Source organism: Pseudarthrobacter arbutini (genome assembly GCF_054510915.1).
On record NZ_JBTNDQ010000001.1, the window covers coordinates 227,695 to 449,714 of the forward strand.

189 protein-coding genes, 3 tRNA genes, 1 pseudogene and 1 riboswitch (1 of these 194 running past the window's edge) are annotated in these 222,020 nt (G+C 65.0%); of the genes and pseudogenes, 81 read left to right on the forward strand and 112 right to left on the reverse strand.

The window, feature by feature from the left end:
• Nucleotides 1-512: the 5' portion of a glucose-1-phosphate thymidylyltransferase RfbA gene (rfbA, locus tag ACX80V_RS01095; RefSeq protein WP_485841624.1), read on the reverse strand. The gene continues 358 nt to the left of window position 1, outside the view; only the first 512 of its 870 coding nucleotides appear in the window; the start codon lies at nt 510-512; its stop codon lies beyond the left edge, outside the window.
• Nucleotides 513-568: 56 nt separating this feature from the next.
• Between rfbA and rfbB the strand changes: the two genes are divergently transcribed.
• Genes rfbB through ACX80V_RS01115 form a run of 4 tightly spaced genes read left to right on the forward strand, consistent with a single transcriptional unit; the run spans nt 569 to nt 4,119 of the window.
• The gene (rfbB, locus tag ACX80V_RS01100) at nt 569-1,567 is read left to right on the forward strand and encodes a dTDP-glucose 4,6-dehydratase (protein WP_058931957.1); all 999 of its coding nucleotides are present in this window, start codon (nt 569-571) and stop codon (nt 1,565-1,567) included.
• Nucleotides 1,568-1,570: 3 nt separating this feature from the next.
• On the forward strand, nt 1,571-2,986 hold the full coding sequence (locus ACX80V_RS01105) for a sugar nucleotide-binding protein (RefSeq protein ID WP_485841625.1): 1,416 nt from the start codon (nt 1,571-1,573) through the stop codon (nt 2,984-2,986).
• A 2-nt stretch (nt 2,987-2,988) separates the two neighbouring features.
• Nucleotides 2,989-3,720 carry a glycosyltransferase family 2 protein gene (locus ACX80V_RS01110; RefSeq protein ID WP_256472947.1) on the forward strand — a complete coding sequence of 244 codons (732 nt, stop codon included), beginning with the start codon at nt 2,989-2,991 and terminating at the stop codon, nt 3,718-3,720.
• A gap of 9 nt (nt 3,721-3,729) precedes the next feature.
• Complete coding sequence (locus tag ACX80V_RS01115; protein ID WP_058931954.1) at nt 3,730-4,119, forward strand: DUF2304 domain-containing protein; 390 nt, start codon at nt 3,730-3,732, stop codon at nt 4,117-4,119.
• Between the two features lie 74 nt (nt 4,120-4,193).
• Here ACX80V_RS01115 and ACX80V_RS01120 read toward each other — a convergent pair whose 3' ends face one another.
• On the reverse strand, nt 4,194-5,075 hold the full coding sequence (locus tag ACX80V_RS01120; protein WP_252614415.1) for a glycosyltransferase: 882 nt from the start codon (nt 5,073-5,075) through the stop codon (nt 4,194-4,196).
• A gap of 170 nt (nt 5,076-5,245) precedes the next feature.
• Between ACX80V_RS01120 and ACX80V_RS01125 the strand changes: the two genes are divergently transcribed.
• From ACX80V_RS01125 to ACX80V_RS01155, 7 genes are all read left to right on the forward strand, one after another.
• Nucleotides 5,246-6,004, forward strand: coding sequence for a glycosyltransferase (locus ACX80V_RS01125; RefSeq protein WP_485841626.1), 759 nt, complete (start codon nt 5,246-5,248; stop codon nt 6,002-6,004).
• Nucleotides 6,001-6,939 (forward strand): glycosyltransferase, encoded by a 939-nt coding sequence (locus tag ACX80V_RS01130; RefSeq protein ID WP_058931951.1) that lies wholly within the window; start codon nt 6,001-6,003, stop codon nt 6,937-6,939. Before ACX80V_RS01125 ends, ACX80V_RS01130 begins: the two co-directional genes overlap by 4 nt.
• 39 nt (nt 6,940-6,978) lie before the next feature.
• Nucleotides 6,979-8,019 carry a hypothetical protein gene (locus ACX80V_RS01135; protein ID WP_485841627.1) on the forward strand — a complete coding sequence of 347 codons (1,041 nt, stop codon included), beginning with the start codon at nt 6,979-6,981 and terminating at the stop codon, nt 8,017-8,019.
• A gap of 33 nt (nt 8,020-8,052) precedes the next feature.
• Complete coding sequence (locus ACX80V_RS01140; protein WP_058931949.1) at nt 8,053-9,285, forward strand: lipopolysaccharide biosynthesis protein; 1,233 nt, start codon at nt 8,053-8,055, stop codon at nt 9,283-9,285.
• A 44-nt stretch (nt 9,286-9,329) separates the two neighbouring features.
• On the forward strand, nt 9,330-11,255 hold the full coding sequence (locus ACX80V_RS01145; RefSeq protein ID WP_485841760.1) for a DUF6541 family protein: 1,926 nt from the start codon (nt 9,330-9,332) through the stop codon (nt 11,253-11,255).
• A gap of 128 nt (nt 11,256-11,383) precedes the next feature.
• Nucleotides 11,384-12,394: a substrate-binding domain-containing protein gene (locus tag ACX80V_RS01150; RefSeq protein ID WP_485841628.1), complete on the forward strand. Its 1,011-nt coding sequence runs from the start codon at nt 11,384-11,386 to the stop codon at nt 12,392-12,394.
• Nucleotides 12,391-14,055 carry a DUF2142 domain-containing protein gene (locus ACX80V_RS01155; RefSeq protein ID WP_485841629.1) on the forward strand — a complete coding sequence of 555 codons (1,665 nt, stop codon included), beginning with the start codon at nt 12,391-12,393 and terminating at the stop codon, nt 14,053-14,055. Before ACX80V_RS01150 ends, ACX80V_RS01155 begins: the two co-directional genes overlap by 4 nt.
• A 465-nt stretch (nt 14,056-14,520) precedes the next feature.
• Here the strand turns inward: ACX80V_RS01155 and ACX80V_RS01160 are convergent, their stop codons facing one another.
• A complete protein-coding gene (locus tag ACX80V_RS01160; RefSeq protein WP_485841630.1) occupies nt 14,521-15,003 on the reverse strand; it encodes a GtrA family protein in 483 nt (160 codons plus the stop codon).
• Between the two features lie 78 nt (nt 15,004-15,081).
• On the opposite strand from ACX80V_RS01160, the gene ACX80V_RS01165 reads away from it, so the two are divergent.
• A complete protein-coding gene (locus ACX80V_RS01165) occupies nt 15,082-16,644 on the forward strand; it encodes a DUF2142 domain-containing protein (RefSeq protein ID WP_485841631.1) in 1,563 nt (520 codons plus the stop codon).
• A 56-nt stretch (nt 16,645-16,700) separates the two neighbouring features.
• Here ACX80V_RS01165 and ACX80V_RS01170 read toward each other — a convergent pair whose 3' ends face one another.
• Together ACX80V_RS01170 and glf are read right to left on the reverse strand one after the other, a co-directional pair.
• Nucleotides 16,701-18,602: a glycosyltransferase gene (locus ACX80V_RS01170; RefSeq protein WP_485841761.1), complete on the reverse strand. Its 1,902-nt coding sequence runs from the start codon at nt 18,600-18,602 to the stop codon at nt 16,701-16,703.
• A 65-nt stretch (nt 18,603-18,667) separates the two neighbouring features.
• Complete coding sequence (gene glf / locus ACX80V_RS01175; RefSeq protein ID WP_058931944.1) at nt 18,668-19,855, reverse strand: UDP-galactopyranose mutase; 1,188 nt, start codon at nt 19,853-19,855, stop codon at nt 18,668-18,670.
• Between the two features lie 245 nt (nt 19,856-20,100).
• Between glf and ACX80V_RS01180 the strand changes: the two genes are divergently transcribed.
• Nucleotides 20,101-24,114 carry an FtsK/SpoIIIE domain-containing protein gene (locus ACX80V_RS01180; RefSeq protein WP_485841632.1) on the forward strand — a complete coding sequence of 1,338 codons (4,014 nt, stop codon included), beginning with the start codon at nt 20,101-20,103 and terminating at the stop codon, nt 24,112-24,114.
• Nucleotides 24,115-24,128: 14 nt separating this feature from the next.
• Here the strand turns inward: ACX80V_RS01180 and ACX80V_RS01185 are convergent, their stop codons facing one another.
• Nucleotides 24,129-24,566: a hypothetical protein gene (locus ACX80V_RS01185; RefSeq protein WP_485841633.1), complete on the reverse strand. Its 438-nt coding sequence runs from the start codon at nt 24,564-24,566 to the stop codon at nt 24,129-24,131.
• A 231-nt stretch (nt 24,567-24,797) separates the two neighbouring features.
• Here ACX80V_RS01185 and ACX80V_RS01190 point away from each other — a divergent pair, with 231 nt between their 5' ends.
• The gene (locus ACX80V_RS01190; RefSeq protein WP_003804966.1) at nt 24,798-25,046 is read left to right on the forward strand and encodes a WhiB family transcriptional regulator; all 249 of its coding nucleotides are present in this window, start codon (nt 24,798-24,800) and stop codon (nt 25,044-25,046) included.
• A gap of 102 nt (nt 25,047-25,148) precedes the next feature.
• Here the strand turns inward: ACX80V_RS01190 and ACX80V_RS01195 are convergent, their stop codons facing one another.
• The 4 genes from ACX80V_RS01195 to ACX80V_RS01210 are packed head-to-tail and all read right to left on the reverse strand — an operon-like array spanning nt 25,149 to nt 33,503.
• Complete coding sequence (locus ACX80V_RS01195) at nt 25,149-26,618, reverse strand: sensor histidine kinase (protein WP_056343739.1); 1,470 nt, start codon at nt 26,616-26,618, stop codon at nt 25,149-25,151.
• A gap of 28 nt (nt 26,619-26,646) precedes the next feature.
• Nucleotides 26,647-31,500 (reverse strand): NAD-glutamate dehydrogenase, encoded by a 4,854-nt coding sequence (locus ACX80V_RS01200; protein ID WP_485841634.1) that lies wholly within the window; start codon nt 31,498-31,500, stop codon nt 26,647-26,649.
• Between the two features lie 57 nt (nt 31,501-31,557).
• Nucleotides 31,558-32,865 carry a CpaE/TadZ family protein gene (locus ACX80V_RS01205; RefSeq protein ID WP_485841635.1) on the reverse strand — a complete coding sequence of 436 codons (1,308 nt, stop codon included), beginning with the start codon at nt 32,863-32,865 and terminating at the stop codon, nt 31,558-31,560.
• Nucleotides 32,862-33,503, reverse strand: coding sequence for a hypothetical protein (locus tag ACX80V_RS01210; protein WP_485841636.1), 642 nt, complete (start codon nt 33,501-33,503; stop codon nt 32,862-32,864). Before ACX80V_RS01210 ends, ACX80V_RS01205 begins: the two co-directional genes overlap by 4 nt.
• A 152-nt stretch (nt 33,504-33,655) precedes the next feature.
• Between ACX80V_RS01210 and ACX80V_RS01215 the strand changes: the two genes are divergently transcribed.
• A complete protein-coding gene (locus ACX80V_RS01215) occupies nt 33,656-33,871 on the forward strand; it encodes a helix-turn-helix domain-containing protein (protein ID WP_104062208.1) in 216 nt (71 codons plus the stop codon).
• Nucleotides 33,872-33,883: 12 nt separating this feature from the next.
• Here the strand turns inward: ACX80V_RS01215 and ACX80V_RS01220 are convergent, their stop codons facing one another.
• Nucleotides 33,884-34,456 carry a hypothetical protein gene (locus ACX80V_RS01220; RefSeq protein ID WP_485841637.1) on the reverse strand — a complete coding sequence of 191 codons (573 nt, stop codon included), beginning with the start codon at nt 34,454-34,456 and terminating at the stop codon, nt 33,884-33,886.
• Nucleotides 34,457-34,604: 148 nt separating this feature from the next.
• On the opposite strand from ACX80V_RS01220, the gene ACX80V_RS01225 reads away from it, so the two are divergent.
• Both ACX80V_RS01225 and ACX80V_RS01230 read left to right on the forward strand, forming a co-directional pair.
• Nucleotides 34,605-35,438 carry a LysM peptidoglycan-binding domain-containing protein gene (locus ACX80V_RS01225; RefSeq protein ID WP_485841638.1) on the forward strand — a complete coding sequence of 278 codons (834 nt, stop codon included), beginning with the start codon at nt 34,605-34,607 and terminating at the stop codon, nt 35,436-35,438.
• A 43-nt stretch (nt 35,439-35,481) separates the two neighbouring features.
• Complete coding sequence (locus ACX80V_RS01230; RefSeq protein ID WP_056343758.1) at nt 35,482-35,949, forward strand: Rv3235 family protein; 468 nt, start codon at nt 35,482-35,484, stop codon at nt 35,947-35,949.
• Nucleotides 35,950-36,072: 123 nt separating this feature from the next.
• Here the strand turns inward: ACX80V_RS01230 and secA are convergent, their stop codons facing one another.
• From secA to mtrA, 7 genes are all read right to left on the reverse strand, one after another.
• Nucleotides 36,073-38,811 carry a preprotein translocase subunit SecA gene (gene secA / locus ACX80V_RS01235; RefSeq protein WP_485841639.1) on the reverse strand — a complete coding sequence of 913 codons (2,739 nt, stop codon included), beginning with the start codon at nt 38,809-38,811 and terminating at the stop codon, nt 36,073-36,075.
• Between the two features lie 47 nt (nt 38,812-38,858).
• On the reverse strand, nt 38,859-40,124 hold the full coding sequence (locus ACX80V_RS01240; protein ID WP_485841640.1) for a winged helix-turn-helix domain-containing protein: 1,266 nt from the start codon (nt 40,122-40,124) through the stop codon (nt 38,859-38,861).
• Between the two features lie 32 nt (nt 40,125-40,156).
• Entirely contained in the window at nt 40,157-40,882 is a 726-nt protein-coding gene (hpf, locus tag ACX80V_RS01245; protein ID WP_485841641.1) for a ribosome hibernation-promoting factor, HPF/YfiA family, read from the reverse strand.
• Between the two features lie 211 nt (nt 40,883-41,093).
• The gene (locus ACX80V_RS01250) at nt 41,094-42,056 is read right to left on the reverse strand and encodes a ComF family protein (protein ID WP_485841642.1); all 963 of its coding nucleotides are present in this window, start codon (nt 42,054-42,056) and stop codon (nt 41,094-41,096) included.
• A gap of 59 nt (nt 42,057-42,115) precedes the next feature.
• Nucleotides 42,116-43,834 (reverse strand): LpqB family beta-propeller domain-containing protein, encoded by a 1,719-nt coding sequence (locus ACX80V_RS01255; RefSeq protein WP_485841643.1) that lies wholly within the window; start codon nt 43,832-43,834, stop codon nt 42,116-42,118.
• Entirely contained in the window at nt 43,831-45,753 is a 1,923-nt protein-coding gene (mtrB, locus tag ACX80V_RS01260; RefSeq protein ID WP_485841762.1) for an MtrAB system histidine kinase MtrB, read from the reverse strand. Before mtrB ends, ACX80V_RS01255 begins: the two co-directional genes overlap by 4 nt.
• Nucleotides 45,728-46,402: an MtrAB system response regulator MtrA gene (gene mtrA, locus ACX80V_RS01265; protein ID WP_056343773.1), complete on the reverse strand. Its 675-nt coding sequence runs from the start codon at nt 46,400-46,402 to the stop codon at nt 45,728-45,730. Before mtrA ends, mtrB begins: the two co-directional genes overlap by 26 nt.
• A 154-nt stretch (nt 46,403-46,556) precedes the next feature.
• Here mtrA and ACX80V_RS01270 point away from each other — a divergent pair, with 154 nt between their 5' ends.
• The 6 genes from ACX80V_RS01270 to ACX80V_RS01295 are packed head-to-tail and all read left to right on the forward strand — an operon-like array spanning nt 46,557 to nt 52,793.
• Nucleotides 46,557-47,828, forward strand: coding sequence for a DUF7847 domain-containing protein (locus ACX80V_RS01270; protein ID WP_485841644.1), 1,272 nt, complete (start codon nt 46,557-46,559; stop codon nt 47,826-47,828).
• Nucleotides 47,818-48,474 (forward strand): DUF4129 domain-containing protein, encoded by a 657-nt coding sequence (locus ACX80V_RS01275; protein WP_485841645.1) that lies wholly within the window; start codon nt 47,818-47,820, stop codon nt 48,472-48,474. Before ACX80V_RS01270 ends, ACX80V_RS01275 begins: the two co-directional genes overlap by 11 nt.
• A gap of 14 nt (nt 48,475-48,488) precedes the next feature.
• Complete coding sequence (locus ACX80V_RS01280) at nt 48,489-49,736, forward strand: DUF4350 domain-containing protein (protein ID WP_485841646.1); 1,248 nt, start codon at nt 48,489-48,491, stop codon at nt 49,734-49,736.
• Nucleotides 49,733-50,734: an AAA family ATPase gene (locus tag ACX80V_RS01285; protein WP_485841647.1), complete on the forward strand. Its 1,002-nt coding sequence runs from the start codon at nt 49,733-49,735 to the stop codon at nt 50,732-50,734. The genes ACX80V_RS01280 and ACX80V_RS01285 overlap by 4 nt, the downstream gene beginning before the upstream one ends.
• 11 nt (nt 50,735-50,745) lie before the next feature.
• On the forward strand, nt 50,746-52,038 hold the full coding sequence (locus ACX80V_RS01290) for a DUF58 domain-containing protein (RefSeq protein ID WP_058931923.1): 1,293 nt from the start codon (nt 50,746-50,748) through the stop codon (nt 52,036-52,038).
• A 41-nt stretch (nt 52,039-52,079) separates the two neighbouring features.
• Nucleotides 52,080-52,793 carry a DUF4166 domain-containing protein gene (locus tag ACX80V_RS01295; RefSeq protein WP_485841648.1) on the forward strand — a complete coding sequence of 238 codons (714 nt, stop codon included), beginning with the start codon at nt 52,080-52,082 and terminating at the stop codon, nt 52,791-52,793.
• A gap of 36 nt (nt 52,794-52,829) precedes the next feature.
• Here ACX80V_RS01295 and ACX80V_RS01300 read toward each other — a convergent pair whose 3' ends face one another.
• The 7 genes from ACX80V_RS01300 to mnmA all read right to left on the reverse strand — a co-directional run bounded on the left by ACX80V_RS01300 (nt 52,830) and on the right by mnmA (nt 61,181).
• Nucleotides 52,830-53,840 (reverse strand): uroporphyrinogen decarboxylase/cobalamine-independent methonine synthase family protein, encoded by a 1,011-nt coding sequence (locus tag ACX80V_RS01300; RefSeq protein WP_485841649.1) that lies wholly within the window; start codon nt 53,838-53,840, stop codon nt 52,830-52,832.
• Nucleotides 53,831-54,217, reverse strand: a complete 387-nt coding sequence (locus tag ACX80V_RS01305; protein ID WP_058931921.1) for a chorismate mutase — start codon at nt 54,215-54,217, stop codon at nt 53,831-53,833. The genes ACX80V_RS01300 and ACX80V_RS01305 overlap by 10 nt, the downstream gene beginning before the upstream one ends.
• Nucleotides 54,218-54,338: 121 nt before the next feature.
• Nucleotides 54,339-56,054 carry an ABC transporter ATP-binding protein gene (locus tag ACX80V_RS01310; RefSeq protein ID WP_485841650.1) on the reverse strand — a complete coding sequence of 572 codons (1,716 nt, stop codon included), beginning with the start codon at nt 56,052-56,054 and terminating at the stop codon, nt 54,339-54,341.
• On the reverse strand, nt 56,051-57,064 hold the full coding sequence (locus ACX80V_RS01315; RefSeq protein WP_485841651.1) for an ABC transporter permease: 1,014 nt from the start codon (nt 57,062-57,064) through the stop codon (nt 56,051-56,053). The genes ACX80V_RS01310 and ACX80V_RS01315 overlap by 4 nt, the downstream gene beginning before the upstream one ends.
• The gene (locus tag ACX80V_RS01320) at nt 57,064-58,146 is read right to left on the reverse strand and encodes an ABC transporter permease (RefSeq protein WP_485841652.1); all 1,083 of its coding nucleotides are present in this window, start codon (nt 58,144-58,146) and stop codon (nt 57,064-57,066) included. The genes ACX80V_RS01315 and ACX80V_RS01320 overlap by 1 nt, the downstream gene beginning before the upstream one ends.
• A gap of 95 nt (nt 58,147-58,241) precedes the next feature.
• On the reverse strand, nt 58,242-59,882 hold the full coding sequence (locus ACX80V_RS01325) for an ABC transporter substrate-binding protein (protein ID WP_485841653.1): 1,641 nt from the start codon (nt 59,880-59,882) through the stop codon (nt 58,242-58,244).
• 174 nt (nt 59,883-60,056) lie between these two features.
• The gene (gene mnmA, locus ACX80V_RS01330; protein WP_485841654.1) at nt 60,057-61,181 is read right to left on the reverse strand and encodes a tRNA 2-thiouridine(34) synthase MnmA; all 1,125 of its coding nucleotides are present in this window, start codon (nt 61,179-61,181) and stop codon (nt 60,057-60,059) included.
• A 206-nt stretch (nt 61,182-61,387) separates the two neighbouring features.
• Between mnmA and ACX80V_RS01335 the strand changes: the two genes are divergently transcribed.
• Nucleotides 61,388-62,659 carry an NAD(P)/FAD-dependent oxidoreductase gene (locus ACX80V_RS01335; protein WP_485841655.1) on the forward strand — a complete coding sequence of 424 codons (1,272 nt, stop codon included), beginning with the start codon at nt 61,388-61,390 and terminating at the stop codon, nt 62,657-62,659.
• On the opposite strand, the gene ACX80V_RS01340 is transcribed toward ACX80V_RS01335, so the two are convergent.
• Together ACX80V_RS01340 and ACX80V_RS01345 are read right to left on the reverse strand one after the other, a co-directional pair.
• On the reverse strand, nt 62,635-63,867 hold the full coding sequence (locus ACX80V_RS01340; protein WP_485841656.1) for a cysteine desulfurase family protein: 1,233 nt from the start codon (nt 63,865-63,867) through the stop codon (nt 62,635-62,637). The genes ACX80V_RS01335 and ACX80V_RS01340 overlap by 25 nt on opposite strands.
• A 56-nt stretch (nt 63,868-63,923) precedes the next feature.
• Nucleotides 63,924-64,586 (reverse strand): helix-turn-helix transcriptional regulator, encoded by a 663-nt coding sequence (locus ACX80V_RS01345; protein WP_485841657.1) that lies wholly within the window; start codon nt 64,584-64,586, stop codon nt 63,924-63,926.
• Nucleotides 64,587-64,676: 90 nt separating this feature from the next.
• Here ACX80V_RS01345 and ACX80V_RS01350 point away from each other — a divergent pair, with 90 nt between their 5' ends.
• The gene (locus ACX80V_RS01350; RefSeq protein ID WP_485841658.1) at nt 64,677-65,105 is read left to right on the forward strand and encodes a hypothetical protein; all 429 of its coding nucleotides are present in this window, start codon (nt 64,677-64,679) and stop codon (nt 65,103-65,105) included.
• Nucleotides 65,106-65,114: 9 nt separating this feature from the next.
• Here the strand turns inward: ACX80V_RS01350 and ACX80V_RS01355 are convergent, their stop codons facing one another.
• Nucleotides 65,115-65,780 (reverse strand): hypothetical protein, encoded by a 666-nt coding sequence (locus ACX80V_RS01355; protein WP_485841659.1) that lies wholly within the window; start codon nt 65,778-65,780, stop codon nt 65,115-65,117.
• Between the two features lie 174 nt (nt 65,781-65,954).
• Between ACX80V_RS01355 and ACX80V_RS01360 the strand changes: the two genes are divergently transcribed.
• The 4 genes from ACX80V_RS01360 (at nt 65,955) to ACX80V_RS01375 (ending at nt 69,129) form a co-directional block, all read left to right on the forward strand.
• A complete protein-coding gene (locus ACX80V_RS01360; RefSeq protein ID WP_485841660.1) occupies nt 65,955-66,917 on the forward strand; it encodes a J domain-containing protein in 963 nt (320 codons plus the stop codon).
• A gap of 66 nt (nt 66,918-66,983) precedes the next feature.
• Complete coding sequence (locus ACX80V_RS01365) at nt 66,984-67,451, forward strand: tRNA (cytidine(34)-2'-O)-methyltransferase (RefSeq protein WP_058931909.1); 468 nt, start codon at nt 66,984-66,986, stop codon at nt 67,449-67,451.
• A gap of 189 nt (nt 67,452-67,640) precedes the next feature.
• The gene (gene sigK / locus ACX80V_RS01370) at nt 67,641-68,249 is read left to right on the forward strand and encodes an ECF RNA polymerase sigma factor SigK (protein WP_485841661.1); all 609 of its coding nucleotides are present in this window, start codon (nt 67,641-67,643) and stop codon (nt 68,247-68,249) included.
• Between the two features lies 1 nt (nt 68,250).
• Complete coding sequence (locus ACX80V_RS01375; protein ID WP_485841662.1) at nt 68,251-69,129, forward strand: anti-sigma factor; 879 nt, start codon at nt 68,251-68,253, stop codon at nt 69,127-69,129.
• A 48-nt stretch (nt 69,130-69,177) separates the two neighbouring features.
• Here the strand turns inward: ACX80V_RS01375 and ACX80V_RS01380 are convergent, their stop codons facing one another.
• From ACX80V_RS01380 to ACX80V_RS01395, 4 genes are all read right to left on the reverse strand, one after another.
• Complete coding sequence (locus tag ACX80V_RS01380; protein ID WP_485841663.1) at nt 69,178-69,957, reverse strand: PIG-L deacetylase family protein; 780 nt, start codon at nt 69,955-69,957, stop codon at nt 69,178-69,180.
• A gap of 2 nt (nt 69,958-69,959) precedes the next feature.
• A complete protein-coding gene (locus ACX80V_RS01385) occupies nt 69,960-70,913 on the reverse strand; it encodes an electron transfer flavoprotein subunit alpha/FixB family protein (protein WP_485841664.1) in 954 nt (317 codons plus the stop codon).
• Between the two features lie 14 nt (nt 70,914-70,927).
• The gene (locus ACX80V_RS01390; RefSeq protein WP_485841763.1) at nt 70,928-71,728 is read right to left on the reverse strand and encodes an electron transfer flavoprotein subunit beta/FixA family protein; all 801 of its coding nucleotides are present in this window, start codon (nt 71,726-71,728) and stop codon (nt 70,928-70,930) included.
• Between the two features lie 289 nt (nt 71,729-72,017).
• Complete coding sequence (locus ACX80V_RS01395; protein ID WP_485841665.1) at nt 72,018-73,616, reverse strand: S1C family serine protease; 1,599 nt, start codon at nt 73,614-73,616, stop codon at nt 72,018-72,020.
• Nucleotides 73,617-73,903: 287 nt separating this feature from the next.
• Between ACX80V_RS01395 and ACX80V_RS01400 the strand changes: the two genes are divergently transcribed.
• From ACX80V_RS01400 to ACX80V_RS01410, 3 genes are all read left to right on the forward strand, one after another.
• A complete protein-coding gene (locus ACX80V_RS01400; protein ID WP_485841666.1) occupies nt 73,904-75,949 on the forward strand; it encodes a TPM domain-containing protein in 2,046 nt (681 codons plus the stop codon).
• A gap of 112 nt (nt 75,950-76,061) precedes the next feature.
• Nucleotides 76,062-76,847 (forward strand): PspA/IM30 family protein, encoded by a 786-nt coding sequence (locus tag ACX80V_RS01405; RefSeq protein ID WP_056343844.1) that lies wholly within the window; start codon nt 76,062-76,064, stop codon nt 76,845-76,847.
• A 129-nt stretch (nt 76,848-76,976) separates the two neighbouring features.
• Nucleotides 76,977-78,452 (forward strand): cryptochrome/photolyase family protein, encoded by a 1,476-nt coding sequence (locus tag ACX80V_RS01410; protein WP_485841667.1) that lies wholly within the window; start codon nt 76,977-76,979, stop codon nt 78,450-78,452.
• Here ACX80V_RS01410 and ACX80V_RS01415 read toward each other — a convergent pair.
• The 5 genes from ACX80V_RS01415 to ACX80V_RS01435 all read right to left on the reverse strand — a co-directional run bounded on the left by ACX80V_RS01415 (nt 78,442) and on the right by ACX80V_RS01435 (nt 84,223).
• Nucleotides 78,442-79,374, reverse strand: coding sequence for a cytochrome b/b6 domain-containing protein (locus tag ACX80V_RS01415; protein ID WP_485841668.1), 933 nt, complete (start codon nt 79,372-79,374; stop codon nt 78,442-78,444). The two genes, ACX80V_RS01410 and ACX80V_RS01415, sit on opposite strands and share 11 nt — an antisense overlap.
• 130 nt (nt 79,375-79,504) lie before the next feature.
• Nucleotides 79,505-79,581 (reverse strand) — tRNA-Met (locus ACX80V_RS01420).
• 146 nt (nt 79,582-79,727) lie between these two features.
• Nucleotides 79,728-79,801 (reverse strand) — tRNA-Met (locus ACX80V_RS01425).
• Nucleotides 79,802-79,881: 80 nt separating this feature from the next.
• Nucleotides 79,882-82,893: a UPF0182 family membrane protein gene (locus tag ACX80V_RS01430; protein ID WP_485841669.1), complete on the reverse strand. Its 3,012-nt coding sequence runs from the start codon at nt 82,891-82,893 to the stop codon at nt 79,882-79,884.
• A 136-nt stretch (nt 82,894-83,029) separates the two neighbouring features.
• A complete protein-coding gene (locus ACX80V_RS01435; protein ID WP_485841670.1) occupies nt 83,030-84,223 on the reverse strand; it encodes a YlbL family protein in 1,194 nt (397 codons plus the stop codon).
• Between the two features lie 131 nt (nt 84,224-84,354).
• On the opposite strand from ACX80V_RS01435, the gene ACX80V_RS01440 reads away from it, so the two are divergent.
• Genes ACX80V_RS01440 through ACX80V_RS01450 form a run of 3 tightly spaced genes read left to right on the forward strand, consistent with a single transcriptional unit; the run spans nt 84,355 to nt 86,402 of the window.
• Complete coding sequence (locus ACX80V_RS01440; RefSeq protein WP_058931896.1) at nt 84,355-85,776, forward strand: zinc-dependent metalloprotease; 1,422 nt, start codon at nt 84,355-84,357, stop codon at nt 85,774-85,776.
• Nucleotides 85,777-85,836: 60 nt separating this feature from the next.
• Nucleotides 85,837-86,016 carry a dihydrofolate reductase family protein gene (locus ACX80V_RS01445; protein WP_485841671.1) on the forward strand — a complete coding sequence of 60 codons (180 nt, stop codon included), beginning with the start codon at nt 85,837-85,839 and terminating at the stop codon, nt 86,014-86,016.
• Between the two features lie 32 nt (nt 86,017-86,048).
• Nucleotides 86,049-86,402 (forward strand): dihydrofolate reductase family protein, encoded by a 354-nt coding sequence (locus ACX80V_RS01450; protein ID WP_485841672.1) that lies wholly within the window; start codon nt 86,049-86,051, stop codon nt 86,400-86,402.
• A 9-nt stretch (nt 86,403-86,411) separates the two neighbouring features.
• Here the strand turns inward: ACX80V_RS01450 and ACX80V_RS01455 are convergent, their stop codons facing one another.
• The 3 genes from ACX80V_RS01455 to nudC form a co-directional block, all read right to left on the reverse strand.
• Nucleotides 86,412-87,023 carry a M48 metallopeptidase family protein gene (locus tag ACX80V_RS01455; protein WP_485841673.1) on the reverse strand — a complete coding sequence of 204 codons (612 nt, stop codon included), beginning with the start codon at nt 87,021-87,023 and terminating at the stop codon, nt 86,412-86,414.
• Nucleotides 87,020-89,155, reverse strand: a complete 2,136-nt coding sequence (locus tag ACX80V_RS01460) for an ATP-dependent DNA helicase UvrD2 (RefSeq protein WP_485841674.1) — start codon at nt 89,153-89,155, stop codon at nt 87,020-87,022. Before ACX80V_RS01460 ends, ACX80V_RS01455 begins: the two co-directional genes overlap by 4 nt.
• Nucleotides 89,156-89,223: 68 nt before the next feature.
• The gene (gene nudC, locus ACX80V_RS01465) at nt 89,224-90,246 is read right to left on the reverse strand and encodes an NAD(+) diphosphatase (protein ID WP_485841675.1); all 1,023 of its coding nucleotides are present in this window, start codon (nt 90,244-90,246) and stop codon (nt 89,224-89,226) included.
• Between the two features lie 168 nt (nt 90,247-90,414).
• Here nudC and ACX80V_RS01470 point away from each other — a divergent pair, with 168 nt between their 5' ends.
• Nucleotides 90,415-91,674: a macrolide 2'-phosphotransferase gene (locus ACX80V_RS01470; RefSeq protein WP_485841676.1), complete on the forward strand. Its 1,260-nt coding sequence runs from the start codon at nt 90,415-90,417 to the stop codon at nt 91,672-91,674.
• A gap of 38 nt (nt 91,675-91,712) precedes the next feature.
• On the opposite strand, the gene ACX80V_RS01475 is transcribed toward ACX80V_RS01470, so the two are convergent.
• The 3 genes from ACX80V_RS01475 to ACX80V_RS01485 are packed head-to-tail and all read right to left on the reverse strand — an operon-like array spanning nt 91,713 to nt 99,045.
• Nucleotides 91,713-95,219, reverse strand: coding sequence for an ATP-dependent helicase (locus ACX80V_RS01475; RefSeq protein ID WP_485841677.1), 3,507 nt, complete (start codon nt 95,217-95,219; stop codon nt 91,713-91,715).
• A complete protein-coding gene (locus ACX80V_RS01480) occupies nt 95,216-98,632 on the reverse strand; it encodes an ATP-dependent helicase (RefSeq protein ID WP_485841678.1) in 3,417 nt (1,138 codons plus the stop codon). The genes ACX80V_RS01475 and ACX80V_RS01480 overlap by 4 nt, the downstream gene beginning before the upstream one ends.
• Nucleotides 98,629-99,045: an MGMT family protein gene (locus ACX80V_RS01485; RefSeq protein WP_058931890.1), complete on the reverse strand. Its 417-nt coding sequence runs from the start codon at nt 99,043-99,045 to the stop codon at nt 98,629-98,631. Before ACX80V_RS01485 ends, ACX80V_RS01480 begins: the two co-directional genes overlap by 4 nt.
• Nucleotides 99,046-99,108: 63 nt before the next feature.
• Here ACX80V_RS01485 and ACX80V_RS01490 point away from each other — a divergent pair, with 63 nt between their 5' ends.
• The 4 genes from ACX80V_RS01490 (at nt 99,109) to ACX80V_RS01505 (ending at nt 102,574) form a co-directional block, all read left to right on the forward strand.
• Nucleotides 99,109-99,816: a 3'-5' exonuclease gene (locus tag ACX80V_RS01490; protein WP_485841679.1), complete on the forward strand. Its 708-nt coding sequence runs from the start codon at nt 99,109-99,111 to the stop codon at nt 99,814-99,816.
• A gap of 306 nt (nt 99,817-100,122) precedes the next feature.
• Nucleotides 100,123-101,058 (forward strand): ABC transporter substrate-binding protein, encoded by a 936-nt coding sequence (locus ACX80V_RS01495; RefSeq protein WP_485841680.1) that lies wholly within the window; start codon nt 100,123-100,125, stop codon nt 101,056-101,058.
• A gap of 17 nt (nt 101,059-101,075) precedes the next feature.
• A complete protein-coding gene (locus ACX80V_RS01500; RefSeq protein WP_056343886.1) occupies nt 101,076-101,840 on the forward strand; it encodes an amino acid ABC transporter permease in 765 nt (254 codons plus the stop codon).
• Entirely contained in the window at nt 101,837-102,574 is a 738-nt protein-coding gene (locus ACX80V_RS01505; RefSeq protein ID WP_058931887.1) for an amino acid ABC transporter ATP-binding protein, read from the forward strand. The genes ACX80V_RS01500 and ACX80V_RS01505 overlap by 4 nt, the downstream gene beginning before the upstream one ends.
• Nucleotides 102,575-102,700: 126 nt before the next feature.
• Here ACX80V_RS01505 and hemL read toward each other — a convergent pair whose 3' ends face one another.
• The 10 genes from hemL to hemE form a co-directional block, all read right to left on the reverse strand.
• Complete coding sequence (gene hemL, locus ACX80V_RS01510) at nt 102,701-104,020, reverse strand: glutamate-1-semialdehyde 2,1-aminomutase (RefSeq protein WP_485841681.1); 1,320 nt, start codon at nt 104,018-104,020, stop codon at nt 102,701-102,703.
• Between the two features lie 94 nt (nt 104,021-104,114).
• Nucleotides 104,115-105,239 (reverse strand): LLM class flavin-dependent oxidoreductase, encoded by a 1,125-nt coding sequence (locus tag ACX80V_RS01515; protein WP_485834965.1) that lies wholly within the window; start codon nt 105,237-105,239, stop codon nt 104,115-104,117.
• Nucleotides 105,240-105,276: 37 nt separating this feature from the next.
• Nucleotides 105,277-106,257: a porphobilinogen synthase gene (gene hemB / locus ACX80V_RS01520; protein WP_058931884.1), complete on the reverse strand. Its 981-nt coding sequence runs from the start codon at nt 106,255-106,257 to the stop codon at nt 105,277-105,279.
• The gene (locus ACX80V_RS01525; RefSeq protein ID WP_485841682.1) at nt 106,254-107,129 is read right to left on the reverse strand and encodes a uroporphyrinogen-III synthase; all 876 of its coding nucleotides are present in this window, start codon (nt 107,127-107,129) and stop codon (nt 106,254-106,256) included. The genes hemB and ACX80V_RS01525 overlap by 4 nt, the downstream gene beginning before the upstream one ends.
• Nucleotides 107,113-108,099, reverse strand: coding sequence for a hydroxymethylbilane synthase (gene hemC / locus ACX80V_RS01530; protein WP_058931882.1), 987 nt, complete (start codon nt 108,097-108,099; stop codon nt 107,113-107,115). The genes ACX80V_RS01525 and hemC overlap by 17 nt, the downstream gene beginning before the upstream one ends.
• Nucleotides 108,096-109,361: a ferrochelatase gene (locus ACX80V_RS01535; RefSeq protein ID WP_485841683.1), complete on the reverse strand. Its 1,266-nt coding sequence runs from the start codon at nt 109,359-109,361 to the stop codon at nt 108,096-108,098. Before ACX80V_RS01535 ends, hemC begins: the two co-directional genes overlap by 4 nt.
• Nucleotides 109,358-110,059 carry a hydrogen peroxide-dependent heme synthase gene (hemQ, locus tag ACX80V_RS01540; protein ID WP_058931880.1) on the reverse strand — a complete coding sequence of 234 codons (702 nt, stop codon included), beginning with the start codon at nt 110,057-110,059 and terminating at the stop codon, nt 109,358-109,360. The genes ACX80V_RS01535 and hemQ overlap by 4 nt, the downstream gene beginning before the upstream one ends.
• A gap of 120 nt (nt 110,060-110,179) precedes the next feature.
• Entirely contained in the window at nt 110,180-110,935 is a 756-nt protein-coding gene (locus ACX80V_RS01545; RefSeq protein ID WP_485841684.1) for a hypothetical protein, read from the reverse strand.
• Nucleotides 110,936-111,036: 101 nt separating this feature from the next.
• Complete coding sequence (gene hemG / locus ACX80V_RS01550) at nt 111,037-112,479, reverse strand: protoporphyrinogen oxidase (RefSeq protein ID WP_485841685.1); 1,443 nt, start codon at nt 112,477-112,479, stop codon at nt 111,037-111,039.
• Nucleotides 112,480-112,483: 4 nt separating this feature from the next.
• Nucleotides 112,484-113,602, reverse strand: coding sequence for a uroporphyrinogen decarboxylase (gene hemE, locus ACX80V_RS01555; RefSeq protein WP_485841686.1), 1,119 nt, complete (start codon nt 113,600-113,602; stop codon nt 112,484-112,486).
• Between the two features lie 158 nt (nt 113,603-113,760).
• On the opposite strand from hemE, the gene ACX80V_RS01560 reads away from it, so the two are divergent.
• A complete protein-coding gene (locus ACX80V_RS01560; protein ID WP_485841687.1) occupies nt 113,761-115,074 on the forward strand; it encodes a glutamyl-tRNA reductase in 1,314 nt (437 codons plus the stop codon).
• A gap of 71 nt (nt 115,075-115,145) precedes the next feature.
• On the opposite strand, the gene moeB is transcribed toward ACX80V_RS01560, so the two are convergent.
• A complete protein-coding gene (gene moeB, locus ACX80V_RS01565) occupies nt 115,146-116,345 on the reverse strand; it encodes a molybdopterin-synthase adenylyltransferase MoeB (protein WP_485841688.1) in 1,200 nt (399 codons plus the stop codon).
• 84 nt (nt 116,346-116,429) lie between these two features.
• Here moeB and ACX80V_RS01570 point away from each other — a divergent pair, with 84 nt between their 5' ends.
• From ACX80V_RS01570 to ACX80V_RS01580, 3 genes are read left to right on the forward strand one after another with little or no spacing between them, the layout of a single operon-like run.
• Nucleotides 116,430-117,095 carry a TetR/AcrR family transcriptional regulator gene (locus ACX80V_RS01570; protein ID WP_056343929.1) on the forward strand — a complete coding sequence of 222 codons (666 nt, stop codon included), beginning with the start codon at nt 116,430-116,432 and terminating at the stop codon, nt 117,093-117,095.
• Nucleotides 117,096-117,146: 51 nt separating this feature from the next.
• Nucleotides 117,147-117,371, forward strand: coding sequence for a DUF3107 domain-containing protein (locus ACX80V_RS01575; protein ID WP_131131451.1), 225 nt, complete (start codon nt 117,147-117,149; stop codon nt 117,369-117,371).
• A gap of 54 nt (nt 117,372-117,425) precedes the next feature.
• Nucleotides 117,426-117,728, forward strand: a complete 303-nt coding sequence (locus ACX80V_RS01580; RefSeq protein WP_485841689.1) for a hypothetical protein — start codon at nt 117,426-117,428, stop codon at nt 117,726-117,728.
• A gap of 76 nt (nt 117,729-117,804) precedes the next feature.
• Here the strand turns inward: ACX80V_RS01580 and ACX80V_RS01585 are convergent, their stop codons facing one another.
• The 4 genes from ACX80V_RS01585 to thiO all read right to left on the reverse strand — a co-directional run bounded on the left by ACX80V_RS01585 (nt 117,805) and on the right by thiO (nt 120,601).
• Nucleotides 117,805-118,131: a 4a-hydroxytetrahydrobiopterin dehydratase gene (locus ACX80V_RS01585; RefSeq protein ID WP_058931872.1), complete on the reverse strand. Its 327-nt coding sequence runs from the start codon at nt 118,129-118,131 to the stop codon at nt 117,805-117,807.
• 73 nt (nt 118,132-118,204) lie between these two features.
• A complete protein-coding gene (locus tag ACX80V_RS01590) occupies nt 118,205-119,020 on the reverse strand; it encodes a thiazole synthase (RefSeq protein WP_485841690.1) in 816 nt (271 codons plus the stop codon).
• 4 nt (nt 119,021-119,024) lie between these two features.
• On the reverse strand, nt 119,025-119,261 hold the full coding sequence (gene thiS / locus ACX80V_RS01595) for a sulfur carrier protein ThiS (RefSeq protein WP_485841691.1): 237 nt from the start codon (nt 119,259-119,261) through the stop codon (nt 119,025-119,027).
• Nucleotides 119,258-120,601, reverse strand: a complete 1,344-nt coding sequence (gene thiO / locus ACX80V_RS01600; RefSeq protein WP_485841692.1) for a glycine oxidase ThiO — start codon at nt 120,599-120,601, stop codon at nt 119,258-119,260. Before thiO ends, thiS begins: the two co-directional genes overlap by 4 nt.
• A riboswitch (TPP riboswitch) is annotated at nt 120,592-120,712 on the reverse strand. Its footprint overlaps the gene before it by 10 nt.
• Before the next feature lie 27 nt (nt 120,713-120,739).
• On the opposite strand from thiO, the gene thiE reads away from it, so the two are divergent.
• The 4 genes from thiE to ACX80V_RS01620 all read left to right on the forward strand — a co-directional run bounded on the left by thiE (nt 120,740) and on the right by ACX80V_RS01620 (nt 125,964).
• Nucleotides 120,740-121,516 (forward strand): thiamine phosphate synthase, encoded by a 777-nt coding sequence (gene thiE, locus ACX80V_RS01605; protein ID WP_485841693.1) that lies wholly within the window; start codon nt 120,740-120,742, stop codon nt 121,514-121,516.
• A 64-nt stretch (nt 121,517-121,580) separates the two neighbouring features.
• Nucleotides 121,581-123,095 carry an RNB domain-containing ribonuclease gene (locus ACX80V_RS01610; protein ID WP_485841694.1) on the forward strand — a complete coding sequence of 505 codons (1,515 nt, stop codon included), beginning with the start codon at nt 121,581-121,583 and terminating at the stop codon, nt 123,093-123,095.
• A 293-nt stretch (nt 123,096-123,388) separates the two neighbouring features.
• Entirely contained in the window at nt 123,389-125,083 is a 1,695-nt protein-coding gene (locus ACX80V_RS01615) for a DEAD/DEAH box helicase (RefSeq protein ID WP_058931867.1), read from the forward strand.
• Between the two features lie 8 nt (nt 125,084-125,091).
• The gene (locus ACX80V_RS01620) at nt 125,092-125,964 is read left to right on the forward strand and encodes a DNA-methyltransferase (protein WP_485841695.1); all 873 of its coding nucleotides are present in this window, start codon (nt 125,092-125,094) and stop codon (nt 125,962-125,964) included.
• Nucleotides 125,965-126,031: 67 nt separating this feature from the next.
• Here the strand turns inward: ACX80V_RS01620 and ACX80V_RS01625 are convergent, their stop codons facing one another.
• Together ACX80V_RS01625 and ACX80V_RS01630 are read right to left on the reverse strand one after the other, a co-directional pair.
• Nucleotides 126,032-126,403, reverse strand: a complete 372-nt coding sequence (locus ACX80V_RS01625) for a hypothetical protein (protein WP_485841696.1) — start codon at nt 126,401-126,403, stop codon at nt 126,032-126,034.
• A gap of 129 nt (nt 126,404-126,532) precedes the next feature.
• Nucleotides 126,533-127,384, reverse strand: coding sequence for a PHP domain-containing protein (locus ACX80V_RS01630; RefSeq protein ID WP_485841697.1), 852 nt, complete (start codon nt 127,382-127,384; stop codon nt 126,533-126,535).
• A 71-nt stretch (nt 127,385-127,455) separates the two neighbouring features.
• Here ACX80V_RS01630 and ACX80V_RS01635 point away from each other — a divergent pair, with 71 nt between their 5' ends.
• The 4 genes from ACX80V_RS01635 to ACX80V_RS01650 all read left to right on the forward strand — a co-directional run bounded on the left by ACX80V_RS01635 (nt 127,456) and on the right by ACX80V_RS01650 (nt 132,558).
• The gene (locus ACX80V_RS01635; protein ID WP_485841698.1) at nt 127,456-129,054 is read left to right on the forward strand and encodes an aminopeptidase P family protein; all 1,599 of its coding nucleotides are present in this window, start codon (nt 127,456-127,458) and stop codon (nt 129,052-129,054) included.
• A gap of 205 nt (nt 129,055-129,259) precedes the next feature.
• Nucleotides 129,260-130,624 carry an ABC transporter substrate-binding protein gene (locus ACX80V_RS01640; RefSeq protein ID WP_485841764.1) on the forward strand — a complete coding sequence of 455 codons (1,365 nt, stop codon included), beginning with the start codon at nt 129,260-129,262 and terminating at the stop codon, nt 130,622-130,624.
• A gap of 33 nt (nt 130,625-130,657) precedes the next feature.
• Nucleotides 130,658-131,644, forward strand: coding sequence for a carbohydrate ABC transporter permease (locus ACX80V_RS01645; protein WP_485841699.1), 987 nt, complete (start codon nt 130,658-130,660; stop codon nt 131,642-131,644).
• Between the two features lie 80 nt (nt 131,645-131,724).
• Nucleotides 131,725-132,558: a carbohydrate ABC transporter permease gene (locus tag ACX80V_RS01650; protein ID WP_485841765.1), complete on the forward strand. Its 834-nt coding sequence runs from the start codon at nt 131,725-131,727 to the stop codon at nt 132,556-132,558.
• Between the two features lie 118 nt (nt 132,559-132,676).
• Here the strand turns inward: ACX80V_RS01650 and ACX80V_RS01655 are convergent, their stop codons facing one another.
• Entirely contained in the window at nt 132,677-133,654 is a 978-nt protein-coding gene (locus tag ACX80V_RS01655) for a YflT domain-containing protein (protein ID WP_485841700.1), read from the reverse strand.
• Nucleotides 133,655-133,731: 77 nt separating this feature from the next.
• Between ACX80V_RS01655 and ACX80V_RS01660 the strand changes: the two genes are divergently transcribed.
• Genes ACX80V_RS01660 through ACX80V_RS01670 form a run of 3 tightly spaced genes read left to right on the forward strand, consistent with a single transcriptional unit; the run spans nt 133,732 to nt 136,932 of the window.
• Entirely contained in the window at nt 133,732-135,015 is a 1,284-nt protein-coding gene (locus tag ACX80V_RS01660; protein WP_058931861.1) for a magnesium transporter MgtE N-terminal domain-containing protein, read from the forward strand.
• Nucleotides 135,008-135,793: a DUF1003 domain-containing protein gene (locus ACX80V_RS01665; RefSeq protein WP_485841701.1), complete on the forward strand. Its 786-nt coding sequence runs from the start codon at nt 135,008-135,010 to the stop codon at nt 135,791-135,793. The genes ACX80V_RS01660 and ACX80V_RS01665 overlap by 8 nt, the downstream gene beginning before the upstream one ends.
• An 11-nt stretch (nt 135,794-135,804) precedes the next feature.
• Nucleotides 135,805-136,932: an Mrp/NBP35 family ATP-binding protein gene (locus ACX80V_RS01670; RefSeq protein WP_485841702.1), complete on the forward strand. Its 1,128-nt coding sequence runs from the start codon at nt 135,805-135,807 to the stop codon at nt 136,930-136,932.
• A gap of 31 nt (nt 136,933-136,963) precedes the next feature.
• On the opposite strand, the gene ACX80V_RS01675 is transcribed toward ACX80V_RS01670, so the two are convergent.
• The 3 genes from ACX80V_RS01675 to sigE all read right to left on the reverse strand — a co-directional run bounded on the left by ACX80V_RS01675 (nt 136,964) and on the right by sigE (nt 138,951).
• Entirely contained in the window at nt 136,964-137,374 is a 411-nt protein-coding gene (locus ACX80V_RS01675) for a twin-arginine translocase TatA/TatE family subunit (RefSeq protein WP_485841703.1), read from the reverse strand.
• Nucleotides 137,375-137,443: 69 nt separating this feature from the next.
• Nucleotides 137,444-138,325 carry an anti-sigma factor gene (locus ACX80V_RS01680; RefSeq protein ID WP_485841704.1) on the reverse strand — a complete coding sequence of 294 codons (882 nt, stop codon included), beginning with the start codon at nt 138,323-138,325 and terminating at the stop codon, nt 137,444-137,446.
• Between the two features lie 8 nt (nt 138,326-138,333).
• Nucleotides 138,334-138,951, reverse strand: a complete 618-nt coding sequence (sigE, locus tag ACX80V_RS01685; RefSeq protein WP_485841705.1) for an RNA polymerase sigma factor SigE — start codon at nt 138,949-138,951, stop codon at nt 138,334-138,336.
• Between the two features lie 227 nt (nt 138,952-139,178).
• On the opposite strand from sigE, the gene ACX80V_RS01690 reads away from it, so the two are divergent.
• On the forward strand, nt 139,179-139,811 hold the full coding sequence (locus ACX80V_RS01690; RefSeq protein WP_056343985.1) for an O-methyltransferase: 633 nt from the start codon (nt 139,179-139,181) through the stop codon (nt 139,809-139,811).
• Nucleotides 139,812-139,894: 83 nt separating this feature from the next.
• Here ACX80V_RS01690 and ACX80V_RS01695 read toward each other — a convergent pair whose 3' ends face one another.
• From ACX80V_RS01695 to ACX80V_RS01710, 4 genes are all read right to left on the reverse strand, one after another.
• Complete coding sequence (locus ACX80V_RS01695; protein WP_009357720.1) at nt 139,895-140,062, reverse strand: DUF3117 domain-containing protein; 168 nt, start codon at nt 140,060-140,062, stop codon at nt 139,895-139,897.
• 235 nt (nt 140,063-140,297) lie between these two features.
• Complete coding sequence (locus tag ACX80V_RS01700) at nt 140,298-141,479, reverse strand: putative hexosyltransferase (RefSeq protein WP_485841766.1); 1,182 nt, start codon at nt 141,477-141,479, stop codon at nt 140,298-140,300.
• A 62-nt stretch (nt 141,480-141,541) separates the two neighbouring features.
• Nucleotides 141,542-141,940, reverse strand: a complete 399-nt coding sequence (locus ACX80V_RS01705; protein WP_058931856.1) for a DivIVA domain-containing protein — start codon at nt 141,938-141,940, stop codon at nt 141,542-141,544.
• 23 nt (nt 141,941-141,963) lie between these two features.
• Nucleotides 141,964-142,746, reverse strand: coding sequence for an LOG family protein (locus ACX80V_RS01710; protein ID WP_485841706.1), 783 nt, complete (start codon nt 142,744-142,746; stop codon nt 141,964-141,966).
• Between the two features lie 117 nt (nt 142,747-142,863).
• Between ACX80V_RS01710 and ACX80V_RS01715 the strand changes: the two genes are divergently transcribed.
• From ACX80V_RS01715 to ACX80V_RS01730, 4 genes are all read left to right on the forward strand, one after another.
• Nucleotides 142,864-143,619 (forward strand): amino acid ABC transporter ATP-binding protein, encoded by a 756-nt coding sequence (locus tag ACX80V_RS01715; RefSeq protein ID WP_485841707.1) that lies wholly within the window; start codon nt 142,864-142,866, stop codon nt 143,617-143,619.
• Between the two features lie 72 nt (nt 143,620-143,691).
• A complete protein-coding gene (locus tag ACX80V_RS01720) occupies nt 143,692-144,579 on the forward strand; it encodes a glutamate ABC transporter substrate-binding protein (RefSeq protein WP_058931853.1) in 888 nt (295 codons plus the stop codon).
• 93 nt (nt 144,580-144,672) lie between these two features.
• Nucleotides 144,673-145,323, forward strand: a complete 651-nt coding sequence (locus ACX80V_RS01725) for an amino acid ABC transporter permease (RefSeq protein WP_058931852.1) — start codon at nt 144,673-144,675, stop codon at nt 145,321-145,323.
• The gene (locus ACX80V_RS01730; protein ID WP_485841708.1) at nt 145,320-146,177 is read left to right on the forward strand and encodes an amino acid ABC transporter permease; all 858 of its coding nucleotides are present in this window, start codon (nt 145,320-145,322) and stop codon (nt 146,175-146,177) included. The genes ACX80V_RS01725 and ACX80V_RS01730 overlap by 4 nt, the downstream gene beginning before the upstream one ends.
• A gap of 65 nt (nt 146,178-146,242) precedes the next feature.
• On the opposite strand, the gene dapE is transcribed toward ACX80V_RS01730, so the two are convergent.
• Complete coding sequence (gene dapE / locus ACX80V_RS01735) at nt 146,243-147,379, reverse strand: succinyl-diaminopimelate desuccinylase (protein WP_485841709.1); 1,137 nt, start codon at nt 147,377-147,379, stop codon at nt 146,243-146,245.
• Nucleotides 147,380-147,429: 50 nt separating this feature from the next.
• Here dapE and dapD point away from each other — a divergent pair, with 50 nt between their 5' ends.
• Both dapD and ACX80V_RS01745 read left to right on the forward strand, forming a co-directional pair.
• Nucleotides 147,430-148,470: a 2,3,4,5-tetrahydropyridine-2,6-dicarboxylate N-succinyltransferase gene (gene dapD, locus ACX80V_RS01740; protein ID WP_485841710.1), complete on the forward strand. Its 1,041-nt coding sequence runs from the start codon at nt 147,430-147,432 to the stop codon at nt 148,468-148,470.
• Between the two features lie 7 nt (nt 148,471-148,477).
• A complete protein-coding gene (locus ACX80V_RS01745; protein WP_485841711.1) occupies nt 148,478-149,335 on the forward strand; it encodes a transglycosylase SLT domain-containing protein in 858 nt (285 codons plus the stop codon).
• 54 nt (nt 149,336-149,389) lie between these two features.
• On the opposite strand, the gene ACX80V_RS01750 is transcribed toward ACX80V_RS01745, so the two are convergent.
• Both ACX80V_RS01750 and ACX80V_RS01755 read right to left on the reverse strand, forming a co-directional pair.
• Nucleotides 149,390-150,001, reverse strand: a complete 612-nt coding sequence (locus tag ACX80V_RS01750; RefSeq protein WP_058931847.1) for a hypothetical protein — start codon at nt 149,999-150,001, stop codon at nt 149,390-149,392.
• Between the two features lie 94 nt (nt 150,002-150,095).
• The gene (locus ACX80V_RS01755) at nt 150,096-150,707 is read right to left on the reverse strand and encodes a TetR/AcrR family transcriptional regulator (RefSeq protein WP_485841712.1); all 612 of its coding nucleotides are present in this window, start codon (nt 150,705-150,707) and stop codon (nt 150,096-150,098) included.
• A 64-nt stretch (nt 150,708-150,771) separates the two neighbouring features.
• Here ACX80V_RS01755 and galE point away from each other — a divergent pair, with 64 nt between their 5' ends.
• Nucleotides 150,772-151,785, forward strand: coding sequence for a UDP-glucose 4-epimerase GalE (gene galE, locus ACX80V_RS01760; protein WP_485841713.1), 1,014 nt, complete (start codon nt 150,772-150,774; stop codon nt 151,783-151,785).
• 206 nt (nt 151,786-151,991) lie between these two features.
• On the opposite strand, the gene ACX80V_RS01765 is transcribed toward galE, so the two are convergent.
• The 3 genes from ACX80V_RS01765 to fdxA form a co-directional block, all read right to left on the reverse strand.
• On the reverse strand, nt 151,992-153,275 hold the full coding sequence (locus ACX80V_RS01765; protein ID WP_058931844.1) for a citrate synthase: 1,284 nt from the start codon (nt 153,273-153,275) through the stop codon (nt 151,992-151,994).
• A 229-nt stretch (nt 153,276-153,504) separates the two neighbouring features.
• Entirely contained in the window at nt 153,505-154,653 is a 1,149-nt protein-coding gene (dapC, locus tag ACX80V_RS01770; protein WP_485841714.1) for a succinyldiaminopimelate transaminase, read from the reverse strand.
• 13 nt (nt 154,654-154,666) lie between these two features.
• Nucleotides 154,667-154,993 (reverse strand): ferredoxin, encoded by a 327-nt coding sequence (gene fdxA / locus ACX80V_RS01775; RefSeq protein WP_056344030.1) that lies wholly within the window; start codon nt 154,991-154,993, stop codon nt 154,667-154,669.
• A gap of 134 nt (nt 154,994-155,127) precedes the next feature.
• On the opposite strand from fdxA, the gene ACX80V_RS01780 reads away from it, so the two are divergent.
• A complete protein-coding gene (locus tag ACX80V_RS01780; protein WP_485841715.1) occupies nt 155,128-155,373 on the forward strand; it encodes a putative acetyltransferase in 246 nt (81 codons plus the stop codon).
• Nucleotides 155,374-155,462: 89 nt separating this feature from the next.
• Here the strand turns inward: ACX80V_RS01780 and typA are convergent, their stop codons facing one another.
• Complete coding sequence (gene typA / locus ACX80V_RS01785) at nt 155,463-157,391, reverse strand: translational GTPase TypA (protein ID WP_058931842.1); 1,929 nt, start codon at nt 157,389-157,391, stop codon at nt 155,463-155,465.
• A gap of 270 nt (nt 157,392-157,661) precedes the next feature.
• Between typA and ACX80V_RS01790 the strand changes: the two genes are divergently transcribed.
• Entirely contained in the window at nt 157,662-158,513 is an 852-nt protein-coding gene (locus ACX80V_RS01790) for an SGNH/GDSL hydrolase family protein (RefSeq protein ID WP_485841716.1), read from the forward strand.
• Between the two features lie 117 nt (nt 158,514-158,630).
• On the opposite strand, the gene ACX80V_RS01795 is transcribed toward ACX80V_RS01790, so the two are convergent.
• The 5 genes from ACX80V_RS01795 to ACX80V_RS01815 all read right to left on the reverse strand — a co-directional run bounded on the left by ACX80V_RS01795 (nt 158,631) and on the right by ACX80V_RS01815 (nt 166,068).
• A complete protein-coding gene (locus ACX80V_RS01795; RefSeq protein ID WP_485841717.1) occupies nt 158,631-160,337 on the reverse strand; it encodes a dipeptide ABC transporter ATP-binding protein in 1,707 nt (568 codons plus the stop codon).
• A gap of 11 nt (nt 160,338-160,348) precedes the next feature.
• Nucleotides 160,349-161,293, reverse strand: a complete 945-nt coding sequence (locus ACX80V_RS01800; RefSeq protein ID WP_332761724.1) for an ABC transporter permease — start codon at nt 161,291-161,293, stop codon at nt 160,349-160,351.
• The gene (locus ACX80V_RS01805; RefSeq protein ID WP_332761722.1) at nt 161,283-162,212 is read right to left on the reverse strand and encodes an ABC transporter permease; all 930 of its coding nucleotides are present in this window, start codon (nt 162,210-162,212) and stop codon (nt 161,283-161,285) included. Before ACX80V_RS01805 ends, ACX80V_RS01800 begins: the two co-directional genes overlap by 11 nt.
• A gap of 125 nt (nt 162,213-162,337) precedes the next feature.
• Nucleotides 162,338-164,026 (reverse strand): peptide ABC transporter substrate-binding protein, encoded by a 1,689-nt coding sequence (locus ACX80V_RS01810; RefSeq protein ID WP_485841718.1) that lies wholly within the window; start codon nt 164,024-164,026, stop codon nt 162,338-162,340.
• A gap of 278 nt (nt 164,027-164,304) precedes the next feature.
• Complete coding sequence (locus ACX80V_RS01815) at nt 164,305-166,068, reverse strand: ABC transporter family substrate-binding protein (RefSeq protein WP_485841719.1); 1,764 nt, start codon at nt 166,066-166,068, stop codon at nt 164,305-164,307.
• Nucleotides 166,069-166,199: 131 nt separating this feature from the next.
• On the opposite strand from ACX80V_RS01815, the pseudogene ACX80V_RS01820 reads away from it, so the two are divergent.
• Nucleotides 166,200-167,256 (forward strand): annotated as a pseudogene (locus ACX80V_RS01820) (LLM class flavin-dependent oxidoreductase).
• Between the two features lie 95 nt (nt 167,257-167,351).
• Here ACX80V_RS01820 and ACX80V_RS01825 read toward each other — a convergent pair.
• On the reverse strand, nt 167,352-169,118 hold the full coding sequence (locus tag ACX80V_RS01825; protein WP_485841720.1) for a GNAT family N-acetyltransferase: 1,767 nt from the start codon (nt 169,116-169,118) through the stop codon (nt 167,352-167,354).
• Between the two features lie 84 nt (nt 169,119-169,202).
• On the opposite strand from ACX80V_RS01825, the gene ACX80V_RS01830 reads away from it, so the two are divergent.
• On the forward strand, nt 169,203-169,982 hold the full coding sequence (locus ACX80V_RS01830; RefSeq protein ID WP_485841721.1) for an alpha/beta fold hydrolase: 780 nt from the start codon (nt 169,203-169,205) through the stop codon (nt 169,980-169,982).
• Between the two features lie 46 nt (nt 169,983-170,028).
• On the opposite strand, the gene ychF is transcribed toward ACX80V_RS01830, so the two are convergent.
• Nucleotides 170,029-171,114 (reverse strand): redox-regulated ATPase YchF, encoded by a 1,086-nt coding sequence (ychF, locus tag ACX80V_RS01835; RefSeq protein WP_485841722.1) that lies wholly within the window; start codon nt 171,112-171,114, stop codon nt 170,029-170,031.
• 130 nt (nt 171,115-171,244) lie between these two features.
• Between ychF and ACX80V_RS01840 the strand changes: the two genes are divergently transcribed.
• Nucleotides 171,245-172,453 (forward strand): DNA recombination protein RmuC, encoded by a 1,209-nt coding sequence (locus ACX80V_RS01840; RefSeq protein ID WP_485841723.1) that lies wholly within the window; start codon nt 171,245-171,247, stop codon nt 172,451-172,453.
• A gap of 16 nt (nt 172,454-172,469) precedes the next feature.
• Here the strand turns inward: ACX80V_RS01840 and ACX80V_RS01845 are convergent, their stop codons facing one another.
• Together ACX80V_RS01845 and ACX80V_RS01850 are read right to left on the reverse strand one after the other, a co-directional pair.
• Entirely contained in the window at nt 172,470-173,549 is a 1,080-nt protein-coding gene (locus ACX80V_RS01845) for a 4-hydroxy-3-methylbut-2-enyl diphosphate reductase (RefSeq protein ID WP_058931828.1), read from the reverse strand.
• A 9-nt stretch (nt 173,550-173,558) separates the two neighbouring features.
• A complete protein-coding gene (locus ACX80V_RS01850; RefSeq protein WP_485841724.1) occupies nt 173,559-174,410 on the reverse strand; it encodes a hypothetical protein in 852 nt (283 codons plus the stop codon).
• Between the two features lie 203 nt (nt 174,411-174,613).
• Here ACX80V_RS01850 and xseA point away from each other — a divergent pair, with 203 nt between their 5' ends.
• Nucleotides 174,614-175,939 (forward strand): exodeoxyribonuclease VII large subunit, encoded by a 1,326-nt coding sequence (gene xseA / locus ACX80V_RS01855; RefSeq protein WP_485841725.1) that lies wholly within the window; start codon nt 174,614-174,616, stop codon nt 175,937-175,939.
• Nucleotides 175,920-176,138, forward strand: a complete 219-nt coding sequence (locus ACX80V_RS01860) for an exodeoxyribonuclease VII small subunit (protein ID WP_058931826.1) — start codon at nt 175,920-175,922, stop codon at nt 176,136-176,138. Before xseA ends, ACX80V_RS01860 begins: the two co-directional genes overlap by 20 nt.
• A 54-nt stretch (nt 176,139-176,192) precedes the next feature.
• Here ACX80V_RS01860 and ACX80V_RS01865 read toward each other — a convergent pair whose 3' ends face one another.
• From ACX80V_RS01865 to ACX80V_RS01890, 6 genes are all read right to left on the reverse strand, one after another.
• Nucleotides 176,193-177,047 (reverse strand): polyphosphate kinase 2 family protein, encoded by an 855-nt coding sequence (locus ACX80V_RS01865; RefSeq protein WP_485841726.1) that lies wholly within the window; start codon nt 177,045-177,047, stop codon nt 176,193-176,195.
• A 50-nt stretch (nt 177,048-177,097) separates the two neighbouring features.
• Nucleotides 177,098-178,318, reverse strand: a complete 1,221-nt coding sequence (locus ACX80V_RS01870; RefSeq protein WP_058931824.1) for a pyridoxal phosphate-dependent aminotransferase — start codon at nt 178,316-178,318, stop codon at nt 177,098-177,100.
• Between the two features lie 134 nt (nt 178,319-178,452).
• A complete protein-coding gene (locus tag ACX80V_RS01875; RefSeq protein ID WP_485841727.1) occupies nt 178,453-179,403 on the reverse strand; it encodes an ABC transporter substrate-binding protein in 951 nt (316 codons plus the stop codon).
• Nucleotides 179,400-180,146 (reverse strand): ABC transporter permease, encoded by a 747-nt coding sequence (locus ACX80V_RS01880; RefSeq protein WP_485841728.1) that lies wholly within the window; start codon nt 180,144-180,146, stop codon nt 179,400-179,402. The genes ACX80V_RS01875 and ACX80V_RS01880 overlap by 4 nt, the downstream gene beginning before the upstream one ends.
• A complete protein-coding gene (locus ACX80V_RS01885) occupies nt 180,143-180,853 on the reverse strand; it encodes an ABC transporter permease (protein WP_485841729.1) in 711 nt (236 codons plus the stop codon). The genes ACX80V_RS01880 and ACX80V_RS01885 overlap by 4 nt, the downstream gene beginning before the upstream one ends.
• Nucleotides 180,853-181,953 (reverse strand): ABC transporter ATP-binding protein, encoded by a 1,101-nt coding sequence (locus ACX80V_RS01890; protein ID WP_485841730.1) that lies wholly within the window; start codon nt 181,951-181,953, stop codon nt 180,853-180,855. The genes ACX80V_RS01885 and ACX80V_RS01890 overlap by 1 nt, the downstream gene beginning before the upstream one ends.
• Nucleotides 181,954-182,183: 230 nt before the next feature.
• Here ACX80V_RS01890 and ACX80V_RS01895 point away from each other — a divergent pair, with 230 nt between their 5' ends.
• The gene (locus ACX80V_RS01895; protein WP_485841731.1) at nt 182,184-183,212 is read left to right on the forward strand and encodes a pirin family protein; all 1,029 of its coding nucleotides are present in this window, start codon (nt 182,184-182,186) and stop codon (nt 183,210-183,212) included.
• Here ACX80V_RS01895 and ACX80V_RS01900 read toward each other — a convergent pair.
• Nucleotides 183,198-184,127, reverse strand: a complete 930-nt coding sequence (locus ACX80V_RS01900) for an N-acetylglucosamine kinase (protein ID WP_485841767.1) — start codon at nt 184,125-184,127, stop codon at nt 183,198-183,200. The two genes, ACX80V_RS01895 and ACX80V_RS01900, sit on opposite strands and share 15 nt — an antisense overlap.
• A 126-nt stretch (nt 184,128-184,253) precedes the next feature.
• Nucleotides 184,254-185,240, reverse strand: coding sequence for a LysR substrate-binding domain-containing protein (locus tag ACX80V_RS01905; protein WP_485841732.1), 987 nt, complete (start codon nt 185,238-185,240; stop codon nt 184,254-184,256).
• Between the two features lie 91 nt (nt 185,241-185,331).
• Between ACX80V_RS01905 and ACX80V_RS01910 the strand changes: the two genes are divergently transcribed.
• Together ACX80V_RS01910 and ACX80V_RS01915 are read left to right on the forward strand one after the other, a co-directional pair.
• Nucleotides 185,332-186,618 carry an MFS transporter gene (locus ACX80V_RS01910; RefSeq protein ID WP_485841733.1) on the forward strand — a complete coding sequence of 429 codons (1,287 nt, stop codon included), beginning with the start codon at nt 185,332-185,334 and terminating at the stop codon, nt 186,616-186,618.
• A 121-nt stretch (nt 186,619-186,739) separates the two neighbouring features.
• Nucleotides 186,740-187,243 carry an Lrp/AsnC family transcriptional regulator gene (locus ACX80V_RS01915; RefSeq protein ID WP_056344094.1) on the forward strand — a complete coding sequence of 168 codons (504 nt, stop codon included), beginning with the start codon at nt 186,740-186,742 and terminating at the stop codon, nt 187,241-187,243.
• On the opposite strand, the gene ACX80V_RS01920 is transcribed toward ACX80V_RS01915, so the two are convergent.
• A complete protein-coding gene (locus ACX80V_RS01920) occupies nt 187,240-188,481 on the reverse strand; it encodes an MFS transporter (RefSeq protein WP_485841734.1) in 1,242 nt (413 codons plus the stop codon). The genes ACX80V_RS01915 and ACX80V_RS01920 overlap by 4 nt on opposite strands.
• A gap of 167 nt (nt 188,482-188,648) precedes the next feature.
• Here ACX80V_RS01920 and ACX80V_RS01925 point away from each other — a divergent pair, with 167 nt between their 5' ends.
• The 3 genes from ACX80V_RS01925 to corA are packed head-to-tail and all read left to right on the forward strand — an operon-like array spanning nt 188,649 to nt 190,617.
• The gene (locus ACX80V_RS01925) at nt 188,649-189,185 is read left to right on the forward strand and encodes an Lrp/AsnC family transcriptional regulator (protein WP_248759697.1); all 537 of its coding nucleotides are present in this window, start codon (nt 188,649-188,651) and stop codon (nt 189,183-189,185) included.
• A gap of 9 nt (nt 189,186-189,194) precedes the next feature.
• Nucleotides 189,195-189,620, forward strand: coding sequence for a DUF1761 domain-containing protein (locus ACX80V_RS01930; RefSeq protein WP_485841735.1), 426 nt, complete (start codon nt 189,195-189,197; stop codon nt 189,618-189,620).
• A gap of 1 nt (nt 189,621) precedes the next feature.
• Nucleotides 189,622-190,617 carry a magnesium/cobalt transporter CorA gene (gene corA, locus ACX80V_RS01935; RefSeq protein WP_485841736.1) on the forward strand — a complete coding sequence of 332 codons (996 nt, stop codon included), beginning with the start codon at nt 189,622-189,624 and terminating at the stop codon, nt 190,615-190,617.
• A gap of 37 nt (nt 190,618-190,654) precedes the next feature.
• On the opposite strand, the gene ACX80V_RS01940 is transcribed toward corA, so the two are convergent.
• From ACX80V_RS01940 to galU, 5 genes are all read right to left on the reverse strand, one after another.
• A complete protein-coding gene (locus ACX80V_RS01940; protein ID WP_485841737.1) occupies nt 190,655-192,250 on the reverse strand; it encodes an ABC-F family ATP-binding cassette domain-containing protein in 1,596 nt (531 codons plus the stop codon).
• Nucleotides 192,251-192,321: 71 nt separating this feature from the next.
• Nucleotides 192,322-192,394, reverse strand: a tRNA-Ala gene (locus tag ACX80V_RS01945).
• 140 nt (nt 192,395-192,534) lie between these two features.
• Complete coding sequence (locus tag ACX80V_RS01950) at nt 192,535-193,440, reverse strand: hypothetical protein (RefSeq protein ID WP_485841768.1); 906 nt, start codon at nt 193,438-193,440, stop codon at nt 192,535-192,537.
• A gap of 148 nt (nt 193,441-193,588) precedes the next feature.
• Nucleotides 193,589-194,206, reverse strand: a complete 618-nt coding sequence (locus tag ACX80V_RS01955; protein WP_252567513.1) for a GNAT family N-acetyltransferase — start codon at nt 194,204-194,206, stop codon at nt 193,589-193,591.
• 5 nt (nt 194,207-194,211) lie between these two features.
• On the reverse strand, nt 194,212-195,117 hold the full coding sequence (gene galU / locus ACX80V_RS01960; protein WP_485841738.1) for a UTP--glucose-1-phosphate uridylyltransferase GalU: 906 nt from the start codon (nt 195,115-195,117) through the stop codon (nt 194,212-194,214).
• 107 nt (nt 195,118-195,224) lie between these two features.
• Here galU and ACX80V_RS01965 point away from each other — a divergent pair, with 107 nt between their 5' ends.
• From ACX80V_RS01965 to cpaB, 3 genes are all read left to right on the forward strand, one after another.
• Nucleotides 195,225-195,845, forward strand: a complete 621-nt coding sequence (locus ACX80V_RS01965; protein ID WP_485841739.1) for a 5-formyltetrahydrofolate cyclo-ligase — start codon at nt 195,225-195,227, stop codon at nt 195,843-195,845.
• A 115-nt stretch (nt 195,846-195,960) separates the two neighbouring features.
• Nucleotides 195,961-196,218, forward strand: coding sequence for an FmdB family zinc ribbon protein (locus ACX80V_RS01970; protein WP_485841740.1), 258 nt, complete (start codon nt 195,961-195,963; stop codon nt 196,216-196,218).
• A 99-nt stretch (nt 196,219-196,317) separates the two neighbouring features.
• Nucleotides 196,318-197,064, forward strand: coding sequence for a Flp pilus assembly protein CpaB (gene cpaB, locus ACX80V_RS01975; RefSeq protein ID WP_485841741.1), 747 nt, complete (start codon nt 196,318-196,320; stop codon nt 197,062-197,064).
• Nucleotides 197,065-197,083: 19 nt separating this feature from the next.
• Here cpaB and ACX80V_RS01980 read toward each other — a convergent pair whose 3' ends face one another.
• From ACX80V_RS01980 to ACX80V_RS02010, 7 genes are all read right to left on the reverse strand, one after another.
• Complete coding sequence (locus ACX80V_RS01980; RefSeq protein WP_485841742.1) at nt 197,084-201,190, reverse strand: AAA family ATPase; 4,107 nt, start codon at nt 201,188-201,190, stop codon at nt 197,084-197,086.
• 129 nt (nt 201,191-201,319) lie between these two features.
• On the reverse strand, nt 201,320-202,909 hold the full coding sequence (gene guaA, locus ACX80V_RS01985) for a glutamine-hydrolyzing GMP synthase (RefSeq protein WP_485841743.1): 1,590 nt from the start codon (nt 202,907-202,909) through the stop codon (nt 201,320-201,322).
• 102 nt (nt 202,910-203,011) lie between these two features.
• A complete protein-coding gene (locus ACX80V_RS01990) occupies nt 203,012-203,512 on the reverse strand; it encodes a DUF3817 domain-containing protein (protein WP_056344136.1) in 501 nt (166 codons plus the stop codon).
• Nucleotides 203,509-204,363, reverse strand: a complete 855-nt coding sequence (locus tag ACX80V_RS01995; RefSeq protein ID WP_485841744.1) for an SURF1 family protein — start codon at nt 204,361-204,363, stop codon at nt 203,509-203,511. Before ACX80V_RS01995 ends, ACX80V_RS01990 begins: the two co-directional genes overlap by 4 nt.
• A gap of 120 nt (nt 204,364-204,483) precedes the next feature.
• A complete protein-coding gene (locus ACX80V_RS02000; RefSeq protein WP_058931803.1) occupies nt 204,484-204,972 on the reverse strand; it encodes a PTS sugar transporter subunit IIA in 489 nt (162 codons plus the stop codon).
• Between the two features lie 45 nt (nt 204,973-205,017).
• Nucleotides 205,018-206,757: a glycerol-3-phosphate dehydrogenase/oxidase gene (locus ACX80V_RS02005; RefSeq protein ID WP_485841745.1), complete on the reverse strand. Its 1,740-nt coding sequence runs from the start codon at nt 206,755-206,757 to the stop codon at nt 205,018-205,020.
• 128 nt (nt 206,758-206,885) lie between these two features.
• Nucleotides 206,886-208,022, reverse strand: a complete 1,137-nt coding sequence (locus ACX80V_RS02010; protein WP_058931802.1) for a GuaB3 family IMP dehydrogenase-related protein — start codon at nt 208,020-208,022, stop codon at nt 206,886-206,888.
• Nucleotides 208,023-208,243: 221 nt separating this feature from the next.
• Between ACX80V_RS02010 and ACX80V_RS02015 the strand changes: the two genes are divergently transcribed.
• On the forward strand, nt 208,244-210,163 hold the full coding sequence (locus ACX80V_RS02015) for a S8 family peptidase (RefSeq protein WP_485841746.1): 1,920 nt from the start codon (nt 208,244-208,246) through the stop codon (nt 210,161-210,163).
• 94 nt (nt 210,164-210,257) lie between these two features.
• Here ACX80V_RS02015 and ACX80V_RS02020 read toward each other — a convergent pair whose 3' ends face one another.
• The 3 genes from ACX80V_RS02020 to ACX80V_RS02030 form a co-directional block, all read right to left on the reverse strand.
• Nucleotides 210,258-212,117, reverse strand: coding sequence for an ABC transporter ATP-binding protein (locus ACX80V_RS02020; RefSeq protein WP_485841747.1), 1,860 nt, complete (start codon nt 212,115-212,117; stop codon nt 210,258-210,260).
• An 18-nt stretch (nt 212,118-212,135) separates the two neighbouring features.
• Nucleotides 212,136-213,647 (reverse strand): IMP dehydrogenase, encoded by a 1,512-nt coding sequence (gene guaB, locus ACX80V_RS02025; protein ID WP_104062565.1) that lies wholly within the window; start codon nt 213,645-213,647, stop codon nt 212,136-212,138.
• Between the two features lie 222 nt (nt 213,648-213,869).
• The gene (locus tag ACX80V_RS02030; protein WP_485841748.1) at nt 213,870-215,951 is read right to left on the reverse strand and encodes an acyltransferase family protein; all 2,082 of its coding nucleotides are present in this window, start codon (nt 215,949-215,951) and stop codon (nt 213,870-213,872) included.
• A gap of 138 nt (nt 215,952-216,089) precedes the next feature.
• Here ACX80V_RS02030 and ACX80V_RS02035 point away from each other — a divergent pair, with 138 nt between their 5' ends.
• Nucleotides 216,090-217,058, forward strand: coding sequence for a DUF389 domain-containing protein (locus tag ACX80V_RS02035; RefSeq protein WP_485841749.1), 969 nt, complete (start codon nt 216,090-216,092; stop codon nt 217,056-217,058).
• Here ACX80V_RS02035 and ACX80V_RS02040 read toward each other — a convergent pair.
• From ACX80V_RS02040 to ACX80V_RS02055, 4 genes are all read right to left on the reverse strand, one after another.
• On the reverse strand, nt 217,027-218,133 hold the full coding sequence (locus ACX80V_RS02040; RefSeq protein ID WP_485841750.1) for a flavin-containing monooxygenase: 1,107 nt from the start codon (nt 218,131-218,133) through the stop codon (nt 217,027-217,029). The genes ACX80V_RS02035 and ACX80V_RS02040 overlap by 32 nt on opposite strands.
• A complete protein-coding gene (locus ACX80V_RS02045) occupies nt 218,133-218,477 on the reverse strand; it encodes a hypothetical protein (RefSeq protein WP_485841751.1) in 345 nt (114 codons plus the stop codon). The genes ACX80V_RS02040 and ACX80V_RS02045 overlap by 1 nt, the downstream gene beginning before the upstream one ends.
• Before the next feature lie 110 nt (nt 218,478-218,587).
• A complete protein-coding gene (locus ACX80V_RS02050) occupies nt 218,588-220,240 on the reverse strand; it encodes a response regulator transcription factor (RefSeq protein WP_485841752.1) in 1,653 nt (550 codons plus the stop codon).
• Between the two features lie 103 nt (nt 220,241-220,343).
• Nucleotides 220,344-221,867, reverse strand: a complete 1,524-nt coding sequence (locus tag ACX80V_RS02055) for an ATP-dependent DNA ligase (RefSeq protein WP_485841753.1) — start codon at nt 221,865-221,867, stop codon at nt 220,344-220,346.
• Nucleotides 221,868-222,020: the final 153 nt, after the last annotated feature.

The window sequence follows — 222,020 nt, forward strand, 5'->3', positions numbered from 1 at the left end:
CCCGGCACTGCGTAGTGGCTTTTGGGCACTTCCGGCTTTTCCTCGAGTGAAATTGCCTTACCGTTGCCGTCGAACTCGACCACACCGTAAGCCTTCGGGTCCGCGACCCAATATCCGAACACGGCCCCGCCGTCGATGTTCTCAAAGCGGCGCAGCTGCGTGCCCATGCCGTGCCCGTAGAAGATGTTGTCACCTAGCACCAGGGCCACGGTGTCATCGCCGATGTGCTCCTTGCCCAGCACGAAAGCCTGGGCAAGGCCATCCGGTGCAGGCTGCTGCTTGTAGCTGATGGAGACGCCAAAACGGGAGCCATCGCCCAGAAGACGCTCGAACTGCTCGGCGTCGTGAGGAGTGGTGATGATGAGGATGTCCCTAATGCCTGCAAGGATCAACGTCGAAAGCGGGTAGTAGATCATGGGCTTGTCGTAGACAGGAACGAGTTGCTTGCTGACGCCCAGGGTGATGGGGTGAAGCCGAGAGCCGGTACCGCCGGCAAGTATTATTCCGCGCATGCCCCCCATCTTTCCCTTCGCTAATGGCCGCGGCAAATCCGGTAGTCTTGGGAACTATGCAGCGACTTCTTGTTACCGGTGGTGCCGGGTTCATTGGTTCGAATTTTGTCCACTACGTTCTTGAAAACACTGACGATCACGTCACAGTGCTGGACAAACTGACGTATGCAGGGAACATCGAGTCTCTGAAGGGACTCCCGGAGGACCGCTTCACGTTCGTTGAGGGTGACATTGTTGACGCCGCCGTGGTGGACGGTCTCGTTGCGGCCTGCGATGTGGTGGTCCACTACGCTGCCGAGTCGCACAACGACAATTCGCTGCATGACCCGAGGCCGTTCCTGGACACCAACATCATTGGCACGTACACGCTGATCGAGGCGGCCCGGAAGCACAACAAGCGTTTCCACCACATCTCCACCGACGAGGTCTACGGCGACCTGGAGCTTGATGACCCGGAGCGCTTCACCGAACAGACCCCGTACAACCCGTCCAGCCCGTATTCCTCCACGAAGGCTGGTTCGGACATGCTGGTCCGGGCATGGGTGCGGTCCTTCGGGCTGCAGGCCACTATCAGTAACTGCTCGAACAACTACGGCCCGTACCAGCACGTGGAGAAATTCATCCCGCGCCAGATCACCAACGCGATAGACGGGATCCGCCCCAAGCTCTACGGCAAGGGCGAGAACGTCCGTGACTGGATCCACGCGAACGACCACTCCTCGGCCGTGCTGGCCATCATCGCCAAGGGCCGGATCGGCGAAACGTACCTGATCGGCGCCGATGGGGAAAAGAACAACAAAGATGTTGTGGAACTCATCCTCAAGCACATGGGCCAGGCCCCGGACGCCTACGACCACGTCGTGGACCGCGCGGGCCATGACTTGCGCTACGCCATCGATTCGAGCAAGCTCCGCGGCGAACTCGACTGGGAACCGCAGTTCTCCAACTTCGACGCCGGCATCGAGGACACCATCGCCTGGTACCGGGACAACGAGGACTGGTGGCGGCCGCAGAAGGCCCAGACCGAAGCCAAATACAAGGAACAGGGCCAGTAGTCGATGTCGATCGAGTTCGCCAAAAAACTAAACGCCTTCGAAACGCCGATTCCCGGCGTCGTCCTCTATGACCTTTCGGTCCACGGTGACAACCGGGGCTGGTTCAAGGAAAACTGGCAGCGCGAGAAAATGGTGGCCTTGGGGCTGCCGGACTTCCGCCCGGTGCAGAACAATGTCTCGTTCAATGAGAAGGCCGGCACCACCCGGGGAATCCACGCCGAGCCTTGGGACAAGTTCATCTCGGTCGCGACGGGCAGGATTTTCGGAGCCTGGGTGGACCTGCGCGAAGGCCCCTCGTTCGGTGCCATCTTCACCGCGGAGCTCGATCCGAGCCAGGCCATTTTCATTCCCCGCGGGGTCGGCAATGCCTTCCAGACGCTCGAGGACAACACCGCGTACACATACCTCGTCAACGACCACTGGTCCGCCGATGCGCAGGGCCAGTACACCTTCCTGAACCTTGCCGACGAAACGGCAGGCATCCAATGGCCCATCCCCCTGGGGCAGGCAGAACTTTCCGACAAGGACAAGGCCCACCCGCGCCTGCACGATGTCACGCCCATGCCGCCCAAGAAGATTCTTGTGTTGGGTGCTAACGGCCAGCTCGGCAAGGCCCTCCGGGACCTGTACGACGGCGATACATCAGTCGAGTTCGCCAGTCGCGCAGAAGTCGACCTGACGGCTGAAGACTCCTTCGCCACGGTCAACTGGAAGAACTATTCGACGGTCATCAACGCCGCCGCGTTCACTGCAGTCGACAACGCTGAGACCCCTGAGGGCCGTGCGGCCGCCTGGAGTGTCAACGTGACAGCAGTGACGCGACTGGCGCGAATTGCCGTCGACCACGACCTTACCCTCGTTCAGGTGTCGTCGGACTATGTCTTCGACGGAACGGAAAAGACCCACGGCGAGGACGAGCCACCCACACCGCTGGGCGTTTATGGCCAGACCAAGGCCGCAGGCGACGCTGTTGTCAGTGTTGTACCGAAGCACTACATTGTGCGGACGAGTTGGGTCATCGGGGATGGCAGCAACTTCGTCCGCACGATGTCTTCGTTGGCTGCCCGCGGGATCAACCCTTCCGTTGTCGACGATCAGTTCGGCCGGCTGAGCTTCACAACCGACATCGCCGCCGGCATCCGGCATCTGTTGGAATCCGGGGCGGCGTACGGCACCTATAACCTCACCAATGACGGTCCCGAGCAGTCTTGGGCTGACATTGCAGCAGATGTGTACGAACTCTCCGGAGCGTCGCGGGAATCAGTGACCGGGGTGTCCACTGACGTGTATTTTGAGGGCAAGTCGGCTTCGCCGCGTCCCCGTAACAGCAGTCTGGCACTGGACAAAATCAAAGCGAGCGGTTTCGCACCTGACATGTCCCGCGCGCGCTTGGCCGCGTATCTGAAGGGCGGGGTTTGAAAATGGTTGCGCAAATACGCAGACATGACACTCTGGTGATCATGCCCGCCTGGAACGAATCCGAAGCCATTGGTAACACCGTCCAGGAGGTTTTCACATTCGGGCCGCCCTGCGACATCCTCGTCGTTGATGATGGCTCCCGGGACAGCACGGCAATGGTGGCCCGCGAAGCCGGGGCCACCGTCATTCAACTTCCTTTCAACATGGGAGTGGGCGGCGCAATGCGGACAGGGTTCAAGTACGCCAAAAAGCATGGCTACGAGCGGGTTATCCAGGTTGATGCTGACGGTCAACACGATCCCCGAGACATACAAGCGGTCCTAGATGGTTTGGCCCACGCTGATATCGCAATCGGTGCCCGTTTCGCTGACAAAGGTGAGTACGTTGTCAAGGGTCCCCGAAAGTGGGCCATGAACGTGCTGGCATGGACTATTTCACGAATTGCCGGAACTCGTTTGACCGATGTCACGTCGGGATTTCGCGCCGGGAACACTAAGGCGATCCGTCAATACGTTGACCACTACCCGGCCGAATACCTCGGCGACACCATTGACTCCCTGGTCGTCGCGATCCGCTCGGGATGCACTGTCCATCAAGTTGGCGTTTCGATGCGTGAAAGGCAGGGGGGTGCCCCGAGCCACGATCCACTGAAGGCTGCGATCTACCTCGGTCGCTCCGGACTGGCGTTGATCTTCGCCTTGACACGCAAAAAATCCGAACCATCGTCCAACTAGGAACCTGATATGTCGCTACTCATGGGATCCATCGTCGTCGTGGCGATCCTCTTTTTCGTTTTTGAGATGCTTCGGCGGCAAAAGCTGCGTGAAAAATACGCAGTTCTGTGGATCATCATCGGACTCGGGACTCTTTTGCTGTCCGCCTTCCCAGGGCTGCTGGAGCTCGCAAGCAGGCTAGTGGGGATCCAGGTTCCCGCGAATCTTCTCTTTATCATGACGCTGGTTCTTTTGGTCGGCGTCTGTCTCCACCTCTCCCAGGAGCAGTCCCAGGCCGAGGACGAGGTCCGCATACTCGCCGAGGAGGTCGCAATCTTAAGACAGGACATGACAGAGCTCCGGCGGCAGCTTGATGCTTCAACTTCCTCCGAGGGCACCAACGGAGCGGCCACTAAGTGAAGTTCCAAAACGTGCACTAAAGAATGAGGCGGCCATACCCAATCGGGATGGCCGCCTCATTCATTATTCGATGGTCAGCTGACGATGTGCTTAGCGAGTCGCGGCAGGGAATCAAACCTTCCACGGGCAATCGCCTTCAGCACGAGAGAGCCAGCGTTCAGCCGTGACGTTGTGTGGAACGCGGCCGCCAGGGAGGCCTTGTTCCAGCCCAAGTCCTTGAAGCGCTTGGCTTGCAGTTCAAAGAAATTGCGCTCCTCGTCAAAACGTCGACCGTCCATCGCACGGACGGACGAATCTGAGGCCGAGTGGCGACGGTAAAGGAACGACAGGGTCGGATCAATGATCATTGAGCCGCCTTCTGCGGCGATGTCCAGCAGCAGAGCCAAATCCTGTACAACATCCAAGCCTTCAGTGAAACCAATGCGGGTCATTGTTTCCGAACGCCAAGCAAGCGACGGGAAGTATGCCCAGTCGGCACGGACAAGGCTCGTGGCCATGGCCTCCCCCTTGAGCTCCATACGTTCGCTTGTCTTCGGGGCGTACAGCTTCTTGACTGCGTCCACGAGAGGATTGCAGGCGATGCCCTTCTCGTCAATGACCTGGACCCCGGGCTGTACGACATCGGCGTTCGGATAAGCCGAGAATGCACCCACCACAATATCGAGATAGTTCGGCAGCATGATATCGTCGGCGCCCATGATCACGACATAATCGGCCTCGACCATGGTCAGCGCCTTGCGGTAGTTGCCATTTGCGCCAAGGTTCTGCTCATTCTTCAAGTACGTCACGCGCGAGTCAGTGATGGTCGAGAACCACCGCTCGGGTTCCGGATCCGGATACCCGTCATCAATGACGACGAGGCGCCAGTCCTGGTTCTCCTGGTTCATCACGCTGCGCGCGGCGAGTTTCATCTGATCGACATCGCCGTAGTATGGCAACATTACGTCAACGGTCATGGACCTGAGGTTCCTTCCGTAGTTTCCGCCCGAAGCACTCGGCGGCTGAGTCCCCTCGATTATAGTTGACCGCCCCGCGTCCAGTTCGATTCGTCTGCCTTGCTAGACTGCTGAAGGACCGGCCCCGCCCCGCCGGCGCATAACGGGGGCCTAAACAGAAAGCAATCCTGATGGACCCCACCCCCGGCGTGACTCCACGTGTGAGCGTATGCCTGGCCGCCTACAACGGCGCCACCCACATCGAAGAACAGATCAAGTCCATCATCTCGGAGTTGGATACCCACGACGAACTGATTGTGGTGGACGACAAATCGACCGACCACACCGCGGACATCGTGCGTGGCATCCAGGATGACCGCATCCGAATCATCCAGGCAGCCGTCAATGCGGGGTATGTCCGTACCTTCGAAAGGGCGCTAGGCGAAGCCCGCGGGGAGTTCGTGTTCCTCTCCGATCAGGACGACGTTTGGATCCCAGGCCGCGTTGAGGCCATGATCTCTGCCATGGATGGCAAAGACATGGTCGCGAGCAACTGCGAGCACTTCGACGGCCCACTGGGAACATTCCACGAAATCCGCCTCCGGGCTGAGCACTCCGAACATTCCGTGCGCAACCTCATCGGAATCGTCGTCGGATACCGCCTGCACTGGGGGTGCGCAATGGCTGTCCGCAACAAGATTCTCAGCCAGATCCTGCCTTTCCCGCAGCATATGGCGGAGTCACATGACCAATGGATCGCCATGGTCGGCAACGTTAACCGTTCCATCACCTACCTCGAAGCAGACACTATTCGTCACCGCCTGCACGGTGAGAATCTCACGCCGCGGGGAATCCGCTCGGCGTCGAAAATCGTCCGCGCGCGTGTGGCTTTTGTTCGAAATGTCCTCGAAGCGGTCCGGCGCGCACGCCTGGCAGCAAGGGCAGCATGACGGGCAGCGAATCGTCGGACAAGGTCCGGCAAAACTCGGAGGTCTGCGCTGTTGTCTCCGCGTTCAATCCCGGTCCGGAAAACGTCGAGAATATCAAGTGGCTATTCCGCTTTGTGAGCAGGGTTGTCATCGTCGACGACGGCTCCCCTCGTGACGTCACCGACACGATGTCCGCTTTCGAGCAACTGGGGGCAGTCGTCGTCCGCCTGAACACAAACTCGGGTATCGCGAAGGCCCTCAACACCGGGATCCAGGAAGCACGCAAACGCTGGAATCCCGAGTGGATCGTCACGATGGACCAGGATTCCCGCTTCTCCGGGGATTACATCACCGCCGCCTTGGCGACCGCCCATGCTTCTGATCACCCTGACACTCTGGGCATGGTCTGCGCCGAGTCCCACAATCACGCACCGCTTCCCACGCTGGGAGGCACGCGTGAGCCGGAAGTTTTCGACCCCATGACGAGCGGCAGCATGATCCGTTCTGAAGTCTTCGATGCCGTGGGCTACTTCGATGAAGACTTCTTTATCGATTGCGTAGACACTGAATTCAACGCCCGGCTTCGCGACCACGGCTTCCGTTCGCTCTCCGGTCGCGGCTGCGACCTCGAGCACAGCCTAGGTAATGCCAGGCCCATGAAAATCTTTGGCTGGCGGGTCCGCGTAGGGCAGAAGAAGCTGAACGTTTACTACCACCCTCCGTTCCGTGTTTACTACATCACCCGGAATTCCTTGGTCATGGCCCGCAGGTTCGCCGGAAAACAGCCGGCATGGGTGCTTCGTCGCTTGTACATGGAGGTCCAAAGCCATATCGTCCGCTTCGTATACGGTCCCAACAGGCGAAAGCACCTCATCGCGGCCATGGCGGGAGCCAAAGATGCCTGGACGGGCCGCATGGGTAAGATCGATGACGCCCTTGCCGCCCGTTTGCGCTAAAACCGCGCCAGATCAGCTATCGAAGATCGAGAGAATACCGTGAGCAACGCACGCAAGATATTTGTCCTCTACCACCGCGGTTTGTGCACCGGAGGCCCCGAAGCACTGCATCAGCTGGTGTCAACACTCCGGGAGTTGGGGCAGGACGCCTATCTCGTGCCCCACTACACCACCGCAGCTACACCCCGCGTCGCCCAGTACTCCATCTATGACGCGCCGGAAGCCGACACGATCGAAGACACTGCGGGCAACATCGTAGTGGTGCCCGAGACGTTCATCGAAGACGTGTTCGCGTACAAACACGCCACGAAAATGATTTGGTGGCTGAGCATAGACAATGCGCTGACTTTCATGGGCGAACGCCTCTGGCAGCGGACCACCGGCGGCCTGCCGACAAAGATCCGCGAAACATGGGTGCCGTTCCTGCGCATGCTGAAGCACGGGGACACCCCCTTTCAAATGCGGCAGCGGCGTGACATCGTGCATCTAGTGCAGTCCTCATATGCGTGGTCATTTATTGCCAGCCGGCTGAACACCGTCCCTTCACTGCTTTCTGATTTCACTCCCCAGGATGAATTCGGCCCAGCAAATGAAGCAAAACGCAACCCGCGGCTGGTGACCTATAACCCGGCTAAGGGCGCCCACATCATCGACGCCGTCAGGAAGGTTTGCGATCCTGGAATTGAATGGTTGCCGATTCAAGGCATGACGCGCTCAGAAGTCGTCAGCACCCTGCAAACATGCGGTGTCTATCTGGATCTCGGGCATCACCCCGGGAAAGACAGAATGCCCCGCGAAGCGGCACTGTCTGGAGCTTTAGCAGTTGTCGCGCGACGCGGCTCGGGAGCTTACTTCGCTGACGTCCCGATTCCGTGGGAGCACAAAATCATGCCGGACGACAACGAAGTTTCGGCTACTGCCGCCGCGCTTCCCCGGCTGATGGACAACCTCTCGGAGGAGATCCGCAAGCAGGATGCCTACCGTTCTGCGATAAAGGCCGAACGGGAGCGCTTCCGGAAGGAAGTGACCGACATTTTCATCGATAACCGACTCGGCAAGGACGCATATGACTACATGTAGTATGCAGCGCGCCCACCCCGGAGTTTTCCCAGCATGATCAAGAGGATTGCCGCGTTTGCGGGATTACCGCTCCTATCTTCGCTGGCATCCTTCATCCTGCTTCCGATAGTTGCAAGGGTCGGCGGGGCGCCGGTATGGACTTCACTTGCGCTCGGCCAAGCCATCGGGGCCATCGCCGCGATCGTCGTCGGTCTTGGATGGTCCCTCACCGGGCCAGCAGCCGTCGCATCCTCTGCGGATGAGACTGTCCGGCGCCGTCATTACGCCGTGAGTTTTGCAACACGTTCACTGATGTTCCTCGGTACTATCCCCCTCATGTTTGTTGCCTTGGGCCTCGCCGGGGATCCTGCAAACTTCTGGCTGGCCTTCCTCATGGCCTGCGCTCAGGCGGCTTCCGGCTTAACGCCCGCCTGGTACTGCATCGCGACCGGCCACCCCGGCAGGATCGCCAAGTACGACGTCGTACCCCGAATGGTCGCAACTTTGGGTGTAATCCCCATTCTCTTGACCACCGGACAGACAATCATCTACCCAGCAGCTTTGTTGGTGTTGGGTCTTGCCGGGACGTTGCTCTTCAATGCGCATCATGCACACAAAGGCGATTTCCAGGACCTTTCCTTCGGCCGGATTATCCGCGAGATTTGGGCTCTTCGTGCCGGCGCAGGCATCACTCTGGCGGCTGGATCCTATGCTTCAACGCCTATCATCATCGTCCAGTTCATGGCTGCATCCGGCGGGTTGGCAGCGTTTGTCTCGGCAGAAAAGCTATACCGAATTGGGCTGCTGGCCACGGCAGCGCTTGGAAACAGCCTGCAGGGCTGGGTCAGTGACTTTGCAGGCGACCATGCCCGCCGCCGGAAATACTCGCTGGTTGCCCTGTCCGGGCTTGGACTGGTGGGCTGGCTGTTGCTCGCTGTTGCCGGTCCTTGGGCAACGGCGCTGCTTTTTAGTGAGGCGCTGGCCGCAGATTTCTGGACCTGCTTCTGGTTCGGGCTGTCATTTCTCTTGGTCTGTGTAACCAGTTCGACTGGTGCGCACTGGCTGGTCCCTGCAAAACGCATGCGGACGGTACTGACCAGCACTATTGCCGGTGCCGTAGTGGGCGTCCCTGCCATGATCGTTCTGGCCGACTTGATGGGCGGCCCAGGCGGCGCCCTCGGACTCGCCCTTGGTGAAATCGTTGTCACCGCTATCCAGATGCTGGTCGTCCTGCGCCTACTCAAGGACCCCGACACAAACACCGCGTCGAAGCAGGCGGCTTCATGACGTGGCTCGGCTTCCTGCCGGTTGTCCTACTGGCTGTGCTGTTGATGTATGTGCCCGGTGCGGCCATAGCCGCGTGCCTGAAATTCAGGCTGGGTCCTGTGATTGGCATGGCGCCGCTGCACTCGACGGCAGCCGCCGGCCTCGCCGGAACGATTGCGCACGTCCTGGGCGTGCCTTGGAACATCTTTCCGTACCTCGCCATTTGCGCGGTGCTGGCCGGATTAGCCCTCCTCCTGACACGCGGAGTCGAGTGGCCGGTGGCAAAGGTTTCATGGCGGGGGTTGCTGCCGTACCTTGCCGTGATCATCGCAGTGGCCTGTGTTACGTGGCGGTTCACGCAGTTGGTTGGTTCCCCGGTCAACCCGGCCCAGGTATTCGACAACGTGTTCCACCTCAACGCGGTCCGTTTCATCCTTGATTCCGGGAACGCTTCGTCCTTGACGCTGGCGTCGCTCCAGGGAGTTTCTGGTCTGGATGCTGTATACCCCGCGGCCTGGCATTCCATCGCAGCCCTTCTTGTGCAGTTAACAGGCATTGACATCCCGACTGCACAGAATGCCCTGAATCTGGTTACCGCTGCAGTCATTTGGCCCGCGTCGTGCCTGTTTCTCGTCGGGTCTGTCATTTCCCGGCGCCCGGCAGCACTAATCCTGGCGTCAATCGTCGCCAGCGCCCAGGTGGCGTTCCCCTACCTGATGATTGTCTGGGGCCCTCTGTTTCCATACGCGTTGGCGGTCAGCATGTTGCCTGCCGCAATGACGGCAGTGTTCGCTCTATGCGGTGTGGGCCGGAGCCACGGTGGAAGCCGGGGCGCCGGAGCCGCCTCACTCGCCCTCGCGATAGGAGGACTTGCATTTGCCCACACGAGTTCCATCAATACCCTTCTTGCCATCTCCACCCCCGTCCTGCTCTTCCTGTGGTGGCAACGGGCACGGCGCCTGGCCCCTTGGCGGACGCCGAACCTCCGGCAGGGCCTGTTCGCGCTGACCACGGTCTTCGTGCTCGGCCTGGCAGCCGTTTCCTGGCTGAAACTTCGGCCGGCACCCTACGACAATTGGGGACCAACAGTGAAGCCCGGCGCGGCCATAGGGGAAATCCTGACCGTAAGCCCGATGCAGCTGGCGATTCCCGCCGTCGTCGTGTCTGTTCTATCCGTCAGCGGCCTATATGTTGTGGTCCGCTACCGCAAACACCTTTTGCTTGCCGCTTGCTATGGTGCCGTTGCTGCACTGTACATAGTCGCCGCAGCGGCCCCCACAGGCTTCATTCGGGACGCCATCGTCGGCACGTGGTACCAAGACACTTATCGGTTGGCGGCCCTGCTGCCCTTGTTCACCACCCCAATTGCGGTGGTGGGCGGGCTTCACCTTTGGGATCTATGGCGCAGGTCCCGGGCGGCCACCCGGACCACTTCCGCACTTGAACAACGCCTTGCCATCGTCCGTGGACGAGGTCAACTCGTGGCAGCGGCATCAGTCGTCCTGGTGGTGACGGTTCTCGCCACTTTCGTGGGCCCTACATCGCACTATGTTTCCGGGGCCTCGACGGTTTATCGGTTCGACGCGCAATCGGAAATGCTGACCCAGGACGAGCGCGCTCTGCTCGCGCGTGTTGCTGATCACGTTCCGCCTGACTCCGTCATTGCTGACAACCCGTGGAACGGGAGTTCGCTAGCTTACGCCTATGCCGGGCGTCGAGTGTTGACGCCACACCTTTTCGCCGGCATCGACCCAATTCGTGAGCTCATCGACGAACGGCTGAAGTTTGAGCCCGCTGATCCTGAAGTGTGCGATGCCCTCCGTCACACGAAGGTGGAGTTCGTTTTGGACTTCGGTAGCGCTTACATGCTTGATCTGGCCGGATCCAATGATTTCCCCGGTGTTACCGACATTGGCAATGCCGCCGGCTTCGAATTGTTGGATTCGGAAGGACCCGATGCCAAGCTTTACCGGATTACCTCGTGCGGATAACTGGAGTAGGACGCGCTACGGCTGCGTGCCACGTGTCAGCCGTTGCGGCACTGTGCCACTAGGCTGGAGTGGTGATTTCTGTTTCTAGGCGAAGTGTCAGGCTCTGCATTGCGGCCACCTTGACAGGGATGCTCTCCCTGTCAGCGTGCTCGCATTCTCCTGAAGGCATGGTTCAAGGCGCCCTCACCGGCATCGGTGGCCAATCTGCGCAAGGTGCCGTCAGCGCCTGGAGTGTCTCGTGGAGCAGCCAGGTCAAAGGCGCGTCTGTCAGCTACTCCCCCGATGGTGCCGGCGCTGGATTGAAGGCCTTCGGTGATGGCCAGGCCCATTTTACGGCGAGCGGAAGCTCTCTGTCCGACGCCGAAAAAGCGGCGATTTCCGGACTTTGCACTTCGGCGGGTGCACTTTCCATCGCAGCCGGTGTCCTGCCGGTCGGAGTCGCCATCAAAGTTGACGGAATCAACGACCTTGTGCTGGATGCCCCAACGCTGGCAGCGATTCTGCGGGGAGACGTAGAACGCTGGAACGATCCGAAGATCGCTGCATTGAACGCTGAACAGCCCCTGCCAGACGTCGAGATCAAAGTAATGGCCGAAGAGGGCCCCTCGGAAACAACTCGCGCTGTCAACACCTATCTGGCTAACTCACCCGGAGTGTCTTGGAATCCTCTCCAGCCGGACCGCTGGCCAAAGGATGTGAAGGGACTCACCGGTTCGCAGCCACGAGACCTCGCAAACAAGCTGGACGACACTGACGGCGGCCTGGCGGTACTTGATGGAGGCATCATCGGTAACCGCTTCGTCGCCACTCAACTGGTGTTTGACGGGCAGGCACGGAAGATGGACGCAGCGTCAGTGGTGAATGCAGTCGCCGCAGGCCAGGTAACGACGACGCCGCGCTCTGTTGTCCAAGCCCTGGACGACCGCGCAGGCTATGGATTGGCGACCGTGATCTACGTCAATGTCTGCCAGCAGTACGTCGAGGAACCCCTCAACCGCCTCACCCGGTCCTTTGGCGAGGCGCTTCTCGGCGAGAAGGCTCAAAAGGACGCCAATTCTTATTCCTTTGTTATGTCACCGAGCAAGAAGGCCATCAGTGAGGGCCTGGCGCTCGTACGCACAATCGGAGACGCGCGATGAGCATCAGCAGTCGGCCCACAAAGGGCCGATCAATTCCAAGACCACTGCGGACGTTCGCCGTTCTGACCGGATTGTTCGCCGTGCTCTTAGGCTTGTGGTCCGCTGCGACGCCTCTGATGGGCTTCCCTGATGAGCCGGCGCACACTATCAAGGCTGCCGCAGTTGTGCGTGGCCAGGTTCTGGTTGAGGAAGGAACTTCCTTCGGCCACGGTGTCCACGTCAAGGTTCCAGACTATATCGCCAACCTCCATGGTCAGGGGTGCTACAAATTCAATCGCGGGCAGGCGGCAGATTGCGCTCCGCTGGTCTACGCAGACGACACCTACACGAACATCGGCGTTACCTCGGCCGCGTCCTACAACCCCATGTACTACTGGCTGGTGGGGCTTCCCACCCTGATTATGTCCGGCGCGCCAGCAATCTACGCAATGAGGCTGATCAGCGCCCTGTTCTGCGCCGTTTTCTTTGCTGCGGGATTCACGGCCCTGACAGAGCTGCGACGGCCCCAGTTTGCCGTGCTGTTGGCTGCGATCGCCATGACGCCCATGGTCCTGTTCCTTGGTGGCGGCATCAACCCGAATTCAATGGAGATTGCCGCCACCATGGCTGCTTTCTCCGGGTTTGTAGTGGTGCTGGACAACTGGCGGAATACCAAGCTCGTTATTCCAGCTCTGGCGACAGTTGCCGCGTCCACTGTGGTTTTGGCCAATGCGCGCCAGATCTCCCTGGTGTGGCTCCTATGCGCACTCGTGGCTGGAGTCTGCTCGTTCAAACTCCGTCGCACCCTCCAGGTATTCGCAGACAAGCGTGTCCTCATTGCCGTCGGGCTTACCGTACCGGGAACGCTTTTGGGCCTCCTCTGGACCTGGATCGCCTCCAATGGCCCGGCAAATGTGGGCGTGGCTCCCGACGGCATCGCCAGTCCGCACCCTGATGCCCCGCTCTACCGGGGATTCTTGATCATGTTGGACCGGACGTACGACTTCTTCCCCCAGTACATCGGGGTCATGGGCTGGCTGGATACGCCCGTCCCGGAACTCGTGATGCTCGTGTGGAGCGCCCTGATGATAGCGGCGCTCGTTGCCCCTTTCTGCATCCGGCCGCTGCGGAGCTGGACGGGATACTGGGTGTCCCTGGCCATGCTGTATGTTGTGCCGGCGCTTCTTCAAACTGTCTTGTGGCGCTCCATGGGGTTCATCTGGCAGGGCCGATACACTCTCCCCTTGGTGGTCGTCCTGTTCATCACGGTCGGGCTTGGGCTAAGGCGGCTGCGTTTCGCAAACAAAGGCATGGCCGTCAAAGCAGCGAGGATCATTTTCTGGCTTGTAGGTGCATGCCACACGTTGGCATTCGTGTATGTCCTTCGGCGCTATGTTGTAGGAATCAGTGAGCTGGCAAACTGGCAGACCCTGTTCTCGTCCCCCGACTGGCAGCCGCCGTTCGGCTGGTTGTTGTTGACCGTGCTGTACCTAGGCGCGTCAGCCGCGGGCATGGAGATCCTCTTCCGGTACCTCTACCCCGGGCAGAGCCTCGTCAAACGGGTCAATTCAAAGGGTGCCCGGAAGGACACAAGAGGCGCCATTAGGGGCCGTCAGACAGATAGGCAGCCCTCCGTTTCGGAAGTAAGTGCAAAATTACCCAGCGGCCTGCCAAATAATTGAACCCGGACACTGACTAAGCAGCCTTCTTGAATTTTTGGGCTTATGGTGGTTGAGCACCTGACTTAAACACTTGTCCCCGGACTGCACCGCTCATAATGCACTCTTCAGGGCCCGCCAGGCCCACGCAATTGCAGATATCGGGGTCCGAGAGTTCGCAACGCGCCGCACGCCACAGGTGAAGCCGTATGAAAGTTCGCCGCAGCGGCGTGGCTCTGTCCGAGCAGACGTTTCAGCAGCTGCGGATCACACCGTCCGGATGACATCCGCGGGAGAGTCTGGACCTGGAAATCGTCAGAGCTAATCGAAAACCGAGCGTTTCGTGCTGCACGGAATTCAGCGGTCGTTTCATGGCCGAATCAGTTGCAACGAGCGATGGACGCCTGGCGCGCCGTCACAATGGCACTGTTCGACGCCTGCCGGGCGTCACCCCCTTTGGGGGACCGCGCGCTCGCCGTCGAGGAGAGGTTAGCTCCCGACCTTTTCCGCGCTTTCGGTGCTCTTGAAAATCCAGTGACGGTACAGAAAGTAATTCCAAACTGTTGTCAGAATGGTTGAAGTGGCCTTGCCGAACATGTACGACCAGCCCAGAGCGTCGAAGCCCGTCACGATGAGGTCGCTTACCAGGATGTTCACGACCACCAGGAGGATGTATTTCAGGGCACTTACGCCGCGATGGTTGGTCGCCTGAAAGGTAAATATTCGCTGAAGCAGGAAATTGAACACAAGGCTGACCAAGAAAGCGGCCGGCGTTGCAATCCAGAGCTCAACTCCAAGGACCTCATGGAGAAAGACCAGAAGGCCCAAATCAAGGGCAAACGAGAGGCCGCCGACGAAGAGGAATCTGACGAGCGAGGCGTTGGCGAGCCTGCGTAACATGCCCCGGGCTGAACGAGGATCTGGCGCCTCCTGCTCGCGCGGTTCCGACTCACGCAACGGTGAACTGGGCATTGTGTGGTGGTCCTCTCCCGGATGAAACGGAGAATCCCGACAATCAACAGCCGACCTCCAAGTATGGTTAAAAGTACCATGCGAACCTCTCTACTTCTTCGGCCAACGTCCAGCCTCCGGTCATTCGGTGGACGCCCCAGTCAGCTACGTGTCCTTCTCATTGCCTGGCTTCTGATTGGCGTAGCCGGGACCATCTGGAGTTTTGCATCGCCGCTCATGTCCATACCGGATGAGCCTGCCCATACCGTTAAGGCCGCCGCAGTGGCCAGAGGTCAACTCAGCGGAACCAACTCTGGCGTTCAAGGGGAACCTTTGACGGTCCAGGTCCCGGGATATATTGCACATCTGCACGAGTACAGTTGTTTCGCCCAACATTCGGATATCACTCCTGCCTGTTCCAAACCCATCAATGCGGCAGACCGCGGATGGACAACGGCGAAGACTTCTGCAGGCAACTACAACCCCGTTTACTACGGGATTGTAGGAATCGGCAGCCGCGGACTAAGCGGAGAGCCAGCACTGTACGCGATGCGACTTATCAGCACGTGGGTAACAGCTTTCTTTCTGGCATCCGTATTCAGTGCAGCTTCCTCGCTGCGCAGATTCCATATGCCAGTCGTGGCAGGAGCCATAGCACTGACCCCTGCAGTCTTATTCTTGGCGGGCTCAGTAAATCCGAACTCACTCGAAATAGCCGCCACGGCAGCGCTGTTCATGAACCTCTGCGCCGTATTCGAGCAGTCAGCCAGCAGGATGCGGATTCGCACGCTCAATGTAGTCACCGGGGCCGTGTCCGGAGTCCTGCTCGCCAATACGAGGCCCCTTGCCCTTCTATGGTTGGCGATAGCGGCCCTGGCTGCAGTTCTCTGCTACGGATTTCCTGCTCTTATCCGGGCCCTCAAGGAACGGCGGTTCTTAGCAGCCCTGAGTGCAGTCTTCCTTTCGTGTGTCTTCGCGTTATGGTGGGTCGTTTCGGCCAAGAGCTTCGACAGCCTGCTGGCCGGCCCGCCAATACCAGGGGACCAGGCAGCAGTGGCGATGCTCGACAAATCGATAATTTTTATGGTCGAGTATGTTGGAGTGCTCGGTTGGCTCGACACCATGCCGCCCCCGGGAGCACTTTACGCATGGGTGCTTGGGTTCGGCGTCATGCTCTTCCTGGCGTTTACGGCACGCCCTGTTCGAGGACGATGGGCAATGTTGCTGATGACACTCGCTGTCATAGCGGTCCCGACAGTGCTGCAAGCAAGTTCCAGTGACACTCTTGGATGGATCTGGCAGGGACGATACACATTGGCGATGGTCGTGACGATGCTTCTGGCCGCAGGTGTAACTATCAGATTCCGTCCTTTCAGGCTAACTCCTTGGCGGAAGTCAGCAATCCGGTGGGGCATCATCCTAGCGATACTTGCCCACGTCTACGTTTTCCTTGAAGGCCTCCGGCGCTACACGGTTGGCATTCGGGGCATCTACGTCAACTGGAGCGAAATGTTCGATCCAGAGTGGCAACCACCATTTTCCTGGCAAGGTCTAACGGTCGCTTACATTGTGGTCCTCTCCGTTGCTGGCGTTTGCCTCTACCGTCTGCTGACAACTCGCCTGACCCCTGCTCTCAGCGGCCGGACTACTTCCGAAAGTTAAGACGAGCGGCGCCCCCACAACAGTGGGGGCGCCGCATTCATGCAATCTGCCTGGGCTCAGCGGTCCAGGCCGAAGGTCTTCCGCCAGGCTTCCATGGAAACCAACTCCGGTAGTGCTGAGCGGTACGCCTCCGCCAATGACTCCCACGACTTATACAAGCGCGCGTGCTGGCTCCCGGCCCGCGCGAGCATGGCCCTCATCTTCCGCGGGTCCCGTTTGTACCATGAGGCCGCAGTCCCCTCCGCATTGGAGACCACAACGGAATCGTAGTGAGCCAGGCGGAACCAGCGATTGTCCACATGGGCTAGGTGGCTTTGCGGCCTTGCCAGGGCTTCTTCGGACGGCCGGCTAACCAGTTGGCGTGCCACCGTTGTCAGGCCCCACTTGACCATGTCCTTCTTGTGGGGCATCCCTATCCGGGACGCGGTGGACGGGCCGCCACCCAATGACGGCGCCGGGAAATCGTCAAGGTCCTCCCGCATCTGGGCGTCGGAGTATTCGGCCTGCATGCGAATGATCTCGGGCAGTTTGGTCGCCAGCGACGGGTGAAGATGCCCCGGCCCCTCGAACAAGTCCGCCATCGCCTTCAGGCGGCTTTCTTCGGTGAAGTACTGCATGGAGACAAGGTGCTTGATGTCGGATTGCAGGGACTCACGGATTACGCCGCCACCTTTGGCGTGCGGGCTGTGTAAGAGCGCCGTGATCAGCCTGTTGCGGCTATGGAAATACGCCTGCCACCCGACGAGGTCGTCCTTGTCAATCCACGAAATATGCCACAAAGCGGCCCCCGGGAGGGACACCGTGCGGATACCTGCCGCCCTGGCGCGAAGGCCATATTCCGAATCGTCCCACTTGAGGAACAGCGGAAGCGGCAGCCCGATTTCCCTGATGACTGACGTCGGGACCAGGCACATCCACCACCCGTTGTAATCAACATCAAAACGGCGATGCATCCACGGTGTCTGCCGAAGGTTCGACACGCTGAAATCGTGGCGCATCTGCATTTCCTGGTGGGGCTGATCAGGCGAAATGCGGTGGGCATCGATGATCTCACCCATCGAATACAAAGTGCTACGGCTGTAGAGGTCGAACATGTGCCCGCCAACAATCGTTGGCGTCTTGCAGTGGGCTGCAAATGACATCAGCCGTGCGATGCTCTCCGGCTCAAGGACGACATCATCGTCCAGCAACAGGACGTAGTCGCTGCCGTTCTCTACGGCCTCGTACATTCCGCGTGCGAATCCGCCGGAGCCGCCCAGGTTGGCCTGCTCAATGATGCGCAGCTTCTCGCCGAGCCGACTGGCCAATTCTTCGAATCCCGGTTGATCAGCGACCTTGTTCGTTCCCTGGTCGACGATCAGTACTTCATGCGCCAGGTCCAGAGCTTCAGGATGATCCGCGAGGATCCGGGCATTTGCAAGGCAAAAGTCCGGCTTGTTCATCGTCGTAACCTGAATTGTCACGCTTCGGGCCGGTCCCGCGGTTTGCGGGCCCTCCCAGCGCGCACGGTCCAGCACCAGATCCTCCTGGCTTGAGGCCAGGTCAAACCAATACCAGCCGCCATCCCCGAATGGCTTCAGCGACAGCAGGAACTCGGTAGAAGATTCCCCTTCGACCCTCGATCCGTCAACACGCTGAATGGTCCCCCGGGCATTGGACTTGTAGACGGAGATGGTCCCGTGGCCGCGGGTCTCTACGACGAGCCGCACCTCACGGACCTCGGTCCACCGCCGCCAATATCCTGCCGGGAAGGCGTTAAAGTACGTGCCCAACGAGAGCTGCTCCCCCGAACGCACCCTGATCGAGTGCCGGGACATAACGTCGTCAAAGTGCACCTCGCGTGGGCTTGAGCCAACGAGATGGAGTTTATCTTCCGTGCGCTTCGGGTTGCGGGCGAACTCATCGCTCTCATTAATGCGCACACCCGCTGCCGGGCCGGCGTCGGCGTAGAGCGACATCGTGTCCACGCCTGACTCCGGGGGGAATATCACCCTTTGGAGCGTCGCCCAGCCCGGCGCTTCACTCACGCGTCTACGCCTCCGCTTTCAAGCTTCGCTCCGCCTTCGAAATGAGGCCGAATCTGGTTGTCGAACATGGTCAAGGCTGAGCCTATGGCCATGTGCATATCGAGGTATTTGTACGTGCCAAGCCGTCCGCCAAAGAGAACATCCTTCTCCGCAGCAGCGAGGTCACGGTACTTCAGCAGGCGTTCCCGGTCTGTGGGCGTATTGATCGGGTAGTAGGGCTCGTCGCCCTTTTCTGCGGCACGCGAGAATTCGCGCATGACGACGGTCTTTTCCGTCTGGTAGTCGCGCTCGGGGTGGAAGTGACGGGGCTCAATGATCCGCGTGTAGGCCACCTCGGCGTCGTTGTAGTTGACCACCGACGTTCCCTGGAAATCGCCGACGTCGAGCACTTCCTTTTCGAAATCGATCGTGCGCCACGAGAGGTCGCCCTCTGCGAAGTCGAAGTATCGGTCCACCGGACCCGTGTAGATCACGGGGATGTTGCCGACGACCTTGTCCTTGCTGTATTCGTGCGACTCGTCGAAGAAGTCGGTGTTGAGCCGGACTTCGATGTTCGGGTGTTCCGCCATCTTTTCGATCCACGCCGTGTAACCGTTCGTGGGAAGGCCCTCGTACTTGTCGTTGAAGTACCGGTTGTCGTAGTTGTAGCGCACCGGGAGGCGGGAGATGATGCCCGCGGGCAGGTCCTTGGGATCGGTCTGCCACTGTTTGCCGGTGTAGTGCTTGATGAACGCCTCATAGAGCGGCCGTCCGATGAGCTGGATGCCCTTGTCGTTCAGGTTCTGCGGATCAGTTCCGGCGAGTTCGCCGGCCTGTTCCTGGATCAGGGCCTGCGCCTGGCCAGGTGTCAGGTTGGCGCGGAAGAACTGGTTGATAGTGGCCAGGTTGATGGGCAGGGAATAGACCTCGCCCTTGTGCACGCCGTAGACCTTGTGGACGTAGTTCGTGAAGGTGGTGAACCGGTTCACGTACTCCCATACACGCTCGTTGGAGGTGTGGAACAGGTGGGCGCCGTAGCGGTGCACCTCGATCCCGGTCTGTTCTTCCTTTTCGCTGTACGCGTTCCCACCGATGTGGTGGCGGCGGTCGAGGACGACCACCTTCAAGCCGAGCTCAGTGGCGGCCTGTTCTGCGATTGTCAGGCCGAAAAAGCCAGACCCTACGATGACGAGGTCAGCGGTCACAAAATCTCCTGGTTCGAATGCGGGCAGCGCAATGTTGCGCATTGTCTGCTGCACCAGCCTACCCGAGACCCCCTCGTGACCTACTAATCCGGCAGCTCAGTCCTTGTCCACATACGGCACCTCGCCCCACGACACCATCCCGCGTGATGGCTAGCTTGGAGACAAGCTGACCGTTAGGACTTCACATCATGCCGCTGCACTGCACGCTCGTTCGGAGCCCGGGCGCAGCTCTCCAGGAACCACCCGTGGAGCTGACCATCGAGGGTCCACACGGGGCTGCCGGTGCGGAACTGCAGGCCGCGCTGACGGCAAGCTTCGGGACCGGGATTGTGTCTGTCGCCGGCGAGCACGTCGCTGACCTCAGGCTCGGACAGCCTCCGCTTGTCAACGGAGCCACGCTCGTCGACGGGGCGGACCTGAAGGAGCGCAGGTCCCGGCAGCGCACCTCCGAGCCTCCGGCGTCACTGGCATTGGCCGTCCACAGCGGTGCCGGCGCGGGGACAATTGTGCCGCTGCGGCGCGGCACGTACACCATCGGCCGCAGCAATGCCGACATTCTCATCCCAGACGCCGACGTTTCGCGGGCCCACGCACACCTGGTGGTCACCGAGACAGCCATCACGATTGTTGATCTGGACAGCGCCAACGGCACCGATGTGGATGGCGAGCGCCTGCGGAATGCCGTGATTTCGACGGGCTCCACCATTCGTTGCGGCAACTCCACAATGTCGTTGATGTTCCTTGAGCGTTCGGGTGACGGCATGGCGGACGCGGGGATGGATGTCCACGAGCCGTTGGTTATCAGCCGGCGCGACGATCCCACGAACCGCGCGGCGCTGCTTCTGACGGCTGTGCTGCCGGTGGTCATTGGCGTGGGGCTTGCCGTCGTGACCGGAATGTGGATGTTCCTGGCTTTCACGGCCGTCTCGGCGATCTCCATCCTGGTGCCGGTGATCGGCGGGCGCCGGCAACGCTGCGAACTCGCTGCCGCGGTCAGGGCCGCGGTCACCCAGGACCAGGAACGACGACGGCGGGCCGCGCCGCCGCTCTCGGACCTGACCATCGGGGATACAACAGGTAGGGGCCGGGCCGGGCCGCGCACCAACGAGGGCATCTGGCTGCGGCTGGGCCAGGCAATCCAGCCGGCCAACCTCCGGTTCGAGCCCACGGATCCGGGCCGCGCTGTCCCTTCAGCCGGCATGCTGCCACTCACGTTGAGTCCGGCCAGACCCCTCACCAGCATCCGCGGGCCACGCGCCGCCGTCGACGGGCTGGTGCGCTCATTCCTGATGCAGATTGCCGGTTATCCGCTGGGCCGGAATACCCGGGTGGTCGTCCATGGCAAGGCGGAGCAGCTCCCCCTGGCCGCACGGTATCTGGACGGCGTCACCCTTTCCAGTAACTCAAGTACTCTCGGGACCCTGCTTAAGCGAGGCTTCGGACCTGCTCATGGACACGGCCTGCTCCTTCTTATGGACGGCACGGAGTCCTCGGCCAGGATCACAGCAACGGCCTTGGAACACGGGTGGCAGGTCATCCATGCCCCCGAAGGCGGGTCCGCGCCGACCAATGCTGACGTGGAACTCGGTGAACGCTCGTCTGTGTTCAATGACGGTGACGAAAGGATCCGATTCGCTCCTGATCTGGCGCCCGTTGACGTCTTCAACAGGTTTTGCCGTCGACTGGCGCGGGAGGCAAACCAGCCCGTCGGTGCGGGACGGTCCATCCCCACATCCTGCCGGCTCGCAGAGCTGCTCCCCCACTCCACGCCCGAAACATCCAGGCGATGGTCAGCAAACAACAGCTTGCCCGGGCTTGCCGTTCCCATCGGGCGCGGTCTTGAGGGTGTCCGGACACTCGATCTCCAAAACGACGGACCCCACCTGCTGGTCGCCGGGACCACTGGCTCAGGAAAATCCGAACTCCTGCGCAGCATCACGGTTGCTCTCGCCCTCAGCTACGCGCCGGACCGCATCAACTTCCTCTTTGTGGATTTCAAGGGCGGCTCCGGACTCGGACCCCTGACCGGGCTCCCGCACTGTGTGGGTATGCTCACCGACCTGAGCAGCCATGAGCTCGAACGCGCCCTGCAGTCCCTCCGCGCCGAGATCAAATTCCGGGAACAGAGCCTTGCGGCAGTTCAGGCACCGGACCTGACGTCATTCCGGGCAACGTCGGCGGGGCGCGCGTCGCCGCTCCCCCATCTTGTAATTGTCATAGATGAATTCCGGATGCTGGTGGAGGATGCTCCCGAATCGCTCCGGGAATTGATGAGGATCGCCGCCATCGGCCGTTCCCTGGGCATCCACCTGATCATGGCCACACAACGGCCCCAGGGCGCGCTGACGGCCGACATCCGCGCCAACGTCACCACTAGCATCGCGTTGCGCGTCCAGTCGGAGATGGAATCCGTGGACATCATCAATTCGAAAGCCGCGGCCGGGATCAGCGTCGATACTCCGGGCCGGGCTTACCTGGCCCGCGGAACGGAGGCTCCGCTGGAGTTTCAGGCCGGATCCCTGACAGCCGGAGCCATCCGATCCGAACCCGCCGGAATCTCGGTATGGTTGGCCTCCGAGTACATCGATGCCCCTGCAGTGCTGGGGGGTTCCGGATCCGCCAGGCACGAACCGACGCCTGCCGAGGCAACCGCCCCGTTGATAGCTTCCATGTCCGCGTTGTGGGAGACCATGAACCGTCCGGCCATCCGGAAGCCGATTGCTGCACCGCTCCCCTGTCTCCTCCCCGAACCTGCAGGCTCGTCTACCCCCGGGACCGCAGAAGGCGACGCTGACGACGACGATGGCGCCAGTGACAGGACCAAGGCCGACGCCGGTGCCACCAGCTGGTCCGTGACGCTCGGCCTGATGGACCTGCCCGCCGAACAGCGAACCGCACCCTTGATCTGGGAACCTGCCGGCCACGGACACCTGGCCCTTGTTGGCGGACCTGAATCCGGAGTGCCCGAGGCCATCCGGCTGGCAGTCCTCGGCTTGGCATCCCATGCCCGGGAATCCCACTTGTATGTGCTGGACCCGGACAGTTCGTTCGTGGGGTTGGTTTCCCACTGCCGGGTGGGCGCCACGGCAGGACTGCACGAGCTTCGCCGTGCCGTACGCATCCTGGAGCGTCTGGCACGGGAGCAGTCACTCCGGCTGGGACGTCCCGCCGCTGACGACGACATACCGCTCGTGCTCGTGATCGCTGGCTGGGGATCCTGGCTCTCGGCCTTACGTGCCGGGCCGTTGGCGTGGGCCGAAGACGTTCTCCATGACCTTGTCCGGGATGGAAACCGGGCCGGTATCACGGTGATCATCTCGGGACAGCGGGAACTGGTCACTTCCAGGTTCTTCGCAGCCATTCCCAACCGGGTGTACTTCCCGACCGGATCCAGCGACGACAGCCGGATTGCCTGGCCGAAACTGCCTCTGACAGCGCCCGCGGTGGGAAGGGCCGTCGCTGTGGGCGCGCTGTCGGGTGGAAGAACTACAGTCTGCCAGTTCTACACGGCTGCCGGCGCTGAGGCCGCAGATCCGGGGGTAGCCCAAGCGCCGGAGCCCTCCCTGCGGCGTCGACCATTCCGAGTGGAGCCCCTGCCGGCCGTGGTTCCGGCGGCCCAGATCCTGAACCGGGCGGCCCCTCAGATCCCGGCTGAACTGGAAGGCAGGATCCCGCCGGGGCAGCGCGTCCTCCGCATCGGCGTGGGCGGCGACGAACTTGACCTGATATCCGTCCGGGCGCCTGCGGGTGGAGTGCTGGCCGTGCTGGGCGGCACCTCGTCTGGCAAGTCGTCTTTTCTCCGGCTCCTGCCAAAGGTCAACCCTGAAGCAGGACCGTGGCTTATGCCGGAGCAGGACACCGACCCGGGTGCCTATTGGTCCGGGATCCTGCGCCAAGCCACCACGGGTGGTCTGGAACGGAACTCGGTGGCATTGGTTGACAATGCGGACCTGTTGCCGCAGGACGTCACCCGTGACCTTGCCGACCTCAACACGCTTGGAATCACGGTGCTTATGACCGTGGGATACAGTCCGATACTCGCCCAGCGGGTTCCACTGGCGCTCCAGGCACGCAACTTGGGCTGCGGCATCCTGATCGCGCCCCGGACCTTTATGGACGGCGACCTCTTAGGGGTCCGCTTCGAGACGGAACCCAACCCGCCACCGGGACGGAGCGTTCTCATCCAGAACGGCCGCGCCACCGCCGTCCAGCTAGGCTGGGTACCGCCGGATCAGTCGAAGGACGGATTGGCCGCCTAAAGTGCCGGTGGTGCCTAGAACGCCGGAGGCGAATCGGCTGTCCGGGATGCGTAGCTGATGACGCGTCTGTCGAACAGGAGCACTATGGCCGCAAGCGCCGGCACCACCATGGCGATCCCCGCCCAAATGACGCCGCCGGTAAGGGTCGGGACGCCGATAGTAAGGACAAACAGCTGGGCGACCACCGCCGCTGCCCTCGTCCACCGGCGGCCACGGAAGAGGAAGTGCCCCACCGAATAGAGCCAGGCCGAGAGAGCGAGCAAGAGGACCAATGTAAATACGGCTCCCCAAAAAGACAGGACCGGTGCACCGGTCAGGAGTTCGTAGCCGTACCAGGCGGCGGCAACCAATAGCGCGGTGGCCTCAGCGGCAACAACAAGAGCTATCGCCACAATGCCGCGCGGGCGCGTGGATGGCGACGGATCTGCAGGGTTCGTGGGGGGTCTTGACACACTGGCACCCTACCGGAGATAGTCGGACAGTGGCGGGGGTCGGCAATGCCCGTGTGATGTATCGCTCAGCTATCCGGGGATTTCAAGCTGTATTACCCCTTGTTTACACAGCGTTAACATGACAGGCTTGACTGAGATGACCAAGGGGGCCCCTCAGGGCCCTTTTCCTTTGTAGCTACTAGTGAATTATTTCACAAAGAGCTTTTCCCAGAATTGGAGCAACTGATCAGCATGGATTGGCGTAACCGCGCGGCGTGCCTCGACAAGGACCCGGAACTGTTTTTCCCCGTAGGAAACACAGGGCCTGCCCTCCTCCAGATTGAGGAAGCCAAAAGCGTTTGCCGCCGCTGCCCCGTCGTTGACACGTGCCTCCAGTGGGCTCTCGAGTCCGGCCAGGACGCCGGCGTCTGGGGCGGCATGAGCGAAGACGAACGCCGCGCCCTTAAGCGCCGCGCCGCACGCGCCCGCCGCGCCTCCTAGGCTCGGTCCTTAAGCCCTAGCACCAACAGCCTCACACAACGATGGCCGCAACCCTTCCGGGTTGCGGCCATCGGCTGTTAAGTCACGTGCAAGGTCCCCGGGCTACCTGGCCGCCAGGCTGAGGCGGATCTGGACAGCCGTTCCGCCGCCGTCGCGCGGGTGCCACGCGATGGTGCCGCCCAGCTCACTGGTGACCAGCGTGCGGACAATCTGCAGCCCCAGCCCCTCGACGTGCGGAGTGTCCGGCAGCCCCACACCGTCGTCGGCAATAGTGACGGTCAGCAGTTCCTCGCCGTCTTCCTCCTCGGAACGGTCCGCGATGAGCCACACGGTGCCCGTACGTCCTTCGAGCCCGTGCTCGACGGCGTTGGTCACCAGTTCATTAATGACCAGTGCCAGCGGGGTGGCGAAGTCGCTGGGCAGTTCCCCGAACAGTCCGGACCGCTCGGTCTTGACCTGCTGCGATGGCGAGGCGACCTCTGCGGAAAGCCTGAACTGGCGGCCGATCAGCTCGTCGAAGTCAACGCTCTGCGCCAATCCCTGTGAAAGAGTCTCGTGGACCAGCGCGATGGTGGCCACGCGCCGCATCGCCTGCTCCAGGCCCTGCTTGGCCTCGTCGCTGACCATCCGGCGGGACTGCATACGCAGCAGGGCTGCAACGGTCTGCAGGTTGTTTTTCACCCTGTGATGGATCTCGCGGATGGTCGCATCCTTGGTAACGAGTTCCATCTCCCGCCGCCGCAGTTCGGACACGTCCCGGCACAGCACCAGCGCACCAAAGCGCTGCTGCTCATCCCGCAGCGGGATGGCCCGCAGCGACAGGCTCACACCACGGGATTCAATCTCACTACGCCACGGCATCCGCCCCGTCACCACCAGCGGCAGCGTCTCGTCAACCAGCCGCCGGTCCTTCAGCAGGCCGGCGGTCACCTCGGCCAGGGAACGGCCTTCCAGCGACTCGCCGTCGCCCAGCCGCCGGAAAGCCGACACCCCGTTGGGGCTTGCGTACTGCACAATTCCTTCGGCATCGAGCCTGATCAGGCCGTCCCCCACACGAGGCGCGCCGCGGCGCGAACCGGTGGGCGAGGCAAAATCAGGCCACAGGCCAAGCGTTCCCATCCGGAGGAGATCGTAGGCGCACTGCCGGTACGTCAGCTCCAGGCGGGACGGCATCCGGGAACTGGACAGGTCCATGTGGGTGGTCACCACAGCCAGGGTGCGGCCGTTGCGGACCATCGGCACAGCCTCCACCCGCAACGCCATGTCAGTGCTCCAGTTGGTCTCGCTGGACCGCTCTATGGCACGGCTGCTCCAGGCCTTGTCCACGAGCGGCTGCAGGTCCTGCCGGATGGGCTCGCCCACAAAGTCGCCGTGGAACACGGTGTGCGTGGTGGACGGCCTGACGTGCGCCAGCGCCACATAGCCGTGATCCGGGTGCGGGAACCACAACGCCAGGTCGGCGAACGCCAGGTCAGCGACCATCTGCCAGTCGCCCACCAGGAGGTGCAGCCATTCGGCATCGCCCGGCCCGAAATCAGCGTGTTCCCTGATGGGGTCCGTAAAGATTGCCACTGCACCTCCAGTTACGACGCCGGGATTCCTAGCGTCGGACGATTGACCTCAAGAGCCTCAATGCTACCGACAGTGAGGCCATGTCGTCGGCCTCGAGCGAGTTGACCTCGTCAAACATGCTCTTTGCCCTGCCCAGCTGCTCGGCATTCTGGCGTTCCCAGTCCTTCAGCCTGTCCTCCGCGGAGTCCCCGGACGCCGTCGACTCGAGTACCGCCGTCGTCATGTCCGAGACGGTGGAATAGAGGTCATCCCGGAGTGCGGCCCTGGCCAGTGCCTGCCACCTGTCCTGGCGCGGCAGGCTGCTGATCCGTTCCAGCAGCGAGTCAGCGTGGAAGCGGTTGAACACTGTGTAGTAAACGGCAGCAATCTCCTCCACCGGCTCCTTACGGGCATGCACGATCGTGGCGATGTCCAGCAGGACAAAGCTCTCGAAGAGCTCCGCCCACCGGAAGGCAAGCCCATCCGGAAGTTCCCAGGCACGCGCGGTCTCCAGCCAGTCCGCAACGCGGTCACGGTCATCACCACGCAGGTAGTCCAGGAGCCGGGCCCGCATCGGGTCCAGGAGCGGCTTGAACTCGGCCACGGTGTCCGCGATGGGCCGGGACGTGCCGCCCTGCGCCAGCAGCCACCGGACAGCGCGGTCCAGCAGACGCCGGATGTCCAGGTGGACGGTGCTCCAGTGCTCTGTGGGGAACGACGCCGGCAGGCTGTTCAGCTCCCCCACCATGGTGTTGAGGTCGAAAATCTCGCGGAGCGCCACAAATGCCTTGGCCACAGCCACTTCCGTGGCCGAGGTTTCCTCCATGGTCCGGAAGGCGAACGTGATGCCGCCCAGGTTGATCATGTCGTTGGCCACCACCGTGGCAATGATCTCGCGCCGTAGCGGATGAGTGTCCAGCTCGGCGTCGAACCGTTCGCGCAGCTGCTGCGGGAAGTACGCCCGCAGCGTCCCGCGGAACCACGGATCGTCCGCAAGGTCGCTGTCACGCAGCGCCGAGGCCAGCTCGATCTTCGCGTAGGCCGCCAGCACCGAGAGCTCCGGTGACGTCAGCCCTTGGCCCTGGCCCAGCCGCTCCCGCAGGGTTTCGGTGCTGGGCAGGGCTTCAAGGTCACGCTTCAGGTCAGCCGACTTTTCCAGCCAGTCCATGAGTCGCTCATAGCTGGGACTCCACTCGGCCACCCGCATCCGGTCGTTCAGGAGCAGGATGTTCTGGTCCACGTTGTCCTCGAGGACCAGCCGCCCTACCTCGTCCGTCATGGAGGCGAGGAAGCCGGCCCGCTCCTGCGGGGTCAGCTTGTCCGCAGCCACCATCCGGTCTACAAAGATCTTGATGTTCACTTCATGGTCGGAGCAGTCGACGCCGGCCGAGTTGTCGATCGCGTCGGTGTTCAGGATGACCCCTTGCAGGGCAGCTTCGATGCGGCCGCGCTGCGTCATGCCCAGGTTTCCGCCTTCGCCAACCACCTTGACCCGCAGGTCCTTGCCGTCCACGCGAATGCTGTCGTTGGCCTTGTCACCCACGGAGGCGTTGGACTCGGTGCTGGCCTTGACGTACGTTCCGATCCCGCCGTTATAGAGCAGGTCTGCGGGGGCGAGCAGGATAGCGCGGAGAAGCTCCGGCGGGCTGAGTTCGGTGGTCGCCTCGGGCAGGCCCAGGGCCGCCCGGACCTGCCGCGAGACCGGAATGGACTTGGCCTGGCGGGCGTACACGCCGCCGCCTTCGCTGATGAGGGATTTGTCGTAGTCGTCCCACGAGGACCGCGGCAGTTCGAACAGCCTCCGGCGTTCCACGAACGACGATTCCGTTTCAGGTGCGGGGTCAAGGAAGATGTGCCGGTGGTCGAACGCTGCCAGCAGCCGGATATGCCGGGACAGGAGCATGCCGTTGCCAAACACATCGCCTGACATGTCGCCCACGCCCACCACGCTGAACGGCTGGGTCTGGGTATCGACGTCGAGCTCGCTGAAGTGACGTTTGACCGACTCCCAGGCGCCACGTGCCGTGATGCCCATGGCCTTGTGGTCGTAACCCACCGAACCTCCGGAGGCGAACGCGTCACCGAGCCAGAACCCGTATTCTGCGGCCAGCCCGTTGGCAATATCCGAGAACGTGGCCGTCCCCTTGTCCGCCGCCACCACAAGGTAGGAATCGTCGTCGTCGTGCCTGACAACGTCCGACGGCGGCACTACAGTTTCGCCCTCAGCTCCGGTGACGAGGTTGTCAGTGAGGTCCAGCAGGCCCCGGATGAACGTCTTGTAGCTTTCAACACCCTCCGCCATCCAGGCGGCACGGTCCGCGGCAGGATCAGGCAGCCGCTTGGCGAAGAAGCCGCCCTTGGCCCCGGTGGGAACGATGACCGCGTTCTTGACGGTCTGCGCCTTCACCAGGCCAAGGATCTCCGTCCGGAAATCCTCGCGCCGGTCAGACCAGCGCAGGCCGCCGCGGGCCACCTTGCCGAAGCGAAGGTGGACGCCCTCAACCCGCGGGGAGTAGACCCAGATTTCGAACATCGGCCGCGGGAAAGGCAGGCCCTCAATCCGGGCAGGATCGAGCTTGAAGCTCAGGTGCGTCTTGTACTGGAAGTAGTTGGTGCGGAGGGTCGCCTCGATCAGGTTCGCCAATGTCCGCAGCACACGGTCGGCGTCGAGCGTTGCCACCTCTTCAATGGCAGCTGACAGCTCGCCGCGGACTTTCTCCTGCGCCGCAAGGCGCTCAGTCCCGCTCAGGGCGGGATCGAACCGGGCCGCGAAAAGAGCCGTCAGGGCCTTGGTGACATCGGGATTGGCGAGCAGCGTGTCCGCCATGAAGCCCACCGAGTTGGTATTTCCCATCTGCCGCATGTACCGGGCATAGGCCCGCAGGACAGTGATCTGACGCCACTGCATGCCCTCACGCAGCACCAGCCGGTCAAAACTGTCCGACTCAACGGCGCCGGATACGGCGGCACCGAACGAGTCAGCCAGCAGCTGTCCCGTGGCCAGCGGATCAATGCCGGCAGGGTATTTCAGCCCGAGGTCATAGAGGAAGAAGTCCCGCTGGTCAGCCGTCTCGATCTCAAAGGGCCGCTCATCCAGCACCTCGAGTCCCAGATTGTGGAAGAACGGCAGGATCTGGCTCAGGCTCTTGGGCTCCAGCATGTACAGCTTGACGCGGGCATCCTCCTCCAGGACTTCACCGGCGCCCTTGGGCAAGTACACATGGACGCCCGGCCGTTCCTGCCTGGCACCGGCCGTGCGCTCGGCTTCAGCCCCGTATTTCTCGAACCGGGCGATGTCCTCCAGCGCGTCTTCGACCTCGTAATCCACCCGGTAGCCGGCCGGAAAAGCCTCCGACCAGATCGCGGCAAGCTCCTTCGCCTGCTCATCGGCGCCGCGTTCCCGCAGGACTTCAGCGATGCCCTCACTCCACGAACGGGCTGCCCGGACCAGCCGCGCTTCAAGCTCATCGGCGTTGAAGTGGCTGACCTCGCTGCCCTTGGGCAGGCGGATCCGGAAGAACAGCCGGGCGAGGGCCGATTCGGTCATCCGCGCTTCGTAGTCGATGGACTCAGCCTTGAACGTGGTCCGTAATTCTTCCTCGATGCGGAGCCGGACATTGGTGGTGTACCGGTCACGCGGAAGGTAGACCACCGCGGACATAAAACGGCCGTAAATGTCCGGCCGGAGGAACAGCCGGGTCCGCCGCCGCTCCTGCAATCTCTGGATGCCGGTGGCGGTGGCCGCCAGGTCCTCGGTCTCGATCTGGAACAGCTCGTCGCGGGGGTACGTCTCCAGTATCCCCAAAAGGTCCTTGCCGGAGTGTGAGTCCGGCGGGAAGCCGGCATTGCCCAGCACGGCGTCCACTTTTTCGCGCACAACGGGGATGTTCCGGACGGATCCGGCGTAGGCACTGGTTGCGAACAGGCCGATGAAGCGGCGCTCGCCGTTGACGTTGCCGGCCGCGTCAAAACTCTTTACGCCGATGTAGTCAAGGTATGCGGGGCGGTGGACGGTGGACCGTGAGTTTGCCTTGGTGATCACCAGCGCCCGCTTTTCGCGGGCCTTTTTTCGGCCGGCGTCGGTGAGGTGCTGCATATGCGGCGCGCCCGGCTTCGCCCGGAGCAGTCCGAGGCCGCTGTCCTCACGCAGTTCCAACACATCTTCACCGTCGACGGTAACGAGGTCGTACTCACGGTATCCAAGGAAAGTGAAGTTGCCGTCGTCGAGCCAGCGCAGAAGATCCTGCGCCTGCCGCAGTTCGGCAATCTGGGCCGGGTGGGACACCTGGTCCAGGCTCGCGGCAATTTGTTGGGCCTTGTTGCGCATCTTGGGCCAGTCTTCGACGGCGGCGCGCACGTCTCCCAGGATGCGGTCCAGCCCGTCCAGCAACGCCGCCTTGGCCTCGTCGGAGACGCGGTTGATTTCCACGGCGATCCATGACTCCATGTGGGAGGCGTTTTCGCCCTGCGCGATGAGGTGCGACAGCATGGGCATCGCTGCCGTATCACCGCTGGACAGACCGATGTGGGAGGGGACGCGGTCAACTTTAACCAGCTGCCCCGTTTCCCGGTTCCGGGTCACCACGAACAGCGGATGAAGCACAAGCCCGATGGCGGCGTTCTGACGCACAAGCTCGGCGTTGACCGAGTCGACAAGGAAAGGCATATCATCCGTGACGACATAGACGACGCTGCTGTCCGCCTCGTTAACGATGGAAACCTGCGCCTGGCCCGGCTGCCGGTTCGCGGCCACACCCCGGTGGGTTTCCGCTCGGCTGGCCAGCGCCTCCGGGGAATAGGTCCGGGCATCCTCTTCGGCCAGATGCTGGTAGTAGTCCGCGAGGAATCCCTCCCGGTCACCAATGGCCAAGGCTTGATCCTCCACGCTGGATCCAGACGACATCAACAAACGCCTCCATCACAAGTTTGATGCTGCACCGTCGCAGCTCCTACGGCGAGCCTAACCCTTTCGGCGACGCCTCGGTGTGGAAGAAAATACAGAGGATCGTGAAGATCGCTGGACAGGTGCACAAACCAATTCAGCGATCGCCTGCCTGAGCTTGGAATCCGGCGCCGTTTCGAGCAGCAGCGAGCCGCCGAGCAGCGCCGCATCAGCTGCGGGGCTGTCCGCCGGCAGGAAGACCGCGATCTGCGACGACGGCCCATACCGTTCCCACGCATCCTTCAGCTGGCGTTCCGGGGACCTCCCCACCGCCGCCGCCCGGACCTTGTTCATCACCACAACAGGCGACGCCTGCGGGACTGCCAACTCAAGCTCCGCGAGTCCGCGGACCAGCCGGGGAACCCCCACCGGATCGGCGGCCCCCACGGCATAGACGGTGTCCGCCAGTTCCAGGGTCCGCAAGGTCGCGGCATTCCGGCGCGGAGCCATCGTGTCGAAGCTGAGTTCCTCGTCCGCCTCCAGGCAGAAGCCGGTGTCCACAACCACGACGTCGGCAACCTCCTTCGCGCGCTCCAGCACCAGCGACAGGGCTGCTGCCCGTAGTTCGGTCCACCTGTCCGCCCGGGTGATCCCGGTCAGGACTCGGAAAGTTCCAAGCTTGGTGGTGACCGGTGTGGCCACCTTCAGCAGCGCATCGGCGTCGAGCAGTCCCTGGTCCGCAAGCCGGCAGGCCTGCGCGATCCCCGCAGATTCATCCAGCAGGCCAAGGACTGCGGCGATACTGGCCCCGTAACTGTCGGCGTCGACGAGGAGCACGGATTTCCCATCCGCAGCCAGTTCCCCTGCGATGTTGGCCGCGACGAAGGTCCGGCCGGGTGAACCGGCGGGACCCCACACGGCAATGATCTTGCCCTCCCCGGAGGCCGGCGGCACGTCCGCCTGGTCTGCGGGACGCTGACGCAACGCAGCGCTGGTGTCCCCCAGCCCGCTCCCGAACGTTGCATCCCTGGCGGTGCCTGTCAGCTGGGCAACGGCCTCGGCAATCCTGCCGGCCAGGGCGGCGGACTCTACGCCGGTCAGTGCGGAGGCCACACCGATCCCGCGCAGCCTGGCAGCCTCGTCGGCGTCATCCGTGAGGGCGATGATCGCCACGCCCACGGCACCGAGCCGATCAACGAGCGAAGCAGTCAGGCCCTCGCAGCCGTCGGCCACAACCGCGGCCCGTGCCAGGCCGCTCTGGCAGGCCGCCAGCAGTTCCGTCAGTTCGGTGCAGCGACGGACCACCGTGACCGGACCATGGAGCCGCTCCAACCCGCCCACCACGTCCTCGCGGGCCTGGCCCACGGTGACCACGGGGATGCTCATGAGGCCCCGCCCGGGTTCCACACCACTGAAATCTTGGCCTGGTTCGCCTGCGCGCCGAGGATGGCCGGCATCTGGCCGTCGGCAACCAGCACCATCAGCACCGTATTGCGGGAGGACCCCAAAGCCGTCGAGCCGGCGGTCACCTGTGCAATTTCCGCGCCGGGCAGCAGGAGCTTCGGCTCACTGAAGCCGTTGCGGGCATCCGGCAAGGCAACCCAGACGTCCACCCGGGTCCCGGCAACCGCCTGCGGCGGCAGTGCCTCCTCAATGGTCACGGCCACGGGCTTGCGGTCCAACGAATCCACAGTGGCCAGACTTTCCTTGGGCACCAATTGGTTCTTGCCGATTCTTTGGACTGCGACCAACCCGTCGGGGAGCCCTGCTTCAACGGTGACGTAATGCTGTTCGGTCTCACCCAGGCGGACCTTGGCCCGGACCACATTGTCCGTGGTCAGCTTCTCACCCACCGCAATGGAGTCCCGGGCGGCGTAAACCTCGGTGGTCTGATCAGCGCTGCCAACCAGCGAGATCACTCCCACCACCGATGCCAGGACCAGCAGCACGCCAACCAGCAGCCGGGGATCCTTCCACGACGGCGGTTTCAGCCTGGCACCTGTAGTAACAGCATCGTGGCTCATGCTCTTCTCCCCCTAGCTCCGGTCCAGGCGGCTGGCTGCGTCCGGACACCTCATTGTTACGGCATGGACCCCGGAACAAAAGTCAAAAGACCAAACAACATCAAACTGTGGATAACCGCACCAGATGACGCCTTCAATGGCAAAATGGAGCTATGCCCAGATTCCTGACTCTCGCCGATGTTGCTGAACAGCTGCAAATCAACTCGCCGGCGGCCTATGCCTTGGTCCGCAGCGGAGAACTGAAGGCCATCCAGGTGGGTGGGCGCGGGCAGTGGCGCGTCGAGGAAAAGATGCTGGAGCAATACATCGAAGAGCGCTACGCCGAGGCCAGCCGCATGATCCAGGAAGCCAAAGCCAAGCAAGGCTGATCCGGCCCGCGGCTACAGTTCCCCTGCACTCCGTGACCGCAGGGCACCCAGCGCCCCAAACGGAATCGTGGCTACCTGCCGGACCTGTGATGCCCGCCGGGACTCCCCGGGACTGACCAGCGCCAGGTCCAAAAAGTCACTGCCCACCCGGTCGATGACTCCGGCCAGCCCGATATCCCTTTCCGGCGCGTGGCGCAGAGTGACTGCAAGTTCGGCCCGGTCCCGCGCCAGGCCCCGCAGCGCATGCGCCAATCCGATCCGGCGCCGCACCTGCGAAGTCTCGGCCACGGAGCCGCGGCCAAGGCCCGCATAGCGTGCCACCGCACCGTACGGGACCAGGACCTGGTGACGCAACTCGTTCAGGACCAGCGCATCGGCGCCGGCATGGCTCAGGGTTCCTTCGAAGGCGCGCCCACACGCAAGGTACACGGCCACGTGGCTATTCAGGGAACCCCGCAAGCGGTCAGCCAGAGCGACGGAGGCTGTTTCCGCTCTTGCCCGCTCAGAGATCTCGGCATCGACGGCCAGCCGCTCGCCCTCGGCGAACTGTGCCTCCATATCACTGAACAGAGCATCCCAACGCATGGGGCCAAGCGTAGGGTGCGGGTTTGTTCGCGGTCAATTCACCAACGACTTCACTCCAGTCTCTGGACAAATCCAGCACAGCTGCGTCAAACTGAATCTAAGTTCATCAAACGGCATCAAACAGCATCAAACATGAGATAGGAACATCATGACGGCAGCTACAGCACGTGGGCTCCGGGCAGACGCCGTCATGGCGGCGTCCATCCTCCTGTTGGGATTCTTCCTCTGCGTTGCCGGCGGTGGCATGGTGGGTCGATGGCAACTGTCCACAGCACGCCGGCAAGGCCCGGACCTCGATGACCTACTTGGTGCCGTGGCTGTCGCCGCTGGGCTGGCCATCGTGGCGTGGTGGATCTTCTCGATGGTTTTGGCGTCAGCGGCTGCCGTCCTGGGCAGGTGCGGCAGGCGGCGGGCCGCCGACAGGGCCGGCAAGTGCAGCCCGGCATTTATGCGCCGGCTCGCTGTGGCCGCACTGTCGGTGCAACTGCTGTCGGCACCGCTGGCTCACGCAGCCGTCCCACCGGCCGGACCCGCCTGGGTACCCACGCAGGAAGTGGCGGTCCAGGACGTACCGGTCCACGGCGCAGCCATCCAGGCCCAGTGGTCTCCCACAAGCGGCCACCGGCAGCTCCCGGAACCGGAGGGCAAAAACCCCGCAGACACGGGAGGACAGACCACCGAAACTCCTGCGGCGGCGGTCCGGCCAGACTGGCGTCCCAGCAGGCCGGTCCCGGACCCCGGCCTGCTGGCGGCCCAGCCCGTCCGGGCGGAACAGGGCCCACCGGCGCCATTGAGTGAGGTCACGGTACTGGCGGGCGACACACTCTGGGACATCGCCTCCCGCCACTTGGGCCCGGCGGCTTCGGATGTGGATGTCGCCTTGCACTGGCCCCGCTGGTACGAGGTCAACAAATCCCGGATCGGCGAAAGCCCGCATGTCCTGCTGCCCGGGCAGATTTTGAAAGCACCTTCCACGGCCTAACCGACGTTCCGATATTCATCAGCTCACGATCAAGGGGAATCACATGTACGCAGTTACGCCAATCCGCTCCGCCACGGTCAACCCGGGCGGCGCGGCAGCAGTCCGTCAGGTTCCTCCGCGCACCACTACCGCGCCGGTCGTGCCGCTGCGTGCGGCAGACGAAGCCTCCGAAATCCTGGCGATCACACGCAGTACCGTGCAGGCGGCCATGGAAGTCCTCGCCGGCATCCGGCCGATCCACCAGCTCGCCCGCCGTCTGGATCCGCGCTGCCTCGCCGTGCTGCAGCACCGTGCGGCCTTGATCCGCCGCGAACAGTCGCGCTCTGCCTCGCCGTCCCTGGCCCGGCTGCACAAGAACTCCATCGTGCGTTCAGTCCGCGCCTGCGAGGTCGCCCCGGGCATCTATGAGGCAAGCGCCGTGGTGGTTGATGACATCCGGGCACGGGCTGTAGCGGTCCGGCTTGAGCGCAGCAAGCAGGTCTGGCGCGTGACCGAGTTTATGGTCGGCTGAGCCGCTTGCCCACGAATGCAGAAGTGCCCGGAGCTGAGGCTCCGGGCACTTCCAGTGTCGAACTATTTCAGTGACGATCTATTGCAGTGCCGACCTATGGCTGATCAGGCTCGATCCCTGCTGTCAGCGGCGCTTTTTCCTGGCCGGACGCTTGGTGGCGTCCTGCGCTGCAGCCTTTGCGGGATTTCCGGACCGTGAAGAGACACGACCCTCCACCCGGGTCTGGGATGCGCCGTCTTCGCCGGGAGCCGTGTACTGCAGCTGGGCCGGCTTCTCCGGCGCCTCCAGGCCGGCAGCGCGGATCTGCGGCTCAACGTGCTCGGTGTGGCCACCTGCTGCGTCGGGCACCACCACATCCTGGGCCGGAGTCACCTCAACTTCAAGGTTGAACAGGAAACCGACGCTTTCCTCGCGGATGGCCTCCATCATGCTCTGGAACATAACGAAGCCCTCGCGCTGGTATTCCACCAGCGGGTCACGCTGTGCCATGGCGCGCAGTCCGATGCCTTCCTTGAGGTAGTCCATCTCATAGAGGTGTTCCTGCCACTTGCGCCCGATGACCGAGAGCACCACGCGGCGTTCCAGCTCGCGCATGCTCTCGGCGCCGATGGTCTCTTCCCGTGTCTGGTAGACCACGCGGGCGTCGGAGAGCAGCTCCTCCTTGAGGAATTCAACAGTGAGCTTGGACTTGCCGCCGGCTTCCTCGATGATCTCCTCCGCTGTGACACTGACGGGGTAGAGCGTCTTGAGGTTGGTCCACAGCTGGGTGTAGTCCCAGTCATCGCCATTGCCTTCGGCCGTGGCGGAGTCGATCAGGGCGGTGATGGTGTCCTCCACGAAGAACTGGACCTTCTCGTGGAGGTCGTCACCTTCGAGGATCCGGCGGCGGTCACCGTAGATGGCTTCGCGCTGGCGGTTCAGGACATCGTCGTACTTGAGGACGTTCTTGCGCTGCTCGGCGTTGCGGCCTTCAACCTGGCCCTGGGCAGACGCGATGGCCCGGGAAACCAGTTTCGATTCCAACGCCACATCATCCGGGACGGAACTGTTCATCAGCCGTTCGGCCGCGCCGGAATTGAAGAGCCGCATCAGGTCATCGGTCAGGGAGAGGTAGAAGCGTGATTCGCCGGGGTCGCCCTGGCGGCCGGAGCGGCCACGGAGCTGGTTGTCGATGCGGCGGGACTCGTGCCGCTCAGTTCCCAGGACATACAGCCCGCCGAGGTTCAGTACTTCCTCGTGTTCGTCCTTTACGGACTGCTTGGCCGACTCCAGGCCAGCCGGCCAAGCGGCCTCGTACTCTTCGGAATTCTCTTCCGGGTCCAACCCGCGCTTGGCCAGATCGGCCACCGCAGTGAATTCGGCGTTGCCACCCAGCATGATGTCAGTGCCGCGGCCTGCCATGTTGGTGGCCACCGTAACAGCACCCTTTCGTCCGGCCTGCGCAACGATGGCCGCTTCACGGGCGTGGTTCTTGGCGTTCAGGACTTCGTGCCTGATGCCCTCCTTGGCGAGCAGCCCGGAAAGGTATTCGCTCTTTTCGACACTCGTTGTGCCCACAAGGATCGGCTGGCCCTGTTCGTGACGCTCGGCAATGTCCTTCACAACGGCGTCGAACTTCACCTTTTCATTCTTGAACACGAGGTCCGACTGGTCGATCCGCTGCATGTCCCGGTTGGTGGGGATGGCCACCACGCCGAGCTTGTACGTGCCCATGAACTCGGCGGCCTCAGTCTCGGCCGTGCCGGTCATGCCTGCCAGCTTGGAATACATCCGGAAGTAGTTCTGGAGCGTCACCGTGGCCAGGGTCTGGTTTTCGGCCTTGATCTCCACGGCCTCTTTGGCTTCGATGGCCTGGTGCATGCCCTCGTTGTAGCGGCGCCCGGCCAGGATGCGGCCGGTGTGTTCGTCAACGATCAGCACTTCGCCGTCGAGGATGACGTAATCCTTGTCCCGCTTGAACAGTTCCTTGGCCTTGATGGCGTTGTTCAGGAACCCAATGAGCGGAGTGTTCGCGGATTCGTAGAGGTTCTGGATGCCCAGGTAGTCCTCCACCTTTTCGATGCCGCTTTCGAGGACACCGACGGTGCGCTTCTTCTCGTCCGCCTCGTAGTCCTCGCCGGCCTTCAGGCGCTGCACCACCTTGGCAAATTCGCTGTACCACCGGTTGGTGTCGCCCTGGGCAGGGCCGGAAATGATGAGCGGCGTGCGGGCTTCGTCGATGAGGATGGAGTCGACCTCATCAACAATGGCGAAGTTGTGGCCACGCTGGACCAGTTCTGACTGGTCCCACGCCATGTTGTCGCGCAGGTAGTCAAAGCCGAATTCGTTGTTGGTGCCGTAGGTGATGTCCGCGGCGTACTGCTGCCGGCGCACCGCGGGATCCTGGTTGGACAGGATGCAACCGCTGGTCAGGCCGAGGAAACGGTAGACCCGGCCCATAAGGTCTGACTGGTATTCGGCAAGGTAGTCGTTCACCGTGATGACGTGGACGCCATTGCCGGTGAGGGCATTAAGGAAGGCGGGCGCGGTGGCCACGAGGGTCTTGCCTTCGCCAGTCTTCATTTCGGCGATATTGCCGAGGTGGAGCGCGGCGCCACCCATGAGCTGGACGTCAAAGTGACGCATGCCCAGGGTGCGGGATGAGGCCTCACGCACGGCGGCGAATGCCTCCGGGAGGAGATCGTCCAGGTGCTCGCCGTCCCGGTGGCGGGCGCGGAGGTGGTCAGTTTCCTCCCGGAGCTCAGCATCCGTGAAGGTTTTGAACGAGTCTTCGAGCGCATTGATGGAGTCGGCATAGTTCCGCAGTTGCCGCAGGGTTTTTTTGTCACCCGTGCGGAGAAGTTTTTCGATAAGTGATGCCACGTGAAGATACTCCCAGTCTTATGCTGCCGAATTCTGGCGTTTTTAGTCTACGGGAGAGACACAGGCCACGCGGCCGGTGTTCCCTGAGAGCGGAGCGGACCGGCGCGGTGACGCAGGGCGGTGCCGAGGGACTCCGCCAGGTCCCCGATCGGGCTGACCACAATGTTGTCCAGCTCCAGCCATTCGGCCAACAGTTCCAGCTCGGCGGCGAGCTCGACGGCGGTCCCTGGCGGTGCGTCCGGCTCACTGTAGGCGGACCTGACCAGCAGATTTCCTGCCGCACGGTCCGCTTTAAGGTCCACCCGCGCCACGATGGTGTCACCCAGGAGAAAGGGCAGGACGTAGTACCCGAAGCGTCGGAGGTGCGCGGGCGTGTAAATCTCGATCCGGAAATGGAACCCGAAGAGCTCCTCGAGCCGGCGCCGCTCGAAGACCAGGGAGTCAAAGGGACTGAGCAAGGCCCGCCCTGCCGCCCGCCGCGGCATTGTGGCGTCGGCATGGAGGAATACCTTCCGGTCCCAGCCGGCGACAGCCACCGGCTCCAGCCTCCCTATGCTGACCAGATGGTCCACCGAGGCGGCGGCCGCCTTGACCGGTGTACGGAAGTAGTCGGCGAAGCACTTCACGGTTCCGATGCCATGGGCTTGTGCGGCCGCGTCGATGAGACGATGCATGGCCTCAACAGGGTCCGGGGTGGGTTCGAGGGCCAGCCGGCGCGGCAGCACCCTTGCCGTCAGGGTGTACTTTCGCTCGAACTGTTCGGTTCTGGACGCCGCGGAAATGGTGCCCGCCTCGAACAGGTCTTCAAGCACGCGTTTGACGGCGTTCCAGTTCCATCCCCAGTTGTCGTCCCGACGGTCCTCCACGTGCCCGATGTTCACCGTCAGTTCCGCCGCCGTCATGGGCCGCCCGGCGGCGAGGGCGTCGAAGATCTTTCCGGCCACCGCGTCGCGCAGCTCCGGGTCGAGGGCGGATGCACCCACCCACGTGCGTTTCTGCCACAAGCGGAGGTCCTGGAAGTGCTCGGGCCGGATGAAGCTGGCCTCGTGGGCCCAGTACTCCATCATTCGCCTGGGAGGCAAGCTGGCCATCCGCTGAAGGATGGTGCGGTCGTAGTTGCCGAGCCTTGAAAAGAAGGGCAGAAAGTGACTGCGGGACAACACGTTGACGGAATCGATCTGGACAAGCTGGATCCGGGCAAAGGTCCGGCCCACCGTCCGTGAGGTCACGGGGCCGGCGGGCCGTCCTTTGTCGAGTCCCTGAGCTGCCAGGGCGATCCGCCGGGCCTGGTTAAGGCTCAGCGTCGCTGGCACATCAGTCCTTTCATTGAGGGGTGTAAACCACCCTAGACTTTTGCAGCCTCGTCATCGGAACGGTAGGCGAGGATTTTTTCTTCGACGGCGGTGTTCCCCGGTTCGCATTCGTGGTCCAGGGTGATCACCCCGTACGTCCAGCCACGGCGCCGGTAGACCACCGAGGGCGTGTTGGTGGCCTTGTCCACAAACAGGTAGAAATCGTGGCCCACGAGCTCCATGTTGTCCACAGCATCGTCAAGGGTGAGGGAGGCCGCAGGGAAAACTTTGCGCCGGATCAGCACCGGGGAGTCCCCAGCCGGAATGTCGTTATCGACCTCGTAGGGCGATCGTTCAACAGGTGCTGCCTGGGTTTCGCTGCGATGGCTCGCCTCGACATAAAGGGGCTCACTGGTACTCGCGGGTTCCAGTGATGCGGTGGCTTCACGTACTGCCTTGGGGGTGTGGCGCCCGTGGTGGACCTTCTTGCGGTCCTTGGCGCGGCGGAGACGTTCCAGCAGCTTGGTGTAGGCGAGATCGAACGCGGCGAATTTGTCTGCGGCGCTGGCTTCGGCACGGATTACGGGTCCCCGGCCCAGAACCGTCACTTCAACGGTGAGCTGGTCGCCGGTCTGGCGCGCATTCGTTTCCTTGGAAACCTTCGCGTCAACCCGCTGGACCTTGTCGCCAAGTGACTCGATCTTCGAGATCTTCTCACCGGCGTATTCGCGGAAGCGGTCTGAGACCGTCAGATTTCGTCCGCTGATCATAAACTCCATGGTGCCCTCCAAATGACTTCGGTGACACGACGGCGGCACATCCCACGGGCCGATCTGCTTGACAGTCGAGCCCCTTTCCGAGCCGCCATCGAAAGGTACAACTTGTTCTTGGTACCCACAACCGACGTTAGTTCATAGCCACCTGTTATTCATCCTTTCTTCGTTTATTTTTTTCTAAGACGGGCGGCGTTCCGCCAGCTCCCGGGGCGGGCTATTCGCCGCCAGCTGAATCCGGCGGGCGTGTCGCGGCAAGGACCACCGCCCCCACCACCACAGCACCGCTGACGTGCAGCGCGCGGGCTGCTTCCGCGAGTGTGGCCCCCGTGGTGAGGACGTCGTCGACAATGATGCAGCGGCGTCCGGCCACCCGCGCGCGCTGGCGTTTCGGGACCTTCATGGACCCCTTGACCCGGCTGGCCCTGGCCCCGCGGCCGAGTCCCTTTTGGCCTCCAGGCAGCCGCTCCAGTGCGGCGCGGCGCCGGGATTTCCGGATCACGTCCACCACCGGTGTACCGCGGATGGTGGTCCCCCTACGCAACTCTGCGAGCAGGAGGTGGACCGGGCTGAATCCCCTCTTGATGTAGCCGGCCGTACTGCTGGGCACCGGAACCAGGCAGACGCCGTCGACGCCGGCCACGGACGCGGCGATGCCCTGCCCCAGTCCGCGCGCCAGGACTGACGTGAGCTGGTGCTGGCCATGGCTCTTGAACGAAAGCACGGCCTGCGCCAGCTCCTCGCGGTACACCCCGACCGCCACCACGGGAAGGATCAGGCCGCCGTCAACGTTCATCAGGGCCGGCGCCTGCTCCTCTGCCCGGAACGGGTGCCTGGTCAACAGGCGGACGTGGCGTTCGCACATGACGCACAGGGCCAGGTCCTCCGCACCGCAGCAGACGCAGTCCACAGGGACGGCAAGGGCCAGCAACTCCGCCGCGGCCACGCCCATCTGGTCGGCGGCCCGCAGCCAACGGCGGCGGTGGCCGCCGCGATGCTTGGCGGACTGCAGCGGAGGCGGCAGGAGGTCCGGATCCAGGCTTGCCGCATTTCTGGCGGGACTTCCCCCGGAGCGGCCCTCAACGCCGCCCCCGGACCGGCGCGCACGCGCGTGGCGAGCCGGCGGGTGGCGGGCAGGAGCGTGGCGAGCAGGAGGACGTCCGGGCTGAACTTCGGTCACACCCCATGGTGGCGTACGTATCGCAGCCCCGGAACCGCTGGTCCGCGCTATGTGGAAAGCTACCCAGGGAATGAGGGGTCGATGGGGCCCTTCAGCTGGGGCGACCAGCCGTTGCCGAGCCGCTGGAAGATGCCCTCGGCCGACTGGCCGTAAATTTCCTCCAGCCCGTTGCCGGCGCTGAGCCACACAAGGCCGGGCCACGGCGCCAACTGCTGGGGTTGTCCGGTGGTGAGGGACAGCAGCTCCGGCGTGACGTTCGAGCCTGCCGAGGCTTTCATCACGGCGACCGTTGTGTCGTTCACCCAGACGCCCTGGTCCGGGTCACCGGAAGCCACCAGCGTGATCGGGGCAGTCAGTTCCCGGGGCGTCCCGTCGGCGTTCCGGATGATCCCGGCAATCTGCACCTTCGTCTTGCCGTTCTGTTCCGAAATGACCAGCGCCCGGACGCCCTCGCGGGAGATCCTCAGCTCCTTGACGGTTCTTCCGGCCAACCACGACGGCGTGAGCGTAACGGTGGGAACGGCGGCACCTTCGGCAACTCCGATGGGCCGGTAGGCCACCACCTCCGTGCCGCCGGTAGCTCCCGGCCCTGCGGCCCACACCCAGTCATGAATACTGAAGGACGGGTGCGTAATGGTGCTGCGCGTTGTCAGCGCACGGGCGGGCTGTCCCGGCACCATGCTGTAGAGCGTCGTCCGGCTTTCGTTGAGGAAGGCAACGGTCTGGGACACCGGGGATTCCGACGGGTAGCGGGGCCCGAGCGATGAAACTGGCTGCATATCCGGCAGCGGGGACACCCTGTTGTTTTCGTAGCGCACCAGCTCATTGCCGCTGACGGCGATCTCGCGGACCGGCACGTTTTTGTCCCGCACCGGGGGCAATACGGAACCGTTGTCTTCGACGCGGACCAGGTCCTGGTTGGCATGCAACTCCACATTAACGACGTCGGGCTGGCTGCGGAACGTGAGCGAAAGCTGCGTCTGCATCCGGAGCCTGTCCTCCGTGGACGCCTCCGTGAGTTCCTTGGCGGTGAGGTCCACCTGCGCGGCGCCGGACACCACCGGAACTGATTCGCGGGCGAGTTTGATGCCGGACGGGAAGGCGCTCACCACCGCGCCGCGAAGGTACGGCGCGGGGCCGGCCAGCAGGGCACTGGTCATGGCTTTGACGGTCTTGTTCTTGATGAACCAGCGGACGTCAGGCACGGCATAGGTGAAGCTGGGATCGTAGAAGTAGATAGGGTAGGCGCCGTAGATGACCTTGAAGGTTTCCTCCGGGATCGCTGTTCCGTCCGGGATGGCTGAGATCCGCCATTCGCCGTCCACCTGCGTGAGAGTGGCCGGAATGTTCTCGATGGTGCCTTCGGGCATCTGGGTGGCGATGCCGTCAACATCCACGCTGTACGCAACGTCCAGCTGGTAGTTGTAGACGTTGTCGACGCCGGTGCCCACCACTTTCGCCTCGCGGTACACCAGCGCGCGCTGGTCGGGTTTCCAGGATACTGACGCTGCCTGCGTCAGGTATTCGCGGGCCACCGCGTAGTCCCCCTCGTATCCGGTGCCGGCACGGTAGAAGTAATCAATGATGTTTTCTGGAGTAGCGCCGGGCTGGGGAGCGGCCGGGAGGAACACCGGTGCGTTGACGTTGCCGGCGCTGCCTTCCGCGCTCTTCCCCACCGGCCCGGCCGTGGGAATGCGCGCGCAGGACGCCAGCACCAGGGCAACGACGAACAGCACAACGCTCCTCTTCAGCATCGCCCGCACTTTTCGTCCCGTCATGAAGACTCCTTCGGTGTTGCGCCCGTCCCGGCAGGGGTGCGCCCGGCGCCCTGGCCACGTCCGCCGCCAGCGGGGACATCAGGCGCCCCAGTGGGGCCGGGCCCCAGGACCAGCACGTTTTTCGAATGTGGGACGTCGGGGAGGATGATGTCCTCAGGCTCAAGCTGCACAGGTGAGCGGTCGATCTCCTCGCCCTGGCGCAACGGAATGGTCAGTCGGAAGTTGGCCCCTCTACCCTTGGTTCCCCATGCCTGCAGCCAGCCGTTATGGAGTTTGGTGTCTTCCATTGCGATGGACAGGCCCAGTCCGCTGCCTCCGGTGGTGCGGGCCCGCGCCGGATCCGCACGCCAGAACCGGTCAAAGACCCGGGCGGCCTCGGCCGGGGTCATGCCGATCCCCTGATCCCGGACTGCAACTCCCACCGCTGACTGGTTGGCTGAGACAGTCACGGTGACCGGCCTGCCTTCGCCATGCTCCACTGCATTCAGGATGAGGTTCCGCAGGATCCTGTCGATCCTCCTGGCGTCCATCTCCGCGACAATTCCCACGGCGGGAGCCCGGAGGATGATCTCCGAGCCGTATTCGGCCGCGACGGGCGCTGCCCCGTCAATGACATGGGCGATCACCTGCAGGATGTCCTCGGGCTCGGCGTCGAGCATGGCCACGCCGGCGTCGAAGCGGGAGATCTCGAGCAGGTCGGCCAGCAGGGACTGGAACCGCTCCACCTGGTTATACAGGAGTTCCGCGGAGCGCTTGTTGATGGGGTCGAAGTCGTGGCGGGCGTCGTACAACACTTCCGCGGCCATCCGGACGGTGGTCAGGGGCGTGCGGAGCTCGTGGGAGACGTCGGAGACAAACCGCTGCTGCATCTGGGACAACATGGCCAGCTGGGTGATCTGCTCCTGGAGGCTGGCGGCCATGTGGTTGAACGATGCCCCGAGGCGGGCAACCTCGTCTTCGCCTTTGACCACCATCCGCTCCTGCAATTGGCCGGCAGCGAGCTTCTCCGACACCAGGGCAGCGTGGCTGACCGGGCTGACAACATTGCGGGTGACGTACCAGGCGATGGCCCCGATCATCAGCACCAGAACCGCGCCGCCGGCAAGGAGGACGCCCTGGATTTCGTCGAGCGTCTGCTGGGCGGTGTTGACGTCATAGATCAGGTAGAGCTCGTACACGGTCCCGTTGAAGGTCACCAGGTTGCCCACGGCGATGCCCGGCCTGTCCTCGGTACCTACCGGAATCACGGTGGAGGCCCAGTACTGGTCCTTGCCTGAACCCTGTACCGCCGTACGGAGTTCAGGCGGGATGACGCTGACGGTCAGCTGGTCCGAGGCCCGCGACTCCACCCAGCGGTTCCGGGGCTTGGTCTGTTCGGGCTTGGCTTCGAAAACGTAGCGGCGCTGGATGACGGAGCCGCGGCCCTCCACCGCGTTCAAAGTGTCGTAGACCAGGGTGATGACGCTGGACTGGTCGGTGACCTGGGCGCCGTCGAACGTCTCCTGGACCTGCTTGACGTAGTAACGGGTCTCGGATTCGGCCTGGGTGAGGCGCTCCTGGAACAGGTTGTTGGCGATCTGGTTGGACAGGTAGGCGCCCACGGCGCCAAAGGATGTCACGGCCAACAGCAGCGTGGTGAGGACTGTCCGGAACTGCAGGGACCGGCGCCAGCGTCGACGCATGGCCCGCCCGGCAAAACGGACCGCAGGGAAGAAACGGGTCACGCCGAGACGGACAAGGCGGCCCACCCGTAACCCCACGATTACTCCGCGGCGCCGCCAGATCCGTGCCCGGAATGGCAGCGTTGCCAGCTCCAACGGCAGCGCATCCGTGTGCTCCGGGCCCTTGGCTGCGGGAAGGTCCGGGGTGCGGTGCGCTTCTGGTCCTGAGGGCTCAGGAACCTGCTTTGTAGCCGACACCACGAACCGTCAATACAACTTCGGGAGCTTCCGGATCCCGTTCAATTTTTGACCGGAGGCGCTGGACGTGGACGTTGACCAGCCGGGTGTCCGCCGCGTGGCGGTAGCCCCAGACCTGCTCCAGCAGCAGCTCGCGGGTGAACACCTGCCAGGGCTTCCGCGCCAGGGCTACGAGGAGGTCAAACTCCAGGGGCGTGAGGGAAATCCGCTCATCGGCACGCTTCACGGTGTGGCCAGCCACGTCGATGGTGATGTCAGCGATCCGCAGCGTTTCAGGCGCCTTCTGGTCGCCGGGCCGCAGGCGGGCACGCACGCGTGCCACGAGTTCGGCGGGTTTGAACGGCTTGGGCACGTAGTCGTCTGCGCCGGACTCAAGGCCGCGGACGACGTCGGACGTATCCGACTTGGCCGTGAGCATGACGATGGGCACGTCCGATTCGGAGCGGATCTGCCGGCAGACCTCGATGCCGTCCACGCCGGGCAGCATCAGGTCAAGCAGCACGAGGTCAGGCTTCGATGAACGGAAAATGTCCAGCGCCTGGCTGCCATCGGCGCAAAAAACCGGCTCAAAGCCGTCATTGCGCAGAACAATCCCAATCATTTCGGCCAGCGCTTCGTCATCGTCAACTACCAGAATGCGTGCCTTCATAGTTATATATTCCCTTATTGAACAGGGTTTGTCCTGTTGAACGGCCTTACGGCATGGCGCCACCCTATGACGCCCGACGCCGGAACTATAGGCTGGCAACACGCGGACAGTCCCGCACGGGGGGAGGAACAGGGTGCCACACCAGGATCCGAACATGCAGCAGCCGCATCCTGCCGGCGAGGCTGGGAAGGGCCAGCCGCCAGGGAACCAGCCTCCATGGGGGCCGCAGCCCGGGCCGGCACAGCAGCCCTGGGGCGGCCAGCCGGTTTGGGGACCTCCCCCCGGTGGCCCGCCGGCTTGGGGCACTCCGCCGCACAATCCCTACGGCGGTCCGCCGCCCCACCAGCAGCCGCGTTATGTTGCCCCGCCCAAACCCGGCATAGTTCCCCTCCGGCCACTGATGTTCGGCGAGATCCTGGACGGCTCCTTCCAGGCGATCAGGCGCAACGCCAAAGCCATGCTGGGCGCCGCGCTGCTGGCGCAGACCCTCGCCGCAGTGCTCACGGCAGTTCTCAGTTCATTTTCCGCCACGTCCGCGGCGTCACTTGAAGCCTGGGCGGCGGGCCTGACGGAGCAGGACCTGGTCCCGCTGGTGGTGACCTTCGCGTCCGGGCTCCTGCTCGTCTCGGTGCTCACCGTTTTTCTGTCGGCGGTGCTTCAGGGCGCCATGGTGGTTCCGGTCGCCAGGTCCGTCCTCAACCGCCCCACCGGCTTCAGGCAGATGTGGTCCCTGGCGCGGTCCCGCGCTGGTGCCCTGATCCGCCTTGCGGCCCTGCTGGTGGGCTGCGGGCTCCTCGTTGCGCTGCTGTTTGTGGCGCTGGCAGTGCTGCTGGTCAGCACCGTGGGCGGACTTGGCGCCCTGATCCTCATCCCGCTGGGGCTGGTGTGCTTTGTGCTGTACGTATGGATCTACATCAAGCTCATGGTGGCGCCGGCCGCCGTTGTGGTGGAGGAACTCGGGGCGATGGCCGGCATCCGGCGCTCCTGGGAACTGACACGCAGCAATTGGTGGCGGCTGCTGGGCATCACGCTCGTGGTGGGCATCATGGTGGGAGTCATCGCCCAGGTCGTCATGATTCCCGTCACACTGCTCACCGGCTTTTACACCGGCGTGGTCTCACCCCACGGCGGTGCCGAACAGGCCATGACGGCGGCTTTGGTGGCGGGCGTTGCCACCGCGGTCGTTACCGCAGTGGTCGCCGCAGCGGGTTTTGCCTTCCAGACCTCCGTGATGGCACTGCTCTACCTCGACCTCAGGATGCGCCGGGACGGACTGGATATCGCCCTGCTCCGGCTGCTGGAATCCGGAGCAGATCCCGACGGCGTCCCGGGCCGAGGCGTCCCGGTCTACCGGGCGGGACCCGACCAATATCCGCGGCCGCCCTACGGGGCAGCGCCAGGCGGGGCATGGCCGGATGGCCGCTGAACCACCAGTCCTGCCTGGCCGCGACGAGGCCCGCCGCTGGGCCGAACAAGAACTTGCCAAGCCGGAATACCGTGACGCGGCCCCCGGCTGGCTGGACAGTGTGTGGGCGGACATCCTGGACTGGCTGCGGTCCCTGGACGGCGGCTCCGGCCCGGACACCACCTTGGCGGCGCCGTGGATCGGCGTGGCCATCGCCGTGCTGATCGGCGCCGCGGTCGTCCTGGCCCGCCCGCGCCTCAACGCGAAGGCCAAGCGTGCCGGAGACGTATTCGACGCCGGCACAACAGTCAGTGCCGAGGCCTACCGCGTGCGCGCGGCGGCCGCTGCCGCAGCAGGCAACTGGAGTGCCGCCGTCGTGGACTGTTTCCGTGCGCTGGTGCGCACGGCCGAGGACAGAACGCTTTTCGACGCGCGGCCGGGCCGGACCGCGGACGAGGTGGCGCACGAACTGGCCACACCGTTTCCGTCAGAGGCCGGCCGCCTGACGGAAGCTGCGCGGACTTTCGACGGGATCCGCTACGGAAATGAGTCCGCAGGCCAGGCTGACTTTGCCGCGGTGCGCGAACTGGACATTGCCCTGCGGTCCCTCACGCCGGCGAGCGCCGCCCTGCCCGCTGAACGTGACGAACCGGCGGTTCCGCGATGACGCAGGGTCCCACGATGCAGAAACCTTCGCCGGATCCTCTGACGCCCAAACTTCCGACGTCGGGTGCACCGGAGGCGCAGCCGGGTTCCGCCCCGGCGCTCCGATCCGGGTCCGGCGCCGGTGCCGTGTCCGGTGCCCGTGCCTGGCTCCGGCGGCACCGCGGCGGGGCAGCGATCGGCGCGGCGGCCGCCGTCGGACTGACGGTGGTTATTTCCACCCAGCTCGCGCCAAAGGGCGATTCCCTGCCCTTATCCGTGCATAACGCCGGGCCGGGCGGCGCCAGGGCGGTCAGCGAGATACTGGGCCGCCACGGTGTCGAGGTCCAGGATGTTGAATCCTTTGACTCCGCCACGGCAGCACTCGCGGACCGGCCGGGTGCCACCCTCCTCCTGTACGACCGGAGCGGATTCCTGGACCAATCCCGGCTGGACGAGCTGACCGCAAGTGCGGGACGCGTAGTGCTGGTGACGCCGCGGCTCGGCACGCTGAAGGCCCTCGATACCGTCATCAGCCAGGCCGGTGTGGTGCCTGAGTCAACGGCGCTCCTGGAACCGGGCTGCGATCTCACCGCTCCCGCGGCGGCAGGTGCTGTCTCCGGAACCGGCGGATTCCTGTACGACGGCGGCACGGTGTGCTTCAGCCCGCCGGGAAGCACCGCCGGGCTGCTTGCCCGCACGGATGACGGCGGCCTGACCGTCCTGGGCAGCACCGCCCTCCTCAACAACGGCGGGCTTGCCGGCCACGGCCATGCCGCACTGGCTCTGCGGACGCTGGGCGGCTCAGAGGTCGTTGTCTGGTACCTGCCCGGACTGGGCGACGCGGCCGCTGCGGAGTCAACGCAGACACTTGATGACCTAGCCCCTGACTGGGTGGCATTCCTGGGGCCCTGGCTGGTCTTTGTGGCCGTGCTGGCCATTGTGTGGCGCGGGCGCCGCCTCGGCCCGCTCGTGTTTGAACCACTCCCCGTGGTGGTCAAGGCCGTGGAGACCGCAGAAGGCCGCGCGCGCCTTTATCAGGATTCCCACGCACTGGACCGGGCACGGGACAACCTTCGGGCCGGCACCCTGGTTCGTCTGGCGCAAGCCCTTCGAGTCGGATCCCCGGCCACTGCCGACGACGTGGTGCAGGCAGTGGCCCGGCACCTGGGCCGGCCCGTCAGAGATATCAGCGGCCTGATCCAGGAACGCCCTGGTACCGCAACCAGGCTGGTGCAATGGTCACAGGAACTGGACAAACTAGAGAACGAGGTCAGGACCCGATGAACGAACCGTACGGCGCCCCGCAGATCATGGATTCCTCCCCGCCGACGCTGGATCCCGCCCGGCAGGCGCTCCTGGATGTCCGCCGCGAGGTTGCCAAAGCCGTGGTGGGCCAGGATGCCACCGTCACGGGACTCCTGATCGCGCTGCTTTCCCAGGGGCATGTTCTCCTCGAAGGCGTGCCCGGGGTGGCCAAGACACTCCTGGTCCGTGCCCTGTCCGCCGCGCTGAGCCTGGACACCAAACGCGTACAGTTCACCCCTGACCTGATGCCCGGCGACATCACCGGTTCCCTGGTCTATGACTCGCACACCTCGGAATTCAGTTTCCGCGAGGGGCCGGTCTTCACCAACATCCTGCTGGCCGACGAAATCAACCGGACGCCGCCGAAGACGCAGGCCTCCCTGTTGGAGGCCATGGAAGAGCGGCAGGTCTCGGTAGACGGGGTGTCCAGGCCGCTGCCGGCGAACTTCCTGGTGGCGGCAACCCAGAACCCTGTGGAATACGAGGGAACCTATCCCCTGCCCGAAGCCCAGCTTGACCGGTTCCTGCTCAAGCTCGCCATGCCGCTGCCCAGCCGGACTGACGAGGTGGAAGTGATCCGGCGGCACGCAGCCGGCTTCAATCCCCGGGACCTTGCTGCCGCCGGTGTCCGGGCAGTGGCCGGCGCCGAGGACCTCGAACGGGCGCGGCAGGCTGTGGCCACCGTTGCCGTCGAACCGGAAATCATCGGCTACATCGTGGACCTGGTGCGCGCCACCCGGCAGGCGCCGTCGTTCCAGCTGGGCGTCTCGCCCCGCGGCGCGACTGCACTGCTTAATACGGCCCGCGCCTGGGCCTGGCTGTCGGGCCGCAGCTTCGTCACCCCCGACGACGTCAAGGCACTGGCGCTGCCGTGCCTGCGCCACCGGGTGGCCCTGGAGCCTGATGCCCAGATGGACGGGGTCCGCGTGGACGATGTCCTGGGCAGCATCCTGGCGTCCGTCCCCGTCCCCCGCTGATTCGCTTGCACATGGCACTCTCCGGACGGTTCGTCGTGCTGGCACTGCTGGGCCTGGTGCCGGTGCTGCTGTTTCCTGGCGGGGGAACGGTCCTGGGCGTGGTCGTGGCACTCGCTGCCCTCCTGGGCCTGGACCTTGGCCTGGCCGCTTCCCCGCGGGCCATCATCGTCACGCGCGCCGAGCCCGGCAACGTGACGCTGCACGGCACGGCCGCTTCGGTCCTCACGCTGCGCAACAGTGGCCGGCGACGCTTGCGCGCCACAGTTCGAGACGCATGGCAGCCGTCTGCCGGGGCTGTGAATCCGGTCCAGGACCTGGACATCCCCGCCCTGGAAAGCCGCCGGATGACCGTCCGGTTACAGCCCGTCCGCCGTGGCGACGTGGGCGCCCGGCACGTCACTGTGCGCTCCCATGGACCCCTTCGGCTCGCGGCACGCCAGCGCACGTTTGACTGTGCCGGCCTCCTGCGGGTCCTGCCGCCGTTCCATTCCCGCAGGCACCTCCCCTCGAAGCTCAGGAAACTCCGCGAACTCGACGGCAAGGCCGCCGTGCAGATCCGGGGTGCCGGCACCGAATTCGACTCGCTGCGTGACTACGTCCGCGGGGACGACGTCCGGTCCATCGACTGGCGCGCAACCGCCCGCCGGTCCGCCGTCGTCGTCCGCACCTGGCGCCCGGAACGCGACCGGCGCGTGGTGATCATGCTGGATACCTCCCGCACGTCAGCGGCGAGGATCGAGGACGAACCAAGGCTGGATACCGGCATCGAAGCGGCGCTCCTGCTGGCGGTCCTGGCCGAGCGTGGCGGTGACCGGGTGGACTTCCTGGCCTACGACCGACGTCCGCGGGCAAGGGCCGGTTCCGCCACCACCGGCAACCTCCTGGGGCAGCTGGTACAAGCGATGGCGCCCCTCGAGGCGGAACTGATTGAGCTTGACTGGTCCAGCCTCCCCGGCCAGATCCGGGCGGTCTCCGCCCACCGGTCCCTGGTGGTGCTGCTGACCTCGTTGGACGGCGGGGCACCGGAGGAAGGTCTCATTCCCGTGGCCGCGCAGCTCGCGCAGCAGCACGTTGTGGTGGTGGCCGCCGTCCGTGATCCCATGCTGGGGCGGATGCTGCGCGAGCGTGAGAACGCCGCCGGCGTGTTCCGGGCGGCAGCGGCCGAACGCGTACTGCTGGAACGGGCGGCGGTCAGCGCCGAACTCCGGCACCATGGGGTGGAAGTGGTGGATGCGGAGCCACACCAGCTGCCGCCGCAGCTTGCCGACATGTACATCCGGCTCAAGGCGGCCGGTAGATTGTGAGTCGCCGCAGCGCCGCTGACGGCACCGTCCAGGAGGTCACCATGAACGTCCCTATTTACCGGCAGGCCCTGGGCGAGGACTTCCACCGGCTGCAGCCTGAGCTGCAGGAGTACTTTTCCCTGACGCCCGGCTCGGGGCACTACGGCGTCGGGGAGGGCGTGTTCGACGTTGTGGGCTGCCGGCAGGCGTGGCTGCGGCCGCTGCTCAAGCTGACCTCCGGGGAGGAGGCGTTCTTCCCCGATTACGGTGAAGGCATCCCCTTCCGGATTGAAAACCATGCCCACCAGGATCCGTTCGGCCGCTCCAGCCTGACTGCCCGGCGGGAAATCCGTTTCCCCGGGCACGTGCGGATATTCCAGGACACCACCAGCCTCGTGGATTCCGACGGCGGCCCGCGGTTGGTGGACTACCTGGGCCGATTCCGGCGCATGGTGACCGACCTCAAGCTCAGTGTGACGAACGAAGGTAGGCTGCGCGGCGTTTCCGAAGCGTCGCGGCTGTTCCTGGGCCCCCTCCGCCTGCCGCTGCCGGCCACCGTGGATGCCAGGGCTTACGCCGAGCAGTGGTGGGACGGCGCCGCAGGCGAGCACGGACAGCACCGGATCCAGGTCAAGGTCATCCAGCCGCAGATCGGGCTGGTCCTGGTCTATGCGGGCGGTTTTGACTACCGCCTGCGTCCCTACATCGGCGGCAGTTCGGCGCAGAGTTTCCTGCCCCGCTACGCCCAGCCGGACCGTTGGGAGAACCGGACGTAGAAGTCTTGCCCTTAGGTCCGCTCAGTGGTGGGCCGATCAGCCGTGTGCGCGCTGGTTCAGGCCGTCGGCCACCTGGGTGAGCCGGCCCAGCACCGCTGTGGCGGTGACCGGCGTGTGGCCGGCAAGTCCCGCCGAGGGGGTGACCCGGATACTGCCCAGGGACGACGCCGGCAGCCCCAGCTCATGCCATGGCCGCCAGACGGACTCCACGACGTCGGCCACCCTGGGCAGCGTGCCACGGCTAACGTCGAGGGCGCCGGCCCAGATCCGCTTGCCGGCCTCCACTGCCGTGGCCAGCTGCTCCCACTGCCGTGTGGTCAGGGCCCTCAGCGGTACGGCCACGCCGTCGGCGCCCGCGGCAATGATCCGGCCGATGGGGGCCTCAATTTCAGGCACGGAGACGACGATTTCGGCGGCACCCGCGTCACGGAGCGCCTCGATCACCACCTGCCAGGACTCGGTGACCTCCTGGCCACCCACCGCCCGCAGCGTGCGGTAACCGCTCGACGTCGGAATGGTGCCGGCCAGTACGGCGGCGATATCAGGCTCGTCGACCTGGACCACCAGCCGCGCGCCCGGAACCGCGCTGGAAATCCGGGAGAGGTAGCCGCCAACCCCTGCGGCCAGCGAGTCGGCAACGTCCCGGCGTGCGCCGTAATCGATCAGCGCGCGTTCGCCGTTGTGCAGGTGCAGCCCCGCGGCAAGACTCAGCGGTCCCAGCAGCTGGACCTTGAGTTCGGGGGCGCGGGTGTCCTCGTCGCCGGCAACGTCAGCCAGGACGTTGATGTCGGTGGACAGGGCCGACGCGGCCCGGCGGAAATCCTTGCCGGGACGGTCCACCAGCCGCCACCCATACGGCTGGACATCCACGGCCATTTCAACCAGGAGTGCAGCCGTCCGCCCCAGGGCGTCGGAACCGACTCCACGGTCCGGAAGCTCTGCCAGGAACGGCAGGTGCGGGCTTCCAAGCTCGCCGCGGATAATGCGGGCAGCCTCCGCGGGGTCCTCCCCCGGCCAGGACCCAAGCCCGGTGGCTGTTACTTCCACTCTGCAGCGGCCTGGTGGTCCTCGGCGATGGCTTCATGATGGCGGATGACCTCGCCGATGATGAAATTCAGGAACTTCTCCGCAAATGCGGGATCGAGGTGTGCATCCTCCGCCAGCCGCCGGAGACGGGCGATCTGGGCGGATTCCCGGCCTGGATCCCCCGCCGGGAGCCGGTGCGCGGCCTTGAGGAAGCCCACTTTCTGGGTGGCCTTGAACCGTTCGGCCAGGAGGTACACCAGGGTCGCATCGATGTTGTCGATGCTGGAGCGGATGGACAGCAGTTCCGCCATCACCGAGTTGTCCACGTGGCCTGCCAGCGAACTCGCGGCGGCATCGTAGGTGTCGGTGTCGGGAACATCGTGGTTTTGCTGCGTCATGGTCCAAGTCTATGGGGCGCCCGCGGAAATTCTTCCGGTGTTAAGCGGCGGACGGACACCCCGCCGAGTGGGGCGGGATGTCCGTCTGGTGGCGCCGCGACTGTGGGGTCGCCGGGGGTGCCTACTGGGCCAGCAGCGCCCGGTGCGCTTCCCGGCGTCGTGCCTGTTCGTCCGGATCAGGGACCGGCAGCGAGGCAATCAGCCGTTTGGTGTAGTCGTGCTGCGGCGCGCCCATCACCTGGCTGCCGATGCCCTGCTCCACCAGCTTGCCCTTGTACAGGACGCCCACCCACTGGGACAGGATGTCCACCACCGCGAGGTCGTGGCTGATGAACAGTGCCGCGAACCCGAACTCGGCCTGGATTTCCTTGAAGAGTTCCAGGACCTTCGCCTGCACCGAAACGTCCAGGGCCGACGTCGGCTCGTCAGCGATCAGCAACCGCGGGTTCAGGATCAGTGCCCGCGCCAGCGACGCCCGCTGGCGCTGCCCGCCGGACAGCTCGTGCGGGTACCGCTGGGCGTACGACGCCGGCAACTGCACTGATTCAAGCAGCTCAGCAACGCGTTTGCGCGCCTGCGCCGGGCTCGGGTTGGTGTGAATGATCATGGGCTCCGCTACGCAGTCGCCGATGGTCAACTGGGGGTTGAAGGACGCAGCCGGATCCTGGAACACAAAGCCAATATCCTTCCGGAGGGGCTTGAACGTCCGCTCCTTGAGGTTCAGCATCTCGTAGCCGAGTACCTTCAGGCTGCCGCCCGTGGTCCGGTTCAGGCCCGCGATGGCCCGGCCGATGGTGGTTTTCCCTGATCCGGATTCGCCTACCAGTCCAAAGACTTCGCCCTGGGACACGGTGAAGCTGACCCCGTCCACGGCCTTGAAGGCGGGAGTTCCCAGCCTGCCGGGGTACTCGATGGTCAGGTTGGTTGCCTCCACCAGCACCGGCGAACCCTGGTGGGCGCGTTCCCGCAGGCCCTCCGACGCCGAGTTCCGGCCCAGGTGGGGCACGGCGGCCAGCAGCTTCTTGGTATAATCCTGCTTGGGTTCAGCAAAAAGCACGCGCACCGGCGCCTCCTCCACCACATCACCCTGGTACATCACCACTACGCGGTCCGCGAGATCGGCCACCACGCCCATGTTGTGGGTGATCAGCACGATCGAGGTGCCGTACTTGTCCCGGAGGTCCCGGAGCAGCTCCAGGATTTCGGCCTGGACGGTGACATCCAGGGCTGTGGTGGGTTCATCGGCGACAATCAGTCCCGGGTTCAGGGCCAGCGCGGCGGCGATCACCACGCGCTGCTTCTGGCCGCCGGAGAACTGATGAGGGTAGTAGTTGACCCGATGCTCCGGATCGGGGATCCCCACTTTGCGCAGCGCCTCAATGGCGCGGGCCTTGGCGTCCTTGGCCGAGACCCGTTTCCCCCCGGCACCGCCGGCGTGGGCACGGATGCCCTCGGCGATCTGCCAGCCCACCGTGAACACCGGGTTCAGGGCCGTGGAGGGCTCCTGGAACACCATGGCCACGTCGCGGCCGCGGATCTGCCTCAGCTTCGCGGCGCTGACGCTGATCACGTTGTTCCCGTTGATCAGGACGGCGCCCCCGCTGGTGGCGGTCTCAGGCAACAGTCCGAGGATGGTTTTCGCGGTCACGGTCTTGCCGGAGCCGGATTCACCCACGATGGCCAGGACCTCGCCGGAGCGGACGTCCAGGCTCACATCCTTCACGGCGTAGACGTCTCCGCCGTCGGTGGCGAAAGTGACTTTGAGGTGGTCGATCTCCAGTACGGGCTGGTCTGCCGGCCTGGACTGGTCAGATGCCGAATCAATATTGATGGTCACAGTCCTCTCACATCCGCTGCGATGGCAGCCTGCGCGGCCGCGGTTGATGGTCCCGGGGCGCCCTTGGCGCCGGCAGCCTTGCGTCCGCGCAAGCGCGGATCGTTCAGGTCATTGATGCTTTCTCCTACGAGGGTGAGGCCAACCACTGTCAGGACGATGGCCAGGCCGGGAAACACTCCGGTCCACCAAATGCCTGAGGAGGCGTCGGACATCGCCTTGTTCAGGTCAAAGCCCCATTCAGCGGCGGAGCTTGGCTCGATACCGAAACCGAGGAAGCCCAGGCCTGCCAGGGTGAGGATGGCTTCGGAGGCGTTGAGCGTAAAGATCAGCGGCAGGGTCCGGGTCGCGTTGGAAAAGATGTGCCTGCTGATAATCCTGGCGCTTGAGGCGCCAACAACCTGGGCTGATTCCACAAACGGTTCAGCCTTGAGCCGGATGGTTTCAGCACGGATCACCCGGAAGTACTGCGGTACAAACACTGCCGTGATGGCAAACCCGCAGGCGAGGATTCCGCCCCAGAAGCCAGACTGTCCCTTATTGATGGCAATCGACATCACGATAGCCACCAGGAGTGTCGGGAAGGCGTAAATCGCGTCAGCAATCACCACCAGCACTCGGTCCAGCCAGCCGCCGAAGTAGCCGCTCACCAGGCCGAGGAACACTCCCAGGAAGATGGACATCAGCACGGCAGCAACAATCACCGCCATGGCTGTCTGCGATCCCCAGATCATCCGGGACAGCACATCGTAGCCGCCCACGGTTGTGCCCAACAGGTGTTTGCCGCCGGGTTCGGCCTGCGCGGGGAAGGAACCGGCGTCGTCGGAAATCTGGGAGTACCCGTAGGGCGCCAGGAACGGCGCAAATATTGCGGCCACCAGAAAAGCAGCACAAAGCACGACGCCGATGAGCAGCATGGTCCGCTGCAGGCCAACGCTTTGGCGGATGTGGGACGAGACCGGAAGCCGGTCCAGCAAGGATTTCTTTCTCGGTTCCAATGCCGTGGCGCCCATCAGTACCTCACTCGCGGATCAATCAGGGCAGCGGCGATATCCACTGCGAAGTTGGTGACCGCCACAATGACGGCCAGCAACATCACGATTCCCTGGACGGCTACAAAGTCACGTGCTGTCAGGTACTGCGCCAGCTGATAGCCGAGGCCCTTCCACTCGAAGGTGGTTTCGGTCAGCACCGCACCGCCGAGCAGCAGGGCAATCTGCAAACCCATCACCGTAATGATGGGGATCAGCGCAGGCTTGTAGGCATGCTTGGTCACGAGGCGGTATTCACTGACACCTCGTGAGCGGCCTGCCTCAACATAGTCCCTGCCCAGTGTGCCGATCACGTTGGTGCGGACCAGACGGAGGAAGACGCCCGCGGTCAATAGGCCCAGCGCGACGGCCGGCAGGACTGCGTGGTGGACGATGTCGCCAAAGGCTGCCAGATTACCGCTGCGAAGGGCGTCCAGCCAGTAGATGCCAGTCGGCGCTGCCAGCCTGCCCATCGCCAGTTCGGTTGTGGTGGACGCACGGCCGGCTACCGGGAACCAACCCAGGCCCACAGAAAACGTGAGCTTCAGCAGCAGGCCGGCAAAGAAGACGGGAGTGGCGTAGCAAAGGATGGCGAACATGCGCAGGAAGGCGTCCGGAAGCTTGTCGCGTTTGTGGGCTGCAAACATTCCCAGTGGAATGCCTACCAGCAGCGCCACCACGAGCGCGTTGATGCTCAGTTCCAGCGTGGCCGCACCAAACTTGACGAGCATCTCAACAACCGGCCGGCCATCTGAAATAGTCCGGCCGAAGTTTCCAGTGGCGATGTGGCCAAGGTACTCGATGTATTGGATGAACAGGTTCCGGTCATAGCCGGCCTGGTGCACCAGGGCGTCGATTTGTTCCTGCGGGAGGCGTCCGCCCTGGGCTGCGGTAATGGGATCGCCGGTGATCCGCATCAGAAAGAAAACGAGGGTGACGAGGATGAAGATCGTGGGGAAAATGAGCAGGAAGCGAATCAGGATATACCTCCCGAGGCCACCTCCCGCGGATTTGGATATGGGGGCCGCTACCGTTGGCGGCGGCGCATCTATCAATGTGGCCATACTGAACCTGCTTGGTCTGGAAAGCGAAAAGTGTGGAGCCAACACGTAGGAGGCAGGGCCGGCCGGCCCCACCTCCTACGCAGGTGTAACAGGTGTTACTTGGAAATGGTGCCGAGCCGGAACTTGAACGACGCATCCAGTGTCGAATCCACGCCCTTCACCTTGGTCCCCGAAACGGCAACCTGAGCGCCCTGCAGCAACGGCAGGGTGGAGATGTCCTTGGCCAGAAGATTCTGGACCTCCTGGATCGTCTTCTCGCGCTCTGCCTTGTCAGCCGTGACGAGCTGCTTGGCGATCAGAGATTCGACCTCAGGGTTGGAGTAGTGGTTGTTCATGAAGCCGCCGCCCACGAAGAAGGGTGTCAGGTAGTTGTCTGCGTCGCTGAAGTCCGGGAACCAGCCCAGCTGGAAGACGGGGTAGCTGTCTTTCTTCGACGCCGAGTTGTACGTGACCCACTCGGTGGACTGAAGGTCCACAGTGAACAGCCCGCTCTTCTCCAACTGGTCCTTGACCATGGCGTATTCGTCACCGGATGACTTGCCGTAGTGGTCCGGGTTGTACTGCAGTTTGATGGTCACTGGACCGGTGATGCCGGCGTCGGACATGACCTTCTTGGCCTTGTCCAGGCTGGGTTTGCCGGAGCCATCCCCATAGGCCTGCTTGAACGATTCGTTGGCGCCCACGAAACCGGACGGGACGTTGGACCACATGGGCAGGTACGTGCCCTTGTAGACCTGATCCGAGATGGCCTGGCGGTCAATGAGGTCAGCAACCGCCTGACGGACGGCAAGCGCCTTCTTCGGGTCCGCTTCGGGAGCCTTGGCACCATACGGCATGGTGTCGTAGTTGAAGACGATGTACCGCATCTCACCGCCGGGTCCGACATGGACCGTGACGTTGGAATCCTTCTTGAGGTCATCGATGTCCGTGGCGCTCAGGCTGCGGTTGGCAACGTCGATCTGCCCGCCCTTGACCTCCAACTTCATGTTGGTCTGGTCGGTGTAGTACTTGATGGTGGCCCCTGCGTTGGCGGGCTTGCCAAGCACTCCCTTGTAGTCCGGCCAGGCCTTGAGGCTGACCAGCGTGTTCTTGTTGTAGGAGTCGATGATGTACTGGCCGTGGAAGGCATTGGCCTTGACAATTTCCTCGTCGCTGAGGAGCTTGTCTGCCGGGAAGACTTCATCGTCTACGATCGGCGCGGCCGGGCTGGTCAGAATCTGCGGGAACGTCTGGTCGTTGGCATTCTTCAGCGTGAAAACAACGGTGCTGGCATCAGGCGTGGCAATGGAATCGATGTTGGACAACAATGATGCCGGTCCATTGGGATCGTTGATGGCCACCTGGCGATCAAAGGAGAACTTGACGTCTTTGGAATCCAAAACGTGCCCGTTGGCCCACTTGAGGTCGCTCTTCAGCTTGACGGTGAATTCCGTGGGCTTGGTGAAGGACGACGATTCGGCAAGGTCCGGCACGGGATCGGCGCCACCGGGCTTGGAGTTCAACAAATAGGAGTAAATCTGGTTCATCACCATAAACGAACCGTTGTCGTACGAGCCCGCCGGGTCAAGTGCGGTGACTTTGTCTGTGGTGCCGTACGCGATGACGCTGCTTGCATTCTCCGATGCTGTGCTGCCACCGCCGCCGCCACCCGAGGGGCCCGTGCAGGCCGTCAATGCGAAGGCGGAAACGCCTGCGAGCGCGAGTGCGCTGCGCAAGGCTTGAGTGCTCTTGGTCATCTGTGAACTTTCTGTTCGATGAGTACGCGCTCGCCGCCCGCAAATGGGTGTCTTGGCTTGAGCGGGCAGCGCGCTGTCCTGATGCCTAGATTCAACCAGACGCCGGACTCATCAACCGGCTTTTTTGTGAGTTGAGACACAAAATTTACCTGACCGGGGTAAATTTGCTCCGCCTCAGAGCTCCGCGCGCTGCAACGACCGAGCAGCGTCGATCGTGGCCTGTCCCAGAACGCGGCTGCCCTGGTAGAGGACCACTGTCTGGCCGGGTGCCACACCGCGCAGCGGATCGGTCAACGTGACCAGCAGCTGGGGTGCACCCTCGCCGGGCAGCATTCGCGCGGTTGCCGGCACGGGGTCACCGTGGGCGCGGACCTGGGCATAGCAGTCAAACTCGGCGCCCGTTTCGATTTCCGCGATGGGCAGGCCGGCCCACGAGACCTTGATGCCGCGGATCTCGTCAATGGCCAGCAGCGCCTGGGGCCCCACCACTACCTTGTTTTCCTTGGGCCGGATCTCCAGGACGAACCTGGGCTTGCCGTCCGCTGCGGGTGTGCCGAGCTTCAGGCCGCGGCGCTGTCCCACGGTGAACGCGTTGGCTCCCGGGTGCTCCCCCACCTTCGTGCCGGCCTCGTCCACAATGTCACCGGTGGTCATGTCGATCTTTTCGGCGAGCCAGCCCGCGGTGTCGCCGTCCGGAATGAAGCAGATGTCGTGGCTGTCGGGCTTGTTGGCCACTGACAGTCCACGCCGCTCGGCCTCGGCCCGCACCTCAGCCTTGGAGGGCGTGTCAGCCAGCGGGAACATGGAGTGCTTGAGCTGCTCGTGGGTCAGGACACCCAGGACGTAGCTCTGGTCCTTGGCCCAGTCCGCCGCTCGGTGAAGTTCGGGGTTGCCATCGGCGTCCTTGATGACCTTGGCGTAATGCCCGGTGCAGACGGCGTCAAAGCCCAGGGCGATGGCCTTCTCCAGCAGGGCGGCAAACTTAATCCGCTCGTTGCAGCGCATGCAGGGGTTGGGCGTCCGCCCGGCAGCATACTCATCGATGAAGTCCTGGACCACGTCTTCCTTGAAGCGCTCCGAGAAATCCCAGACGTAATACGGAATACCCAGCACATCGCAGGCCCGCCACGCATCGCGCGAGTCCTCGATGGTGCAGCAGCCGCGGCTGCCCGTCCGCAGGGTGCCGGGCATCCTGGACAGCGCAAGGTGAACGCCGACGACGTCGTGCCCGGCCTCAACGGCACGTGCTGCGGCAACGGCGGAGTCGACTCCACCGCTCATGGCTGCTAGAACTCGCATGCTGGCTTTCTTTAGGGTTCGGGGATGCCGGCAGAGGGCGGCTGCCGTTCAACCGGCGGCCGCAGGAATAGCACAATGCCTGCCGCACCAGTCTATCGCCACGCCGAATCCTCCCCAAAAGACCCTTGACCCAGCGGGCCTTCAATTCTAAAGTCAGACTTAACGGTTTTAGACTTCGAGCACGCACCAGCGGGAATCGGGCGGACATGGCTGAGGACATTGCTACTGCGGGGGACATTGTGATTGCCGGCGGCGGCCTGGCCGGTGCCACCGCGGCCAAGACCCTGCGGGCGGAAGGGTTCAAAGGCCGGGTGATCATCATCGGCGCCGAGCGCCATCACCCCTACCTGCGTCCGCCGCTGTCCAAGGAGTACCTGCTGGGCAAGGCCGCCGAGGACGCCGTTCCGGTCGTGCCGCCAGGCTGGTACGCGGAGAACGACGTCGGCCTCCGCCTGGGTGCCCGCGTCACGGGCATCCGGCCGGACGCCAGGACGGTGGAGATGGACGACGGCAGCACACTGTCATACGGCTCCCTGCTGCTCGCCACCGGCGCGGCGCCCCGCACCCTCCACCTGCCCGGAAGCGACATGGCGGGGGTATCCACCTTCCGCACCTTGGACGACAGCCGTCGGTTGCGCAGCAGTCTGGCGGCGGGCGGCAGGAACGTGGTGATGATCGGCTCCGGCTGGATCGGCATGGAACTGGCTGCGGCTGCCGCTACGTACGGCAACAACGTCACGCTCCTCGGACTGGAAGAAATCCCCCTGGCCGGGGCCATCGGCCCTGACCTGGGGCGGTTCTTCCGCAGACTCCACGAAGCCAACGGCGTGAGCTTCCGGCTTCCCGCCTCAGCACGGGAACTCACCGGCCACGGCGGTGCTGTCACCGGGGTGGTCACCGATTCCGGAGAGGCGCTCCCTGCGGACATCGTGGTCATCGCCGTCGGCGTGGTTCCCGAGACCGGACTCGCGCAGGCGGCCGGCCTTGCCCTGGACAACGGGATCCTCACGGACGCGTCCCTGCGGACCAGCGCGCCCGGCATTTTTGCCGCCGGCGACGTCGCCAACGCCTTGCACCCCTTCACCGGCCAGCACCACCGCAGCGAGCACTGGTCCAATGCCCTGAACGGCGGAAAAGTGGCGGCAAAGGCCATGCTCGGCCTGGACGCCGTCCTGAGCACCATCCCCTACTTCTACACCGATCAGTACGACGTCAGCATGGAGTACTCCGGCTTCCCGGCCCAGGCTGCGGGCGCTGAGCCGGTGATCCGGGGGTCGCTGGAGGACAATGAGTTCATAGCGTTCTGGCAGCGGGATTCCAGGGTGGTGGCCGGGATGAGCGTCAACTGGCCGCGGAAGCCACAGCCTGGCGCACAGAAAACCATCAAAGCCCTCATCTCGGCCAGGACGCCCGTCTCAGCGGAGCGCCTGGCCGACAACTCCGTTGGGCTCGATCAGCTCCTGCCGGAGGACGCCTGACGCGCTACCGTTCCCGCAGTCTGGATCGAGGATTCATGCCCGGCCATCCCTGCCTGGCGGGCGCGTTGGTATGCGCCGGGGAGGGCTGCCAGCAAGGCATCCACGTCCGCGTCGGTTGAGGCATGTCCCAGCGTGAAGCGCTGGGCGCCGCGGGCTGTCTCCTCGTCCAGCCCCATGGCCAGCAGCACGTGGGACGGGCGCGGGACACCGGCCGTACAGGCGGATCCCGTGGAGGATTCCACCCCCACCAGGTCCAGCAGGAACAGCAGCGAATCACCTTCGCAGCCAGGGAACGTGAAATGCGCGTTGCCGGGCAGCCGCCCCTCCCCCGGGGCTCCGCGGAGCACGGCTTCGGGCACCCGCTCAAGGACGCCGTCGATGAGCCTGTCCCGCAGGCCCGCGATCCTCGCGGACTCGGCGGCAAGCTGTGCGGTGGCGGCTTCCGCGGCCGCCGCGAACGCGGCGATGGACGCCGTGTCCAGCGTCCCGGAGCGCACGTCGCGTTCCTGGCCGCCACCGTGCTGCACCGGGGTCAGCTTGACCGCCCGTCCCAACAAGAGGGCACCGACTCCCACCGGTCCGCCGATCTTGTGCCCGGATACGGACATCGCGTCCAGCCCGGAGTCCTTGAAATTCACAGGCAGCGAGCCGAACGCCTGCACCGCATCCGAATGAACCGGAACCCCAACGGCGTGCGCCAGTTCCACAATCCTGTGCACCGGCTGGATGGTACCCACTTCGTTGTTGGCCCACATGACCGTCACGAGCGCTATGTCCTCGGGGTCCCGGGCCAGCTCGGCGGCGAGGACATCAAGGTCCACCACGCCCTCGCTGTCCACCGGAAGCCAGGTGGCAATGGCGCCCTCGTGCCGCTCCAGCCATTCCACAGTGTCCTGAACGGCATGATGCTCGACAGCGGAGCAGAGGATGCGCCGCCGTGCCGGGTCTTCGCCGGAACGGGCCCAGTACAGGCCCTTCACGGCAAGGTTGTCCGACTCAGTGCCCCCGGACGTAAAAATGACCTCGGAGGGATGGGCGCCGGCAGCCGCCGCGATGGCTTCCCTCGCGTCCTCCACGGAGCGGCGGGCACGCCGGCCCGAGCCGTGCAGGGACGAAGGATTGCCGGTGCGGGCAAGTTCCCGGGTCAGGGCTGCCAGCGCCTCGGCGGAAAGTGGCGTGGTGGCTGCATGATCGAGGTAGACGGGCACGCCTCAATTCTAGCGGCGCCCAGGGCGGCACAGCCGCGGCCCCGGCCCATCAGGTGTCAGGGCGGGGTGATCCTGGCGCAGCACTGGCCAGGCTCGCTGTTCGGCGCTATACGTTCCTCCGGCTCCCCGCACGCCGCAGCCGCGCCCTGCAGAAATGATCCGTTCATGGCGCAGACGACTTCCGGGTGCCCGTCCGAGAGCCGATGGAACGGGCAGTTCACCAGCACAAAGCCGCCGGCGCCGTCAGGCCTGGGCTCGTAGCCCTCCCCCGCCATGAAGTCCGCCAGGCTTGTGGCGCCGGCGGCCAGCGCCTGGCCCTTGCCGTACGACGCGGCCAGCAGGGAATTGCCCACGGCTCCGCCGGTCGCTGTGGAGTGCTCGATCGCTGCGACCAGCAGCTCAGCGGCGAGGTCATAGTTGCGGTCCGGCACGAAAGCGCCGACTTCACTCGTTGATTGCCGGTACATCTTCGCCGGCCGCCCGGAGCCAGGACCTGACTTCCCGGCGGCCTTGTGGAATTCCACCGCCAGGAGTCCGTCCTGGACCAGCCTGTCAAGGTGAAAGGACGCCGTGCTTCTTGGCAGGCCGAGGGCCAGCGCAGCCTCATCGCGCCCGACTGCGGCATCGGAAGCGGCAACCAGTTCAAAAAGCTGCCGGCGCTTGTCGTCGCCCAAGGAAGCCACGGCCGCCATGCGGCGGCCCCACGGAAGTCTGCGCACCCTGTAACCCTAACTCTAAAAACAACATCCATTGCTTAATGGTGCTAATCTTTCTAAAATAATCATACCTACTTTTAGAAGGAGTGCACCATGACAACCAACGCGAAAATCACCGCAGGCAGTCGGCTACAGGCTATGGCACCGGACAGGCAGGCCTTCTTCCTGCTGCGCACCGTGTTCACCGTCGCACCGATTCTCTTCGGGCTGGACAAGTTCACCAACATCCTGACCGACTGGACCATCTACCTCGCGCCGGTTGCCACCTCCGTGGTGCCAGTGTCGGCGCAGACCTTTATGTACGTCGTCGGCGTCGTGGAGATCGTCGCCGGCATTGCGGTGGCCGTCCGGCCTCGGTTCGGTTCCCTGCTGGTCGCCGTCTGGCTGCTGGGCATCATCGTCAACCTGCTGGTCCTGGGCAGCTTCTACGACGTTGCCTTACGGGACTTCGGCCTGCTCGTGGCCGCGCTGGCCCTGAACCGCCTTTCCCCCGCCGGGTCCTGGCGCAGGCATGGTAAGTAACCAACACCGCTAGTTCGACGGCGGAACCACACGGAGGCGTTCTGCAACGTCGGCCCGGGCGGCTGCCAGTGTGGCATCGTCCGGGCAGGCCACCGAAATGTAGACCGACGATGCCGCGGTGCCGAACACCCGGGCCATAACGGCCGTGGCCTGGACGCCAGCTTGGCCGGGTTTCTCCAGCACCATTACCTCGGCCGATGGCCCCGGCTTGCCAACCTCACCGCCCCAACGCAGCGTCGCGGTCTTCAGATAACCGGGCAGGATGGTCGGATCCAGGTACGTGAAGAGGCCAATGGTCGATTCCTTGTCGTCTTGGAGTGCCAGCGGGACCTGGTTGGTGCTGACCTTGGCCGCCACCAGGCAGCCATCGGCCTTCACGAATTGACTCTCGCCGGCCACGTTCTTCTTGACCTGCTGCCAGCCGGGTGTTTCCTTCAGTCCGTCCGATATCCCCACGGGGACTCCGGCGGCCAGGGAACCGCCCGCGGAGAACGGCATGTCCTTTTCTGCCACCGCTTCTGCGTCGTGGCCAGGGGTAATAGTGGGCGTGGCCAGGGCGGTGACGATTGGCTCCACTTTCGGGGCGGCCGGATCGGGCACATCAACAGTGCAGCCCCCCAGTGTGCTCACGCCAAGCAGCGCCCCCGCCACGAGTACAGCCGCCTGTGCCTTCACGCCCACCCCAATAAGTTCGCCCCGGACGGCCAGCCTGCCGTCCTCCTGAAAGAGTCTAGACGCCAGCCCCGGGAACCACTGGGGCGTGCGCAGACGTTGTGTGGGCAGGCCGTAAACTGGGGCCCACCGGGCTGCCTGCCGTGGACTGGCCAGACGAAGAAAAAGGATGAGTGCTTGACCGAGAGCAGCAGCTCCTACTACGAGGTGCTCCGTATCGCCGTGACGGCCACCGACAAGGAGATCAAGGTGGCCTACCGCCGGGCCGCGCGGAAGGCCCATCCTGACCATGGCGGGGACGCCGCTGCTTTCCGGCGAGTGACGGCAGCATACGAAACCCTCATAGACCCCACGCGCCGGAAGGCCTACGACCGCTCGTACGCCGCGGGAACCGCCCGCAACACCGACGATTCCGCCGCAGGGCCGCACTTTGATGCGCCGGCGGCGGGCAGCCATGCCTCGGCCACAGTGCACAGAACCACCACGCCGCGGAACACCGCAGGCGACCCGCCCCTTTATGTCCCGCCCTACGATGCCGCCGCTTTCGAGGCGTCCGGCACGGTGCCGCTTATCCCGTTCGCCCAGGCCAGCCAGCAGGTCCACGGGATGCCGCGCAAACGGGGTATTTTTGGCGCCGGGGCCCGAATCCAGCGCGAACTGCGCACGGTGCAGCTCATCACCCGCCAGGTTCTGCCTGCGATTCCTGCGGCCCGGCTGGTCAACGGCCTGCAGTCCCCGGCCGATAACAGCCACATCGACCACGCACTCCTGTCCGGCTACCGGCTGGCGCTGATCGGGTCCATGCTGCTGCCAAAGGGCGCCTACGCCTGGGACGGGCAAACCCTGAGGCACGGCGGACGTTCCATCGCGCCGCCGCAACTGGCCCACGTTGTCCGGGCCATGCAGGACATCTTCCCGGAACTGAACGTCACCGGCTGGACAGTCATCCACAGCGCCGACGGCAACCTCCACGAACCCGTCATCGACCGCCACCGGCGAACAGCCGGCACGTCCGAAACCATCCAGGTGGTGAACGCGGCAGGCCTGGTCCGCGGCCTCAAGCAATTCCTCTCCTCCGGCCCCACACCCAACGCCGTCAATGTGTCGGTGCTGGCCAGGCTGCTTCGCGGCATGCACTGAACCGTTGCATGCGCTGGGTAGCGGGCACTGAACCGTTGACCCGGATTGGTTGACTAGGATTGGACGGTGTTCCGAATCCTCTTCCATGCCCCCGAAATCCCCGGCAATACCGGCAATGCGATCAGGCTGGCAGCCATAACCGGCGCCCAACTGCACCTGGTGGAACCCCTCGGCTTTGATTTCTCCGATGCCAAGCTCCGGCGCGCCGGCCTGGACTACCACGACCTCGCCGTCGTCACCGTCCACAAAAGCATTGAGGACGCCTGGCGCGAACTGCAGCCGGAGCGTGTGTACGCCTTCACCTCGGACGGCACCGCCAGCTACGCGGACATCGCCTACCGCCCCGGGGACGTCCTGATGTTCGGCCAGGAATCAGTGGGCCTGCCGGAACACCTCAAAAGCGATCCGCATGTCACGGCCACCGTGCGGCTTCCCATGCTGCCGTCCCTCCGTTCGCTGAACCTGGCCAACGCGGCGTCCATTGCTGTCTACGAGGCCTGGCGCCAGCAGGGATTTTCCGGCGCCCAGATTTGAGCGCCCGCGGCCCATCCGGACGGCTGCCTGCACCGAATCACTCCTGACAGCAATTCCGGGGCGAGGAAGGAGCGGCAGGTGACACGGCTAGCGACGAGGCGGGCGGCGCCGTCGGCTCTCCCCTTTCCCCGGGGCAGCACTGGCCGCGATGCTCAGGTTTCACCGCCGGGCGACTTATGCTGGGTAGTGATGGAAACTCCCAACGCGCCAAACTCCGAGGCCCCGGCCGCAGTCACTGACTCACCGGCGGACCTCAGCAAGCGCTTGGCCGGGCTGCTCGCCCGCATAGCCGGCGGCGACCAGGCCGCGTTTGCCGAGTTCTACCAACTGACATCGCGCAGGGTGTTCGGCATGGCGCGGCGAGTGCTCATCGATCCCGAACTCAGCGAAGACGCCACGCAGGAGGTTTTCCTCCAGGTCTGGCAGAACGCCGCGAAGTTCAACCCGGAAGCAGGCAGTCCGCTGTCGTGGCTAATGACCATTTCACACCGCCGGGCCGTGGACAAGGTCCGTTCCTCGCAGTCGGCCACCGACCGAGAGGCCAAATACGGCGCCAGCAGCCAGGACGTGGACCACGACTCCGTCTCCGCCGAGGTGGACAGCAGGCTCGAGGCCGAGGCGGTGGTCCGGTGCCTGGAAACACTGACCGAAACACAACAGGAATCCGTGCGGCTGGCCTACTACGGCGGCCTTACTTACCGCGAAGTCGCGGAAAAGCTAAACGCAGCAGTACCCACCATCAAGTCCCGCATCCGCGACGGACTGATCCGCTTGAAGACCTGTCTGGGGGTGAGTTGAGATGACAGAAATGAATAGTCAGGGAGGCACCCGCCGTCCCGGCTCGTTCGGAACTGAGATCGCCGCCGACCTGGAATCCGGGCGGGCCGCGGATCTCGCCGAGCTCTATGCCCTGGACGCGATCAGCGATGCCGAACGCGCCGCCATTGACCGCTACATCTCCGCCGCGCCCGACGCCGAGCGCAGCGCCTTCTTTGAGCGTGTCCGCCAGGCAAGGGAGACCCTCGCGGCGTCCTTCACGGCTGAGGCCGAGCCTCCCGCGGATCTTTTCGCCCGTATCGTGTCGCAGTTGCCGTCGCTCGTGCAGCTGCCTGCCGATGGGCCCACCGAAGTCATTGCTGCGCCTGCCGCGGCAGCCACGCCGTCCGCGCAGGCGCCGGCAGAAGCCCCCGATGAGCTCGCCGCTGCCAGGGTCCGCCGGGAAGAACGACGCCGGCCTGCCGGCGCCCGCCGCTGGCTCACCGCAGTCGCCGCCGCCGCCGTAATCGCCCTCGGTGGCGTGGGCGTGGGTGCCTACATCACGGACCAGAACGACCCCCTGAACCAGGTCGTCCGGGCCGGCGACGTCCGCGAAGCCTCCGTACCCGTCTCCGCCGGCGGAACTGCCACCGTGCTGATTTCGTCGTCGCGGGATGCCGTGGTGGTCAAGATGAACGGTGTACCCGCACCGCCGGCCGGCAAGGTTTACCAGATGTGGCTGATCCCGAAAGACGGCTCGGCACCGGTTTCCCAGGGCCTGATGGACGAAGCAGCCCTGTCAAAGCCTGCCGTGGTGAAGGGCATTGCGTCCGCTGCAGCGCTCGGCATCACCGTGGAGCCCGTGGGCGGTTCGGCCACCCCAACGTTCCCCACCGTGGCTGCCGCACCTCTGGGCGCCTGAGCCCGGGGGCGGCTGCGCCAGAGGCCAGCCGCCCCACCACCGGAAGTTCTAGAAGCCGGCGATCGTCCCCGGGCCGTTGACGGCGACCACGTGGAAGGCTTCGGCGCTGCGGCCCTCAGCAAAGCCCGCACGCCGTGCGCTCATGTGCATGCCGTTCCGCACCGCCGCTTCCATGGCCGCGACATCGGGATGCTGGCTCACGTGCACGTGGATCGCGTCGAGCTTGGCGTCCACATGGTCGGTGACATCCTCAAAGTGGTTCTCCCGCTCTTCGGGCCCGGCATAGAGCCACAGCCACGGCAGTTTGTAGGCCGCGAGGCCTGCCTCGGCCAGCTCCGGATAGGCGAACGGGTTTTCGACCGCAGGGTATACAGCCCGGGTCACGGCCTCCCCCACGGCAAGGTGGTCCGGGTGGCTCTTCTGGAGGCGGTTCCAGTTCCGTTCCGGATGCATGGCGAGCACGACGTCGGGACGGACTTCCCGGATCAGCTTCACCACACCTTTCATCACCGCGTGCGTCGGTTCCAGGTAGCCGTCGCGCTCATGGAGGTAGTGGATGTCGGTCACGCCCACGAGTTCGGCTGCCCGGCGCTGCTCGGCCGCCCTGAGGGCGATGATCTCGGCCCGCTGCGCCGGGTCGAAGCCGCCCGCGTCGCCGTCCGTCATGATGCAGTAGCTGACGTGGATTCCCGCGGCCGTCCAGGCGGCGATGGTGCCGGCCGCACCGAAGTCGATGTCGTCCGGATGAGCGGCGAAACAGAGCACCCGCCCAATCCGGTGGATGTCCGGGTTGAACGGGCTCTGTGCTGAGGCAGCGGAGTGCGCCAAGGTCAGCCTTTTCGCTTCTTGATTTCTTCGGTGGCCTGCGGAAGGACGTCGAAGAGGTCCCCGATGATGCCAAAATCGGCGATTTCGAAGATCGGCGACTCGGCGTCTTTGTTCACGGCCACAATGACCTTCGCTGTCTGCATCCCGGCCTTCTGCTGGATGGCACCGGATATGCCGGCGGAGATGTAGAGCTGGGGCGACACGGTCTTGCCGGTCTGGCCCACCTGGGCGTCGTGGCTGATCCAGCCGGCGTCCGTAGCTGCACGGGAGGCTCCGACGGCAGCACCGAGGGCGTCCGCAAGCTGCTCCACGGGGCCGAAGTCGCCGTCCACTCCGCGTCCGCCGGCCACCACGATGCGGGCGTCCGACAGATCCGGGCGGCCGCTGGCCGCCTTCTGCTCGCGGGCGGTGACGCGGGCCGCCGTGGCCATACCGTCGGCCGGAACTTCTACGGTGGACGTCTCCGGGCCGGAAGCCACGGATGCCGGCTCCGGCGTGACGTTGTTGGCCTTCACCGTCAGCACGGAAACCGCCGTGGTGGCCCTGGCAGAGGTGGTGTAGGACCCCGCGAGGACCGACTTGTGCGCTGTACCGTCGGCGTCGACCGCCACAACATCGGTGATGACGCCGGCGTTCAGCCGGATGCCGAGCCGCGCCGCGATCTCTTTGCCTTCGGGCGAGTTGTCCAGGAGGACCGTGCCGGCACCGGCGGCACCCGCGGCGGCCGCGAGATAGGCTGCCTTCGCCGAGACAAGGTAGTCATCCAGGTCCTGGGCGGAGGGCCGGAAAACGGCGGTGACGCCGTACTCGGCGAGCGTGGCCGAAACACCCGATTGCAGATCGCCGTTCACGGCAACAGCGGTCTCTCCCAGGGAACGTCCCAGGGTGAGCAGTTCGAGGGTGCTCTTCTTCAGGGCATCGCCGGGGTTGTCAATGAATACGAGTACGTTTGCCATGTCTGTGATCCCTCTTAGAGCAGCTTCTGGGCGGCCAGGAAGTCGACGAGCTTGATGCCGGCGTCGCCTTCGTCGGTGATGATGGTTCCGGCGGTGCGCGGCGGGCGTTCCTCGGCAGCGGTCACTGTGGTCCACGATCCGGCGTGGCCCACGTGCGCGGGATCAACTCCGATGTCGTCCAGGGACAGGGTGGTGATGCTCTTGCGCTTGGCCGCGATGATGCCCTTGAAGTTGGGGTAGCGCGGCTCGTTGATCTGGTCCGTCACGGAGACCACCGCGGGAAGCGTTGCTTCGACGGTCTCCGAGTAGGTGTCGGCGTCGCGGCGCGCGGTGAGGCGGCCGCCGTCGACCGTCAGGGAGGACGCGAAGGTGACCTGCGGCAGACCCAGGCGCTCGGCGAGCTGGGCCGGGACCAGGGACGTTTCGCCGTCTGTGGACGCCATGCCCGTGAGGACAAGGTCCACCGGCGCGCCGGTGCCAATATGGCGGATGGCAGCCGCGAGCGCGAGCGAAGTGGCGGCGGCGTCTGAGCCGGCCAGTGCACTGTCCGTGAGGTGCACACCTTCGGTGGCGCCCATCTGGAGCGACTTCTTCACCGCGTTCACGGCACCGGACGCGCCCATGCTCAGCGCAATGACCTGGTTGCCGGCCTTGGCCCCACCGCGGGCCTCAGCCAGCTGCAAAGCCGCCTCCAGCGCGTATTCGTCCAGCTCGGAAAGGATGCTTTCGTCACGGTCCGTGGTGAAGCCCTCGCCAGTGAGGTGTCGGTCGAACTGTGCGTCCGGTACATGCTTGACCAGGACGATGATCTTCAATGTCTCTTCCACTGTTTTTACAGCAGCCTTCCATGCTTGTGGACAGCCAGCCGGATGGGGTCATGGCCTCGGAACGCCCGGGGTACGGGTAGATCCTAGCTAACCATATAGCCGTCCCCCGTGGCCGTCCCGTTAACGCCTGTGTCACGGCCCTGCCCGTGCGCGCCGGGGATCACCTTACGACGGCGGCGGCACAGGACGGTGACAACAGGGGGACGGCGGCGATCACCTTTGGTGACCTCCGCCGTCGTCCGCGTTTATGGTTTGCCGTGCGCTCTGCTGTTCAGGCCTACTGGTCCGCCGCGGTGCCGAGCGTGACGTCCAGCGTCTGCTCCTGGCCGTTGCGCAGGACGGTGAGCTTGACGGTGGAGCCGCCGGCCTGCTCACGGACGGCCGCTGTGAGCTGGTTGGGCTCGCTGATGACCAGGTCGTTGAACTTGATCACCACATCGCCCACCTTGATACCGGCCTTTGCGGCAGCTGAATTCGGCTCTACCGTTGCCACGTCGGCACCTACGGAGAAGCCCGAGGACGAGCTGCTGGACGACTTTTCCTTGACGCTGACACCCAACTGGCCGTGGGAGGCCTTGCCGGTATCAATGATCTCCTGTGCCACCCGTTTTGCGTGGTTGATGGGGATGCTGAAGCCCACTCCGATATTTCCGCCGGTGGTCGAAGAATCGGAGCCGGCGGACGCGATGGCGACGTTGACGCCGATGATCTCTCCCTTGCTGTTGACCAGCGCTCCGCCGGAGTTGCCGGGGTTGATGGCGGCATCAGTCTGGATCACGTTGATGGAGATGGAACCCTGGTTGGCAGTGCTTTGGCCTTGGCCACCGTTTGGCGGGGCGAACTGGAAGCCCTGATCGCCGCCCTGGGAAGTGTCGCCTTCCTTCGGTGCCGCCGAGGACGCAACACTGATGGTCCGGTTCAGGGTTGAGACGATGCCGTCAGTGACTGTTCCGGTCAGGCCAAGCGGGGAGCCGATGGCGATGGCCGTGTCGCCGACGTTGAGCTTGCCCGAGTCACCGAGCGTGGCTGCGGTCAGCCCGGACGCGTCGTCCACCTTGATGACGGCAAGGTCAGAAAGGGGGTCAGTGCCCACCAGTGTGGCCTTGAGGACCTTGCCCGCGCTGGTCCGGACCTCCAGGGCTGCGTTGGCGCTCTGGCCATCGAGCGTCACCACGTGGGTGTTGGTCAGGATGTGCCCTTCGTTGTCCATAACGATGCCGGAGCCCGTGCCGCCCGAACTGCCGCTCGTGGCACTGATGGTCACCACGCTGGGCGACGCCTTGAGCGCCGCGGCCGTGATGGCGTTGACGTCGTCCTTGTTGTTAACAATCACGGTCTCAGACTGGCTGCCGCTGCTCGCGGCCGACGGCGAGCCATTGTTGAATAGGTTGCCCGAACCGACCGTGGCCACGCCACCACCCACAAGGCCGGCGGCCAGGATGCTTGCCACCAGGGTCCCGACGCCGAAGGAGGCTTTCCTGCGGGGCGCGTCGGCCGGGTTCGGGGCAGCGTTGTACTGGCCCGTATAACCGCCCGGAACGGCGGAATGCGCTCCGTGGTGGCCATATTGCTGGCCGCTGGGCTGGACGGCGCCGTCCGGACCGGGAGTCTGCTGGCCCGGTGTCTGCTGTCCAGGCACCGGCTGGCTATGCGTTTGTTGGCCGTAGAAGGGCTCGCGGGGAGGAAAAACCGGACGGGGTGCATCCGGCAGCGGCTGCGTGGGGTTCCCGGGGGCCCCGGAGCGGTCCAGCTGCTCGGTCGGATTAGCCTGACCGACAGCGTCGCTGCGGACCTCCGCAGGCTTCTGGTCGGGATTCCGGTTCTCGTCCGGATCCCGGTTCTCAGGCGCTGCACCCTGGGTTGGGTTCTCAGTCATTGGACTTCCTTTCATCCTCGTCTGCATTAACTATGTACCGTCTGGCTGGAACTGGGGCGAACGTTCGCTGGGAGGTTCCTGAGAGACTGAAAATCCCTGCACACCAACGCTTTCGAGCGTTTCGCTGGTGGCATATTCGTCCGTGTGGACGCACCATAAGGTGCACCATAGAATCAAGAAGAATTGCCACAGCGACCTGCGGCTTTACATCACGCGTGGGGGCGCTGCTGCATTCTGAGACGTTGATTCGTCCCGAATCGGTGTCAGGCGTGCTGAAGGGTTGCACAATGCGGTCAAAGTTCAAACGTATTCTCGCCGTGATCGGCCTGACCGGGCTGCTCGCGGTTCCTGCCGGCGCGGCCTGGGCTGAACCGCCGGTCACTTTGGACCCGGTGACAAAAATTGTCGATCCCAATGGCGTCCTGGGCGGTGACAAAGCCGAGGTTGAGTCGGCCATCAAGAAGCTGGGCACGGACCACTCAACAGTGCTGCACGTAGTAATTGTGAAGAAATTCGAAAGCCCGACCGATCGGGAAGCGTGGAGCGATGAGGTTGCCCAAAAGGCCAGCCTGGGACAGAACGCTTTGATTTTCGCGGTCGCTACCGATACCAGGCAGTACGTCCTGAATAAGCCCGGCAACAACAAGATCACTACCGCCCAAATTGAAAACATCAAGAGCAAAGCCATTGGCCCGCAGCTGGCGAACGACAACTACTCCCAAGCCGCCATCAATGCCGCAGCAGCCATCGGCGATGCAGCAGGCGGTGGCAGCGGCAACGTCCCCGGTGACGGCGCCGGGGCTGCGGTCCTGGTAGGAACGGGTATTGCAGTTGCCGGTGGGGCCGGCGCGTACCTTTACTTCCGCAACAAGCGCAAAAAGGCAGCCTTGGCATCCAGCGCCAGCTACGGTCCCCAGGGCACCGAGCTCGATCCGCTGGCTTCGCTCAGCATCGAGGACCTCCGACGCAAGAGCGGTTCCCTCATCATCGAGGCCGACGACGCCATCAAGTCCAGCGAGCAGGAACTCGGCTTCGCGGAGGCCCAGTACGGCGACGCCGCGGTGGGAAACTTCACCAAGGCCCTGGCCGAAGCCAAAGCCCACATGTCCGAATCCTTCAAGCTCCAGCAGCAGCTTGACGACCACATCCCGGACACGGAAGAACAGCAGCGCAGCTGGCTCGGCGAAATCATCCGCCGTTCAGAGGCAGCACTCGGCTCGCTCCAGGAGCAGAAGGCCGACTTCGATTCGCTCCGGGAGCTCGAGAAGAACGCCCCGCAGGCACTGGCAGCCATCAGCGCCGGAGCCCACGAAGCCGACGCCAAGATCGCCAGCGCCGAACAGTCACTGACGGCCTTGCGCGCCAAGTACGCGGACAGCGCGCTAGTTCAGGTCGCTGACAACATCACCCAGGCCAAGGAACGGCTGGCCTTTGTGCAGAATGCCACGGCCACCGCACAGGAAAAGCTCACCGAAGGCGAGGGCAGCCTCGCCGCAGTCGCCGTGCGGGCGTCTGAAGAGAGCCTGCACCAGACCAACGTTCTGCTGGACGCCATCGCCAAGGTGTCAACCAGCCTGGACGAGGCCCGCAACGGCCTGGAGGCGGCTGTCGTCGAAACCTCCCAGGACCTCGCGCAGGCGAAGGCCATGATCCAGTCCGGCGAACACCCCGAACTCGCCGGCCCGGTCGCCGGCGTTGAAGCCGCTCTGGGCCAGGTCAAAGCCGAAATCCAGGGCGGGAAAATCGATCCCATCGCCACCCTGCAGCGCGTTGAAACAGCACACCAGGCACTGGACCAGTCCCTCACCGGCATCCGGAACCAGCAGGACCAGGCCCGCCGCGCCCAGGCATCGCTGCAGCAGACCATCATGTCGGCGCAGGCGCAGATCAGTGCCACGTCGGACTACATCACCGCCCGCCGCGGCGGCGTAGGCACCGAGGCCCGTACACGGCTCGCCGAGTCCCAGCGCAACCTCGACTACGCACTGTCCATCTCGCGCAACGATCCCGTCACCGCGCTGACTTACGCCCAGCAGGCCCACGCCCTCGCGGCCCAGGCAGCGCAACTCGCCCAGGCTGACGTCGACAACTTTGGTGGCTACGCCAACCAGGGCTTCGGCGGCGGGGGCATGTTCGGCGGGCGCGGCGGAGGCGGCGGCGGCCTTGGGGGCGCCATCCTTGGCGGTATCCTCATCAACTCCATCCTCAACGGCGGAAGCGGCGGAGGCTGGGGTGGAGGCCACAGTGACGGCGGCGGCTGGGGCGGTGACTCCGGCGGCGGCGATATGGGCGGCGGCTGGGGCGGCGATTCCGGCGGCGGCGGGGACTTCTGATCCGACAAAAGGCTAGGCGCCGACAGGAACCAACCTGCCGGCGAAAAGAAGCGGTACAACAACTGTTCACTGATCTCAGTGGCCACCATTGAGCAGGACGAAAGGTAACACCATGGTTAAGCAGTCCATTTTCGGCCGGATCGCACAGCTGGCAAAGGCAAACATCAACACTTTGCTGGACAACGCTGAGGATCCGCAGAAGATGCTGGACCAGATGGTCCGGGACTACACCAACAACATTGCGGAGGCTGAGTCCGCCGTAGCCCAGACCATCGGCAACCTGCGTATGCTCCAGGATGACTACCGCGAGGACATCAAGAATGCCCAGGACTGGGGCAACAAGGCCCTTGCCGCATCTCGCAAGGCTGACGAATACCGCAGCGCCGGCGACAGCGTAGACGCCGAGAAGTTCGACAACCTCGCGAAGGTAGCGCTGCAGCGCCAGATGTCCGCGGAAAGCGAAGCCAAGGGTGCTGAGCCGAGCATCGCCTCGCAGACCGAAGTAGTGGACAAGCTCAAGTCGGGCCTGGACCAGATGAAGGGCAAGCTCAACGAACTCACCAGCAAGCGCAACGAACTGGTTGCCCGCTCCAAGACGGCCGCGGCACAGTCCCAGGTGCATGATGCCATTAAGAGCATCGACTTCATGGATCCCACCAGCGAAGTTGGCCGCTTCGAAGAGAAAATCCGCCGCGAAGAGGCCAAGGTCCGCGGACAGCAGGAGCTTGCCGCGTCGAGCCTGGACGCCCAGTTCAACCAGCTGGAAGACCTCGGCGAGCAGGTGGAAATCGAAGCACGCCTGGCAGCCCTGAAGTCCGGCGGCGCCAAGCCGGCCATCGGCGCTTCCGGCACCCGGTCCGAGTCCACAGTCGACGAAGCCGACTTCGACAAGCTGTAGCCAGGCGAGTCCGCCGCTGAGCGGGCAGCAGGGGGCCGGGGTTCATCACGAACCCCGGCCCTTGCCATGTCCGGACAGGAGCCCCCACCGGCCGTGCGGCTCCTGACTCGGGTGTGTAGCGTGGAAGCCATGGTCCCCCCCGTCGCATCCTCCATCGTCTGGCTCCGTGATGACCTTCGACTGGACGATAACCCCGCCCTGTCCCGCGCCGTCGAACTCGGCTTACCGCTCACGGTGGTCTACATCCTCGACGAGGAATCCCCCGGAATCCGTCCCCTGGGAGGTGCGGCCCGCTGGTGGCTGCACCACTCGCTGACGTCCCTGGCTGGCGCGCTTACTGAGGTCGGTTCCACGCTCACCCTCCGGCGTGGGCCTGCCAGCCGCGTGATCCGGGACCTGGCCGCGGAAACAGGCGCGCGGCACGTGCTGTGGAACCGGCGCTACGGCGGTCCCGAACGGTCCCTGGACGCGGAGATCAAGGCCTTGGCGGCGGAGAACGGCCTCGAAGCGGCCAGTTTCCAGGCCAACCTGCTCTTCGAGCCGTGGACCATCACCACCGGCAGCGGCGGCCCCTACAAGGTGTTCACGCCCTACTGGCGGGCCTGCACGGCGTCCGGCGAGCCCCGTTCGCCGCTGGATGCGCCGGCCCGCCTGCCCTCCCCCGCCGTCGCCGGTTCTATGAAGCAGGCCGGCAGCGACGCGCTGGCAGAGTGGTCACTGCCGCCCGTGTCCCCGGACTGGAGCGGCGGACTGGCTGAGACCTGGCTGCCCGGTGAGGCCGGAGCACACAGCAGGCTTGAGGACTTCCTGGATGGGCCCGCACAGGACTACGGCACAGGGCGGGACCTTCCCGGGATGGAGGGCACGTCCAGGCTGTCCCCGCACCTCCGTTTTGGTGAAATCAGCCCGTTCCGGGTCTGGCACGAGCTCCGCCGCCACTTCCCCCGCGAGGCGACGCCCGACGTCGGGATCTTCCGGTCCGAGCTGGGCTGGCGGGAGTTCTGCTGGCAACTGCTTTATGCCAATCCCCAGCTGGGTACCCGAAACTATCGGCCGGACTTCGACCGCTTCGAATGGCAGCAACCCACGGCGGCGGAACTGGAAGCATGGCAGCAGGGCCGGACCGGCTATCCGCTGGTGGACGCGGGGATGCGGCAGCTGTGGCAGACAGGTTGGATGCATAACCGGGTCCGGATGGCCGCAGCTTCGTTCCTCGTCAAGAACCTCCTGGCCGACTGGCGCCTGGGCGAGGCGTGGTTCTGGGACACCCTGGTGGATGCCGATGCCGCCAGCAACCCCGCCAACTGGCAATGGGTTGCAGGCTCGGGCGCCGATGCGTCCCCGTACTTCCGGATCTTCAATCCCGTCACGCAGAGCAAGAAGTTCGACGCCGACGGCCGGTACCTTCGCGAGTTCATTCCGGAAATCGCCCACATGGACCGCAGGGCCATCCACGAACCGTGGAACCAGCCCGATGTCCAGGGCTACCCCGCGCCCGTGGTGGGACTGCCCGAGTCCAGGGAGCGTGCGCTGGCCACCTACCAGAAGCTTCGGAAGGACCAGCAAGGCCAGGACGACGTCACCGGCCCGGAAATCAGCGGCTGACTTTGCCCATCAGGGAGGCGATGGGGCGAAGGAAGAGGGGACGGGCCAGGAACCAGGCTGCCACCATGGCGGCAACCGAAGCGAGGAAGACCCAGAAGCCGAACCAGCCGGCGTCGTCGCTCCCGCCGTACATGTGGTTCAGGTTCCGCAGCGCACCGGTGGCGAGGACCAGGAAGACATGCACCACGATGAACGCCACGAAATAGATCATGACCGGGAAGTGGATGGCCCGCGCGAGCTCAATGGGGTAGGCCTTGTTCAGGGCCGTGGCCTTCTTGGGCCACGCGGAGGACGTCCGGATGCCGGAGATGAAGGCAAGTGGTGCGGCAATGAAGACGGTGGCGAAGTACGTCAGCAGCTGGAGCGCGTTGTAGTTGACCCAGCCGTTGTCGGTGGGCCAGTTCAACGAGGCGTACTGCAGCGCTGCGGAGAGGGCATTGGGGATGACGTCCCAACTGGTGGGCACGATCCGCATCCATTGGCCGCTGGCGAAGAGCAGGATGGCGAACACCAGGCCGTTGAGGACCCAGAGCGCGTCCAGCGTCAGGTGCAGCCAGAGCTCCAAGGTGATCTTGGTGGGCGCGTTCTTGGTCTTGATCAGCCCATTGTTGTTGCGGGTCCAGTGGCCGCTGGGCCGCGTGCTGGTCCGCACCTGCCAGCCGGTCCTGATGATGAGCAGCAGGAAGAAGCCGTTCAGGAAGTGCTGCCAGGCCAGCCAGGCCGGGAATCCCACGGGCGCGCCCTCAGGCAGTTCCGAATGGCCCGGATAGTCAGCCAGGAACGAGGCGACAGCTGGAAGGCCGGTCATCCACTTGGCCAGCAGCACCACGAGCACCAGCGCTACAAGAACGGCAGGAACACCCCAGTAGAGTCGGGACCGCTTGCCCGTCGCGGAGCCGGGCTTCTTCGTGGGTGTGGACATCGAACAACATTCCTCTCGAGAATGAATGACCAGGTGCTCAAATGGCTTTGCGAACGAGAATACTAGGAACCAGGAGTAATCGGGCAAAAGAAGACCCCGGCCGGCGTAATGCCGGTCGGGGTCTTCTACATGGTTGCGGGGACAGGATTTGAACCTGTGACCTCTGGGTTATGAGCCCAGCGAGCTACCGAACTGCTCCACCCCGCGTCGCAAGATCAACACTACCGTACTTTGGAGTAGGTAAAAACCAATCGTGATTGAGGGTCGCCACAACCCCGGGCTCCCGGCTTGGGGCGGGTCCGCTTAAACCAAAAAGTCCGGATTCTGTTTCCAGAATCCGGACTTTTCGCCAGTTGCGGGGACAGGATTTGAACCTGTGACCTCTGGGTTATGAGCCCAGCGAGCTACCGAACTGCTCCACCCCGCGTCGCAAGATCAACTCTACCGTTCGGTGAACGGGGGGCCAAATCCTGGTGGCGTGATGTGCGTCTCGCTGGGTCAAACACCTTAGTTGCTGGCCGCCGGCGAGGGCGTCGCCGTCGGTGTGGCTTCCGGCGACGGTGTCGCCTCGGGCGATGGCGTGGCTTCAGGGGCCGGCGCCGGGATCTTGCCCTCGGCGTCAATAGCCTTCTGCAGGGCCGCCGCGAGCTTCTTCTGCTCTTCCCCATAGGCGGCAAAGTCGCCAGCCGCCAGGGCTGCCTGGCCCGCCTTGATGGCGGCGTTGGCCTCATCCAGCGCGGCCTTCAGGTCTGCCTGGGCACCCGCACTCACCGGCGGTGTTGTGCCAGGAGCAGGCGGGGTCTGGCCGGTGTTGCCGGAGTCGCCCGCGGCAGCGCCGGAGTCGCCGCCGAAGAGTTGCTTCAGGGCTCCGTCGAGGGTCGGCGCAAAGCCGACCTTGTCGCCGAAGGCCACCAGCACACGCTGCAGCGTGGGGTAGGACGTCTCACCGGTCGACTTGAGGTAAACCGGCTGGACGTACAAGATGCCGCCGCCCACAGGCAGTGTCAGCAGGTTGCCGTTGAGCACTTCGGAGGCACCCTGCCGCAGAAGGTTCAAAGCCTGGGACACCGTGGGATCGGAGTTGAACTTGTTCTGGGCCTGGCCTGGCCCGGGAACCTGTGTTTCCGGCGGAATCTGCAGCAGCCTCAGCTTGCCGTAGCTTTCAGCTTTGACGCCCTTCTCGTTTCCGGCGTCAGAGTCGGCGGCCAGGAAGCCATAGAGGACGTTCCTGGCAGTGCCGTTGACGATCTGCGGGATGAAGGACGAGGTGAGCTGGAAGGCCGGCTTTTCCTGGTCAGGCATCTGCAGTGACATATAGAACGGCGGCTGCTTGATCCCTTCAGTGTCTACGGTGGGATCGTTCGGCACGCTCCAGACTTCGTCACTCTTGTAGAAGCTCACTGGTTCCGTGACGTGGTAGCGGCCCAGGAGCTCCCGCTGCACCTTGAACAGGTCTTCCGGGTAACGGACGTGGCTCATAACATCGCCGGACATCTCCGAGTACGGCTTCACTGACGCGGGGAAAACTTTCTGCCAGGCCTTCAGGACGGGATCCTGATCGTCCCATGCATAGAGGGTCACCGAGCCGTCATAGGCGTCGACCGTGGCCTTGACCGAGTTCCTGATGTAGTTCACCGAGCTGTTCGGCAGGGCAACCGTCCGGCCTGAAGTGGTCTGGGAGTCCGCGGTGGCAGCCGAGAGCTGCTCCTGCTGCGAGTACGGGTAGTACTGGCTAGTGGTGTACCCGTCCACGATCCACTTGACGCGGCCGTCAACAACGGCCGGATAGGAGTTGCCGTCAACGGTGAGGTACGGGGCAACCTTCTCCACGCGGTCACGCGGACTGCGGTCGTACAGGATCTGGGATTCTGCGTTAACTCCGTCGGAGAGGAGGAGGTCCGAGGACTGGAACTTGATGGAGTACAGGACCTTGTTGAAGAAGCTGCCCACGTTGGGCCCGCCGTTGCCGGTAAAGGTGTACTGGGTTTCCCCGTCCCCTTCCTTGCCGGAAGGCCTGTCCTGTTCGCGGTGCGGTGATCCCGAAGGCGCCCCGACAATGGAGTACTCCGGGGAGTCTTCGCCGAAGTAGATCCGCGGCTCGTAAGTGGAGTCATCGCCAAGTACACCGGTGGACGGGATACCCGACTGGAGGAACTCCGGCTTGCCGTCGACGGTGAACTTGTTTCCCTTGGCCGCCACCACGCCGTAGCCGTGGGTGTAGACGACGTGCTGGTTGAGCCAGCCCTGCTGGTTGGTGGCAACGTTCGCCGGGTTCAGCTCGCGCACGGCGATGACCGTGTCCTGGATCTTGCCGTCAACCTCGTAGCGGTCGACGTTCAGTGCCTCCGGGAACTGGTAGTACGGGCGGTACTGCTCCAGCTGGGAGAACGCATCGGAGATCAGGTTGGGGTCCAGGAGCCGGATGTTGGCCGTGGTCTGGGCGTCCGGGGCTAGCGCCCCGGTGCTGGCAGTGTTCGTCGCGTCATAGCGGTCCACCTGAATCTGGTCCAGGCCATATGCAGCCCGAGTCATCTCGATGTTGCGCTGGATGAAGTCCTTCTCCAACGTCTGCTCGGAAGGCCGCACCTGGAACTGCTGGATAACCCACGGGTACACGCCGCCGGCCAGGATCGAGGTGATGATCAGCATGGCCGTGCCGATGACCGGCAGGCGCCAGCGGCCGATGACCGCCGCAACGATGAAGAGGATGGCCACCAAGCCTGCCGCCACGGCGAGGATCGCCTTGGTGGGGATCACGGCATTCACGTCCGTATACAGCGCACCGGCCCAGCGCCCGCCGTTGCCCTGCAGGGCGGCGTAGCGGTCCAGCCAGAAGTTTGCGCCGAGCAGGATCAGGAAGGCTGCGCCGGTCACGGCGAGGTGGATCTGTGCCGCGCGGCTGGTGAACACGCCGCGTTCCATCAGCCGGATGCTGCCGTAGAGGTAGTGGGTGAGGATTCCGGCGATGCCGGCCACCACAACCACGCTGATCAGGAAGCCTGTGACGAATCCCAGGAACGGAAGAGTCATGAGGTAGAAGCTGATGTCCAGGCCGAACTCAGGGTCGCTCTGGCCGAACGGTTCCTGGTTGAAGAACAACAGCACTTTCTGCCATTGGCTGGCCGCGGCGCTGCCCGCGAACAGCCCGAACAGGATGGGCAGGCCCACCATAACGACGCGGCGGACCGGTTCAAGCTGGGCCTGGTAGCGGTTCAGGTTGTCGCGCATCTCGGAGTCCGGCGCGTACACGGGCCGTGCGTGGTAGGCAACCCGGATGGCAAAGAAGACGGCCAGGAACATCAGCGCGAAGCCGGCGAGGAAGATCCCGATCCGCGAGAGGTTTTCTGTCACAAAAACTTCGAAGTAGCCGAGCTGCCGGTACCAGAGGACGTCAGTCCACACATTGGCGAAGAAGATGAAGCCCACCACTGCGATGGCAACAACAATCAGCGTGGGCGTTAGGGCCCCGCGTCGCGAGGGGGGTCTTCCGGGCGGGATGGGGCTGGTAGGACGGGACAAACTCGGTACCTCATAGCTGGTCGTCAGGTTTACATGAGAAGCGTGCGTGCGGTTGACGTCCGGCACCGGTCAAGCGTGTGGCAACGTCCGTCATATCTGCCACGAGTGGCGGTAAAGCTTAGTTCCTGGCCTCAGTCTAGTTGCTGGCGCAGACCGGCAAAGCGCCCGTGTCCTGCCCGGATCCGGCGAGTTCGACGGCGTGACGCGCCTCTGCGATGTTCTCCACTTTGAGCACCTGCAGTCCCTCCGGCACATGGCCCACAACTTCGTCGCAGTTTTCGGCCGGGGCGAGGAATACGGTGGCTCCCCCGGCACGCGCGCCCAGCATCTTCTGCCGGATGCCGCCGATGGGACCTATGGTTCCGTCGGGGGTGATGGTCCCCGTTCCGGCGACATGTTTGCCGCCAGTCAGGTCCCCCGGCGTCACGGTGTCGATGATGCCCAGCGAAAACATCAGCCCGGCACTGGGTCCGCCAACCTTGTCCAGTGAAATCTTCACGTCGAACGGAAACGTGAACAGGTACTTGAGCATGACTCCGAGAATGTAGCGGCCTGCACCGTTGTTCATGGGGGTGATGGTCTGAGTGACGGATTCCCCTGCGCGCTGCACCACCAGGGTGGCCGGCGCTCCCTGGCCGGCGGCCAGTTCCTCCTGCACTACGGCGAGCGATGTGATGGGTTTGCCGTTGATCGATTCGAAGATGTCGCCGTTTTCAACCTTGCCCGCCGACGGCGAACCGTCCGGGAGCCCCGCGGCCTGGAGCTGCTGGCCGAAGGGAATGTCGAGCTCCTTAAGTGCTGATGCCACGGCGTTCTCCTGCGACGATGTCATGGCCACGGAGCTCTGCTCGTCAGCCTCCTCCTTTGTGGTGCCGCTGGGGTAAAGCATCTCCACCGGCTGAACGGACTTGGACCCGTCCAGCCAGGCGGTGAAGGCACCCAGGATGCTCACCGGGCCGTTGGGGCCGCCGTCGACATAAACGGTGGTCAGGTCCAGATTTCCCTTGGCGGGATAGGTTTCGTGGCCTGTCACGCTGATGACAGGGCTGCCCTGGCTCTGGCCGAGGGTGTTGAAGGTTGGTCCCGGCGATTCCACAACATAAGGCACCGGTACGGTGACGGCCGCGATCCCCAGTCCCAGCGCCAGGACGCCGGAAAGCATCATCACGGACACCCGCCGGTCCCCGGGCGGGGAGCTGCGGGGGGCATTCTGCCCTGTTGGCGGGGGGCCGGCTAAACCCTTTCCGGGCGCTGCGGCACTCGCTGTAGTGCCGGCGTCGAGCTCTGGAGCGTGGTCCTCATGCGGATGATCGCCGCGGGTTGTAGTCACTGAATCAACACTACGCGGTGCCGCCCCCGGCCAGCTCTTTGCCTACAGCGAACGTGACGCCTGTCCGGCAGACAGCCGCCCCTGCCCGGGGTACCGTGAAGTGAACAGTCACACCGACGATCGGCGGGATCATGACCTCCAACCCACTCAATCCATCCAACGGCGACGATACGCCAAAGGATCCGTTGACCGAGATGCTGCAGAACCTGATGGGCGGCAAGGGCATGGAAAACTTCGACCCCGCCGAACTCGCAAAGGCAGCCGGCCTGCCGAACGACCCCAATCTCCTGGCCCAGATGTTCTCCCAGGTCCAGGCCATGATGAGCGCCCCTTCCGAAGGGCCCGTCAACTGGCAGCTCGCGCACGAGAACGCCCGCCGGGTTGCCGCCAGCAGCGCCGACCCGTCCGTCACGTCCCTGCAGACCCGCGAAGTCGACGAGGCCCTGCGGCTGGCCGAACTGTGGCTTGATCCCGTGACCGACCTTCCTGCCACCGGCCTGATCGGCCGTGCGTGGTCGCGTGCCGAGTGGGTAGAAGCCACACTTGGAACATGGAAGCGGCTGACCGAGCCCGTAGCCAACAGCATCGCCAACGCGCTCTCCAGCGCCATGACCGAACAGATGCCCGAAGAGATGAAGTCCATGATGGGCGGTGCTTCGTCCATGCTGCAGAACATGGGCGGCGCGATCTTTGGGATGCAGCTGGGGCAGGCGATCGGTGCCCTGTCCGCGGAGGTTGTCAGCTCCACTGACATCGGTGTTCCCCTGGCCGACCTGGAAATGGCGCTCCTGCCGGCCAACGTGACCAAGTTCGGGGAAGGCCTGGGCCTGCCGGAGAACGACATCCGGCTGTTCCTGGCCGTCCGCGAGGCAGCCCATGCGCGGCTTTTTGTCCAGGTTCCCTGGCTGCGCGGCCACTTGCTCGGCGCCATCGAGGCCTACGCCCGCGGCATCCATATCGACACTTCCAGGATTGAAGAGCTGGCCCGCGACCTGGACCCCAGCAACCCTGAAGGCATCCAGGAAGCGCTGTCCCAGGGGGTCTTTATGCCGCAGCGGACCCCTGCTCAGGAGCAGGCGCTTGAAAAACTTGAGACGGCCCTGGCCCTCGTTGAAGGCTGGGTGGACGAGCTCACCGCTTCGGCCACAGAGAAACTGCTGCCCTCCGCCGGTGCGCTCCGGGAAACAGTCCGGCGACGCCGTGCCACCGGCGGTCCGGCGGAACACGCTTTCTCTTCCCTCGTGGGACTCGAACTGCGCCCCCGCCGCCTGCGCGAGGCTGCCACGCTGTGGGCCACGCTGAAGGACGAACGGGGCATTGCCGGACGCGATGCCATCTGGCAGCACCCGGACCTGCTCCCCACCGCCGAGGACCTCGATGACCCGCAGGGGTTCAGTGGCCGCCGCCAGCTGGCCGAGGCCAGCGACAGCGAAGTGGACGACGCCCTGCAGAAGCTGCTGAGCGGCGGCTTCGACGACGCGCCGCAGGATGATTCCGAAGGCGGTGACGACGGCGACCAGCCCGCCGGCGACGGTGAGCAGCCCAAGGGTTAACCGGACCACACAGTACGACGGTGGCCGCGCCACCTGTCGTCGCCACTGGAGGTGTTCGAAATGCGCAAGATCATCCTGATGATGTCGGTGTCTTTGGACGGATTCTTCGAGACGATCGACCGGGACATCAGCTGGCATCTGGTGGATGACGAACTCCTCCGCCACTTGAACGGGCAGTTCCGGACGACCGGGGCCTTCATGTTCGGGCGCGTCACCCATGAGCTGATGGCCGGTTACTGACTGCCGATCAGGATCCGGACCTCTCGGCGCCCATGGTCGAGTTCGCCGGGGTCTGGCGCGAGATGCCCAAGTTCGTCTTTTCACGGACCCTCACGCAGGCCGACTGGAATACCACGGTGATTCACGACGTCGTGCCTGAACAGATCGCGGAACTGAAGGCGCAGCCCGGCGGCGACATCGTCCTTAGTGGAGCCAACTTGGCCTCCACCTTCATGCGGCACGGCCTGATCGACGAATTCCGAATTCTCGTCCACCCCGTGGTTCTGGGGCAGGGCCGGCCGCTGTTCGAGGCTCCTGATGTCCGGATGGACCCCAGGCTCGAGGAGACGCGGACGTTCGGCAACGGCGTGGTTCTGCTCCACTACTCCCACGATGGCGAAGGTTAGAAGGCCCCGCTAGTCGGCGTCGGCTGGCTCTGAATCATTGCTGCCCGCGGTCAGGCCCCGGGAGGTCGCGAACGAGACGCCTTCCAGGAATGCCTTGGCCCGCATCGTGTCGGGGTAAGCATCCAACAGCTTCCAGAACGCGGCATTGTGCCCGGCCACCAGCAGGTGCGCGAGCTCATGCAGGAGGACATAGTCGATGACCCACTGCGGCATGGGCCGGAGCTTGTCGGAGAGCCGGATGGATCCTTCCGACGGCGTTGCGGAGCCCCAGCGCGAGTTCTGGTTGCTGACCCAACGGACCGACGTCGGGACTGCCCTGCCGCCGAAGTACCGGGCCGAAAGGGCTGCGGCGTGGGCGGCCAGGGCAGTATCAGTGGCCGGCTGTTTGCTTCCTTTGCGGGAGCGCCGCTCCCCCTGGCGGTGCAGCTTCTCCAGCATGCGGTGCACCCATTCAGACTCCTGCGCGGCGGTGAACCTGGCCGGAATGGCCACCACTGCCGTCCCGTTCTCCCAGAAGGCAGCCACGGTCCTGGTCCGGCGGGCCGACCGCCGCACCTCAACCGGTGATCCGTCCGCCGTGGTGACGGGGAGGGTGTCCTGTCCTGCCGGCCGGCGGGTCACAGGGTGGTGCTTTCGACGAGCACCCGCAGCACGTCTTCGCCGTAGCGTTCCAGTTTGGACGGACCCACGCCGGCCAGTGCCGCGAGATCCTCCAAGGTGGACGGTTTGGCCTCTGCGATGGCCGTCAGCGTGGCATCCGTGAAAACCACAAATGCCGGCACCTCGGCCGCCAGTGCTATGGCCTTCCGCCATTGCCGAAGGGCATCGAATGTCTGTTCTTCGTAGCTGGGCGGACAGTCGTTGCAGCGGCCCACCTTGCGTTCGGCGCCGCTGGCCAGCATGCTCCCGCAGACCCTGCAGGTGGCGGGGGCCGCCGATTTCCGGCGCGGCGCCGGCCCTTTTCCGCGTGCGCTGGAGCTGGCCACCGAGTTGGGCCGGAGCCCGTCGAGGAAGCGTGAGGGTTTCCGGTTGGCCCGGCCGCCCGGTGTCCGTGCCGTGGACCAGGACAGGGACAGGTGCTCGCGGGCGCGGGTGATGCCCACGTAAAGCAGGCGGCGCTCCTCATCCACGGATTCGGGTGTGTCCGCAAAGGAAATGGGCATCAGGCCTTCGCAGAGGCCCACTAGGAACACGGCGTCCCATTCGAGGCCCTTCGCGGCGTGCAGCGATGCAAGCGTCACGCCCTGGACAGTGGGAGCGTGCTGCGCCAGCGACCGTTCCTGGAGTTCATTTACAAAGTCACTGAGACTGAACTGCTCGCCGCGGACGTGGACCAGCTCGTCCGCGAGCGCCACCAGCGCTGCCAGGGACTCCCAGCGTTCGCGCAGCGCGCCACCGTTGTGGGGCGGGGCGTCCGTGTAGCCGAGCGAGGCCACGATATCGCGGACCAGCTGGCCGAGCGGTTCCGGCGTCGCGGTTTCTGCGACGGCCCTGGTTGCCGCGCGCAGCTGGAGGATGGCGTCGCGCACTTCCTTGCGGGCGAAGAAGCGCTCACCACCGCGCAGCTGGTAACTGATGCCGGCGGCCGCAAGCGCCTGTTCGTAGGCCTGGGACTGCCCGTTGGTGCGGAAAAGGACAGCCACCTGGCTGGCGGGAGTGCCGGCGTCGAGCAGTTCCTGGATCTTGATGGCGACCGTGGCAGCTTCGGCTTCATCGTCGGAGCACTCGGTGAACTGCGGGACAGGCCCCGCCGACCGCTGCGCCACCAGCTGCAGCGGAGCCGCCCAGGCAGCATCGGCCACCGGCCCGCCGCCACGCCGTGCGGCCAGCAGATCGTTGGCCAGCTTGACCACCTGCGGCGTGGAACGGTAATCCCGGATCAGTTTCACCACATTGGCCTCAGGGTACTGGGCCTTGAATCCCAGCAGGTGTTTGGGCGAAGCGCCGGTAAACGAGTAGATCGTCTGGCTCGCATCGCCCACAACGCACAGCTCGTCCCGCCCGCCCAGCCACAGCTCCAGGAGGCGCTGCTGCAGCGGCGAAACGTCCTGGTACTCATCCACCACAAAATGCCGGTACTGCTCACGAACGGTGGCCGCGACTTTCTGGTCCTCCTGCAGGATCCCCACCGTGATCAGGAGTACGTCCTCAAAATCAATGACGTTGCGGTCCGTCTTGACATCCTCATAGGACTGGAAGACCCGGGCGACGGCGGTGAGGTCGAACCCGCCGGGCGTTCCCCTGCCCTGCGCGTTCTCCAGGTAGTTGGCCGGGGTCAGCATGGAGACTTTGGCCCACTCAATTTCGGAGGCGAGGTCCCGGATGGACGCGCGGTCAGTGCTGAGCCGCAGGCGGCGGGAGGCTTCGGCGATCATCTGGGCCTTGTGGTCCAGCAGGTTGGGCAGCGTGCCGCCGACCGCTTGCGGCCAGAAAAACTGCAGCTGCCGCAAGGCGGCGGCGTGGAAGGTGCGCGCCTGGACATTGCCCACGCCGAGATCCCGCAGCCTGCTGCGCATTTCCGCGGCGGCCCGGGCCGTGAACGTCACAGCGAGGAGCCGCTGGGGACTGTACACCCCTGAGTGCACGCCATACGCAATGCGGTGCGTAATGGCCCTGGTCTTGCCGGTGCCGGCACCGGCAAGGACGCACAGCGGCCCGTTCAGCGTGCTGGCGACCTCGCGCTGTTCAGCGTCAAGTCCCCCAAGGATTCGTTCCTCAAGGGACTCTGCACTGTCAAAATTCTCTGTGGTCACTTCTGCTGCTCTGTTGTCGCGACTGCCACGTGCTGGCGTCTGGCCAATGGTGATGCCTGTTCCGGGTGTCAGGTGTCCGTGCGGTCCATGATCCGGCCGCCATACCAGTGCTCAATCAGCGAGCGTGCAATGGACAGCCGGCTGGAGATGGTGATTTCGCCGGTGAGCACGGCGTTCTGGAGTTCCTCCCGGCTGAACCAGCGCGCACGGGTTACCTCCACGCCGTCGGGCTTTGCCACGGCGTCTTCGGTGATGGCGGTAAATCCAAGCATAAGGGAGGCCGGGAACGGCCATGACTGCGAGCCCAAGTACTGGCAGCCCGTGACTCGGACGCCCACTTCCTCGTGGATTTCCCTGACGACGGCCTGTTCCAGGGATTCGCCTGGTTCAACGAATCCAGCCAGCGTGGAGTAATTCTTCGCGTCAAACGGCCCGCCGCCACCGAGCAGCAGCCGTCCGTCCGGCCCCACCACCGTGACGATAATGGCCGGATCCGTCCGGGGGTAGTGTTCCGAGCTGTCCTGGGGGCAGCGGCGGACCCAGCCGCCGGCCTCCACGGCAGTTCGGGCCCCGCAACGGGGACAATGCGTATGGCCGGCGTGCCAATTGGCGATGGCGCTGGCTTCAACGAACAACGCCGTATCTGTGGGGTTCAGGACGGCGGCGATGTCGCGGAAGCCAGCCCACTGCGCGTCGGCCGGGATTCCGGCGGTGCCGGGCTCGGCAGGTTCGGGAAGGACGACAAGAACCACTTCGGTGCCGGCGGCGAGGTCCGAGCCGTTCAGCGCGGCGCCAAGATAGATGACCTGTTCCGGGGCTGAGCCACGGTCCCGCAGGTCAACCAGCAACTGGGCGGCTGCGGGCAGTAGAAGCTCGCTACCCCGCACCAGGGCCTGCCGCCCGGCAAGGACCACCGCCCGGGTGTGTTCGCTGTCCAGCAATTCCTCAACCATGCCTGGCCGGACACGGTCTGCGGAGCCGCGGTCCACGGCGGCCGGGAGAACCGGCAGTACGGTATCGAACAGGTGGTTGGCCGGCAGCTGGGCTGCCTGCGGCTGGTAGGCCGGTATAGCGGACTCCGCATGACTCATGTGTCCACCGTACTGACTCGGACTGACAATTTACATTCGGCGGGGACATTCGTCGGGACAGGTGGCGTGGACGTCCGGACCGAGTGCGGAAGCCGACTTTTGCAGCATATCTGGAGACTCGCCGCCGCACATCGTTGTCTTGGACGCCACTCAATCTACCGTGGAACGGTGAGAAGAAAACCGATCGAACTGGCAGCCGTAGCAACCGCGGCAGTCCCCGGGTTGACCCCAACCGCCGTTAGCTCCGCTGCGGACGATCCCGCGGATTTTGACTCCGCGCTGCTGCTGGATTCCGAAGACAAACAGTGGCGGGTCAGGTCCCCGCGGCATGCGGAAGCAAGCGCCAGGCTCGAGACGGAGTTCCTCGTCCTCCGGGCATTCGTACCGGCCATCCGGGCCGAGCTGCCCTTCCTGATGCCCACGGTGGCCGGCAGCGTCCGGCTTGGCAATCTCAGCACCTTTGTGTACTCCCATCTGGCCGGGAGCACGCAAAGTGTGGAAGAACTCACCGCGGGTCCGGCCGCGCTCGCCCGGGAAATCGGGACAGCGCTGGCGGCCATCCATGATCTTCCGCACTCCCTGGTCAGCAATGCCGACCTGCCCAGCTACACCCCCAACGAATTCCGCCAGCGCCGGCTCAACGAGCTCGATCAGGCGGCCACAACCGGAAAAATCCCGGCGTCGCTGCTGCTCCGCTGGGAACATGCCCTTGAAGACGTCTCACTGTGGCGGTTCAACCCGTGCGTTGTCCACGGGGACCTCCATGAGGACAACCTGCTCGTGGAAAGCAGCCGCGTCACGGCCGTTACGGGCTGGACGGACCTGCGGATCGGGGATCCCGCCGACGACTTCGCCTGGCTGGTTGCCTCGAACGAACAGGATTTCGTGGACGCAGTTCTTGCCAGCTACACCGGGAGCCGCCGCGACTCCCCGGACCAGCACCTGCTCCGGCGAGCTGCCCTGTCTGCCGAGTTCGCGTTGGCGCAATACCTGGTCAAGGGCATCGCTGCCGGCGACGCGGGTATGGTTGCCGAAGCCGAAGGCATGCTGGAAACCCTCGCGGCCGACGTCGAAGAGCACGGCGGCCAGGCCATCAGTGTCGAGCCGCTGCCAGCCCCGGCTGCCCCGGCCGACGACGCCGCCCAGTCCCCGGCAGCCCAGTCCCACGCGGTGGGTGTGCCCGCTGGTCCGGCGGTGACCGTCGTCCCCTTGCCGGTCCCGTCGGTGGAGCCTGTTCCGGCGGTGCCCGCGGTGGAAGTCAGCCCTATCCCGGCTGAACCCCTTGCGGCCGACGAAGCACCGGCGGACGAAGCACCGTCGGACGAAGACTCCGCAGACGAGTCACCGGCGGACAAGCCGTCAGTACGCCCGTCCGCCGAGGACACGTCCACCGCGGCCATCAGCATCGTCGACGTCAGGAAGCACTGACACCCGGGAGCGCTTCCTGAGGTCAGCCTGCGCTGACCTCAGGGAGCACTGACGTCGAGGGCGGCGGCCACAATCTGTTCGAGCTCCTCAGCGGAGCCCAGATCGTGCGGCCGCACCACTTGGTTGTCCGCAACGTAGAAGAAGGCGGCCCTGACGTCTGCCACCGCCACGCCCTTGAGCCGGGCCCAAGCCAGCCGGTACGCGGCCAGCTGCACCGATTTGGCCCGCAGCTGCGCGGCAGACGGCCGACGGCCGGTTTTCCAGTCCACGAGGTCCCACCTCCCGTCCGCGTCCTGGAAGACGGCGTCGATGCGCCCGCGGACCACGACGTCTCCCACCCGCGTTTCCACCGGCACTTCGACAAATGCCGGTGACCTGTCGGCCCATTCCGAGGCTTTGAAGGTGGCCACCATGGTGTCGAGGTCATAGGCGGCATCAATGTGGTCGTCGGAGCCGGGGGCCTCGCCGAGATCCAGCATGCCGGCTGCGCCGAAGTACTCTTCAACCCAGGCGTGGAATGCCGTCCCCTTTCGCGCCGACATGCCGGGCTCACGCGGTACAGGCCTTCGCAGCCTGCCCACTACCCCCGCCGGGTCCTCGCCAAGATCCACCAGCGTGGACGCAGAGATGTGGCCGGGCAAATGAACGTCCTGCCCGGAGGCGCGCCTGGACCGCCGTTCCAGCAGCAAGGCAGCTTCCCTGGCCCAGCCCGCCGCAGTGCCCCGGAGCCTTGGCCCGGACTCATTGGCGGATACAGGCTCAAGGACCGGCACAAAGTCCTCGGGATCCAAGGGCTCCAACGCGGCCCGGACGCGTGCCGCGGCGCCCTCCATGGCCAGCCGCCTGCCGGGAACAACCCGCAGGCGCTCCCCGGTCCGCGCATCCACGGGACCTTCGAGGGGGTCATAGGGCCATCCGGCCACCTCCGTTTCCGTGGTCAACGGGCTCTTTTCCGGCAGGGATGATTCCTCCACTGACGCCGGATGGACCAGGGCGGGAGAGATTTCCGCGGCGTCCGCCGAGGGCGTGTTGGGGCCGGAGCCGACAAGCTGTTCCAGTTCAGCGAGGAACGGTGACATCTCGGCACGGCCTGCCCTGGAGCCCACCCATGCCGCGCTGGAGACCCAGAGGACGTGCTTTGCCCTGGTGTAGGCCACATATGCCAGGCGGCGCTCCTCGCCCTCACCATGGACCTGGACGGCTGATTTGAAGTCCTTCTCGGCGTCCAGCCAGCCCTTCCGGTCCGGCTGGTCGGTATCCCACTGGGGCAGGTCCGAACGGTCCCCCCGCAGCGGCCACGGCAGGGCCGCCGCGCCGCTGCTCCAGCGCGAGTCCTTGTTGCTGGGGAAGGCGCCGGCGTTGAGGCCCGGTACAAAGACGACGTCCCATTCCAGGCCCTTTGACGCATGGACGGTCAGCAGTTGCACAGCCTCGCGGTTGATATCCGACGGCGGAGCTTCGAGTCCGTTTTCCTCGGCCGCGGCCGCTTCCAGCCAGGCAAGGAAGGCGAGGATGTCCACCCGGTGCGAGGTCCGCAGGAAGCCGGCCGCCGCGTCCTGGAAGGCGTCCAGGTTTCGGCGGGCCTGGTGGATACTGGTCCCCGGGCGTGCTGCCACTTCGATGTCGAGCAACATGGCGCGTTCCACTTCGCCGAGCAGAGTGGTGAGGTCGTCCCCGAGGTAGCCGCGCAGCTGCCTGAGCTCCGTCGAAAGCCTGCCGAGGCGGTCGCGGGCCACTTCGGTCAGCGACCGACCGTTAGAAGAGGTCCAGTCTTCGCGTGGCAGCCAGTCCAGCGCCTCGACCAGGCTGGCGCCGTCAGTCAGGTCGCTTTCGATGACGGCCTCGTCGGACGCGTCTGCGGGCCCGTCCTCCGGCGTGGCAGCGCCGGCCGGGCGGCCGCGACGGCGTGCAAGGTGGCTGGACCAGTCGCGGAAGGCCATCAGGTCTGCCGGCCCGATCCGCCAGCGCGCGCCGGCCACGAGGCGCATCAGGGAGTCCGAGCGTCCGGGATCGGCAAGCACCCGGAGCGTGGCCACCAGATCAACGATTTCGGGAGTGTCGAGCAGTCCGCCAAGCCCCACGATTTCGTAGGCAATCCCCCGCGCCTCGAACTCCCGCCGGATGGTTTCCATCTGGGCCCGCCGCCGGCACAGGACAGCCAGTGCGGGCGGCACCGGTGTGCCGTCGGCCTCACGTTCAAAGTCAGTGACCCGGTACTTTATGACGTCCTCGGCAAGGGCGGCCGCTTCGTCGAGGTCTGTGCCGAAGCGGCCCAGTACCACCCGTCCCTCCACCGCGAAGGGACTGGGCTGCAGGGGCGGCACATTCGCCGCCGCGGTGCCAACAGGTTCGCTGCCGGCAGTGGCCTTCTGCGCCTCGGCGCGCCCTAAGGCCTCTGACATGATGTTGGCGGCGGACAGGATGGCCCGGCCGTTGCGCCACGCCGTCGTGAGGTACGACGTAGGGGCCAGCGTGAAGCGTCCTGGCCCGTCGCCCCCGTCCACGCGGACAGGGAATTCACGGACAAAGTGGAAGAGCTGGCCTGCCGAAGCACCCCGGAAGCCGTAAATCGACTGGTTGGGGTCCCCCACGGCGGTGACCGCGTGGCCGTCGCCGAAAAGCCGCGAAAACAGGACCAACTGGGCATACGACGTGTCCTGGAACTCGTCGAGGAGCACCACTTTGTAGCGCTGGCGTTCCATGTCCGCAGCAAGGGGGATCTCCCGGGCAACACGGGCCGCCAGTGCCACCAGGTCGCCGAAGTCCAATGCCCCCCGTGACTTCTTGGCGACGGCGTAGCGGCCCACCATGTCAGCCACGCTTGCCCTGGTGCGCAGCATCGCGGCCAGTTCACCGGCTGCCTGCGGGGCATTCTTCTGCGCCCCGGCCACGTAGGGACGTTCTTCAAACTCAGACAGCCGCGCCAGAAGCCAGGCCTCGACGTCGGCCGGTTCCTGCAGGTGCTCTGCGCACTCCCCCGCGAGCTGGATGACTGCCTTGACCAGTGTGGACTTGGCTGCCTTGAAGTGGCTGTACTCGCCGTCGAACGCTTCCACTACTTCGCTGGCGAGCTGCCAGGCCTGGGCTCCGCCGAGCAGCACAACGTCGCGTTCCACGCCCAGCCTCAGCCCGTAGTCAGAAACTATGCCGCTCGCAAATGAGTGGTAGGTGGACACTTTGGGTTCAAGGGCGTCGCTGCTGAGCAGCCCCTCGGCGAATACGTCATGCCGCGTGTCCTGGGCAGCGACCCGCTGCAATGCGGCCAGCTTAGCCCGGATCCGGGTGGCCAGCTCGCCGGCCGCCTTCCTGGTGAACGTAACGCCCAGGACTTCCTCTGGCCTGACCCAGCCGTTGGCAACGAGCCAGACGACGCGGTCGGCCATGGTGGCGGTCTTGCCGGAACCCGCCCCCGCGATCACCAGCCGGGGAGCCAGGGGTGAGGAAATGATGGCCGACTGTTCGGGGGTAGGCGTGTTCTTTTCACCCAGCAGCTCGGACAGCTGCTCGGGGCTAAACAGGGGCTCTGGAACCTGGGGCTGGCTCATTCGGTGACCTGCTTTCCGCGGACACAGAGTGGACAGACCTCAGGGAGCCTGCAGCCGTGCCCCCCGTGGCTGCTTTTTGCCGGGTCGTGCCGGGCTTCGAAGTTGCTGCCGGACATGACGGCGGCCGCATCGGTGACCATGTCCAGGGCCCAGTTATCCTGGGCCTCCAAGGGTTCCTGTTGCTGGACGCCGGGACTTTTGGTAGTTGTTCCGAGCTGCGCCAGTACTGCGCCGCCCGGCACGAGTGAGCCCGGCGCTGGTGAGTCCGGCACTGGTGCACCGGGTTCTGCTGCGCCGGGAAGTCCGTGTACCTCCGTGAAACCGCCAGCCAGGACCGCCGCTTGGTAGGCCCCCAGCTGGGGATGGCGGGACAGCTCGGACTTGCCAGGCTGCCTTTTGCCCGTCTTGAGGTCCACAATGACCAGCCTTCCTTCGGGGTCGATCTCCAGCCGGTCAACCTGGCCGCGGAGCACGGCGGCCCGCGCATCGCCGCGCTGGCCATCGCCCGAGTCCGTCGCTGCCGGCGGAACGTCGGGCAGCCGGACCTCAAAGTCCTGCTCGACGCCCAGCAGGCTCCGGCCCTCGCTCCGCATCACCAGGACGTACTGGGCGAGCTTGCGCACCATTGTTTCGGCACGCTGGAGGTCCAGTTTGCCTTCCCAGTTGTCCTTCATCCCCAGGGTTGGCCACCGGCGGATGAGTTCGGCGACGTACTCGCCCCCGGAGGCTTCCGGCAGGTCCTGCGCGATGGCGTGCACCAGGGTGCCCAGGCTCCGGGCGAAGTCGGTGGCGGCCTCTCCGCCGGCCGCCTGCACAAACCAGTCGAGCGGTGATTTCTGCACGGATTCCACCTTCGACGGCGAGACGTAAACCGTCCCTCCGGGCGGGACAACCGGCTCCGATGTCGTCAAAGGAGGCAGGCCCCACCAGCTGTCCGGATGCGCTCCCGGGACCGCCGGTTCCGCGGCGGCAAGTCCGGCCAGGACCCTGGCGGCCTCGGCGGCTTCGGGCTCATACTTTCCATTCAGCTGCGCGTATTGCCGCAGCTCGGCCACCAGGGCACGCAGCGTCATGGGCCGTTCCACCGGCGTGAACCCCCTGCCCTCGGCGCCCGGCTCAAGCGGCGCCACATAGTCGAGGAAGGACGAGGGCTGGTCGTCCTCGGACGAAACAGCGGTGCAGATCAGCATCTCGCAGGCCCTGGAAACGGCCGTGGAGAAGCTCCGGAGTTCGTCGTAGCGGATCTCCCGCAGCCGGCTCAGCGGGTCCAGCTGTAATGCATAGCTAACCCCATGCTCGACGGCGTCAGCGTACAGGCTGCTGCCCAGCAGCTCACCGCGGAGCCTGGTATTGGGCCAGACGCCTTCCTGCAGCCCCGCCACAATGACCACGGGCCACTGCCGCCCGGCAGCACTGGCCGGGGTCATCAGCTCGACGGCGTCGTCCACCTGGGCCCGCGCGGCCAGGGTATCCATCGGCAGCTCCTGGTTCAGGAGGTACTCAAGGAACTGCTCCGGCCCGGCGCCCGGCATCTGGTCCACGTAGCGCTCGGCTGTATGGAAGAGCGCCATCATGGCATCAAGATCCCGGTCGGCTCGGGCTCCGTGGGAGCCGCCGGTGAGGGCAGATTCGGTCCAGGCGTTGGCCAGTCCGGTGGAGTGCCACAGGGCCCAGAGCACGGTCTCGGCATTGGCCCCGGGCTCGGCGGCGGCGCTCCGCCCTGCCTGGATCATGCGGGCGGTCCGGCGCGCGGAACGGCCTTCCAGGCCCAGCGTCCCCAGGGCGCCGGGTTCCGATAATGCCTCAACCAGCAGGGCGTCGCTGGTCCGTCCGCCGCCGCCCAGCAGCTCCTCCCGCCTCAGCGACTGGCGGAGCCGGCGCAATTCAATGGACGTGGCACCCCCGATGCGCGACGTCAGCAGCGCAACGGCGGCTTCCGGAGTCAACAACTCGGGATCCAGGGCTATGGCGTAGGCGTCCAACAGCGGACGCACGGCCACCTCATCGCGGACCGCGGACTCGGCCACCGGAACACGGACCGGGATCCCCTGGCCCGTGAGGTACCGCTGCAGCTCACTGAGTTGGCCGCCGTTACGTACAATCACGGCGATCTCGGCCAGGTCGCGGCCATGGTTGACGTGCTGGTCCAGGATGCGCTGGGCAACGTACCGGAGTTCGTGGACCGGGGACGGTACCAGGTGTGCTTCCACCGTGCCGGCGGACTGCGGGTCGGGTTCGACGACGGCGATGGGCCCGTGCGCGGTTCCGGCCCGGGGTTCGGGCTGCTCAAGCCGCCTTGCCAGCTGGCCGCCCGCACGCTGCGAGATCCTGCCCGCGACGCCGAGCCAGGCCTCGGCAATGGCGGGGGCGTGCCGATGGGTGTGCCACAGCGGCCGCTCGATGACGCCGGCTTTCGCAGAAAGCAGGCGCGGCAGCTCCGCAACGAGGTCGGGTCTGGCCCCGCGGAAGCCCTGCACAACGGTGTCCGGGGAGTAGGCGACATAGCAGTCCTTGCCGGCGGCGATATCGGCGAGCAGTTCGAACACGGCAGGGTTCGCCTCCTGCACATCGTCCACCAATACGAGCTGGAGGCGATCCCGTTCCGCGGCCAGGAAGCCAGGCGCGTCCTGGAAGATCTGCCGGGCCGTGGTGATGATGCCGGCGGGGTCGAAGGCCTCCGGCATGCGCAGGTCCAGGACGTCCCGGTACTCGGCGTACAGCGCCGCGGCGGCGATCCAGTCGGGCCGGCCGCACTGGTGGCCCAGCTCCTCCAGGTCACCGGCGGTCCGGCCGGATTCGATGATCCGGTCGAAGAGTTGGCGTACTTCATGGCGGAAGCCCCGCGTCTCAAGTGCCGCTTCCAGATCCGCAGGCCATGGAAGTTCCAGGCCGGGCATCCGGTGGCCCTCCAGGAGTTCGCGGATGATGAGGTCCTGTTCCGGGCCTGACAGGAGCCGTGGCGCGCGCGGAAGCGTAAGGATTCCTTCCGCTTTCGCCCGCCGGATCAGGTCAAACGCATAGGCTGCCCAAGTCCGGGCCGGCGTGGTGCTCAGGCTCCTGTCCAGCCGGGCAGTGAAGCGGTCGCGGAGTGAGTCGGCGGCGAGGCGTCCGGGCGCCAGGATGAGGATCCGCTCCGGGTCCACGCCGTCCTGCAGGGCCCGACGGACGGCAGCTTCGATCAGGACCGTTGATTTTCCGGTTCCGGGTGCCCCGGGAACCAGGACGGGCCCGGAGCCGTGAGGCACGTCGACGGCACCGCGCTGGTCCGCAGACAACGCCGGCACGTCGGCGTGCAGCTGCCGCGGCGGGAGAAGCCGGAGGCCCGTTCCGCCGGATCGTCCGGCCGCGGACGCGGGCCTCGCTGACGTGCGTGCGGACTCGGCGGTATCAAGATCGGGGATTGTTACGGTCACACAGACATTTCATCATCAGCCACCGACAATCTATGCAGCCGCCGCTCCAGCTGCTCCGCAATAGCGTCAATCCGGTCGAAGTCATCCTCGCCCGGTGCCCAGCGTGCTGCCATCAGGTCCACCCGCCATTTGCCTTCGCCGGTGCGCAGGAAAGCATCGTGGTTGCCGAGCAGCGGCGTCCCCTCCTGCAGGTAGTGGCGGAGCGCTTCGGCCTCATGGCCTTCCGGACCCTGGCCGTTCGCCTTCAGGATGCGCCACCACGCGACCTGGCTGCCGTAGTGGCTCATGGCGTGGCCAACCTGCCGCGGACCGCCGGACCCCAGCAGCTCAGCCACATCACCGTAGGCCAGTGCGGTGCCGGGTGGAACCAGCTCGACCAGCGCGAGCACCGCCTCAATGTACTCAGTCCGCATACCTCAAGGTTACCGGCAGTGGCGCTGCCCGATCCTGTCGGTGCTGGCCGGTAGCGTTGAGGCATGACCACCTGGAACACCCTTCCCCGCGCAGCCTTCGATCTCGAAACCACCGGACGGAATTCGCGTGCCGCGCGCATCGTCACGGCGTCGGTCACCGTGGTGGACCAGCAGGGGGACGTGATCACCGAACACGAATGGCTGGCCGATCCCGGCGTCGAAATCCCTACCGAGGCCAGCGATATCCACGGCATCACCACGGAGCATGCCCGGCGTGAGGGACGGCCGGCCCATGAAGTCACCGGGGAGCTCGCAACTGTCCTGCAGGACCTGTTCGACGCCGGAATTCCGGTCATTGCCTTCAACGCCAGCTACGACTTCACCGTCCTGGCCGCTGAGTCCGCCCGCTACGGCGTCCGGCAGTTGAGCCGGTTCCCCGTCCTGGACCCGTTCATCATGAACAAACAGGTAGACCGCTACCGCAAGGGTAAGCGCACACTGACGGCCCTGTGTGAGGAATACGGCATCACGCTGGACAACGCCCATACGTCGGCCGCGGATGCTTTGGCCACGCTCCGGATGCTGGATGCCATGGCCATCAAGTTCCCCAAGCTCAAGATGCCGGCCAGCCAGCTTCACGATCTGCAAAAGGACTGGGCTGTCAGCCAAGCGGCGGACTTCCAGAACTACCTGCGCAAGACCAAGCCCGCCGCCGTAATCGAAGGCGAATGGCCCGTCCTACCTCCGGAAGACGCCAGTGGCGACTTCTAGTTGAGAGCTAACTCACATTTAGCCCGGAACCGCTGACCGCGGCTGCCGGAACCCGCAGATTCGGCCGCGCGGGCAGCATTCATTCATCAGCTGTTCAGGAAGAGTCAACTTCAGCCACTAATTCGGCATGGGGCGCACTGAAGCAAGGTCTTATTCGTCCGAAGGCGCTGAAAGCCGGAAATGAGATGATTAAGTTCAGCGGTAATCCCGCCCCGGCCGGCCGGCATTTGGGAGCAAGGCGCCAGGCGCCTGACGCGCAGCCTTCGGCCCGGTTGATCTTATGACTCTGATGAAAGTGACTTTCTCATGAAGACCAAAGCCATGAAGTGGCTGACCAGCGTTCCGGTCGCGGTTGCGCTGGCTGTCTCGCTGGCCGCCTGCGGTAGCGGGACCGCCCAGCCGAGCGGCACGCCCACCGATGCCCTCGCCGGCAGTGACCAGCAGACGCTGGACAAGTACACCACCGCCGACGTCACGCCGTTGGACCAGATCGACAAGACCAAGCTGGGCCTCAACACCGAAGGCAAGCTTGAAGTTGGCACGCTCTCCGACGCCCCGCCGAACATCTTCATCGACCCCGCCGGCAAGTTCACCGGCTACGACAACGAGCTGCTGCGCGCCGTAGCCGGCAAGCTTGGCCTCGAGGTCGAGTTCGTAGCCACCGACTTCTCGGCGCTGCTCTCCCAGGTACAGACCAAGCAGTTCGATGTGGGATCGTCCTCGATTTCGACCACAGACGCCCGCCGCGCCAATGTGGGCTTCACCAACGGCTACGACTTCGGCTTTATGGCTGTCGTTGCTAAGACCGACAGCGACGTCAAGGGCTTCGCAAACCTGGATGCCAATGTCCGCATCGGCGTCGTCCAGGGCACGGTCCAGGACGACTACGTCACCAACACCCTGAAGCTCGAGCCGGTCCGTTTCCCGGACTACGCCACCGTGTACGCCAATGTGCGCAACGGCCAGATCGATGCCTGGGTGGCACCCTCGCAGCAGGCCACCGGCCAGGTGAAGGAAGGCGACGGCACTGTCATCGCCGAGTCTGTTGTGAACACCCAGAACTTCACCGCTTACGCCGTGAACAAGGACAACAAAGCCCTGATCGACGCTTTGAACTCCGGCCTGGACGCCGTAATTGCTGACGGTACCTGGTCCAAGCTGACCAAGGAATGGTACCCGGACCGCGAGACCCCCGCCGACTGGAAGCCGGGAAGCAAAGCTGCTCCGGCTCCCCAGAGCTGATCTGGGCTTAACCGCTTATGGATCTCCTGGACCAGCTGGGTGAAACGTTCCTCAACTGGGAGGAAATGGCGAAAGTCGTTCCCTCCCTTCTCACGGTGGGCTTGCCCAACACCCTGATCCTGGCCTTGGCATCGGGCATCCTCGGCTCGTTGCTGGGGCTGCTGCTCGCACTCATGGGTATTTCCCGGAATCCGGTGGCCCGCTGGGCAGCCCGGATCTACACCGACCTGTTCCGCGGCCTGCCCGCCATTCTGGTCATCCTGGTGATCGGTATTGGGCTCAGCCCCATTGCCCGGGAACTCACCGGTAACCGGAACCCCTATCCGCTCGGGATCCTGGCGCTGACCCTGATCGCCGGCGCCTACATCGGTGAGATCTTCCGCTCCGGTATCCAGAGCGTGGAGAAAGGCCAGTTGGAGGCCTCGCGTGCCCTTGGCTTCAGCTACGGCAAGTCCATGCGGCTGGTGGTGGTGCCGCAGGGCATCCGCCGCGTGCTGCCTGCCTTGGTGAACCAGTTCATCTCGCTGCTGAAGGATTCCTCCCTGGTATTCGTGCTGGGCCTGGCTGCCTCCGACCGCGAGATTTTCCGGATCGGTAACGATGCGATGGCCAACACGGGGAACCTTTCGCCGCTCGTGGCCGCTGGCGTTCTGTATCTGATCCTGACTGTGCCGCTGACCCACTTCGTAAACTTCATCGACAACCGGCTCCGTACCGGCCGGCCGGAGAAGAAGGAACCGGACGAGCTGGCGGCACCTATCGGCAAGGGGGCACAGGCATGACGGAATTTACTTCCGGCACCCTGACCGGCAAGAACCTGCACCTTTCGTTCGGGCATAACCATGTGCTCCGCGGCATCGACCTCCACGTGGAGAAGGGCACCACGGCTTCGGTCATTGGTCCGTCCGGCTCCGGAAAGTCGACGCTCCTGCGGGTCATGAACAGGCTGATCGAACCGGACCAGGGCGACATCCTGCTGGATGGCCGGTCGGTCCTGAAGGACAACCCGGACGAGCTGCGCCAGCGGATCGGCATGGTCTTCCAGCAGTTCAACCTGTTCCCGCACAAAACCGTGCTGGACAACGTCTCGCTCGCGCTGCGCAAGCTCCGGAAGCTGTCCAAGGACCAGGCGCGTGACGAGGCCCTGGAGCAGCTGGATCTCGTGGGCCTCAAGCACAAAGCTGATGCCCGCCCGGCCAACCTCTCCGGCGGCCAGCAGCAGCGTGTCGCAATCGCCCGTGCGTTGGCCATGAAGCCTGAGGTGATGTTCTTTGACGAGGCCACCTCCGCCCTTGACCCGGAGCTCGTGAAGGGCGTCCTGGCGCTGATGACCGACCTCGCCAAGGGCGGCATGACCATGGTGGTGGTGACCCACGAAATGGGCTTCTCCCGCAACGTCTCAGACACCGTCACGTTTATGGACGCCGGCGTGGTGGTCGAATCGGGTCCGCCCGAGCAGATCTTCACGGCGCCCGCAACGGACCGCCTGAAAGGCTTCCTGTCGGACGTGCTGTAGTCACACCAACAGAAAATCCCCGTCTCCCGGACATTTTCCCCCACGCATGGTGCGGGGTTTTGTCCGGGAGGCGGGGATTTTCTTGCTTCAGCCGTTGCGGGCGCCCGTCAACGGCCGACGGCGGCGCTAGGCTTTCGCGGCAGCTGCAGCCTTCGCGGCGGCCGGGAGGGCGTCAAAGATCCGGTTCATCGCGGCGTCGTCGTGGGCGGCCGACAGGAACCAGGCCTCGAAGACCGACGGCGGCAGGTAAACGCCGGATTCCAGCATGGAGTGGAAGAACGGCGCGTACCGGAAGGTTTCCTGGGCCTGGGCGTCAGCATAGTTGTGGACGCCGTTGGCGGACGTGCCGAATGCCACGGAGAAGAGGTTTCCGGCGAACTGGACGGAGTGGTCCACGCCGGCACTGTCCAGGGCAGCGGACAGCGCCGAGGAGAGCTCCAGCGAGCGGGCGTCCACAAAGGAGTACACGTCGCGGGTGGCGTGCGTCAGCGTGGCTACGCCGGCTGCCATGGCCACGGGGTTCCCGGAGAGTGTCCCTGCCTGGTACACCGGGCCGAGGGGTGCAAGGTAGTCCATAACGTCCGCACGCCCGCCGAGAGCCGCCGTCGGCATTCCGCCGCCGATGACCTTGCCGAACGTGAGCAGGTCAGGGGTCCACGGCTCCGTGGCGTCAGCAGCGCCGCCGGTGAGGCCCCAGTAGCCGGAGTAGCCAGTGCGGAATCCGGTCAGCACCTCGTCGAGGATCAGCAGCGCGCCGTGTTCGCGGGTGATGCGGGACAGCCCCAGGTTGAAGCCCTCCCCCGGCGTTACCACGCCCATGTTGGCGGGGGCGGCTTCGGTGATGACGGCCGCAATGTTCGGCCCGTGGGCGGCAAAAGCGGCTTCGACGGCGGCGAGGTCGTTGTACGGCAGGACCAGCGTTTCGGCGGCAGTGGCTTCGGTGACACCAGCCGAGCCCGGCAGCGCCAGGGTGGCAACACCGGATCCTGCAGCGGCCAGCAGCCCGTCCAGGTGGCCGTGGTAGCAGCCGGCGAACTTGATGATGAGGTTCCGGCCGGTGAAGCCACGGGCCAGCCGGACTGCCGTCATGGTGGCCTCGGTGCCGGTGGAGACCATACGCACGCGTTCGGCGGCCGGCACGCGCTCCTGGACGATGGCGGCCAGGTTGGCCTCGTCCGGGGTGGACGCGCCGAAGGACAGGCCTCGGTCCACCGCCGCGTGAACGGCCTCCAGTACGGCCGGATGGGCGTGCCCCAGAAGGGCCGGGCCCCAGGAGCAGACCAGGTCGACGTACTCTTTGCCGTCGGCATCGGTCAGGTATGGGCCCTGGGCCGACACCATAAACCGCGGGGTTCCGCCCACCGAGCCGAAGGCACGGACGGGTGAGTTGACGCCACCGGGCATCAGGGTCTGGGCACGGGCGAAGAGGTCTTCGGAACGAGTCATGCCCCTATTCTTCCATCACGTGCGGTGGCATCCGGCGCCACGCCATGGCGCGGGCGCCGGATACAGTAGCTGCCGGATCAAGTGGCCGCCTGACTCAGCGGTCCGCGAGCATGTCCGCAAGCTTGTCTGCAACGAGGGGCGCCACCTTGGAACCGAACAGTTCGATGGAGCGCATCATCTGCTCGTGGGGCAGCGTGCCGCTGCTGTACTTCATCTCGAAGCGGTCCGCACCGAGGGTGCCCTTGAGCCGGGCGATCTTCTTCGCCACGGTCTCCGGGGAACCAACGAACAGGGCGCCGTCCTCGTCCGCCGCGGCTTCGAACTCGCCACGCCCGGCCGGTCCCCAGCCGCGTTCCGCGCCGATCTTGTTCCGCGTGGCGAGCCAGTGCGGGTAGTACTCCTCGAGGGCCTGCTCGTCAGTTTCGGCCACGTAGCCGGGCGAATGCACGGAGAGTGCCTGCGGTTCCTTACCGGCTTCGGCCAGCGTGCGCCGGTACAGATCGGCATACGGGCGGAAACGCTCGGGCTCGCCGCCGATGATCGCCAGGACCATGGGGTACCCGTAGGTGGCCGTGCGGACTACGGATTGGGGTGAGCCGCCCACTCCGATCCAGGTGGGAAGCAGGCGGCCTTCCACGTGCGGATAGACCATCTGGCCCCGAAGCGACGCCCGGGTGCGGCCGTCCCAGTTCACCGGGTTCTGGGACCGCACGCGGTCATAGATGTCCAGCTTCTCCTCGAACAGCGCGTCGTAGTCGCCCAGGTCGTAGCCAAAGAGCGGGAAGGACTCGGTGAACGAACCCCTGCCCAGGATAACTTCGGCGCGGCCGTTCGAGACGGCGTCGAGGGTGGCGAAGCGCTGGAAGACGCGGATGGGATCGTCCGAGCTCAGGACCGTGACAGCACTGCCGAGCCGGATGTTTTCCGTGGCCGTGGCGATGGCTGCGAGCACCACGTCCGGCGCACTGACGGCGAAGTCCCTGCGGTGGTGCTCCCCCACGCCGAAGGAGTGCAGTCCGACGGCGTCGGCCACCTTGGCCTGTTCCACCACCTGGCGCAGCACCTCCGCGTGGTGCTTGGGTGCGCCGTCGGCAGCCAGGTCGACGTCGCCGAAGGTACTGACGCCCAACAGGATGGTGTCCGCGGGGACGGGGGCAGTGGGGTTGCCCGGGGTGGACGGAGTGGTTACGGAAGGCTCGCTGTTTTCATGCATACGCATACAAACCACCAAGCATCCGGAAACATTCCCTGCCGCGTCAGGATTCCTTGAGCCAGCCTGCTACCTCGGAGGCCCAGTAGGTCAGCACGGTGTTGGCGCCGGCCCGCTTGATGCCGAGGATGGATTCCGTAATGGCACCCCGCCGGTCGATCCAGCCATTGGCGGCGGCGGCCTCGATCATCGCGTATTCACCCGAGATCTGGTAGGCCGAGACGGGCACGGGACTCATGGCGGCGACGTCGGCCAGGATATCCAGGTAGCTCATGGCCGGCTTCACCATCACCATGTCTGCGCCTTCCTCAAGATCCAGCTCCACCTCAAGGAGGGCTTCGCGGCGGTTGGCGGCGTCCATCTGGTAGGTGCGGCGGTCGCCCTTGAGCTGCGAATCCACGGCTTCCCGGAAGGGACCGTAGAAGGCGGAGGCGTACTTGGCAGCGTAGGCCAGGATGACGGTGTTTTTGTGGCCGGATTCCTCAAGGGCCTGGCGGATCACCGCGATCTGGCCGTCCATCATGCCGGAGGGCCCCAGCACATGGGCGCCGGCATCGGCCTGGGCCACGGCCATCTGGCCGTAGATCTCCAGCGTGGCGTCGTTGTCCACATAGCCATCGGCGTCCAGGACGCCGCAGTGGCCGTGGTCGGTGAATTCGTCCAGGCAGACGTCGCCCATGATGACCAGGTCGTCGCCCACCTCGGCGCGGACGTCGCGGATGGCTTTATTGAGCACACCGTCCGGGTCCAGGGAGGCGGTGCCGCGGGCATCGCGCACGGCGGGCACGCCGAACAGCATGATGCCGCCGACGCCCAGTTCCACGGCCTCCGCGGCGGCGCGCTTGAGCGAATCTGTGGTGTGCTGCACAACCCCGGGCATGGAGGTGATGGGCGACGGTTCGCTGAGGCCTTCGCGGATGAACGCGGGCAGGATCAGGTCGGCAGGCGCCAGGCGGTATTCGGCGGTGAGCCGGCGCATGGCGGGCGTGGTGCGGAGGCGGCGCGGGCGGTGGTTCGGAAAGCTCATCGGGTGTTCCCTTCGTTGGCAAATACGGCGCCCAGCGCGGCCACTATGCCGTCCGGGGTGGGGACTTGGGCGGTGGCGGCCACCGGGATGCCAAGGGCGGCAGCTTCTGCCGCCGTCGGGCGTCCGATGGCGATGAAACGGCAGCGGCCCAGCGGCAGGAGGGTCGCTGCAATGCGCCGCGCGGCGCTTGGCGAGGCGGCCACGACGGCGTCGAGCGTCCCGGCGTCGAGCTCCCCGCGGGTCTGCAGCGGAGTGAGCTCGCGCGGCGCGGTGTTATTGGAAAGTCCGACGGCGGACGGCAGTTCCGCCTCCAGGCGGAGTTCTTGCCGGGCCGGGTAGTCCACGGTGTGGTAGGCCACAACTGCGGTAACGTCGGCGCCCTTGGCTGCCAGGCCATCGCGCAGTGCAGGGGCCGCGATGTCGGCCTGTGGCAACAGCACGCGCGCCGGCGCGGCGGTCCACAGTTCCACGAGTCCTTCGGCGGATTGGATATCCACCGGGGCCAGCGCCACAGGAATGCCCACGGCTTCCAGGATCCGCCGCGAAGACGGCCCGATCGTGGCCACCCGCAATCCCGCCGGCAGCAGTGCCGCCGGCGTGGTGCCGCGCTCAACCGCTTTTTCCACGAGCACACGCACCGTGGTGATGCTGCTGACCACCAGCCAGTCGAAGCCCCCGGCCACCAGATCATCCAGCGCGGCATCGAGGACCGGCTGGTCCGCGGCCCGTTCAAAGTCGATGAGCGGCAGCAGCAGCGGTTCGGCCCCCAGGCTGCCGAGCAGCGCGGCCAGCGGCCCGGCACGGTCGGCGCTGCGGGTGATCAGGACGCGCCGGCCACCCAGAGCGCCCGCCAGGTCATCGGGATGCGGCAAGGTCCGCGATCTCCGCGGCGCCGGCGGCCAGCAGGAGCTCGGCCACCTCGATGCCGAGCAGCGTGGCACCAACCTCGGTGAGACCGTCGGTTGCCTTCTTTTCGCGCACAGTCTTGGTGCCGTCCACGGCGCACACCGCCGCCTCGAGATACAGCATGCTGCCTTTGCGGTACGCGAAGGCACCCACGGGGGCGGCGCAGCCGGCCTCGAGGCGGGCCAGCACGGCACGCTCGGCGGTCACGGCGAGGCGGGTGTCCTCATCGTTGAGCGCGGCCAGGGCCTGCGCCAAAACACCCTGCGAACCCTCGGTGGAACCTGCCTTGCGCGGGGCGTCAGCCGTCCGGCATTCGATGGCCAGCGAACCCTGTCCGGGCGCCGGCAGCATCACGTCCATCTCGAAAAATTCGCTGACGGCGTCCAGGCGGCCGATGCGTTCCAGTCCTGCGGCGGCCAGTACGACGGCGTCCAGGTCACCCGGTGCGCCGGCGGCGTTTCCGGGCAGGCCGGGCACGCGGCCCAGGCGGGTCTCCACATTGCCGCGGATGTCCCGCACTTCCAGGTCAGGGCGGGCGGCACGCAACTGGGCAGCTCGGCGCGGCGAGCCGGTGCCCACCCTGGCGCCCTGCGGCAGATCAGCCAGCTTAAGGCCGTCGCGGGCGCACAGGACGTCCCGCACGTCCGCACGCTTGGGCGTTGCGGCGATGGTGAGGCCCGGCGCGGCGCCCGTGGGAAGGTCCTTGAGCGAGTGCACAGCGACATCGCAGGTGTCCTGCAGCAGGGCATCGCGCAGGGCGGCGACAAACACCCCGGTGCCGCCCATCTGGGACAGGGACCCCGTCTTGACGTCGCCCTCGGTGGTGATGTGCACCAGCTCCACGGGGAAGCCTCCGACGGCGGCCAGCTGGTCCGCCGTCTGCTGGGTCTGGGTCAGGGCGAGCTTGCTGGCCCTGGTTCCGATCCGTACGGTCACGGGGTTCCTTCTCCCCCGGCAGCGCCCGCAGATGCGGCCGGGTATGCGTCGTGTCCGGTGCCGACGGTGGTGTCGGCTCCGGCGATGGTGGGCTTTTCGCCGCGGAAGTTCGCGCAGCATCCCGGCCGGCAGACGTCGTACCAGGGGCCTAGTCCGGTCACGGCGGGCCGGTCGCTGATGTTGTTGGCGAGCGTACGTTCGGAGATGAGGTCCACCAGGCCGTTCACAAACTTCCGGTGCGTGCCGGGGGTGGGTACCCGCGTGGCAGCCAGGCCGAGGTTGCGGCAGGTTTCCAGGGCTTCCGTATCCAGGTCCCAGACAACTTCCATGTGGTCGCTGACGAAGCCCAGCGGGACGATGACGATGCCTTTGCTGCCTTGGCCCGCCAGATCGGCGATGGCGTCGTTGATGTCCGGCTCCAGCCAGGGCACGTGCGGCGCGCCCGAGCGGGATTGGTAGACGAGGGACCAGGGTGCGGTCAGCCCTGACTCGGCCTTAACACGGCTGATAACTGCGGCGCCGGTGGCCAGGTGCTGGGCCACGTAGGCGGAACCTTCGTCGAACCCGCGCGGTTCGTCCGCGGACCTTCCGGCGGCCTCGGCATCCCGGGTGGGGATGGAGTGGGTGGCAAAAAGGATGTGCACGGGGGCGTCCGGCGTTCCGGCCGCAGTGAGCTGCGCCCGCACGTCCGCCAGCCCGGCAGCGGTGCCTTCAATGAAGGGCTCCACAAAGCCGGGGTGGTCGAAGTACTGGCGGACCTTGTCCACCTCAAGCCGGCCGTCCAGTCCTGTCTCCGTCAGGGCGATGCCGATGTCCTCGCGGTACTGGCGGCAGCTGGAGTAACAGGAGTAGGCACTCGTGGTGACCATCAGCAGTTTGCGGTGGCCGGCGTCGTACGCGTCCTGCAGCGCCTGCGGAATGTAGGGGTCCCAGTTGCGGTTGCCCCACAGCACGGGAAGCTCAATGCCGCGGGCGCTGAGCTCCGCTTCCAGGGCTGCCTTGAGCTCGCGGTTCTGTTGGTTGATGGGGCTGATGCCGCCGTTGGCCCGGTAGTGGTGGGAAACCTCTTCGAGCCGCTCGTCCGGGATGCCGCGGCCGCGGGTGACATTGCGCAGGAACGGGATGACGTCGTCCTGGCCCTCGGGCCCGCCAAAGGAGGCCAGCAGGACGCCGTCATAGTTTTTGGGCGCCATCCGGCCGGCTTCGGTGACCGGGTTGGTTCCGGTGAGCACGGCGCCCGCCGCGGGATCGGGCTGGGTCATGCGAGGACCTCAGCGACCTCGGCTGCGGTGATGCGGCGGCCGGTGTAGAACGGGATTTCCTCCCGTACGTGGTTGCGTGCTTCGGTGGCGCGGAGGTGGCGCATGAGGTCCACGAGGTCCACCAGTTCGGGGGCTTCCAGTCCCAGGATCCATTCCCAGTCGCCCAGGGCGAAGGAGGATACCGTGTTGGAGATGACCTGCGGGAACTCCCGGCCCAGCATGCCGTGGTCGCGGAGCATCTTGCCGCGTTCTTGCTCGGGCAGGATGTACCACTCATAGGAGCGCACGAACGGGTAGACGCAGAGCCATTCGGCCGGGGCCACACCGCGTGAGTAAGCGGGGGTGTGGTTCTTGGCGAACTCGGCTTCCCGGTGCACGCCCATGGCGGACCAGACAATCTCGGTTCCGGCGAAAAGCGTGCTGCGGCGGATGTCGCGGATGGCCTGCTGCAGCGCTTCGGGCTTCGGGCCGTGGAGCCACACCATGACGTCGGCGTCGGCGCGCATCGCGGAGACGTCGTAGCTGCCGCGGTGCGTCACGCCGGCCTCGGCCAGGCGGACCAGCAGGGCGTCGAAATCGGCGGCAGCGTCAGCGCTGCGCACCAGTTCCTCGGACCGCTTGAAAACAGTCCAGAGAGTGAAGAACTGCTCGGCTGATTCTTCGGTTTTAGTGACAGATTCGGCAGAAGTGTGGCTCATGGTTACCAGTTTGCCCCTTCCCTACCGCCAAGTCGAAACCAGCGACTTCTACAAGACGTAGAAGTGCTCAATGTCACACGTTCGGCGCAGCATGGGTTGTGAGCCGATCCGGCACCGAGGTCAGAACTGGCGGATCCGGGCAAAAAGGAGGCCAGCGGCTCCGGCGGACCCCACCAGTCCCACACCAAGCCAGACCTTCGCGGGTTCGGCCGCCGCGGCTGCTGCCGTGGCGGACGCCATGTTGTCCCGGCTGGCAGGCGCGTTTCCGTGGCGCCCCGGTCCCGAAACAGGCGTGGCGTTGGTGCTGTGGGTGTCCGTGGGCTGGTCCGCAGCAGGATCGGCTTCCTGCGTTGCGTCGGCGGGGGCACCGGGCTGGCCGTTCGGCTGCGTGCCTGCCGCTGAACCTGCGGCCTCCGGGGACGTGCTGACCGGCGCCGGAGCGCTCGACGGCGGGACGGTACCCTGGGGAGCCGTGCCCTGCGGAGTGGTGCCCTGCGGCGCTGGGCTGGCAGATGTCGACGGAGCGGACGACGTCGGCGCAGTTGACGTGGGGGCCGTGGACGTGGGGGCCGGAGACGGTGTGACCGTCGGAGTGGAAGATCCTGAGGGGGCGGGAGTCGGTTCGGGTGAGGCTTTGGTCTGTCCGCCGGAACCGCCCAGGAGGCCATTCAGAAGGCCGCTGACCCCGGCGAGGTCCCCGTCGGCCGCAACCGCGGCGGACTCCGTGGGTTCGGCGCTGCCGTCAGCCGCCTGGGATGCCGGAACGCCGGCGGACAGGACCAGTACCGCTCCGACGGCAGCCGCTGCAGCGCCACGCCGGAGTCCCCCATGGATACTGGTCCGGGAACGGGAAGATTCGGACCTGTAAATAACCATAGTTATCGACCCTAGCCACAGGAGGGGGTGGATTGAAAACCGGAAACTGCACCCCGGAGTGGTCCTTTCAAGGCCCATATTCCACTGAACAGGAGCGATGGTCAGCTGAGCAGGCTGCGAATTTCTTTTCGGGTATCGGCCACCACTGCGGCGAGTCCGTTGCCGGCCACCCATCCGCCCACAATGCCGAGGCCGGCCTCTGCCGCGCAGAGCTTCCTTACCTCGGCCACCCGGGCTTTGTGTCCTACGGCCGCGAACGGCAGGGCCCCTTGCCACCTGACAACATCCCAACCGACCACGTCCGTCCCGTGCACCGGGACGTCCAGCAGCGCCGAAGCATCATGCAAGGCAGCAGCCAGTAGTTCCGCGTCGAGGGCAGGCGCGGAGCCGCCGGTTTCTGGGGTCGCGGGTTCCGAGGCTTCCAGGCGGCCGTAGGAGAGCCGCAGCACGTGGGTCCCGGGACCTGCCGCAGCGGCCAGCCAATCCCACTTCGCGGTTGCGTGCGTGAGGGCTTTTGCCTGGACGCCCGGCGTCTGGGGGGCCACCAGGATCCCGGTGCCCCGCGGCCTGCGGTCCAGTTCGGGCAGGTCCACTACCACGGTGACGAGCCGGACATCCGGACCGCTTTCGGGGCTCCTGCCGGCCAGGGCGGGCACGGCCGCCTGAAGCAGCCCCACTGCGGCCGGGCCGGGCAGCGCCACCACCAACATGCCGCCGTCGTGCGTTGCGTCACCGGCGGTGACGCGCCACCCGTCCGGCGTCCGTTCGACGGCGTCCGCGGTTGTTCCACTCATCAGGGTGACACCGCGGCCGCCGAGATCGCTGAGCAGGGCCGAAACCAGGGTGTGGATCCCGCCTTTGAGGCCGGCGACGGCGGAACCCGCCTTCGCGACGGACGGCTGGGTGGAGCCGCGCCGCTGGGCGGCCACCGCGGCCGCGAGGGAACCGTGCTCACGGATGCCGGCCCGGAGGCCGGGGGCCACCATGTCCACGTCCAGGAGACCGGGGTCCGCGGAGTGCACGCCGCCCACCACAGGGGCCACGAGGCGGTCCAACACGCGGCGGCCCATCCGGGCCCGCACCAGCGCCGCGACGCTGGTGACATCCGCCGACGCGCCGATCGACGCCGGCAGGTACTTGTCCAGCGACGCCCGCAGCGAACCCGCAAATCCGAGGGACCGCCTGACCTCCGGGTCCCAGGGGTTGGCGGGAATGCCCAGGACTCCGGTCTTGGGCAGTTCGCGGGGGCCGTCCGGAAGCTGCACCCAGGCGCCGCCCGGGCGGGGCGCCACAACGTTGCCGCCGAGTCCCAGTTCAGCAGCAAGGTCCGCCACAGCGGTCGAGCGGGTGGCGAAGGACTCTGCTCCGCTGTCCAGGGTGAGGCCGGCCACCACGTGGCTGCCCACGCAGCCGCCCCAGGATGCTGTTGCTTCCAGGACGGTGACGGTGCGTCCGGCAGCTGCCAGCTCGCGGGCAGCCAGCAGGCCGGAGATGCCGCCGCCCAGGACGACGGCGGTCTGGGCCGGTGTCACGGAAGTGCTCACGGTCCTACTCCGGGGAAATGGAGTGGATGAGTTCTACAACGCGGGTCAGGACCGTGGGGTCGGTTTCCGGCGGCACCCCGTGTCCAAGGTTGAGCACGTGGCCGGGCGCAGAGGCGCCGGCCGCAATGACTGCACGCACATGGGCTTCCAGCACTTCCCAGGGCGCGGAGAGCAGCGCGGGGTCGATGTTGCCCTGCAGCGGCACTTTTCCGCCCAGGCGCCGGTTGGCCTCGTCCAGCGGAAGGCGGTAGTCCACGCCCACCACGTCCACGCCGACGTCGCGCATGGCAACAAGCAGTTCGGAGGTTCCGGTACCAAAGTGGATCAGCGGCGCGCCGAGGTGGCGGACATGGTCCAGCGCCCTGGCCGAGGCCGGTGCCACGAACTTGGTGTAGTCGGCCAGGCCCAGTGACCCTGCCCAGGAATCAAACAGCTGCCCGGCGGAGGCGCCGGCTTCCAGCTGGGCGCGGAGGAACATCCCCGAGGCGTCGGCGGCCCAGTTGGCCAGCGCCGTCCAGGTTTCCGGGTCCGCGTGCATCATGGTGCGCGGGCCCAGGTGGTCACGGGAGGGTTTGCCCTCCACCATGTAGGCGGCGAGGGTGAACGGGGCACCGGCAAAGCCGATCAGCGGGGTCTTGCCCAGCTCGGCGACGGTCAGCCGCACGGCTTCGCGGATCGGTTCCAGCGCTTCCCAGGTCAGCTGGGGCAGGGCAGCCACGTCTGCAGCCGTGCGCACCGGTTTGTCCAGCACGGGGCCCACGCCCGGCACAATGTCCACGCCGACGCCGGCGAGCTTGAGCGGAATGACGATGTCGGAGAAGAAAATGGCAGCGTCCACGTCATGGCGCCGGACGGGCTGCAGCGTGATTTCGGCCGCGAGCTCGGGCCGCAGGCAGGAATCCAGCATGGCCACGCCTTCGCGCACCTTCAGGTATTCCGGCAGGGAGCGCCCGGCCTGCCGCATGAACCACACGGGCCGCCGCGACGGCTTGCCGCCACGGTAAGCGGTGATGAGCGGCGAATCTGCGGTTCGGCCGTCCATCAGCGGATGGCCGGCAGCGAGGGCCCTGTCGTCAGACGGGACACTGGGCACGGCATTGGACACGGCGGAGCTGGAAGTCATGCCTTTGATTGTGCCCAAAATCGGCCCTAAAAGATAACGACAGCCTGTCACGGAAAGCCGCCCGGGACGCGCCGTGACAGGAATCATGGCCCTCCACCGCCCGTTGCCGTTTGGCCGGTTGTTCTACCGGGCTACGAAAAAGCTATGATTGATCTGCTGTGGTTCTTTTTTCATTGGTGGCTACACACGCCGACATCGACCTTGAGACCGTTGCTCAACTGAGCAACGGTGCTTCCGGGATCGCCACATCCGCACTCTCCGGATCGCCGGCAGTGACGGGTGCGGTGGTGCTTGCCACCTGCAACCGGTACGAAATCTACGGTGAAGCTCCCCACGCTGACGATGTTGAGGCTGCCAGGGCGGCCCTCGTCTCGGAGATCAGCGGCCTCAGCGGACTCAACGAACAGCTCGTGTCCCGCTCCTTCAGCACACGCACCGGCCCCGAAGTCAGCCAACACCTTTTCGCCGTCAGCGCCGGGCTGGACTCCGCCGTCGTGGGTGAACGTGAAATTGCCGGCCAGGTCCGCCGCGCACTCATCACTGCCCAGCACGAGGGAACGGCCAGTTCCGGCCTGGTCCGCCTCTTCCAGGCCGCCTCCAAGACGGCCAAGGACGTCGGGGCACAGACCGCCCTCGGTTCCCGCGGCCTGTCCATCGTTTCAGTGGCACTGGATCTGGCCACCGATCTTTCCGAGAGCCCCGACTGGTCAGCGAAGAAGGTGGTGGTGTTCGGCACCGGCGCCTACGCCGGCGCGACGATGGCGCTGCTCCGCGAAAGGGGCTGCACCGACATCTCCGTGTTCTCCTCGTCGGGACGCGCCGAAGCATTTGTCGCCACGCGCGGCGGAACATCGCTGGACAGCGATTCCCTGCCGCTGGCCGTGGCGGCGACCGACGTCATGATCGGCTGCAGCGGCTCCGACACCCGGGTCGAGGCCGGCGAACTTGCCGAGATCCGCGCGGACTCTCCCCAGCCGCTGATCGCGATCGACCTCGCCCTCACCCATGACTTTGACCCCGAAGTCGGCCAGCTCGACGGCGTTGAGCTGCTCACGCTGGAATCCGTGCGTTTGGCGGCACCCCAGGAACAGGCCGAGTCCCTCACCCAGGCCAGCGGCATTGTGTCCGGCGCGGCTCGGGCCTTCGAACAGGAACGGGAAGCCCGCTCGGTGGATTCCGCCATCGTGGCGCTGCGGCGGCACACCATGAATGTCCTGGATGCGGAAATGGAGCGCGTCCGTGCCCGCCACGGCTGCACCGCCGCCGCCGAGGAAGTGGAGTTCGCCCTCCGCCGGATGGTCAAGCAGCTGCTGCACGTGCCTACTGTCCGTGCCCGTGAGCTCGCCGCCAACGGCCAGCAGGACGACTACGTGTCGGCGCTCGAAACCCTCTACGGCATCACCGTGGAGCAGCCGGCCACCGCAACGCAGGCGGAGTGCCCCGTGGACCACCGGGGCCTCGAAACCGCCTGACGCCCCCGTTGCTCTATCAGTTTTGGCTCTCAACCGAACGTTTTGGCGACCAAAAGTGATAGGGCAACCGGTTAGTAGACCGGCTTCTGCGGCTCCACGTCGCGCACCCAGGCCAGGATTCCGCCGTCGAGATGGCTGACCCGCTGGTAGCCGGCCTTCCGCGCAGCCTCCAGCACGTTGGCTGACCGGGTGCCTGCTTTGCAGTGGAACACAATGTCCTTGTCCTGCGGGAGTTCCGCCCAGGCCTCCCCCGCGAGGATCCTGCCCTGCGGGATCAGCACCGAGCCGTCGATGCTGACGATGTCGTGTTCGCCGGTTTCCCTGACGTCCACCAGCTCGAAGTCCTTCAGGCCTGCCTTCCGGGACGCCAGCATGGTGGCCAGCTGGGTTGCCGTGACGGTGTGCTCCGTGTCTGCGGAGACGGCAGGAGTGATGCCGCAGAAGGCTTCGTAGTCCGTAAGTTCCGTAATGGGCTCGGCCGCAGGGTCCTTGGACACCCGGATCTCGCGCCAGCTGCCGCCCAGCGCATCAAACAGTGCCACCCTGCCCAGGAGTGAACGCCCGACGCCGGTGATCAGCTTGACTGCCTCGGTCACCATGAGTGAACCCACAGCAGCACAGAGCATGCCGAAGACGCCGCCCTCGCCGCAGGAGGGCACGGATCCGGCGGGCGGGGCCTCGGGATAGAGGTCCCGGTAGGTGGGTCCGTGCTTTTCCCAGAACACGCTGACCTGGCCGTCGAAGCGGAAGATCGATCCCCACACATAGGGCTTGCCGAGGATGGCGGCGGCATCGTTGACCAGGTAGCGGGTGGCGAAGTTGTCCGCCCCGTCCAGGATCAGATCGTAGTCCGCGAACAGCTCCAGTGCGTTGGAGGCATCCAGCCTGACGTTGTGCAGCCGGACCTCCACCAGCGGGTTCAGTGCGGCAATCGCGTCCCGCGCGGATTCGATCTTGGGCCGTCCTACGTCGGCGACGCCGTGGATCACCTGGCGTTGCAGGTTGCTGAGGTCAACGGCGTCGTCGTCGATGATTCCCAAGGTCCCCACACCCGCCGCCGCCAGGTAGAGCAGGGCGGGCGAGCCCAGGCCCCCGGCACCGATGACAAGTACCCTGGCATTCTTCAGCCGCCGCTGCCCCACCGCTCCGATTTCGGGAATGATGAGGTGCCGCGAGTAGCGTTCCACCTCGGCCGGCGTCAGTTCACCGGCGGGCTCCACGAGCGGGTTAAGCGAGACAGAGGAATCATTTGCGGTCAAAGTCGAAGCCATACTTCAATGTATGCCCCGAGATACCGCCCGGTCATATTACCGCGCAGTATTGTGTAGGTAACGGCAAGTGAAAGTAGGGCAACTGTGGTCCATGAAGCACGGGCTGACCGGGCGTCCGGCGGCGAACCGGCCGCACCTCAACGGACCGCGGGCCAGAGGTCCGCCCGGCTTCCCCGGGATGAGCGCCGGGCGCAGCTCCTCGCTGCGGCTCAGGAGGTTTTTGTCGCCAACGGCTACCATGGCGCCGCCATGGATGAAATCGCCGAAACGGCCCATGTCAGCAAACCGGTGCTGTACCAGCACTTCCCGTCCAAACGGGAGCTGTATCTTGCCCTGCTGGACAGCCATCTCGCGTCGCTGACGGACCTGATGCTTGGTGCACTGAGCTCCACCACCGACAATGACGAACGTGTCCAGGCGGTGATGCGCGCCTACTACCGCTTCATCGCCAGCGACGACCAAGCCCACCGCCTGGTCTTCGAATCGGACCTCATCAACGATCCCGATGTCAGCTCACGCCTGGAGACTTTCAACAAGACGTTCGCGGACGCCGTGGCCCGGGTGATTGCCGAGGACACCAAACTGCCTCACCTGGAAGCACAGCTGCTGGGACGCGGCCTGGCCGGCATGGCCCAGGTCAGCGCCCGGTATTGGCTGGAAACGGACGGGAACCTGGACCTCGATGTGGCCAGCGACCTCATTTACCGTTTAGCTTGGCGCGGAATCTCTCGCTTCCCCAAAGAGTCCTAGACTACAAATAAGAGAACCCAAGAAAACTTTGATTGGCTGGGAGGCCCCCTTTTGGAAATTAAGATCGGCATTCAGAACATTGGCCGCGAAATCGTATTGGAATCGGCTCAGGATGCTGACGCTGTAGCCACGGTCGTTGAAGAAGCCATCACCAAGGGCACAGACCTCCGCCTCAAGGACGACAAGGGACGCATCATCATCGTTCCCGGCAACGCCCTGGGTTACGTGGAAATCGGCGCCGAAGAGGCCCGCAAGGTCGGTTTCGGCCAGTTCTAGCACGTCCGCGGCCAGCCGCCTTGGCGGTTGGCCGCTGCTTTCCGAGGAGATTCCATGCTTTCGCTGACCATCGTTGTCCTGGTCACAGCAGCCGCAGGCTTTGTTGTCTGGGCGAATGACAAGCGCCATACCCGGTACGGCACAGGGTTGCCGGCAGGGGTTGCCGTCGTGGTGGGCGCGGTCAGCTGGATCATTTTCATCGCGGCAGGTTTTGGCTACCAGCCGGGCCTGACGTGGATTCCCTGGGTCCTGCCCATGGCGCTCGGCACCGTCGCTGCCATCGGGACGGTCATCTACCTGGGCCGGACGCGCGCAAGCCACGATACGCGGCGGCTGACGCAGGCGCTCAAGCTTTAGGCCGCGCCCTTTTTCCTTAAGAAACCGTGACCACCACCCAGCAGGGTGCGTGGTCACGGTCCTTTAACCCGGCGGCCTAAGCCACCGGCTGGGCTGTGGCGCCGAGCCGAACGGCAGCAGCACTCACCGCCGCGGCAGCAGCGGCATCCCGCTCAGTGACCTCGCCGCCGGCGTCGTGGGACGTGTAGCGGAGATGCACCCTGTTGTAGCGCCAGTCAAGGTCCGGGTGGTGGTTCTGTTCTTCCGCCACGCGTCCGACGGCGGCAATCAGCTCCAGTGCGGCGGCCGCCGTCGGCGTCTTATAGACAGCGACGAGACCGCCCAGCCGGTACTGCCAGTCGGGGAGCGCGGCGAGGACAGCCTCGATGCGCTCCCGCGTGAGTATGTCTTCCTTGCCGGCCACAGCGGCCTCCTCGGCTCGTCCGGTGAGCCCGCCCCGGCGTCTGGCCGAGGGCGCCGGGCCTGGAGAAAGCGGCCTAGAGAAACTCTGCCCGGCCTTCCATGGCCGATGACGCCAGGGCGTGCTCGCGGCGCGGAATCCTGCCGGCCGCTTTCGCCAGCCTACCGGCGATGACGGCGTGTTTGAAGGCCTCCCCCATGAGTGCAGGGTTCTGCGCCCGCGTGACTGCAGTGGCCAGCAGCACGGCATCACAGCCAAGCTCCATGGCCAGGGCGGCGTCGGATGCCGTGCCGATGCCGGCGTCCAGCACCACGGGCACCGAGGCGCGCGAGACGATCAGTTCGATGTTGTGTGGATTCAGGATCCCCAGGCCGGTGCCGATAGGTGCTCCGAGCGGCATGACCGCAGCGGCCCCCAGGTTTTCCAGCCGCAGGGCCAGGACCGGGTCATCGTTGGTGTAGGCGAACACTTTGAAGCCCCGGTTAACAAGCTGTTCCGTAGCATCCACCAATTCCACGGCGTCCGGCAGCAGGGTCTGTTCGTCGGCGATGACTTCCAGCTTGAGCCAGTCCGTTTCCAGCGCTTCGCGGGCCAGTTCCGCCGTCATGACCGCATCCCGGGCGGTGAAGCAGCCGGCGGTGTTGGGCAGTATCCGGATCCCGTGGTCCACCAGGAGCTGGAAAAGGGATCCCGATTCAGCCGGCGAATAGCGCCGCATGGCCACTGTGGTCAGCTCGGTTCCGGACGCCAGGAGGGCTGCCCCCAGCCCGTCGAGGCTGGGGGCGCCACCGGTGCCCATGATGAGGCGGGAGCCGAGCTCGACGCCGTCGATGACCAGCCTGTCTGCGGCCTCGGGACGGTTATGTGTGCTGATGTTGCTGGTTACTGTCATGGTGTCAGCCTCCCTGGACTGCTGTGACCAGTTCGACGTCGTCACCTTCGGCGAGCGCCGTGACGAACCACTGGCTGCGGGGTACTACCTCGGAGTTATGGGCGACGGCGACGCCGAGTTTCTGCCCGTCTGTCGCCTGGCCATTGGCCGAGAGGGGACGTCCAGTGATCTGGCTGATGAGGGTGGTGATGGAGGCGTCGTCCGCCACGGAATGGCGCGAGCCGTTGAGGGTGATGTTCATGCTGATTCCTTCTGTGGGTCGAGGTCCTTCGTGCGGATGTCATTGTCTGGGGACTGTATGCCGGCTACGTGGTGCTTTCCTGAAAAGCGGGCCGGGCTGAGGGCCCCCCATCGCGGGTCCGTCCGGCCATCCAGCAGGTCCCGGCAGATGGCCGCCGCCGCCGGAGCCAGGAGCACTCCGTGGCGGAAGAATCCGGTGGCAACCATCAGCCCGGCAATGTCCGCTGTGTTCCCCGTCCTTGGTGCGGAAGACGGTACGCGGCCGAGGAGAGGGGCGTTGTCCGGGGTCGCAGGCCTTGCCCGCGCTGTGCATTCCAGGAGTTCAAGCTCCGAGACGGCCGGCACCAGGACCTGGGCGTCCCGCAGCAACTGGTAGACGCCGCCCGCCGAGACAGCAGCGTCGCCCGTCCCGGCGAGCGCGTCTTCTCGCTGCGTAGCGCCGATCACCACCGTGCCGTCCTGCCGGGGAACGATGTAGACCGGCACACCATGGACCATTCCGCGGACAGTGGAGGTGAGGAGCGGGCGCAGGTGCTGCGGAACAGCCAGCCGCAGGATGTCACCGTAGACGGGCCGCAGGGGCAGGTGCAGTCCAACCGGCAGGCCATCCAGCGACGCCGCCTGCAATCCGTTGGCCACGACGGTCTCCCGGGCCTGGACAGTTCCGCCGTGGGCGAGCTTCACGCCGATGACGCGGCCGTCCTCCCAGAGCAGGGCAGCGGCACGTTGGTCAACGGCGAATCCCGCGCGGGCACCTGCCACGGCGGTTCCTGCGCCCGGTTCGTGGATGGCCAGGACTTCCTGGAGGCACGCCACGAGTTTCCGTGGATCCACCTGGTGGTCGGCGGAGATGTCCAGGGCGCAGGATATGGCCGGGCTGAGCAGGGATTCCCTGGTCCTGGCCTCACGGACAGTCAGGGGTTCCACCACCAGGCCGCTGGCCTGCTGCACGGCCCGGAGGTCCATCAGTGCCCGGCGGTCCGCAGCGTCCGCGCCGATCGCGAGGGTCGGCGTCGTCAGATATCCGGTATCGCCAGCCCCGGCCAGGGCGAGGTCGGCCGCAAAGGCAGGCCACAGGCCGGAGGATGCCAGCATCAGCTCAAGGAGGTCTTCCTCCTGGTAATGCAGTTCGCTCACAGGGGCCAGCATGCCGGCGGCTGCCCAGCTGGCGCCGTTGCCGGGCGCGTCATCGATCAGTACGACGGAACGGCCGGACCGCCGGACTTCCCAGGCTATGGCGTGGCCGATGACTCCGCCGCCGATGACGGCCACGTCGGCGTGCAGGGCGGTGGCCGGGCTGGCTGGTGCAGGCTCAGGTGGGCTGCTTATTGCGGGGGGCATATGTTCCTTCCCTACGCCGGTACTAGCCGGATCAGGTCAAGCGGTCGGCTCTGACGCCCTCTCAGCCCGGCCGCTTTGTGACGGCTGCAACGGGCTCCCGCAGTACCCGCCCAGTTTAGGGGACTTAGGCTGGTTTCCATGAACGCGCAATCCTTCGCCGCTGCAGGCACGCCCTCCGCCCCCTCCCCCGCTCCCGAATCCTTGGCCGGAACAGACCCCGCCGTCGGCATTAACACCGGCCTCCCGCACAGCGCCAGGCTGTACCTGTGCACTGACGCGCGACGGGACCGCGGGGACTTTGGCGAGTTTGTGGACGCGGCGTTTGCCGGCGGCGTGGACATCATCCAGCTCCGGGACAAGGCAATCGAGGCGGCGGAGGAGCTGGAGCTGCTGGCCGTGCTTCGGGCCGCGGCCGAACGCCACGGAAAGCTGTGGGCAGTCAATGACCGTGCCGATATCGCGCTGCTGTCCGGCGCCCCCGTTTTCCACATCGGGCAGAAAGATCTGCCTGTCGCTTCCGCCCGCACGCTGCTCGGGGCACCAGCCGCGATCGGCCTTTCCACGCACACCGCCGAGCAGATCGAAGGCGCCATCCGGCTGTCCGGTGGGCTGACTGACCAAGGCGGCCTGGACTACTTCTGCGTAGGACCGGTCTGGGCCACTCCGACGAAACCGGGCCGGGCCGCCGTCGGCCTTGACCTGGTGCGGTACGCGGCCGAAGCCGTCCGCGCTGCCGGTGGCACCCAGGCCACGCTGCCCTGGTTTGCCATCGGAGGCATCGATCTCGGCAACGTGGAGCAGGTGGTGGAGGCCGGCGCCGGCAGGATTGTTGTGGTGCGTGCCATCACCGAAGCCGCGGACCCCGCAGCGGCGGCCGCGGCACTCCTGGCGGCCCTGGACGCCGGCGCATCCTGACAATCCCCCGCGTGGCGGGCGGCGGGCGTGCACGATCCGTGGAAATCGAGCTAACCTGATTTTCGTGTCACATCATAGGTTGGCCCCCAATGTCCACGAGCAGACGAACGACCTCGCGGCGGCGCTGAGCGCCCTGCGGACCGAGCTGGAACTGCCGGGGCCCTACCCGGCGGAGGCGGTCCGGGACGCGGAAGCGGCGGTGGCCGCACACGAGTTGCCGGGTGCCGACCTGACGGAAGTGGCCTTCCTCACTATCGATCCGGCGTCGTCCACCGATCTGGACCAGGCGCTGTTCATCGAGCGTGCGGGCACTGGCTACAGGGTGCTTTACGCCATCGCTGACGTGCCGTCCTTTGTCCGCCCCGGCGGCGGACTCGACGCAGAGACCCGGCGCCGCGGCCAGACGTTCTACGCCCCTGACGGCCGTATCCCGCTGCACCCGGAAGTCATCAGCGAAGGGGCAGGCAGCCTTCTGGCCGGCCAGCTGTGTTCCGCCTACGTCTGGGAGTTCGGGCTGGACGACGCCGCGCAGGTCTCCACTGTGAGCGTCCAGAGGGCCACCATCCGCAGCCGGGCCAAGCTGAGCTACAAGGGAGCCCAGGCCGAACTCGACGCCGGGACGGCCGGCCCTGTCCTGCAGCTCCTGAAGGAAGTGGGCCTCAAGCGCGTTGAACTGGAGCGGCAGCGTGGCGGCGCCAGCCTGAACATGCCCGAGCAGGAAATCGTGCAGCTGCCCGACGGCGGCTACCGGATTGCCGCGGCGCCGCAGCTTCCGGTGGAGGACTGGAACGCCCAGATCTCCCTGATGACGGGGATGGCGGCGGCAAACCTGATGCTGGCGGGAGAAGTGGGCATCCTGCGAACCATGCCCGCCCCGGACGAGCGCTCCCTGCGTCACTTCCGCCTCCAGACTGAGGCATTGGGCAAGCCGTGGGACGGCAAGATCAGCTACGGCGAATACCTCCGCAGCCTTGACCCGACCGAACCCCGGCAACTGGCCATCCTGCACTCCGCCGGCATGCTGTTCCGCGGTGCCAGCTACACGGCGTTCGACGGCACAGTCCCGAAAGACGCCATCCAGTCCGCCATCGGCGCTGCCTATGCCCACACCACGGCACCGCTCCGGCGTCTGATCGACCGTTTTGTCCTGGTGATCTGCGAAGCCCTGAGCAACGGCAAGCCGGTACCGGACTGGGCGCGGGAAGCCCTGCCGTCCCTGCCGGAGATCATGGCCGGATCCGACCAGATGGCATCGCGGATGGAACGCATGGCGCTGGACACCGTGGAGGCCGCGCTTCTGGTCAACCATGTGGGCCAGGAATTCGATGCGATCGTGATTTCCGGCTCCAAGCCGCAGAAGGGCAACGGCAACGGGAAAAACGGCAACGGCACCAAGAACGGCGCTGCGAAAAACGGAGCCGCAAAAAACGGAAACGGCCCCTCGGGGATCATTCAGATCGCCGAGCCCGCCGTGACGGCCCGGTGCGGCGGCGACCTGGAATCCGGCACCAAGGTGCGGGTCCGCCTGATCTCTTCCGACATCGCTGCCCGCGAGGTCCACTTCGAGCTGCTGGCCTAAAGGTTTTGCGCGCCGCCTGATCGGCCCAAAGCCGGGATTCAGGGTCCGTGCGGCTAGACTGAAGAAGTAGATATGGATGCCCGGTCGTTGATTTCCTTGATTTTGAATTCAACAAGCCCGCCCCTACGCGATCTTGAGATGCACCCGTTGGTCACCAGTGCCAGCATTTTGATAGCCCGCGATCGGCTTCCACTGGAATTGCTTGCGCGCTTCGAGCGTGCTCCGGAACGGCCACGTTGGCCGGCCCGTTGAGCAGGCAGCGCCAATGCCCAAATGAATAAGGAAACTCCCCTGTGAGTGAATTGCATACCCACCAGATCCTGACTGACGACTCCGGCATCGAGACGATCGAACCCGAAGAAACCATCATCTCGGACGAGAAGCCGCACGAGATCGAGGAGAAATCCTTCGCTGACTACAACGTCCGCGCCGACATCGTGGAGTCCCTCGCCGACGCCGGGATCACCCACCCCTTCCCCATCCAGGCCATGACCCTGCCGGTGGCGCTTTCGGGCCACGACATCATCGGGCAGGCCAAGACCGGCACCGGCAAGACCCTCGGCTTCGGCATTCCCGCGCTGCAGCGCGTGGTGGGTCCGGACGACGCCGGCTACGACAAGCTCGCCGTTCCGGGTGCACCTCAGGCCCTGGTCATCGTGCCCACCCGCGAGCTGGCCGTCCAGGTGGCCAATGATCTCCAGAACGCTTCCCGCAAGCGGAACGCCCGCATCACCACCATCTACGGCGGCCGTGCCTACGAGCCCCAGGTGGAGGCCCTGCAGAACGGCGTCGAGGTAGTCGTCGGTACTCCCGGCCGCCTCATCGACCTCTACAAGCAGAAGCACCTGGTCCTGAAGAACGTCAAGATGGTCATCCTTGACGAGGCCGACGAAATGCTGGACCTCGGCTTCCTGCCGGACGTGGAAACCCTCATCGCCGGTACCCCTGCAGTCCGCCAGACCCTGCTGTTCTCTGCCACCATGCCCGGCCCGGTCATCGCCATGGCCCGCCGCTACATGACGCAGCCCACCCACATCCGGGCCGCTGATCCGGACGACGAGGGCCTCACCAAGCGCGACATCCGCCAGCTCATCTACCGTGCCCACAGCATGGACAAGATCGAGGTTGTTGCCCGCATCCTGCAGGCACGCGGCCGCGGCCGGACCATCATCTTCACCAAAACCAAGCGCACCGCCGCGAAGGTTGCCGAGGAGCTCGTGGACCGTGGCTTCGCCGCCGCCGCCATCCACGGTGACCTGGGCCAGGGCGCCCGCGAGCAGGCGCTCCGTGCCTTCCGCAACAACAAGGTGGACGTCCTGGTGGCCACCGACGTCGCCGCCCGCGGCATTGACGTCGACGACGTCACGCACGTCATCAACTACCAGTGCGTTGAGGACGAAAAGATCTACCTGCACCGGGTGGGCCGCACCGGCCGCGCGGGCAACAAGGGCACAGCAGTGACCTTCGTTGACTGGGACGATATGCCGCGCTGGGGCCTGATCAACAAGGCCTTGGGGCTCAGCGTCCCGGAGCCCGTGGAAACGTACTCCTCCTCCCCGCACCTGTACGAAGAGCTGGACATCCCGGAAGGCACCAAGGGTCGCCTGCCCCGCAACAAGCGCGTGCTGGCCGGCGTCGACGCCGAGCTCCTCGAGGACCTGGGCGAGACCGGCAAAAAGAACACCCGTCCCAGCGGTGGCCGTGACAGCGGGCGCGACAGCAACCGCGACGCCGGCCGCTCCGGTGCTCGCGACAGCAGCAGCCGCCGCACCAGCGAGCCCGGCGGACGCTCCGGTGACCGCCGTCGTCGTACCTCTGATGCGGCGACCGCCGGCACCAGCCCCGCCCCCGAACCGGCTGCTGCGGCTCCGGCCGAAGGCGAAGTGGACCCCCGTGCCCGCCGCAGCCGGACCCGCACCCGCCGCCGCAACGGCGAAGTGGTGGCCGGTGCCGACAACGGCCCGCAGCAGCGCAGCACCGAGGCATAACAGCCTCGATGACTGACACCGTCTGGGCGCCGGACGGCAGCAACCTGGTGGTTCACGCGGACAACGCGGAGTTCCTCCCCTCGCTGCCGGACGGCGCCTTCACCTTGATATATGTCGACCCGCCGTTCAACACCGGCAGGGTCCAGAAGCGCCAGGAAACGCGGATGGTGCTGACCACCGATGGTGACGGCGACCGCGTGGGCTTCAAGGGGCGTTCCTACGACACCATCAAGGGCGCCCTGCACCGGTACGATGACGCCTTCAGTGACTACTGGTCGTTCCTGGAACCCCGGCTCGTGGAGGCCTGGCGGCTGCTGGCTGACGACGGCACGCTGTACCTCCACCTGGATTACCGGGAGGTCCATTACGCCAAGGTGATGCTTGACGCGATCTTCGGCCGGGAATGCTTCCTCAACGAGATCATCTGGGCCTACGACTACGGTGCCCGCGCCAAGTACCGCTGGCCCACCAAGCACGACAATATCCTCGTGTACGTCAAGAACCCGGCGAAATACCACTTCGACAACGCCGAGGTGGACCGCGAGCCGTACATGGCACCGGGCCTGGTGACACCGGCGAAGCGTGAGCTCGGGAAGCTCCCCACCGACGTCTGGTGGCACACCATCGTCTCCCCCACAGGCAAGGAAAAGACCGGCTACCCCACGCAGAAGCCCGAGGGCCTCATCCGCCGTGTGGTGACGGCGTCAAGCCGGCCCGGTGACTGGTGCCTGGACTTCTTCGCCGGTTCCGGGACCCTGGGCGCCGTGGCGGCCAAACTGGACCGGAAGTTCGTGTGTGTGGACCAGAACCAGCCGGCCATCGACGTGATGGCCAAGCGGCTGGGCGCCAAGGCAACCTTTACGTCGTTCCCGCCCGTCTAAGTACCGGCACAGCGGAAAATCCCGGCACCATCAGGCGCCGGGACTTTCCTCATGACCGTCAACGGCACTAGCAACGGTGCATCAGCTGGATGCCGTGGTCACGCTGCCGGTTGTCAAGAACAACGCCGTTGGAGTCGCAGTGGGCGTTGACCAGCAGCGCGTGACCGCCGTTCTGGAAGTTCCCCTTCTGGCCGAGGGGCGCCGTTGGGTCAAGCTCTTTGAGCGATCCCGGCGGAACAAATATCCAGGCGTTGTCTGCCACGCTGAAGGCCCAATTGCCCTTGACATAGAGCTGGAACCCCGGGAACGGCTCGTAGAAGGTGGCGCCGGTGAGATTATCCGGGCGGCTGACGTTGGTACAGTCCAGCGCATTGGCGGCTGTGGGAACAAACATAAATGCGGCGGCAAGGCCGGCCGCGGCGAGTGACTTTCTAAACATGATTTCTCTCCGTCTACCGTGATGGATGGTGCATGACGACGAGACCTTCGATAGCGCGGCATGCGCTTCTCCCCAGTAAGCGCTAGGGTACTCAGCGTTGACGATTAGTCAATACATTGTAATTAACTACTACGCCGCACGCACCACAGCGGTTCCCGTGCCGAGTTCCTCAATCCGTGCCAGCACATCCGCGGTGGTCAGGTTTTCTCCCAGCAGGTTCGGTTTGCCCGCTCCGTGGTAATCCGAAGAGCCGGTGATCAGCAGCCCGTGCTTGGATGCCAGGCCCCTGAGGAATTCCCGCCCCTCCTCGGGGTTGTCGCGGTGGTCGATCTCCAGGCCGGCCAGGCCGGCGTCGATCATGTCGCGGTAGGTGCGCTCCCCCACGATCCGGCCCCGGCCGGACGCCACGGGATGCGCGAAAACGGGAACACCACCAGCGGCACGGACCAGTTCGACGGCGGTGGCGGGGTCGGGTGCGTAGTGCTGGACAAAGTAGCGCGAATGGGACGTCAGGATGGACGTGAACGCCTCCGAGCGGTCTGCCACCACACCGGCCGCCACCAAGGCATCAGCGATGTGCGGCCGGCCCAGGGTAGCCCCGGGAGCCACGTGGTGGATGACGTCGTCCCACGTCAGCGGGTAGTCTTCGGCGAGCAGGGTCACCATGCGTTCGGCCCGCGTGAGGCGCGCGTCCTTGGCCTTGGTGATCTCTTCAAGCAGCCCAGGGTGGGCAGGATCGTGCAGGTAACTCAGCAGATGCACACTGATGCCTTGCGCGGTCCGGCAGGAGACCTCCATGCCGGGGACCAGGGCCACCCCGTTTTCCAGCGCCGCGAGGGATGCTTCGGCCCAGCCGTCCGTGGAGTCGTGATCGGTTAGTGCCACCACGTCCAGGCCCGCCCGGGCAGCCGAAGCCATCACGTCGGCGGGGGTTTCGGTGCCGTCCGAAACGTTCGAGTGGGCATGCAGATCAATCCTCACTTGCCCAGCCTAGTTGACCGCGTCCGCGCCGGTATTGGCCCCCGGCTCGGTGCTGGTGAGACGATGGTGCCGTGAACGATGCCGAAAACACCCCGACCTCTGTCTCCCAGCCCCTCGACGAGCGCGTCAACAACCGCTCTCAGCGGCCCAGTTCCGCTGCTTTCAAGGCCTTTATGGCCAGTAACTGGGCGCCGTCCGGGCAGCACCTGCCGGCGCTCGACGCCGTGGCCAACTACGCCGCGGCCCGGCGCAAGGCCATCTCAGAGAAGTTCAAAGGCGAACGCCTGGTCATCCCCGCCGGTCCGCTGAAGGTCCGCTCCAACGACTGCGACTACCGGTTCCGTCCGCATTCCGGCTTCGCGCATCTCACCGGACTGGGCCTGGATCATGAGCCGGACGCCGTGCTCATTCTGGAACCGGCCGGTGAAGGAAAGGGCGACGGCGGCAGTCACCACCGTGCCACGCTGTACTTCCGTCCGCTGGCCGGCCGGGATACAGAACAGTTCTACGCTGACTCCCGTTCCGGCGAGTTCTGGATCGGTGCACGGCCCACCCTGGCCGAGTTCGAAGCGCGACTGGGCCTGGCCACCGCCCACATCGATGGACTTGAATCGGCGATCACCAAGAACGTGGGTGCCCCGGAGATCGGCGGCATCTCCATCCGACTGGTGCGCAAGGTGGACGAGAACATCGACGCCCTTGTGGATACTGCCCGTTACAACACTGCCAAGGACCCGGACAACCTGGACCTGGCTGTCCTGGATGCACTGGATGAAAAGCTTTCCGAAGCGCTGTCTGAACTCCGCCTCCTGAAGGATGAGTGGGAAATCGAACAGATGATGACTGCAGTAGCTGCGACTGTCGAGGGCTTCGTGGAGGTAGTCAAGGCCCTGCCCCGCGCCCTGACCCATACCCGCGGCGAGCGCGTGGTGGAAGGCGCGTTCTTTGCCCGTGCCCGCGAGGTAGGCAACGAACTGGGCTACGACACTATCGCCGCCGCCGGCAACAACGCCACAGTCCTGCACTGGACGCGGAACACCGGCAGGATCAACGCCGGCGAACTGCTGCTGCTGGACGCCGGCGTTGAAGCGGACTCGCTCTACACCGCCGACGTCACCCGGACCCTGCCAGTCAACGGCACGTTCACCGCAGTCCAGCGCAAGGTCTACGAGGCAGTCCTGGATGCTGCCGACGCCGGATTCGCCGCTGCCCAGCCAGGTGCCAAGTTCCGGGACATCCACACCGCGGCCACCAATGTGTTGGCGGAACGTCTAGCCGAGTGGGGGCTGCTCCCGGTGAGTGTCGAGGAAGCCGTCAGCACGGAAGGCCAGCAGCACCGCCGCTGGATGCCGCACGGCACCAGTCACCACCTTGGCCTGGATGTCCACGACTGCGCCCAGGCAAAGCGCGAACTGTACCTCGACGGCATCCTGACGGAGGGCATGGTCTTCACCATCGAACCCGGCCTGTACTTCAAGAACGAGGACCTGGCCATCCCGGCAGAGTACCGCGGCATTGGCGTGCGGATCGAGGACGACATCCTCATGACGGCCGATGGTCCGGTGAACCTCAGCGCTGCACTGCCCCGCAAGGCCGACGACGTCCAGTCCTGGATGGCAGGCATCTACCAGGAGCTGGACGGTGGTTTGGCAAGCGGAGACTTCCGCTAGAGGTCTTTGCGTCCAGCGCATCTCGGCAGCGATTCACTGGACGACCCTACCCCCTTGGTGAAACTCTCATAACAGTTTTTGGCAATCGCTTGCCAAAAGTTGGCATTGATGAATACGCTAGCCGCAGAGAAAGAAAATCGTAGACTGAGTTTTAGTCTCGGGTCTCTGCCGCAATGTATGTCTTCAAAGGAGAAGTCTCATGGGTATGTCCAAACCGCGTCGCATCGGCACCATCGCCGCAGCGGCCATTTCCGTCCTGATGCTTGCCGCCTGCGGCGGCTCGGGCGGCACAGGCGGTACCACCTCCGGCGCTTCTGGCGGCAAGGTGGACGGCACCGGAAAAACACTTAACGTCCTGATGAGCGTCACTGCGCAGTACCCGCAGGAACAACAGGCGTGGTTCAAGGAAATGAGCGCCAAGTTCAAGGCGGAAACCGGAGCCGACATCCAGTGGGAAACGTTCGCCAGCGCCAATGACGAGATGACCCGGATTCAGACGTCAGTCGTGTCGGGCCAGGGCCCGGACGTTTACGGACTCGGCACGACGTTCACGCCCACGGCCTACTCCACCGGGGCGTTCGTGAAACTGGGCGACAACGAATGGAACCAGCTCGGCGGCAAAGACAAGTTTGTTCCCGCAGCCCTGGGCATCTCCGGGCCGGATGAGGGCAACCAGATCGGTATCCCGTTCGTCAGCCGGCCGTTCGTGATGGCCTACAACACCGAGCTGCTGGCAGCTGCCGGCATCGAAAAGCCTGCCACCACCTGGGATGAATTCACCGAGCACGCCAAGAAGCTCACCACGGGCGACCAGTACGGTGTTGCCGTGGCCTATAAGGACAACTTCGACCCCTGGAAGTACATCTGGGGCATGTCCATCCAGGCCGGCAACCCCATCATTGACGGCAGCAAGGTCCGTCTCGATGACCCCATCACCAAGAAGGCCTACGAGACCTACTTCGGTTGGGTGACCAAGGACAAGGTGGTTGATCCCTCCTCCGTTGGTTGGGCCAACCCACAGGCCCTGGCAGCCTTCGCAGCCGGCAAGGCAGCGTACTTCCCCATGACCTCGCCGCTGTCCATCCCCGCCCTGGATGCCTCGGCCGTCAAGGGCAAGTACAAGTACGCCCTGATGCCCACTGTTCCCCCGGGCGAGACCTCCAACCCGTCGGGCGGTAAGCCTGCCACCAGCATCCTCTCCGGTGACAACCTCGTGGTGGCTGACTACTCAAAGCAGAAGGACCTCGCCTTCGCGTTCGTCAAGATGATCACCGAGAAGGACGTCCAGCTCAACTACTTCAAGGTCTTCGGCCAGCTTCCCGCGAACCAGGCAGCCGCCACGGAACTTGCAACCAACGAAGTGATTGCTCCGGCCCTTGAGTCGGGTGCCAAATCCGTTGCGACGCCGTTCAGCGGCGCCTGGGGCGATGTCCAGCTGTCACTGACCAACGTGGTTGTCCAGTCCATTCCGGATCTTTCCTCCGGTGCAGTCAGCGAATCCAACCTGTCCCAGCGGCTCAAGGACGAACAGACCAAATCGCAGACCGCACTGGACCGGGCCAAGAAGTAAGACCGAGCCACCAACTGCGGAAGGTTACGGAAAATGGCTAGCAGCGTTACCGAGCCCCGGCCATCGGACAGCAGTCCGATGGCCGGGGAGGCCGCCGGACCCGGCGAAACCACACCCCCTGGGAACCGACGAAAGGGGCTCAGCGAGAGGAACCGGCCTCTTTGGCTCCTGATTCCCGGCGGGCTGCTGATGACGATTGTCATCCTCGTCCCGTTGGCCATGGGCATCTGGATGTCCCTGATCGATCTGGATCAGTACACCCTTCGCCAGTGGGTCAGTGCCGAATTCATTGGCATCCAGAACTACATTGAAGCGGCACTCAGCAGCGAGTTGCTCCGCTCCATCTGGCTCTCTGTATCCTTCGCGGTGATTTCCACGGTGGTGACTGTCCCGCTGGGCGTGGCCGCCGCCGTCGTCACCCAGAACGCCTACCGCGGCCGTGCCGTGGTGCGCTCCATCTTCCTGATTCCCTACGTCCTGCCGTCGTTTGTGGTGGCCAGCGTGTGGCGGACCATGCTCCAGCCGGATGGCATCGTGAATGTGACGCTGACCAACATGGGAATGGACGGCGGATTGTGGCTTAACGGCCCGAACGCGTACTGGACATTGGTGTGGGTGGAAATCTGGGCGGCCTGGCCGTTCATCTACCTGTTGGCACTGTCCGGCCTGCAGGCGGTGGACCACGAGGTCCACGAGGCGTCGGCCCTGGATGGGGCACTGTGGTGGAACAAGCTGCGGTACGTGATTTTCCCTTACCTGAAGGGACCGGTTTCGCTCGCCTTCCTGCTTGCAACGTTGAACCACATCAACAACTTCACCCTCCCCTATGTCCTGTTTGGGGCGCCTGCACCGTCGGATGTGAACGTGCTGCCGATCCTGGTTTACGTCACCAGTTTCCAGAGCTTCCGGTTTGGCCTTAGCGCCGCCATGGCGGTCGTTTCGCTGATCCTGATCGCGATTCCGCTCTTCATCTACCTGCGCGCAGTCCGGCTTGATGTGCACGAAGGAGGAAAGAAATGACCATCGACGCGGCAAACCCGATCGAGCAGCAGAAGAAGCAGCCCATCCGGCGTGACGCAGCCCTGGAGGTTACACGCCTCATGCCGAGGCCGCTGCTGGCCATCCTCACGGTCCTGCTCTGCGCCCTGGTCCTCATCCCCATCGTGTATATCTTCCTGGCCTCGCTGAACACGGATGTGGGAGTCGCCAGCGGCGAGTTCTGGCCAAGCAGCTTCTCGTTGGACAGCTACACCAAGATCTGGGATTCCGTGGGGCTGGCGAAAGCCATCGGCAACAGCCTGATCGTTTCCGGGGCCACGGCAGTCGTCTCGGCCATCATGGCCATCGGCACGGCCTATGTACTGGTCCGGTTTGAGTTCCGCGGGCGTCTGACGGTACTGCGCGGGCTGCTGGGTCTCCAGTCCGTCCCGGGCACCCTGATGCTCCTGCCGGTCTTTGTGCTCTTCTCCTCCGCGGGCACCTATTTGGGTGTGACCGTCATCGGCACGCTCTGGGGCCTGTTTATCGCCTACCTGACGTTCGCCTTGCCGTTCTCAACCTGGGTGATGGTCACCTACCTCCGCGGTCTGCCGCGGGAATTGGAGGAAGCGGCGCGCATCGACGGTGCCTCAAACGTCGGGATCCTGTTCCGGATCATCATTCCGCTCAGTTGGCCCGGAATCATCGTTTCCGCGATTTTCGCCTTCCTGCTGGGCTGGAATGACGTGCTGTTCGCGTCGGTGTTCACCCGCCCGGACACGCACACTGCCGCGGTTGCACTGCAGGTCTTCGCGTCGGCCGTCGAGGGTGGAGCAATTCCGGTGTATTCGCAGCTGATGGCGGCCTCGCTGGTCTGTGCCGTCCCTGTGGTGGTGCTGTACTTCATGTTCCAGAAGTACCTCGTTGGCGGCCTGACAGCCGGCAGCGTCAAGTAAGACAGCTTCGAACCACAAACAACTCCGCCCGGTACAGCAGCTGCTGTATCGGGCGGAGTTGTTTGTTGCAGGCCGTGTTCCTCAGACCTTGCGTAAATCTGGCCTCCGGCACCGCCGCCTAAGGCGTAGATTCGCCGGAGTCCTTGGAGGTGTCTGGCTGGGAGTGCGCCCGGGACCGATCTGCCGCGGGCTGCTCCGAGCCGGTCTGTCCTGTCTCAGGCTGTTCCGTGCCACGCTCGCCTGCGGTGGCCTGGTCTGAGACGCGCACGCCGTACTGCGGCCGGCCGTCAGGGAGGTCCGGGTAGCGGACGGCGGCAGCGGGAGCCTTCGCCGGCTGGGCCGCTGCCTCCGGCTGCGTGCCCTGGTCCGGGCCGGTGGCCTGGCCCACGCCTTGGGCTGTCCCTTGGCCCGAAGTTCCGGCACCCTGCTGTCCGTAGGGGTCATTCCAACTGGCAGGGCGTGCGGGTGCCGGACCAGGCTGATTGCCCGGCTGGCCCGGCTCGCCGCGGTGCTGACCCTGGTGGCCCGTCTGGCCGTACTCCTGGTTCGGGTAGCCCTGAGGATTGTATGGGCCGGCTGCTGCGTCCGAGCGGGTCATGGGCAGTTGCTGGAGCAGCCGGCGCGCATCATGGGCAGCTTCCACCGACACCACAACGTCGTAGCTGGTGGCCACCACCTGGCTGGTGGAGGTGAAATCCCGCTTTCCGCGCTGCATGGCATACGTGACGATGCCGAACAGCATAAAGAAGGCAGCCCCCATCAGCACAGACGCCAGGATGGAGAAGTAACCGGGCGATGGTGCGAAGAAGGAAAGCATGACGCCAACGAAGAGGCCGAACCACATACCGCTGAGCGCCCCGGAGAGAGCCACCCGAGGGTAGCTGAGGCGGCCGGTCACCCGCTCAACCATCTTGAGTTCGTTGCCCACGATGGAAACCATCTGGACCGGGAACTGCTGGTCGGCGAGGTAGTCCACCGCCTTCTGGGCATCCAAGTAAGAGGTGTACGAGCCTACGGTGTCACCGGTGGGCACCGTGCGGGCGTCGTCGGGCCCACTGGGGCCACCGGCCTTGGGAGCACCAAAAATGTTTGACATACATCCATTCTTGCCCATCAGCATGTATGCCGCCTGTAAATTCAGCTAAAAGAGAGCAGACTCGGTAGCCTGTAGACGTGAGTACAAATCTTTCGCGCGTCTTCGTGGCCCGCCTGCTGGGTCTTGACGTCTTCGACCCCTTGGGCGACCGTCTGGGCAGGTTGCGCGATGTGGTCGTGCTCTCGCGTGGCAGCCGCGGCGCCCCGCACGTGGTGGGCATCGTCGTCGAAGTTCCCGGTAAAAAGCGCGTCTTTGTGCCGATGACACGCATTACCTCCATCGACCAGACACAGATCATCTGCACGGGTCTGGTCAACCTCCGGCGCTTTGAGCAGCGCGGCGCGGAGACGCTGGTGGTCGCGGAAATGTTCGACCGCCGCGTCACGCTCCGTGACGGCAGCGGCGACGCCACCATCGAGGACATCGCCATGGACCAGCACCGGTCCCGCGACTGGTTCGTGAGCAAGCTGTTCGTCCGCCGGGGCCACTCCCTGTCCCCGCTCAGCCGGCTGCGCCGGAACGAGACCATGATCATCGACTGGGCCGACGCCCTCCAAGGTGCCCGCACCGAACCCCAGGCAGCCACCCAGTTCGTGGCCAACCACGAGGACCTCAAACCCGCTGACTTCGCCGAGGCGCTGCAGGAAATGAGCGACAAACGCCGCTTCGAAGTGGCCAGCGAACTCCAGGATGAACGCCTGGCCGACGTGCTGCAGGAAATGCCCGAAGACGACCAGGTGGAGATCCTCTCCGCCCTCGACGTCGAACGCGCGGCGGACGTCCTGGAGGAAATGGACCCCGACGACGCCGCCGACCTCCTCGCCGAGCTCCCTTCTGCACAGGCGGAGGAGCTTCTCCGCCTCATGGAACCCGAAGGCGCCGAGGACGTCAGGCGGCTCCTCGAATACGACGAGGACACGGCCGGTGGCCTGATGACGCCTGTTCCGGTGATCCTCCCCCCGGAGGCAACTGTCGCCGAGGCACTGGCCCACGTCCGCCGCGAGGAACTCTCCCCCGCCCTCGCCTCGTCCATCTTCATCACCCGGCCCCCATTGGAAACCCCCACGGGACGGTTCCTGGGCGTTGTGCACATCCAGCAACTGCTCCGCTATCCGCCGCCGGAACCCCTGGGCAACCTCGTGGACAAGAACCTTGAGCCGGTCTCCGACCAGGCCCACATCAGCGAGGTGGCGCGCACGCTCGCCACCTACAACCTGAACTGTCTTCCCGTGGTCAATGACGCGGGCCGGCTCGTAGGGGCGGTGACTGTTGATGACGTTTTGGATCATCTGTTGCCGGATGACTGGCGCGCCTATGATGGCGAAGCCCCGGTAAGAAAACTGGGAGGCCGCATTGGCTGACACCGGCGCCCCCAAGAATCCCAACAAGAAGGCGGCAGCCAAGGGCGGACTCGACACACCCCTGAGTGGCCGCCAGCGCATCCTGCCGAAGTTCTCACCCGACCCGGATGCATTCGGCCATGCGACGGAAGGCTTCGCCCGGTTTATGGGCACGCCGCAGTTCCTGGTCTACATGACGGTCTTCGTCGTCATCTGGCTGGTCTGGAACACGTGGGCACCGGCGGAGTGGCAGTTCGATTCGCGCCTCCTGGGCTACACCCTCCTGACACTGATGCTTTCGCTGCAGGCCTCCTACGCGGCCCCGCTGCTGCTGCTGGCCCAGAACCGGCAGGACGACCGCGACAGGGTCTCCCTCCAGCAGGATCGCCAACAGGCGGCACGCAACCTGGCCGACACCGAGTACCTCACCCGGGAGCTTGCGTCGCTGAGGATCGCGCTGCGCGAGGTTGCCACCCGCGACTACGTCCGGGCCGAACTGCGGACACTCCTCGAGGACATGCTGGAAGCGCAGGAGGAGCTGCGGACCCACGATCCCGCCGGATCCGGCAGCCACGAGTCCCCGCGTGAGAAGGTCAAGGAAAAGCTGAAGGAAAAGCGCGACAAACAGCGGAACCCCCGCACGCAGCAGATTCCCAAGGTCAAACCCAGCCATGTCGCCAAAGACACCGTCGCCAACGACACCGTCGCCAAGGACGCCGCCACCAAGGACACGGCCGCTACCGACCCCGCAATCCAGGACCCGGCCGTCCCCAAGCACATCCCCACCACCGAAAGCTGAGCCCCGCCCGCATGAGCGCCTCCCTGGAGCAGGCAGTCCACGCTGCGCTGGCCACCGTGATTGATCCTGAGCTCCGCCGTCCCATCACGGAACTGGGCATGGTGGAGTCCGTGGATGTCGCTGCGGACGGCCGGGTCAGGCTGGCTGTCCTGCTGACCATCGCGGGCTGCCCCCTGCGCGGGACCATTACCGCAGACTCCGAGAAGGCGCTGTCCGCAGTTCCGGGCGTGACCGCCGTCGAGGTTGAACTGAAAGTGATGAACCAGGCCCAGCGGGACGCCCTGAAGGAACAGCTCCGCGGCGCCTCCGGGCAGCGCGGGATTCCGTTCAACGAGCCGGCGTCCCTGACCAAGGTGTTCGCGGTGGCAAGCGGCAAGGGCGGTGTGGGCAAGTCATCGCTGACCGTCAACCTTGCCTGCGCCCTGGCCGCCCAAGGCCTCCGTGTGGGCATTGTGGACGCCGACGTCCATGGCTTCTCGGTTCCGGCCCTGATGGGCATCACGCAGGCGCCCACCCGGGTGGACGACATGATCCTGCCGCCGGTGGCCTACGGCGTAAAAGTGATTTCCATCGGTATGTTCGTCGCCGGAAACCAGCCGGTTGCCTGGCGGGGGCCGATGCTCCACCGGGCCCTGGAACAGTTCCTGACGGACGTCTACTTCGGCGACCTCGACGCCCTGTTCCTCGACCTGCCGCCCGGCACCGGTGACATCGCGATTTCGGTGGCCCAGTTGCTGCCGAAGGCCGAGATCCTGGTGGTCACTACACCCCAGGCCGCAGCTGCCGACGTCGCCGAGCGCGCCGGTGCCATCGCCACCCAGACGGGTCAGACGGTGGCCGGCGTCATCGAGAACATGTCATACCTGGAAATGCCCGACGGCGGGAGGATGGAGCTGTTTGGAAGCGGCGGTGGGGCGGTCCTCGCCGAACGGCTCACAACGACGGTGGGCACCGATGTGCCGCTCCTGGGTAAGATTCCGCTGGACATCCTGCTGCGGGAAGGCGGCGACGCCGGCACGCCCATCGTGCTTGGCCGGCCAGACACTCCGGCGGCCATTGCTTTGACCGACATCGCCGGAAAACTTGCTGCCAGGCCCAGGGGCCTGACGGGGATGAAACTGGGCCTGCAGCCGCGTTAACGCAACGCTGCCCACCAGAGGCAACGGGGGCCTAGGTGGCTTCGGAATCGAACGGCGCGGGTTCGCCCGGCGGCAATGACTGGACCACGCGTTCCGGACGGGAAGCGGCCGTCCCGGTTGCGCCAAGCGCCCCTGCACCGGCAACAGCAGCCACCGCGGCCGGAGCTCCGGCACTGACGGACTTGGTGTCGTCGTCCAGGAGGGCTTCCTTGATGATGCGCCGCGGATCGTACTGGCGGGGATCGTATTTCTTCCAGTCGACATCGTCGATGTCGATGCCGACTTCTTCCTTGATCTGCTCCCGGGCACCGGAGGCCATCCGGCGGACTTCCTTCACGAGATTCGCAAGTTTCTGGGTGTATTCGGGCAGGCGCTGGGGACCGATCACCAGGATGCCGATGATCAGCAGGAGGAAGAACTCCGGGCCGTTGATTCCAAACACTTTAGGAAGATTACCCTCTCCGGAGCCCCGCTGACGATTCCTGCCCGCCAGCGTCGCAAAGTGCCTGCATCACGGAGCCAGCATCTCCCCGAGTTTGTGGATTCCCCGCTCCAACCGGGCGGCGGGAGAGTCGTCCGCTGCGGTCACCGGGGAGTCGGCAGGCGCGGTGCTGACACCCGCGTTAATTCCTTCTACGGCGAGGACGCCGAGCCGCTGCAGCACTGGAACGGCGTCATCGGCCTGCTCCGCCGGGAGGTCGGACTCAACAGTGAAAGTTCCTGCAGTGGTCTCCACGGTGGCCGTCCAGGGCGCCAAGCCGCTGACCAGCAGCTTTCCCTCGTTCTCACCGGAGTTCTGCTCGGCGTCCTGACCCGACTGCTGCTGGGCGTCCACGGGATGCTGTTCCACGATGGTGGCATAGTGTTGCCCATCAGTCAGGTGCATTTCCACCGCCGGCCGCCCATTCAGCGTTATGGCATTGGCGCTCCGGACGTGGAAGCCGAGTGATGCCAGGTCCGGACAGACCCAGCCTTCAGAGCGTAGGGCCAACAACTGCGGAGCACTGATCTCCCTGCCGTCGGCCGGTAGCTGGGCCGTATGCTGCACCAGGCTCCCGTTGATGGCAAATTGGGCGACGGGCAGGCTGTCCCCCGCCAGCGCAAACGCGCTGACGGCAAGAATTCCAGCGGCTGCTGCTGTCCCGCCGGCGGCAAGTGCCACGGCTCGCGCGGCCCGGTACGGGCTCGGGGCTGGCTCGGCCGCGGCCGCGAGCAGCTGCGTCCTGACCAGCAGCCGGGCCGTCAGGTCCTCGCTGGCAGGCGGCACGGCCGCGTCACGGAGCCGCTCGATGTACTGGCGTTCACGCTTTAGCGCCGCTGCACATTCTGCGCAGGTCTGCACGTGGTCGGCGCCGCGGTGATGCCGGCGGCCGAAGGGGTTCTGGGGCGTCATGGTGCCGATCAGAGGATGCTGGCGATGCGCGGCAGCGAAAGCTTCGGCGTGCGTCCTTGCTGTGGCCTGGGATCGCGGTGGGCCAGCTTTTCGCGCAGCATGGTCCGGCCCCGGTGGATACGGGAACGGACGGTACCCAGTTTGACGCCGAGTGCAGCGGCCACTTCGTCGTAGGACAGGCCTTCCAGGTCGCAAAGCACGACGGCGGCGCGGAAGTCCGGGGGCAGCTCCTCCAAGGCAGCCTGCACATCGAGGTCCAGGTTGTTGTGTTCGAAGCTCTGTTCCGGTCCGGGTTCACGCCCGGGGATCCGGGACTCGGCGTCTTCGGCCAGCGCGTCAAACCGGATGCGGGTTTTCCGGCGCGCCTGGTCCAGGAACAGGTTGGTGGTGATGCGGTGCAGCCAGCCATCCAGTGTCCCTGGCTTGAAATTCTCCAGTGACCGGAAGACGCGGACGAACACCTCCTGGGTGAGGTCCTCGGCGTCGAACTTGTTCCCCGTCAGGCGGTACGCCAGCCGGTAGACCTTGGCGGAGTGGTTGGCCACCACTTCCTCCCAAGTGGGCCTGACCCATACAGCGGCGGAATCTTGCGTCGCAGGGACAGGCGCCATACCTGATGCTGACATCGTCCACTCCCATCGTGGATTGCTATCGCCCGGATACTGTTGACATCTCTTGTTCGGCGCCGATCACCTCACGGATGACCGGATATCCATCATTTCAAAGTTGGCTGGGAATTTCCTGACCGGGGCGGTTCTTCAGCCAGAGGCACAACGATTCCCTTCCGCGGCTGGCACCCCCTCACACAGTAGGCTGTACTAAACACTCCCCTGCCGCCCAGAAAGCGAATCACATGAGCGCCGACAAATCCACGAGCTGGTCCTATGCAGAAGATCTGCCCGCAGAGGATGAGGTTATGCTTCGTGCCAGGGAGCGCTCTTTCGAACTGGGCGTGACGCCCATCGGCGCAGGTGTTGGTGCGGTCCTGACGGTGCTGGCTGCGGGCTCGAAGGCCCAGACCGCCGTCGAAATCGGCACAGGCGCGGGTGTCTCGGGGGTATGCATCCTGCGGGGGCTCGGACCGCAGGCAGTGCTGACCACCATCGACGTGGACGTCGAACATCTGAAGGCGGCACGTGAAGCTTTTTCGGAGGCCGGCAGCCCGGCCAACCGCACCCGTACCATTTCCGGCCGCGCCGGTGATGTCCTCCCGCGCCTGACCGACTCCGCTTATGACCTGGTGTTTGTTGATGCCGACAAGCCCGGCCTGCCCGGCTACGTGGAACAGGCCGTCCGGCTCCTGAAGGCCGGCGGGCTGCTCATCATTAATGACGCACTGGACAAGGACCGCGTGGCCAACCCGGCTGTCCGGGAGTCCAACACTGTGGTGCTCCGCCAGGTGGGCAAGGCAATCCGCGACGACGACCGCCTGGCGTCCGCGATGCTTCCCACTGGCGACGGCCTGCTGGTCGCGGTTAAGAAGTAGATCCACAGCAAATAAGCCAAGGTCCGCAGCCGGTTGGCTGCGGACCTTGGCCCTGCGGGATTATTCGGCAACGCCGAACAGGATTATTCAGTCACGCCGACGAGGCATTCCTTAAGGTTGGCCGCCTCCGCAGCGTTCAGTTCCACCACAAGCCGTCCGCCGCCTTCGAGCGGTACGCGCATGATCAGGCTACGGCCCTCTTTGGTGACTTCCATAGGGCCGTCGCCGGTGCGTGGTTTCATAGCCGCCATGAGGAATTTCCCCTCCATTTAGTCCCAGGACATATCAGCCCGGATGGGCTGTGTCCGCATGGTCAAATCAAGCCGCTATGGCGGCCCGTACTGATGCCGCCATGGCTGAACATTTCTGAATGCTTTTTGTCCCTGCTTACTTACTATTATCCCGTAATGACCCGCACGTAGCTAATCGATGGACATTTACGGCCGCGTCGGATTCCCCAATCCGCCGGCCAGGCGCCGCCCACGATCACGGCGGATAATCGCCGCCGCCCGGAAGCTGCGCCCATGCCCACAGCCAGACGATCCACACGATCTGGAGCAGGACAAACATTGTCAGGGCCGTGCCGCGGTATGCCTTCGACCGGGACAAGAGCGCGGCAGCCAGGGCCAACGGGAACAGCGGGAGCAGCATCCGGAAAGTACTGGTCTGGGGGTGGAGGAACACCAGGAGGTAACCCATGTAGCAGGCGCACCACAAGCGCAGTTCCACACCAAGCCGGACCACCGGCGGGGAGAACAGCAGGAGCGCAAAGAGGCCCGCAAAGACGAATGGCGCCACGATCCCCAGGACGGGGCCAAAGAGGTCGACGCCGGCGTCGAACCAGGGCTTGAAGGGCACCAGGTCATGGCCGCGCCACACTGTTTCGGTTTTGGTATACGCCTCAATATCTCCGGTGGCGGCCCAGGCCGCTGCCGGCCACAGCAGTGCCGAGGCACCGCACACCACGGTTAGGCCCGCCAGGGACGCCAGCTCCCCGAGGCTGTGGGTGCCCAGCCGCTCCTCGCGCCCCCGTTCGACCAGTCGCCAGAGGAAGAGAAGCCCCACCATGGCGGCAAAGGGAACGCCCACGGGTCGGGAGAGGCACAGCAGCAGGACCACCGGCATGGCAACGAAATAATGACGCCTGATGACGAGCAGCAGGGCGGTGGCCAGCAGGAAAACGGTAAGGGGCTCCGCGTACGGGACCTGGAGAATGGCGGACACCGGAAAGGTCGCGAAGAATGCCACGCCCCAAAGCGCCGCTGTGTGCGAAGCCTTGTGCCTGAACAGGCAGTACAAAACCAGCGCCGCACCCAACCCCGCCAGCATGGCGACGACCGTCAGCGCCACGGCAGGGCTGATTCCGGTCAGGCTTGCGAGCGCACGGCCCAGGGCCGGGAAGAGCGGATAGAAGGCCCACGCATTTTCCTGCACGTTGCCGGCGGCATCCGTTGGAAGCGGTGAGGGATAACCGTCGGTGATGATCCGGCCGTACCATCGCGCATCCCAGATATTGATGAAGTTCCAGTAGTCAGGGCCGGCCGGAAACCACGGGTTGGGTCCTTGGTGCAGCGCTGCTGCCATAAAGATGCAGGCGCTGACCAGCCGGGCAGTGGCGTAGAGGGCGGCAACCTGCAGCCACCAGGGCCAGCGTTGGACTGCCCACATGGCGCGGGCGCCGAATGCGGTGATCAACGCCGTCGGGCCCGTCCGGTCCCCCGTGTCAGTGCTCAAGCGCCGGCCTCCGGGTGCGCCGCCCGTTCCGATTCCAGCAGCCGTGCCCGGAGCCTGCCCATTTCTTCGTCTTTGGCCGCGATCTGGTCCCGCAGTTCGTCGAGGACCTGGTCCACCTGGTCCATCCGGTACCCACGCAGGCCGAGGGAGAAGCGGACCCGGTCGACGTCGGCAGGTGCAGCGTCCGCGGGCAGCAGCACCGGCGGAAGGTTGGCGGGCGGCTGCCCGAACCCCTGGTAGAGAATCGGATTCTCCGGGACCTCGGAGCCTGTGGCCGGTTCACTGCCCCGGCGGAGGCTGCGCAGAATGCCGCGGCGGCCACCGGCGCCTGCCCACAGGGTGGCGGCGATCAGCACGATGGCGAGGTAGACCAGGAAAAAACTCACAGCACCCATCGTGCCAGATATGGGCTGGCCGCCTATTCGGGCCGTTGCTCGCCGTTGGTGGAAACCGGGGGCGTCCAGTGCAGCACCAGTTGCACCGCTTCGGCGGGATCGTCCACCACCTGGATGAGGTCCAGGTCCTTTGCGGAGACCATTCCCTCGGCCACGAGGGTGCCCTTGATCCATTCGATCATCGGCCCCCAGAAGTCGACGCCGAGGAGCACGATCGGGAAGGAGGTCACTTTCTGGGTCTGGACCAGGACCATGGCTTCAAAGAGTTCATCCAGCGTTCCCAACCCGCCGGGAAGAACGATGAAGCCCTGGGCATACTTGACGAACATGGTCTTCCGGGCGAAGAAGTAGCGGAAGTTAATGCCGAGGTCCACCCACTGGTTCAGGCCCTGCTCGAAGGGCAATTCAATGCCCAGGCCGACGGAGACGCCGTTGCCTTCCACGGTGCCGCGGTTGGCGGCCTCCATGGAGCCCGGACCGCCGCCGGTAATGACGGCCACGCCCGCGGCTGCCAGCTTCCGGCCTACTTCCATGCCCATTTCGTAGTACGGGCTGCCGGGCTTGGTGCGCGCCGAGCCGAAGACACTGACGGCGGGCCCCAGATCGGCAAGCGCGCCGAACCCCTCGACGAACTCGCTCTGGATCCGGAGGACACGCCAGGGGTCTGAATGGACGAACTGTCCTGCGCCTTTGGTATCAAGCAAATGCTGGTCGGACATTTCCACAGCCGCCTGCTTGCGACGGAGTTCAAGGGGCCCCTTACGGCGCGGCTGGGAAGTTTTGGCCGGATCTGCGTTGATGCTCATCCCACAAGGCTAATGCCAAGGCCAGCCTGCCTGTGGCAGGTATCTCTTGAATCACGATCCGCGCGAACTTGGCGTGATTCACCTCATAACCAGCCAATGTTCGCTAGATTCTTCTTTATGACTACTCATGTGCCCGGCGATGCGCTCGTCTCCCTGAATGGTGTGAATAAGCATTACGGTCAGTTGCACGTTTTGAAGGACATCAATCTCCACGTCCGTAAGGGCGAAGTGGTGGTGGTCATTGGCCCGTCAGGCTCAGGAAAGTCCACGTTGTGCCGTGCCATCAACCGTCTGGAAACCATCGAAGGCGGCACCATCAGCATTGATGGAAAGGTGTTGCCGGAGGAGGGGAAGGAGCTGGCCCAGCTCCGCGCCGACGTCGGGATGGTTTTTCAGTCCTTCAACCTCTTCGCGCACAAGACCATCCTTGAGAACGTGACGCTTGGTCCCATCAAAGTCAAAGGCGTTGCCAAGGCCCAGGCCGACAAGGAAGCCATGGCATTGCTGGAGCGCGTGGGCGTGGGGCACCAGGCCCCCAAACTCCCGGCGCAGCTCTCCGGCGGCCAGCAGCAACGCGTGGCCATCGCCCGCGCCCTGGCGATGAAACCAAAGGTCATGCTCTTTGATGAGCCCACCTCTGCGCTGGACCCCGAGATGATCAACGAGGTCCTTGACGTCATGATCCAGCTGGCCAAGGAAGGCATGACCATGGTTGTGGTCACGCACGAAATGGGCTTCGCCCGGAAAGCCGCCGACCGTGTGGTTTTCATGGCGGATGGCCAGATCGTAGAGGATACCAAGCCGGAAGAATTCTTCACCAACCCGAAGAGTGAGCGCGCGAAGGACTTCCTGTCCAAGCTACTCACTCACTGAGTTTCCATCAACGAACACACCCTCCAGTTCGCACCAGGCCGTGACCCACGGCCGACCAATGAAAGGAATGTCATGAAGGCATTTATGACCCGCCGGAAGTCGTTCTTCGTGGCGGCTACTGCTGCCCTGGCGTTGTCCCTGAGCGCATGCGGCGGCACCACCCCCGGCACCACCAGCGATCCCACTGTTGCCGACAAGCCGACGTTTGCCGCCGGCACCACCATGGCCAAGCTGTCCGCCGCTGGCACCATCAAGATCGGCACAAAGTACGACCAGCCGCTCTTCGGACAGGTGGGTCTGGACGGCAAGCCGGTGGGCTTCGACGTCGAGATGGGCAAGCTGATCGCTGCCAAGCTGGGCATCGCTGCGGACAAGATCGAATGGTCAGAGACTGTCTCTGCCAACCGCGAACCGTTCATCGAACAGGGCAGGGTAGACCTGGTCATCGCCACGTACACCATCAACGACAAGCGCAAGCAGGTTGTGGACTTTGCCGGCCCGTACTACGAGGCAGGCCAGGCGCTGATGGTCCTCAAGGACAACGACACCATCAAGAAGCCCGAAGACGTCAAGGGCAAGAAGGTTTGCTCCGTGACCGGCTCCACCCCTGCTGCCACGATCGTTGAGAAGTACCAAGCCGAACTGTCGCCTGCCGGGACCTACTCGGCCTGCCTTGAGCCGCTGCGCAACAAGCAGGTTGAAGCCATCACCACGGACAACGTGATCCTGGCCGGCTTTGTGGACAAGGAGCCTGAGGTCTTCAAGCTGGCCTCGGATGAAACCTTCACCAAGGAGCCGTACGGCATTGGCCTGAAGAAGGGCGACACCGAGTTCCGCAACTGGATCAACGACCAGCTCGAGGCGTTTGGCAAGGACGGGTCCTACAAGAAGGCCTGGGAAGCAACTGCAGGTTCGGTCATCAAGACCGCCCCTGAGCTTCCTGCCATCGTCCGCTACTAGGTAGCAACGGCGGCTTCCGTGGAATTCGTTACACGCGTTCCCCGGAAGCCGCCACCCTGCTTTTGACCCCTATGCCTAGAGCCGAAGGATCCTATGGAAGTCATCATTGAAAACCTCCCTCTTTATTGGGAAGGCCTTCTCCGCACTCTTTTCCTGTCCGTCGTCTCCGGGATCATCGCCCTCATCCTCGGAACACTCCTGGCAGCCGCCCGCGTTTCCCCTGTTGCAGCCCTGCGGGGTTTCAGCACCGTCTACGTGGAAATCCTCCGGAACACACCCCTGACCATCGCCTTCTTTTTTGCTGTGGTTGTCCTGCCCCGCCTCGGCGTGACATTCCAGCAGTTCGAGGTCGCAGCGATCATCGCGCTTAGCGCCTACACAGCGGCCTTCATTGCTGAAGCAGTCCGTTCAGGCGTTAACAGCGTCCCGCTCGGCCAGGCTGAGGCTGCGCGCAGCATCGGCATGAATTTCGGCCAGGTCCTGAACCTCATTATCCTGCCGCAGGCGCTGCGGACTGTGATCCCGCCGCTGATCAACATCCTGATTGCCCTCGTCAAGAACTCCTCCGTCGCCGGCGCGTTCTTTGTCCTGGAACTGTTCGGCTACGGACGCCAAATGGCCAACGCCAACGGTGACCAGGTCATGGCAGTTCTGCTGGGCGTGGCGTTCTTCTATCTGCTCCTCACCATTCCGCTGGGCGTCCTTGCCAGCACGGTGGAACGAAAGGTGGCGATTGCCCGATGACTTCAGTCCTCTACGACGTTCCCGGCCCCAAAGCGCGCCGGGTCTCGCTGATCGGTTCCGTGGTTGGAACCGTGCTGATCCTGGGCCTCCTGGCATGGATCGTGATGACCCTCGCCCAGCAGGGCATTTTTGAAGGTCGCCGCTGGGCGATCTTCACCCGGGGCGACGTCTGGACGCTGCTAGCCAACGGCCTCGGCGCCACGCTCAGCGCCGCCGCCCTCGCCGCGGTCATCGCGTTCCCCCTCGGCCTGATGTTCTGCCTCCTGCGTATCTCGCTGGTGGCCTGGATCCGGATTCCGGCCCGCGTGGTCCTGGAATTCCTGCGCGGCATGCCGGTTGTCCTGATGATGCTCTTCGTTCTGCTGGTATTCGGGACGAGTTCCTTCGTCGCAGTGGTGGCCGGGCTCGTCCTCTACAACACCGCTATCTTCGCGGAGATCATCCGGGCCGGCATCCAATCACTGCCGAAGGGACAGCGGGAGGCGGGCCTGACCATCGGCCTGACCAGTTTCCAGTCCCGGATGCTCATCGAGCTGCCGCAGGCAGTTCGCCGCATGATGCCGTCGCTGGTTGCCCAACTCGTGGTGCTCCTGAAGGACACGTCCCTGGGCTACATCGTGGCGTACGGCGAACTTCTGCGCGCAGTACAGGTCATGGCGGACTTCCTGGGTAACGCGTTCCTGTTCCCCATTTTCTTTGTGGCTGCCGCCATCTACATTGTGATCAACATCTGCGTGTCCCGGCTCGCAATCTGGATCGAGCGCCGGGGTTCCAAGAAGACGGCAGGCGGTGTTGCGCCGGCGCCAACCGCCGTCGTCGCACCGGAGCTTCCGGACGTAACGGGACGCAAATAGCAACACCCAAAACACATGCAGAAGGGTCCGCAGCCTGCAGGCTGCGGACCCTTCTGCATTGCGGACTAGGCCGAAAGCCAACTTTGCAAAGCACGCAGGCATTCACGGATGGCGTCGGCGTCCACGTGCTCGTCGTCTTTGTGTGCCAGCAGCGGATCGCCGGGGCCGAAGTTCACTGCCGGGATCCCCAGTTCGCTGAAGCGGGCGACGTCGGTCCAGCCGTATTTCGGTTTCGGCTCGGCACCCACGGCGGCTACGAAGGACGCCGCGGCAGGGTGGTTCAGTCCCGGGCGCGCACCGGCGGCAGCGTCCGTGCGGACCACAGCGAAGCCCTCCAACAGTTCGCGCACATGCGCCTCCGCCTGGTCCGGAGTCTTGTCCGGGGCGAAGCGGTAGTTGATCTCCACCACGCACCGGTCCGGAATCACGTTGCCTGCCGTGCCGCCGTTGATCTTCACCGCGTTGAGGCTCTCGCGGTAGTCCAGGCCGTCCACGTTGATGGTCTGCGGTTCGTATGCCGCCAGCCGGGCAAGGATGGGCGCCGCCGCATGGATCGCGTTGCTGCCCATCCACGCACGCGCAGAGTGTGCTGCCTCACCCACCGTGGTGGCCTCAAAACGGCTGGTGCCGTTGCAGCCACCCTCGACGGTGCCGTGGGTCGGCTCCAGGAGGATGGCGAAATCGCCGCCCAGGAGGCTGCCGTGGTTGCGGACCAGGCGACCCAGACCACTCTTGACCGCTTCCACTTCCTCGTGGTCGTAGAACACGAAGGTGACGTCCCGCTGTGGCGCCGCGCCGCCGTCGAACATTGTGGCCGCCAGCGCGAGCTGCACGGCGACACCGCCTTTCATGTCCGTGGCCCCCCGTCCGTAGAGCACGCTCTCCCCCGGGATGCCTGAATCCCAGCTGGACGGGACGGTACCGCGCGCGCCTTCATTAGCCGGCAGCGGCACTGTGTCCAGGTGTCCGGCGAGGATGACGCGTTCCGCCCTGCCGAGTTCCGTGCGCGCGATGATGGCGTCACCGTCGCGGACCACGTGGAGTTCCGGGATGGCCCGCAGCGCCACTTCGACAGCGTCCGCCAGTTCCGTCTCATTCCCGGAGACACTGTTGATGTCCATCAGGGCGGCAGTCAGCACGGAGACGTCCTGGCGGAGGTCCAAAGGCACGGTGATCGATTCAGGGGCAGTTTCGGCAGTCACGTTGCCAGTCTAGTTCGAACCCGGTGCCCGCCTCTCGGTACACTGGGGCCATGACTGAGACCGCTACCTCCGCCGCGCCCAAAGACCAGAACGCAACTTCCGAAGCCCGCTCCGCCTACGGCTTCGGGTTGGCAACCATCGCCAGTGCCACGGGCGAGGAAAGTGCCGAAGCCACCGTCCTGGACGTCTGGTTCCCGGCGCCCGCCCTGGGCATCGCGGCCGATAACTTGCGTGCCGTGGAGAATGCGGACGAAACCCTGGTCCAGCTCGCCGAGAGCGGCACGGACGCTGACCGCGGGACCGAGCAGAAAGTCGTCTTCGTCCAGATCAACCTTGACGAAGCTCCGGCTGACACCGCAGACGCGTACCTCCGGCTGCACCTGCTCTCCCACCGGCTGGTCCGGCCCAACACGATCAACCTGGACGGCATCTTCGGCAAGCTGCCCAACGTGGTGTGGACCAACTTCGGCCCCGCCGCGGTGGAAGGCTTCGAACTGACCCGCGCCAAACTTCGCCGCCGTGGTGCCGTCACCGTCTACGGCGTGGACAAGTTCCCGCGCATGGTGGACTACGTGGTGCCCGCCGGCGTCCGGATCGCCGACGCCGACCGTGTCCGCCTCGGCGCCCACCTCGCCGAAGGCACCACCGTGATGCACGAAGGCTTTGTGAACTTCAACGCCGGCACCCTGGGCGCCTCCATGGTGGAAGGCCGCATCTCCGCCGGCGTCGTCGCCGGCGACGGCAGCGACGTGGGAGGCGGCGCGTCGATCATGGGCACCCTCTCCGGGGGCGGCAAAGAAAAGATCGTCATCGGTGAGCGCGTCCTGCTGGGCGCCAACTCCGGCGTCGGCATCAGCGTCGGCGATGACTCCGTGGTGGAGGCAGGCCTCTACGTCACCGCTGGAACCCGTGTGCTCGTTCCCGGGCCCAAGGACGAGAATGGCGAGGACACCGCCAAGATCGTGAAGGCAGCCGAGCTGTCCGGCGTCCCCAACCTCCTGTTCCGGCGCAACTCCACCACCGGCGCCGTCGAGGCGCTGCCGCGCAAGGGCCAGACAGTGGAACTCAACGACGCCCTCCACGCCAACTGACCCGTCGGTGGCACGTGGACGCAGTTTCGTTCGCCCCACCGTGCTGCTGCTTACCCTGGCGCTGGCGGGCGCCGGCATCTACACAGCGGTCTCCTTCCTGCAGCGCTCCGAAACCCTGGTCTCGGAGCGCTGCACGGCCGACGTCGGGACCCAGAGCGCAGAGCTTGCAACGGACCAGGCGGTTAATGCCTCACTGATTACAGCGGTGGCGGTGCAGCGCGGGCTGCCTCCCCGGGCAGCCAGCATCGCCCTTGCCACCGCCATGCAGGAATCCAAGCTGCGCAACATCGCCCATGGCGACCAGGCCGGCCCTGACTCCCGCGGACTCTTCCAGCAACGTCCCTCGCAGGGGTGGGGAACCGAGGCCCAGGTGATGGACCCGTACTACGCGGCCAATGCTTTCTACGATGCCCTGGTCAAGGTTCCCGGCTACGAGTCCCTGGAAATCACCGACGCCGCCCAGCGTGTCCAGCGCTCGGCATACCCCCTCGCGTACGCCCAACACGAAGATATGGGCCGGTCCTTTGCGTCCGGCCTGACCGGCCAAGCACCCGCCTCCGTGCTGTGCACTTTGCGCGCCCCGCAGGAACCGGGCATCCCCGCCGCCGTCGAGTCCGAGCTAGCCCTGGCGTACGGGCCGCTCGCCATCACCACGGAGAATGATTCGCTCGTGGTGGCAGCTGACGGCACCCAGGCCTGGTCCGTGGCGCAGTGGGCAGTTGCCAACGCCAAGGGCCTGGCGGTGACGCGCGTGGATGTTGCAGGCCGGAGCTGGGACCGTGAGGATCAGGGCGGCTGGCACGAATCCGACGCGCCCGCCGGACAGGTCCGCATTACAGTGGCACCGGCCGGCACCGGCAGCTGACTTCCTTAGTGCTGATGCGCGGATGCTGATGCCCCGGATGCTGACCGCGCCGCCTCAGACCAGGATGTCCACCACGGGCTGGACGTAGCTGCGGAAGAGCTCCGGCGCGGACATGAGGTTGTGGCTCATGATGATCTTGTCCGGCTCCAGGTACCACGCCCGCTGTTCGTTCAGCGGCAGTTCGATGATGGTCAGGGTGAAGTCCCGTGACCCCCGGCCCACCTCCAGCAGGCGGTCATCCACCATGTCTCCCAACAGCTGGTCCGAACCGCTGGCCACCCGTTCGGCTTCCAGCCGGACGTACTCACTGCGGCGCTCCCGTGCCCAGGTCAGGGCTGACCCGAAATGCGCCTGCAGGACACGCTGGAGGGCCGGGGAATTCCCGAATTCCCCAAAATCCGGCGGGGACAGCTCCGGTGACGTCTGGGGGTGCGCCTTCAGCAACTGCTCCCACCAGGCTTCCCATTCGGTCTTGAGTGCGCTCAGCCCGCCGACGTCGGAGGTGAGATGCGAGTGGTCGGCATGGTGGATCTTCGGCGCGGCATGGGACAACGCAGGGTGGCCGGCGCCGTCGAGTCCTGCCGCATCACGGACAAAGAGCGCGATCATCAGAGGCCCGGACGTATCCGTAGTGATCTGCCAGCCGGAACCACCTGTGTGATGCATCCCTACTCCTCCTGTGGCCTGCCTGTACCGGCCTGACCAGCCGGTTCCGCTCCCCCGGCTCCCAGTCTATTCCCGATGCCACCGGACGGTAATGTCAGGCGGCCAGGCTCTTCAGGTGCCGGTCCAGGACGTCATGGCACATCTGTGCCGTCATCCAGGCGGGCTGAAGGAGGGCGTGCATGCACAGCCCGTCCAGCGTAGCCAGCAGCCTCTCCGCCTCGACCGCCAGCGACTGCTGCCCGTCGCCGTCGTCCGGTACCAGGGCGGTGATGACCTGCCCGACGACGGCAGCCACCTCCCGGTGGCTCCGATCAGCCTCGGCCGCGAGGAAGGGACGGATCCTGGCTGCGTTCTTGAAGGCCATCCACACGCAGGCGTCCACGGCCCGTTCCTCGTCGAGCGGCAGAAATTCACCCAGCAGGGTTAAAACCGCCTCACGATGCGGGCCGGTCGCGGGTTCGCTGGCGGCCATCGCCGGCAATGCCGCGGTGAGCCGGCCCGTGATCCGGTCCACAACGGCGGCAAAGGAATGGCTGAGCAGTTCCTCACTGCCGGCGAAGTAGTGCCGGACGGAGCCAACGGCAAGGCCTGCTTCGTCCGCCACCTCCCGCAGTGACGCCCGCTCAAGACCGTCGACGGCGATGATCCTGAAGACCGCTTCAACGATTTCTGCGCGCCGGGCTTCGGCATCTACAATTTTGGGCACCCCTATTATTTAGCACACCTGTGCTTAAATCAACACATCCGCGGAATTGGGATAGCGTGGGGGCATGAAAATTCTGGTCACAGGCGGCACCGGGTACATCGGGTCGCACACAGTCTTGTCCCTGCAGGAAGCCGGCCATGATGTGGTGGTGATCGATAACCTGGTGAACTCCAGCGAGGAGTCACTGCGCCGGGTGGCCGAACTCAGCGGCAAGACCGCGGAATTCCACAACGTGGACCTGGTGGACGAAGCCGCAGTGGAAGGCGTCTTTGCCGCCCACACGATCGACGCCGTGATCCACTTTGCCGGGCTCAAGGCAGTGGGTGAGTCGGTCCGCGAACCGCTCAAGTACTACTACAACAACCTCGTTGGCACGCTGAACCTGATCCGGGTCATGGACCGCCACGATGTCCGCTCCATCGTCTTCAGCTCCTCCGCCACGGTGTACGGCGAGCACAATCCCATCCCCTATGTGGAAAAGATGGAGATCGGCGCCAACAACCCGTACGGCCGCACCAAGGAACAGATCGAGGACATCCTCGCCGACCTGGGCGCCGCTGACAGCCGCTGGCACATTGCCCTGCTGCGCTACTTCAACCCGGTGGGCGCACACCCGTCCGGCCGCATCGGCGAGGACCCGCAGGGGATCCCCAACAACCTGGTGCCCTTCATCGCCCAGGTGGCCGTGGGACGCCGCGACAAGCTGATGGTGTTCGGCGGGGACTACGACACCCCTGACGGCACCTGCCTGCGGGACTACATCCACGTCGTCGATCTCGCCGAAGGCCACGTGGCAGCCCTCAACCACGTCGCGGACCGCTCAGGCGTCTACCGCTGGAACCTTGGCTCCGGCAAGGGCTCCTCCGTGCTGGAGGTCCTGCGGTCCTTCGAGAAGGCCGTGGGCCAGCCCATCCCCTACGAGATCACCGGACGCCGCGCGGGCGACCTCCCGGCCTTCTGGGCCGACGCCACCTCCGCCCTGGCCGACCTGAGCTGGTCCACCACCAAGACCGTGGACCAGATGTGCGAGGACCACTGGCGCTGGCAGAAGAACAACCCCCTGGGTTACTCCGTCTAAACAGCAACGTGGGCCCACGCCCGCAGGGTTCCCTGGCCGAGCTTGCGAGGATAGGGTGCGGGCGGGGAGGGTCAATTAACGCCCCTTCGGGACCCCTTTTTGGGCGTTAAGTGACCCCGCGTTGCTTTGCTGGTGATGAACGACGGCGGCCGGCCACCTTCGTGGAGAAGGTGACCGGCCGCCGTCGTAATTCAGTTAAGTCCGGACTAGCGGACCGGGTAGTCGCGCTCGGGCTCGCCGATGTACAGCTGGCGCGGGCGGCCGATCTTGGTGTTCGGGTCGCTGATCATTTCACGCCACTGGGCGATCCAGCCCGGCAGGCGGCCGATCGCGAACAGCACGGTGAACATCTTCTCCGGAAAGCCCATTGCCTTGTAAATCAGGCCGGTGTAGAAGTCCACGTTCGGGTAGAGCTTGCGCTGGATGAAGTAGTCATCGTTCAGCGCCTTCTCTTCCAGGCGCATGGCGATCTCGAGCAGCTCGTCGTTGCCGCCGAGCTTGCTCAGGATCTCGTGGGCCGTGGCCTTGACGATCTTGGCGCGCGGATCGTAGTTCTTGTAGACGCGGTGTCCGAAGCCCATGAGGCGGACGCCGTCTTCCTTGTTCTTGACCTTCTCCATGTAGTCCTCGGGCTTGGTGCCGTCGGCCTGGATCTGGCGGAGCATCTTCAGCACTGCCTCGTTGGCGCCGCCGTGGGCGGGACCGAAGAGGGCGTTGATGCCGGCTGACACCGAGGCGAAGAGGTTGGCGTTGGAGGAGCCAACCAGGCGCACGGTGGACGTGGAGCAGTTCTGCTCGTGGTCCGCGTGCAGGATCAGGAGGAGATCCAGTGCCTTGGCGATGACCGGGTCAACCTCATACTGTTCGGCGGGGAGGCCGAAGCTCAGGCGCATGAAGTTCTCCACGAGGTTGTGGGAGTTGTCCGGGTACAGCATCGGCTGGCCAATGGACTTCTTGTGCGCGTAGGCGGCGATGACCGGCATCTTGGCCATCAGGCGGATGGTGGAGACCTCCACCTGCTCGGCGTTGAACGGGTCCAGGGAGTCCTGGTAGAAGGTGGACAGCGCCGAAACAGCCGAGGACAGCACGGGCATCGGGTGCGCGTCGCGCGGGAAGCCGCTGAAGAAGCCCTTGAGCTCTTCGTGCAGGAGGGTGTGGCGGCGGATCTTCTGGTCGAACTCTTCCAGTTCCGTGGGGGTCGGCAGGTTGCCGTAGATCAGCAGATAGGACACCTCAAGAAAGCTGGAGTGCTGTGCCAGCTGCTCGATGGGGTACCCGCGGTAACGCAGGATGCCCGCATCACCGTCGATGTACGTGATAGCGGACGTGGTTGCTGCGGTGTTCATGAAGCCGGGGTCAAAGGTGACTGCGCCCGTCTGCTTGAGCAGCTTGGAAACGTCGTAGCCTTCGTTTCCTTCAACAACCTGGATGCGCGGGAGCTTGAGCTCGCCTCCTGCATGGTGCAGGGTTGCGCTGTTGGTCTCAGTCATGGAGTCCCCTTCATGAGGCGCGTGGGCCTCTGTCGAAAGCTTGATCCAACATCCGGTGAGCCGTGGCAGTGACCCTGTTCATCCAGGAATCCAACACCCGGGCTGCCTTCTTGTAGAAAGCCACCATTGATAGTCACTTAAAAAGTACCGCCCGATTGCGGGTGTCACTAATCGGAGGCGTGCGAAACCCCCGTAAAATGCCGTCTTTGTGGTGCGAGTCACATGATTGTTACGGCGTCGTGGCCAGTCTGGCCACTGCGGCGTCAATGCGTTCATCAGTGCCCGTCAATGCGACACGCACAAACCCGTTGCCGGCTTCGCCGTAAAAGACGCCCGGCCCCACCACGATGCCCCGCTCAGCCAGCCGGGCCACGGTGGCCCAGGTGCTCTCTCCGGCGGTGGACCAAAGGTACAGTCCGGCGTCGGAATCCTTAATCTCCAGCCCGAAGCCCTGCAAAGCCGGCACCAGACGCTCCCGGCGTCCGCGGTAGAGGTCCTTCTGGGCCTGGACGTGGGTGTCCTCGCCCAACGCAACCCGCATGGCTTCCTGCACCGGGTAGGGGACGATCATGCCGGCATGCTTGCGGCTGTTGACGAGGTTGGCCATGATGGCCGGGTCACCGGCCACAAACGCCGCGCGGTAACCCGCCACGTTGGACTGCTTGCTCAGCGAGTACACGGCCAGAAGGCCCTCGTGGGACCCGCCGGAAACGCGCGGATCCAGGATGCTGGGCACGGGCTCGCCGCCGCGATGTGCGTCCCATGCGCCCCACCCGAGTTCGGCGTAGCACTCGTCCGAGGCCACTACGGCGCCCAGTTCGCGGGCCTGCGCCACAATCGCTTTGAGGGACTCAACATCCCTGACGCTTCCGGTGGGATTGCCCGGGGAGTTGACCCAGATCAGCCGCACGCGTGCGCGGGTGGCATTGTCCAACTCGTCGAGGTGGTCGGTAGCCACAGAGGTGACGCCGGCGAAAGTAGCCCCGATGTCATAGGTGGGGTAGGCAACCTTGGGGCGGACGACGACGTCGCCCGGCTTCAGCCCGAGCAGGAGCGGCAGCCACGCCACCAGCTCCTTGGAGCCGACGGTGGGCATAGTGTTCTTAGGGTCCAGGCCGGGGACGCCGCGGCGCCGCTCGAACCACGCCGCAATGGCTTCCCGCAACGGAACGGTGCCGTGGACCGTGGGGTATCCCGGGGCGTCCGCGGCGGCCCTGAGGGCGTCCTGGATCAAAGCGGGAGTGGGGTCGACAGGCGTGCCGATCGACAGGTTCACGGCCCCGCCAGGGTGCTCAGAGGCTTTGGCCAGGTACGGTGCCATGGCCTCCCACGGGTAGTCGGGCAGGCTCAGGCCAAAGCTGTTCACGGCAGCGGTCAACGCGATGCCCGGCTCAGTGGTCTTGGTTCTGCAGCGGCAGGGCGGCGATCATCGGGTGATCCTTGCCCGTGTTGCCCACCTTGGCGGCGCCGCCGGGCGAGCCCAGGTCATCGAAGAATTCGACGTTGGCCTTGTAGTAGTCGGCCCACTCTTCGGGGGTGTCATCCTCGTAGTAGATGGCTTCCACCGGGCACACCGGCTCGCAGGCACCACAGTCGACGCACTCATCGGGGTGGATGTACAAGGAACGCTCACCCTCATAGATGCAGTCAACGGGGCATTCCTCGATACATGCCTTGTCCTTGACATCCACACACGGCTGCGCGATTACGTACGTCACGTCCCTTGCCTCTCCACGATATTTCCCGGCAGTGGCCGGCACTTGAATCCGGCACCGGCCGGACTATTGACTTCTGAGCCTATTATCTCCCAGCCCGTCCACGCGAACCTAGCCGGCCGCCTTAGTATGAACTGGTGAGTCCCGCCCAGCCTACGCCCCGAGAATTTCTGGCCACCGCCGCGCCCGGAACACGGGTTGTAGTGCGTTACCGGATCGACGGCGGCCTGACGGACGCCCTGGGGCATCTGGTGGCCACTGACGACGGCGGCTGCACAGTCCGTACGCGGCAGGCCGACGTCGTGATCCCCTTGGACCTGGTGGTGGCCGCCAAAGAAGTGCCGCCGGCGCCGGAGCGCCGCCCGGCCCGCGTTCGCAACTGACGCTTTCCTGACACAAAAGAAACTGCCGGCACGACGGCGGGTTCCCGCCCGCCGTCGTGCCGGCAGCTTCAGTGACGTGCTATTTAGGACTAGGCCTTGGCGCGTGCCCGGGTGGACTTGGCGCGCTGGTTGACGTCCAGGATGAGCTTCCGGATGCGGATGGACTCCGGGGTAACCTCGACGCACTCGTCTTCACGGGCGAATTCGAGGGACTCTTCGAGGGTCAGGTCGCGCGGCGGCGTCAGGTTCTCGAAGGTGTCCGAGGAAGCGGCACGCATGTTGGTGAGCTTCTTTTCCTTGGTGATGTTGACGTCCATGTCGTCGGCGCGGGAGTTCTCGCCGACGATCTGGCCTTCGTAAACCTCGGAGGTGGGGCGAACGAAGAAGGAGCCACGTTCCTGCAGGTTGATCATGGCGAACGGCGTCACAACTCCGGCGCGGTCTGCCACCATCGAACCGTTGGTGCGGTACTCGATCGGGCCGGCCCAGGGCTCGTAGCCCTCGGAGATGGAGGCTGCGATGCCGGCGCCGCGGGTGTCCGTGAGGAACTTGGTGCGGAACCCGATCAGGCCACGGGCCGGAACGATGAACTCCATGCGGCACCAGCCGGTGCCGTGGTTGGCCATGTTGGTCATGCGTCCCTTGCGGGCGGCCATCAGCTGGGTGACGGCGCCGAGGTACTCTTCCGGCACGTCGATGGTCATGTGTTCCATCGGCTCGTGGATCTTGCCGTCGACGGTCCGGGTAACAACCTGCGGCTTGCCGACAGTCAGTTCGAAGCCTTCACGGCGCATCTGCTCGACCAGGATGGCCAGCGCGAGCTCGCCACGGCCCTGGACTTCCCAGGCGTCGGGACGCTCGGTGGGCAGAACCTTGATGGAGACGTTACCGATCAGTTCCTTGTCCAGGCGGTCCTTAACCTGGCGGGCCGTGACCTTGGCGCCCTTGACCCGGCCGGCCAGCGGCGAGGTGTTGATACCGATGGTCATGGAGATCGCGGGATCGTCCACGGTGATCAGCGGCAGCGGCTGCGGGTTGTCGACATCGGTCAGCGTTTCACCAATGGTGATTTCCTCGATGCCGGCGACGGCGACGATTTCGCCCGGGCCCGCAGACTCGGTGGGAACACGGTCCAGTGCCTTGGTGGCCAGCAGTTCGGTGATCTTGACGTTCTTGAGCTCGCCGTTGGCGCGGGCCCAGGCAACGGTCTGGCCCTTGCGCAAGGTGCCGTTGTAGATGCGGAGCAGGGCAAGACGGCCCAGGAACGGGGAGGCGTCCAGGTTGGTGACGTGTGCCTGGAGCACGCCGTTCGGGTTGTACGTCGGAGCGGGGATGTGCTCGATGATGGTCTTGAACAGCGGCTCAAGGTCCTCATTGTCCGGAGCGGAGCCGTCGGCGGGCTGGTCCAGGGACGCGCGGCCAACCTTCGCTGCTGCATAGACGACCGGTACTTCAAGGATCTTGTCCAGGTCCAGGTCCGGAACTTCGTCGGCGAGGTCCGAGGCGAGGCCCAGGAGGAGGTCCATCGACTCGTGGACAACTTCCTCGATGCGGGCGTCGGGGCGGTCCGTCTTGTTGACGAGGAGGATCACCGGCAGGTGCGCGGCCAGGGCCTTGCGCAGCACGAAGCGGGTCTGGGGCAGCGGGCCCTCGGAAGCGTCAACGAGGAGTACAACGCCGTCCACCATGGACAGGCCGCGCTCTACTTCGCCGCCGAAGTCGGCGTGGCCGGGGGTGTCGATGACGTTGATGGTGATGGTTTCACCGTTGGAGGACGGTCCGTTGTAGGCCACGGTGGTGTTCTTGGCCAGGATGGTGATGCCCTTTTCGCGCTCCAGGTCACCGGAGTCCATGACGCGGTCTTCGAGGTGGTTATGTTCGGCAAAGGAGTTGGTCTGCTTGAGCATGGCGTCGACCAGAGTGGTCTTGCCGTGGTCAACGTGGGCCACGATCGCGACGTTGCGGAGGTCACTGCGCGATGCAGTGGCTACCGCGGTGTTGGTGGTGGTTTCAGACATGCGTGATTGCTCGATTCAGTGGTGAAGTCAGCTGTTGTTTCGCGACATTTCCAACCGGAACGCACGACGGATTAGCCCAATAACACAGGGCTCCTTCCCTCATTCTAAACGCTGAGCCTATTGTTGGCCTAAAAATCTCGGATCGGCCCAGTCCGGCCGGTGGGTAATTCCGGCGCGCCGCGGTCCAAGGAGTGACCAAGCTCACTGGATTTTTGTGACTTGATGCACCATCATGGCTGTGATAACCACAGCAAGCCCGGAGAATCCCTGATGCGAAAAGCCTCGGCTCTGACCCGCTTTGTCGCCTCTGGAATCGTTGTAACCGCGCTCCTGGGCGGCTGCGGACAGCCCCCAGAAGCAACATCGCTTTCCGGCGCGCCCTCCCCGGGACAGGCGGCGGCCGGCGCATACCAGGCCCGCGGCGGGGATCCGCTCAGCCTGCCTGCCGGTTCCGTGTACCGCAACCCGGCCAGCGGGCGTGACGAGGTGGTGGTGCCGGACATGCGCCACACTGCCCTCCTGATCGGCGATTCCCAATCCGAGCCCACGGACGGCTGGCCGCGACTTGGACTTGCCGCCGTTGGCTACAAGGTCCACTTCTGCGGGCTCGGCGGAACGGGATTCGTGGCGTCCAACGGCACGACGGGCAACTACATCGACGCCTTGCAGCGCGGCGACTGGAAGCTGCCGTACGGGACGCCCGCGCTGATCGTCATCCAGGGCGGCGGCAACGACGCCGCGCGCGGGGCTACAGATGCCCAGATCGTGGCCAACGCCGACCGGCTGATCGGCGCTCTCCGGGACCGCTACCCAGGCGTCAGGATGGCCATGATCGGCACCCTGGCCCGCGGCGCCAACTACGGCGGCGGGCGTAGGACGCAGGTGGACGCGCTCCTCGGGACCGTGGCGGAAAGGCACGGCATACCGTTTGTGGGCGTGGGCGACTGGCTGACCAAATACAAGCTCACCAAGAACCTGGCAGATGCCGTCCATATGGATACCGCAGGCCACCGGTCACTGGGCGGGCTGCTTGGAGCCCGGCTTCGGCAGCTGGGGCTCGACGGCCCACGGCCGGACGGCACAGTTCCGGTGGCAGCCTCCACAGCCACCCCGGCGAACTGACACAGGCGCTTAGCCGACGAACAGACCCTTGGCGCGCTGTACACACCATTAAGAGGCGATGGAGCCGGCGCCCTGAAGGCACCGACTCCATCCTTAACCCGGGATACTGCGGCCGGATCAGGCCACTTCGGGCGGAAGCATCAGCTTCGCACCGGGAATGGCGTTGAGCAGTGCCTTGGTGTATTCCTGCTGGGGCGACTCGAAGACATCGTCCGTGGAACCAGTTTCCACCAGCTTCCCCTTTTCCATCACGCAGACGTGGTCGGCAATCTGCCGCACCACAGCCAGGTCATGGGTGATAAAGAGATAAGTCAGACCGAGATTTGCCTGCAGGTCCGCGAGCAGGTTAAGTACCTGTGCTTGGACCAGCACGTCCAGGGCGGACACTGCTTCGTCACAGATGATCACCTCGGGGTCCAGAGCCAGCGCACGCGCGATGGCAACGCGCTGGCGCTGGCCGCCGGAGAGCTCGTTCGGGAACCGCTGCATGCTTGATTGCGGCAGCGCCACATGGTCGAGCAGCTGGCGGACCTTCTTCTCCCGGCTCGCTTTGTCGCCGATCCTATGGACGCGCAACGGCTCCTCGATGGTACGGAAGATGTTGTACATCGGGTCCAATGAGCCGTATGGATCCTGGAAAATGGGCTGCACCCGCCGCCTGAACTTGAAAAGCTCAGGCGCCTTCAGCAACGACGTATCGACGCCGTCGAAAAGGATCTTCCCGTCCGTAGGCTTTTCGAGCTGCAGCACCATTTTTGCCACGGTGGACTTGCCGGAGCCGGACTCCCCCACAATCGCAGTGGTGGTTCCCCTCGCGACGTCGAAGCTGACCCCGTCCACGGCTGCGAAGTCCGTCGACTTCCCCAGCCCTTGCCGCAGCTTATAGACCTTGCGCAAGTCCCTGATCTCCAGGACATGGTCCGCGGCAGCCGCCTCCGCATCAGGGGCGAGAAGATCAGACGCTTCCACGCCCTGTTCCTTGGCGACCTGGATCCGACGGCTGGCCAGTGAAGGTGCAGACTCAACCAGCCGTTTGGTATACGGGTGCTGCGGATTCTGGAGCAACGCCAGCGAAGGTCCAGCCTCCACCACCTGCCCCCGGTACATCACCACAACCTTGTCCGCACGCTCGGCCGCCAGCCCCAAGTCATGGGTGATCAGCAGCACAGCCGTGCCCAGTTCCGTGGTCATGGTGTCCAGGTGATCCAGGATCTGCCGCTGGACCGTGACGTCTAGTGCCGACGTTGGCTCGTCCGCGATCAGGAGCCGCGGCTGACAGGACAGTCCGATGGCAATGAGGGCGCGCTGGCGCATACCGCCTGAAAACTCATGCGGATACTGTTTAGCCCGCCGATGAGCATCCGGCAGTCCAGCCTGAGCCAGGACCTTGGCGATGTCGTCCGGACCACTGGGCCGGCCGTTTGCGCGGAGGGTCTCCTTGACCTGGTAGCCGATCTTCCAGACCGGATTCAGGTTGGACATCGGATCCTGCGGAACCATGCCGATCGTGTTGCCGCGGAGCTCGATCATCCGCTTTTCGGAGGCATGGGCGATGTCCTCGCCGTCGAGCAGGATCTGCCCGCCGGACACCGCTCCGTTGGTCGGCAGGAGGCCGATCGCGGCCAAAGCCGTGGTGGATTTGCCCGAACCGGACTCCCCCACGATGGCCACGGTCTCCCCGGGCATGATGGTCAGGTGGGCGTTGCGGACTGCCTGAACCTCGCCAGTACTCGTCTTGAACGTGATGGCAAGGTCGCGGATTTCCAGAAGGGGTCTGGTTCCTGAATACCCTGCCTCGTCGACGCGAACGTCGGGAATCGTCATCTTTTCGCCTCTCATCGCTGCCGGCTCTTCGGGTCAAGGGCGTCACGCACGGCGTCGCCCAGCATGATGAAGCTGAGCACTGTAATGGACAGGGCAGCTGCCGGGTAAAGCATGATTTCCGGCTTCGTCCGAATGGACGACTGCGCACCCGCAATGTCATTGCCCCAGGACATGATGCTTTGCGGCAAGCCAATACCAAGGAAGGACAGCGTAGCCTCCAGCACAATGAAGATGCCCAGGTCCAAAGTTGCCAGAACAATGATCGGGGCCAGGGCGTTCGGCAGGACATGGCGCAAGAGTGCCCCAACCTTCGACACGCCCAAAGCGCGGGCGGCTGTGACAAAATCAGCATTTCGGACCTCGATGACCGCGCCGCGCGCCATGCGTGCCATTTGAGGCCACGCCAGCAAGGCAATAATCACCACCACAGTCCATACGCTTTTGTTCTCCCGGAAGGCGGGCAACTGGGTAATGACCAGAGCGCCAAGGACCAAAGGCAAGGCGAAGAAGATATCACCGAGCCGAGCCAGGACCGAATCTACCCAGCCGCCGTAGTATCCCGCGATCGCACCAATCGTCACGCCGATGATCACGACGCAGAGCACAGACAGGACGCCAACCGAGAGCGAAGCCTGCGTTCCGTGGACCACCCTCGAATAGATGTCGCACCCCTGGAACGTAAACCCGAATGGGTGCCCGGGCGCTGGACCGGCCTCGGAATTGCCTAGTTGGCAGTCATCGTTCGGCGGCACCGTCGACAGGAGGCTGGGGAACAAGGCGATGATGATCAAAGCCAGAATCAACAGCGACGAAATGATGAACAACGGACGACGGCGAAGCTTGCGCCAGGCGTCAGCCCAAAGGCTTAGTGGTGCCTGATCCGTCTTCAGGGCATCTGTTGCCTGCAGCGGCGTCTCATCTATGGGTGCAACAAAATGGGTATCTCTACTGGTCATAACGAATCCTCGGGTCCAGCCAGGCGTACAGGAGATCAACGAGCAGGTTGGCCACCACGAACACCAGCACCAGCACGCTGACTATGGAAACAATGGTGGGGCCCTCACTCCGCAAAGTGGCCTGGAAAAGCTTGTTGCCCACGCCCGGAACATTGAAGATGGCTTCCGTGACAATCGCGCCGCCCATCAGACCGCCAAGGTCTGCGCCTAGGAACGTTACGACGGGGATCAGGGAGTTGCGCAGGATGTGCGCCACCACAACGCGGGGCCGGGAAAGACCCTTCGCGGTAGCTGTCCGCACGTAGTCGGCATTCATGCTCTCGCTGACGGATGCCCGCGTCAGCCGGAGCACGTAGGCAAACGACACCAGGCCCAGAACCGTTGCCGGCAGCAGTAAATTGCCCCAATCGGCGTTGGCGCCGACGGTCGGCTTGGCCCAGCCCAATTGGACTCCGAAGACCAACTGGAAAGCAAAGCCGAGAACGAAGGTGGGAACCGCGATGACAACCAGCGAGGCCACCAGCACGGTGGAGTCAAACCAGCCACCACGACGCAGCCCGGCAAAGACGCCGAAACCCACGCCGAATACCGTTTGGATAGCCAGCGCCTCTATGGCCAACATGGCTGTCACTGGAAAGACCCTCGCTAACGAGGCCGCAATTGGCTGGCCCGTGAAGTCGTTGCCCAGGTTGAAGGTGAAAATATTCTGGAGGAAAAGTCCGTACTGGACCCAGAAGGGTTCATCCAGGTGGTACTGGCTGCGCAGTGTATCGATGACGGCCTGTGGTGGTTGGCGGTCGCCGAACAGTGCTGCAATAGGGTCACCCGGCAGGGCGAACACCATGTAGTAGACCAAAAGAGTGGTGCCAATGAAGACGGGAATTGCCTGAAGGAGCCGGCGAAGGATAAAGCGGACCACCGGATCACCAGCCTTCCGGATGCGAAGAGAGGTGTTTCATTTGTGCCTTCCTGCCGAGCAGGACAATGGGGGCCCGGCTTTTGACCGGACCCCCATACGCCTGGCGGCAAGTTAGATCCTGGAGACTACTTGGCCGTGATGTTGTAGTAGAGAATGCCGCCGTTCCAGCCGGTCTCGGCCTTCACAACGTTCTCGCTCCACACGATCGGCTTTGCCTGGTCCCAGAGCGGCAGTCCGGGTAGGTCCTCGAAGAGGATCTCCTGGGCCTGGTTGAACTTGGCGTTGGCCTCATCAGTGGTCTTGGCGGCAAGTCCTTCCTGGAGCAGCTTGTCGAACTCAGGGTTCGAGTACTTCTCGTAGTTGGAGGATGCGCCCGTTGCCCAGACCGGTCCGAGGAAGTTGTAGAGCGACGGGTAGTCACCCTGCCAGCCTGCACGGCTCAGGCCCGGGAGGGACTGGGACTTACGCAGGTTGAGTACTTCCGCGAACTTGGCGAAAGGCTGGATTTCAGCCTGGATGCCGAGGTTGTTCTTGAAGCCGTTGGCCACGGCGTCGATCCATTCCTTGTTGCCACCATCGGTGTTGGAGGCAATCTGCAGCGGCTTGGAGCCGTCGTACGGCTGGATCTTGTCAGCCTGGGCCCACAGGTCCTTGGCCTTTGCGGCATCAAACTTCAGGACTTCGCTGCCCTTGAGGTCTGCTTTGAAACCGTCGATCACCGGCGGCGCGAAGGCCTTGGCCGGGGTACGGGTTCCGTTGAAGACCACCTTGGCGATTTCCTCGCGGTTGATGGCGTGGGACAGAGCCTGGCGGCGCAGCTTTCCGGCTTCACCCTGGAAGTTCGGGTTGTAGCCCGGAATGTTCAGTGTGGAGTCAGTAGCAACCGGCTTGGTGGCGTTACGGTCCTGGAAATCCGTGACATAGGTCTTCAGTGCGTTGGAGGGCAGTACGTCGGTGACATCCAGGTTGTTGGCCTGAAGATCCGTGTATGCGGGGCCCGGATCCGTATAGAACTTGAAGGTCACGCCACCGTTCTTCGATTCGCGCGGACCGCTGTAGTCGGCGTTCTTCACGAGGGAGATCGACTGGTCGTGTACCCAGGCACCGGTCTTCTCGAACTTGTAAGGACCGTTGCCTACGGGGTTTTCGCCGAAGGTCTTTGGATCCGCGAGGGCAGCGGACGGCAGCGGGAAGAAGGCTGAGTAGCCAAGGCGGAGCGACCAGTCGGCTTCCGGCTGTGCCAGCTTCACCGTGAGCGTCGAATCGTCTGTCGCCGTCAGACCTGACATCGTTTCGGCGGTGGGCGCCGGCGTGGTGGTGGTCTTGCCATCAGCCGCTTTTTCGGTGGTCACGGCCGAGACATCTGCATAGCCCGCGATGGACTCGAAGAAGAATCCGTTGTTCTGCAGGTTCTTGGAGTTCGCGGCGAAGTTCCAGGAATCAACGAATGTCTTGGCGGTGATCGCTTCGCCATTGGTGAACTTCTGGCCCTGCTTGACCTTGATGGTCCAGTTCTGGGCGTCAGCGGACTCAATGGACTCGGCAAGGGCGTTGACCGGCTTACCATCGGCGTCGTAACTGCGAAGACCTTCGAAGAGCAACTCGACAACACGGCCGCCGTAAACTTCGTTAGTGTTGGCCGGCAGCAGGGGATTCTGGGGTTCGTTGCTGTAAGCGGTGATGACCTTGTTGGGATCACCGGCGGCCTGGGTGGTGGCACCGTCAGTGCTGCCGCCTCCAGCGCCGCAGCCGGTCAGGGCAAGAGCGGCGATGGCCACGATGCCGAGTGCTTTGGAAGTGCGCGTGAAACGCATTCCGCCTCCTATGAGTTGTGGGAGATGTTCAGGGGAAATCTTTTGCTCCCCGGCAGGCCAGTCACAGGTTCTCACTGTGACGTGGCCTACATATACGAGTAGCCTAACCGCACAAAGTCCGAATACTGATACTCCGTTGCCAAACCGTAACCAGTTAACCGCCAATAACTAGCCGGTACCTGGAAGTTGCGCAAGTCACATGCTACTCGCTGGTAGGGCATGCTGCGAATCGAGGACGGGGGCGGGCTCCCACAACGGCGACAAGCTCCCGGGATGGCCTATTTCAGGCGCCACTCCCACACATTCCACCAGACGCCCAAAGGGCCTGAGCTGGGCTTGATACCCGTCACGCGGCTGCTGAAAGCGACGGTTCCCGTGGTCTGGTAGAGCGGCAGGCCGTAGGCACTTTCCCACACGCGTTTGTCGATGTCGGCCAACAGTTCGTTCTGCTTTGCCAGGTCCGTAGTGCCGGCCAGTTGCTCCATGGCTTTGTCCGCGTCGACGTCGGAAAATCCGTTGAAGTTGCTGCCGCCACCGGTTTTGAAGATCTGCGGGACGCGGCTGACGCCGACCCCGGGTCCGATGAAGCCGAGGATGGCGGCGTCGTAGCTGCCGCCCCCGAGCGCTTTCGCCCAGTCCGAGCTGCCGAGGCCCGCGTCTTCAACGGTGAATCCGGCGAGGCGGGCGGAGTCGCGGATGAGGGAAAAGGCCCGCACGCGGTTGGGGTTGTCCTTGTTGTATAGGACGCGAACCCTAGGAGCAGCATCCCGCAACTGCGACTTCGCGCCTTGGATGTCCAGGTTGGCGTATCCGGCCGAACCGTTGTTCTTCACTGTGTCCGGATACTTCGGATGGGGTGGCAGGAAGACGTGTGAGTCCAGGGGTTTCGCATCGGCGACGAATCCGCCCACCACGTCATCCACGATCTCCTGCCGCGGAACGGACTTCAGGAACGCTTCCCGGACGTCCTTGTTGGCGAACGGTCCCGAAAAGTTGAGATCGAGGTGGTCGTAGCCGGACTGGCTGAAGCGCTGGACGGTATTGCCCTGCTCCACCAGTCCGTCGAAAAGGCTTTCGGTACCGGCAGAGGGCTGCGGGGCAATGATGTCCGCCTGGCCGTTCCTGAGGGCGGCGATGGCGGTAGAGGCGGCACCTGTGAACCGCACGGTGATGTCGTCCAGGTAGGGCTCCGGTCCCCAGACATAGTCCCTGTTCCGGACCAGCCGGATCGAGGCGTCCGGAACCATGTCCCTGACGATGTAGGGGCCGCTCGAAAGGTACATCGCAGGATCGTCAGGAAGCGTCTTGGTGTCGAAGCCTGAGTTCCAGAAGTCGCTGACCCGCTTCAGCGGGGCGTTGACCGAGGGCTGTTCGCTGTCGCCCCGGGGCGAGGCCCTGATCAGATCAACAAGATCGTCCTCGTCATTGAGGCCGCTTTTGGCGGCGACAACATGGGCGGGGAGCCCGACGTCGAAGGCTACTTCCCAATCAGCATACGGCGAGGCGTACTCCAGCGTGATGGAACGCCCGTCACTGCCGATCTCCGGGAGGGCGGTGACTGCCAGGCCGCTCTTGTCTGCTGCAGCCGAAAAGTACGTGGTGCCGGTCCCCGCCTGGGGTTCAGCGTCGTCGAAGTAGCCCGAGCCGGCGGCCCAGGACAGGAGGAGGTCGCCGGCGTCGATGGCTTCGCCGTCGGACCATTTCACACCCTCGTTGACGGTGTACTTCACCTTTAGCGGCCTGTCCGAGATCTTTTCGTACCGGCCGAATTTCTCGTTCCGGACCACCTTTTCGGTGTCATCCACGTAGTAGAACCCGGAATGGGTGATGTGGCCGATCTTGGTGTTGATGTCCGTGTTTCCGTCGGCACTGAGCGGGTTGAAGGATGTAAAGGCATTCACCTCGGCCACGGTGGCGCTGCCGCCGCGGCTCGTCTCACCCACCACCACCGGCGGCGCTCCCGCCGAAGGGGAGCACCCCGAGATAACCAGCGCCGCAGCGACGGCCCCGGTGATGACCTGAATCAGACGCCTCAGGGGCATGCCGTCTCCTTTGCCTGTCCGGAATCAGACGTTGAATGTCCTTGTTTTCCTTGAATTCTAGCGGTTCAGGGTGTGGGCCAATGTCGGCATATCATGAGGATCAGCCGTACACCGATCCTTGAAGCAAGCCCATACCCGACTCCTCACTGCCGTTACGCAACCTTGGATTCCTCACGATTGGCCTGTTCGATCCGGCGGATCCGGCCGCGGGGCACGAATCGACATTGCAGGTCATCGAGCTGGGCGAACGGCTTGGATTCGACAGCGCCTGGCTGCGCCACCGCCATCTGCAGTTCGGAATCTCCTCCCCCATTGCGGTCATGGCCGCGGCCAGCCAACGTGCGTCCCGGATCGAGCTTGGAACGGCCGTGACCCCGGTGGGCTGGGAAAACCCGTTGCGCTTGGCGGAGGACCTGGCCACCGTGGATCTGCTCGCCGGCGGACGAATCAATCCGGGCCTGAGCGTGGGTGAACCAATGCACTACGACACGGTGAAGCAGGATTTGTACCCGGACTCCGCCGAGCTGGAGGACTTCAGCTACGCACGCGTGGAGCGGCTTGCCCGGTTGATCGCAGGGGAACCGGTCCGGGAAATTTCCGGCAAGCAGGGTGTCGTCGAGGAATTTTCCAACCGTGTCGAACCGCACTCTTCCGGGCTGCGTGAACGACTTTGGTATGGGGCGGCAAGCAGGAAATCGGCCATCTGGGCCGGGGCCAACGGATTCAACCTGCTCTCGAGCAGCGTGATCTTCCCCGAAAAGGATCAGGAACCGGCGTTTGCCGAAATCCAGCAATCCCAGATCCGTGCCTACCGTGAAGCCGCCGCGACATCAGCCCATCCGCACGGACCAGCCCGCGTCTCGCAAGGCCTGGTGGTGATCCCGACCGATTCCGGCTACAGCCAAACAGCGGGAAAAGTACCAGCGATACGTCGATGAACGCACGCCGCGGACCCGGGCGCCGCAGGGGCCACGAGGGATGCTGTTCGCCCCCGATCTCATCGGCACCAGCGATCAGATTGCGGAACAGCTGTACGCACACGCGGGGTTCCAGGAGGTCGACGAAGTGGCATTCGCGCTGCCCTTCAGCTTCGACCATGAGGACTACATGCAGATCCTCACCGATATCGCCACCACATTGGGTCCCGCCCTGGGTTGGTCCCGGGCAGGGTTTGGGGCCCAACCCTGAGAACACAAGAATCACCCGGGGCCGGACGTCGGAGCGGAACTTACCTTATGTCCATGCGCTGTCTCCGGCCCACCAACGACGCGCGGAGAAGGTGTCTAAATGCTCCGTTTCAGCCCAACGTGGGAAGTTCGATATCCGAGTCGGGTGTAGAAGGCTCGAGCCCGTTCCCGTGCTTCGTCGGTGGTCACCTGTGCCAGTTGTGCCCCGCGCGCACGCCCAAAATTGTGTGCCCACTCAAGCATCGCGGTGCCCAGGCCACGTGAGCGTTCCGCGGCCGCAACTCGCAGTCCCTCGATCTGTAGCCGGGAAGAACCACCCCGGGAAAGACCTGGAATGACAGTCAATTGCATCGTGGCAACGATGCGATCGGCATCATTGCGGACAACCCCCAGATAGTTGGAACTGTCGCGCACAACCACGCTGTAGGCCGCCTCGTATCGTTCGAGCTCAACGCACTCCCGATCGGGACCGAACTGATCATCAGACAGCAGCGCGGCGATGGCCTCAACATCATCGCGCGTCGCCCGTTCCAGCCTGAAGGTCCGGCCTCCCACTCGCAGCTTTCCCCGAACCGAGGATCGCGCATCTGCCTGCAAACGAGCGACCAGCAGATCAAGCCATCCGCCGACGTTCGCCCGAGCCTCAACGGTGTCGGGGTAACGGCATCTCAAGTGCAGACCGGATTCGTCCAGGATGAACCAAAGCATGACGCTGTCGGTGTCGATTGCCGCGCTCACATAATGGGCGTCGAGTCCGACGGAGTCGATTCGCACCGGCAGCCTGCGCAGGTCCAGCCAGGAGATCGCGAACATACCAGGAGCTGCGGGCATGCCGCCCCAAGGAGCCAGCACGTCCGCGAGCGGCCACGAGCCAAGCTGTACAGCCTCTTTTACCGCGGCCGCCGCAGCGCGCGGCTCGGCGACCGCCGACTCAAGTACCGAATTTGTAATGAACCAGCCGACTGAGTCATGCCAGTTGTCGTCGAAGCGGCTGTGCACGGGAAAAACGGCTCGCAGCGGGGTTCCCGCCAACTCGCGGGTCACCGCAGTCATTGCAACAACAGCGAGGGCGAGCGTCGACACTCCGTCGTTGCGGGCCTGCGCAGCAAATGCGGCACCGTCGTCGACATCGAATACATCGCGCACTTCTACACGCTCGCACTGCGGATCGGGCGCACCCAGGGGCATTGGGAATTGGGGCATGACTCCGCCACTGTCCCCGATGATGTCTTCCCATCGGTGGCGCACGTGGTCCGGCGCCGCATCCCGATTCAGCAGTGCTTGCGTGTGTTCAACAAATGCCGGCGCTAGCCCGGGCAACGGTTTACGGCCCGCCCGCCCAGCATCGAGCGCCGACAGCAGGTCGCGCGCGATCACCAGCATCGACCACATGTCGACGTGGGCGTGGTCGGCCGCAATCACGACGGTGAGTCCGGCAGAAGTGTCCAGTACGCACAGCCGGTGTGAGGGCTGTTGGTATGGCGAACATGCGGCATCGAGAATGTCCCGCACCGCGTCATTGACGGCTTGACCAGGTAAGACCTGATGCTCGACCCAGGTTCCCGCACTAATGACGATTTCGTGAAGCTCCGGATCACCATCCGCACCGGGCACGAACGCCGTTCGCAGTGTGCCATGACGGGCGACGACAGCCAGCCAGGCATCGGCAATTGACTCACGATGGGCTGGTGCGGGCAGCCGAAAAGACAATGCCATCCAGGAGCCGGGGCGGTCGCCTGCCCCCACATGGAGCCGCTGGTCAAAGGACACCGGAAGACGCCGCTCGAGCGCAGACACACTGGCCTCGTAGCCCCAAAGTCGTCCGAACGGTAGGCGCAGGTGGGTGACGTTGGTCAGCCGCATGGCAGTATCCTATCGCCCCAGATAGCCTGAATACTCAACGCGCCCGCTCGACGTGACGCGGTCAGTCACGAAACGAGGAGCCTGATGCCCACTTTCGAGGTTCCCGGAGCCGAGCTTGCGGTTGCTTTGAGCGACGAAGGTGGACATCCAATTGTCCAACTGCATGGCCTTACCTCAAGCCGCGCGCACGATCGGGTGCTCAACCTCGACCTCGGTCGAGGGCTTAGCGGAACTCGACTGCTGCGGTACGACGCACGCGGCCATGGCCGGTCGACGGGGCGGAAGGTCCCCGAGGACTACCAATGGCGAAGCCTCGCCGACGACCTCCTGCGATTGCTCGATCACTGGTTCCCAGGCGAACGTGTCCACGGAGTCGGCCCCTCCATGGGTACCGGCACACTCTTGCACGCCGCTTCCCGCGAGCCAGACCGCTTTACCGGGCTCACGCTTATGGTGCCACCCACCGCGTGGGAAACACGACTTGCACAGGCTGCAAACTACCGAGTTGCCGCGGCGCTTATCGAATCTGGCGGTGTCGAGGCATTGCTCGCCACCACGCGCGGAGCAACACCGCCGCCAGCCACAATTGGTGCGCCGGAGACGGTGCCCGACGTCGCCGACACCCTGTTGCCGTCGTTGTTTCGAGGGGCGGCACTCAGCGATCTGCCTGCCCGTGAGGCCGTCGCCCGAATCGACGTACCGACGACAATCCTGGCGTGGCTCGATGATCCGGGCCACCCGCTGTCAACCGCGGAATCCCTTGCCGCCCTGCTCCCGCAAGCAACGCTGATGGTCGCCCGCACCCCGGAAGATGTCCAAACCTGGCCTAATATTCTGAGCCAGGATGTCGCCCGTCGGGGCTAACCGACAATCTGCTCGACGAGCTACTCACACTAAAGCGGAACTCGATTTAGACATTGAACCTGAACTCGACCACGTCGCCGTCAGCCATCACGTACTCTTTGCCTTCAATGCGTACCTTGCCACGGGACTTGGCTTCAGCCATGGAACCGGCATCGATGAGGTCATGGAAGGAAACCACTTCAGCCTTGATGAAGCCACGCTGGAAGTCGCTGTGGATGACTCCTGCTGCCTGCGGCGCGGTGTCGCCCTGGTGGATGGTCCAGGCGCGTGTTTCCTTCGGACCGGCCGTGAGGTAGGTCTGGAGGCCCAGGGTGTGGAAGCCGACGCGTGCCAGCTGGTCGAGGCCGGACTCGTCCTGTCCGTTCATTTCCAGCATTTCGCGCGCTTCCTCCTCGTCCAGCTCCACGAGGTCGGATTCGAGCTTCGCATCCAGGAAGATGGCGTCCGCCGGGGCCACCATGGCCCGCAGCTCATCCTGCTTCTCCGGACTGCCCAGGATGCCTTCGTCGGAGTTGAAGACGTAGATGAACGGCTTGGCGGTCAGGAGGCTGAGCTCCTTGAGGTGCTCCATCTCCAGCTTGTCCCTCTTGATCGAGGAGAAGACTGTGTCGCCGCGCTCCAGGACCGCCTGCGCAGCCTTGATGGCGGCCAGCTCTGCGGCATCCCGCTTCTTGATCTTGACTTCTTTTTCGATCCGGGGAATCGCGTTTTCGATGGTCTGAAGGTCGGCCAGGATCAGCTCGGTGTTGATGGTTTCCATATCCGAGCGGGGATCCACTTTGCCGTCGACGTGGATGACGTCGGGATCGTCAAACACCCGGACCACCTGGGCGATGGCCTCGGCCTCACGGATATTGGCAAGGAACTTGTTGCCCAGGCCTTCGCCCTCCGATGCGCCCTTCACGATGCCGGCGATGTCCACGAAGGACACCGGGGCGGGCAGGAGCCGCTGCGAGCCAAAGATGTCCGCCAGCTGCTGGAGCCGGGGATCCGGCAGGTTCACGACGCCGACATTGGGTTCGATGGTAGCGAACGGATAGTTCGCAGCCAGCACCTGGTTCCGGGTCAGTGCGTTGAAAAGAGTTGATTTGCCGACGTTGGGCAGTCCGACGATGCCAATAGTAAGAGCCACGAGCATTGATTCTACCGGTTGCCGGACACATGGGCCCCAGCCGGTCCCGCGCAGTGCCGCACCTTGGTGGAACGGGTGGTCGGATATGTCGCTTCCGTAAATTGTCACAGGGTCATGCCACAGTGAGGATATGGATGCTTTAGCCCTGATTCTTGCCCTGTTGATGCTGCTGGTGGGTGCCGTCGCCGGCGCCGCCGCAGCCTATTTTTCCTTGCGCCGCCACAGCCGCGCCCTGGAGGATGACTTCGATGCCGTCTCGTCCCGGCTTTCCGAGGTCAGCGCCCAGTTCGCCGCCGCGGACGCGGAGCGCCGTCTCCTTTCCCTGCAGAACCGGGAGCTCGGCGAGTCCCGCAACCAGGACGGGAGTGTGCTCCGCGCACTGGCCCCGGTGGCGGAAAAGCTGACCGCCGTGCAGCAGCAGGTGGCACTGCTGGAACGCGACCGCCTGGAACAGTACGGCCAGCTGGCGCAACAGCTGCAGGAGGCCAGGCTGTCTGATGCCCAGCTGATCCGGTCCACGCACGCCCTCGAGTCAGCCCTGCGCTCCAACAGTGCGCGTGGACAGTGGGGCGAGGTTCAATTGCGCCGCGTGGTTGAAGCATCGGGCATGCTCAAGCACGTCGATTTCCTGGAACAGGTCCACAGCGCCGGGACCGATTCAGCGGTCCGTCCCGACCTCGTGGTCCAGCTGCCGGGCCAGAAGCAGCTGGTGGTGGACGCCAAGGTGCCGTTGTCCTCCTATCTGGAGGCCCAGGAGCTGGGTGCGCGTCAGGACTCGGGTACAACCGGGAATCCCGGCAGCCAGCAATCCCTGCTGACGGCCCACGCCAAGGCGCTGCGGGCCCACGTGGACTCGCTCAGCAACAAGAAGTACTGGGACATCCCCGGGAACTCCCCCGAGCTGGTGATCTGCTTCCTGCCGGCCGAATCCATCCTGGCCGCCGCCCTGACAGCTGATGCGACGCTGTTGGACCACGCGCTTTCCAGGAATGTGGTTCTTGCCTCGCCGAGTACGCTGCTCGCGGTGCTCAAATCGGTGGCTTTCACGTGGCGCCAGGACGTGCTGACGGACAGTGCGCGGGAACTGTTCGACCTCGCCCGCCAGCTGTACGAACGCATGGGAACGCTCGGCGACAACGTGGGCAAGCTGGGTTCGTCCCTGAAGTCCTCGGTGGACCGGTACAACGCCCTGATCGGCACCCTGGAAGCGCGGATCCTGCCCACCGCACGGAAGCTCAATGCCATGGATGAATCCGGGCTGCTCACCCCGCCGGCACTCGAGGTCACGCCGCGGACGCTGGCGGCCCCGGAGTTTCAACAGGACGAAGCCGCCGCCTGACGTTGCCGGAGACTGGTCAGTTGCGGGAGCGGCGGCCGCCGAGCGCCCGGCTGACGTCTCCGGCTTCCTTCAGGGTTGCGCGGAGTTCCTTAGGCAACGAGAAAAGGAGGTCTTCTTCGGCCGTGACAACTTCTTCCACGGAGCCATAGCCGTAGTCGGCCAGCAGTCGCAGGACGTCCGTGACGAGGATCTCCGGCACAGAAGCCCCTGATGTGACTCCGACTGTTGCCACGCCTTCAAACCACGCCTCGTCCACTTCGTTGGCGAAGTCCACACGGTAGGAGGCCTTGGCACCGTACTCCAGCGCGACTTCCACCAGGCGGACCGAGTTCGAGGAGTTGGCCGATCCCACCACAATGACTAGGTCAGCCTGGGGGGAGATCTTCTTGATGGCCACCTGACGGTTGGTGGTGGCGTAGCAGATGTCGTCGCTGGGCGGATCCTGCAGGGTGGGGAACCGATCCTTCAGCAGGCGGACCGTTTCCATGGTCTCGTCCACGCTGAGGGTGGTCTGGGACAGCCAGATGACCTTTTCCGGATCCCTGACGGTTACCTTGTCCACTTCATGGGGACCGTTAATGATCTGGATATGTTCCGGGGCTTCGCCGGCGGTGCCCTCAACTTCTTCGTGACCGTCGTGGCCGATCAGCAGAATGTCGAAGTCGTCTTTGGCGAACCTCACGGCTTCCTTATGAACCTTTGTCACCAACGGGCAGGTGGCGTCAATGGTGCGCAGCCCGCGGTCTTCGGCTGACTGGACGACGGCCGGGGATACCCCGTGGGCGGAAAAGATCACCAGGGCGCCCTCTGGGACCTCGTCCGTCTCGTCGACGAAGATGGCCCCCTGGGCCTCCAGCGAGCTCACCACGTGGACGTTGTGCACGATCTGCTTCCGGACGTAAACCGGCGGACCGTAGTGTTCCAAGGCCTTCTCGACGGCGATCACGGCTCGGTCCACACCGGCGCAATAGCCGCGGGGCGCAGCCAGGAGGACCTTTTTGGGACCGGTCACCGGAGCCGCGGCGGCTACCTCCTCAGGCGAGCGCCGCCTGCGCGGGACAGTTGGCATCGAGAGGGACACAGCTGAGGAAGTCATCCCTCCATGCTACCGGGTGGGGGCCCGCCGCCCCGGCGAAGCGATCCGGATCACAACGGCCGCAGCGACCAGCACAGCGCCGGTTATCGCGGCACCACCGATCCAGGATTGGAAGCTGTTGGAAGCGGCCGCCACAAACGCATCCTTGAACATGTCCGCAAGCCCGTTGCCGCTCGCCGTCCCCGCCACGGCATCCTCGGCGAGCTGTGAGCCGGCGGACCACAGGCCAGCCAGCGCCAGCGCCGCAAGTCCCACAGCGAACACGACCGACCAGCGGCGGCGGGCGGAAACCAGAGCCAGCGCAAAGGCGATTCCCGCTCCAATGGCAAGGGAGTAGCCGAGCGGCGCGTAGGCGGACACTCTCTCGACCATTTGGCGTTGCTCAGGCTCTCCAACGTTGACCAGCGTCTGCTCCGGCGCAGTCAGCGGGAGCCCGGTGGTACGCGCGAGCTCCTCCGTCGCCAGCGCCACCAGGGGTGCCACGTCCAACGTAAGCGACGACGGGGAGTCAGGTTCGGCGGGAACCGATGCGGGTGCGGCGAAGCTGAGCCTGTGGCTCTTCCGCAGTGTTTCCTCCCAGGCCGCCGGGTAGCCAGGCAAGGCTGTGAGGGAACCGGCAGCCGCCTCAAGCACTGGCGTGACCAGACCTGCCAGGGCGTCCGGGATGGCCCCTGTATCGATGGTGCCCACAGCGGCCGCGGCGAGCCGCTGCTGGAATTCTGCGTCCTGCCCCAGGGGAGCGGCCAGGGCCACAAAGCCATCCTCCTGAACCACGTTGCGGTCAAGCCAGATGGCGGGTACGGCCAGGGCGGACAGCAAAACGCCCACGACGACGGCGATGGCTGAAACGAAGGTGCGCAAAACGGGTCCTCACGGGTTGGCGGCAGCACAGCCATCATAGGGCTGGTGTCTGGACAAAGAATGTCAGTCCCGGGTGATACAGCTTATGGATAAGGTTGAATGGCAACCGCCAGCTCACTGACGTCCGCCTTTCAAGCACGAACCGCTACCTGCCGAACAAAGGACCACCATGCCGCCACCCACAGTTTCCCGGGGCAGCGGACATGTCTGAACAGGCTGCGCTGCCCGGAGCAGCTGCCACCACGTTGCCTGCCACGGCCGCTGAGACCAGCCCGGACAATCCATGGCCGCTGCAGTTGCTGTCCCAGAAACTCAAGGCCCATATCGATCGCACCCCGTCCGCATGGGTCGAAGGCCAGGTCATCGAAATGAACCGCCGCGGGGGTAACGCGTACCTCACCCTCCGGGACGTGGACGCGGAAGTTTCCCTGCCGGCGTCGGTCTGGACCAAGGTTCTGGACCGGCAGAACATGCCCCTGGAGCGTGGCTCCCGCGTGGTGGCCCTGCTCAAGCCGGAGTTCTGGCTGAAGACCGGGCGGCTCAACATGCAGGTTCGGGACATCAGGCCTGTAGGGCTTGGCGACCTGCTGGCGCGGATCGAACGGTTGCGCCAGGCCCTCTCCGCCGAGGGGCTGTTTGCCGATTCACGGAAGAAACCACTGCCGCTGCTCCCGCACCGTATCGGCCTGATTACCGGACGGGACTCCGACGCCAAAAAAGATGTCGTCCAAAACGCGGCACTGCGCTGGCCCGCAGTTGAATTCGAGATCCGGGAAGTGGCGGTCCAGGGCAACACCGCGGTCTCGCAAATTATCCGCGCCCTGCAGGAACTGGACAGCCGCCCCGACGTGGACGTCATTGTCATCGCCCGGGGCGGCGGAGCCTTGGAGGACCTGCTGCCTTTCAACAGCGAGGAACTGATCCGGGCTGTCGCGGCCACGACCACCCCGGTGGTCAGCGCCATCGGACATGAGGCGGACCGTCCCCTTCTCGACGACGTGGCGGACCTGCGCGCGTCGACGCCCACTGATGCGGCCAAGCGGATCGTGCCTGACGTTGCCGAGGAACTGGCGGGCGTGCGCCAGGCACGGGAGCACCTGCGCAGGAGCATCGGCAGGCTCGTGGACAGGGAGTCGGACCGGTTGTCCGCACTCCATTCCCGGCCTGTTCTGGCCACCCCGGAAGCAATGGTCACCGGACGCGCGGAGGAAATCGAACGCCTCCTGCGGAGATCATCGGCCGCTGTCAGTTCAACGGTGGTACGGGCGGCTGACCAGCTGGTTCACCTGCAGGCCCAGGTCAGTGCCCTGTCACCACAAAAGACGCTGGACCGCGGCTATGCCGTGGTCGAACTGGCCAACGGCCGGCCGGCCCGTGCCACTGAAGCTGCCGGCCACGCTGTGGTCCGAGACCCGTCCGAGGCACCGTCGGGAACTGCGTTGTCCGTACGCGTAGCCCATGGCCTGTTCGGCGCCACTTCCACTGGGGAACTTCAACAAGGAGAAGCACATGCCCGAAACAAAGCCTGACCCGGAAATCCAAGCATTGAGCTATGAGGAAGCCCGCGAACAGCTGGTGCAGGTGGTGGGGAAGCTTGAGGCGGGCGGCGCCAGCCTCGAGGAATCCCTGGCACTCTGGGAACGCGGCGAAGCCCTGGCAAAGCGCTGCGAGGAGTGGCTGGAGGGCGCCCGCAAGCGGCTCGCTGCCGCCCGCGACCAGCCACTCTGACCAAGACTCTGACCACCAAGTGCGGGCCTACCCCTCGGAACAACCCGCCCCAGGTCAGGACCGATCAACCAGTTCCCGTTCGATGGAGACATCGAACTCAGCTTTTGGCCATTCCAGATTCATGTCAGACAGCGCGCCCAGCACCAACTGCTGCACGGCGATCCTGGCGTACCATTTTTTGTTGGCCGGAACCACGTGCCAGGGTGCCGCTTCCGTGTTGGTCTCGTCGAAGGCAGCCTGGTAGGCGCCCATGTAGTCGCCCCAGAACGCCCGTTCCTTGAGGTCATTGCTGCTGTATTTCCAGTGCTTGGCGGGGTTGTCAAGCCTGGCAAGGAGCCTGGTCTTTTGTTCATCCTTGCTGATATTGAGCATCACCTTGATGATTTTGGTTCCGGCATCGGTCTGGCGCGCCTCGAACTCGTTGATAGCCCGGTAGCGGCGCTTAAGTTCGTCAGGCGAAGCCCAGTTATGGACCCGGTGGATCAGGACGTCCTCATAGTGGGAGCGGTCGAAGATGCCCACCATGCCCGCTCCGGGCACCTCCCTCTCGATCCGCCAGAGGAAGTCATAGGACTTCTCCTCCTCGGTGGGTGCCTTGAAAGCTTTGAACTGGACGCCCTGCGGATCCATGGTGGCCATGACATGGTTAACGATTCCGCCCTTGCCCGCAGTGTCCATGGCCTGCAGGATCAGCAGAAGCCGTTTTTTCCCGCCGAATCGCGACTCCGCGAACAGCTTTTCCTGAAGTTCGGCCAACGCGCCGTCCAGTTCAGCCAGAATTGTCTGGCCATCGGCTTTGTTGCCCTTGTAGCCGGGCGTCGCGTCAGGGTCGGCGTCGGCCAGCGAGAAGCCTTTCCCCACCCTCAGCGTATCGACGGGGTGCTTCTTGAACTCAACCAAACCGGCCATGGGGTTCCTTTGTCCGCAGGTGGCCGCGCCGGAAGGCGCGTCACCACAGGCTAGTTCCCTTGGTACCGGCTAAGGAAGTCCCCCATGCGTCCGATCGCTTCTTCAATGTCCTTGACGTTCGGCAGCGTGACCATGCGGAAGTGGTCGGGCCGGACCCAGTTGAACGCCCGGCCGTGTGACACCAGGATCTTCTGCTCCTTCAGCAGGTCCAGGACAAATTTCTCGTCATCACGGATGTGGAAGACTTCCGGATCCAGGCGCGGGAACAGGTACAGCGCGCCACGGGCCTGCTGCGTGCTCACACCCGGGATCGCGTTGAGCATGTCGTAGGCCTTGTTCCGCTGTTCCAGCAGCCTGCCGCCAGGGAGGATGAGGTCATTGATGCTCTGGTAGCCGCCGAGCGCGGTCTGGATGGCGTGCTGGGCGGGCACGTTGGCACAGAGGCGCATATTGGCCAGGAGGCTGATGCCCTCCAGATAATCGGAGGCATCCTTCTTGGGGCCCGAGATGGCCATCCAGCCGGCACGGTAGCCGCAGACGCGGTAGGCCTTGGACAGCCCACTGAAAGTGAGGCAAAGGACGTCGTCGCCCGTCAGCGCGGCCATGTTGATGTGCACGGCGTCCTCGTACAGGATCTTTTCGTAGATTTCATCGGCGAAAAGGATCAGGCCGTGCTTCTCGGCCAGCGCCACGATCTTCTTCAGCGTCTCTTCCGGATAGACCGCGCCCGTGGGGTTGTTGGGGTTGATCACCACGATGCCCTTGGTGCGCGGCGTGATCTTGGCTTCAAGATCCTCAAGGTCCGGCTGCCAGCCTGATTCCTCATCGCAGAGGTAGTGCACGGGCTTCCCGCTCGCAAGGGCAACGGAAGCGGTCCAGAGCGGATAGTCCGGTGTGGGGATCAGTACCTCGTCGCCGTCGTTGAGCAGCGCCATGAGGGACATGGTGATCAGTTCGCTGACGCCGTTGCCCAGATAGATGTCGTCCACATGGATGTTCTGGATTCCGCGGGTCTGGTAGTACTGGGAAACCGCGGTCCGGGCCGAGAAGATGCCCCGGGAGTCGCTGTAACCCTGGGCATGGGGCAGATGGCGGATCATGTCCACCAGGATCGCGTCCGGGGCTTCAAATCCAAACGGCGCAGGGTTTCCGATGTTCAGTTTGAGGATCCGGTGACCCTCCGCCTCCATCTGCTGGGCGGCCTGAAGAATCGGTCCACGGATGTCGTAAAGGACGTTGTGAAGCTTGGTGGACTGCTTGAATTCTGCCATCCATCAAATATGCCATATGACGGATGTACTTCCGTTGAGACCTCAGACACAGACGTGTAGAGAGCGGACGACGGCGGCTGCCGGCCCGTGTGGGTCCGGCAGCCGCCGTCGTGATTGCGTTGTGGAGTCAGGTGTTACTTGACGATGCCCTTGTCCTTGAGCCAGGTGGCGGCGGCGTCTTTGGCATTTTGCTTCTGGCTGCCGCTGACTGCGCGGTTGAGGTTGACCAGGTCATCAGTGGTCAGGATCTTCGATACGGCGTTGAGCGCGTCCTTGGCCTTGTCGGTCATTTTTGCCTTGTTGTACAGCGGCAGGACCTGCTGGGCCTTGAAGTTGTTCTTGGGATCCTCCAGCACCACGAGGTCGTTGTCCGCGATGGACGGTGTGGTGGTGTAGATGTCGGCCACCTGGACGTCGTCGGTCAGCAGTGCCTGCAGGGTCAGGTTGCCGCCGCCGTCGCTGAAGGGCTTCAGTGCCTTGAGTTCGCAGCCGTAGTTCTTTTTGAGTCCCGGGAAGCCATAGGCGCGGGTTTCGAACGTGGCCGGCGCCGCCATGGTCAGGTCCTTGCAGACCTTGGCGAGGTCCTCAATGGACTTCAGCTGGTACTTCTCCGCGGTGGCCTTGGTGACCACCATGGCGTCCTTGGACTCAGCTTTGGATGCCTCCAGGACTGCCAAACCCTCGGGGAGCTTCCCGGGCAGGGCCTTGTAGATGTCGTCGGCCGAGACCTCGGCAGCTTCAGGATCCACGTGCGAGAGCAGGTTGCCGGAGTAATCCGGGACAAGGTCAACCGAGCCGTCCTGGACCGCTTTGAAGTAGATTTCGCGGGCACCGATGTTGGGCTTGGTGGTTGCCGTGACCCCTGCAGCAGTCAGGGCGCCAGCATAGATCTCAGCGACGATCTGGCTCTCCGGGAAGTCAGCCGAACCGACCACCAACGACCCGCCGCCGGCACTTCCGGCGCTGGTGCTGGGGGTGGCCAACGGGCTCCCGCCGCAGGCCGCCAGCGCGACGGCCAGGCCGACGCCGGCAGCCATGCCAGCCAGTCCCCGGCGGGTAAGGATTGTCCTGGTGTTCTCTTTCATGGGGTACCTCCTTGAACGGCAGCTGGCGCAGGCGCGGCAGCTGGGAGATCAGCGGCGGCCTTCTGGCCACCGCGCAGATCGGTTTTGAGGCCAGGCGAAAGAAGGACTCTTTGCACCGCGGCCAGGATGAGGTCAACAGCGATGGCCAGCCCTGCAATCAGCAGCGACCCGGCAAGCATCCGCGGGAAGTCCTGCAGCGCCAGGCCGTCAAAAAGGTAGCGGCCCAGCCCGCCCAAGGGCAGGTAGGCAACCACCGACACCGTGGCGATGACCTGCAGCACGGCGGTTCGGACACCGCCGAACATAACCTGCAGCCCGTTGGGCAGCTCAACCCGGAACAGGATCTGCAGCTCGGTCATGCCCACGGCCCGGGCCGCATCCACCACGGTCCTGTCCACACTCGAAATACCCGCGTACGTTCCGGCAAGGAGCGGCGGCACGGTCAGGATGACCAGCGCCCACACCGGCGGCATCAGGCTGCTTCCCGCCACGAGGGCAAAGAGGACCAGCAGGCCCAGAGTCGGCAGAGCCCGCAGCGCCCCTGCCACCGCGACGGCCACCACGCGCCCGCGGCCCGTATGCCCGATGTAAAGCCCTGCCGGAACCGCGATGGCAGCGGCAATCACCAGGACCAGCCCGCTGTACTGGAGGTGCTCCAGCAGCCGGACGGGAATGCCGGAACTGCCGGTCCAGTGCAGGGGATCGGCAATCCAGGCGAGGGTGTCCCCAAAAATGTTGCTCATGGCGCGGCCCCTGTGTGGATGTTGGCGTCGGCCAGGTAGCTGGCGCCGGCGGGCGCCGCGGGGCCGGACGCTTTAGCGGCGCGGGTCCACGGCGTCAGCAGCCGTTCCAGGACGACCAGCACAGCATCCATCAGCAGAGCGAGCACCAGGATGGCGATGATTCCCACTACCACTTCCGTGACGAAGTTCCGTTGCAGTCCATCCGTAAACAGCATGCCCAGGTTCCCCACCCCCAGGAGTGCCGCGACGCTCACCAGGGAGATGTTGCTGACGGAGACCACCCGCAGCCCGGCGAACATCACCGGAAGGGACAGCGGCAGGTCGATCTGGACAAAGCGGAGCCACGGCTTGTACCCCATCGCGATCGCAGCCTGCCGGAGATCCTCCTCCACGGAGTCAAAGGCATCCAGGGCGGCCCGGACCAGCAGCGCCACCGCATAGATGGTCAGGGCCACAATGACGTTGAGCGGGTCCAGGATCCGGGTTCCGAGAATCGAGGGCAGGATGATGAACAGCGCCAGCGACGGGACGGTGTACAGCAAAGAACTGGCGGTCACCACCACCGACCGAAGCGCCGGGTGCGTCCGCGCCAACTGCGCCAGCGGAATGGAAATAACCAGCCCCAGGACCATCGGGATGAGGGCCAGGACCAGGTGCTGGCCTGCCAGTCCCATGACCATGCCGCTGTTTGCCAGGAACCACTCCATCAGAGCGCGGCCTGCCTGACCTGGCGGGCTTCCTCAATGACACCGAGGACTTCCTGTGCCCTGACGGTCCCCAGGACCTTGCCGTCGCCGTCCACCGCCACACCTTGGCCGGACGGGGACGAAAGGGCCGAATCCAGTGCGCGCCGCAGGGTCTCGCCGGGCCGGAAGAGTGACCCGCCGGGAATGAGCTCTGAGTCCGTCCCCGGCCTCGCCCAGCCCAAGGGGCGCAGGTCCGGATCCACCACCAGCTGCCAGTCGGTCACCGCAGCGGGATCGCCGGCCAACTGGCCGGCACTCATCACGAGCGTGGGCACCGGGTGGATGGTCACGGCGTCGGACGTGGTGAACCCCAGGTGGCGGAAGCCACGGTCCCGCCCCACGAAGGACGCCACAAAATCATTGGCCGGTGCCCGGAGGATTTCCTCAGGGGTGGCGTACTGGGCCAGCCGGCCGCCGACGGCGAAAACGGCCACCTTGTCGCCGAGAATGGTTGCCTCGTCGATATCGTGCGTGACGAAAACGATGGTTTTTGCGAGGTCCTTCTGCAGCCTCAGGAGTTCCTGCTGCAGTTCGTCACGCACCACAGGGTCAACGGCGCTGAACGGTTCGTCCATCAGCAGGACGGGCGGATCGGCGGCGAGCGCCCGGGCCACACCGACGCGCTGCTGCTGGCCGCCCGAGAGCTGGGAGGGGTACCGTTTCCCGAGCGCGGAAGCCAGCCCGACGACGTCGAGCAGTTCCGTGGCGCGCTTGCGGGCCTCAGCCTTGGAAACGCCGTTGAGCCGGGGCACGGTGGCGATGTTGTCCAGCACGGAACGGTGCGGCATCAGACCGGAGGACTGCATGACGTAGCCCATGGACCGTCTCAGCTCCGCGGCAGGAACCGAGGTCACGTCCCGCCCGTCCACGGTGATCACGCCGGACGTCGGTTCCACCATGCGGTTGATCATCCGCAGCGAGGTGGTCTTGCCGCAGCCGGACGGCCCTACAAAAACGGTGATGGAGCCCCTGTCGATGGACATGGTGAGCTGGTCCACAGCGGGCTGCCCGCCCTGATACTGCTTGGTGACGCTCTGGAACTCAATCATGGCTTGGTCCATTCCCGGACTTACCTGTTCTGTTGGACGGCATCGGACAGTGTTGGGTCATAAGCTCACTGATATTTACGGTAACGCAATCCGTTCACAGCGTAACCGGATCCGGAGGCAATCCGGGCAAGAGAATCCCTACTGTAACCATTCGTTGGACAGCCGCCCGCGGATGGGTCCTTCGATCACAAGGTGCCCGTGCTGCGCTTACGCCCGGCCCTGCCCGCGCCTAGAGTTGGACTGTGACCAACTTGGAAGTGGCTCCGCAACAGGAACTTTGTCCGCCCGCAGGCCCTGAGGGGACATCCGGCCCTTGCCTGCAGCTCTGGCCCGAACGGGAGGTGCCGCTGGGCGGCGTGCGGGCCATGAACGTCCGGCGCACGCTCCCGCAACGCGGCCTGCCCACCATCGGCGCCTGGTGCTTCCTGGACAGTTTCGGTCCGGACCGCATCGCCATGTCCGTACTCCCCCACCCGCACACGGGGCTGCAGACGGTCACCTGGCCGCTAGCGGGGAACATCCGGCACCGGGACAGCGTGGGCAGCGATGTTGTGGTCCGGCCAGGTGAGCTGAACATCATGACCGCCGGGCACGGGGTGTCCCACTCCGAGTTCGCCGTCCTGCCGGATCCCGACGCGGGCGCGCCGCTGCCCGTGCAGCGCGGTCTGCAGCTCTGGGTAGCATTGCCGGATACTGAACGCCATCGCGAACCTGCGTTCGAGCAGCACCGCGAACTGCCTTCCGTGACGGGGCCGGGTTTCACTGCGACGGTGATGGTGGGCGAATTCGCCGGGGCGGTGTCACCGGCCACGATGTACTCCCCCATCGTCGGAGCGGACATCTCCTGCGACGGCCTGGCCGTCCTGCCGCTGAACGCTCACTTTGAGCATGCCGTCCTGGTGCTCGACGGCGGGCTGACGCTGGACGGGCAGGAGGTCCCGCCCGGGCCGCTGGGCTACCTCGGCGCGGGACGCCCGTCTCTGGAGTTCGAAGCCCTGCCCGGCACACGGTTCCTCCTGATCGGCGGGGAGCCGTTCCAGGAGGAACTGCTGATGTGGTGGAACTTCGTCGGCCGCACGCACGACGAAGTGGAGCAGGCCCGTGCGGACTGGGAAGCCCAGGCCGCACTGCCTGACGCTGCTGCCCGCGGAGCCCGCTACGGACTGGTTGAAGGGCACGGCCCGGATGCGGGCGCCGAAGCCGGACGCATCCCCGCCCCCATCATGCCCGCCGTCAGGCTGACACCGCGGAAGCGGTCAGTCGGTCCCTGACGGTTCCGAGACCAGCTTCAGGACGCCAAACACGGGGTCCCGGTCCAGGACACGGACATCGGTGACGCCGGCAGCAGCCAGATGGCTCCGGAAAGAGTCCTGCAGCGGGACCACGTTCATGCCCAGTCCGCTGCCGAGAATTACCGGGCCGTCGATTCCAAGCTTCCGCAGGGCCTGCGCAGCCAGGCCGGCAAGATCCTTGCCGGCCTGGTCCAGCAGCTCCTGGCTGACCGTGTGGCCCGCCGCTGCCGCGTCCACCACCAGGCGTGCCTGCTGGGCCCAGTACCGGCGGCCGGTGTCCGGGGAATGGAAGAGCGCAATCAGCCTGTTGGGGTGGTCCACTCCGCACGCGGCCAGCAGCGCAGCAGTCAGCTCGTCCGCCGGGAGTCCCTGGTTCATCCTGCTCAGGCTGTGCCGGACCGCCTCACGGCCGAGCCAGTAGCCGCTGCCTTCATCCCCAAGCAGGTAGCCCCAGCCGCCGGCCCGGGCCTCGTCGCCGGCGGCATTCCTTCCCCAGGCTGCAGAGCCGGTTCCCGCGATCACGGCCACGCCGGTACTGGCGCCGCCCGCGGCCAGCAGCAGCCGTGAATCGTGGACCACCGTGACTTTGGCTCCCGGAACATGGGGTTCGATCAGCGCGGCCAGGGCTGCGGCGTCGTCGTTGGTGTCAATGCCACCGGCCCCGGCATACACCTGGGCCACCTGGCCGCCGCCGATCCGGGCGAAGAGATCCGCGAGGTTCATTGCCGCCTGTTCGCGGCTGACGTTCTGGACGTTGGAGCTGCCGGCGGACTCGTCGGCCACGGCAACCCCGTCCTCAAACCTGACGCCGCGGGTCTTCGTCCCGCCGATGTCCAGGCCGATGATGACCCCCGCGAGGGGACCCGGGGCGGCCGCGGACGCGGCGCCGCCCAGCGGGTGGTGTCCGGAAGTTGTGGTCTGGGGGTGTTCGCTGTCAGTCACGTCCCCCAGCCTACTGAAACGCTGGCGGCGAATCGCTGCCACGCCGCGGGACGCCGTCGTGTCCCAACACCGCGCCGCCTATCCCCTGCCTGAACGTGCGGCCACGAGGCCCGCCAGCAATTGCGGGCCCTCCTGCAGGACCATCTCCCGGAAGAAGCGCACAGGATCGGGCTCGGCGTCGGGGCCGGGTTTCCGCCTGCGCCAGCCCAGCCCGATTTCGCGGAACGCCAGGCCGGATTCCAAGGCAAGTTCAACCCAGCCCAGGTTGCCGGTTTCCGGGCTGATGTGGCGCCCCGGGGCATTGCCGCCGGGCGGCAGGATGCTGACTCCAAGTCCCGCGGCGACCAATCCACGGGCGGTGTGGGTGTCCTGGCTTTCGAAGGCGATCCGCGGCCGGAAGCCTGCCTCGCGGAACAAGGCATCCGTCAGTGACCGCATGCCGTACCCCGGCGCCAGCGCGACGAAGGGGTCCCGGCGGATGTCCTGCATCCTGACGCTGTCCCGTCCGGCCAGCGGGTGGCCGTGGTGAACCACCAGCCGGAGGGGCTCACGGTAGAGCGACGCCGAAGAGATGGTGCTGCTTGCCGCCGGAACAGGGGCGGTCAGGGCCAGGTCCGCCTGGCCCGAGGCGAGCTCTGAGAGGCAGGTGTCCCGCGCCCCCTGGCTGAGGATGAAGCCGGCCTCCGGGTGGCGGCTGCGGAAGGCACTGATGAGCAGGGGCAGGGTGGCCTCCCCGAACGTGTGCTGAAAGGACAGCGACACCTTCCCCCGCACCACGTCCGACTCGTGCCGGACCAGGTCCAGTCCGGCCTGGAACTCGGTCAGGGCCGACTCGATGTACGGCAGCAGCGTCCGGGCGGCCGCTGTGAGGCGGATGCCCCGTCCGTCCCGGATCAGCAGTTCTGTTCCGACGACGGCGCTGGCCCGGGACAGTGCCCGGCTCACCGTGGACTGGGGTACTCCCAGGAGCTCTGCCGTTGCCGTGACGTGCTGGGTCCGGCCCAGCTCAGCCAGGATGGGGAGCAGCGGCAGGAGCTTCACCAGCTGTTTGTGGTCCGCGTGCATGGGCTCCACCTATCAAACGTTCCACTCTGGACATGAATTGTGCCTAAAAGATGCATTGGAAGCATACATCGCCGAAGCCTACCCTTGAGCTATGCCACAGAATGCCGCAGCCCCAGGAACGTTCACTCCAGCGCAGGATCACTGGGCGGGACATCCCAAAGGCTCCGCTAGCTACAACAAGATTCTGGCCGGCCTGGCCTTCGCAGGCGTGGCAACGTTCGCCCAGCTCTACTCCACCCAGGCGGTCTTGCCGCTCCTGGCCGCAGACCTGAAGGTGACCGCGGCAGAGGCCGCGTTGACCATTTCGCTGGCCACCGTGGGCCTGGCCATCACCGTCATTCCCTGGTCCTTCCTCGCGGACAGGATCGGCCGGGTCAAGGCCATGGCATGGGGCATCTCCGCCGCCACCGTCCTGGGCCTGCTGGTACCGCTCGCCCCCAGCTTCGGCGCACTGCTTGCCTTGCGGCTGCTGGAAGGCATGGCGCTGGGCGGGATCCCGGCCATCGCCATCGCCTACCTGAACGAGGAAGTGAACAGGGCGCATGCGGCCATGGCCGCAGGCAGCTACGTTGCCGGAACAACGCTGGGCGGGCTGGCCGGCCGGCTCGTGGCAGGCCCGGCAGGTGAGCTGTGGGGCTGGCGCACAGCCGCACTGGCCGTTTCCCTCCTGGCAACAGTGGCCGCGGTACTCTTCCTGGTTCTGGTACCGCAGGCGAAGGGATTCACCGCCGCCAAAGCCGCCGGGCTGCGCGGTGCCATGGCGACGCTCGGCGGGCACGTGCGCAATCCCCGTCTACTGGCGCTCTACATCCAGGCCTTCCTGATGATGGGCGGGTTTGTGGCCGTCTACAACTACCTCGGCTTCCGGCTGTCCGCTGAGCCTTTCACGCTGCCTGCCACCCTGATCAGCCTGATCTTCCTGGCGTACCTTTCCGGAACGTTCTCTTCCCGCTGGGCCGGCGGGTTGACGGCCAGGTTTGGCCGCAGGAATGTGCTGCTAGCTGGCATCGTCCTGATGTTGGCCGGGCTGGCGCTGACGCTTACGCAGCTGCTCGCCCTGATCCTTGCCGGCCTGGTGATCTTCACCGGCGGCTTCTTCGCGGCCCACAGCATCGGCGCAGGCTGGACCGGAAGCATCGCCACCACCGGCCGCGCCCAGGCATCGTCGCTCTACAACCTGGCCTATTACCTGGGCTCGAGCGTCATCGGCTGGGCGGGCGGACTGGTGTTCCAGTCCCTGGGCTGGACGGCGCTTGCCGTGGCAATCATGGCCCTGGTGTGCATCACGGCGGCGACAGTCGCCGTCGTGCATCCCCGGGGGAACGACGAAACCGCACGGGCCGCCACACAAGGGCAGGCGGAAGCCGCGCGGCCGTAGAACTATCCGCCATTAAATGGCAAGTGTGTCTGGCGATTGTTCGGCAGGGAAGGTTGCGTTCCGGGGTGATCAACAGGAATCCGGCGTCTAGGATGAACTGACGGACATTCAAGGAGATTCCATGAGCAGCAACCCAAAAAGCATCCGGCCGGCCAGCCACTTTGAGCCGCTGGATGCCATCGATGAACGGCTTCTGGCCGCCTTGGTGGACGATGCACGGATCTCCAACAAGCAGTTGGCAGAACTGGTGGGCATTGCACCGTCCACCGCGCTCATGCGAACCCGCGCATTGTCCGAACGTGGCATTGTCCAGGGATTTGAGGCGAAGCTGAGCCTCTCGGCCATCGGCAGGTCCGTCCAGGCGCTTGTGGCCGTCCGGTTGCGGGCCCACGACAGGGACCAGATCGACCGCTTCACAGCCCGCGTTCCGCACCTGCCCGCGGTCCTCTCCACCTTCCACACGTCAGGCTCCGTGGATTACCTGCTGCACATCGCCGTTGCCAGCACCGAGGACCTGCGGGACTGGGTCCTGGACAATCTCGCCACCGACCCCGTGGTGGGCCACACCGAGACCACCCTCGTCTTTGAGCACATCCAGGGGAACCACGGCCCGCTGCCGGACTAGGCTGTCCGCTGCAGGGCCGTCCGGAGCGTGACGGCGGACAGCGCCAGTGCGGCGGCGCTGCACAGCACTACGAAGCCCGTGACCGCCGTCGGCAGCCCGAACACCGCTGTGGCCCAGCCCAGCCCGATGACGGGCACGGCGCTGCCCAGGTACGTGATGACATAAACGGTGCTGATGACCTGGGCGTGCTGTGACGATTCCACCTTGGCGGCCACATCATTGAAGACCGTCCGGAAGGCGACCCCCTGGCCCAGCCCCGCACCGACGCTGGCGGCGGCGAGCATCAGCGGACTGCTCCAGGCGGCCGCGGCAGCCAGGAGCAGCACCGAGGCGCCCAGGACCGCCAGCCCGGCTGGCACCACAAAGCGGCCCCGCACGGACAGCACCTGGCTCAGGGCGGAGGCGGCGAGCGTCATCCCGGCCAGGGCGCCGATCAACGGCCGTGAATCGGTCTGAATGATCGGGGCGAAATAGGCCGGGGCCAGCGACAGGCAGAACCCAAAGACCGAGAAGCTGAGGAATCCGACGGCGGCCGCGAGCCAGAAAGCGCCCCGCGCCTCGGTGGAAACCGAGGGCCGGCGCGGAGCCAGGACCATAACGGGGCGCCGGCCCGCCGGAGGCTTGATGGCCGGCCGGGCCCGAAGCAGGTAGAGCGGCACCAGCATTGCTGCCAGGACGAGCGAGTGAACGTAGTACGGGGCGGTGGTGGGCCCCGGCAGCAGCGACAGCAGGCCGCCGATGACCGGACCGGCAGCCACGCCTCCCGCCGTCGCCAGCAGGGTGAAACGGGTGGCCCACTCCGGCCGGGTCGGGAGCAGTTCCCGCAGTGCGGCTGCGCTGGCACCCGTGGCCAGGGCAACGGCCACACCCTGAAGGGCCCGTCCGGCAGAGAGCGCCACCAGGTTTTCGGCCTGCGAGAAGACCCAACTGCCCGCCAGTCCGGCGAGTACAGCCAGGATGAGCGCCGCCCGCCGGCCGATGTGGTCCGACCAGTGCCCGGCCAGCATCAACGTTGCCACCAGGGCCAGGACATAGCTGGCAAAAGCCGCCGTGACGCCGAGTGCCGAGAGGCCAAGGTTTGCCTGGAGCAGCGGATACAGGGGCGTGGCCAGGTTCGCACCGACCAGCAAGGTGAAGATGACGGCGCCGGCCATCACCAGCCGTGCGGTGGTGGATGCATCCCAGCCCTGGCGCCCGGCGGTGGCCGGACGCATGCGGAGTTCATTGAAGACTGTCATTGGCGCTGCCTTGGCGTCGACCGGGGAGGGAGGTCCTTGTGGGAGGCCGCCCCGGGTGGAAATTCATACCTAAAGAATGCTTGACTGTTGACTGATTGGATCGTTGCTAATGAAACAATTGAGCAAAATACGCAATTTTGGTGTCTCCAATAACTGAAAGTGACAGTTTGCCTACCCTTGATCCCACTGACCTGAAGATCCTCCTGGAACTCATCCACGATCCCCGCATCCAGATCGGCGAGTTAGCCGAGGCGCTGGGGATTGCACGCAACACAGCGCAGTCGCGGGTCCGGCGCCTGCTCCGGGCCGGAGTGCTGCACGACGGCGGCCGCGAGATCGACCTCGAGGCCGTGGGGTACGACGTCGTCGCCTTCGTCACGATCGAAGTGACGCACCGGGAACTGGACGGAGTCGTGGGCGCCCTCCGGCTGCTCCCCCAGGTCCTGGAGGTCCATGAGATCTCGGGGCGAGGTGACGTGTGGTGCCGTGTGGTGGCCACCGATACGCACAACCTGCAGTCCGCCCTCCGCCAGATCCTCCGCATCAAGGGCGTCATCCGGACCGAAACTGTCCTGGCTCTCCACACCCATATTCCTTACCGGACCGAACCCCTGATCAGGCGCCTCGCACAGGCCGTGCCCGGTACCCCAACACGGCCCAAGCAATTGACCGGGCGCGGCGGCGGGCCCGCCGAAGGCAGTTAGGATTCGAGCATGGATTGGCTTTCGCATATTTCACTGATCAACTGGCTCGCCGTGGCGCTGGCCTTCATCTCGAGCATGGCCATCGGCTTTGTCTGGTACATGCCGGCCGTGCTGGGCAAGCGGTGGATGGCCGCCATCGGAAAGACTGAAGAGGACCTCAAGAACATCAGCGGCGGCGCGGGAATCTGGGTTCCCATGATGGTTGCCGCTGCCCTGACCGCCGTCCTGCTGGCCGTCCTGATCAGCAAACTGGGCCTGGACAACGCCGCGGCGGGCGGCGGGTTCGCCCTGGTGCTCGCGCTGGTGTTCCGCTCCGGCGGGCACGTCATCCATAACGGCTTCGCCGGCCGCCCGACAACGGTCACCCTGATCGATTCCGGACACGATCTGCTCGCCATGACGGTGGCCGGTGCGATCATCGGGGCAATGTCCTGACGTGACCATCATCGACAATGCCGTCTACGTGGACGGCGTACGCAGCGCGGAACCCGAGAGCCTGGAACAGACTTTCGAAACCCTCGCCGAGCACGGGGGCATGGCCTGGATCGGGTTGTACCGGCCCACGGCGGCGGAAATGACGGCCGTGGCCACCGAATTCGGGCTGCATGCCCTCGCGGTGGAGGACGCCATCTCGGCGCACCAGCGGCCCAAGCTTGAACGCTACGAAGACAACCTCTTTACGGTGCTCCGCCCGGCGCGGTACCTGGATGCCACCGAGACCGTGGAGTTCGGCGAGCTGCATATCTTCACCGGCCGGAATTTCGTGGTCACCATCCGCCACGCCGAAATGGCCGGCGTTGCCCGGGTCAGGCGGCGCCTGGAAGGCCGACCCGACCTGCTCCGGCACGGCCCGGAAGCCGTTCTCTACGCCCTGCTGGACCTGGTGGTGGACGACTACGCACCCGTGGTGGCCGGGCTGGAAAACGACATTGACGAGATCGAGGACCAGCTCTTCAGCGGGGACACCACCGTCTCCCGCCGCATCTATGAACTGGCCCGCGAAGTCATCCAGTTCCAGCGCGCCATCCATCCCCTGCCGGACATGATGCAGCAGCTCAAAAGGGGCTTTGAAAAGTACGGCGTGGACACTGAACTGCAGCACAGCCTGCGGGACGTCGAGGACCATGTGGAGCGGGTCATCTCGCGCGCGGATTCATTCCGCGACCTGTTGCAGAACGCCCTCACGCTGGACGGAACGCTGACCGCCAACCGGCAGAACCAGGCCAGCGCCGAACAGAACGAACAGGTCAAGAAGATCTCCTCCTGGGCGGCGATCTTCTTTGCACCTTCCTTCGTGGCCGGCGTCTACGGAATGAACTTCGACCACATGCCCGAACTCCACTGGGCCATTGGCTACCCGATGGCCATCGCGCTGATGGCCGGCACCGCAGCCCTGATGTACGCCATTTTCAAGAGGAAAGGCTGGCTGTAGGGCTGGCGGCCGCGGGGCCCCCGGGCTCCGCCGAGCCTCAGGCGACGTGGAGTTCCACACTCCCGTGGCCTGAGTCTGCAGCGCTGAATATCAGCCGGTGGTTGGCAATCTTGTCGGTGAAGAAGCGGTCGTGGCTGACCACCACCACTGCTCCCGGGAAATGCAGCAGGGCGCGCTCCATGACCTGCGTGCTGGAGAGGTCCAGGTGGTTGGTGGGCTCATCCAACAGCAGCACGGAGGCGCCCGAGAGCAGGCATTGGGCCATGGCCACACGGGCGCGTTGGCCGCCTGAGAGGTTGCCGATCTTTTGCTTGAGATCAGCTTCGGAGAACTGGAACATCGCCAGGAATCTGTTCACCGACTTCTTCGTCGCCGTCAGGGCCAGGCTGTCAGGCATCGCGTTGACCGCATGGCTGACGGTGTCGTCGTCGTCCAGTTCTTCCAGTACCTGGTTGTAGGAGACCATTCCGGCGCCCTTGGCCCAGGCCACGCTGCCTGAATCGGCCGGCTCTTCGCCGGTGAGCGCCCGGAGCAGCGTGGTCTTCCCGCTGCCGTTGGATCCGATGACGGCGATGCGGTTGCCGCGCCCGATCTCGAAACTGAGGCCGCTGAACAGCGTCCTGCCGCCGTAGGCCTTGCTCAGGGATTCCACCCGGCACAGGACATCCTTGACGTACAGGCCGCCGTAAATCTCCGTGATGATCTGGTCCACGGGCCGGGGCGCCCGGGACTTCTTGATCCTGGCCAGCTGGTTTGCCAGTCCCTTGCCGGCCGCCTTGGCCGCTTCCCGCCGGTCAGAGATGCCTTCGGCCTCGAAGGCCAGCAGCTCGGACTCGTGGACGAACTGGCTCTCCAGGCTCTTGAGCTTGAACTGCTTCGCCACCACGTATTCGGCGAAGTTTCCCGGGTATTCGTGGAGGTGGAAGTTCTCCACTTCGATGATCCGGGTGACAACGGAGTCCAGGAACTTCCGGTCGTGCGAGACGATGATCGCGGCGCCTTTGAAGGTCCGAAACCAGCCTTCCAGCCATTCGACGCCGGCCACGTCAAGGTAGTTGGTGGGTTCATCAAGCATGAGGACGTCCGGTGCTTCCAGCAGGATCTTTGCCAGGGCGGCCCGGTTCCGCCAGCCGCCGGAGAGCTCGTCGATGGCGCACGTGCGGTGGTGGTCGCTGAAGCCGAGGGTGGTGAGCACTTTGTCGATGCTGCGCTGATAGTCCCAGCCATCCAGCCGGTCCATCGCCTCAAAGAGTTCGGACTGGCGGTGGATCAGTTCATCCAGCCGTGCTGCGTCCGAGGAGTCGGCGGCGATGGCCGCGTCGATGCCTGCGAGCTCGACTTCGATCTCTTTCACATGGGCGAACAGCCCGTCCAGGACCTCCGCGATGGTGGATTCGCCGTTCAGCTCCGAGAACTGCGAGAAATAGGCAGCCTTGGTTCCGAGCTCGACGGCGACGGTCCCGGAATCGGGAGCCACCTGGCCCTGGATCAGCTTCAGGATGGTGGACTTGCCCGAACCGTTCTTGCCGATCAGGCCGACCCTGTCCCCTGCTTCGAGCTTGAAAAAGGCTTCGCGGAGAACCTGGGTTTTGTCAAAGCTCACGTTGACGTCGTTCAGCCGGATCAAACTCATTGATGGTGTCCAATCCAGTGCTAGCTAGCTGCGGGCCTGGGAAACACGGTTCTGGCCAGACAGATGATGTGTGGAGCTAAGGAGATTCGAACTCCTGACCTCTTCGATGCGAACGAAGCGCTCTACCAACTGAGCTATAGCCCCGGAACAGTCCGCGTCCCCGGGAAGGAACGGCGGTACCGGTGACCTTAGGCTACAAATTTTCGTCCCGCATTGCGAATTGACACTCCGTGCCCGCACTGACGACCGGGGCGGGGTCTGCTTCGGGCGAACCCGGTGAGGTATCAGGCGCGGCGGCGCTGCAGGACGTCGTCGAGGTTGCTCAGGGCGCTCTGCGCCTTGGTGAGGGGCTTGGCGGCGGGCGCGCCGGGGGCGGCTGCGGGAACGCCCTGCTTCAGGGACGGCTTACCGACGGCTTTGGGCGCCTCGGGAAGGTCAAGCGGCTGGGGCGCCGGGCGCTCGGCCTTGGCGGCCTCAACGTACACCGGCTTTGGCACGTCCACCGGTTCCCAGGTTGTGACGGCCGGCTCCAGAGAAGCGGCGGCGGCGCTGGCATCTCCGGCGGCTACCGCAACAGCCAGTGCGGCTTCCCGGAGCTCCATCGCGGTAAGGGGCTTAGGCTTCGGCTTGGGCTGGTGGGCCTCTGCGTCAAAGAGACGGCTTTCCGGCCGGGCGGCGGGACGCGCCGCGGTGTCCGTGGCCGCAGATCCCTGACGCCCCACGGGAGCGCTCATCGCTGAGCGGAACGCGGCGTTCACCTTCGCTTTGCGGTCCCGCACAGCCAGGAAGCGGAGCAGGGCCACAGCTGCGACGGTGGCGGCAAGGCCGGTGACCGGCAGCAGGGCGCTTCCGATTCCGAACGGCAGAAGAACACCCGAAACAAACGCGGTCAGCAACGCCAGGACACCAGCGAGTGCGATCCCTGTCCTGCCATAGCGGATCCGGAACGCGCCGCGCGTCGTCGCGTTGCCGGACGTTTCCGTGGCGGTTTCGGGGCTCTTCCTGATCTCCATGGCTTTCTCCTGCTGGGCGGCGATGTTCAGTACCGTCCCGGCTCTCGGGTCCGATGATTCAATGGCTGGTACTTCCGTCAGGAAGTCGCCAGCGGCCTGGGCCTGGTGCCAGCGGTTCCGCAGAACGTAGGGCGCAACCCATACGATCCAGAGCACAACGGCAACCACAAGGATCACTGAGCTGCTTAGGGGGAAGTCCACAATCAAAACCGTATGAGCATTAGGGCAGCCGCCCCCGCATTAGCCACGGTGTGTCGCCGGCAACGTGGCAATTCATTGGATTTATGACCTTGGAAGTACCCATGCCGGGTTCAGGTCCGGCGGGTCAGGACCGGGACGCGAGCCACGGGGCGAGCAGCCCCTCCGGGACCTCGTCAGCGGTCAGCGCGAAGGACCGGTGGTCCGCCCACTCCCCGTTGATGTGAAGGAAGCGTGGACGGTATCCTTCGTCGCGGAAGCCCAGCTTCTCAACCACGCGCAGGCTGGGGCCATTCTCGGGCCGGATGTTGATCTCCATCCGGTGCAGGCCCATTGCTTGGAAACAATGGTCAGTGGCCATGGCCACCGCCGTGGGTGCGATGCCGTGACCGGCGCGCGCCTGGTCAACCCAGTACCCCAGAGTCGCCATCATGGCAGAACCCCACACAATCGAGGAAACAGTCAGCTGGCCAACGATGACCGGGGCGGCCAACCTGGGTGTGCGCTCAGTGATCAGGAACGGCAGGGCCGTCCCCTGGGCGGCCTGGATTTTCAAGGACCGCACCATCTGCCGGTAGTCAGGTAGCGCACCGCCAGGTGCCGGATTGGATGCTTCCCAGGGCGCCAGCCACTCGCTGTTGCGCCCCCGGACCTGGGTCCATTCCTTCTTGTCCCGGTACCGGATGGGGCGCAGGATCAGGTCGCCGCATTCGAGTGTTACGGGCCAGATGGGTCCGGGGCGCACGGCAGCTATTTAGCGAGGCCGGCCGTGAAGCCCGGCAGCCACTCCCGCAGGCCGGGGCCGAGGTCGTCGCTGTCAATGGCGAGCTGGACGCAGGCCTTGAGGTAGCTGAGCTTGTCACCGGTGTCGTAGCGGCGGCCGCGGAAGACCACGCCGTAAACTCCGTAGCCGTCACCTTCGCCGGCTGCCAGTTCCTGCAGGGCGTCGGTCAGCTGGATTTCCCCGCCCCGGCCGGGGCCAGTGTGCTCGAGTACGTCAAAAACTGCGGGGTGGAGGACGTAGCGGCCAATGACGGCCAGGTTTGAGGGCGCCTCGTCCACGCTGGGCTTTTCGACGAGCTTGTTGATCCTGACGTAGCCTTCACCCTCGATCTCCTGCACATCGGCACATCCGTAGGCACTGATCTGGGAGGGCTCCACCTCGATGAGGGCCACCACCGATCCGCCGGTCTTGGACTGGACTTCGATCATGGTGCTGAGGAGTTCGTCCCGCGCATCGATCAGGTCGTCGCCCAGGAGGACTGCAAACGGTTCGTTGCCGACGTGCTGCTTTGCACGCAGTACTGCGTGGCCCAGGCCGTTGGGGTCACCCTGGCGGACGTAGTGGATGTCACCGAGGTTGCTGGCTGCCTGGATGGACTCAAGCTTCGCCAGGTCGCCCTTGGCTTCCAGGGTGTCCTCCAACGAAGGAACCCTGTCGAAGTGGTCCTCCAGGGCACGCTTGTTGCGTCCCGTGATCATCAGGATGTCGTTAAGGCCAACATTGACAGCCTCTTCAACCACGTACTGGATGGCCGGCTTGTCCACCACTGGGAGCATTTCCTTGGGCATGGCTTTTGTGGCCGGCAGGAACCTGGTGCCGAGTCCGGCAGCGGGAATAACGGCCTTGCGTACTGTCTGCTGAGTGGTAGTCACTGGACTAATCTAACGGAGGGGCTGACCATTCAGTAATTATTGGTGGCTCCTGAGCCAATGCGGCGCAGACGCTGCAACGGCCACCCTAACGGCAGAGAAGGAGCGGCATGTCCCAAGGAAGTAGCGAAGCCAAGGCGGACATCCGCGCACGCCATCGTGCGCGCCGCGCCGCGACGGACGCCACCCAGCGCGACGCGGCCGGTGCCGCCCTGGCCGTCCACGGCGCCGCATGGGCCGAACAACTGACCGGTGGGACGCCGTCGACCTTTTGCGCCTACCTGGGCGTGGTCCCAGAGCCGCCCACGCTGCCCCTGATCAGCGAACTCCACCGGCATGGCCACACCATCCTGCTCCCTGTCTGCGAGCCCGGCCGCCGGCTGAGCTGGACGTACTGGACTCCGGGCGTCGAGTTTGTCCGCAGCCGCTATGCGCCGGTGCTGGAACCAGCCGGACCGCGCCTTGACCTCGGCATCATGGCGTCCGTTGCCGCCCTCTTCATCCCCGCCACGGCGGTGGACAAGGACGGCAACCGCATAGGCCAGGGCGGCGGCTACTACGACATCCTGCTGGGTTCCCTCGCCGGGGACGGCCTTGAGATCCCGCTTGCGGCCATCGTCTTCGATTCCGAACTGCTCCCGGCCGGAAGCATCCCCGCCGAAGACTTTGACCGGCGGGTTCCGGCTGCGCTCACGCCCTCAGGTTTGATCCGGCTGCCGGACCCGGCCTGAGGCAGGGCTACTTCCCGGGGTGATAGAATTGGCACTCAGGCCCTGCGACTGCTAATGGACGGTTTCCGCTCAACGCAGTACAGGACCTCTCGTTTGCCCCCGAGGAGGATCACCAGTGCCCACTTATGCCTACGCCTGCAAGGATTGCGGCCACGCCTTCGACGTTTTCCAGTCGTTTACGGACAGCACCCTGACTGCATGCCCGGAGTGCCAGGGCGCCTTGCGCAAGAAGTTCAACAGCGTGGGTGTGGTCTTCAAGGGCTCCGGTTTCTACCGGACCGACTCCCGGGACGCCAAGGGAAGCACTGTTTCGGCTGCCCCTGCCGCCCCCGCGGCCGCACCGGCACCTGCCACCGCCGCTGCCGCCAGCTGACCTCCGGTCCAAAAGGACGTACGACGCCGGCACGGCGGTTGTCCACATAGGCGCCACTGCTTCTGTCGGGTTTGGTTGCCACTACGTAGCGTGGTTCCCATGCCCGCTACCCTCTTTCGTTCCGGCCGCGGATCCGCCCCGCCGGGACGCCCGGCCCGCCGCCCGCTCCCGTCAGCACGCCCTCGGGGCGCGCGCGGCCACAGGCTGTTGTCCTGGCTCGGCCGGAACCGGCGCCTTGCAATAGCGCTCCTGCTTTGCCTTGCTGCCGGGATCACGGTCCATCAGCTCACTCCCCCGCCCGCCGACACCGTCTCGGTGTTGGCGGCGGCACGGGATCTCCCCGCGGGAGCGGCCTTGACAGCCACGGACCTGACGGCAACGAAGATCCCGCCGGGGATGCTGACCGCCGGATCCATGTCCCACACCAGTGAAGCCGCGGGCAAACAACTGGCCGCCCCTCTGCGGAAGGGCCAGCTGGTAACGGACTCCCTGCTGCTGGGTCCCGGCCTCCTGACCGGAACGCCGCCGGGCTCTGCAGCCGTGCCCTTGAGAATGGCCGACCCGTCCTCCATCCAGCTGGTATCGCCCGGGCAACTGGTCAACGTGGTGCTGACCGGGGCGAACGGCTACGACCAGCAATCGGCCTCAGAAGTGCTGGCTTCCTCCGTTCCCGTCCTGTGGACGTCGGGACAGGGCGGCAAGTCGGGTCAGTGGCTGGGCACCGGCGAAACCGACGGGCTGATCGTCGTGGCGGCAGCCCCGGAGCAGGCTGCCCGGCTGGCGGGGGCCTCCACGCAGGGCAAGCTGTTTTTCGTCCTGGTGGGACCCCAGGGCGGTGCCGGATGACGCTGTCAGAGCTTGGTGGTCAGCTCCAGTGCGGCGGCTTGTTTTCCTTCAGCCAAGCGTCGTGATCGTTGTCGGGGCCATCGCCCCAGCGCTTCGGATCATCCTCCGCGGCCTTGTTGGGCAGGACGCCCGCGGTCTCTGGCAGCTGGCGGTCCGGCGCAACGGCCTTCCCGTTTCCTGCGTCATCCGAGTGGTCGTTGCCGTGTGTATCTGCCTGATCGGCGTTCCGTGGGGTCACAACAACCGCCTCCTCACTGGCCAGGCGTCCGGCCTGGTCGTCGTTCCTGTCGTTTCCTTCGTTCCCCAGCGCGAGCGGGTCCACGTCCTCGTCAAAGAATCCACCCGAGGCCGTGCCCCGGCCGGGGGGCAGAATATTCTCAAGGCCCAGGTAACCCGCGATCCGGTCCGCACACGCGGACGGGTCGGTGAAGACTTCGATGGTCCACAGCGGCATGTACCGCCAGCCCATCCGTTCCAGCAGCTGCGGACGGAGCCGGCTCCGCTCACGGACACTCATGGTGCGGTACTGCTCCGTGCCATCCGATTCGATGGCCACCGGCCGCGGAATCTCGGCGTCGTCCTGACCCATGGTGCTAAGCGGGTCTGCTGCGGCCACCACGTCAATCACGCCGTCGTACTGGTGCCAGACGCGGGCGCCCCGGGCACGCAGCCGGTCACCAAGATCGGCGACGAGGGGATCGGCCCCAAGCGCCTGCTCACTGGCGGCGGCACGCGAGGCCGGAGTTCCGAGATCCGTCTTTCCCGCAATCTCACGGTTGAGGAGCTCGTAGAAGTCCACCGCGCCGTAGGACAGCCGCGTGTGATCGAGGTCTTCGGGCTGGAAACACGTCAGGACGTGGAGTGAACGCCGTGCACGCGTCATCGCCAAAGCGAATTTTTCCCGCCCGCCCTCAGCGGACAGGGGTCCGAAGTTGTGCAGTGCCCGGCCGTGCGGAGTACGGCCGAAACCGGGCGAAAAGATCACGTGGTCACGGACCAGGCCCTGCGCCCGCTCAAGGTCAACCACCCGGAACGACTCGGACCCGGCGCTGAAGAAGCTGGCCAGCCCTGGGTGGTTCGGCAGCTGAAGACGAATGGACTCACCGATCCGGGCAGCATGGCGCAGGCTGGCGGTGACCACTGCCAGCGACGTGCGCGGCCGTGTCCGGGCGTGCTCAAAGACCAGCTGCACCACCCGGTTAACCTCGGCCACCACGGATTCGACGCCTTCGTGGTCGGCACTGGGCAGTCCGGTGCCGTCGGGAAGGTACTCCACCAGAAGCGCCCTGTCCAAGCCCGTGGCGGACTGTCCCTCGGGGAGCCGGCGGAGGGCGCCGTCGTAAGAGTTCTTGCTCAGCTGCAGGACCAGGTCCTCGTCAACCGCGCGGTAGACAAAATTCATCCGCCAGACAGGCAGGATGGCAGACAGCGCCGAGAACGCGCTTTCGACGCGCTGGTGGGCCGCTTCACCGGCGGCCAGCCGCTCAACACCCACGGTGAACGTCCGGGGGCTGGCAATCTTGGCATCACCGAAAGCGATGACCTGCCTGGCGCGGGCGATGGCGGGCAGGACGGCCTGCAGCGACGTCGCTTCGGCGTCCAGGATGACCACGGCGTCGAAGCGCTGTTCGGCCGGCAGGAGCCCGGTCATGAGGTACGGGCTGACCGACCAGACCGGCACCAGCATGGGGACCAGCTCCGCGGCCTGGGCCGTCAGCGCGGCGAGGGTAACCCGGCCGTCCTTGAGCAGGCTCCTGAGCAGTTGGGCCTGGCGCGGGTGTTCCGCAAGCGCGGCCCGCCACCGTTCGGACAGGTCCCAGCGCAGGCGCGCCGCGCCGCTGGCAATATGGGCGTTGTCCGCGAGCCGGTATTCGGCCTCAAGCTGCCGGAGTGCGTCCCCGTCAGACATGGCCAGGTAATCGTCGCCGCTGATCATCGCTTCCAGCGCGGACTGCCACCAGGCCAGCTCAAGCTCGGCTGCGACGGACTCTGCGGGAACCTCCCGCTCCGCAAGATCTGCGAGGAGCTCCCCCAGGCCGTGCTCGCGCATGTTTTCCACAAGCAGCGTGCGCTCGGGCAGCGTTTTCAGCGTGTGGGTGTCGGCCACGAGCCGCTCCAGCCGCTCCATGAGTTCCTCATAGCGGGCCGTGGCCAGCGAACCGCCGGCCCGCGTGTGCCGGAGGGCTTCCCCCAACTGGGACAGCTCCCGGTCCAGGGACCGGTACATCACGTTCATTTCGGCAAGGCCCGAGGGAACGGCCGGATGGCGCTGCGAGGTGGCGTAGCCGGACCAGAGGGCACGCTGGTCCTGCACCAGCACCAGCGAGCTGTGGAGATCGGTGATGTGGACGCCCGGACGGACGTACTCCTTCGCGACGCGGCGCAGGCGGGAACGCTGCATGGAGGCCATGTCGACGTTCCGCTCCCGGCGCCAGGCGGAGGACGCCGTGGCGGAGATGAGATCGTTGACCGGCCTGTCGAAGATGTCCGGTGTGAACTTGTCGAGGCTTTCGCGGACAGCCATGAGCAGTTCGAGCTGCTCCCCCCACTCCGAGAAGGACGTGCCAAGCCGGATTTCGGCATGTTCGGCCACGCTGTTCATCCGGTCGCGCAGGACAGGCAGGTTCCTGGCCACTGACCGGGCCAGTTCCTGGGCCTCCTCGGTCTCCTTGCGGGTGAGCAGCCGGGCGCCGTGCCACGGGCTGGTCGTGGAGGCGCGGCTGAAGCTGCCAAGCTCCGCAGCCCGGCGAAGCCTGCCGGCGAGCTCGTTGCGGTCGCGGATGCTGTCCAGCACACTGCGCTTGAGCCGCACGGTGGTGGCGGGAGCGGGGTGGATGGAGGTCAGCTCGGCCAGTGACTGCATGGCCTGATACGGCGAGCAGCCCCAGCGCTGGCGCACGTTATGCAGGGACGCCACGTGGTCCATCAGGGCGTGCCGGTGCTCGGTGAGGGTCCGGTGGAGGTTGCCCAGCTGCGGTTCGAGTGACTTTTCGTTCCGTACGATGGCCCGCACCAGCTGGGCCTTGAGCTGCTGCGGTGTGGCTGTGCCGGAGAGCTGGAACAGGATGGATTCAAGTCCAAGCGATTCCAGTTGTGCCGATACTTCATTAAGGCTGGCCCGGCGGTCACCCACCACCAGGACTGACCGCCCAGCGTCCACCAGTGCACCGATGGTGTTGATGGCCGTCTGGGTCTGTCCCGTGCCCGGCGGGCTGCTGACCACCAGCGAGTCTCCTGCGCGGGCGGCATCAATGACGGACTGCTGGTCCGGATCGGCGTCGAGGAGGAGGAGTTCGTCGTCCGGGTGGCGCGCGTCCACGCTCGGGAAGCGGGAGGGGTCCGGCGCGGGTACATCAATGACTTCACCGCTGGCCGCCTTGGCCAGGGCGGCGACCAGCGGGTTGCCCTCATTGATCCAGGGGTCGTCCAGGTTGCCGGAGAGGTCCGCAAAAGTGGACACCAGCAAATTGTGCTGGGCTTCGGCGCCATGGATGGGCCGGATGAGGGTTGCGAGCTTATCCAGGACAGGCTGGGGATCGAAGCGTGCGGTGCTGTACGCGAGGCGCGTCACGGCGTTGACGTCAAAAACAATGCCATGGATGGTCTTCAGGTGCCGGACCAGGGCCGGGTTGATGTTGGCCTGCTCGGTGAGCTGCAGTTCGTAGTCGTCCTCACCCGGGCGGACCGTGAGCGAGATTGCGGTGAGCATCACCGGCGCGGAAACCCGCTGGGGTTTGCCGCCAACGGCGGAGGTCCACACAACGGTGCCTGCGGAAAGGTAACCGGCATCTATGCCACGGTCATTACCGAGTTCGAAGATTTTCGAGCGGATGTTCCGCGATGCCCGGGCCGCGACGACGTACTGCTGGTGGTCGCGGATGAGTGTGGACAACCGTGTGCGGCGGCCGGCCATGAGCTGGGCCAGACCTGACGGGTGCGCATGGGTCAGGTCAATGGACCCTTCGGGGGTCTTGGTGAAACGCAGCATGGTGTCTGCCCCGGTGACGGGTTTAAGCCCGGACAGCCATTTTCCGAGCTCCTCAGAACCCTCCGCGTGGCCTTGACCAACTGACACTACTGCCTTCTTTTCTGCGTTTGCACGTGACGCCCTGGACCATACCGGCATACTTTCGAGCGTAGCCGCAAAGGAGCCGGGATGAGAGACCGCAACACTGGATCAGGCCAAATTGCGGCGGATTTCAACGGATGACAGCAATGGCCGGCCTCCGCTGACGGAGACCGGCCACTCACACTGTTATTCCCACTCGATGGTTCCCGGTGGCTTGCTGGTCACGTCCAGCACCACCCGGTTGACGCCTTCCACCTCGTTGGTGATCCGAATCGAAATCCGGGCCAGGAGATCGTACGGCAGGCGGGACCAGTCCGCCGTCATGGCGTCCTCGGACGAAACGGGGCGGAGCACAATCGGGTGGCCGTAGGTGCGGCCGTCACCCATGACGCCCACACTGCGGACGTCGGCCAGCAGGACCACAGGCATCTGCCACACCTCGTTGTCCAGCCCGGCCGCGGTCAGCTCGGCACGCGCGATGGCGTCCGCCTTGCGGAGCAGGTCCAGGCGCTCCTGGGTGATGTCGCCGACGATGCGGATTCCCAGGCCGGGGCCGGGGAACGGCTGGCGGCCGACGATTTCCTGCGGCAGGCCCAGCTGGGCGCCCACGGCGCGGACTTCGTCCTTGAACAGTGCCCGGAGCGGTTCCACCAGTTCGAACTGCAGGTCCTCGGGAAGGCCACCGACATTGTGGTGGCTTTTGATGTTGGCAGCACCTTCGCCGCCGCCGGATTCGACGACGTCCGGGTACAGCGTGCCCTGGACCAGGAACTTGATCTTCTCGCCATGGGCCGCGGCCTCGGCGATGATGGCCAGCTCAGCCTCTTCGAACGCGCGGATGAACTCGCGGCCGATGATCTTGCGCTTGGTTTCCGGATCGCTGACGCCGGCCAGGGCGGACAGGAAGCGCTCCTGCTCGTTGGCTACATACAGCTTGACGCCGGTGGCGGCCACGAAATCGCGTTCCACCTGCTCGGCTTCGCCTTCGCGCAGCAGGCCGTGGTCCACGAACACACAGGTCAGCTGGTCGCCGACGGCCCGCTGGACGAGCGCCGCTGCAACGGCGGAGTCAACGCCGCCGGAGAGCCCGCAGATAACGCGGGCGTCGCCGATCTGCTTACGGATCCGGTCCACCTGCTCCTCGAGGATGTTCCCCGTGGTCCAGTTGGGCTCCAGCTTTGCGCCCTTGAACAGGAAGTTTTCCAGCACCTGCTGGCCATAGGCCGAGTGCTTGACCTCGGGGTGCCACTGCACGCCGTAGAGGGCCTTCTCTTCGTTTGCGAAGGCAGCCACTTCAGCGCCGGCCGTCGTCGCCAGCACTTCGAAGCCTTCGGGCGCCTCGTGCACGGAGTCGCCGTGGCTCATCCAGGTGTTCTGGTGCTGCGGCATCCCCTCGAGGACGGAGCGGCCCTCGCCGAGGATGGTGGTCTGGGTGGAGCCGTATTCGCGCAGGCCGGTCTTGTCGACCTTCCCGCCCAGGGCGTTGGCCATGGCCTGGAAGCCGTAGCAGATGCCGAAGACCGGGATTCCGGCCTCAAAGAGGTCGGCGCCGACGGCGGGCGCCCCGTCCGCGTAAACGCTGGAGGGGCCACCGGAAAGGATGATGGCGGCGGGGTCCTTGGCCAGGAGCTGCTCGGTGGTGAAGGTATGCGGAACCACTTCCGAATACACATTCGCTTCCCGGACGCGGCGGGCAATCAGCTGCGCGTACTGGGCACCGTAGTCAACAACCAGCACCGGCTTCTGGGAAGTCTGGGATGCAGTGGGAGTAGTCACCGCACTAGCCTACTTTGCGGCGTCGCCCTGCCGCACCTTCGCGTGCCCCGCTGTGACGGAGCAGACTCTCCCAGTCCCGTTGCCGCTCCCGCTTGCGCTTCCTCAGTACCGCTGTGCGGCCTGCGGGTTCGCGGCAAGTTCGGCTTCCACCTCGGCGTGCAACTTCTTCTCCACCACGAAGGACAGGAACGGCACCACGCCGCCGAGTGCCAGGAGGATGAGCTTCATGAACGGCCACCGCATCAGCGTCCAGAGACGGAAGTTGGAGATCAGGTACACCACGTACATCCAGCCGTGGACGATCAGCACGGCGACGGAGATGTTCGCGCCGCCCACCACGCCCTTGGGCTCGGCGTCGGCGAAACCCAAACCGAACGGTTGGCCCGTGACGGCGTTGGTGCCACCGGCAAACAGGTACTGGCCAAAGGCGTAACGTGCGATGAGTTCGGCGCAGAGCAGCAGCAGCATGGCGCCTGTGAGGTACGCCAGCACCTTATAGAACTTCAGGGCGGAACGGATCTGCCGCTCGGTACCGCCGAAGCGGCGCTTCTTGCCCTTGCCCTGCGCAGAATCCTGCTGGACGGCCGGTTTCGGTTCGATCATGGCTTTACCTTTTGTTGGAGCTGTTCAGAAGTTGCTGGGGTGGGCAGTGCGGGCGGAGCATCGTGGTCGTCGTCGTGTTCCTCTTCGAGGTCCCGCCGGTAGTCGTCCTTGACCAGGCGCCACCAGATAAACAGGGCGAAGCCGGCGAACACCACCCATTCGAGCGAGTAGAAGAGATTGAGCCAGTTGACCTGCTGCGCGGGCGGCTGGGGGCCGATTTCCAGGGGTTTCAGGGCACCATCAACCGCCGCGGCGGACAGGTCGGACCCGGCCGCCAGTTCGGAAGCTGCGGCCACGAATCCCGGGTACATGCTGACGTCCCAGTAGTTGATGAGTTCGGCAACAGACACGGCGGAGGCGCGTCCGGGTTCCGGTGCGGTGGACGGCAGCGGCGATTCTGACGGCAGCAGCCGTCCGGTCAGGTTCACCACGCCCGACGGCGGTGCGCCGGCGTCGTCGGGATCCGCCACCCAGCCGCGGGCTACTGGAATCCAGGTCTGGGGTGAAGCAGCAACGCCGGTGAGCGCGGGCGCTCCGGTCACGGCGAAGGCGGAAACCACCCAGTAGCCGTTCTCGCCATTCTTCAGGCGGCCTGGCACCAGGACCTGTTTTGCGGGGTCGTAGGTTCCCTCGGCGGAGACCATCTGGTCTGACACTGAACCGGGGAAGAAGACTCCGGGCTCGAGCGTCTCCGTCAGCATCCTGACGTCCTCGGTGGCGGGACTGACCACAACTTCGGGCTGCGTGGACCGACCGAACTGCCACTGGCTGAGCAGGACAAACACCCCGGAGACGACGATCGCGAAGACCAGGCCTGCGATCCATCGGGGCTTAAGGGCTGTTTTCCACACGTGTTAACCGTACTTCGTTCTTCTGTAGAACAACTAAACGACCAGGTGCGTCCCGGCCTTGGAGTGGGGCAGCAGGGTCCCTACGTGGCGACGGAGTCGACACGAAAGGGCCTGCCCCACTCAATGGTCGAAGAACACCAGGCTGGAGTTGATGAGCTCGGCGATGACTTCGGCATCGTAGGCCCGCCGCAGCGACTCCCTGAAGGACTCCTTGGACAAGGAGCGGGCCAGCGTGGCCAGCACTTCCAGATGATCGGAGAACGAGCTTGCAGGGGTGGCGATCAGCAGAATGACGGTGGCCGGACCATCCGCGGCACCGAAGTCCAGCGAGTGGCCGTACTTGGTGATTCCCACGGCGATGGAGGTCCGCGAGACGAATTCGCTGCGGGCGTGCGGGAGGCCGATCCCGCCCGGCAGGCCGGTGGCGAGCTGGTGTTCGCGGGCGTTGACGTGTTCCAGGAACCGCGGCAGGTCCGTGACCCGCCCGGAGGCGAAGAGGCGTTCGGCCAGTTGCGCCGCGGCGTCCGACTTGTCCGTTGCCTCCAACTCCAGAATCACCAATTCGGAGGTGGTGAGATCGGCATCGTACCGGTCAAGTGGTTCCGCCAAGGCGTGTCCCTTCAGTCAGGAGAATTGCTGGTGTGCGGTGCCGCCTCAGCGCAACGGGACGATGTCCTCCACACCCAGCCGTGCGGCGTCGGCGGATTCGTCATCCGGCTGCTGCTGGCTCAGCCGTTCAGCTTCAACGCGTGCTATGTAGTGCTTTATTTCGCTTTCGCGCTGAACATCGCTCCAGCCAAGGACTTCGCCCATCAGTTTAGCGACAACCGGCACCGCCGACACGCCACGGTCCCAGGCCTCGATGGAGATGCGGGTCCGCCGGGTCAGGACGTCATGGACATGCCGGGCACCCTCGTGGGTTGCGGCGTAGACGGCTTCGGCCTGCAGGTAGTCGTCAGCACCGGGCAACGGCTCCGCCAATTCAGGATTCCGGGCGATGATGTCCAGCACCTCCGGAGTCATGGACCCGTAACGGTTGAGCAGGTGCTCTACCCGGGCCACGTGCACGCCGGACTCTTCGGCGGTCCGGCTCCGGCGGTTCCAGGCCGCCTTGAAGCCACTGGCGCCCAGCAGCGGGATGGTTTCGGTGCAACTCGCCGGGACCCGCTCATCCATGGTGCGGGTGGCCTCGTCCACGGCGTCCTTGGCCATAACCCGGTAGGTGGTCCATTTGCCGCCTGCCACCACCACCAGGCCCGGTACGGGGTGGGCCACGATGTGTTCACGGGACAGTTTCGCCGTGGAATCGTTCTCCCCTGCCAGGAGCGGGCGCAGTCCGGCGTAGACGCCTTCAACGTCCTCCCTGGTCAGAGGGCGTTTCAGGACCCGGTTGACGTGCTCGAGGATGTAGTCGATGTCCTTACTGGAGGCCGCCGGGTGGGCCTTGTCGAGGTTCCAGTCGGTGTCCGTGGTGCCGATGATCCAGTGCCGGCCCCACGGAATAACGAACAGCACGGACTTTTCGGTGCGGAGGATCAGCCCCACCGTGGACTGGAACCGGTCGCGGGGCACTACGAGGTGGATGCCCTTGGACGCCCGGACCTTCAGCTGCCCGCGGTCGGTGACCATGGCCTGGGTTTCATCGGTCCACACCCCGGTGGCGTTGATGACCTGTTTGGCTTTGATGTTGAATTGCGAACCGTCTTCGTGGTTGACCACTTTGGCACCCACCACGCGTTCACCTTCCCGCAGGAAATCCACCACCGCCATCCGGTTCACCGCATGGGCGCCGTAGTGCGCTGCCGTCCGGACGAGGTTTGCCACATACTTGGCGTCGTCCACCTGGCCGTCGTAATAGCGGATGGAGCCCACAAAGGCGTCTTTTTTCAGGCTGGGAGCGGCCCTGAGGGTGCCCCGCCTGGAGAGGTGTTTGTGGAACGGCACGCCCCGGCCGTGCCCGCCGGTAATGGACATGGCGTCATAGAGGGCGATCCCGGCACCCACGTAAGGCCGCTCCAGGAACCGTTTGGTCAGCGGGTAAAGGAAGGGCACGGGCCGGGCCAGGTGCGGGGCCAGGACCGAAAGAATCAGGCCACGCTCGTGCAGCGCTTCCTTAACCAGCCCAAAATCCAGCATCTCCAGGTAGCGCAGGCCGCCGTGGATCAGCTTGGATGACCGTGACGACGTGCCGGCCGCCCAGTCGCTGGCCTCCACGATCCCCACACTGAGGCCGCGGGTCACGGCATCCAGCGCCGCGCCGGCGCCCACGATGCCGCCGCCGACTATCAGGATGTCCAGTTCGTTGCCGGGTTCCGAGGTGGCCCTGAGCCTGGCAATCGATGCTTCCCTGGCCGCGGGACCAAGGACCCCGCCTTCGTTTGGAACAGTGTTCACTGAACGCCTCCCTTGCCGCTGCTGCCGGTAGTAAAACCACACTACTTCCTTGCCGCACAGTTGGGCAGGGCGCGTTCATCGGGAGGCATCCCGTCAGGGGCCGTCGGCCGCCTGTCCGTAAGAGACTGTCAGTTGCCCGAGTACGGAGAAACTACGACGTCGACGCGCTGGAATTCCTTCAGGTCCGAATAGCCGGTGGTCGCCATCGAACGGCGGAGTGCGCCGATCAGGTTGGATGTACCGTTGGTGTGGTGGCCGGGCCCGAAGAGCACCTCTTCGAGCGGTCCGACCGTGCCGACGTTGGCGCGGTCTCCGCGGGGCAGTTCGAGGTGGTGGGCCTCCTGGCCCCAGTGCCAGCCCTTGCCGGGTGCCTCTTCGGCCCGGGCGAGGGCGCTGCCCAGCATCACGGCGTCGGCGCCCATGGCAATTGCCTTGACGATGTCACCCGAGGTGCCCATGCCGCCGTCGGCAATTACATGGACGTACCGTCCGCCGGATTCATCCATGTAGTCACGGCGGGCGGCCGCGACGTCGGAGATGGCGGAGGCCATGGGCGAGTGGATCCCCAGGGCGCGCCGCGTGGTGGCGGTGGCTCCGCCGCCGAAGCCGACCAGGACGCCAGCGGCTCCGGTACGCATCAGGTGCAGGGCGGGCGTGTAGCCGGCCGCGCCGCCCACAATCACGGGGACGTCCAGTTCGTAGATGAACTGCTTGAGGTTCAGGGGTTCGTGGTCTTTCGAGACGTGCTCGGCTGACACAGTGGTCCCGCGGATCACAAAGATGTCGACGCCGGCAGCCACCACGGTCTTGTAGTGTTCCTGGGTGCGCTGCGGGGTCAGCGAGCCGGCCACCGTCACGCCGGCGGCGCGGATCTCCGCCAGGCGGGACGTGATCAGTTCCGGCTGGATGGGAGCGCGGTACAGCTCCTGCATACGGCCGGTCACGGCGGGGCTGTTGACCTCATCCTGGAGGGCGCCGATCTCGTCAAGGATGGGCTGCGGGTCCTCGTAGCGGGTCCAGAGGCCCTCAAGGTCCAGCACGCCGAGCCCGCCCAGCCGGCCCAAGGCGATGGCCGTCTCCGGGGACATGGCCGAATCCATCGGGGCTGCAATCACGGGCATGTCGAACTTGTAGGCATCGATCTGCCAGGAGACCGACACGTCCTTGGGGTCGCGGGTACGACGGTTAGGGACAATCGCAATGTCATCCAGGGAGTAGGCACGACGCCCACGCTTGCCACGGCCAATCTCGATCTCGTAAGTCACGTGACCACTTTACTTGACCACGCGGGATGCGGTGGGGCGCCTCCTCTTGGGTTCATCCTGAAACTGATAGTCCACACTTTATTGACATGTTTTGTCAACCATTTACAAGTTTTGAAAATACCTTTATGTTTACTCTCGGTTACCACCTGATCCACCACGTGACCACCCTCACTCCCCTTCATACGGGCCACACCTGTGCCCGTTCCGAGAAAGAAGCCCCTATGGGACGTTCATCAATCAGGCGCCACCGCATCCTGGCCCTGTCGCTCGCCGCAGCAGTCGGCACCCTGGCCTTCGCCAGTTCGCCGGTTTTCGCCACCCCCGAAGACGGCGACGGCACGGCAGCCGGGCCGGCCGCTGTCCAAGGTACTGCGGTGCACGACGTGGCCGCCGGAGAGTCCTACACGAAGTTCATCGTCGAATTCAAGGAGACCACGGCGAACGCCACCCCGAACGGCCGCGCCAATGCCTGGGGCAAAGCAGCCAAGTCACAGGGCGTGAAGGTCCAGGAACTCCGCACCCTGGCCACCGGCGGAACGCTGATCGAGGCGGACAGGGCCCTGTCAGGGCAGGCTGCCGAAGACTTCATGGCCGAGATTGCGGCGTCCGGATCGGTCGACTACGTGGAACCTGACGCCCGCATGACGATGGCTCTCACGCCCAACGACCCACGCTATGGCGAGCAGTGGGATTTCACTGGCACCAACGGCATGCGGGTCCCCGGGGCTTGGGACGTTGCCGCCGGTACCGGCGTGACGGTGGCCGTGATCGACACCGGAATCACGGCCCATCCGGACCTCGACGCGAATGTGCTGCCGGGCTACGACTTCGTCTCCGACGCCACCGCAGCGCGTGACGGCAACGGACGCGACGCGAATGCGCAGGACCAGGGCGACTGGTACGCCGCCGGCGAGTGCGGCCAGTCGACAGCCGGCAACAGCTCTTGGCACGGCACGCACGTCGCCGGCACCGTTGCAGCCGTGACCGGCAATGCCACCGGCGTGGCGGGCGTCGCACCCAACGCCAAAGTGGTGCCGGTACGCGTCCTGGCCAAATGCGGCGGGTCACTGTCCGACATTTCCGATGCGATTATCTGGTCAGCCGGCGGCACCGTCCCGGGCATCCCGGCCAACGCCAATCCCGCCACGGTCATCAACATGAGCCTGGGCGGGTCCGGTGCCTGCGGCAGCACGTACCAGGCAGCCATCAACTCCGCCGTTTCGCGGGGAGCCACCGTGGTGGTGGCGGCCGGCAACAGCAACCAGAATGCTTCCGGATTCCGCCCGGCCAACTGCAACAGCGTTGTGAGCGTGGCCGCCAGCAACCCGAGCGGCAGCCTCTCCTACTACTCCAACTACGGCTCCATGGTTGACCTGACCGCACCCGGCGGCGACGTCCGCGTAGCAGGCGGCGGAATCCTCTCCACTATCAACACCGGAACCTCCACACCGGGCTCCGCCGGCTACGCCAGCTACCAGGGAACGTCCATGGCAGCTCCGCACGTGGCCGGGCTGGCCGCACTCATGAAGTCCAAATCGTCCACGCTTACCCCGGCCCAGGTGGAGTCCACGCTCAAGCAGGGAACCCGGGCAATGCCGGGCGGCTGCACCACGGGCTGCGGCACAGGGCTCTCGGACGCCACCAAGACCATGGGCCTGCTGGGCGGGGCCACTCCCCCGCCGTCCGGCAACCTGCTGCTGAACCCGGGCTTCGAATCGGGCGCAGCCACCTGGACCTCTGACCACGCCGACACGTTCGAGACCGGAACGAATGCCAGGACCGGTTCCGGCTTCGCCGGCCTCAACGGCTGGGGCCAGGCAACGTCCTACATGCTCGACCAAACGTTTGCAGTCCCGTTTACGGTGGCCACCGCGTCGCTGTCCTTCTACCTGAAAGTGCAGTCGGACGAGACCACATCCAGCGCGGCCTATGACACCCTGAGGGTTCAGGCGGTCAGCAATGGTGTGACCACCACGCTGGCCACTTACTCCAATCTCAACGAGTCCGCCGGCTATCTGCAGAAGCAGCTGGACCTCTCCGCCTACAAGGGCAAGAGCGTGACCCTGCGCTTCCTGGGTGTTGAGGACTCGTCGCTGGGGACGTACTTCTACCTCGACGACACAGCGGTGACCACCTCTTAGCCCCGGGGCCGCACGAATCCGGGACCGCCGGCCACGCCTTGCAGCGCGGCCGGCGGTTCCTGCGTGGAGTGGGTGACACTACGCCCTGCCGTCGTCAGACGCCCTCGGCCTCCTCCACCGTCAGCTGGGATTCGAACATCCTGAAGTAGCGGCCCCGCAGCGCCACCAGTTCCTTGTGGGTGCCCTGTTCCACAATCCGCCCGTCCTCGAGCATGTAGACAATGTCGGCCTTCTCAATGGTGGCAAGCCGGTGGCTGATGGCAATGATGGTGCTGCTGCGGTCCGCGAAAAGCCGGGTGAAGATCCGGTGTTCGGCCAGTGCGTCGATGGCGGACGTCGGCTCGTCCATGACCATGAAGGTGGCGTTGCGGTAGAAATTCCGGGCCATCGCGAGCCGCTGCCACTGGCCGCCGGAGAGCCCGCTCCCCTTCCGGCCGCGCGGATCCTCCATCCAGTTGCTGACGTAGTTGTCCAGGCCGTTGGGCAGCTTGTTGATGAACTCCAACGCTTCGGCGTCGCTGGCTGCCTGGCGGATCCGTTCGTCGTCACGGGGCGGGTCCACGTCGCCAAAGCGGATGTTGTCGGCAGCTGTGGCGAATTCGTACTTGAGGAATTCCTGGCTCAGGACGGCCAGGTGGCGGTGCCAGGACTTAACGTCGACGGCGGCGAGGTCGACGCCGTCGAGCATTACCTGCCCGGAATCCGGCCGGTAGAGTCCGGCGAGGATCCGGATCAGCGTGGACTTCCCCGCCCCGTTCTCACCTACGACGGCGATGTGCTGGCCTTCGCGGATGGTCATGCTGATGCCGCGGATCACCTCGGTGTCGCCGCCCGTGTAGGTGAAGCGGATGTCCCGCAGTTCCACGGTTTTGGGCGCCTGGAGCAGCGGCGGTGAATGGTCCGAATGCACCGGCATTGCCATGAACAGCTCGTAGTCCTTGAGGTTGGCGAGATCCTCGTCGATCGAGCTGAGGGAGGACACCAGGCTGTTGGCTGTGGACAGTGCGCGGCTGACGATCTGCTGGACGTAGAGGAACTGGCCCACCGGCTGGGCGCGGGCGATGATCTGGCCCACCACCCAGATCAGGGAGATCACCTCGGCGCCGTATTGCAGGGCGTCGGCGGCGAGCTGCTTGGGGATGTAGCGCTTCTGGAAGTCCAGGCGGCGCCGCTCATCAGCATCGCGCAGCCGGGAGCGGAGGTTCATCAGGTAGCCCACGATCCCGTAGAGCCGCATTTCGGCGATGTGCTGGGGGCGGAGCAGGTTGGTTTCGATCATCCGGCGTTGCCGGCGGGAGTCCACCTGGGTGTTCCAGTGGGCGATCTGTTCGCGCGAGAGCTTGAACTGCAGGTAGACGCTGGGCACGATCGCCACCAGGACAATCACGGCGATCCACCAGCTGACCAGCAGGAGGGCCCCCACGGCCAGGATCACGGAGACCAACTGGGTGAAGATGGCCGCGATCCGGTCCAGCACGCGGGCATAGGAATCGGAAAACCGTTTGGCCCGGTCGTAGAGGTCCACGGTTTGCTTATCGTCATAGCGCCAGAACTCCAGCGCCAGGAAGCGCTCGTACATCTGGTCGCCCACGATGGCGCCCACCTTGAAGCTCATAAGCTGCTGGATGTAGCGGTCCACGCTGCTGAAGCCGCCCCAGAATAGCCCCAGGGCAGCCGTGATGATGACGTACACAATGGCCTGTTGGCCTGCTGCGGAATCACCGGCGTAGGCGGCCGCCAGCGCCGTGGTGGTCAGCGCTGCGAAGTACGTGGTCACCAAAGGCAGCGTCGCCGAAATGAGCGAACCGACTACTTTCATTACGACGGCGGCTGGCGAAGCCCGGAAGCTGACCCGCAGCACCTGCGCCACGGCCCGGGCGTAGGGCCTCAGTGCCAACCGCCGCTGAGGGTCCTTTTTTGGGTTCAGTTCGGCGGGATGGCGTGGTTGGGACATGGCTCCAGCCGGCGGGGATTAGCGCGAACCGTAGTTCGGGGCCTCCACGGTCATCTGGATGTCGTGCGGGTGCGATTCCTTGAGGCCGGCCGGGGTGATGCGGACGAACTTGCCGCGGACCTTGAGCTCCGGGATGGTGGGGGCGCCGGTGTAGAACATGGTCTGGCGAAGGCCGCCGACCAGCTGGTACGCCACCGAGGCGAGCGGCCCGCGGTAGGCGACGCGGCCTTCGATGCCCTCCGGGATGAGCTTGTCATCACCGGAGACGTCTGCCTGGAAGTAACGGTCCTTTGAGTAGGAGGTGTTCTTGCCGCGGGACTGCATGGCGCCCAGCGAGCCCATGCCGCGGTAGCTCTTGAACTGCTTGCCGTTGACGAAGATCAGCTCGCCCGGGGACTCATCGCAACCGGCCAGGAGGGAACCCAGCATGACGGTGTCGGCGCCGGCAACCAGCGCCTTGCCGATGTCGCCCGAGTACTGCAGGCCGCCGTCGGCGATCAACGGAACGCCGGCCGGGATGGCTGCCTTGGCGGACTCGTAAATAGCGGTGATCTGCGGGACGCCCACGCCGGCCACCACGCGGGTGGTGCAGATGGAGCCGGGGCCCACGCCCACCTTGATGCCGTCGGCACCGGCGTCGATCAGCGCCTGGGCACCTTCGCGTGTGGCAGCCTGGCCGCCAATGATGTCCACGTGCGCTGCTACGGGATCGGACTTCAGGCGGCGGATCATGTCCAGCACACCCTGGGAGTGGCCGTTGGCCGTGTCAACGAACAGGGCGTCGACTCCGGCGTCCACCAGTGCCATGGCGCGTTCCCAGCCGTCACCGAAGAAGCCGATGGCGGCACCGACGCGGAGCCGGCCCTCATCGTCCTTGGTGGCCAGCGGGTACTGCTCGGCCTTGGTGAAGTCCTTGGTGGTGATGAGGCCCTTGAGCCGGCCCTGCTCGTCAACGAGCGGAAGCTTTTCGATCTTGTTCGTGGCCAGCTTGTGGGAGGCTTCCTCACGGCTGATGCCTACGTGCCCGGTGATCAGCGGCATCTTGGTCATCACGTCGCTGACCAGCCGCAGCGGGAAGTCGGCTTCGGGCACAAAGCGGGTGTCGCGGTTGGTGACAATACCGAGGAGCCGCATGCCCTCGTCCACCACGGGGAGGCCGGAGACCCGGTACTGCGAGCAGATCTCATCCAGTTCCGCGAGCGTTGCCTCAGGGCCGATGGTCAACGGGTTGGTGATCATCCCGGATTCGCTGCGCTTCACGCGGTCCACCTGGTCGGCCTGGTCCTGGATGGACAGGTTGCGGTGGATGACGCCCAGGCCGCCCTGGCGAGCCATGGCAATCGCCATCCGGGATTCGGTGACCGTGTCCATGGCGGCGGACAGCAGCGGTGTGTGAACGGTGATCCGCTTGGAAATCCGCGAAGACGTGTCCGCCTCAGACGGGATGACGTCCGTGTGGCCCGGAAGGAGCAGGACGTCGTCGTAGGTCAGGCCGATGAAGCCGAAAGGATTGTGCTCGGGCTGGGTCATGAGTGCGCCTCTTACCTTGGTTACGGGTTCACGGGTAGGGGTTGCAGCTAATGACCAGCCCGTCATTACGGGACTGGTCCGTGCAGGGCCTTAGTACATTCGGGTGCCTCATGCGCGGTCACCGCGCAGAAAGCTTTGAGTAAATATTAGAACCTCCACGCCGATCCCCCTATTCCGGGAGCACATTGTGAGCAACGGCACCCAATAACCGAAAGCCGCGTGTCAGTTCCAGCCCGTCGCCGCCAGCAGCCGCTCCTCAAACATGGGAATCATGCTTTCCACATACGTCCGGCTCAGGTGGTTGTCGTCCTTGTACACGTAGACGTTGCCTACCACGGCCGGGCAGATGCCGCCGGCGCAGATGAAATCGCTCAGGTCCATCAGGTGCAGCCCGTCCACCTTCCCGCGGTAACTCTCCAGCGGTGACGGCTCCACCAGGGATTCGTTCAGCGGCGGGTTGCACGCCGCGGCGTCCGCACTGTGGCGCTGGACGCACTCGGGCATGTTGATGGTGAAGCGCGGGTTGTCCCGGATGCCGACGATCTCGATGCCGGCATCCGCGATGGGCTGGATGCCTTCGAGGTAGGCCGGCACCTCGGTCTCGAACGGGGCTTCCTCATGGGTCAGGGTGGCCACGCTGAAGACGGCATCCGGCCGGTGCTCCAGCACGTACGCTGCGCTGGCCCGGTTGTAGGCGTTGCATTCGGCAGTCCGGGTCTCGGATTCGGCCCCGAAACGGCATGCCGGCATCAGCAGGGTGACCAGCTCCCAGCCGCGGGCTTCCGCGATGGGTGCCAAGGCGGCCAGATACTGCTGGGCATGGGAATCGCCCAGCACAACGATCCGTTTGGTGGGTTCGCCTTCGGGGAGCGCCTGCCGGCAGCCTTCAAGGACAGGGTCCCCGGTGGCATTCGCTCCCGTACAGGCCTGGTGGATTCCGGCCCAGTCGTTGTCCAGGGCGGTTGGACCAGGAATGATCCTGCCCTGCGGTGCCTGTGCTCCGGCGTTACCGGGGGTCAGCAGGGCCGCTCCCGGCGTCAGCTCCCGGGGCTGGGCGGCGGTGGCGGCTTCCTCCGCGGTGAGGCTCGTCTGCAAGACCGCCACGGGTCCGGCCAGGAGGGCGCAGCAGGCAACCACGACGACGGCGGTGCGCCAGGTGCGCACCTGCGGCCAGCGCCATTCCCGGAGGGGTTTTTCCACAAAGCGGGTGGTGAGGACGGCCAGGACCACCGATGCGGCGATGATCGCGGCGCCCTGGATGAGGGTGGGTGCCTCAACTCCGGTAGCGGCCAGCGCAAGCACCAGGACGGGCCAGTGCCACAAATAGAGGGCGTAGGAGTTGTCCCCCAGGGAAACCAGCGGCTTCCAGCTCAGGAGGCGGTCCACACCAAACCGGCTCCCGCTCTGCCCGGCCAGAATGATCGCCGCGGCAGCCAGCGTGGGCCACAGCGCCACGAATCCGGGGAACGCCCGGTCCACGGTCAGCAGCAGACCACAGGAGACCATGGCCGCCAGGCCGGCCCAGCCGAGCACCACACGCAGGAGTTTCCCGGGCTTCAGGTGCGGCAGGGCAAGGGCCAGCAGCGAGCCCAGCGCGAACTCCCAGAGCCGCGTCCGGGTGTCGAAGTAGGCGTAGGCCTGGTTTGTGGCCGTCTGGTCAATCGAGAACACGAGCGAGGCAACGAGGATGCCGGCGAACGCGGCTGCCACCACGGCCCGATAGCTGGCGTTGAACCGGTGCCGGAGGAGCCGCCATACAACAGCGGAAGCGGCGAAGACGAGAGGCCACAGGATAAAGACCTGTCCTTGGATGGACAGGGACCAGAAGTGCTGCAGGGGGCTCGCCGCGGCGTGGTCCTGGGCGTAGTAGTCCACGGCGGTGTCCGCAAGCAGCCAGTTCTGCCGGTACAGCAGCGCCGCCCAGGCCTGGTCCAGGATGACGGGCCAGCTGCCTTGCGGGAGGACCAGCCAGGTGCCTGCCAGGACCCCGAGGATCACCACGACGGCGGCCGGCAGCAGCCGCTTGAAGAGGTGCAGCCAGTGCCGGAGGAGATTGAGGGAGGTGCCGGCCTCCACCTTCCGGACGAAGGACAGCGTCAGCAGGAAGGCCGAGATCAGGAGGAAGATATCCACCCCGCCGGACACGCGGCCAAGCCACACATGGTAGGTCACCACCATCAGGACGGCGAGCGCGCGGAGGCCTTGGACTTCGGGACGGAAGGTCGGCTTCCGGGCAGGCTTCCGCTCGCCGGTCTTTGCGTCCAGCGCAGTGGGCGGGGCAGCCTCGGCTGGTGCACTGGACACAGAGGACCTCTCCAAGCGGGTAAGCAAAGCATCAAGCCTACGGAGCCGCACGGCCGATGGCCAATCAACGGCGGCCTTCGAGCCCCGTCGGAGCATGCCACAAACTATGCTGACCACAGGCCAGCGAAGGGAGACCACGTGATTGTGCAGCTGCGGATCTGTGTGCCCAGTGAACTGTCGGCAGTGACGCTGGACGCTTGCAAAGAGCAAACCGGAACCGCCGAGGTAGCGCTCTTTCCGGGAGCATCCGTGTCGCCGCGGGGCGATGTCATCGACGTCCAGGTTGCCCGGGAAGCGGTGGAGGAACTGCTTGAGAAACTCCACGTCCTGAAGGCGCAGGAGGTGGGATCCATTGCCATCTCCATGCCGGAACTCGTCCTGTCCCGGCGCGCGGACAAAGCGGAGGCGTCTGCCCCCGGAGACGGCGCAGACGCCTTGATCTGGGACGAGGTCACCCGCCAGACGGGCGAGGACTCCCGGCTCACGTGGAGCTACCTTGCCTTCCTGATACTGGCCACACAGCTCGCCGCCATCGGCATCGTGACGAATTCCACCATTGCCATCGTGGGGGCGATGGCCGTGGGGCCGGAATTCGGCCCCCTGGCGGCGCTGGCAGTTGCCTTGGCCCGGCGCCAGTGGGCACTCGGCCGGCGTGCTGCCCTGGCGCTTGGTGTGGGGTTCCCGCTGGCCATGCTGCTGGCGGCCTTGACCACGTGGGCCTCCGCGGCACTGGGCCTCTTCGCGGACAACACCCTGGACACAGGGTCTGCGGTGGAGTTCATTTACCATCCGGGACCGTATTCGCTGATCGTGGCCGTTCTGGCCGGCACTGCGGGCATGCTGTCCGTCATCAGCCGGCGGTCGGCGGCACTCATCGGTGTCTTCATCTCCGTGACCACAGTTCCTGCTGCCGGGTTTGTGGCCGTGGCACTCGTGCTGGGCGAGTTTGAGAAAGCAACGGGGTCGGCCCTTCAGCTGGCGCTCAACCTGATGGGCATCGTGGCGGCGGCAGTTCTCGTGCTGGTCTTCTACCGGCTGGTTTCCCGGCGCTTGCCCGAAGCCGCCGCCCGGCGCCTCAGATGGCAGCTGGCGCGGCCTCGCGGGTGACCGGAACCGGTATCCTGCCGGCCAGGTACCGGGCGTCACGGCTGGCACCCGGAATGGTTGCCGAAAAGGCCGCGTACATAAACTCCTGGCCCAGGAAGAACAGCCCGGGCGAGTCAAGCGCAACGCCATGCTCCTGCCGGGGCAAAGCGCCGTCGTCGAGCAGTGCCGGATCTATCCAGCCGAAATCATCTTTGAATCCCGTGCACCAGATGACGTTGGCGACCTCAATCCGGGTACCGTCCGCCAGGACGGGCAGCCCGTTCTCCACTCCGGCGACCCGCGGCACGCGCCTGACGCCCGCGGCCGCCAAATCCTTGGTCTTCGTCCGGACCAGGGGTTCTGCGTGTGCCTTGAATTTTGGTGCCGCTATGCGCCCGAGGGGATTGCCTAGAGTGAGGACGTTCAACTCAATGAACCGCACCAACGGCAGGAAATAGCGTGCCGCAGTCCGGCCATGCTTCACCGGGATTTCGCCACCGGGCTTGCCCGCCACGAACGTCGGATGCGTACGGCACACTTCGATGCCGATCTCCGCCCCGGAGTTCCCCAGCCCAACCACCAGGACCGGCCCTTCCTGCAGCTGCTGGGGGTTCCGGTAGTCGCTGGAATGCAGTTGGACGATGGACGGCGCCAATTCGGCCGCAAAGCCTGGCACCTTGGGCGCCTGGCTGCATCCTGTCGCCACGACGGCATTGTGCGCTTCCCAGCGGCGGCCGTTGGCGGCGGCAATATAGCGGTCGCCTTCCCGCCACAGGCGTTCGATGCGGACTCCGTTGATGACTGGCAGGTCAAACTGCGCGGCGTAGCCTTCAAGGTATCCGGCCACTTCATCCTTGGTAGGAAAAGTCAGCGGATCCGCCGGGAACGGCGCGCCCGGGAGTCCGTCGTACTTGGCCGGAGTAAAGACCCGGAGCGAATCCCACCGCTGGCGCCAGGCGTCTCCGGATCGCGGGTTGGCATCAAGGATCAGGATTTTCCGTTGTTGTTCTTTCAGGTAGTAGCCCATGGCAAGGCCTGCCTGGCCGCCGCCGATGATCATCGTGTCCAGCATGCCGGTCACGTCATTGTTGTTCATCACTGCGCTCCTTTTTCACTGAGGTGGATTCCCACGGCTGAACCTTCACGTCGGCCCGCAGCCGGGCCGCCTTCCACTTCGCGTCCTGTCTCCCTGTAGCGCAGCCACCACGCCAACATCAGCGCGGACGCGAGGACGTACGCAAGGTGGAGGACCCAGATGGGTCCGGCAGGGAGGTTGAAGACGTAGACGGAGTGAACGGCGTTGGCAACATTGGTCAGCAACAGGTTCCCGAGGCTGTACGAAGCCAGGTCCTTCGTCCGGGCCGCCTTGACCAGCATCGGCAGCATTCCGGCGGCGAACAGCACCGTCGAAAGTGTGCCGGCGAGGACTGGAAGGTTCATGCTTTGAGGCTATGGCCGCGCAGCTGGTGGCCGCGTCGGCCGAATCATGCAACTTCAGTCACGGCGCGGCTGGGTATTTCAATGTAGTCAGAGCGGTCCTATGTGGTCCGTCAGCCTGCGAGCCCGTGTTCATAGGCATAGCTGGTGGCGGCTGACCGTGACGACAGGCCCAGTTTCAGGAAGATGTTGCTGACGTGCCGGGCTACGGTCTTTTCGCTCAGGTAGAGCTCGCCGGCGATGGCCCGATTGCCCTTTCCGGTTGCCACCATCTGCAGGACTTCAAGCTCGCGGCGGGTGAGGAGACCCACCGTGCCAGGCGTCGCTCCGCTGTCCAACATGCCTTCGTGCAGGAGCGACGCCGCCCAGGTTGCCGCCGGCGCCGCGCCCAGGTCCAGGAGCGCAGCGTGGGCTGCCTCCAGGTACATCAGTGCGGAGGCCTCGTCGCCAAGTGCGCGGCAGGCACTGCCGGCCAGCGCCTGGCAGCGCGCCGCCTCGTACGGAACACCGAGTTCCTGCCACAGCCTCCACGCCTCCCGGAGCGGTTTCAGGGCAGCGGAGGGGTCGCCGTCGGCCAGCCGGACCGCGCCGTCCGCCTGGCCGGCAACGGCCCGGATCATGGGCATAGAGAATTCACTGGCCAGGGCTTCCAGCTCCTGAGAACCTTGCCGCGCGGCTTCCAGGTCGGAGGCAGCCAACTCGATCTCCACCAGTGCCGGCAGCATGTTCCGGCGGGTTGCGACGTCTGCCGCGGCAGCTGCCCTACGGATCATCGCTTGTGCCTGTTGCGCATTTCCACGGGCAAGCCAGAGCAGCGCGAGGCCAGGCTGTGGCTCATAGCCTGATCGGGCGGCCTGCCGGTAGGAAGCTTCGGCGTCGTCCAGTTTTCCACTCAGCCGTTCCACCTCTCCCTGCTGGTAGTAGCCTCCATAAAGCGCTTGGGGATCACCCTTTACGGAAAGTCCCTGGGCGGCCGCAGCGGCCATCAGTGCCTCGGCCCAGGCCCCGTGAAGCCTGAAGAGTTCGGCGCGGTGCGACTGGCACTGGCCGCTGAACGACACCATGTCAGGGCGTGCACTGCACCAGCGGTCCAGGGCAGCCGTCCATTCCAGGGCCCTCTCCAGGTCGAAGACCAGGTGGCAGTTGCCGATTACTGCGCAGTAGATAATCCCTGAGGGGATCGGGGAGAGTTCACCTGCCGTGACGGCTACCATGACCTCGTCGAACATCTTGAGTCCCTTGTCAGGGTGACCAAGCATCAGGGTGGCCTGGCCTGTGCCGAGGAGGCCCAGCGCGGACACGTCTTTGTCGTGGAACTGCTGGCCGAATTCGGCAACGCGGGAGAAAGCCTGCATGGCGCCCGCCGGATTACCGTCGTAAAGCTTGCCCAGGCCCTCCGGGAGAAGCAGGAGGCCCTGCACGGCGCTCGGCTCTGCCAGTTCATCCATGAGCCGCTGGCCGCGGGCAAACCACCCTCCGGCCCTAGCCTGCTCCCCCAGGAACATCAGTTGCATGCCCATCCAGCCCGCGCACCGTGCGGCACCCTCGACGTCGCCCATCACCAGGTACTCCTCGTGGGCACGGGTGAGGGACTCCAGCCCTGTGGCGCTTTCACCGGTCAGGATCTCGGCCGTAGCCAGCCGTTCGAGGTCGGCAGCCGGCAACCCGGCGCGCTTATCGGCTTCACGGAAGGTCCGGTAGGCCTCGGTCCAGCGATGTTCCTGGAAGGCTGACCTGCCCTGGTCAATGCCTGTTTCAGCTGACATCTGGTCCCTTCCGGATACCAACCGCCCAACCTGTTGGCCCGCCGCACGCTGGGCGCGGCGGCACTTAAGCGCCACGGTACGCCCGGTGGAGAAGCGGCACAAGCTAGAGACGCAGCAGCGCGCGCAGCGTCTGAATGGTGTCGGCCTCCGCGGCTGTCTTGTCGTCGCGGTAGCGCTTGACGCGTGCGAACCTCAGCGCGATTCCGCCCGGATAGCGCGGGGAACGCTGCACGCCGTCGATCGCGATCTCGACCACCGTGACGGGCTCGACCCACACGGTGCCCGCCGTGCGCCGTACCTCAAGCTCCTCGAACCTCTCGGTCTGCCAGCGCAGCAGGGCGTCGGTGAGGCCCTTGAATGTCTTGCCCACCATCACGTAGCCGCCGGGTTCGCTGAACTCGCCGGCCGGGTCGAGGGCTCCCAGGTGTAGGTTCGACAGGAGCCCGGTGCGCCGTCCTGACCCCCACTCGCAGGCAAGCACCACCAGGTCGTAAGTGAGCACCGGCTTCACCTTGATCCAGTTGGAGCCACGCCTGCCGGCCGCGTAGGCCGATCCCACCGCCTTCACAACCACGCCCTCATGGCCCGCGGCGAGCGCGTCGCGCGAAACCCTCTCAGCAACGGCCGCATCTGCCGTGATCTCCCCCGGGATCCGGTGTTCGGGGGCGATGCACTCGAGCACGCCGAGGCGCATCGACAGCGGCTCGTCGAGCAGGTCGCGCCCGTCGATGTGCAGCACGTCGAAGAACCACGGATGCAGCACCGTGGCACGCGCCGCATCCGCCCCGAACCGCGACATGGTCTCCTGGAACGGTCGCGGGCTGCCGTCCTCGTCGAGGGCGAGGGTCTCGCCGTCGAGAATCACGTCGCGCACCGGCAGTCCGCGCACCACCTCCACCACCTCCGGCAGCCGGTGGGTCACCTCGGCCAGGGTGCGCGTGTAGATGCGAATATCGTCGCCGACGCGATGCACCTGGATGCGCGCGCCGTCGAGCTTGTATTCCACGGACGCCTCCCCCGTGACCTCCAGCGCCGCGGTAGCGCTGGCCGCCGTTGCGGCGAGCATGGGCTGCACGGGGCGGCCGACGACCAGGCCGACGGCGTCAAGCTCGGCTGCGGTGCCCGTGATCGCCAGCAGTGCGGTTTCGCCGAGATCGCCGGAGAGCATCGCCGCGCGGCGTACGGCGTCGGCGGGCCGATCGGCGGCGCGGGCAACGGCATCCGTCAGCACCCCCTCGAGCGCGCCGGTACGCAGTTCACCGAGCAGCACGCCGGCGATGAAAGCTTGCTCGCGCTCGGTGGCTGCCGCCGTCAGCAGCCGGAGAGTCGCGGCGCGCTCCGCGCCTGATCCAGCGCCTGCGGTGACGAGCAGCCGGTCCAGCGCAGCGTCGAGGTCGGCGACAGTCAGACTCGGCTCGGCGGCCGGCTCCCCCATGGCCGCCGTCATGCCGCGCCAGCCGATCCCTACCCTGCCCTGGCGCGGCTTGGCGACGAGCAAGCCGACGGCCGCCGCGATATCCGCGGGCTCGAGCCGGCGCAGCAGATCGGCCAGTGCGTCGACCTTCGCGAGCCGTGAGCGGGTTGACGCGACGGTATCCGTGGTTTTCACGAGCTCGTCGAGCAGCATGGCATCAGTCTGCCACGCCCGCCGACCCTGGACAGTGAAGAAGGCCCCGGGGAATCATGTCAAGATGCGCGCGTAGCATTCTTCGTGGAATCATTCCGAAGTGCGCGCGTGGCGGGCTTGGGTTTGGCGGCTTGTTTGCTGGTCGTGAGCGTT

Coding starts and splice junctions, on each gene's coding strand:
- rfbB (WP_058931957.1), top strand. CDS start 569: ATGCAGCGACTTCTTGTTACCGGTGGTGCCGGGTTCATTGGTTCGAAT.
- ACX80V_RS01105 (WP_485841625.1), top strand. CDS start 1,571: ATGTCGATCGAGTTCGCCAAAAAACTAAACGCCTTCGAAACGCCGATT.
- ACX80V_RS01110 (WP_256472947.1), top strand. CDS start 2,989: ATGGTTGCGCAAATACGCAGACATGACACTCTGGTGATCATGCCCGCC.
- ACX80V_RS01115 (WP_058931954.1), top strand. CDS start 3,730: ATGTCGCTACTCATGGGATCCATCGTCGTCGTGGCGATCCTCTTTTTC.
- ACX80V_RS01120 (WP_252614415.1), bottom strand. CDS start 5,075: ATGACCGTTGACGTAATGTTGCCATACTACGGCGATGTCGATCAGATG.
- ACX80V_RS01125 (WP_485841626.1), top strand. CDS start 5,246: ATGGACCCCACCCCCGGCGTGACTCCACGTGTGAGCGTATGCCTGGCC.
- ACX80V_RS01130 (WP_058931951.1), top strand. CDS start 6,001: ATGACGGGCAGCGAATCGTCGGACAAGGTCCGGCAAAACTCGGAGGTC.
- ACX80V_RS01140 (WP_058931949.1), top strand. CDS start 8,053: ATGATCAAGAGGATTGCCGCGTTTGCGGGATTACCGCTCCTATCTTCG.
- ACX80V_RS01145 (WP_485841760.1), top strand. CDS start 9,330: ATGTATGTGCCCGGTGCGGCCATAGCCGCGTGCCTGAAATTCAGGCTG.
- ACX80V_RS01150 (WP_485841628.1), top strand. CDS start 11,384: ATGCTCTCCCTGTCAGCGTGCTCGCATTCTCCTGAAGGCATGGTTCAA.
- ACX80V_RS01155 (WP_485841629.1), top strand. CDS start 12,391: ATGAGCATCAGCAGTCGGCCCACAAAGGGCCGATCAATTCCAAGACCA.
- ACX80V_RS01160 (WP_485841630.1), bottom strand. CDS start 15,003: ATGCCCAGTTCACCGTTGCGTGAGTCGGAACCGCGCGAGCAGGAGGCG.
- ACX80V_RS01165 (WP_485841631.1), top strand. CDS start 15,082: ATGCGAACCTCTCTACTTCTTCGGCCAACGTCCAGCCTCCGGTCATTC.
- ACX80V_RS01170 (WP_485841761.1), bottom strand. CDS start 18,602: ATGTCGCTCTACGCCGACGCCGGCCCGGCAGCGGGTGTGCGCATTAAT.
- ACX80V_RS01190 (WP_003804966.1), top strand. CDS start 24,798: ATGGATTGGCGTAACCGCGCGGCGTGCCTCGACAAGGACCCGGAACTG.
- ACX80V_RS01200 (WP_485841634.1), bottom strand. CDS start 31,500: ATGTCGTCTGGATCCAGCGTGGAGGATCAAGCCTTGGCCATTGGTGAC.
- ACX80V_RS01205 (WP_485841635.1), bottom strand. CDS start 32,865: ATGAGCATCCCCGTGGTCACCGTGGGCCAGGCCCGCGAGGACGTGGTG.
- ACX80V_RS01210 (WP_485841636.1), bottom strand. CDS start 33,503: ATGAGCCACGATGCTGTTACTACAGGTGCCAGGCTGAAACCGCCGTCG.
- ACX80V_RS01215 (WP_104062208.1), top strand. CDS start 33,656: ATGCCCAGATTCCTGACTCTCGCCGATGTTGCTGAACAGCTGCAAATC.
- ACX80V_RS01220 (WP_485841637.1), bottom strand. CDS start 34,456: ATGCGTTGGGATGCTCTGTTCAGTGATATGGAGGCACAGTTCGCCGAG.
- ACX80V_RS01225 (WP_485841638.1), top strand. CDS start 34,605: ATGACGGCAGCTACAGCACGTGGGCTCCGGGCAGACGCCGTCATGGCG.
- ACX80V_RS01230 (WP_056343758.1), top strand. CDS start 35,482: ATGTACGCAGTTACGCCAATCCGCTCCGCCACGGTCAACCCGGGCGGC.
- hpf (WP_485841641.1), bottom strand. CDS start 40,882: ATGGAGTTTATGATCAGCGGACGAAATCTGACGGTCTCAGACCGCTTC.
- ACX80V_RS01255 (WP_485841643.1), bottom strand. CDS start 43,834: ATGACGGGACGAAAAGTGCGGGCGATGCTGAAGAGGAGCGTTGTGCTG.
- mtrA (WP_056343773.1), bottom strand. CDS start 46,402: ATGAAGGCACGCATTCTGGTAGTTGACGATGACGAAGCGCTGGCCGAA.
- ACX80V_RS01270 (WP_485841644.1), top strand. CDS start 46,557: ATGCAGCAGCCGCATCCTGCCGGCGAGGCTGGGAAGGGCCAGCCGCCA.
- ACX80V_RS01275 (WP_485841645.1), top strand. CDS start 47,818: ATGGCCGCTGAACCACCAGTCCTGCCTGGCCGCGACGAGGCCCGCCGC.
- ACX80V_RS01280 (WP_485841646.1), top strand. CDS start 48,489: ATGCAGAAACCTTCGCCGGATCCTCTGACGCCCAAACTTCCGACGTCG.
- ACX80V_RS01285 (WP_485841647.1), top strand. CDS start 49,733: ATGAACGAACCGTACGGCGCCCCGCAGATCATGGATTCCTCCCCGCCG.
- ACX80V_RS01290 (WP_058931923.1), top strand. CDS start 50,746: ATGGCACTCTCCGGACGGTTCGTCGTGCTGGCACTGCTGGGCCTGGTG.
- ACX80V_RS01295 (WP_485841648.1), top strand. CDS start 52,080: ATGAACGTCCCTATTTACCGGCAGGCCCTGGGCGAGGACTTCCACCGG.
- ACX80V_RS01305 (WP_058931921.1), bottom strand. CDS start 54,217: ATGACGCAGCAAAACCACGATGTTCCCGACACCGACACCTACGATGCC.
- ACX80V_RS01315 (WP_485841651.1), bottom strand. CDS start 57,064: ATGGGCGCCACGGCATTGGAACCGAGAAAGAAATCCTTGCTGGACCGG.
- ACX80V_RS01320 (WP_485841652.1), bottom strand. CDS start 58,146: ATGGCCACATTGATAGATGCGCCGCCGCCAACGGTAGCGGCCCCCATA.
- ACX80V_RS01325 (WP_485841653.1), bottom strand. CDS start 59,882: ATGACCAAGAGCACTCAAGCCTTGCGCAGCGCACTCGCGCTCGCAGGC.
- mnmA (WP_485841654.1), bottom strand. CDS start 61,181: ATGCGAGTTCTAGCAGCCATGAGCGGTGGAGTCGACTCCGCCGTTGCC.
- ACX80V_RS01335 (WP_485841655.1), top strand. CDS start 61,388: ATGGCTGAGGACATTGCTACTGCGGGGGACATTGTGATTGCCGGCGGC.
- ACX80V_RS01350 (WP_485841658.1), top strand. CDS start 64,677: ATGACAACCAACGCGAAAATCACCGCAGGCAGTCGGCTACAGGCTATG.
- sigK (WP_485841661.1), top strand. CDS start 67,641: ATGGAAACTCCCAACGCGCCAAACTCCGAGGCCCCGGCCGCAGTCACT.
- ACX80V_RS01375 (WP_485841662.1), top strand. CDS start 68,251: ATGACAGAAATGAATAGTCAGGGAGGCACCCGCCGTCCCGGCTCGTTC.
- ACX80V_RS01385 (WP_485841664.1), bottom strand. CDS start 70,913: ATGGCAAACGTACTCGTATTCATTGACAACCCCGGCGATGCCCTGAAG.
- ACX80V_RS01395 (WP_485841665.1), bottom strand. CDS start 73,616: ATGACTGAGAACCCAACCCAGGGTGCAGCGCCTGAGAACCGGGATCCG.
- ACX80V_RS01400 (WP_485841666.1), top strand. CDS start 73,904: ATGCGGTCAAAGTTCAAACGTATTCTCGCCGTGATCGGCCTGACCGGG.
- ACX80V_RS01405 (WP_056343844.1), top strand. CDS start 76,062: ATGGTTAAGCAGTCCATTTTCGGCCGGATCGCACAGCTGGCAAAGGCA.
- ACX80V_RS01410 (WP_485841667.1), top strand. CDS start 76,977: ATGGTCCCCCCCGTCGCATCCTCCATCGTCTGGCTCCGTGATGACCTT.
- ACX80V_RS01415 (WP_485841668.1), bottom strand. CDS start 79,374: ATGTCCACACCCACGAAGAAGCCCGGCTCCGCGACGGGCAAGCGGTCC.
- ACX80V_RS01440 (WP_058931896.1), top strand. CDS start 84,355: ATGACCTCCAACCCACTCAATCCATCCAACGGCGACGATACGCCAAAG.
- ACX80V_RS01445 (WP_485841671.1), top strand. CDS start 85,837: ATGCGCAAGATCATCCTGATGATGTCGGTGTCTTTGGACGGATTCTTC.
- ACX80V_RS01450 (WP_485841672.1), top strand. CDS start 86,049: ATGGTCGAGTTCGCCGGGGTCTGGCGCGAGATGCCCAAGTTCGTCTTT.
- nudC (WP_485841675.1), bottom strand. CDS start 90,246: ATGAGTCATGCGGAGTCCGCTATACCGGCCTACCAGCCGCAGGCAGCC.
- ACX80V_RS01475 (WP_485841677.1), bottom strand. CDS start 95,219: ATGAGCCAGCCCCAGGTTCCAGAGCCCCTGTTTAGCCCCGAGCAGCTG.
- ACX80V_RS01485 (WP_058931890.1), bottom strand. CDS start 99,045: ATGCGGACTGAGTACATTGAGGCGGTGCTCGCGCTGGTCGAGCTGGTT.
- ACX80V_RS01490 (WP_485841679.1), top strand. CDS start 99,109: ATGACCACCTGGAACACCCTTCCCCGCGCAGCCTTCGATCTCGAAACC.
- ACX80V_RS01495 (WP_485841680.1), top strand. CDS start 100,123: ATGAAGACCAAAGCCATGAAGTGGCTGACCAGCGTTCCGGTCGCGGTT.
- ACX80V_RS01500 (WP_056343886.1), top strand. CDS start 101,076: ATGGATCTCCTGGACCAGCTGGGTGAAACGTTCCTCAACTGGGAGGAA.
- ACX80V_RS01505 (WP_058931887.1), top strand. CDS start 101,837: ATGACGGAATTTACTTCCGGCACCCTGACCGGCAAGAACCTGCACCTT.
- hemL (WP_485841681.1), bottom strand. CDS start 104,020: ATGACTCGTTCCGAAGACCTCTTCGCCCGTGCCCAGACCCTGATGCCC.
- ACX80V_RS01515 (WP_485834965.1), bottom strand. CDS start 105,239: ATGCGTATGCATGAAAACAGCGAGCCTTCCGTAACCACTCCGTCCACC.
- hemB (WP_058931884.1), bottom strand. CDS start 106,257: ATGAGCTTTCCGAACCACCGCCCGCGCCGCCTCCGCACCACGCCCGCC.
- ACX80V_RS01535 (WP_485841683.1), bottom strand. CDS start 109,361: ATGACCCAGCCCGATCCCGCGGCGGGCGCCGTGCTCACCGGAACCAAC.
- hemQ (WP_058931880.1), bottom strand. CDS start 110,059: ATGAGCCACACTTCTGCCGAATCTGTCACTAAAACCGAAGAATCAGCC.
- ACX80V_RS01545 (WP_485841684.1), bottom strand. CDS start 110,935: ATGGTTATTTACAGGTCCGAATCTTCCCGTTCCCGGACCAGTATCCAT.
- hemE (WP_485841686.1), bottom strand. CDS start 113,602: ATGACTTCCAGCTCCGCCGTGTCCAATGCCGTGCCCAGTGTCCCGTCT.
- moeB (WP_485841688.1), bottom strand. CDS start 116,345: ATGGCTTCGACTTTGACCGCAAATGATTCCTCTGTCTCGCTTAACCCG.
- ACX80V_RS01580 (WP_485841689.1), top strand. CDS start 117,426: ATGCTTTCGCTGACCATCGTTGTCCTGGTCACAGCAGCCGCAGGCTTT.
- ACX80V_RS01590 (WP_485841690.1), bottom strand. CDS start 119,020: ATGACAGTAACCAGCAACATCAGCACACATAACCGTCCCGAGGCCGCA.
- thiS (WP_485841691.1), bottom strand. CDS start 119,261: ATGAACATCACCCTCAACGGCTCGCGCCATTCCGTGGCGGACGACGCC.
- thiO (WP_485841692.1), bottom strand. CDS start 120,601: ATGCCCCCCGCAATAAGCAGCCCACCTGAGCCTGCACCAGCCAGCCCG.
- thiE (WP_485841693.1), top strand. CDS start 120,740: ATGAACGCGCAATCCTTCGCCGCTGCAGGCACGCCCTCCGCCCCCTCC.
- ACX80V_RS01620 (WP_485841695.1), top strand. CDS start 125,092: ATGACTGACACCGTCTGGGCGCCGGACGGCAGCAACCTGGTGGTTCAC.
- ACX80V_RS01625 (WP_485841696.1), bottom strand. CDS start 126,403: ATGTTTAGAAAGTCACTCGCCGCGGCCGGCCTTGCCGCCGCATTTATG.
- ACX80V_RS01640 (WP_485841764.1), top strand. CDS start 129,260: ATGTCCAAACCGCGTCGCATCGGCACCATCGCCGCAGCGGCCATTTCC.
- ACX80V_RS01645 (WP_485841699.1), top strand. CDS start 130,658: ATGGCTAGCAGCGTTACCGAGCCCCGGCCATCGGACAGCAGTCCGATG.
- ACX80V_RS01650 (WP_485841765.1), top strand. CDS start 131,725: ATGCCGAGGCCGCTGCTGGCCATCCTCACGGTCCTGCTCTGCGCCCTG.
- ACX80V_RS01655 (WP_485841700.1), bottom strand. CDS start 133,654: ATGTCAAACATTTTTGGTGCTCCCAAGGCCGGTGGCCCCAGTGGGCCC.
- ACX80V_RS01670 (WP_485841702.1), top strand. CDS start 135,805: ATGAGCGCCTCCCTGGAGCAGGCAGTCCACGCTGCGCTGGCCACCGTG.
- ACX80V_RS01680 (WP_485841704.1), bottom strand. CDS start 138,325: ATGACGCCCCAGAACCCCTTCGGCCGCCGGCATCACCGCGGCGCCGAC.
- sigE (WP_485841705.1), bottom strand. CDS start 138,951: ATGTCAGCATCAGGTATGGCGCCTGTCCCTGCGACGCAAGATTCCGCC.
- ACX80V_RS01690 (WP_056343985.1), top strand. CDS start 139,179: ATGAGCGCCGACAAATCCACGAGCTGGTCCTATGCAGAAGATCTGCCC.
- ACX80V_RS01695 (WP_009357720.1), bottom strand. CDS start 140,062: ATGGCGGCTATGAAACCACGCACCGGCGACGGCCCTATGGAAGTCACC.
- ACX80V_RS01700 (WP_485841766.1), bottom strand. CDS start 141,479: ATGTGGGCAGTCCAACGCTGGCCCTGGTGGCTGCAGGTTGCCGCCCTC.
- ACX80V_RS01705 (WP_058931856.1), bottom strand. CDS start 141,940: ATGGGTGCTGTGAGTTTTTTCCTGGTCTACCTCGCCATCGTGCTGATC.
- ACX80V_RS01710 (WP_485841706.1), bottom strand. CDS start 142,746: ATGAGCATCAACGCAGATCCGGCCAAAACTTCCCAGCCGCGCCGTAAG.
- ACX80V_RS01715 (WP_485841707.1), top strand. CDS start 142,864: ATGACTACTCATGTGCCCGGCGATGCGCTCGTCTCCCTGAATGGTGTG.
- ACX80V_RS01720 (WP_058931853.1), top strand. CDS start 143,692: ATGAAGGCATTTATGACCCGCCGGAAGTCGTTCTTCGTGGCGGCTACT.
- ACX80V_RS01725 (WP_058931852.1), top strand. CDS start 144,673: ATGGAAGTCATCATTGAAAACCTCCCTCTTTATTGGGAAGGCCTTCTC.
- ACX80V_RS01730 (WP_485841708.1), top strand. CDS start 145,320: ATGACTTCAGTCCTCTACGACGTTCCCGGCCCCAAAGCGCGCCGGGTC.
- dapD (WP_485841710.1), top strand. CDS start 147,430: ATGACTGAGACCGCTACCTCCGCCGCGCCCAAAGACCAGAACGCAACT.
- ACX80V_RS01750 (WP_058931847.1), bottom strand. CDS start 150,001: ATGCATCACACAGGTGGTTCCGGCTGGCAGATCACTACGGATACGTCC.
- galE (WP_485841713.1), top strand. CDS start 150,772: ATGAAAATTCTGGTCACAGGCGGCACCGGGTACATCGGGTCGCACACA.
- ACX80V_RS01765 (WP_058931844.1), bottom strand. CDS start 153,275: ATGACTGAGACCAACAGCGCAACCCTGCACCATGCAGGAGGCGAGCTC.
- typA (WP_058931842.1), bottom strand. CDS start 157,391: ATGTCTGAAACCACCACCAACACCGCGGTAGCCACTGCATCGCGCAGT.
- ACX80V_RS01790 (WP_485841716.1), top strand. CDS start 157,662: ATGCGAAAAGCCTCGGCTCTGACCCGCTTTGTCGCCTCTGGAATCGTT.
- ACX80V_RS01795 (WP_485841717.1), bottom strand. CDS start 160,337: ATGACGATTCCCGACGTTCGCGTCGACGAGGCAGGGTATTCAGGAACC.
- ACX80V_RS01800 (WP_332761724.1), bottom strand. CDS start 161,293: ATGACCAGTAGAGATACCCATTTTGTTGCACCCATAGATGAGACGCCG.
- ACX80V_RS01810 (WP_485841718.1), bottom strand. CDS start 164,026: ATGCGTTTCACGCGCACTTCCAAAGCACTCGGCATCGTGGCCATCGCC.
- ACX80V_RS01815 (WP_485841719.1), bottom strand. CDS start 166,068: ATGCCCCTGAGGCGTCTGATTCAGGTCATCACCGGGGCCGTCGCTGCG.
- ACX80V_RS01825 (WP_485841720.1), bottom strand. CDS start 169,118: ATGCGGCTGACCAACGTCACCCACCTGCGCCTACCGTTCGGACGACTT.
- ACX80V_RS01830 (WP_485841721.1), top strand. CDS start 169,203: ATGCCCACTTTCGAGGTTCCCGGAGCCGAGCTTGCGGTTGCTTTGAGC.
- ACX80V_RS01840 (WP_485841723.1), top strand. CDS start 171,245: ATGGATGCTTTAGCCCTGATTCTTGCCCTGTTGATGCTGCTGGTGGGT.
- ACX80V_RS01845 (WP_058931828.1), bottom strand. CDS start 173,549: ATGACTTCCTCAGCTGTGTCCCTCTCGATGCCAACTGTCCCGCGCAGG.
- xseA (WP_485841725.1), top strand. CDS start 174,614: ATGTCTGAACAGGCTGCGCTGCCCGGAGCAGCTGCCACCACGTTGCCT.
- ACX80V_RS01860 (WP_058931826.1), top strand. CDS start 175,920: ATGCCCGAAACAAAGCCTGACCCGGAAATCCAAGCATTGAGCTATGAG.
- ACX80V_RS01865 (WP_485841726.1), bottom strand. CDS start 177,047: ATGGCCGGTTTGGTTGAGTTCAAGAAGCACCCCGTCGATACGCTGAGG.
- ACX80V_RS01870 (WP_058931824.1), bottom strand. CDS start 178,318: ATGGCAGAATTCAAGCAGTCCACCAAGCTTCACAACGTCCTTTACGAC.
- ACX80V_RS01875 (WP_485841727.1), bottom strand. CDS start 179,403: ATGAAAGAGAACACCAGGACAATCCTTACCCGCCGGGGACTGGCTGGC.
- ACX80V_RS01880 (WP_485841728.1), bottom strand. CDS start 180,146: ATGAGCAACATTTTTGGGGACACCCTCGCCTGGATTGCCGATCCCCTG.
- ACX80V_RS01885 (WP_485841729.1), bottom strand. CDS start 180,853: ATGGAGTGGTTCCTGGCAAACAGCGGCATGGTCATGGGACTGGCAGGC.
- ACX80V_RS01890 (WP_485841730.1), bottom strand. CDS start 181,953: ATGGACCAAGCCATGATTGAGTTCCAGAGCGTCACCAAGCAGTATCAG.
- ACX80V_RS01905 (WP_485841732.1), bottom strand. CDS start 185,240: ATGCACGCGGACCACAAACAGCTGGTGAAGCTCCTGCCGCTGCTCCCC.
- ACX80V_RS01910 (WP_485841733.1), top strand. CDS start 185,332: ATGCCACAGAATGCCGCAGCCCCAGGAACGTTCACTCCAGCGCAGGAT.
- ACX80V_RS01915 (WP_056344094.1), top strand. CDS start 186,740: ATGAGCAGCAACCCAAAAAGCATCCGGCCGGCCAGCCACTTTGAGCCG.
- ACX80V_RS01920 (WP_485841734.1), bottom strand. CDS start 188,481: ATGACAGTCTTCAATGAACTCCGCATGCGTCCGGCCACCGCCGGGCGC.
- ACX80V_RS01930 (WP_485841735.1), top strand. CDS start 189,195: ATGGATTGGCTTTCGCATATTTCACTGATCAACTGGCTCGCCGTGGCG.
- ACX80V_RS01940 (WP_485841737.1), bottom strand. CDS start 192,250: ATGAGTTTGATCCGGCTGAACGACGTCAACGTGAGCTTTGACAAAACC.
- ACX80V_RS01965 (WP_485841739.1), top strand. CDS start 195,225: ATGTCCCAAGGAAGTAGCGAAGCCAAGGCGGACATCCGCGCACGCCAT.
- cpaB (WP_485841741.1), top strand. CDS start 196,318: ATGCCCGCTACCCTCTTTCGTTCCGGCCGCGGATCCGCCCCGCCGGGA.
- ACX80V_RS01980 (WP_485841742.1), bottom strand. CDS start 201,190: ATGCCGGTATGGTCCAGGGCGTCACGTGCAAACGCAGAAAAGAAGGCA.
- ACX80V_RS01990 (WP_056344136.1), bottom strand. CDS start 203,512: ATGATCGAACCGAAACCGGCCGTCCAGCAGGATTCTGCGCAGGGCAAG.
- ACX80V_RS02015 (WP_485841746.1), top strand. CDS start 208,244: ATGGGACGTTCATCAATCAGGCGCCACCGCATCCTGGCCCTGTCGCTC.
- ACX80V_RS02020 (WP_485841747.1), bottom strand. CDS start 212,117: ATGTCCCAACCACGCCATCCCGCCGAACTGAACCCAAAAAAGGACCCT.
- guaB (WP_104062565.1), bottom strand. CDS start 213,647: ATGACCCAGCCCGAGCACAATCCTTTCGGCTTCATCGGCCTGACCTAC.
- ACX80V_RS02040 (WP_485841750.1), bottom strand. CDS start 218,133: ATGAACAACAATGACGTGACCGGCATGCTGGACACGATGATCATCGGC.
- ACX80V_RS02045 (WP_485841751.1), bottom strand. CDS start 218,477: ATGAACCTTCCAGTCCTCGCCGGCACACTTTCGACGGTGCTGTTCGCC.
- ACX80V_RS02050 (WP_485841752.1), bottom strand. CDS start 220,240: ATGTCAGCTGAAACAGGCATTGACCAGGGCAGGTCAGCCTTCCAGGAA.
- ACX80V_RS02055 (WP_485841753.1), bottom strand. CDS start 221,867: ATGCTGCTCGACGAGCTCGTGAAAACCACGGATACCGTCGCGTCAACC.